Raw genomic sequence first — 226,248 nt, 5'->3', positions numbered from 1 at the left:
TCGTCGTTGTTAAACATTGTAGCCAAGTAGGATAAAAATGACCCCTTTTCTTTTTACACAATTATACGGACTTAATCGCTCGGGTACTTAACCTGATCCCCAAACTGATAAGTGCGGCCCCTCTTGATCCTAGATATAGGAATCAGCAGCTTTGTATCGACCAGATTATAAAGATCAAAAAAATTGGTACTCAAAACGGCACAGCAAATGACAGAGGTATTATATATAATGAGGTCAATTGCTATGTCAAATTTAATGATATTTCGTAGAAACCTTGATAAATAAAGAAAAGACTTCTCCCAATTCCTACGTTAATTCTTGTGTCTTTTAATAAGAGAGCACCCTAAAACGTAACCCGTTAATGTCTTACAGAAGGTTTCTTTTTATAAGAAAGTGAAAATAAAGTGAAAATGAGAACAAATATCATTGCGACTTGCTTGTTCTTATCGTATGATTAAATACATATAAAAAAGTTTGTTTACTATATCACAATGACTAAATTATTGAAAATGCTGTAAAATAAAAGAAAATACGTATCGTGTTTAAGGAGAGTGTTAACGTGAATATAACAATTTATGATGTTGCCCGGGAAGCAAATGTTTCGATGGCAACCGTTTCACGTGTAGTCAATGGAAATCCAAATGTAAAACCTGTTACTCGAAAAAAAGTTTTAGAAGTCATTGATAGACTTGGCTACCGCCCTAATGCTGTCGCAAGGGGATTGGCTAGTAAAAAGACTACGACTGTTGGGGTAGTCATTCCCGATATTTCAAATATCTTTTTTGCAGAACTGGCTCGTGGGATCGAAGATATCGCTACCATGTATAAGTACAATATTATTTTAAGCAATTCCGATCAAAACTTAGAGAAGGAATTACACTTATTAAATACAATGCTGGGGAAACAAGTGGATGGGATTGTATTCATGAGTGGAAATATTACAAAAGAACATGTGGAGGAATTTGGAAAGTCACCAGTTCCGATTGTTTTAGCTGGATCGATTGAAGAATCGGAACAGATTCCTTCTGTTAACATCGATTATGAACAAGCTGTTTATGACTCAGTGAATGAATTTATTGAAAAAGGTCATAAGCATATCGCCTTTGTAATAGGTCCATTACAGGAGCCAAGAAATATCCACAAAAAACTAAGGGGATATCAGCGGGCACTTGCAAATGCAGGAATAGATTTTAATGATTCACTTGTTGTAGAAGGTGATTACACCTATGACTCTGGATTAGAAGCATTCGATAAATTATTAGAGGCTCCTAATAGACCAACAGCAATACTAGTTGGCTCCGATGAAATGGCACTTGGTGTCGTTCATGGTGCCGAGGATAAAGGATATAAAATTCCTGAAGACTTCGAAGTAATCACATCAGATAATACAAGGCTTTCATTAATGGTTCGCCCCCAGCTGACCACAATCGTTCAGCCTTTATACGATATCGGAGCGGTGGCTATGCGTTTACTCACCAAATTAATGAACAAAGAAGAGGTAGAGGAACAAACCGTTGTGCTTCCACATCGCATCGAACACCGTCAATCAACGAATTAAAAAAAAGCGGGAGCGCCTTGATCATAGCGCTTCCGCTTTTCTTTTTAATCTTCCATTGTAGACAGGTCACCTGTTGGTAAGTTAAGTTCCCATGCCTTTAAGACACGTCTCATAATCTTACCACTTCTTGTTTTCGGAAGCTTATCTCTGAAATCAATTTCCCTTGGTGCTGCATGTGCAGCAAGACCTTTTTTAACAAAATTCCGGATTTCTTCCTTAAGTTCATCTGTAGCTTCATAGCCGTCTCTTAGCGCAATAAAAGCCTTAATAATTTCGCCGCGGACAGGGTCAGGTTTTCCAATTACTCCAGCCTCTGCAATAGCAGGGTGCTCAATAAGCTTACTTTCTACCTCAAATGGTCCAACGCGTTCTCCAGACGTCATAATAACATCATCCACCCGTCCCTGGAACCAGAAGTATCCATCCTCATCCATATAGGCGGAATCGCCAGAAAAATACCATCCGCTAGGCATAAAGTAGGAATCATATTTTTCAGGATTATTCCAAATGGTGTACATCATGGATGGCCAGCCTCTCTTAATAGCAAGATTCCCCATGCGGTAAGGTGGAAGTTCATTTCCTTGGTCGTCAACAATCGCAGCCGCTACACCTGGAATAGGTTTGCCCATCGAACCTGGTTTAATTTCCATACATGGGTAGTTGCTAATAAGCTGTGCACCTGTTTCCGTCATCCACCAGTTATCGTGGATTCTTTTGTTAAAAACCTTCACGCCCCATTTTACTACCTCAGGGTTTAGCGGCTCTCCAACACTTAGTACATGTCGCAGACTGCTTAAATTGTATTTCTTAACAATTTCATCCCCTGCGCCCATTAACATCCGGAATGCGGTCGGAGCACTATACCAAACGCTGACACCGAAGTCTTCAATCATTTTGTACCAAGTATCAGGGCTAAAACGACCGCCAACAATGACGTTTGATGTTCCAGTTAACCATGGTCCGAAAATACCGTAAGATGTCCCTGTTACCCAGCCTGGGTCTGCTGTACACCAATAAACATCTTCTTCTTTCAAATCGAGTATCCATTTTGCTGTTTGATAATGTTGGATCATTGCATTATGTACATGCAGTACCCCTTTAGGCTTGCCTGTTGAACCAGAAGTATAGTGAAGAATGAGACCATCTGTACGGTCCACCCATTCAATTCTCAACTTGTTGCTTGCATCTTCGAACTTTTTCAAAAAGTCAATATAAGGTCCTTGTTCATCAACATTTTGGCCGATAAGGAAAATATGCTTTAATGATGGCAGCTCATCGACAGGTACACGTTCTAACAGTTCAGGGGTAGTGACCAAGACCTTTGCTTCACTATCTTGTAAACGATCCCTAACGGCACCCTCCATGAAGGCTTCAAATAACGGCCCGACAATCGCACCAAGCTTAATGGCACCCAATACAGTAAAATATAGTTCAGGTGAGCGAGGCATAAAAATAAAAACACGGTCTCCTTTTTCTACATCGCCATATGTTTTTAAAACATTTCCAGCTTGATTTGAAAGCTCTTTCATTTCTTTAAAAGTATACTTTTCATTTCTGAAATTATCGCGATAATAAAGGGCTACCTTATTTTTACGAAAAGTTTCTGCATGGCGGTCAATCGCTTCGTATGCCATGTTAACAAGTCCTGTTTCATGCCAAGAGAATTCCTTTTCAGTCTCCTCCCAACTAAAATTCTTATACTTCTCATCATAATTTGCTAAATTATGCTCTCCTTGCATTACTGGCAGCTTTTCCACTTTCATTCCATTTCCCCCTTATGCTAGTATGAGATAATTATAGTACAAAAAGTAATTATTCTCAATTTTAAAAAAAGTTTTATCAATTTCGGTAAATTGTCACATCATTTTCTAATTAAACAGAAAATTGTGGGAAGAGGCTAAAAAGCGATAGAAATTATGTATAATAGAATTAGATATGCGAATGATTTTTCAGGTGGTGTAGGGATGGAACACAGAAAAACGTACAATGCTAAAGAATTAAAAACTTCCCATGGAAACTTAATTATCGAAGGTCCTATTTCCTCAGATAAACTTGCTGGCTATGAGTTTCACGAACATCTTACCGCTTTTCGTCCCCCAGAGCAGCAGCATAAAGCGCTAGTAGGGATCGCACAGCTTGAAGAGGGAAGAATTATTATCGCTAGGCATCATCATACCATTGTTGGTTATGTGACCTACCTATTTCCAGATCCTCTTGAAAGATGGTCGGAAGACAAAATGGATAATTTAATTGAATTAGGTGCTATTGAGGTAATTCCTCAATTTAGAGGATGTGCGGTAGGAAAGAATCTCCTCATTGTTTCTATGATGGATGATGCCATGGAGGATTACTTAATTATTACGACAGAATATTATTGGCATTGGGATTTAAAAGGAACAGGTTTAAATGTTTGGGAGTACCGGAAAATCATGGAGAAAATGATGAATGCTGGGGCCCTCCAATGGTATGCAACGGATGACCCTGAGATATGTTCACACCCGGCAAATTGCCTTATGGCTAGAATTGGCAACAGAGTCGATGTAGAGACAATTCAACGGTTTGACCGGCTTCGTTTTATGAATCGATTTATGTATTAATACGAAATTTAGGTTGAGGGGGGCTTTTGGATGATAGTAGAGGAAATAATGAAAACGGAGATTGTTACCGTTACACCAACAGTTTCAATTGCTGAGACAATGAGATTAATGGAAACGAAAAAAATTCGCCATATTCCTGTTATTGATGGAGAACAACAACTTGTTGGTATTGTAACTTTATCTGATATTCGCGATGCTGCTCCATCTATATTCCGTGCTAACGAACATGTAGAGGACTTGCAAAACCCTGTAGACACCATAATGAAAAAGGACGTCATCACGGGTCATCCGCTTGATTTTGTAGAGGAAATTGCAGCACTCTTTTATGAGCATAAAATTGGCTGCCTGCCGATTACAAACGGTAGAAAACTAGTTGGAATAGTGACTGAAACTGATTTACTCCGAACGTTAGTTGAGTTGACAGGTGCCCATCAACCAGGTTCTCAAATTGAAATTAGGGTTCCTAATCTTGCAGGAAAGCTTAGTGATATTACTAGTTTGATAAAGAATCGGAAAGCAAATATTTTAAGTGTACTCGTTTATCCTGATAAAAAGAATGACCAATACAAAATACTTGTCATCAGATTGCAAACGATGAATCCTACTTTGCTTATCCAGGATTTAAAACAATCTGGCTATGACGTACTGTGGCCAAATCTGCCAGGTGTTTCCCTATGACCGATCGATGTTCATTTGTATTTTCAGAAGAACTGTTAAAATATAAATTCAACAGTAATCATCCATTTAATCAGTTTCGACTTAAACTTACTGTAGATTTATTACATAGATTAAATGTCCTGGACAATCATCAGGTAGTTCCTCCGAGAATGGCAACAGAGGAGGAACTTGCCCTTGTTCATGATCCTAGTTACATTGATGCTGTAAAGATGGCAGGGGATGGACAACTTCCACAGCATGTGGCTGAGAACTATGGGATAGGTACGGAGGATACTCCGATATTTCCTAATATGCATGAAGCAAGCGCTTTTTTAGTTGGAGGAACACTTACGGCTGTCGATCAAGTTATGACAGGACAGGCAGTTCATGCCCTTAACCTGGGAGGTGGATTGCATCATGGATTTCGCGGAAAAGCTTCTGGATTTTGTATATATAATGATAGTTCAGTAGCCATTAAATATCTACAAAATAAATATAATGCAAGAGTTCTATATGTTGATACCGATGCCCATCATGGAGACGGTGTACAATGGTCCTTTTACGACGATCCCGATGTCTGTACTTTATCCATACACGAAACGGGAAGATACTTGTTCCCTGGTACCGGTAATGTGAACGAGAGAGGCCAAGGAAAGGGATACGGTTATTCCTTCAATATTCCTTTAGATGCATTTACAGAGGACGAATCCTGGCTTCATGCTTATACTCAATCGCTAAAGGAAGTAGCTGAGTTTTTTAAACCAGATGTCATCCTGACTCAAAATGGGGCTGACTCCCATTATTATGACCCTTTAACCCATTTATCAGCGACGATGAAAATCTATCGTGAAATTCCTAAGCTTGCACATGAAATTGCCCATCAATATTGCGGTGGTAAATGGATTGCAGTCGGCGGAGGGGGATATGATATTTGGAGGGTCGTTCCAAGGGCTTGGGCACTTGTATGGATGGAAATGACTGAAAACTCAAACTGTTATGGAAGTTTACCACTGGACTGGCTGGATTATTGGCAAGAAAAAGCACCAGTAAATCTTCCTATTACCTGGGATGACCCAGAGGATATGTATAAACCAATCCCTAGAAAAGCAGAAATAACAGAAAAGAATTTACTTACTCTTGAAAAAGCACTCTATCCAATTAGAAGTAATAAAAAAAGCGAATCAAAAAAATAAAGGGCTTGGATTCATATCCAAGCTCCTTTATTTTGCTTTATTGAGGTGCAGGAGTAGGAGTAGGAGTAGGAGTAGGTGTAGGTGTACTAATAACACCTGCCTCTACTTTATTCGAAGCCGCGGATTCCTTCCCTGCGATATCTACAGCTGTTACATGGTATGAACCGTTAGAAGCTGTAAAGGAAAGACTGGAACCATTTTTGATGCTCGCGACCTTCTTTCCATTTTGATATACTCGATATCCAACAATATCATTATCACCTGGTGCGCTCCAAATTAAATTGTTACCGGAAAGTGATAGGGTCACGCCGTCTGGCGCTTTTCCATTATCTACAATTTTATCATTAGGAACAAGAATCTTACCCCAACGCTCCATCTTAGGAATTAGCTGGCTTGGATTGTTGAAATTCTTTCCAACCATTTGTGAAATAAAGTCAGGACTTAGGATAACCCCTTGCTCTGAAAATTCCGCTGGTGTTGAATCTAATGCAAGATACTTTTTATCGCCAATTTTCACATAATTTCCTGCAATTAAGCTATCATCTCGCTTTGTCGGTACATTCTCCGCATTAAAGTAATCACTTACAACTAAACCTGCCTTTGAGCAGGCATCCGAAGGTAATAAACCTGAAACGGCGCAAAATGAGCGTTTTACAATTCCAGCTGGTACAGGAAATTGTACATTTGGGTTTATTAACTCTGGTTTAATATCATAAGCTGCATTTATTAATTCAGCCCATAGGTTGTTCGTTCTTGATGAGTAAGACTTATTTAATGATTTTGGCGTGTCATAGCCTGTCCAAATCCCAAATGATACGCTTGGATTGGTAGCAACAAACCAAGAGTCAATGAACTCGTTTCCTGTTCCTGTTTTACCTGCCCAATCTGCTCTAAACTTCAATTTACTATTTATAGCAGCTGCGGTACCGCCAGGTCCGATTACATCCCGCATCATATCAAGCGTTAAAAATGCCGTTTGTGGTTTAAATACATCGACAGGCTTCACTTCATGTTGATAGATGGTTTTACCGTTTTTATCGACGATTTTTTCAATCATGTAAGCATCAACAAATTTACCTTCATTTGCAAAAGTAGCAAACGCATTGGTATTTTCTTCAACGGTTACACCATTTTTCAATGACCCAATAGAGGTGGAGAGATTGGTATAATCCTCACTTCTTAGAGATGTAAAACCCATTTTTTCAAGATATTTTGCAGGCTGCTGGTCAATGATATCTTTGTAAAGTTTAACTGCAGGAACATTATAAGATTTTTTTAGTGCATGTCTTGCTGAGGTGATACCACTGTATCTTTTATCATAGTTGAGAGGCCAAGGTCTTGAAATGGAAGGCTCGAGCCTTAAAGCTACATCCGGTAAAGGTGTCCCTGGTGATGCTTTCCCCAATTCAATGGCCGGTGCATAAACTAGTAAGGGCTTCATCGTCGAACCGTTTTGGCGGACAGCGCTAGTCGCATGATTAAGCTCCTGTTTATTATGGTCTCTTCCACCTACAAAACTGATGATTTTCCCTGTTTTATTCTCGATTAGCATAGCACCGACTTCAACCGGCTCCATGACAGTAATGGTTTCCCCAGTTTCTGGATCCTGTTTCTCTTCAGGTTTATCAGGTCCGTAGTTAGAGTAGTTATTCTTTACAACTTGAAAGACATCATAGATATCTTTGTTAATGGTTGTGTGAATTTCGTATCCATTTTGTCTTAAGTTTTGCTTGGCTAATGTTTGGTATTTATAATAAAGATTTTCATCTTCCTTTAAATCTTTTTCTTCATAACCTTCGTTTTTCGCCAATACATTCGTCAGTACGTCAACCGCACGCTTTTCAATTTCAAATGATAAGTATGGATATTTTTCAAGCGGGTTGATCCCTGCAGGAATAAAATCCTTTGTGATATCGTAGGATGAGGCTTCCGCATATTGCTTTTCATCAATATGACCGCCATCATACATTCTTTTTAGTACCGTTTTCATTCGGGAAAGCCCAGGTTCTAAATTATTTTTCACAGTACCCTCTCTTGTAAAAGGGGTATACCCAAAGGGGCTTTGTGGCAAACCTGCAATAAAGGCTGCTTGTGGAAGGGTCAATTCGCTGGCATTCTTTCCGAAGATTCCTTTTGCCGCTGCTTGAACACCGCCGATATTCTTACCGGATGAGTTTCTGCCAAAAGTTGAAACGTTTAAGTAAGCTTCTAGTATTTCTTTTTTGCTAAAGAATTTCTCTAATCGAAGGGCGAGCAAAATTTCATTTGCTTTTCTTGCGAATGAGACTTCGTTTGTTAAAATTTGGTTTTTAATTAATTGCTGTGTTAATGTACTACCGCCAGTTTGATTAGCAGAGTTGGTTACTTCTTGGAATAGTGCACGAAATACTGCTTTTGGCACAACTCCTTTGTGTTTATAAAAATACTCATCTTCTGTTGCAATTACTGCTTTTACCAGATAATCTGATACTTGGTCTATTTTCACTTCTTCTCGTTCAAGATCTGTACGCAGTTTTCCAAGATAGACATTCTCAGAAAAATATAAGTCCGATGTTTCCGTATAATTATAAATGTCTTTCTTCATACTGTCATAAGATCGGACAGGTTCGTCTTTTACAAGCGAGGCAAAATATCCTGCGCCCACACCACCTGCAAATGCTCCCCCAAGGATAACGACTGTCATTAGCAGCAGTAAAAGGTTCCAAAAGACATGGTACGTTATACGTGCACTTTTTACTGTTTTTTTATGGGTAAACAAGTTGGTTATGGACTTTAATTTCTCTATCCACGCTTGAAATTTATCATTCATAGAATCACCTCTTTTAAAATCACATATATTATAGCATAATGACGATTGCAAAAATGACAAACTTCTACATTTTCTGATATTACCAGTTCTTGTTTGACAGCAGGTATAAAATATGGTAAAAATTCTATAAGTTATAAATTTCATAATCAAGCTATGAAGGGAATCTACTGTAGGTCTTCTATCCCTGTTTTAAGAGAGTCAGCGGCTGGTGAAAGCTGACACAAATAGAAGAGTGAATTACGTCCCAGAGCTTTCTCCGTGAAAAAGAAGTAGCGGGGAACGGTCTAAACCGTTAATTTTTACGAGTTGGAGGATTCATTCCTCAAGCCGGGTGGTACCGCGCGTATATGCGTCCCTGCATTTTTTGCAGGGGCGCTTTTTGTTTTATTTTTTTGATGTGCTGTGATAAAAAGTTCGCAAATCAACAGCCTAGTTTAACACAGCCTATTTATTAGAGAATTTGGAGGGAATATGCAAATGGATTTATTACAAGACTTAAAATGGCGCGGCCTCATCTACCAGCAAACAGATGAAGAGAGCCTTAAGGATTTAATTAGTAAGGAGAAAATCTCTCTATATTGTGGAGTAGACCCAACAGCAGACAGCATGCATATCGGACATATGGTGCCGTTTTTAACACTTAGAAGATTTCAGCAGCATGGACACCGTCCTGTTGTTCTAGTTGGCGGTGCAACAGGGCTTATCGGAGATCCAAGTGGTAAAAGTGAAGAACGTAATCTGCAAACCTTGGAGGCTGTACAGAAAAATGTTGAAGGGATTCAAAAGCAGCTAGCAGCTATTTTTAACTTTGATGGTGAAAATGGTGCTGTCATGGTGAATAACTATGATTGGGCAGGGTCGATGGATATTGTTACGTTCTTACGTGATATTGGTAAGCACATTGGCGTCAATTACATGCTGGCTAAGGATACAATTGCTTCACGACTTGATTCCGGGATCTCGTTTACCGAATTCACGTATACGATTCTTCAGGCTATGGACTTTAATCACCTTTACGAGAATTTCAATTGTAAATTACAAGTGGGGGGAAGTGACCAATGGGGCAATATTACTTCCGGACTTGAACTAATTCGTAAAATGCAGCCAGAAGGTTCGAAGGCATATGGAGTAACGATTCCACTTGTTACAAAAGCGGACGGTACAAAATTTGGGAAAACAGAAGGTGGAGCCGTTTGGCTAGATGCTAAGAAAACGACCCCTTATGAATTCTACCAATTCTGGATTAACGCAGCGGATGCAGATGTAGTGAAATACTTGAAGTACTTTACTTTCTTGTCTCACGAAGAAATTGAAGCGTTAGAAAGGTCTGTTGAGGAAGAACCACATTTACGCAAGGCACAAAAGGCCTTGGCTGAGGAAATGACTCGTCTGATTCATGGTGAAGACTCTTTACAGCAGGCGATTAAAATTACGCAAGCATTATTCAGCGGGGATGTCCAAAGCCTGTCTGCTTCAGAAATCGAGCAGGGTTTCAAAGACGTTCCATCCTTTAATGCTACTGAAGCCGATGCTAACTTAGTTGATCTATTAGTTGCAGCGGAAATTTCTCCATCCAAGCGCCAAGCTCGAGAAGATATCACAAATGGTGCGGTTACAGTGAACGGGGAACGCATAACCGATACAACCTATGTATTGCAGGACACTGATCGAATTGAAGGTCAATTTACGATAATTAGAAGAGGTAAAAAGAAATACTCACTAATTAAATATTAATCAATAGCAAAACCGGTCTCATAAATATAATGAGGCTGGTTTTCTTTTATCCTAAAGAGAAATTTTTTGCAGTTTAGGTGCAAAAAATACAAGGTTAGTGCCAAGAAATTTTGCATATTGACTTCACAAATAGTTAGCAAATAGGCGTTTTTAATATTGGCACAGTAATTGCATTGTGTTAAGTGAAAAAAGGATTTGGAGAAATATGTAATATTATACATTTTTAGAAGCCAAGCCTTTTGGTTAATGATAATTCCTATTGAATTATATGAGTTTTCCTTTTAAAAAAATTAATACGTTCACAATCATCAAAGGGGGATTAACAATGAAAACAGGTACGGATCGTGTAAAAAGAGGCATGGCTGAAATGCAAAAGGGCGGCGTCATAATGGATGTTGTTAATGCTGAGCAAGCAAAAATAGCAGAGGAAGCAGGAGCAGTAGCTGTAATGGCATTGGAGCGCGTGCCTTCTGATATCCGTGCAGCTGGCGGAGTGGCAAGAATGGCAGATCCACGAATTACAGAAGAAGTTATGAAGGCTGTTTCCATTCCGGTTATGGCAAAAGCACGAATCGGACACATCGTTGAGGCCCGGGTTCTTGAAGCAATGGGCGTTGATTATATTGATGAGAGCGAAGTTTTAACACCGGCTGATGAAGAGTACCATCTAAATAAAAAAGTTTACACTGTTCCATTTGTTTGTGGTTGCCGTGATCTTGGCGAAGCAGGTCGCCGTATTGGTGAAGGTGCATCCATGCTTCGTACAAAAGGAGAGCCGGGAACTGGTAATATCGTAGAAGCAGTTCGTCATATCCGTAAGGTAAATGCACAGGTAAGTAAAGTCGTTTCAATGAGTGAAGATGAATTGATGACAGAGGCTAAGCTGCTAGGAGCTCCGTATGAACTTCTACTTGAGATTAAGCGTCTTGGACGCCTGCCTGTTGTAAACTTTGCAGCTGGTGGAGTAGCAACACCTGCTGATGCTGCACTTATGATGCAGTTAGGTGCTGATGGAGTATTTGTTGGTTCAGGAATCTTCAAATCTGATAACCCAGCAAAATTCGCTAGAGCTATCGTGGAAGCAACAACCCACTACCAGGACTATCAACTAATTGCAGAGATTTCAAAAAATCTTGGAATTGCAATGAAAGGTATTGAGATTTCAACTCTGTCTCCTGAAGCGCGTATGCAGGAACGTGGTTGGTAAAAACTTCAAATAATTAGTTGTAAGATCTTTATCGGTATTGAAAGCGCTTTAACTTTTTTAAAAATTTAAAATATTCGCATTGACATTGTTTATTCTAACCCGTATACTCGTGTTAGAAAGGTGTTCAGTGGGTTTTTGAAGGGTGGATTAGGGCATGCAAACACTGGAAACGGTGATTGTTACAGGATATGCAAAAGCTCCACAGGGAACTTCCATGTATGAAATGTATAAGCATGCTGGAATTGTCCTCGAAGTGAATCTAAAGGATCATAAGATTATCGGCGCTGAATTCACATTCGTAACTGAACTAACAAAAAATTATTTTCAAAAACTGCTGATAGGCTACTGTCTTGAAGACGGTGTTGAGCAGCTGATTAAACGAATTCAAAGTTTTTATTTTGCTCCATCCCAGCAAGCAATCATTGTGGCTTTTCAAGCTGCAGTTCAACGTTACTGGGATAATGTGAAGCAAATGAATACATAACGTTTGGTTATAATAAAGTGGGAAGATGACCTCTTCCCATGGTCTTATTAAAACCGGGCAAACATGAACTCTGTGTAAGAAATGTTCGTTGAAACGACATTTTTTATAGAGATTTATGTTTTGCTCGGTTTTTTATTTTACCAAACGGTTAACACCCACAAAAGTCGATGGAGAGGCAGGGATAAAAAAACATGAGCAAGCTGATAACATGCGCAGAAGCCGTAAAAAAGGTTAAAAGCGGCTCTCGAATAATGGTAGGTGGATTTGGTCTTATAGGAAGTCCACTTAGTTTAATTGCCGGTTTGGCTCTATCGGAAGTGATGGACTTAGAGATTATTAGTAATAACCTAGGTGAACCGGGCAGAGGTCTTGGAGTTTTAGTACGGCAAAAGCAAGTAAAAAAAGCAATAGGTTCGTATTTTACATCAAATCCAGAAGTGGTTAAAGCTCATCAGGATAAAGAATTAGAAGTGGAGCTTCTTCCACAAGGAACGATGTCTGAAGCCATTCGAGCGGGCGGTGCGGGATTAGGAGGGTTTTATACACCAGTCAGCGTAGGAACGAAAATCGCTGAAAACAAAGAAGAGCGTACCCTTAATGGTAAAAAGTATGTATTCCAAGAGCCTCTTAGAGCCAATTTTTCACTAATTAAAGCGAAAAAGGCAGATAAATTAGGAAATCTCATATACAACAAATCGGCAAGAAACTTTAATCCGATGATGGCAACAGCTGCGGATGTGGTTATTGCAGAGGTGGACGAGATTGTTGAGGTAGGCCAAATTTCTCCTGAGGAAATTGTGACTCCTCATTTATACGTTGATTATCTTGTTGTGAAGGGGGGGGGACTAGCTTGAATATGAAACAATACATTGCACAAAGAGCAGCAAAGGAATTGAAGGATGGCGATATCGTCAATTTGGGGATAGGGATTCCAACACTAGTGGCTGATCATATTCCATCAGATGTTAACGTTTTTTTACACTCGGAAAACGGCATTCTTGGTGTAGGTCCTACGCCAGAACAAGAGCATATTGACCAAAATCTTGTCAATGCGGGGAAACTGCCTGTCACAGTTTTGGAAGGAGCATCCTTTTTTGATAGCGCTTCCTCTTTTGCGATGATTCGCGGAGGGCATGTAAGCGTTTCAATCCTTGGGGTGTTACAAATTGATCAAGTTGGGCGGATTGCCAACTGGGCCGTCCCAGGAAAAAGTGTTCTAGGTGTAGGTGGGGCGATGGATTTATTGGAAGGCTCCAAAAAGGTCATCGTAACAACAATGCATACATCTAACCAAGGAGATTCAAAAATCGTCAAGGAATTAACTTATCCGGTCACATCGGAACGAAAAGTGGATTTAATTATTACCGATTTGGCGGTGTTCGCTGTAAAGGAAGATGGACTTCATCTTATTGAGCTCTCCCCTGGAGTTTCCCTTGAGGAAATTCAACAGAAAACGGACGCACCCTTCCAAATTGCTGAATCTTTCAATATAGGCAAAGAGGTGACTGTATAGTGGTTGTAATTGTAAATGCATTTCGGACGGCTATTGGAAGCTTCGGTGGATCACTGGCAGATACTCCCCCCGAAGTGCTCGTTTCCCTCATCATGAAAAATAATCTTTCTGCTTCTGGTTACGGTGCCAATATTATTGATGAAGTCATCGTTGGACAAACAAAGCAAAGTGCGCATGCTCCGAATATTGCAAGAGTCGCGGCATTACAGGCACATTTTCCCGAAACGATTCCTGCTTATACTGTTCATCGCCAGTGCGGTTCAGGCATGCAGGCTGTCATTAACGGAGCGATGTCCATTTTGACTGGTCAGGCTGACGTCGTTTTAGCAGGAGGCGTCGAAAACATGTCACAAGCACCTCATTATACGGTTGGGACTCGATTTGGGAACAAGATGGGTGATATGACGCTGTATGATTCAAATACGGAGAGTCAGCCAAAATCGCAGCCAGAGGAGATATACGGTCGTTTTACGATGGGGAAAACAGCTGAGTGGCTGGCTGAAAAATATAACATAAGCCGCCGCGAACAAGATGAATTTGCTTTCAGGAGTCAGCAGAAAACGAAACGTGCAATTGAAAGGGGTCATTTTGAAGAAGAGATCATACCTGTTCCGGTAAAGGAAGGAAAAAAGGGGATTAGACACTTTGCGATAGATGAATACCCAAGATTGACGGACATTGAAAAGTTAGGAACACTAAATTCTGTGTTTCAAAAGGATGGTACGGTAACAGCTGGAAACTCATCTGGAAGAAATGATGGAGCTTCGATGCTGCTGTTGATGTCAGAAGAAAAAGCGATACAGCTTGGAGTGGTCCCGATGGCAAGGATTCGTTCCTTTGCTGCAGCGGGTGTATCACCAAAAGAAATGGGTATCGGTCCGGTTCCTGCATCCCAGATTGCGTTGAAAAAAGCGGGTCTTAGTTTGGAAGATATCGATTTAATTGAATTAAATGAAGCATTCTCCGCTCAAAGCCTTGCTTGTTTAAAAGAATGGGACATAAAAGGAGACAACGTGAATGTAAACGGTGGGGCGATTGCCTTGGGCCATCCCCTTGGATGCTCCGGTGCAAGGATCGTCACTACATTATGTCATGAGCTTGAAAAACAAAAACGGCAATATGGCCTTGCGACGATTTGTGTGGCGGGTGGATTAGGAATGGCAATGGTGGTGGAAAGATGGATGGAATAAAAAAGGACTACGTGTTTCATCGTGATTTAAAAAAGGAGTATCCGATTATTACCCACGGTGCAGGGGTCTATCTTATAGATGAGAACGGGAAAAAATATTTGGATGCTTGCTCGGGAGCGGTTGCAGCTAACTTGGGCCATGGGATTACTTCTATAGGAGAGGCCATGGCAGAACAAGCAAAAAAAGCAGCTTTCGTCCATACCATGCGCTTCGAGACGAAAGCGTTACATAAGCTGGCTGAAACAATTGGAAAAATGGCTCCAGACCATTTAAATAAAGTGTATTTTACAACCGGGGGCTCCGAAGCAAATGAAAGCGCTTTGAAGCTGGCGAGGCAATATCATCGGGACGGCGGCAGACCCCAAAAACACATTGTGATCGGGCGATGGCAATCGTATCACGGAAACACCATAGGTTCTTTATCCGCAGGAGGAGACGTTAAAAGAAGGCATGCATACACTCCTAATCTTTTAAACTATGCCCATGTCTATTCTCCATACTGCCACCGATGTCCATACGATCGTCAAAAAGATGATTGTCTCTCTAAACAAAACTGGACGTGTGTAACGGATATTGAAAGAACCATTTTTGAGCTAGGTCCTGAGAATGTGTCGGCATTTATTGCCGAACCGATTGTTGGAAGCCAGCAAGGGGCTGTTCCGCCGCCGCCGGGTTATTTTGAGAAAGTTCGAGAGCTGTGTGATCGATACGAAATCGTCTTAATTATCGATGAAGTGATGACTGGCTTTGGCCGTACTGGTACCAATTTTGCGACAGAACAAATTGGAATCAAGCCTGATATTATCACATTCGGAAAAGGGGTATCAGCGGGATATGCCCCCCTCGCCGGAATGATCGTTCATGATCGGTTAATCGACGGACTCATTCAAAACAGTGACGGGAAATTCATTCACGGTTACACATATAGTGGGCATCCTGTTGCTGTTGCAGCCGGTATTGCTGCATTGGACGTTTATGAGCGAGATATGGTGCTGGAAAACGTCAAAAAACAAGGTACCTACCTTGTCAAACGTCTAAAGGAACTGAAGCAAAAACATTCTTATATATCTGATGTTCGCGGCAGAGGGCTTTTAGTAGGTATAGAGCTTGTGAAGGATTATGGCCAGGACCTGTTGTTCGATCCATCCGAAAAAGCTGCAGAAAGATTGAATGGAATTGCGATGGAACTTGGTGCGGTTTTTTATCCTGGTTCTGGTTCAATTGACGGCACAAAGGGGGAGCACCTCATCATCAGCCCTCCATTAAATGTTACGAGAACAGAAATTGATGAGATTGTAAGAATTTTAGATGATTCATTCGCGATATTCAAAGGTCGATTAAGAAAGGATGAGATTTATGAAATTACAAAATAAAACAGAAGAGATTAAAGAAAAGGCACAAAAACATTTATCACCGGTTATGACAAGGGTAACGGAGCTTGTCATTGAAAAAGCGCATGGAGCCAAATTTTGGACGACAGACGGAAAGGAGTATATCGATTTCGTTTCCGGAGTGGCTGTCAACGCTGTCGGGCATACCAACGGGAAAATGGTGGAAGCCATTAAAAAGCAAGCTGAAGCCTTGATTCATCTTGGATTGAACTATGGTTATTACGAAACAGCAGCAAATTTGGCGGAAAAGCTTGCTCATATTACACCAGGAAATCTAGACACTGTCTTTTTCTCCAATTCGGGAGCGGAAGCTATTGATGGTGCACTCAAACTAGCGAAAGCGTCTACAGGCAGACCTGCCATCATAGCTTTTGAAGGATCGTTTCACGGCCGCACATTAGGAGCAACAGCGATTACGGCATCGAGCTCTAAATACCGTCGTTATTATGAACCGATTTTAGGAGAGGTGTATCACGTACCATATCCGTATCCGAGCCAGCTGAAAAACATTAGAGAAGAAGAAGCTGAAGAGTATTGCTTAAATCAGCTCCAAAAATTGTTCGATTTACGCGTGGACCCTTCACGTGTAGCGGCAATCATCATTGAACCTGTAATGGGTGAAGGCGGCTATTATCCGGCACCGCCAAGCTTTTTGCAGGAGTTAAGAAAGATTACAGAGGAACACGGCATTTTGCTTATTTTTGATGAAGTACAAACAGGATTTGGCCGTACAGGCAAAATGTTTGCGGCAGAGCATGCGAATGTGACCCCTGATATTTTAGTATTGGCAAAAGCTCTCTCCGGCGGCATGCCTCTTGGTGCTATTGTAGCAAGTCGTGAGCTTCATGAAAAATGGCCGACGGCTGGTCATGGTTCGACATTTGGAGGAAATCCAATATCTTGTGCTGCGGCATTGGCAAATATAGAGGTCATTGAGGAAGAGAAGTTAGTAGAACGCAGTGCTAAACTCGGTGCCGAGATTGTCGGCCGACTTCATAACTCTGTAGGACATTTACCAGGCATTGTTGAAGTTCGAGGAATCGGCATGATGATTGGTATTGAATTCGATTCGGAATCTGCTGCTTTCTTTGTACCGAAAATTAAATTGAAAGCACTGGAAAATGGATTGCTCATTATGAACTGTGGTGTAAGCGGGCAAACAATCCGATTAATGCTGCCTCTTAATATTCAAGAAGATGTGCTAGATATAGGATTAACGATTTTAGAAGATGTGATAACAGAAACTATATCCGGAAACTAATTTTTGATTACTAGGTATACAACGAAAAAGGAGGTCAAGTTTATGTCCAGCCAAATCAAAACAGAAATTCCTCAGGGAGATCTTTATATAAATGGAAAATGGGTAAGTGCTCCCGATCAGTCCTACTTTGAAAGCTTAAATCCGGCAACGGGGGAACTTGTCGGCATATGTGCGGCTGCCACAACAGAGCAAGTGGATGAAGCTGTCACAAAAGCGAATGAAGCGTATTCACAATGGAAAAACACCCCCATACCAGAACGAGCGGCCTATTTAACGAAAGCAGCACAATTGTTTGAGAGACGAAAAGAGGAACTTGCTAGTGTCATGACAATGGAGATGGGAAAAGTACTGCCAGAATCTTTAGGCGAAGTTGGAGTGGTCATCGCGACTGCTCAATATATGTCAGGTGAAGGACGACGCCTCTTTGGAGAAACGGTCCCGACTGGCTTCCTAGATCGGAACGTAAGAATGGTCCGTGAACCTCTTGGAGTTGCGGCGTGCATTACCCCCTGGAACTTCCCGGTTGCGCTTGCTTCCTACAAAATCTTTTCAGCCCTGATTTCTGGTAATACCGTCGTATGGAAGCCGGCTTCAGAGGTTGCGCTATCAGCAAAGATATTTGTGGAAGTGTTAGATGAAGCTGGATTGCCAGCAGGGGTTGTGAACTTAATTACCGGTTCAGGAAGAACAGTTGGTCAAACACTCGCAGAGCATGCAGATATTAAAATCATTTCGTTTACGGGCTCAACAGAAGTCGGACAAAAGCTGGCTGAAATGAGCAGTAAAACGTTAAAACGTATTTCATTGGAATTGGGTGGAAAAAATGCAGTGATCGTCTTGAAGGACGCGGACTTGGACAAGGCGGCAGACGGAATCGTAAAATCAGCGTTTACGACGACTGGTCAGCGCTGTACAGCGGCAAGTCGAGTAATCGTTGAACGTCCAGTAAAGGAACTGCTCGTACAAAAAGTAGTTGAATTAACAAAGTCTATGAAAATAGGAAATGGACTTGAAGAAGGGAAACAAGTGGGCCCTCTCGTAAATGAAGACCAGCTTCATACAGTCGAAAAATATGTAAAAACAGCGATTGAAGAAGGCGGAAAAATTGTGTCAGGCGGGCAGCGTGTCAAAGAATTAGGCGGTTATTACTATGAGCCGACCATCATCGAGAATGTGAAACCGAATGATACTATTGCACAGGAAGAAATCTTTGGTCCTGTTCTTGCCATCATTGAAGTAGATTCATATGAGGAAGCCATGGAGGTAAATAACGGAACGATTTATGGGTTATCGACTTCCATTTATACTGAGAGCCTTCACTATGCGAACCGTGCTGCAAAGGAAGCGGTAAGCGGACTTGTCTATATTAATAACGGAACATCCAATGCCGAGATGGGAGTGGCGTTTGGGGGGATGAAAATGTCCGGAAACGGTCACCGTGAAGTTTCCCATCATGTATTTGATGTCATGACAGAGTGGAAGTCAATATATACGAACTATTAATTGACGGACAATATCTATTATTAGGTGGGAGAACATGAGAAAAAATCGTATCGGTATTGCATTCTTTTACCATGAATCCCACAGTTTCAGCCCGATGAAAACTGAAATCCAGCAGTTTCGAAATGAAGGTTACTTTATCGGCGATGAAATTTATGATGCCTATAATGGTACGAAAACGGAAGTGGGCGGGTTTTTGGATGTATTGAAACAAGAAAGGGATGTAGTAATCGTACCGCTGCTTTGTGCGGCTGCGATTCCCTCGGGAGTGGTATCAACAGAGGCGTACTCCATCATCGAAAAAAAAATGCTGGAGTCCATCCAGCAGGCGGGAAGGCTCGACGGATTATTGCTGGCACTGCATGGGGCAATGGTGGTGGAGAACCTCTTTGACCCGGAAGAGCATTTACTCGGGAAAATTCGCGAGCTGATTGGACCGAATGTCCCGATTGCGACAACACTGGATATGCACGCCAATTTAAGTGAAAAAATGGTTCATTACACACCACTTCATTTTGGATTTAAAACCTATCCACATGTTGATATGTATGAACAAGGCGTTCATGCGGCATTGGCTTTATTGAAGCAATTAAAGGAAGATGTACTTTATTATGCTTCTTTTGAAAAATTGCCGATGATGCCTCCCTCTATCAATATGAGAACGGCAGAAGGGCCGATGCACAAAATGATAGAGTGGGCGAAACAGGCCGAAGAGGAAGAAGGAATTTATAATGTGTCCGTATTTGGCGGCTTTCCGTACTCGGATATTCCCATGGTCGGTGCCAGTGTACTTGTGGTTTCACTCGATCCACAAAAAGGAAAAGAGACTGCCCAAAAGATGGCATCCTTGTTCTGGAGTGTCAGAGAAGAATTTATCATGGAATTGCCAAGTGTAAAAGAGGGGCTCGATTTGGCGATGTCGATTGAAGATGACAAACCGGTCGTGCTGGCGGATATCTCGGATAATCCTTTAAGCTGCGGGAGCGGGGATACAACAGCGCTGCTTCGGGAGATGGTGAAGATGAACATTTCTGACACGCTGTTTGGAGGACTCTACGATCAAGAATCCCTCGAGGCTTGCCGCAAAAAAGGGGTCGGAAAAAAGGTATTATTGTCCCTAGGAGGGAAAGTATCACCTGAATTTGGGGAGCCCGTTCATGTCGAAGCAACGGTCGTGGCCTTATCAGACGGTGTATTTCACAATTCTGGGCCGTTCAATCAGCATTTAAGAGTCGATTTAAAAGGAGCGGCACACATTCGTGTTGGCAAGATGGATATACTCCTCATTGGAAGGCCGATGTCAGCGAATGATCCGGAAATGTTTCGTCATATTGGCCTTGAGCCGCAGGCAAAGAGAATTCTTGGGTTAAAGGCTAAAAATCATTTTCGGGCTGCGTTTGAGCCGATTGTTGGCCGTATCATTTATGTGGATGCACCTGGTGTTGCCTCCAATCGTTTAACAACTTTTACGTATCGATACATTCCTAAGCCAATTTGGCCGCTGGATGATATCCAATATGAAGTAGAACAGGGGGGGACGGAAAAATGGAAACATTGAACAAAACCTATTATGTCGAAGTACCACCTTCATTGAATCCAGAACAACTGAAAATGATGATGGAGCTTGAGCAAGATGCATTTCCAGGATTAGGAGCAGTAGATGAACAAGCCCTTGTCCCGCTCACACGCTACGGGAAACTTATTCAATACCGGCAGCAAAATGATCCAAGGCCGATTGCGATTTGCGAATTGATGAGAGCTTACAATGATATTCATAAAGCCTACATTTTTGGGTTTTATGTCCGCTCCGACCAGCAAGGGAAAGGAATAGGAAAATTATTCTTTGAGGAAATTTATCCGATTTTAAAACAAGATGGATTTCATAAGGTTTGCTTAACCGTCAGTACTCAAAACAAGGCAGCCGTCAAGTTATATGAAAAATTAGGGTTTGTCATTCAAGAGACGAGATTCGATGAATTTGGTCAAGGGGAAAATCGCTACTATATGGAATACTCCATTTCTTAATAAACAGAGATTTCATTAAAGGGTATAAAAAATCAACTAATTTAGGGGGAGTTTAATCATGAGAAACACTTTATTCAAACCGAAAAGGCATTGGAAAGAAATCGAGCTTTGGAAGGATGTAACGGAGGAGCAATGGAATGATTGGGTTTGGCAGCTGACGAATACAATCAAAAGTTTAGAGGACTTAAAGAAAGTTGTTAACTTAACACCTGATGAAGAAGAAGGTGTTAAAATTGCAACAAAAACAATCCCATTAAACATCACCCCTTATTATGCATCGCTTATGGATCAAGATGATCCAAGATGTCCGGTTCGTATGCAGTCAGTTCCAATTGGCCAGGAATTGCATAAAACAAGATATGATTTAGAGGATCCCCTGCATGAAGATGAAGATTCGCCGGTACCTGGGTTAACGCATCGTTATCCCGATCGCGTGTTGTTCCTAGTAACAAACCAATGCTCCATGTACTGCCGTTACTGCACGAGAAGACGCTTCTCCGGACAAATCGGAATGGGCGTACCAAAGAAACAGTTAGACACAGCGATTAATTATATCGCATCTAACCCACAAATTCGAGATGTGTTAATTTCTGGAGGAGACGGGCTCCTTATTAATGACAATATTTTAGAATATATTTTAAAGAATTTACGTGAGATTCCGCATGTAGAAATAATCCGTATCGGTACAAGGGCACCTGTTGTGTTCCCGCAGCGAATTACAGAAAATCTTTGTAATATCTTGAAAAAGTATCATCCAGTTTGGTTGAATACACATTTCAATACATCTATTGAAATTACGGAAGAATCGAAGCGTGCATGTGAAATGCTTGCAAATGTTGGGGTACCGCTTGGTAACCAATCGGTTATTTTAGCAGGCATTAACGATAGTGTGCCGATTATGAAACAACTAATGCATGACCTTGTTAAAATTCGCGTTCGTCCATATTACATTTACCAATGCGATTTATCAGAAGGGATTGGCCATTTCCGTGCACCAATCAGCAAAGGATTGGAAATTATGGAAGGACTCCGCGGCCATACATCGGGTTACGCCGTTCCTACATTTATTGTTGATGCCCCGGGTGGAGGCGGTAAAATTCCATTGCAGCCGAACTATATCATTTCTCAAAGTTCTAATAAAGTAGTATTACGTAATTTTGAAGGTGTCATTACATCTTATCCGGAGCCAGAAAATTATCAGTCAGGCAGTGCAGAGAATTACTACAAAAAAGTATATCCTGAGGTGTTTGAAAAGTTTGAAAGTAATGGAGTTCTATCCATTATTGATGACACGAAATTTAACCTTACACCAGAAGGCTTAAACCGTTTAGATCGTCGCAAAACATATAAGGAAAATCCTGAGCATAGCTCTTTAAAGGATAAACGTGACAAACGTGATGAGTTAAAGGAGAAGAAATTCCAATCGCAACTGAGTAAGTTTGAGACAGTTGGAGCGAGGGAGGAGTAGTTATGATTTGTCAATGGTGCGAATCTGACACAGCGCGTGAAACAAGCAACACGGTATATTGGGAACTTCCAGATGGTACACAAGCGATTGAAATTCGGGACACACCCTCCGTTAACTGCTTGGAATGCGGAATGACCTATCAAACAGATAATACGGTGAAAGAAATCGAGGATCATCTATTTTTAATTGATTGCTCAAAGCTCGGAAAAAGTATGAACTATGACACCCTAATGGCTGCTCCGCGCTTATTGAAGCGAAACTACTTTGATTTTTCGAAATAAATAGCGAGCCGTCTCCCATTTTTCGATAATTACCTGCAATGAACTTCTATTCCTATGGACAATTTATCCCTATCACTTCAAAAAGGGATAAATTGTCCTAAACAATCTACAATGATAGATTCCTTATAGTTAGATAGATACTTATAGTTCAAAATTGAAGGGAGACAATGCATGGAAGCAATCAAAAGCTATACTAACAACGAAAATAATCAGAATAATCAGAATCACAATGGGAGTAAAGAGCAAATTAAACGCAATCTAAAAGCACGTCACTTGACGATGATTGCTATTGGCGGATCAATTGGGACAGGATTGTTTTTAGCGACAGGTGCGTCTATTCAAACAGCTGGACCCGGTGGGGCGCTAATAGCTTATGGAGCTATCGGCATCATGGTCTACTTTTTGATGACAAGTCTCGGGGAAATGGCTACCTTAATGCCGGTTTCAGGATCCTTTTCAACCTATGCCAACCGTTTTGTCGACCCGGCATTTGGTTTTGCGCTCGGGTGGAATTATTGGTTTAACTGGGCTGTTACATTGGCGGTTGAAATCGTTGCATCAGCTATTATTATGAAGTTCTGGTTTCCGGATGTACCGAGTATCGTATGGAGCGCACTGTTTTTAGGACTAATCTTCTTATTGAATGCATTGTCGGTTAAAAGTTATGGTGAGTCGGAGTATTGGTTTGCCTTAATAAAAGTAGTGACAATCATCGTTTTCATTGGAGTAGGCTTGCTCACCATTTTCGGTATTCTGGGTGGACAGTTTATCGGGTTTAAGAACTTTACTATAGGAGATGCCCCAATCAGTGGCGGCATTTTATCCATCTTTAGTATTTTTTTCATCGCAGGTTTTTCTTTTCAAGGAACGGAACTCGTGGGAATTGCTGCAGGAGAAAGTGAAGAGCCTGAGAAAAACGTACCAAAGGCGATTCGACAAGTATTTTGGCGTATTCTTCTATTTTATATCGCTGCCATTGCTGTCATTGGCCTTATTATACCTTATACCAGTCCTGACCTGTTAGGCGTGGATGTCGACAACATTGCTGTCAGCCCTTTTACCCTGGTATTTGAGAAAGTGGGTATTGCGTTTGCGGCATCTGTGATGAATGCTGTCATTTTAACATCGGTCTTATCAGCGGGAACATCCGGTTTATATGCATCGACACGTATGCTTTGGTCCATGGCAAAGGACGGACAGGCACCTAAATTTTTACAAAATGTAAATGATCGCGGGATTCCGATGAATGCCCTTGTCACAACGACAATTATCGGAGGCATGGCCTTTTTAACGTCCATTTTTGGAGATCAAGTGTATACATGGTTATTAAATGCGTCAGGTTTAACTGGGTTTATTGCATGGCTTGGGATTGCAGTAAGCCACTACCGTTTTAGAAAAGCATATATGGCCCAGGGCAGGGACTTGAATGATTTGAAATATAAAGCGAAATGGTTCCCGCTCGGTCCGATTCTCGCTTTTGCAATGTGTGTTATTGTCATTCTCGGCCAAAATTATCAAGCTTTTTTAACTAGTGAAATTGATTGGTATGGTATAGCCGTTTCCTATATTGGTTTACCAATCTTTTTGGTATTATGGCTCGGGTATAAACTCATTCATAAAACGAAGGTCGTTCCACTAAAGGAATGTTCTTTTGAAGATATGTCATCTAAATAGAGATATCGTGATTCGTTTCCCTCCGCCACTCATTATTAGCCAATAGGTTGTAGCTTGTGCAATTGAACGAATTCAAAACTAGATTTCCCTTAGAAGCAAAAAGATCTTGCATATCATGCAAGGTTTTTTTGCTTCTAATAGTAAGAAAAAATAAAGATCAGGAGAATACAAAAAACTACATAGCAGAGTAAAAGTAAAAAAACCCTAGAAGCGTTATATCAACGCTTCTAGGGTTTTTGTTATTGCTGTTTAATAAGGAAATCAATTAACGTGAGTAGAACTCGACGATAAGAGTTTCGTTAATTTCAGCAGGTAATTCAGAACGCTCAGGTGAACGAGTGAATGTACCTTCAAGCTTGTCTGCATCAAAAGTTAAGAAGTCAGGAACGAAGTTGTTTACTTCGATAGCTTCTTTAACAGCAGTAAGATTACGTGATTTTTCACGAAGAGTGATAGTTTGACCAGCAGCTAAACGGTATGAAGGGATATCTACGCGAGATCCATCAACCATAATGTGACCATGGTTTACTAATTGACGAGCTGCACGACGAGTACGAGCTAAACCTAAACGGTAAACTACGTTGTCAAGACGTGATTCAAGTAGGATCATGAAGTTTTCACCGTGAACCCCACCCATTTTGCCAGCTTTGTCAAAAAGGTTACGGAATTGACGCTCAGTTACTCCATACATATGACGAAGTTTTTGCTTTTCTTGTAATTGCAATCCGTATTCAGAAAGCTTCTTACGTTGGTTTGGACCATGTTGTCCAGGAGCGTAAGGACGCTTTTCTAATTCTTTACCTGTGCCGCTTAGAGAGATTCCAAGACGACGAGAGATTTTCCAGCTTGAGCCAGTATAACGAGCCATGAATGACTCCTCCTTAGTGTTTTTATTTTGGTAAAATAAAAACCGTTATGAAACATCAATGATAGCCATTTTGTTTTCATGCACCTTCGCCCTAGCAGCAGAGGGTTACAAGATACACCATCAGAAGAGTTCGCTGACTCTTGAGGAACAAAATGAATCCATTCAAGTGTTCACATAGGCTGCAGTTATTTTACACAAATGATATTATATAATTTTATTCAACAATGTGTCAAGTTAATTTCAGGAAAATCCTATCCATAAATGAATAGTATATAGAAACAGATAAAAAAAGTAAGCGTTTTAAAATAGGAGGAGTCAGAGTGGAAAATAAAAATTTACGGTTTGAAACGGAAACAATTCATGCTGGGTACAGTTCAGAAGAACACCAAGGAAGCTTAGTTCCTCCCTTGTATCAAACTTCCTCGTTTACCTTTGATAGTGCGGAGCAAGGAGAAAGGAGATTTGCCGGGCAAGAAGAAGGATTTGTTTATTCCCGTCTAGGAAACCCAACAGTAAAAATCCTTGAAGATAGAATGGCAAAGCTTGAACAAGGGGAAGCAGCCTTAGCCTTTTCCTCAGGGATGGCAGCAGTATCTGCTGTGTTGACGGCTTTAACTAAAACAGGTGACCATATCTTGTGTTCGCAAGGTGTATATGGCTGTACGTTCGGTTTGCTGCAATTATTAAAAAGGAAATATAACATTAGCCATGATTTTTCAGCAATGTCTACAATAGAAATGCTGGAAAAAGACCTCAAACCTAATACAGCCTGTATCTATATTGAAACCCCGATCAATCCCACCATGAAACTTATTGATCTAGAATTAGTTGCAAGTGTTGCAAAACAACGTGGTATTCCCGTTGTGGTGGATAATACATTTTGCTCTCCGTATTTACAGACGCCTATCAGCCATGGCTGCGATGTTGTTCTTCATAGTGCGACCAAATATATTTGTGGTCATGGCGATGTCATTGCAGGGATTGTAATTGGTAAAAGTGAGTTTATCCAAACAGTATCAAGAACCACTCAAAAAGATATGGGCGGTATTATTTCTCCATTCGATGCTTGGCTTTTACTGCGGGGATTAAAAACATTGCCAGTTAGGATGGATCGTCACTGTGAGAATGCAAGCCTGCTCGTTGATTTTTTACGAAGTCATCAAAAGATTGAAACCATCTACTTTCCTGGTAATAGTGACTATGAAGAAGATCATTCAATCATGCATAAGCAAATGAAAAAACCAGGCGGATTAATTTCATTTGCAATCAAAGGAACAAAACAGACAGCTCAATTATTTATGAATCAGTTACAATTAATAAAAATTGCGGTGAGTCTAGGAGATGCAGAAACGTTAATACAGCACCCCGCTACGATGACGCATGCTGTCATACCAGAACTAGAACGAAGAAAAATGGGTATAGAAGATACATTGCTCCGGCTTTCTGTGGGTCTTGAAGCATGGGAAGATATAATGGAAGATATCGAGCAAGCGCTTGAGAAAATTTAAAAAACTCGCTGCGGCGAGTTTTTTGAATTTACAAATGTTCAATAAGAATGGCGGTAAGTCCTTCTAATTGCTCTTGGTCCAATTCGTCAAAACGATTTTTCTCTGGCGAGTCAATATCCAAGACACCCAGTAATTTTCCGTCTTTTATTAGGGGAATGACGATTTCAGAATTGGAGGCAGCATCACAGGCAATGTGTCCAGGAAATTGATGAACGTCTTCCACCCGGAGTGTTTCTCTAGTTTTGGCAGATGTACCGCATACACCTTTGCCAAGTGGAATGCGAACGCATGCTGGGAGACCTTGAAAGGGACCCAGTACTAGCTCATTGTTTTCATCCATTAAATAAAAACCTACCCAGTTTATGCGATCAAGAAACTGGTTTAATAATGCTGAAGCATTGCTAAGATTAGCGATCTGATTTTTCTCGCCATGGAGAAGGGCCTGGAATTGTTTTTTTACTAAATCGTAATTTTCCTGGCGGCTCCCTTTGTGCATTTCGACATTAAACATGGTTATTCTCCCATCTTTTTATTGTATTCTTATTTATTTTATCAAACTGACAAGAAAAAGAGCATACTTTGTCGATAAATTAATAAAGGAATCAACCCTGATAACAAGAATTGTTATAGTAAGGATAAAAGTAATTGATACAGGAGGTGTAGGATGAAAAAGGATTCTAAGGAAGAAATAGTAAAGGCAGCGATATCGCTTTTTAATTCAAATGGATATAGTGGAACGTCAATACGTGATATTGCAACCGTAGCCAGAGTGAACTCTGCAACCATCGCCTACCATTTTGAAAATAAGCTTGGATTATTAGAATATTGCTTTACTTACTTTTTTGAGCAATATCTTAGCATTATTGAAGAAAAGTTTACTTCAATGGATACAGGTGTAAAGGATTGTTTAAAACGAATTACTGCTGATTTGCTCCACTATCAATGTGAAAATATTGAACTTACAAGCTTCGTGTATCGAGAACTGTCAATGGATTCTCAGATGGTCAGAGAAATTATGTCCACCTATGCAGTAAAGGAAAAGTATTATTTTCAAAAGATATTTGAAAAAGGGTTTGAAAGGAAAGAATTCCGTCCACACTCTATCGCTTATCTAATTATCCAATACAAGGGTTTACTTATGATGCCGTTTATTAATGCTCATTATTTACGAGAAGTACTTTATATTTTTCCAAACGAGAGGTTCTTTGAACAAAAGTATTTAAAGGAAATCAACAATTGGATTGACAATACCTTAGGAACAAAATTAATAGAAAAGAAAGAGGCTATTTTATAAATTGAAACAAATAAACGGATTCTTATATGCTAAGCACTAGCTGGGAAAACAAATTTCCTTCAAGCAAGTGCTTTTTAGTTTGGATATTTATGGTAATGTGTGTTTTTAGGTGGGATTTGTCATAAATTAGTAAATTAAAATTTCTTTTACAAAAAAAATGAAAATAATAGTCAAAAAATGTCGTTAACATGGTATCATAGAGGCATTGAACTTACCAACAATTATAATTTATTTATAGATTAGTATCTAATGCTTTGAGGATTTAAATGAAGTGTTTGAAACAGGGGGCTTGAACGTGAAGTATTTTATTGGATTTATCATCCTGCTACTAGCCTTATTTGTATTGGGGTATTTTATAAAGAAAAAGTATTTTAAAGAGATGGATAGGTTAGAAGCCTGGAAAATTGATTTGTTTAATCGACCAATAATGGATGAAATGTCAAAGGTAAAACAATTGAATATGACCGGACAAACCGAAGAGTTATTCGAGGGCTGGCGTAACCAATGGGATGATATCGTAACCGTTAAATTACCTGATTTGGAAGAGATGTTATTTGACGCCGAAGAATATATAGACCGCTATCGCTTTAATAAGGCGAAAGGTATTCAACAGGAAATCAATAATAAATTGCAAACAACAGAAAATGAAATTAATAAAATTGTTGAGGAACTACATGAGCTTGTTGGTAGCGAAGAAAAAAACAGAACGGAAATTGAGCAGTTAAAGGAATTGTATCGGGAAACAAAAAAAACGCTGCTTGCTCATCGTCATAGTTTTGGCAAATCCGAAAAACATTTAGAAACCCAATTAGATGACGTAACGAAAAAGTTTCATGAATTTGATGAGAAGACTGTGAATGGCAACTATCTCGAGGCCCGTGAACTCGTACTGTCAATTCATGATCAGTTAGCAAATGTTAAAAAAAGTATGGAATTAATTCCTCAGCTTTTAATCGAGTGTCATTCACTTATACCAGCCCAATTAACTGATATTCTTGAAGGACATAGAGAGATGACTGAAAAAGGTTATTACTTAAGCCATATTCAGTTAGAAACTGAAATCGATAGTTTAAAAGAAAAATTGGTTGAGTATTTAGCCTTTATTGAAGAGACGAAAATTGAAAATGCACTAGAAGGAATTGGTGAGGTTAAAGAACGGATTGACATACTTTTTGACTTATTGGAAAAAGAAGTGAATGCCAAACATTTTATCCTCCAAAACGAAAAAGGTATGAGTGGACTCTTAAGTTCTGTACTAGAAGAACATGATCATCTTTCAAATGAAGTAAAGCATGTTCAAGAAAGCTACCATTTAACTGACAGTGATTTTGAAATACAAAGACACTTGGAAAAACAACTTGCCTCTGTTACAAAACATTATGAGATCTTAATGGAAAAAATGAATATGAATGAATCGGCATTAACGGTACTCTGTGAAGAATTGAAGGAAATAAAAACTCATATCGAAATGATTCAGGAAGAACAGGAAAATTTCGGACTCAAGCTTCAAGCGCTAAGGAAGGATGAGTTCGAAGCTCGAGAAACACTTAAGGACCTAACAAAAAAAGTGGGAGAAACGATTCGTTTGGTTTCCAAAAGTAATATTCCTGGATTACCAGAAGATTATCAGTACTTATATGAGGATACCAATGAGAGCCTTCAAAATGTAAGGCTGCAGCTTCAAGAAAAGCCGCTTAATATTTCCGCATTAAATCAATACTTAGAAATTGCAGTTTTAACGGTTGATAAATTGTCTAATACGACAGTCGAATTGATTGAGAATGTATTGCTTGCTGAAAAAGCAATTCAATATGGAAACAGGTATCGAAGTCAATATCCAACGGTTGCCAAAGGACTAAATGATGCAGAAACAGCATTTAGACATTTTGAGTACCAGGAAGCATTGGAACAGGCAGCGGCCTCCCTTGAATCCATCGACCCGGGAGCCTTAAAGAAAATTAAAGCTACTGTAGGAAAATAATGGAATGATTACTAAAAACCGATTCAGCCAACAATGGTGAATCGGTTTTTTTATCTAAACACAAACCTTTTTCAATTGATTAAGTTTGTGGTAAGATTTAGTCCTGCAAAGGTGAGGTGTAAAGATATGATTTATTTTGATAATAGTGCAACCACAAAGCCATATAAAGAGGTAGTAGACTCTTTTGTGAAGGTTTCCAGTGAATTTTTTGGCAATCCATCTTCTCTCCATGGATTAGGTGTTCAAGCTGAGAAACTTCTTACTCAGGCGCGAACCCAAGTGGCAAACCTTCTAGCTGTAAAACCAACTGAAATTTACATTACCTCCGGTGGTACAGAAAGTAATAACCTGGCTATTAAAGGGAGTGCTATTTTACATAAAAATAAAGGAAAACACTTGATTTTATCTAGTATCGAGCACCCTTCAGTCCGTGGAGCAATGGAGCAGCTGGAGAAGTTAGGATTTGAAATTACCTATTTGCCAGCTGATCATAATGGAAGAGTGAAGGTAGAGGATGTAAAAGCTTCTATTCAAAAGAATACAATACTTGTATCTGTTATGCAGGTGAATAATGAGGTTGGAACCATACAGCCTATTACTGAGATTGGTGAACTCTTGAACCAATACCCAAACATTCTCTTTCACGTAGACGCTGTACAAGCTATCGGTAAGGTTCCATTAAACCTAATGGAAAATAGTGTGGATTTATGTTCATTTTCAGCACATAAGTTTCATGGATTAAAGGGCACTGGTGCACTCTTTGTTAAAGAAGGTGTTAGATTGGACCCTCTGCTTTCGGGCGGCAACCAAGAATGGAAAGTAAGAAGCGGCACGGAGAATGTAGCAGGTGCTGTCGCAATGGCTAAGGCTTTAAGGATGACGATAGGGAACAGTGAAACAGGATTAGAAAGAATGAAAGTGGTTAAATCACTTCTGAGAAAAGGGCTAGGCAGGATTGATGGCGTTACAATCAATACACCGCTTGAAAATTCTGCACCGCATATTCTAAACTTTTCAATCAGAGGTGTTAAAGCAGAAGTTTTAATCCATACTCTAGAGCAAAAAGAAATCTATTTATCGACAACAAGTGCCTGTTCTTCTAAGAAACAATTACCTAGTCAAACACTCTTAGCGATGGGGGTTCCAGACGATTTGGCTGACAGTGCGTTTAGAATAAGTTTATCCTACGATAATACGGAGGATGAGGCACAAAAGGTAATTATGGCGATTGAAGAAGGTGCCAAACAACTAAGAAAGGTTATGAATTAATATGATATATGATCGTATCCTGATTCGCTATGGTGAAATCTCTACCAAAGGCAGAAATCGGAAGAAATTTGTAGACAAGTTAAGAAAGAGCGTACGAATCGCATTGGCTCCTTTTCCAAAGATAAAGATACGGGCTGAGCGTGACAGGATGTACGTTCTTGTAAATGGCGAAAACGTTCAAGAAATCATCAAGTCTTTGAAAAATATTTTTGGTATTCAGTCCCTTAGTCCTGCAATAAGAGTTGAACGAGACCTTGAACAAATGAAAGAGGCTGCCCTTTCCTTAGTTAAAAGTCTGTACAAAGAGGGGCAAACCTTTAAAATTTCTCCTAAACGTTCTGATAAATCTTTTGAGTTGGATACAGCTGGTATCAATCATACATTTGGCGGGCATATTCTCGAAAATATACCAGGCATAAAGGTTGACGTGAAAAATCCTGATATAAACTTGAAAATGGAGGTTCTAGCTGAGGCCATCTACATGTCATGTGAGAATATCTTAGGAGCTGGCGGACTGCCAGTTGGCTCTAGCGGTAAAGCAATGTTGATGCTGTCAGGTGGAATTGATAGTCCAGTTGCAGGCTATTTGACCATGAAACGAGGGGTAGAAATTGAGGCTGTACATTTTTTCAGTCCCCCGTATACAAGTGAAAGATCTAAAGAGAAAGTAATTGATTTAGCCAAAAAACTTTCTGAAATTTTTGGTTCAATGAAGCTTCATATTGTCCCATTTACGACAATACAGCAAACCATAAAGGAACAAATTCCTGAAAATTATTCGATGACCACAACAAGAAGGTTTATGCTTCGTATCACAGATGAAATTAGAAAAAAACAAGAAGCTCTAGCGATCATTACCGGTGATAACCTTGGGCAGGTCGCAAGTCAAACATTGGAAAGCATGTATGCCATTAATGAGGTAACGAATACCCCAATCCTAAGGCCGCTGCTGACAATGGACAAAAATGATATTATTAAAATCGCCAAAGACATTGATACCTATGATATCTCAATCAGACCCTTCGAGGATTGCTGTACAATCTTTGTCCCATCCTCACCAAAAACAAAACCAAAAAGAGAAAAAGTCCAACACTACGAAAGCTTCCATGACTTTGACTCCTTAATAGAAGAAGCAGTACAAAAGACAGAAACCCTAACAATCAAACCAGATACAAAACAAGTAACTGATGAATTCGAGGATTTATTTTAAATAAATTGTGATATGTTCAGCCAATCAACATTCTCGTGAACAGTATCTGTAAATATGAAAAATGTGAAGTATTTGTGAACAATTACCAATTATAAAAAGGAATACTGCCATGTGATTCTACACATTCTATACTCACAAGGAGGTGATATCACATGGCTAGTAACAACAACTCAAATCAATTACTTGTACCTGGTGTAGAACAAGCTCTTTCTCAAATGAAATACGAAATTGCTACTGAATTTGGTGTACAACTTGGTGGGGATACTACTTCACGCGCTAACGGTTCTGTTGGTGGTGAAATCACTAAGCGTTTAGTCGCAATGGCTGAGTCTCAATTAGGCGGCGGATTTTCACGATAACAAATAAATAAGATGGCTACAGAGAGTGGGATTTTTCCCACTCTCTTTCTTTTGTACAAAAAAACTATTTTTAGAATAATAATTTTAAATTTTTGAATAATTTTGTATAATAGAATTTGTGATAATGCTTTTTAATTTGAGTGAGGGGGAGAAACATGAACCGCGAAGAATTAATTGCACCAGAAAAGTATAATCTTGTATCGGAAGTAGAACGTTTTGCAAAAGATCCAGAAAGATTAGCATTAAAATGGGAAAATGAATTAGGGGAAACAAATCAGGTTACATATGAAGAGTTATTAAAAAAGGTGAATCAAGCGGGCAATGTTTTCACACAAAATGGTCTAAAAAAAGGCGATGTTGTCCTAGTCATCATTCCAAGACTAATTGAGGCCTATGTTGTTTACTTAGCGGCGTTAAAAGCTGGACTAGTTGTCATTCCAAGCTCAGAAATGCTCCGTGAAAAGGACCTTCAATATCGCATTACCCATGGTGATGTAAAAGCGGTCATTAGTTATTATCCGTATGTTGATCAATTTGAAAATATTTCCAGTGAAGAACCCCTTGTGAAGATATCAGTTGGAGAAAAGCAAGATGGATGGATCTTTTTGGAGGAAGAAATGAAAGCGTCATCACAAGAGTTTGAGTTTGCTGAAACACTTCGTGATGACATGGCATTTTTATCGTATACATCAGGAACAACCGGTAATCCAAAAGGGGTTGTACATACACATGGATGGGCATTTGCACATTTAAAAACAGCTGCACCAAAATGGCTTTGTATTGAAGATGGTGATACCGTTTGGGCAACTGCTGCGCCAGGCTGGCAAAAGTGGATTTGGAGTCCATTTTTATCGGTTCTTGGTTCAGGCGGAACTGGGCTAGTGTATAACGGCAAGTTTGATCCTCAAAAGTATTTAAGCCTTCTAGAGAAATATTCCGTTAATGTCCTTTGCTGTACACCAACTGAATATCGGATAATGGCAAAGGTAGAGAATCTAGGAGATTACAAATTACCTAGCCTGCATAGTGCTGTTTCTGCTGGGGAACCGCTTAATCGTGAGGTAATTGATACGTTTAAAAGACATTTTAATGTGGATGTCCGTGACGGCTATGGTCAGACCGAAAATACTTTATTGGTTGGAATAACAAAAGGAATGGAGCTTAAATCAGGTTCTATGGGCAAACCAACTCCGGGTAACAGGGTAGAAATCATAAATGAAGAAGGCGAAATTTGTTCAATTGGAGAAGTTGGGGATATCGCCGTGCACATAGAAACTCCTGCCTTATTTAAGAACTATTATAAGGATCCAGAAAGAACGGCAATGCAATTCCGTGGTGAATACTATATTACGGGTGATAAAGCAAAGAAGGATGAGGATGGTTACTTTTGGTTTGAAGGGCGTGGAGACGATATTATTATCAGTTCAGGCTACACAATTGGACCTTTTGAAGTTGAGGATGCACTTGTAAAACATCCATTTGTTAAAGAATGTGCAGTAGTGGCCAGCCCAGATGAAATTCGCGGCTTTATTGTAAAAGCGTTTGTCGTGTTAAAAGAGGATGTCAATGCAAATGACCCTGAATTAACCAAAAACCTTCAGGAGCATGTTAAGACACTTACAGCACCATACAAATATCCAAGGAAAATTGAATATTTGTCAGAACTTCCAAAAACAACATCAGGAAAAATCCGCCGAATCGAACTTCGCCAGCAAGAGTTACAATCCGTGAAACAATAATAATGAAAAAAGGCTGTCGTTCCCCAGACAGCCTTTTTGCTATTAAAGAAAGGTTCTTTTTACTTTTTCCCAGAAGGAGTTATCTTTTAACTTCAGGGTTTTAATCTTTTTATCACTGAGTTTAATTTGGACTTTATCAACATGCTGGATACTTAAAGCCTCATTGTCTAATCCCATAGTAGGATGCTCATTGCCCTCAGCAGAAATAATTTTAAGCGTAAGTGTGCGTTCGCCTCCAATAACAAAGGGAGAACCTAAGGTGCGGTACTTGTTATTATTAATGGATGCCACTTCACTTATTTGCATACACGGAATTAAGGGGTCAACAACAGCGCCATTAACAGATTTATTATAAGCTGTACTTCCAGTTGGAGTAGCAACGATTAAGCCATCTCCACGAAAGGTTTCAAAATGGAGGTCATTAATAAATACATCAAATTCAAGTGTTTTTATGATGGAGGAGCGAATACTAAACTCATTAAGACAGGGAAAAGTTCCTTGCCCGTCAACCATTACCTCTATAAATGGATAGCGGCGAACTTTTAACTGTTCATTTGAAACTGCCTCTATCATCTTAGAGGATTCATTGATTTTGAAGTCACAATACATACTTAAACTATCCTTGATTGTGATTCCACCGTAAAGAACATCATCCCTAAACCCAGTTTTCCTGACAGCTTGCAGGAATGTTCCATCATCACCAATGCTAGCAATGATATTGGCTTGACGGTGGTCCTTTACAATTGTTAGACCGTACTGCTCTGCCATTCCTTGTAAGTCTCCAACCTTTTCCAACATTTCATTATCTAAGTGGTGATAAAAAAAGATATTGCGTCTATGTCCCATGGTACCCTCCAGATTTTGGTTATTAATTTGTAAAAATAGCCCAATAAACTTTTCATTTTTGATAAACTAAGGTAGTCCTGCATTAATTTTAGCATTATCTTGAAACAATATTAAATTATGTAAGAAAAATTTTAATGAATATACGAGGAGGATTCTTAACATGAATGGGAAACGATGGGCCGCTCTTGGAATTGCTGCGGCATTATTTTTTGTATCCGTTATGATTAATTTTTTATCTGCATTTGCTTTTAAAGGTGTTGAAACAGATATTAGTGAGCTTTTTGCGGCATCAGAGCTTCCTTTTACAGAAGAAGTTATTCAGGAAGGGAATGAAATGAAAAAGATTGCTGTGCTGGACGTCAATGGTGTTATTCAGGATACAAATGACGCAGAATCATTATTTCAAGCAGCAGGATATAATCATCAAGGATTTATGAAAAGGTTAGAATTCATTAAAGAGGATGATAGCGTAAAAGGGATTATTCTTAAGGTTAACTCACCGGGTGGCGGAGTTGTTGAAAGCGCTGAAATCCATGATAAACTGCTAGAAATCCAAAAGGAAACAAAGAAGCCTGTATATGTCTCAATGGGTTCTATGGCTGCTTCCGGCGGTTATTATATTTCCGCGGGTGCAAAAAAAATCTTTGCCAGTGAGGAAACAATGACTGGTTCTCTAGGGGTAATTATGCAGGGAATCAATTATGAAGGATTAGCCGAAAAGTATGGAGTGGATTTTGTCACCATTAAAAGTGGTCAATTTAAGGATATTATGAGCCCGACTCGACAAATGACGGAGGAAGAGCGGCAAATCCTCCAAAAAATGATCGACAATTCCTATGAGGGGTTTGTTAAGGTTATTTCTGAAGGCAGAAAGATGACAACTGAGCAGGTGAAAAAGATTGCGGATGGAAGAATCTATGATGGAAGACAGGCGAAAGAGCTGAACTTAATTGACGGCTTTGGATACTTAGAAGATGTAATCAATCAGATGATGGAGCAGGAGAAGCTAAAGGATGCAAAGGTTGTCCGCTATACCGAGCAAATAGGGTTTGGTTCGTTATTAAATTTAAAGGTTCAAAAATTTATTGGTGCTGATAGTGAAATGGCTGGACTTATGGATATTTTATCAAGACCCAATTCTCCACGTCTAATGTATTTGTATGCTGAGTAGGGGGGAACTGTAGATGGAAAATGAAAATCAAATAAATTCAAATGAAATAGTAAAAGTCGATGAACAAGTAACCACTCATGAACCTGATACAACCTCCATTCGTTATGCAGGTTTTTGGATGCGGTTCTGGGCTTACCTGCTGGATTTGATTGTTGTAGGGAGTATAGAGCGATTAATTATTAATCCTCTATTTCGGGCAATTGACATTCCAATAATGGAATTTAATATGTTTGCCCCTATTTCCATTGCTTCCGCAATCGTATTTTATTTATATTTCGTGTTAATGACAAAATATTTTAATCAAACGCTTGGAAAAATGGTATTTGGTATAAAAGTAATTGATTTGAAGAATGACAAATTATCATGGGGAACCATTCTTTTTCGAGAATGGATTGGCCGATTTATCTCTGCAACAGTGGTTATTGGATATATCATTGTCGCCTTTTTACCAAAAAAACAAGGACTTCACGACCTCTTTACAGACACCTCGGTTATTCATGTAGAACGATAATTCTGGCCCGCTAACAATTCGTTAGCGGGTTTATTTTTCCTTCTTCAGGTGATACTAATAGGCTGAAAGGAGTGAAAAATTTGGTTTGGCTGTATATAGCTCTCATCGCTATTATTTTATTATTTCTACTAATTATTTTTTCGAAGCTGACAATCCATCTTAATTTTTTTCATCATAATGATAATGATGAATTAAGTGTAGTGTTTAAACTCTGGTTTGGATTAATTAAATACACACTAAATGTCCCTCTCATAAAAATTGATGATAACTCTCCGAGTATTGTCCTAAAGGGTAATACAAGTATGGGAGATTCAGGTGAGAGTGAATCTTCCAGCAAGGTCCAACAAGTTGGCAAGGATGACATTGTGACTAAATTGTCAGATGCCAAAGAACTGATACAGCATGTTGTTAACATGCATGTGATCGTAAGTAAATTTATGAAAAGAATAGTCATTAAGCATTTTGAATGGCATTCATTAGTTGGTGTAGGTGATGCGGCACATACTGGCATTATTACGGGTGCACTTTGGACTCTCAAAGGAAGTGTTGTTGGCATGCTCAGTAACTTTTTGAGACTAAAGGAAATGCCTGTTTTATCCGTTACGCCCCATTTTCAAATGGCTATTATCCAAACCCGGATTACATGTATTATTCAGTTTCGTATCGGGTATGCTATTTTAGCAGGATTAAAACTAATAAAATTCTGGAAGGGCGGACGCCCAAATCTCAAAATGAACACAGCGTATTCGAAGGAAAAAACTAAAACCGTGTAAAAGAGGAGGAAACAGCCATGTCTGAACATCCAATTCAAGGTTTAATGACGACTGCAATGGAAAGCTTAAAAGAAATGATTGACGTAAATACGATTATTGGTGATCCTGTTGAAACTCCTGACGGAAGTGTTATTCTTACCGTTTCAAAGGTTGGTTTTGGATTTGCTGCAGGTGGTAGTGAATTTAAACTAGATAGTGGTTCTCAGCAGCAATCAAAAGGTCAGGAACAAGGTCAAAGTCAAGGTCAATCAAAGCTTCCTTTCGGAGGCGGTAGCGGTGGAGGAGTCTCCATTACTCCAATTGCCTTTTTAATTGTGAATTCTCAAGGAGTAAAAATGCTTCATCTTGACGAAAGTACTCATCTTTATGAAAAGATTTTAGAAATGGCTCCACAAGCTGTGGATAAGATTCAGCAAATGTTCTCAAAGAAAAATGAGCAGCAGAGTTCAGGGCAAGGTTCGCAGCATTCCACACAGAACCAACCACAAAAGCAAGAATTTGATATATAGGTGTAAAAGTTAACTTCCACATATAAAGGGAGGTTAACTTTTTTCATGAAAGTGAAAGCCTAAATCATTGCAAAAAAAATGCTGAAAAGATATATTTACACTGTACATAATTATGTTGAAGGCGTAATTTATTTCGCTTTTGTACGGAAAAAGGAGGATGTTTAAATGGCAAACGTAACTTTCAAGGGGAACCCAGTAACATTGCTAGGCAACGAAGTAAAGGTGGGCGACAAAGCTCCTAATTTCAGCGTCTTGGCGAATGATTTATCACCTGTAACACTAGAGAATACAAAAGGACAGGTTCGTTTAATCAGTGCCGTTCCTTCTTTAGATACTGGCGTGTGTGATGCAGAAACACGTCGTTTTAATGAAGAAGCAAATAGCTTAGGAGATGTTAAAATCCTAACTGTCAGCGTAGACCTACCATTTGCACAAAAACGCTGGTGCGGAGCAAACGGTATTGAAAATGTCCAAACTCTATCAGACCATCGTGACCTTTCTTTTGGAGAAGCATTTGGTGTGGCAATTCAGGAACTGCGTTTATTGACTCGTGCTGTATTTGTTGTAGATTCTAATGATACTGTTACTTATGTGGAATATGTAAGTGAGGCAACAAATCATCCGAACTATGAGGCGGCACTTGAAGCTGCTAGGAATGCAAAGTAATTTAGATGACGATAGAAGGCCTCGTCAATGGATGAGGCCTTTTTCTTTATTTTAGGAGGTGCAGGGTATGAAAATGGCTCCAGTCGAGCAGCTTTTCACGTTATTCAATGAAACTGCTCTAGTTTTACAGGAAGAACTAGCTTGTACATATTTAGAAGCATTAGCCGAAACCGGTGAGAATTTATTTCATGGATCTGTTCTTCAGGATGAAGTAAGTGAAATAACTGAAAAAAGACTCCAGAAACAATACCAAGAAATACATTTAAGCAGTTTTACAAAGGAAGAAATTCGTAAAGCCTATCAGCTTGTCATCTTAAAAGGGATGAAAGAAAATGTTCAGCCTAACCATCAAATGACGCCTGATAGTGTGGGGATGTTAATGAGCTATCTAGTGGATAAATTTATTGAGCAGCCAGCACTCCGTTTGTTAGACCCTGCGATTGGAACAGGAAATTTAGTAACTACTGTATTGAATCAGCTGCAAAAAAATGTCCAAAGTATTGGGATTGAAATAGATGACCTGTTACTTAAACTTGCTTACGTGAATGCAAATTTACAGGAGCACCCAATTGAACTTTTTAATCAAGATAGTCTTGAACCTTTATTTATTGACCCTGTCGATGCAGTAATCGCCGATTTGCCTGTTGGATACTACCCCAATGATGTCCGGGCGTCAGATTATCAGCTAAAAGCGCCAGAGGGGCACTCCTATGCGCATCATTTATTTATTGAACAAAGTGTCAACCACACAAAGCAGGGAGGATATTTATTTTTTATCATTCCAAATGGTCTTTTTGAAAGTGATCAGGCACAACAGCTTCGTGAATACTTTAAGGAAGAAATCATCGTTCAAGGGGTATTACAACTTCCTATAAGTATGTTTAAGAATAAAAATGCAGCAAAAAGTATATTAATCCTGCAAAAGAAGGGTGAAGGGATAGCGGCGCCTAAACAAGCCTTACTTGCCAATCTTCCAAGCTTATCTAGTGCAGTTGAGATGGACAATATCTTAAAAAAAATCGATAAATGGTTTCTAGATAATAAGCGTTAAAACCGGGTTTCACAGCGGTTTTATCGCTTTTTTATTAGTTGAGAACAATTAGAATAATGTGAATAAATTTTCATTTCAGCGGTAACCGTTTCCATCCAATTTCCTCCTTGAAATGTAATTTATACAGTGATTAAATGAGGTGATGAAAGCAATAAACGGTGTCTGTTTGAGCAAAATAACCTTGTACGAAAAAAAGGAACTTCTTGAACCGATGTTGTTTTATAAAAGGAGCGGTAAACGAAATGTCTAAAATAATTGCAATTAATGCAGGCAGTTCTTCTTTGAAGTTTCAACTATTTGAAATGCCTACTGAAGAAGTTATAACAAAAGGACTAATTGAAAGAATTGGCATAAACGATTCAATATTTACCATTTCGGTTAATGGTGAAAAAGTTACAGAAACAACGGATATTCCTGACCATGAAGTAGCTGTAAAAATGCTGCTTGATAAGCTTACTACTTTAGGTATTATTCAATCACTAAGTGAGATTGAAGGGATTGGTCACCGTGTGGTTCATGGTGGGGAGGCATTTAATGACTCCGTTTTAATTACTGATGAAGTATTAAATAAAATTGACGAACTATCAGAATTAGCACCTCTGCATAATCCTGCGAACGTTACGGGAATTAAGGCTTTTAGAGGTGTTCTTCCAAATGTTCCTGCTGTTGCAGTATTTGATACAGCCTTTCACCAAACAATGCCAGAAAGTTCATATCTCTATAGTCTTCCATATGAATATTATGAAAAATATGGTATTCGTAAATATGGATTCCATGGTACGAGTCATAAATATGTTTCACAGCGTGCGGCTGAACTTTTGGGTCGTCCAGTTGAACAGCTTCGCCTTCTTTCCTGCCATTTAGGAAATGGAGCGAGTATCGCTGCCATTGAAGGTGGAAAATCAATTGATACATCAATGGGCTTTACACCTCTAGCTGGGGTTACAATGGGAACTCGTTCAGGTAATATCGACCCTGCATTAATTCCATTCATAATGGAAAAAACAAATAAAACAGCAGAAGAAGTACTTGATGTGTTAAATAAAGAGAGCGGAATGTTAGGGGTTTCTGGTTTCTCAAGTGATTTAAGAGACATCGAAATTGAAGCACGTAATGGAAATGAACGTGCTCAGCTTGCATTGGATGTTTTTGCTAATCGTATCCATAAATATATTGGTTCATATGCCTCACGTATGTATGGGGTTGATGCCATTATCTTTACAGCAGGTATTGGCGAGAATAGCGATGTAGTTCGTGAACAAGTCTTAAAAGGTCTAGAATTTATGGGTGTTTATTGGGACCCTGCATTAAATAAAATCAGAGGTGAGGAAAGGTTTATTAACTATCCACATTCACCTGTAAAAGTAATCGTTATTCCTACAAATGAAGAAGTAATGATTGCACGTGACGTTGTACGTTTAGCACAATAATTTTTTCCTATAAGGCAGGATGTCCTAGAGACAGCCTGCCTTTTTGCATTTTTTAAGTATATTTCTTTGTGATATACTGGAAGGAAAAGAGAAGTGAAGTGAGGAGGTAATGCCAATGCCATTAACTGAACGGGAAATAGAGGTATTGAATGAAATTAGAGAGTGGGAAAAGCATTTATTAAATTACGAGGCAAATGATTTACAGCTTACGTATGAAAAATATTTAGAGCGCTCTTTCTCTCTATTACCTGAAAATATTCAACACCAGTTTTTTTCGGTTCTTGATACCTGGTTGTTCCATTTACACGGAATGATACAAGGCTCTCAGATACAAATGGATGCAAAGGAAAGAATCCTTTCTTCAGGTCGTGTTTTTAATAAGGAATTGTACCAAATTGAGGATTTAAGGAATTTGAATATTGATCAGTTAGAGTACATAGCCATGCAGCAAATTGCAAGGCACCGTCTATACTCCTTTGCGCAGGGAGGCTTAGCGGGAACGGGTGGACCGCTGCTGTTAGGTACAGACATTCCGGCAATGGCCGTAATTAATTTAAGGGTGGTACAACTAATTGCCATGACATATGGTTTTGAGGTAAATACTCCTTACGAAATGATGAGTTCTCTAAAGGTCTTTCATACAGCAACACTGCCAGTTCGACTTCAAAAAGAGGGTTGGTCTAGTTTGAGGAGTGAAATGAGCTCGAGCGATGACCATTATTTTTATGAAGGAAATGAAGAAATCTCAGATGTGACCTGGCTAGAGCAGCCCATTCAACAATTACTAAAAGCAATGGTGATAACTATATTCCGCAAACGGCTCATTCAGGGAATGCCGGTTGTAAGCATGGCCATTGGTGCAGGGACAAATTATCAATTAACAAGAAAAGTTACAGAATTTGCCCATAACTATTACAAACTGAGATACCTAAATCAGAAAGAGGAAATTTGAGATGAGTACTACCGAACACAAGCAAGGGGCTCCAAAGAAAGTTAATTGTAAAGTGATTACTGTAAGTGATACAAGAAATAAGGATACCGATAAAAGTGGCAAGGTAATGATGGAAATGCTAGAACAAGCTGGGCATGCTATTGTTGATTATGTCATCGTCAAGGATGAAGCAGCTCCTATAAAAGAGGCCATTTTAAATGGCTGTGAACGTGAAGATATTGATGTCATCCTAACAAATGGCGGTACGGGAATAGCCAAACGTGATGTAACGATTGAAACCGTTCAGGGAATGTTGGATAAAGAAATCGTTGGTTTTGGAGAATTGTTTAGGATGTTGAGCTACCAAGAGGATATCGGCTCAGCTGCTATTCTTTCACGGGCTATTGCAGGAGTAGTAAAAAATAAAGCTGTATTTTCTACTCCAGGTTCTACAGGAGCGGTAAAACTTGCTATGAATAAGTTAATCCTTCCAGAGATTGGTCATGTAGTAAGAGAAATAAAAAAAGATTTATAGGTAAAAGAGCTCCTTTGCTAGGGAGCTCTTTTAGTGTCCAGCTCCAGGCGCCATCGGCTCGAGGTCAGAAGCCGATAGGCGGGCGCCTTGTGCTTTTCTTATTTAATTATGCATTTTTTCTGAAACTGTTTGGTTGGCTCTGTACCAAAGCCATAAATCATTGATGATGGAAGCAAGTTCAGCTATCTCACTGTTTAATTCACATGATTTTTTAAAGTTATTTTCATTAGAAAGCTGTGCTTGCTTTTGATTAATCGTATTTTCAAGTTCAGCAATTCGATCAGGAATGGAACCTCGAATTTTTTCCCAATGAAATAGGATAGCCTCCTGTGTTTCCTCACTATTATGTGCCCATTCCATTTCTAGATTGGGAATCGAAATGCCAAGCCGTTGATCAAAGGAAAAATGTTCTTTCATGTGACAGCCTCCAAGACAAGTTATTCTTCTATTTTACAACACATCTAGAAAGCATTCACGGTTTTATTTTTGTGAACGGACAACGAGGACATCACATGGGGAGTAACGGGTAATATGTTCAGACACACTGCCAATCAAGAATCTCTCAACTGCATTCATGCCAGTAGCACCGCAAACTATTAAGTCAATATTGTGCTTTTTAGCTATTTCCTTAGGGATTTTAACTTTAGGTGAGCCGTATTCAATTTCAAATTGAACATGCGGAACGCCTGATTCTATTGCTTGGGTTTGGTATTTTTCCAGCATGTCTATGGCAAGTTTGTTTGCGCGATCAGCAATATCTGGATCATAAGTATCAATTACCATAAATGACCTTGTGTCTATCACATGTGCTAATAACAATTTAGCGTTGTTCCTCTTAGCAATTTCAATCGATTTTTCTAGTGCCCACTCGGATTCTTTTGAGCCATCTATAGCAACTAAAATATGGCCATATCGAACTCCCATGATAATCCCTCCTTACCTAAATTATACAATAATTTCTAGGAATAAATGTTTCAATTTTTCGAAAAATAAAAGAGTAACCATACATGGAAAGGAGATTAAAAGATGTTAAAACAAGACCCAAATAAATTTACATTTGAATTTAATGAAAATGGTACAAATGAGGTAAGCGAGCAAATCATGGATTCCTATAATAGCGGATATATTGGACAAGAGATGGAACAAATCAGCAGTGAGACTTATCAAAATAATGAGGAATAGCAGAAAAACTCGCTTTCAAGCGAGTTTTTCTATGCAAATGTCTACTTAAATTTTTATACTCAGGGACATATACCCAAGAAACCAATTTCTTATGTGCATATTCTTTAGTGTGAGAAGTATAAATTGAGGAGGAAAAGATTATGCACATGAATCAAAATGACATGAGATTTGGCTTTGGTTTTGGTCGACCAGGCTTCGGTTTTGGCCGTCGCAGGTTTGGATTCGGATTTGGGTTACCATTCCTAGGAGGATTAGCACTAGGTGCAGCATTAAGTCCAGGACCTTATTATTATCCTTACCCGTATCCATACTATCCGCCATACCCATACCCTTACTATCCTTACTATTAATTATTCATAGCCTTGCAGGTCTAATACCTGCAAGGCTTTTTAAGTAAAATTATTGTTATAAACCCAATTTTGATAATAAATAAGTTGGGATTCCACTTTATATTTGGTAAAATGAAAGTGCTTTCATAGTTATATCTTTACTTGGGGTTTTTGTTATAATAAAATCATCCTTGGTTCTTTTACTATGACAATATTAATTGGGGGTAAGTACATGCGGATCGGTGTTCCTAAAGAGATAAAAAATAATGAAAATCGTGTTGCCATGACACCAGCTGGTGTTTTTAACCTTTTGAAATTTGGGCATGAGGTTTATATTGAGAAAGGGGCAGGACTTGGCTCTGCTTTTACCGATGAAGATTATACAACTGCAGGTGCAAAAATAGTAGAAACTGCTTCAGAAGCTTGGTCAATGGAAATGGTTATGAAGGTTAAGGAACCTCTGCCAAGTGAATATCAATATTTTCGTGAAGGATTAATTTTATTTACATACTTACATTTAGCTCCTGAACCAGAACTAACAAAGGCCTTAATTGATAAAAAAGTGGTTGGAATTGCTTATGAAACAGTCCAGTTACCAAATAATTCTTTGCCGTTATTAACCCCAATGAGTGAAGTAGCAGGAAGAATGGCTGCGCAAATTGGTGCTCAGTTCCTTGAAAAAGTTCATGGCGGGAAAGGGATTCTCTTATCTGGGGTTCCGGGTGTACAAAGAGGATCAGTAACCATTATTGGCGGTGGAGTTGCGGGAACAAATGCTGCTAAAATGGCAATTGGACTCGGAGCAAAAGTTACAATTATCGATCTTAATCCTGACCGTCTTCGTCAACTGGATGATATCTTTGGTTCTGACATCACCACATTAATGTCTAATCCTTATAATATTGCGGAAGCTGTTAAAGAATCTGACTTAGTGATTGGTGCGGTCCTAATTCCAGGTGCAAAAGCTCCTAAGTTAGTCTCCGAAGCAATGATTCAATCGATGACACCAGGAAGCGTCGTAGTGGATATTGCAATTGATCAGGGTGGTATCTTTGAAACAACTGATCGAATAACAACACACGATAACCCTACCTATATTAAACATGGAGTTGTTCATTATGCCGTTGCCAATATGCCAGGGGCAGTTCCAAGAACTTCAACTCTTGGCTTAACCAACGTAACCGTTCCATATGCAATCCAAATTGCAAATAAGGGTTATCGACAAGCATGCCTCGAAAATGAAGCACTGCTAAAAGGTATCAATACCCTTGGCGGCTTTGTAACATATGAAGCAGTAGCAGAAGCACATGGTCTTCACTACTCAGATACAAAAACATTACTTGGACAAATGTAAATAGAAAAGCTACAGCCCCTAGGCGCTATAGCTAGACAAAAAATAAAGCCAGCTTCATTAAGAAGCTGGCTTGGTTATTTCATAGATTATATAGCCGCATTTGCCGTACCTCATATAAGAAAGTTTTAAACCACCACTCCTCAAAGTGGGTGTTCGCAAAAGCCCTCCTGCATGTCCTCCATGTCGTATAGACAGAGGCGTGTCATTACAGCTTCGATAGTAAAACTCCCTTTTACAGCTTAAAGGTTAAAACTTTATTATCACTACGAGCAACGCAGCTTGTATTTGTATATTACTGCAAATTCTTCTACACTTCAATGGTAAAAAAATCTAAATCGCTTATCGAATGATTTGTAGTTCTTTAGGGAATTTAGTTAAGACTTTAGCTCCGTCAGCAGTAATATAAATATCATCCTCAATACGTACTCCTGCTACATTAGGAACGTAAATACCTGGTTCAATGGTATAAACCATACCTTCTTCGATTACCAGTTGATTGGTTTCTGTCATGGAAGGATACTCGTGAACACTGATCCCTAATCCATGTCCAAGTCGGTGCGGGAAGTAATCCCCATAGCCAGCTTCAGCAATGATTCTTCGTGCCGTTAGGTCAACTTCAGCTGCAGTTGCACCAGGTTTACTTGCCGCTATTGCCGCTAATTGTCCTTTAAGCACGGTATCGTAGATTTCTTTTTGTTTATCATTAATATCACCATAGGCTACAGTCCTTGTAATATCTGAACAATAACGATCTACTACTACACCTAAATCAAATAAGACCAAATCGCCCTTTTGAATTTTTGTCCTGCCTGGATTACCGTGAGGGGACGCAGCATTTGCACCCGTCAAAACCATAGTTGTAAATGACATTTCCGTTACACCTTTTTGCTTAAGTGCATACTCAACCGCATTAAGGACATCTAATTCCGTTCTTCCTTCTTTTATTTCACTGCAGCCCACCTCAATGGCATAGTCAGCTAAGGCACAAGCCTCTTCAATAACCTTTAATTCCTTGGCATCTTTAATCATCCGCAGCTTTCTTAATTTTTCTTCAGCGGAAACAAACGCTGCGCTAGGGAATAAAGCCGTTAGCTGTTCATATCGTTCCACATTCATATGTTCCTTTTCAATCGCGACTTTTTGTACTCCATTAAGTCTTTTATTGATCGAAGTATGTACTAATTCCCATGGATTTTCGATATCACTGTAGCCAATGATTTCCTGGTTCCAGCCGGAGCTTTTGACATCATGGACTTCCATCCCAGGACATACAAGGAACGGCTCTTGCTCTTGGAAAATAGCTAAGGCAAGTAAACGCTCATGGGGATTTGAGAAAAACCCGCTTAAATAAAATACATTTTCAGAAGAAGTGATGAAGCTTACTTCAATCCCATTTTCCTTCATCCATGCTTGAAGCTTTTGTAATCGTTGGTTCATAACTTACGCCTCCTAAAATAAACATCCTTCTTGAGGTTATCAATTTTAAATCGATGTGTAAACAATCTTACTTTAGGATGTGCTAAATCACTCCATTTATGGATATAAATGAGGAAGGAATTTAGAAATTATTATTGAAATACATACTATAAAAGTTTTTGGAGGAGATGGAAGATGAAAGTATCATATCATGGACATTCGGTTGTTAAAATTGAACTCAATGGAAAAAGAATAGTGATTGATCCATTTATAAACGGTAACCAATTAACTGATTTAAAAGTGGAAACTCTTAATCCAGATGTAATTATTATAACTCATGGTCACAATGACCATGTCGGAGATACGGTAGAGTTAGCCAAAAGAAACAATGCACTGGTAATCGCCAATCATGAGATTTCAACATTCTTAAGCTGGCAGGGTGTCAATACCCATGGCATGCATATCGGCGGCGAACATCAATTTGATTTTGGGAAAGTCAAATTAACACAAGCTTTTCATGGGTCAAGCTATATGACGGAAAATAATGAAATAATCTATTGCGGAATGCCAGCAGGAATTCTTTTAATGGCAGAAGGTAAGACCATTTATCATGCTGGTGATACAGGGTTATTTTCAGATATGAAGCTAATTGGTGAAAGACACCCGATTGATTTAGCTTTCTTGCCAATCGGTGATAATTTCACAATGGGTCCAGAAGATGCAGCTTACGCAGCAAAATTATTAGGAGCAAAAACCATTGTTCCGATCCACTACAATACATTTCCGCCAATTAAGCAGGATCCTAAGCAATTTATTGAAATGCTTGAAAATAAAAATGGAAAAGTGATGGAGCCCGGAGAATATATAGAATTATAATACTTTTTTATCCCTTCTTTGCATAAAGTGAAACAAGCAGTTCGTTTTGAAGGGGGACAGAAGAATTGAAAAAAAATCGATATTTACTTTGCCTTTTGCTTTGTGGATTCATGCTTTATTTTGCTGTTCCAAGGCTCTCGGTATTTGCAGAAGGTCTAAAAGGGGTCTTCGCTCTATCTTGGCTTGTGCTTGCCTTAATTGTTTTAGCAGGAAATCTGACCGCCTTATTATATAGTCCAAAAAAGGCAGAAAAAAAACGCCAAAACCTTCGAATCAACAAAAAATCAAGATCTTTTTATTAATCACCACACTGCAAGGGGAGCCTGTATAAGGGCTCTTTTTGCGTTGGTTTATTATTCGAAATAATGGTATAAATAATATATCGATTAATTTATAATTAAAGGGCTATAGAAGAGGGTGAAGGTCTTGGCTACAAAGCATGAACAGATTCTGCAATATATTGATGAACTTCCAGTAGGGGAAAAAATATCTGTACGTCAAATCGCCAAGGCGATGACAGTAAGTGAAGGGACAGCCTACAGAGCAATTAAAGAAGCAGAAAATAAAGGATATGTCAGTACAATTGAGCGTGTAGGTACGATTAGGATTGAACGAAAGAAAAAAGAGAATATTGAAAAGCTCACCTTCGCGGAAGTGGTTAATATTGTGGAAGGTCAGGTTTTAGGCGGCAAGACTGGATTGCATAAAACACTAAATAAATTTGTTATCGGTGCCATGAAACTAGAGGCAATGATGCGCTATACTGGTCCAGATAACCTATTAATCGTTGGAAATCGTACACAAGCACAGGAGCTGGCATTAAAGGCTGGGGCAGCTGTATTAATTACCGGTGGCTTTGATACCGAAGATAATATCAAAAAATTAGCAGACAGCCTGGAAATGCCGATCATATCGACTAGTTATGATACTTTTACAGTGGCAACGATGATAAACCGCGCCATTTATGACCAGTTAATAAAAAAGGAAATTATTCTGGTGGAGGATATCCTAACCACTCTTTCAGAGACTTATTTCCTGAAGACCTCTGATAAGGTTTCTGTGTGGCATAACCTGAATCATGAAACCACTCACAGCCGTTATCCTGTTGTTGATCAAAACATGAAGATTCAAGGTATGGTAACGGCAAAGGACGTTATGGGTCAGGATGCTGATACTTCCATTGATAAGATCATGACAAAACAGCCGATGACAGTATCTGGAAAGACAAGTGTTGCCTCTACCGCACATATGATGGTTTGGGAAGGTATTGAAGTCCTTCCAGTTGTGGATGATAACAACCGTCTTGAAGGAATTATTAGCAGGCAGGATGTATTAAAAGCACTGCAAATGAACCAACGCCAGCCACAGGTAGGAGAAACGCTGGATGATATTGTCACCAACCAAATGGTGTTAATGCGCGGAAGAGCAAAAGGTGAAGAAGTATACACCAGTGAAGTTACTCCGCAAATGACCAACCATCTTGGAACCATTTCCTATGGAGTTTTCACAACCATTGTTACGGAGGCAGCGAATCGTATCCTAAGAAGCTATAAAAAAGGTGATCTTGTTGTTGAAAATATGACCATTTACTTTCTCAAGCCTGTTCAGATGGAAAGTGTTATCGAAATCTTTCCAAAGGTACTTGAAGTTGGCCGAAAGTTTGGAAAGGTCGATGTCGAGGTCTTTAATGATGGCATCCTAGTCGGAAAAGCAATGATGATGTGTCAGTTGATTGATAGGACGTAAAAAAGGCCGCTACCAAAGGGTAAGCGGCTCATTCTTTATTGTGCATTATAACTTTTAGCTTCTTCCGCCGCAAACGGCAGGTAATGTTTATATTTCTTAATTCCCACCAAAGTAAACACTGCTCCATAAACAGTAAAGATTACTGAAACAATAATGGTGACAGTCGTTTGCGAAATGAAGAATAAATGGTTTAACCCAAATAAGCCGACAAACAGCCCTAGTGCAATATTGGATTTGGCAGCAAGCCATTTCTTTTCAACCGGACGGCTGCTTCTAAAGTATTTGGTTTTATAAAATAAATAGAAAGCAAATAGAATGACAATCAGAAAAACTAGAACAGACATTAAATTTCCTCCAAGTCTAAAATTCTCTTGTTCATTGTACATATTATTTTACCAAAATTCTACCCTTGCTTAAGAAAACAATAGAGAGGTGATCACATTGAATGAAAAAATCTTAGAAATGATCGAACAATATGAAACCATCATCGTCCATCGACATGTCCGTCCAGATCCGGATGCGTATGGTTCACAATGTGGATTAGTTGAAATCCTAAAGGCATCTTATCCAAATAAAAAGGTGTTCGCTGTTGGAAAAGAAGAAAGGTCGCTCCATTTTATGCGTCGTCTAGATTCCATTGATGATGAGGTGTATAGAGGAGCTTTAGTTATTGTTTGTGATACTGCGAATGAAGAACGGATTTGTGATCGAAGATATTCATTAGGTGAAAAATTAATCAAAATAGACCATCATCCAAACGAGGATCCTTATGGTGATTTATTGTGGGTGGATACGACGGCAAGTTCCTGCAGTGAGATGATTTATGAATTCTATCTATTTGGTAAAGACCGAGGATTAAAATTAAACGATGAGGCAGCCAGGCTTTTATTTGGCGGGATTGTTGGAGATACAGGAAGATTTCTATTTCCGAGTACTACAGATAAAACCTTTGCATATGCAGGTGAACTGATTCATTATAATTTTTCCCGTACCGAACTCTTTGACAAAATGTACGAGCGTGACACCAATATTATTAAATTAAACGGCTACATCCTGCAAAACTTTGAAATGCAGAGTAACGGCGTAGCTTCGGTTCTGCTTACAAAGAAACTATTGGAAGAGTATGATGCAGTGCCATCAGAGGCTTCGTTACTTGTAGGAACATTAGGAGATGTAAAAGGGATTAAGGCATGGGTCTTTTTTATTGAAGAGGACGATCAAATCAGGGTACGTCTGCGTTCAAAGGGTCCAGTAATCAATGGGGTTGCCAGGAAGTTTAAAGGTGGAGGACATCCACTTGCCTCAGGTGCCTCTATCTATTCATGGGATGAAGTGGATCATGTAATGAAAGAGCTTAGTGAAGTTTGTGACAAGTTTCAACCATAATGAAAGAATCGGCCTCAAATTTCGGGCCGATTCTTTTTATTGTTCGAATTCAATTTCAAGTTGAATGGACAATGTGGTGAAAATGACCATTTCCTTAACTTGCAGTTTATACCTTTTGTCATTTATTTTAACAGGTTTATTATGAATGATTTTTTTGATTAATTCCTTGCTTTTATAGACTGTATCGATGTCCTTTGCGATCATCAAACTAATGTCATCTTTTACCGAATCTTCAATTTCTGAAACACTTAGCATGTCTAGCTTGTATTTCTCCCAATTTGTTATTTTAATATTGATTTTTTGAATCGTCAGCTGCTCAATCGTCCGTTTATTAATCTCTTTATACTCTTCCTGCCAGATCTTTTTTTCTTCTTTTAAGTCAACGATTTCTTCCCTTTGTTTATCAATTAAAGCAGTATGCTGCTCCTGCCACACACCAAATATATAAATGAAAATACACCAGCTAACCGCACCGCCAATGACCATTCCTGCAAAAAAACGCTGCCATGCAGGGTTTCGATAATAAGGAGGAATTCTCACGATATATACTCCTGTGTTAACCAATTAATTATCAGTGCACCTGTCTGTGCGCCGCCTAATGCAGAAAGGATAATGAGGAGCTGCTTAAATATGTCCCTGGTTTCTGCATTAAATAACCCCCTCTCAAAGGTGTACACGGCATCAAATGTCCCGCCAATAGCAGCGACAATTGCCCATATTCTTAAGTCTGTAGACAGCCGGTAAACAGCCGTGAGCGGTGGTTGTCCAGTTAGAAAGGCAGCGATTCCACCAATCAGGGAACCACCTAATATAACACCTAATGCAATAAAATAACTTTCAATAAAAGTAGGAAAAAAGCCAATTTCTTTCATAACCTCAACCGCCCTTGCAAAGTATAAATACCCTTATATCATTTATATGGACAAACATCCTTGATTATGTTTTTTAAAATAAGAACATATTTTCCTTTTTTTTAGTTTGGCTCTATAATGAAGATAGGAATTTTTTATTGAAAGAGGTGACAAAAATGTCTTTTATTCACCTTCATGTATATAGTGCATACAGCTTATTAACCAGCACAGTATCGGTTCATGAATTGATTGATAACGCAAAGAAAAAGGGATTCCGTGCGATCGCATTAACCGATAGGAATGTTATGTATGGAACCATTGAATTCTATAAGCTTTGCATAAAAAATAATATACAGCCGATTATTGGGCTGACTGTAGATGTAGAAAGTGAAATAGAGAAGGAAGTATCGTATCCGCTAGTCTTACTTGCTGAAAATGAAAAGGGATTTAAAAACCTATTAAAAATATCTAGTGCGGTACAAACCAAAGCGACAAATGGTATCCCTTTTAAATGGTTGAAGCATTACGCGGAAGGTCTTATTGCCATTTCTCCAGGAATAGAAGGAGAGATAGAACAAAATCTTTCAAATGATAAGCAAGAACAGGCAATTGAAATCATCAAAAAACTTCAGTCCATCTTTGGAAGAGAGTCTTTTTACCTTGCTGTTCAAAACCATCAAATAGAGCAGGAAGGTATTGTAACAAAGAAGATTCAAAGTATTGCCGAAGACCTAACTATTCCATTAGTCGCAACGAATAGAGTTCACTACCTTGAACAAGAGGATATGTTCGCACATGAATGTTTACTAGCGATAAAAAACGGTGACAAACTTCAGGATGAGCATAGAGAAAGATTAGAAAGTAATCAATTTTACCTAAAAACTGCACAGGAAATGGTGGAAGTATTTTCTGAAATACCTGAGGCATTAGAAAACAGTATTAGTATTGCTAAAAGATGCATGGTAAACATTGAATTAAACAAAACCTATTTACCTGAATATCCAACAGCGGATGGACAATCTGCAGAGAAATACTTAGAAATGCTCTGCCAAAAAGGGTTAATGGAGCGCTTTTCTGCACCTGCTCAGGAACACTTTGAGCGTTTGGCTTATGAATTATCGGTCATTAACTCCATGAAATTTAGCAACTACTTTTTAATTGTTTGGGACTTTATGAGATATGCACGTGAGAATGGTATTTTGACAGGTCCGGGCAGGGGATCTGCTGCAGGTTCACTTGTTGCGTACGTATTGTATATTACCGACGTCGACCCACTGTCACATCAATTACTATTTGAGCGATTCTTAAATCCAGAGCGGATATCGATGCCGGATATTGATATTGATTTTCCAGACCACCGCCGGGATGAAGTGATAGAATACGTTGCAAAGAAATACGGCGAATTACACGTAGCCCAAATTGTAACCTTTGGAACGCTTGCCGCCAAGGCAGCAATAAGAGATGTTGGCAGGGCCTTTGGGTTAAATACGAAGGAATTAGAACAGCTGTCACGACGTATCCCTGCACGTTTAGGTATCAATCTTAAAGACGCCTATAAAGAATCGCAGCACCTTCGAGCCTTTGTTGATGAAAACCCGGTAAATCGTAAGCTTTATGAAACAGCTTTAAAGCTAGAGGGGTTACCTCGTCACACTTCTACACATGCCGCAGGAGTGATTATTAGTGAGAAGCAGCTGATTGAACTAATTCCAATTCAACAGGGGCATAATCAGGTTTACTTAACGCAGTATTCTATGGAGCATCTTGAAGAAATAGGGTTACTAAAGATGGATTTTCTTGGTTTGAGAAATTTAACCCTGCTCGAATCAATCGTATCGTCTATTCATAAGAAAACGGGAAGAAAAGTAGATATTAAAACCATCCCATTAAATGATGAAAAAACGTTCGAATTGTTAGCAAGGGGAGAGACAACAGGTATTTTTCAGCTGGAATCAGAGGGAATGAGGAAGGTATTATTGCGTTTAAAACCTTCACGGTTCGAAGATATTGTTGCCGTTAATGCACTATATCGACCTGGTCCAATGGAGAATATCCCCCTATTTATTGATCGGAAACATGGAAGGCAAGCAGTGGAATACCTTCATAAAGATTTGGAACCCATACTGGAAAATACATATGGAGTCATTGTATACCAGGAACAAATCATGCAAATTGCCTCAACCATGGCTGGTTTTTCTCTCGGTGAAGCAGACCTTTTGCGGAGAGCAGTGGGGAAAAAGCAAAAGGAGGTTTTGGATAGGGAGCGAAACCACTTTGTCCAAGGTGCTTTAAAGAAGGGGTATGAACAAGCACTTGCAAATGAGATTTATGATTTAATTGTTCGATTTGCGAATTATGGCTTTAATAGAAGTCATGCAGTTGCTTACAGTATGATTGCGTACCAGCTTGCCTATTTAAAAGCGAATTATCCCCTCTATTTCATGGCTGGACTGCTTACATCAGCGATTGGGAATGAAACAAAAATAGCCCAATATATCATGGAATCAAAACAAAAGGAAATGGAGATACTGTCTCCTTCCATCAACTACAGCGGTTTTTCCTTTCAGGCAGAGAAGACAGGTATCCGTTACAGCCTTGCAGCCATTAAAAGTGTTGGAGCAGCAGCATTAAGAGAAATTTTTCAGGCAAGGAAAAGTAAAAAGTTTGAGGATTTATTCGATTTTTGCACAAGGGTTTCCTCAAAAGCAATCAATCGAAAAACGCTGGAGGTTCTCGTTCATTCTGGAAGCTTCGATGAATTTAAGGAAGACCGTGCTGTCTTGCTTGCAAGTTTGGATGTTGCGCTAGAGCATGCTCAAATATTTAAGGTTGATGAATCAAGCCAAGTGGAGTTATTTCTTGATGAATTTCAACTTAAGCCAAAATACGTTCAAGTTGATCCTATAAGATTAGAGGATAAGCTTTCTTTTGAAAAAGAGGCTCTTGGTTTCTACCTTTCGGATCACCCAGTATCGATTTATGAAAAAAGTCTAAAACAAGCTGGAGCATCTGTACTGTTTGAATTATCTGCGGACCATAAACGAGCAGCTGCGGGTGTATATATCGTATCTCTAAGAAAAATCCGTACAAAAAAAGGGGATTCAATGGCCTTTTTGAATGTAAGTGATTCTAGCGGTGAAATGGAAGCCGTCACCTTTCCAGTTGTATACAAAAAATACTCCCACTTGCTGGACCATGGGAAATTTGTTGTGATGGAAGGGAAAGTAGAAGAACGAGATGGTAAGCTTCAATTTATTATCCAGCAAGTATCTGAAATCGAACCTTGGTTAAGCACAAAAACGAAGAAGGAGTCTATTTTATATCTAAAAATAGTACAGGGAAAACAAGACGAACATTCGTTAAATCAATTAAAACAATTATTTAAGGGCAATACTGGAAAAACAAAAGTTGTTTTACACTATGAGACAAGCAAAAAAACAATCAGGCTGGGGGATGAATTTATGATTGAACCCAGCAGTACACTATTAAAATTATTGAGTGAATTTTTAGGAAATAATAATGTTGTTTTGAAAGAATAATTCTTTACAACTCTTCAAGATATGATATAGTGGTATTGAAATGGGTGTGGTCTGACCACTAAATACAGACTAGCTATTATTCTAATTATCGATTTCTTGTTGTACTAATTTAAGGGGTGACATATCTTGACATTACGGGAAGAAGCATTACACATGCATCGAATTAACAAAGGAAAGCTTGAGTCGAAATCAAAAGTACCTGTAAGAAATGCAAAGGATTTAAGTTTAGCGTATTCGCCTGGGGTTGCCGAACCGTGTAAAGACATCTATGAAAAACCAGAAACGGTTTACGAATACACAATGAAAGGCAATATGGTTGCTGTCGTTACAGATGGCACCGCGGTCCTGGGACTAGGAAATATTGGACCAGAAGCTGCACTTCCAGTTATGGAAGGTAAAGCAGTATTATTCAAAAGCTTTGCTGGCGTGGATGCCTTCCCAATCTGCTTAAACACAACCGATGTCGAAAAAATCATTGAAACTGTTAAGTTGCTTGAGCCAACATTTGGCGGTGTGAATCTTGAAGATATCGCTGCGCCAAATTGCTTTGTCATTGAAGAAAGATTGAAAAAAGAAGCGAATATTCCTGTTTTCCATGATGATCAACATGGCACTGCGATTGTTACGGCTGCGGGTCTTGTAAATGCATTAAAGCTGATTGGCAAGAAAATAACTGAAATTAAAGTGGTTGCTAATGGAGCTGGAGCGGCTGGAATTGCCATTATTAAATTATTACACAGCTTTGGTGTAAGAGATATTATTATGTGTGATACAAAGGGTGCCATCTATGAAGGCCGCCCGGCAGGAATGAATAACGTCAAGGCCGAAGTAGCTAAATTCACCAATCGTGATAATCTTACTGGAAGTCTTGAAGATGTAATAAAAGGTGCCGATGTATTTATTGGCGTCTCTGTTGAAGGTGCCTTGACAAAAGAAATGGTTGCTTCAATGAATAAAGATTCTGTCATCTTCGCAATGGCTAACCCTAATCCAGAAATCATGCCGGATGTGGCAAGAGAAGCTGGAGCAAGAGTGGTGGGAACTGGGAGATCAGATTTTCCAAATCAAGTAAATAATGTACTAGCCTTCCCAGGAATTTTCCGTGGCGCCCTAGACGTTCGTGCGACACATATTAATGAAAAAATGAAGGTGGCAGCTGTTGAGGCAATTGCCAGTTTAATTAATGAATCAGAGCTATCTGAGGATTATGTCATCCCTGCACCTTTTGATCCTAGAGTTGCACCAGCAGTTGCTGCGGCGGTTGCCAAAGCTGCAATGGAAACGGGTGTTGCCCGGATAAAGGTTGACCCTGAAGATGTGAAAGAAAAAACAATGAGGCTCGCTATTATCGGTAAAAGTGAGTGATTAGTAAGTGACCAATAATAAAGTTTACTTAGAGATTGTTAAACAGCTAAGAGAAATGATCTCAGCTGATAATTTGCAATCTGGAGATAAAATACCATCTGAACGGGAATTGTCTGAGCGCCTGAATGTCGGGCGCTCTTCCGTTCGGGAAGCTTTAAGAGCGTTAGAGCTGCTCGGTTTAATTGAAACCAGACGTGGTGAAGGGACGTTCATAAGAGATTTTCGGGGAAATCAGCTGGTACAGCTGCTCGGAACTTTTATTCTCCAAGATGAAAAGGCAAAATTAGATGTGATAGAAACAAAGAACCTCATAGAAATGGATTTTCTTCGATTGGTTCTGAGCAGAGCGGATAAAAATAGGTTATTTACCCTAAAAAGCTTGGTTGAAGAGGATCAATTAAATGATGATCAATTCTTTTATCAAATTATTGAAATGGCTGATAACTATCTGTTTTCGAGAATCTGGCTAATATTAAAGGATTATTATAATTCTTTGAATTTAAGGATTGTGGAGTATAATAGGAACAGCTATTTCATGTTAATAGAAGCTTTGATTGAAAAAGATGAGGAAAAGACATTAGCTGCTTATCGGGAATTAAGAAATTTGTCTATTTTAACCGACAAATACTAACAGAATTTGAAGTATTTATCCTTTATAGTGATAGACAAGCAATCAAGCCCTATTTGATATGGGCATTTTTACTGTTTAGGTGGTCTGACCAATTTTCGATGGGCTAGGTTTGAATTGTCATTATTTAAGGAAAGACTTCTATATAAGATGATAAAAACTTGCCATTTGGCTTGATTTTTTTCCAACGAGGGAGGTTTGGGCAAATTGCTTAAAGAACTTTTTACAAAAAATACTCATAAAAAGAAAAAGTATGCAACGATTCCTACCGAGGCTGCGAAAAATGATGTACCTGAAGGAATTATGACAAAATGTCCTTCATGCAAAACCATTATGTATACAAAAGAGCTAAATAAGAATTTAAAAGTTTGTTTACATTGTGGATTTCACTTTGCTATGAATGCAAAAGAGCGTATCGTCAGCTTTTTAGATGAAGGCAGCTTGGAAGAAATAAATGAAAATATGGTTTCTGGAAACCCATTGAACTTCCCAGATTACCTTGAAAAGGTAGAAAAAGACCGTCAAAAGACAAAGATTAATGAGGCCGTTGTAACCGGCTGTGGAAGCGTTAATGGAAATAAGATTGCCTTTGCTATTATGGATTCTACTTTTAGAATGGGAAGCATGGGGTCCGTTGTAGGGGAAAAGATAACCCGTGCGATTGAAAAAGCGGATGAATTGTCAATACCGTTTATTATTTTCACCGCATCTGGCGGTGCCAGAATGCAAGAAGGGGTCCTAAGCTTAATGCAGATGGCAAAAACCAGCGTTGCATTAAAACGATTTAGTGATAATGGCGGGTTAATTATTTCGATTATGACCCATCCAACAACGGGTGGTGTATCAGCAAGCTTCGCATCTCTAGGTGATTATAACTTTGCAGAACCAGGTGCATTAATCGGTTTTGCCGGTCGCAGAGTAATCGAACAATCGATTCGTGAGGAACTGCCTGAAGATTTTCAAACAGCAGAGTTTCTATTGAAGCATGGTCAGCTTGATGCGATCATTTCCCGCCTTGATTTAATTGATAAAATCACAAACTTACTTGAAATTCATCAACCCGGGGGTGAGCTCGAATGGTAGGAGAATTAGAATTTGAACGCCCTGTCGTACAATTAAGAAATAAAATTGCTGAACTAAAAGAGTTTACAAAAAGTACAGACGTTGATTTATCTTCCGAGATTGAGAAATTAGAATTGCGACTTGAAAAACTTGAAAAAGACATTTATGACAATATCAAGCCTTGGGATCGTGTTCAAATTGCAAGGCACCCAAATAGGCCGACTACCTTGGATTATATTGCTCACCTTTTTGACGGGTTCTTTGAATGTCATGGAGACAGAGCATTTGGGGACGATGAAGCGATTGTAGGCGGGGTTGCTAAGTTTAGAGGACTGCCAGTAACGGTCATTGGACATCAAAGAGGAAAAGATACAAAAGAAAATATTCGCAGGAACTTTGGAATGCCACACCCTGAAGGCTATAGAAAAGCTCTTCGCTTAATGAAGCAGGCGGATAAATTTAATCGCCCGATTATTTGCTTTATTGATACAAAAGGAGCGTATCCGGGTAAAGCTGCAGAAGAACGTGGTCAAAGCGAAGCCATCGCTCGTAACCTATTTGAAATGGCAGGTCTTAATGTGCCGGTGATATGCATCGTAATTGGCGAAGGAGGAAGTGGTGGTGCGCTTGCGCTAGGAGTTGGAAATCGTATGTATATGCTTGAAAACTCAACTTATTCCGTTATTTCGCCTGAAGGTGCTGCTGCGATTTTATGGAAGGATTCTTCACTTGCCAAAAAAGCGGCAGAGTCCATGAAAATAACAGCGCCAGATTTAAAGGAACTTGGCATCATAGATGATATCATCCCAGAAATCAAGGGTGGTGCACATAAAGATGTCAAGGGGCAAGCAGAAGCGATAGACTTGTTCTTAAAGAAATCTCTCAAGGAACTTTTAGAACTTTCAAAAGAGGAACTTGTTGATGATCGTTATAATCGATTTAGAACGATCGGTGAATATTCATTTTTAAAGGATTTTATTAGTATCTAAAAACGTGCTTTCGGAGCACGTTTTTATTTTTAGGATTTTTCACCATTTCACATTTGTGTCAAAATTTAGCCAATAACTGTAAATGATGGCGTTCCCATTTTATGGTTAAGCGGTTCCAATTAACACACTATTCCGTCTATTAAATTTCCTAATGTGATTGAGTTGTTATAGGTGTGTCTTTAATGGTATTTTATAAATATTCCCTGCGTTTATGTAAATAATAAATGCAGTACACGCATACTGAAACTCACATTAAAATATACATACGATTTTTAGAAAATCACATGGGGTGGTATAAATGAAAAAAATTGGCGTTTTAACAAGTGGAGGAGATTCACCAGGGATGAATCCCGCTATAAGGGCTGTTGTTCGAAAAGCGATATACCATAACGTAGAGGTTTATGGGATTTATGGGGGATATACTGGATTAATTTCAGGAAATATTAAAAAACTGGAGCTTGGATCCGTAGGTGATATTATTCATCGTGGAGGTACCATGCTGCATACTGCACGCTGCCCAGAATTTAAAACACCAGAGGGACAGCAAAAAGGAATCGAACAGTTAAAAGCACATGGAATTGAAGGGCTTGTTGTCATCGGCGGCGATGGTTCATACCGTGGTGCTAGAGCTTTGACACAGCAGGGTTATCCATGTGTTGGTGTACCAGGAACAATTGATAATGATATTCCAGGTACAGAGATAACCATTGGTTTTGATACGGCATTAAATACAGTTATTGATGCTCTGGATAAAATTCGTGATACCGCTACCTCACATGAAAGAACTTTTGTGATTGAAGTAATGGGTAGAGACGCGGGTGATTTAGCATTGTATGCTGGATTAGCTGGCGGGGCAGAAACCATTCTTATTCCTGAGGAAGACTTTGATATGGCTGAAGTTGCTGACAGACTTCGCAAAGGACAGGAACGTGGGAAAAAGCATAGCATTATTATTGTTGCTGAAGGAGTTTGCAGCGGAAATGATTTTGCCAAGCAGCTTAAAGAAGCAACCAACTTTGATACAAGAGTATCTGTACTTGGTCATATTCAACGCGGTGGATCGCCAACAGCCTCTGACCGAGTATTGGCAAGCCGTCTAGGTGCAAGAGCTGTAGAGTTATTAATCGAAGGAAAGGGCGGACGAGCAGTAGGGATTGAAAAAAATACCCTTGTTGATTATGATATCGTCGAAGCTTTAGAAAGAAAGCATATACTAGACCTAGACCTTGTTAAACTTTCAAAAGAATTATCTATCTAATCTGTATTTAATATAATAATCTAGCTCCGGGCGCCATTGGCTCGTCGCCGATGAACGGGCGCCCCTGCGCTTTTTAATTTAGGAGGAAACAAAGAATGTTACGTAAAACGAAAATCGTATGTACGATTGGCCCTGCAAGTGAAAGTGTAGAAAAGTTAACTCAATTAATAGAAGCTGGAATGAATGTTTCCCGCTTGAATTTTTCCCATGGTGACTTTGAGGAGCATGGACAACGGATCCAAAATATTCGTGAAGCCTCAAAATTAACAGGTAAGACTGTTGCTATTCTACTTGATACAAAAGGCCCGGAAATCCGTACTAATAATATGGTAAATGGAGCAATTGAACTTACATCAGGGGATAATATTATTATTTCGATGACTGAAGTAGAAGGTACCACAGAAAAGTTCTCAATTACATACCCTGGATTGATTGATGATGTTCATGTGGGCTCTAAAATTTTATTAGATGACGGTTTAATTGGACTAGAAGTCCTTCACATTGATAAGGAACAAAATGAAATTCAGACAAAAATACTTAACAGTGGAACATTAAAGAACAAAAAAGGTGTCAATGTTCCAGGAGTATCAGTAAAGCTTCCAGGCATTACAGAAAAAGATACGCAAGATATCATTTTTGGAATTGAGCAGGGTGTTGATTTTATTGCTGCTTCCTTTGTACGCCGTGCCAGCGACGTGTTGGAAATTCGCCAGCTGTTAGAAGAAAAGCAGGCTACACATATCCATATTATTCCTAAGATTGAAAACCAAGAAGGCGTCGATAATATTGATGAAATCCTTGAGGTTTCTGATGGTCTAATGGTCGCTCGTGGAGATCTAGGTGTAGAAATCCCAGCGGAAGAAGTACCACTTGTACAAAAAATGTTAATTAAGAAATGTAATACACAAGGTAAACCTGTTATTACAGCTACACAAATGCTTGACTCTATGCAGCGTAATCCACGTCCGACACGTGCAGAAGCCAGTGATGTCGCCAATGCGATATTTGATGGTACGGATGCTATTATGCTATCTGGTGAGACAGCGGCAGGTGTATACCCTGTTGAAGCAGTGCAAACCATGCACAATATAGCTTCAAGAGCCGAACAAGCTTTAGATCACAAAGAAATTTTATCTACCCGAAGTAAAGATTCGGAACACAATCTTACAGATGCCATTGGACAGTCTGTTGCACATACGGCATTAAATCTTGATGTAAATGCCATTATTACACCAACTGAAAGTGGTCACACTGCTAGAATGATATCAAAATACCGTACAAAGGCACCAATTGTGGCTGTTACGGCAAACGAGCAGGTTTTCCGTCGTTTAGCACTTGTATGGGGTGTATATCCTCAGCTAGGAAAAATCTGCAGTTCTACAGACGAAATGCTTGATAATGCTGTTGAAGCCAGTGTGAATAGCGGTATCGTCAAACATGGTGATTTAGTGGTTATTACAGCCGGGGTTCCGGTTGGTGAAGCAGGTACAACGAACCTGATGAAGATTCATGTTGTTGGTGATATCATTACAAGAGCGCAAGGAATCGGCCGTAAATCTGCTTTTGGCAGAGTGGTCATTGCACATGATGCGAAAGAAGCTATTGAAAAAGTAAAGCCAGGTTCTATTTTGATCACATTAGGCTCAGACCGTGATATGATGCCGGCAATTGAAAAATGTGCTGCCTTGATCACACAGGAAGGCGGGTTAACCAGCCATGCTGCAGTTGTAGGGCTAAACCTTGGAATTCCAGTTATTGTGGGTGTCGAGAACGCTATAGAGCTGTTTAGAGATGGTCAAGAGATCACAGTTGACGCGACAAGAGGTGTCATTTATAACGGGCATGCCAGTGTCCTTTAAAAACTGAGAAAGAAGGGACTTTCCCTTCTTTCTTCTTTATTTCAGCATGATTTCATTGATTCGTTATATAATGAATACAAGCTGGTTTGAAGGAGACAGAAAAATGCGCTATTTAGCACTATTAATTATAGTCATACCCGCAATAGATATTGGAGTCCTGCTGTTATCAGGTAAAACGATTGGACTTTTTCCAACGATTGCTTTTATTATTTTTACAGGTGTCGTCGGAGCTTATTTGGCAAAAAGAGAAGGACTGCAGACGATAAAAAGAGTACAGGAGCAGCTTTCATATGGTCAAATTCCTGGTGAATCTCTTCTAGATGGGATTTGTATATTAATTGGCGGAACGCTCCTTTTAACACCTGGGTTTATTACCGATTTATTCGGATTTTTATTGTTGTTTCCACCGTCTAGGAAGCCTTTTAAATTTCTTATGATTAACGCACTAAGGAAGAGAATCGAAAAAGGAAATATAAAGATTATTAAATAGGTTGTGTTAAAGCTGAATGTTGATTTTACTGTGTTTGGAAAATAAGCGGAGAATTTCCGTTTAAATTGGGAACTCCCCATATTTTCTTGATAATAAGCGAGTTTTTCCGCTTATTGTATCCAAATCATTGGATTTTGTCATATTTAAAGCAGGTAACCGGAATTTTTCCGCTTATATCGGCTACTTAAGGTTCCTTTATATACAATAGACGGAAATTCTCCGCCTAAGAATGATCAACCCTACACGAAAATCAACAATGAATAATAACACAGCCAATAGAAAAAACGTCAACTTCCAAATGGGAGTTGACGTTTTTTCTATCAAATTTCTTTTCCTTTAATAAAAGTCCATAGGTCGTGAAAGACATTTGCACGATAGAGGGTGCTTAAGATTACCAATGTAACCGGACCAACAATTAACCCTAGGAAACCGATTAATTTAAATCCGACAAACAAGGCAATTAAGGTTGCTAATGGATCTAGTCCAATATTAGATGAAAGTATTTTGGGCTCCATTATTTGTCTTTGAACAATAACAAGTAAATAGAGAACACCTAAACCTATTGCAAGTGCCATGTCCCCTGTAATAATCTCATAAATAATCCAGGGTACAAAAACGGCTCCGGTACCAAGGTAGGGAATAATATCAACGATACCCGTTATTAAAGCGATTGTAATCGCATAATCAACCCGGAGGATTAAAAGGCCGATTAAGATAATGACGGTTGTAATTGAAATGAGGGTCAATTGTGCCTTTAGAAAACCGAATAAAGCCTTCTGCAAATCAACAAATACAGTTTTACCACTTGATTTAGCCTTTTCAGGTAAAATGCGACTGCCAAGACGTGAAAATCTGTCCCAATCCTTACTAATAAAGAAGGTTGCTAAGAAGGAGAAAATTAAAACCGTTGCAGCATTAGGGAACCATGATAATATCATTGGAATGTTGCCAAATAGATTTTGCAGGAAGCTGCCAACAGTTGTTCCAATGGTCGTGCCTACATTTTCAATATTCGTTATGATTGTATTTTGCTGCCCATCTTTTAGTTGGTTAAACATACTAGTTAATTGATTATAAAGAGGGATTATTTGAGCAGTAATAAACTTCTCAATGTAGCTTATTAAAGTATCCAAATGCTGTGGAACAACTCTAGCCAGGTAGTTCGCTCCGGAAACAATTTCAGCCACTAATAGCGTGATTAAGCCAGCAGCAAAGGCAAAAATGCTGATTAATGCTACAAAAACAGCTAATCCCCTAGGCATACGAAGTTTTTTTTCAAATATGTTAACAATTGGATTGATGAAAAATGCAATTACTAAGGCAATTAGAAATGGATAAGTCACTTTTGACAAATAATAAAATGATAGAAATGCCAGGACAACGATGGCGATCACCAAAATGAACCTTATCGTTCGAAATAAGTACTTTTTCTCCAATAACATGCCTCCTTCACTTATAGTATGGGTAGCTCTAGTTTAACATTTTTTGTACAAACCTGCATGATTTTCCATATTTGGTTTTAGAAATAGAAAGGATGAAATAATATGTTTAATGGGTCATTATTGTTCTTGTTACTGCTATTAATAATTGGACTTATCGTAAAAAACAACTCATTGCTGATTGCTGTTATTGTATTAATCGTATTAAAATTGGGTGGACTAGATTCAAAAACCTTCAGCTTTATCCAGAGTAAAGGAATTAATTGGGGAGTTACCGTGATAACGATTGCCGTTTTAGCTCCAATTGCTTCCGGTGAAATAGGATTCAAGGATTTATCCAGCGCTTTTAAATCACCTCTTGCTTGGGTGGCTCTTATTTCTGGTATGCTTGTTGCTCTATTAGCCAAGGGTGGAGTATCTTTATTGGAGCATGATCCGCATATTACAACAGCACTGGTTTTAGGGACCATTCTATCTGTATCTATTTTCAAAGGTGTGGCAGTTGGGCCTCTGATTGGCGCTGGAATAGCCTATACAGCCATGAAAATGATTGATTTTTTTAGTTAGCAATTTTGTAAAATAATATTTTTTTGAACTTTTCAGCTCCTTTCCGTTCACAAAAATCTGATAATTGTTTATAATAGGACTTGAAAGCGCATCCTTTTTTACATAAGTCCTATAAATATGCTAGATTACTTGTAATATAACTTTTTTATTAAAGAAAAGTTACTTTGCTTGTTGGACCAATCCCGAGCAAGCGCTCAATCTAGATATTTGTTAAAAAGAGGCGCGTAATAGTAATTCTTAGACAATGTTTGAAATGAAGAATTTCTTTCAACATAGCTGTGGCCGATAACGGTTTTAGCTAATAAAATACTTCTTTTTTACAAATGGGTAATGGGTAATGGGGAATTTAGAATGAGAAGGAGAGATTTTCTATGACAGTAACACGTGGTCTTGAAGGGGTAGTGGCAACAACTTCTTCTATCAGCTCAATTATTGATGATACGTTAACGTATGTTGGGTATGACATTGATGATTTAGCTGAAAATGCAAGCTTTGAAGAAGTAATTTATTTATTGTGGCACCGCAAATTGCCAACAGAGCCTGAACTAGCAGAATTAAAAAAGCAGCTTTCTGAGAATGCCGCACTTCCAAAAGAAGTGATTGAGCATTTTAAGATGTATCCAATTGATAAGGTTCATCCTATGGCTGCGCTCCGTTCAGCTGTTTCATTATTAGGTCTTTATGATGAAGAAGCAGACTTAATGGATTCAGAGTCAAACTATCAGAAGGCGATCCGACTTCAAGCGAAAATGCCTGCAATTGTAACGACTTTTGCACGCGTTAGAAAAGGTCTTGAGCCAATTGCGCCTAGAACAGATTTAAGCTTTGCTGCTAACTTCCTTTACATGTTGTCTGGTCAGGAGCCTGACGAGATTGCAGTAAAAGCTTTAGACAAAGCACTTGTTTTACATGCAGATCATGAACTAAATGCATCTACATTTACGGCAAGGGTTTGTGTGGCTACTTTATCAGATGTTTATTCTGGTGTAACCGCTGCAATTGGAGCACTTAAAGGACCATTACACGGTGGTGCAAATGAAGCCGTAATGAAAATGCTTAAAGAAATTGGTACAATTGAAAATGTTGAGCCATATGTTCGCGAAAAGCTTGCGAAAAAAGAAAAAATCATGGGATTTGGCCACCGCGTATATCGCTTAGGTGATCCTCGTGCCAAGCATTTAAGAGCGATGTCCAAAAAATTAACTGAGTTAACAGGCGAACCACATTGGTATGAAATGTCTGAAAAAATCGAAAGCATCGTTACTGGCGAAAAGAAATTACCGCCAAACGTAGATTTCTACTCAGCTTCCATGTACCACAGCTTAGGTATTGACCATGACCTATTTACACCAATCTTTGCAGTAAGCAGGGTTTCTGGATGGCTTGCTCACATCCTAGAACAGTATGAAAACAATCGTCTAATTCGTCCACGTGCTGAATATACAGGTCCTGGCATGCAGACATATGTACCAATTAATCAAAGAGGTTAATAAAAATATTTTACTTTTTGCCTAAAAATTGTTCTAATAGGATTGTATGAAAAGGTTAAAGATTGCAAATCTTTAACCTTGGATTCAATCTTTACTGGATATTGGCAAAATTATTACGATGGATACATAACAGGAGGGAGAACAACTATGCAAGGCGAAAAAATCACAGTAACAAACGGGGTTCTAAATGTACCAAACAATCCAATTATCCCATTTATCGAGGGTGACGGTATCGGTCCAGATATCTGGGCAGCTTCTGAGAGAGTTTTAAATGCTGCAGTTGAAAAAGCTTATAAAGGCGAGCGCAAATTAGTATGGAAAGAAGTTCTAGCCGGAGAAAAGGCATTTAACCAAACTGGTGAATGGCTTCCAAAAGAAACTCTTGATGTAATCAACGAATATTTGATTGCGATCAAAGGTCCACTTACTACTCCTGTTGGCGGTGGAATTCGTTCATTGAACGTTGCACTTCGTCAAGAGTTAGATTTATTTGTATGCTTGCGTCCAGTAAGATGGTTTGAAGGTGTTCCTTCACCAGTAAAGCGTCCGCAAGATACTGATATGGTTATCTTCCGTGAAAATACTGAAGATATTTATGCTGGAATCGAATATGAAAAAGGCACAGAAGCAGTTAAGAAAGTAATCGACTTCCTTCAAAACGAAATGGGCGTAAACAAAATTAGATTCCCAGAAACTTCAGGTATCGGTATTAAACCAGTTTCTGAAGAAGGAACAAGTCGTCTAGTACGTGCAGCTATTAATTATGCGATTAAAGAAGGCCGTAAATCTGTTACACTTGTTCACAAAGGAAATATCATGAAGTTCACAGAAGGCGCATTCAAAAACTGGGGTTATGAGCTTGCTGAAAAGGAATTTGGCGATAAAGTATTTACTTGGGCTCAATATGACCGCATTAAAGATGAACAAGGATCTGATGCTGCAAACAAAGCACAGGCAGAAGCAGAAGCAGCTGGCAAAATTGTAGTTAAAGATGCAATTGCTGATATCTTCTTACAGCAAATCCTTACACGTCCTCGTGAGTTTGATGTTGTTGCAACGATGAACTTAAACGGAGACTTCATTTCTGATGCTCTTGCAGCGCAAGTAGGGGGAATTGGAATTGCTCCTGGAGCAAACATCAACTATGAAACAGGACATGCTATTTTCGAAGCAACACATGGTACTGCGCCTAAATATGCAGGACTTGATAAAGTAAATCCTTCATCCGTTATTCTATCAGGTGTATTACTGCTTGAGCACCTAGGCTGGAATGAAGCAGCGAAAATGGTCATTAAATCAGTAGAAAATACGATTGCTTCTAAAGTAGTAACGTATGACTTCGCGCGTTTAATGGACGGAGCAACAGAAGTTAAAACATCTGAGTTTGCAGATGAATTAATTAAGAACATGGAATAATAGTAAGCATTACGCACCTAGAGGCTGAATCTTAACAAGGATAATCAGGGCTGTTTTCGAACAGCCCCATTCGACTATCGACAATAATACTTTCAAAGGGGAGAGTTTAAAATGTCTTTAAAGCGTAAAAAGGTTTCCGTAATTGGTGGAGGTTTCACTGGTGCTACAACTGCATTCTTGCTTGCACAAAAAGAATTAGGCGATGTCGTTTTAGTTGATATCCCACAAATGGAAAACCCTACAAAAGGAAAAGCATTAGATATGCTTGAAGCAAGTCCTGTTCAAGGTTTTGATGCGAATATCACCGGAACATCTAATTACGAAGATACTCGTGATTCAGATATCGTTGTTATTACGGCAGGTATTGCTCGTAAACCAGGAATGAGCCGAGATGATTTAGTTCAAACAAACCAAAAAGTAATGAAGAGTGTAACGGAGCAAATTGTGAAGTACTCTCCAAACTGTACAATTCTAGTATTAACAAACCCAGTAGATGCCATGACTTATACTGTTTTCAAAACATCTGGATTCCCTAAGAATCGTGTAATTGGTCAATCTGGTGTCCTTGATACAGCCCGTTTCCGTACATTCGTTGCACAGGAATTAAATTTTTCTGTTAAAGATATTACCGGTTTTGTTTTAGGCGGCCATGGTGATGATATGGTTCCACTTGTACGTTATTCTTATGCTGGTGGTATTCCATTAGAAACGTTAATCCCTAAAGATCGTTTAGAAGCTATTGTCGAGCGTACAAGAAAAGGCGGCGGCGAAATCGTTAACCTTCTAGGAAATGGCAGTGCTTATTACGCTCCAGCAGCATCACTAGTTGAAATGTGCGAGGCTATCCTAAAAGATCAGCGCCGCGTTCTTCCTTCAATTGCTTACCTTGAAGGAGAATTTGGTTACGAAGGCATCTATCTTGGAGTTCCAACAATCCTTGGTGCAAACGGAATTGAAAAAGTAATCGAGCTTGATCTTACTGCTGAAGAAAAAGCAGCTCTAGATAAATCGGTTGAATCAGTTCAAAATGTTATGAAAGTTTTAGTGTAAGATATACAAATTCGGGGAAAACCTTCCCCGAATTTTTTCTACTATTAATGAAACCGTTTACAAAGGAGCGTAAAGGAATGCTTTTAGGAAAAAAAAGAAAACTAGGCAGAGAAATTAAAGAAATTTCAGTCGGAGAGAAATTAGCTTTAACAGAAAAAATTGAAGATAAAGACATCCTTCTTTATTTAGGTTTAACGGATGATGCCAATCCTCTATATATTCAGCATGATTACGCATCCCAGACACCCCATAAAAAACCGATTGTTCCATGCATTATGCTGACAGGAATGATTACCTCGGCTGTTTCTAAGTACTTACCAGGACCAGGCAGTCATATCTTAAGCCAGGATATCCACTTTCCCAAGCCGGTTTATCATTACGGTACAGTCCACTTTCTGTTGGAAATTGTCGAAGTTAATCAAGATGATCACACAGTAATGATGACGGTAGTTGGAACTAATGAAAAAGACGAAGTAGTGATTAATGGAAAACTTAAGGTTTGTCCTCCTTATCGCTTAGGTGGAATGGATGCCGGCGTGTTAGATAATTTTTAAAATCAACTAGGAATGTTATCCACATTCCTTTTTTTCGTCTCAAGGTTGATAGTGGGTATTCTTTTTATTTCTATATTATAATGGAGTGAGGTGGCGAAATAGATAAAATTTTCGGAGGTTATTATGAAAAATAAGGTACTAGTTGTAGACGATGAACAGTCAATTGTAACATTGCTCCAATATAATTTAGAACAAGCCGGTTTTGACGTAATCACGGCAATGGATGGATTAGCAGGCAAACAATTAGCTGAAACAATGGCACCTGATATTATTGTTTTAGATTTGATGCTTCCGAATATGGATGGAATCGAAGTATGTAAGGATCTTCGACAACAAAAGATTATGACTCCGATTCTGATGTTAACAGCGAAGGATGATGAGTTTGATAAAATCTTGGGTCTAGAGTTAGGTGCTGACGATTATATGATCAAGCCATTCAGTCCAAGAGAAGTGGTTGCCAGGGTGAAAGCAATCCTAAGAAGAGTTCAAATGCAGCCAAAAACGAATGAAGTAGATCAAAATGAGGGCTCAACTATCATCATCGGGAACCTTCAAATCTTCCCTGAGAAATACGAAGCGTATTTTAGAAATCAGCAATTAGAATTAACCCTAAAGGAATACGAATTGCTGCATTATTTAGCTCAAAATAAAAATCGTGTTTTAACTCGCGACCAATTATTAAGTGCAGTTTGGAATTATGAGTTTGCTGGAGATACTCGTATTGTAGATGTTCATATTTCACATCTTCGTGAAAAAATTGAAGAGGATACGAAGAAACCTTCTTATATTAAAACGGTACGGGGACTAGGTTATAAACTCGAGGAGCCGAAGATTGAATGAGTAAATTCCACACAAAACTTCTTTTTGCACTAATAACACTAATCATTATTGGCTTAGTTGGTTTGGAAATTTTGTTAGGTCAGTTATTTAAAAGTAACTACTTGGATACATACAATGAACGCTTAAATAAAGAAAGTAATTTTCTAGGTATGTATATTGAAAATAACGGTGGAGTGCAGTCAATCGATCATGAGGAAGTATTGAAAATAAGTAAAATACTTAATGTGAGACTTGCAATCACAGACACCAAAGGGGTCCTCCTTTTTGACAGCGGAGAAATGGAGACATCCAATAAAAACGGGATAAAAGAAAATATTAATGAAGTAATAGAAGAAAAACCAAATAATGAAACCAAGCTAGTGGAGCATGATGATTATGACTTACACTATTCATGGAAACCCGTTTCAAAAGCAGGGAAGAAAGAAGGTTACCTGTTCGTTATCACAAAAACGGACGAGCTAAAAAAAGCTTACGGGCAAATTTGGTGGATACTATCCATTAGTTTAGTAATGGTGCTGATCGTCTTTGTTTATCTTGGATATCGAATAACGGCGAGATATATGAAGCCAATAGAAGCAGCCACGAATGTAGCCATAGAATTGGCGAATAGAAATTATCGCACAAGGATAGAAAGTAATGAATTAAACGAAACGAGCAGGTTAACCTCTTCCCTTAACATTTTAGCGCAAAACCTAGAGGAAATGAGTAAAGCTCAAGAAATGCAGCAAGATCGTTTAAGTGCACTGATTGAAAATATGGGAGCCGGACTGCTATTAATTGATAGCAGGGGTTTCATCAATTTAATTAATAAGGGATACGTCGAAATCTTCAAAGTGGACTTAGAGGATTCCTTAAATAAAATATATTATGAAGTCATCGAGCAGGAAGAAATCTGTCATGTCATAGCCGAAGTTTTCCGTACGGAACAAAAAGTCAGTAAACATCTTCTTCTTCCATTGGGAATCGAGAGAAGATACTTTGATGTTTATGGAATCCCCATTATCGGCATAAATAATGCTTGGAAAGGTGTTCTACTGGTTTTCCATGACATTACGGAAATTAAAAAGCTTGAGCAAATGAGAAAAGACTTTGTAGCGAATGTTTCACATGAATTGAAAACACCTGTTACCTCCATTAAAGGTTTTTCTGAAACATTAATAGATGGTGCGATGAATAATCCAGATACGCTGGAAGCCTTTTTATCCATTATCAATAAAGAAAGCAATCGGATGCAGTCACTGATTCAGGATCTACTTGATTTTTCTAAAATTGAGCAGCAGGAATTTAAGTTGAACATTCAGAACTTTGACCTCTACGAATTAATTAAAGAGGTTATCATGATGCTTAATAAAAAAGCAAAATCCAAAGATATTCGTCTAGAACATGAGTTTAATAGGGAAGAATTATATATACAAGGCGATCATGACCGCTTAAAGCAGGTATTTATTAATATCATAACCAATGCAATCTTATATACCCCGCCAAACGGTTATGTAAAGGTATCACTTTTTGATTACGAGAAGACTGTGAAAGTCCATATAAAGGACACAGGTGTTGGAATCAAGCAAGAGGAAATTCCTCGTATATTCGAACGGTTTTATCGTGTTGACCGTGCGAGAAGCAGGGACTCTGGGGGGACAGGACTTGGATTAGCGATCGTAAAACATCTAGTTGAGGCACATCATGGGAACATTAAGGTGAAAAGCGCCCCTGGCGAAGGCAGTGAGTTTATCATCGAATTACATAAATATATAAATTAATGAAAGGGGTAAATGGATGGAAAAGAAGAAATTAGTATTAATAGACGGGAATAGTATTGCTTACCGTGCGTTTTTTGCACTGCCCCTGCTAAATAACGATAAAGGCATACACACAAATGCTGTATATGGTTTTACCATGATGCTTAATAAGATAATGGAGGACGAAAAGCCAACCCATATACTAGTGGCATTTGATGCGGGGAAAACAACATTCCGGCATAAGACTTTTGGTGACTATAAGGGCGGCAGACAAAAAACACCGCCAGAATTATCCGAACAATTCCCATATATTCGTGAGCTTCTCGACGTATATGGAATAAAACGCTATGAGCTTGAAAATTATGAGGCTGATGACATTATTGGAACGCTTGTCTTATCTGCTGAAAAAGAAGGCTATGAAATCAAAGTTATTTCAGGAGATAAAGATTTAACGCAGCTTTCCTCTGAACATACGACGGTTGGCATTACTCGTAAAGGAATTACTGATATCGAGGAATACACGCCTCGGCATGTGATGGAAAAGTATGGCTTAATCCCTGAGCAAATTATCGATATGAAGGGATTGATGGGCGATCCTTCAGACAATATACCCGGTGTACCGGGTGTTGGAGAAAAAACAGCGATTAAGCTGCTAAAGGAATTTTCAACCTTAGAGAATTTATTAGAATCCATCGATCAAGTGACGGGAAATAAGTTGAAAGAAAAGCTAGAAGAATTTAAAGAACAAGCAAAGATGAGCAAGGAGCTTGCTACGATTGAGAGGCAGGCGCCAGTAGAAGTTTCTGTAGAAAATGCTCTTTACGAGGGATTTGAAAGAGAAAAACTTGTAGCTTTATATAAAGAGCTTGGATTTCAAACCTTATTAGAAAAGTTAGGTGGAGAAACATCAAGCAATGAACAGCTTGAACTTGAAGATATTGAGTTTGTGACACCAGATGTGATAACCGATGATTTGTTTGCTAATGATAATCACTTTTATGTTGAAATGCTTGATGATAATTATCATTATGCCGATATTATTGGTTTTTCACTTGTAAATGAAAATGGATATTATTACTTCCCAACAGAGTTAGCCACACAGTCCGAGAGCTTTAAAAAATGGGCGGAAGATGAAACAAAAAAGAAAAACGTCTATGACGCAAAGCGGACAGAGGTTTCTTTGAGGAGGTTTGATATCCATTTAAAAGGAGTTAATTTTGATACATTAATGGCTTCCTATATTATTAATCCCTCTGATACCATTGATGATATTTCAACTATTGCAAAAAAGTATGCGATTCATATCCAATCAGATGAGTCGTTTTATGGAAAAGGGGCTAAGAGGAAAATACCTGAAGCAACGCTAACAGCTGAGCACCTTGTTCGAAAAAGCCTTGCAATGTTTGATTTGAAACAAAAACTGGAAGACGAGTTAAAGACAAATGAACAATATGAATTGTTTACTCAGCTCGAAATGCCATTATCACTTATTTTAGCGGATATGGAATCTTGCGGAATCAAGGTTGACAGTGAACGCCTGCAAAGGATGGGCAGCGAAATTCATGACAGGCTGATAGATATCGAAGGAAATATTTATGATTTGGCTGGGGAAAAGTTCAATATTAATTCAACCAAGCAATTGGGTGTGATTTTATTTGAAAAATTAAACCTGCCATCCTTTAAGAAAACGAAAACAGGTTATTCTACTTCTGCTGATGTTTTGGAAAAATTAGCAAATGATCATGAAATCATTGACCATATTCTTCATTACAGACAGTTAGGCAAGCTGCAGTCTACCTATATTGAAGGTCTCTTAAAGGTGATAAATTCAAAAACGGGTAAAATTCATACACGGTACCAACAGACCTTAACATCAACGGGCAGATTAAGCTCGATTGATCCGAACCTGCAGAACATTCCGATTCGATTAGAGGAAGGACGGAAAATCCGCCAGGCATTTGTGCCGTCAGAGCCAGGATGGATTATATTTGCAGCCGATTATTCGCAAATCGAGCTAAGGGTATTGGCTGATATTGCTGGTGATGAAAAATTGATTCAGGCATTTAAGGATGACCTTGACATTCACACAAAAACGGCGATGGACGTATTCCATGTGAATGCAGACGAGGTAACCTCCAATATGAGAAGGCAGGCAAAGGCAGTTAACTTTGGGATTGTTTATGGAATAAGTGATTATGGTCTTTCACAGAGCCTCGGGATTACACGAAAGGAAGCGGGTCTGTTTATTGACCGGTATTTAGCCAGCTACCCTGGGGTGAAAGAGTATATGGACGATATCATTCATTCTGCTAAACAAAAAGGCTATGTCTCTACCTTGCTGCAAAGAAGAAGATATATTCCTGAAATCACCCATCGGAATTTTAACATCAGAAGCTTTGCTGAAAGAACGGCGATGAACACGCCGATTCAGGGAAGTGCAGCAGATATTATCAAAAAAGCGATGATCGATATGGCTGATGCGCTGAAGGATTATGGGTTGAAAACTAGACTGCTTCTCCAAGTGCACGATGAACTCATTTTTGAAGCACCAGAAGAGGAAATCGAAACACTGAAGAAATTAGTTCCTGATGTTATGGAAAATGCCCTCGAATTAAAAGTGCCATTGAAAGTAGACTACTCATATGGCCCAACGTGGTTTGATGCTAAATAGAGAGGAGCTAATGAATGCCTGAGCTTCCAGAAGTAGAAACCGTAAGAAAGACGTTAAAACAGCTTGTTTCACATAAACAAATTGAGAATATAACTGTTCACTGGTCGAAAATTATTAAAAGTCCTGTTGAGGTTGAACAATTTATTGACGCCCTTAAAGGAGAAACCATTGAGGACGTTGGCAGAAGAGGAAAGTTTTTAATCATCTATACGAACACCTTTGCTCTTGTTTCCCATTTAAGGATGGAAGGAAAGTACGGACTATATCCAAAAGAAGAACCGTATGACAAACATACTCATGTCATTTTTCATTTTACCGATGGAACTGAACTACGGTATCGAGATGTTCGTAAATTTGGAACCATGCACCTGTATAAAAAAGGGGAGGAATTTCTAAAACCTCCGCTTATTGACCTCGGACCAGAGCCGTTTTCAGAAGAGTTCACAAAGGAATATTTATCTGAGAAGCTGAAAAAGACAACCAGAAAGCTGAAACCAGCACTCCTGGATCAAAAAGTCTTTGTTGGACTAGGTAACATCTATGTAGATGAAGCTCTGTTCCGGTCAGGAATCCATCCTGAAAGGCTCGCTAATTCTTTGAGTGAGGCTGAATTAACCTTACTGCATCAAGAAATTATTAAGACCTTAGATGAAGCGGTTAAAAAAGGAGGAAGCACCATTCGTTCCTATGTAAACTCACAAGGGGAAATTGGTATGTTCCAGCTTGAATTATTTGCCTACGGACGTAAAGGGGAAGAATGTAAAAACTGTGGAACCCCGCTCGAAAAAACGACTGTTGGCGGTCGTGGAACGCATTTTTGTCCTAGCTGCCAAAAGCTTTAAGCAGTAGAAGTGTAATGACATTTTAATAACAAAGGATAGGCTCCTCCCATATACTATCGTAGTGATTGACGGAAGGAGCCCTAGACACATGTTTCAATTGTTCTCACTTCTCCTGCTGGCTTTTGCTCTCAGTCTTGATAGCTTTAGCGTAGGGTTTACGTATGGACTTAGAAAAATGGTACTGCCGCTAAAATCATTGCTCATTATTGCAACCTGTTCAGCCATTTCATTAATGATTGCTGTGTCAATCGGTCATGCCCTAGAAAATATCCTATCCCCTAATATCACAGCAAGCCTTGGCGGTTTTATTTTAATTGCTCTAGGAGCTTGGGTATTGTATCAATTTTTCAGGCCGGAAAAAGAAAAGGAATCTGATCTGCTCGAACATGAAAAGCTGATTATTAATTTTGAAATCCGCTCGTTAGGGATAGCGATAAATATATTAAGAAAACCAATGTCAGCGGACTTTGACCGTTCGGGTACGATTACTGGAATCGAAGCTTTCATGCTGGGCTTCGCCTTATCCATCGATGCATTTGGTGCTGGAATTGGAGCTGCGATGCTTGGATTCTCTCCCTTTTATTTAGCCGTCAGTGTTGCAGTAATGAGTTCTTTATTTCTACTTTTAGGAATAAAAAGCGGTGCTTTTTTTCATAAAATTAATTTGGTCCAAAAGTTCGCTTTTTTACCAGGGGTTTTATTAATTATTATTGGTATTTTGAAATTATGAGCAGGGAAAGGAAAAGAGGATGTCACTAGTAATCGGATTAACAGGCGGAATAGCCAGTGGAAAAAGTACTGTTTCAAATATGATAAAAGAAATGGCCATTACTGTCATTGACGCAGACGTTGAAGCCCGCCTTGCCGTTGAAAAAGGAGAACCAGCCTATCAAAAAATCATTGCTGAATTTGGTGATGATATTTTATTGCCTAGCGGAGACATTGATAGGCAGAAGCTTGGTTCGCTTATTTTTCATAACGCTGAAAAACGACAGCTCTTAAATGGCATCGTTCATCCTGAGGTTAGAAAAAGGATGAACAATCAAGTGGAAGCAGCGAGGATGCGCGAGGAACAAATAATCGTCCTCGATATTCCGCTCCTGTTTGAAAGTAAGCTAACACATATGGTGAAAAAAACAATTCTTGTCTATGTAGATAGAGATATCCAGCTAAAAAGGCTGATGGAACGCAATGACCTGTCATTAGAAGACGCAGAGGCAAGAATAAAATCCCAAATGCCGCTTTCAGATAAAGTAGCACTAGCCGACGCTGTAATCAACAATAATGGGTCTATCGCCGAAACAAAAAAACAGCTCATTGAGATTTTGACAGGCTGGGGAATAACAACTCCATAATACAATTAAAAGAAGGGGCCAGCCCTTCTTTTTTTTATGCTTTTGAATCAGAAATACTGACTAGACAAAGAAACTTACAAACATAATGGTTTGCAATATGTCTGAATTGTAAAACATTTTTAAAATTCCGCACTTTATATATCACTTATTCGGTTAAATATGTTATACTAATTACATCAAACAAGTTAATGAGTATAACATATTACGGAAGGGGCCGTACAATGAAGGCGAGAATTGCGATTAATGGTTTTGGGAGAATTGGAAGGATGGTTTTTAGAAAAGCGATCCTTGAAAATAAGCTTGATATAATTGCTATTAATGCGAGCTATCCAGCAGAGACATTAGCTCATTTAGTAAAATATGATACGGTTCATGGACCATTTCAAGGGGATATCATAGCACTGGATGAAGAGCTAATCGTAAATGGAAAAAGAGTGATGCTATTAAACAATCGGAATCCTGAGCAGCTTCCATGGAAAGAGTTAAATATTGATGTGGTTATTGAAGCCACTGGAAAATTTAACTCACGAGACAAGGCAAGTCTGCACCTTGACGCAGGGGCAAAAAAGGTAATCATTACTGCACCGGGCAAGGACGAGGATATTACGATTGTTATGGGAGTAAATGAGGAAAAGCTTGATATGACTCAACATGATGTGATTTCCAACGCATCATGTACAACAAACTGTCTGGCACCAGTTGCAAAAGTGCTGGAAGAAAAGTTTGGAATTGAAAATGGTTTGATGACAACGATTCACTCGTATACAAATGACCAGCGTAACATCGATAATCCACATAAAGATTTACGAAGAGCTAGAGCGTGTGGACAATCTATCATCCCAACCACGACTGGGGCGGCTAAAGCGTTATCATTGGTATTACCTCAGTTAAAGGGGAAGCTGCATGGAATGTCACTTCGTGTGCCTACACCAAACGTTTCTCTAGTAGATTTAGTAGTCGATTTGAAACAAGATGTTACGGTGGATGATATCAATCAGGCCTTTGTGGAAGCTAAAAATGGTCCATTAAAGGGGATTATTGATTTTACAATGGAACCGCTTGTATCCGTTGATTTCAATACAAATCCATACTCTGCTATCATTGATGGATTATCAACAATGGTTATGGGTACTAGGAAAGTGAAAGTGCTGGCTTGGTATGATAACGAATGGGGCTATTCTTCCCGCGTTGTTGATCTTACCTTACATGTTGCACACTTAATGGCGAATTCAAATTCAGTGAAAGTCGGATAAAACAAAAATGCTGTCATTTGACAGCATTTTTTTGTAGATTTTTCAATGGACCTCGCATAATATAGTTTGAAATTTGGTTTTTTTTCTGAGGAGATTGGCCCTTTAAACAAAGTTACTAAAAAGTTGTAAAAAATTTTAGATTGATAGGTTGCAAAAAAAATATAAACTTAGTATACTAGTCATCGTGAACTTCTTGAAATTAGGTAGCTATTAATTACTTAAAGGGTTAGGACCTCTCTGGACTAACTTTCCCCCGTGGTAATTACTTTGGTACCGTCAATATAAGGATTTCAAGAATGAAGCGAAAATGTTTAGAGGGGGAAAAATGAATATGGAAACAATGGGACGTCACGTTATCTCTGAATTATGGGGATGCGATTTTGAAAAATTGAATGATATGAATTTTATTGAACAAACTTTTGTCGAAGCAGCTCTTAAATCTGGTGCGGAAATTCGCGAAGTAGCATTTCATAAATTTGCACCACAAGGCGTAAGCGGTGTTGTCATTATTTCTGAATCTCACTTAACGATCCACAGCTTCCCTGAGCACGGGTATGCAAGTATTGATGTGTATACATGCGGCGATTTAAATCCAAATGTTGCAGCGGATTATATTGCAGAAGCATTGAATGCACAAACACGTGAAAATATCGAAATTCCACGTGGTATGGGTCCTGTTCATGTAAAACAGGCAAAAGCTCTTTAACTTTATAAATTAAAAACAGCGAGAGGTGTATTTATAGTACACCTCTTTTTATTTTTTTCGTAAAGTATTGTAAACTAAGAGAAAAGAATATTTTTGGAGGGTACAATGTCAGTCATTCGCAATTTATTTATTCGTTTTAGCAAACAAATTGAAACATCCGATCAACAAAAAGACAGCTCACTAACCACTCATTATTACAAAGCTACATTTAACCAGGTGTTTAATTCTGTTGAGGAGTTATTTAGGCAGGATGCAGATTGTAGAATTGTTACGGTATCCAAAGATCATGGTGAGATTGCCGTAGAAATTAATAAACCGATACCTTGTTTTCTAATCGTAACGGTGGTTACTGTGAGAGGAATGGAAACGGCTGTAGACTTTAACATCTCTTCCGAAAAGTTTTCACCGATTGGCCTGTATCCAATTTTAAGAAAAAGGCTCATTTCCTATTACGAGAAAATGAACAAATTACATACTCTTGTTAGAATCGGAAAAAGCTCATAATACTTCTTGTGTTACCGTTTTCTTTTTAATAAGATAAATAGTAGATATTATACTTATGTAGTGATTGATTTGGGAGTTGATCAAATGAAGTGCCCTTCATGTCAAAATTATGGTACACGTGTGCTTGATTCCCGGCCGGTAGATGAGGGTCGTGCAACCCGAAGAAGACGTGAGTGTGAGGAATGTGGTTATCGTTTTACGACATTCGAGAAGATTGAAGAAATTCCACTTATTGTCGTCAAAAAGGAAGGTACAAGGGAAGAATTCAGCCGTGATAAAATTTTACGAGGCTTAATTAAAGCTTGTGAAAAACGCCCCGTTGCTTTAAAAGAATTAGAGGATATTACCCAAGGGGTTGAAAAAGAACTGCGCAGTCAAGGAATATCAGAAATAAAAAGTGAATTGATTGGTGAAATGGTCATGGACAGGCTTGCGCATGTGGATGAAGTGGCATATGTGCGCTTTGCCTCCGTTTACCGTCAATTTAAGGATATAAACGTTTTTATTCAAGAATTAAAGGAATTGATAAACAAGGAGAAATCCTAAGGAGCTAAAGAGGTCTTTGGCTCTTTATTACTTTTATTAAAGGGTGAATGAAATGGCGCAGCATTGGCAGGAATTGATTCCGATTGACCGTTATCTTGTTACGTCAAATGGATTGCTGCATGAATATGATCGCAAAGTGTTGACTTTTTTGTATCAGCCCTTAATCGGCTCAACATGTTTAAGCTTATATATGACTCTCTGGGCTGAGCTTGAAGAAAATAGACTGTGGTCTGAATCCTCCACCCATCATTTATTGATGAATTTGTTAAGTGTCAATTTAAAGGATATATACGAAGCAAGGTTGAACCTTGAGGGGATCGGCTTATTAAAAACATATGTTAAAAGTGATGAAAGTGGACGATCTTTTATTTATGAAATTCATCCACCGTTAAATCCAGAGCAATTCTTCCTTGATGGAATGCTAAACATTTATTTATATCGTAAAATTGGGAAAAACCATTTTTCTAGGTTAAAACGGTTTTTTAGTGATAAGCAAAAGCCATTGGAAGAGGACTATGTAGAGGTGACAAGAGCGTTTCAGGACGTGTTTGCTTCGGCAACTCCTGGCAGTCTTCAGTATATGCAGGAGCATTCTGAGGAATTGGAGGCAGAACCTGCTCAAGGATTTATTGGCAGGCAGGACCAGAAGCCCATTCAAATTGATACCAGCGCCTTTGACTTTGAAATGTTAATGGCGGGTCTAAATGAATCTCTGGTTCCTCAGAAATCACTTACCAAAAAGGTAAAAGAGGTTATTAGTAATCTTGCCTTTCTATATGGAATCAGCCCAATCGAAATGAAAAACTTTATATTAGGGGCCATTAATGAAAAGGATGAAATTGATATCGAGGACCTTAGAAAAGGGGCACGAGATTGGTATCAATTTGAAAATTATGATCAGCTTCCGAGTCTGATAAATAGAACCCAGCCAGCTGTTCACCAGGTCCAGTTGACGGAGCCGAAAACGCAGGAAGAAACTTTAATTCGCTATTATGAAACCACACCGCCGATTGTCATTTTTAAAGAACTCTCGGGAGGTGTGGAACCTTCTGTTTCCAATCTAAAAATATTAGAAGAAGTCATGATAAAATATAAACTTCCCCCTGGCGTTGTCAATGTATTGATCGAGGTTGTCCTGAGAAAAACAGACATGAAGTTTACAAAGGGATTTGTTGAATCAATTGCAAGCCATTGGGCCCGGCTTAAAATAAAGACCGTGAAGGAAGCGATGGAAGCGGCCAGGAAAGAAGAACGCAGCTTCAAAGACAGTAAAAAGACAGGGAAATCAACGAAACAAAAACCTATCCGGACTGAAGTATTACCTGATTGGTTTGACGATAAAGGGAAAGAAAGTGTTAAAGAGTCTGCTAAAGAAAATAACACAGAGCTTGAAGCGAGAAAACGTGCCATTGAAGAAAAGCTAAAAGCCTTTCGTAAATAGGGGGTGAGAGTAAATGGAAAAAATTAATCGGACACTTAAGCGTTTAGCCTCAAATGAAAGTTTTCAGAAGCGCTATGAAGAGCAGAGGAAGCAAGTCCTAAATCACCCTGATATTCAAGCCTTGTTAACAGAGCACCAAAATGAGCTCAATCAGGCAACGATTGAGAAAAGCATGAGCAAGCTTTATGAGTATACCCAGCAAAGTAAAGAATGTAATCGCTGTGAGAGTCTTGATGGCTGTATTAATTTCATGAAGGGGTATCACCCAGAGTTGGTAGTGGTACGAAACTCTATTGACGTGGTGTATAAGCGCTGTCCTCGAAAAGTGATGGCAGATGAACACAAGAAAAATCAAAAGCTTATTAAAAGTTTATACGTTCCAAGAGACATATTGGAAGCGACGTTTGAGGACTTCGAAGGTGACGAAGGCCGTCTAGATGCAGGAGATAAGGCTGCCACCTTTTTAATGAATTACGAGGCAGGTCAAAAACCAAAGGGGCTGTATCTCTATGGGATGTTTGGAGTGGGGAAATCCTATTTGTTAGGAGCTATAGCCAACGAGCTTGCTAAGAAGCAGATTTCGTCAATGATTGTTTATGTTCCTGAACTGCTGCGCGAAATGAAAAGTGCAATTGGTGATAATACCTTGAATGAAAAAATAGAAGCTCTGAAGAAAGAATCGATTCTCATGCTGGATGATATCGGGGCTGAGGCTGTTTCCAGCTGGACACGGGATGAAGTATTAGGCCCCATCCTTCAATTCAGAATGCTTGAAAAGCTGCCCACCTTTTTCACCTCTAATTTTGACTTTCAAGGACTTGAGCACCATTTAACCTACAGTCAACGTGGTGAAGAGGAAAAGATGAAAGCACGGAGAATCATGGAAAGAATTCGAAGTTTAAGTGAACCAGTGCTGGTTGAAGGGCCAAATCGGCGCGATTAATTGAAAAAATAAAGGATTACCGATTAAGTTTCGGTAATCCTTTTATTTTTTTTCACAATATAGGTGTATCTCTGATGTCTTAACTTCTATTTTGGCCAAGTCCCCCATATAAATAGTAAAACAGAGTATGGGTGAGAGGGGGGATTTGGTTGGCTGAAATCATCTTCCGAAGCAAGATGGATGCGAAGAGATTTTATGATCACTTGCTGAAGTGCTTACGAGGTAATCCAAATAATCAAGATATTCTTCTTTTAGAAGATCGATATATAGTAAAGGTTTTAGACAGGAAGGTAAATTTTGAGAAGGTTAAACATGCATTTTATGAATTTATCGTAAAAATAAAGCGTGATGATTGGTTTAGAGCTATTTTACAAGATCAATATTTTTTCGAGGATCCTGAGGAACTGCAGCATATCATGGAGATTATTTATTCTGTTCTTGAAGGCCAGCGGGAAGACCTGTCTGTTTTAATTAGGGAAAATGGGGAAGAACCAAACATTAGAGAAGCAGTTGAGGAAATCTTTCAGGATAATGTCTCCTTTTCTTTTGATTCCTTCCTTAAATTTCGGTTGCGTCCTTATTTAAAAGTATTAGAGAGTTACGTGGAAATATCAATCGACGAATATAAAATGGAGCAGGAATATCAAATGTTTATCCAAACATTAAGAGATTTTTTAACAGGACGTGAGCCAAAAATGGACACGCTGCATCTTTTGTTTGATGAAGAAATTACCTTCTTTGATGAGAAATTTGAAGAGATAAAAAGAGGAGAGCTGATGAGAATGATAGACCGGAAGCTTTTATTTAATCATCCAGTCTATGTAGATTCTGCTTCAATTGCACCCTTATTATCGATTGCTCCTAAAAGCATACTGCTCTATACGAAAAATCCAGAGGAACCGCTTGTAAGGACCATCAAAAACATTTTTGAAGAAAGAGTTCTAGTAAAATCATTCAAGGGTTTGCGTCATACAAAGGAATGGATTCAGCAGAAAAACAATGCAAATGAAAACGGGGCTTGAAAAATATTGTGAAAATTGTGCGCTTGGTGTATTGATTTTTCAAAATAGAATCATTATAATAACGTACATAGTTAATATATCAAGCAAAAGTAATGATAAGGACAACAGTATTTATTCACGGTTACCAGAGAGGGAGGACCCGGCTGAAAGCCTCCTAGCACGGATTGAATGCTTACCACCTTTAAACTTCAGCGGTGAACGCTTCTTTGAAGTGAGTAATCGCCTGACGGGAAACAGCCCGTTACCCTGTCCTAAAGTCATTTTTAAAGATTTTTTTAAAAATGAAAAATTGGGTGGAACCACGTGTTTATTAAACTCGTCCCTTTTCCAGGGATGGGTTTTTTTATTATTTAGAGCGTTTTTTTTTAATAAGACGCTACATTCAAAAGGAGGAATAACCATGTCAGACGTTGTTAAGATTTCGTTTCCAGATGGAGCAGTGAAGGAGTTCCCTCGTGGAACAACAACGGAAGATATTGCCTTTTCCATCAGCCCGGGACTGAAGAAAAAAGCAATTGCCGGGAAATGGAATGGTCAATTATATGATCTTCGCCGTCCAATCTCAGAAGACGGTTCCATAGAAATCGTTGTACCTGAATCAAAGGATGCTTTAGAGATATTGCGTCATAGTACAGCTCACTTAATGGCTCAAGCGGTTAAAAGGCTGTATGGAAAAGAAGTAAATCTTGGAGTAGGGCCAGTAATTGAAGGCGGTTTTTATTATGATATCGACCTTGAAGAATCGATTACTCCAGAAGACCTTCCGAAGATTGAAAAAGAAATGGCGAAAATCGTCAATGAAAATATTGAGATCGTTCGTAAAGAAGTAAGTCGTGCGGAAGCCGTACAGCACTTCAAAGCTGAGGGTGACCCATACAAGCTAGAATTAATTGAAGCAATTCCGGATGATGAGACAGTAACAATTTATGAGCAGGGTGATTTCGCTGATCTTTGCCGTGGTGTTCATGTTCCTTCAACTGGGAAAATAAAAGAATTTAAATTGTTGAGCATTGCCGGAGCATACTGGCGTGGTGACAGCAAGAATAAAATGCTTCAGCGTATTTACGGAACAGCTTTTTTCAAGAAAGAAGATTTAAAAGAGCATCTTCGCTTATTAGAAGAAGCAAAAGAGCGTGACCACCGTAAAATCGGAAAAGAATTAAACCTGTTTACAAGTTCACAATTAGTAGGTCAAGGCCTGCCATTATGGCTTCCAAAAGGTGCAACAATTCGCCGTGTTGTTGAACGATACATTGTTGATAAAGAGCAGCGCCTTGGATATGACCATGTATATACTCCAATCATGGGGAGTGTGGATTTATATAAAACTTCAGGCCACTGGGATCATTACCAGGAGGATATGTTCCCGGTAATGGATATGGATAACGAGCAATTGGTTCTTCGTCCAATGAACTGTCCGCACCATATGATGGTGTACAAAAATGCAATCCACAGTTATCGTGAGCTGCCTATCCGTATTGCTGAGCTGGGGACAATGCACCGCTACGAAATGTCAGGAGCTTTATCAGGACTTCAGCGTGTTCGCGGAATGACTTTAAATGATGCCCATATTTTTGTTCGTCCGGACCAAATTAAAGACGAATTTAAACGAGTTGTTAATCTTGTTTTAGCGGTATATAAAGACTTTAACATTAATGACTATTCCTTCCGTCTTTCCTATCGGGATCCGCAAGATACTGAAAAGTATTTTGATGATGATGCTATGTGGGAAAAAGCGCAAGGTATGCTGAAGGATGCAATGGATGACCTTGGTCTTGATTATTATGAAGCTGAGGGTGAAGCTGCATTCTACGGTCCTAAACTTGATGTTCAAGTAAAAACAGCTTTAGGTAAAGAGGAAACTCTTTCTACAGTTCAATTAGATTTCTTACTTCCGGAACGTTTTGATTTAACTTATGTGGGTGAAGATGGCAAGCAGCACCGCCCAGTTGTTATCCACCGTGGAGTTGTATCAACAATGGAACGCTTCATTGCCTTCTTAATCGAAGAATACAAAGGTGCTTTCCCGACTTGGTTAGCTCCGGTACAGGTTCAAGTAATACCTGTATCACCAGAGGCACACTTTGATTTTGCAAAACAGGTACAGGAACAGCTTCAAAATGAAGGCTTCCGCGTGGAATTAGATGCCCGTAATGAAAAAATCGGCTACAAAATCCGCGAAGCCCAAATGCAAAAAATTCCATATATGCTCGTTGTCGGCGACAAGGAAGTAGAAGAAAATGCCGTTAACGTCCGCAAATATGGAGAGCAAAATTCAGCAACAGAGCCATTCGCACAATTCCTCGAATCATTACTTGCAGAAGTGAAAAGAGGATAAATGATCACAAAGGGAGATTTTCTCCCTTTATTTTTTTGGAAAAGAAAAAATTTCTATTGAATAATTTTTCGTTTCTTGATAGAATAAATTTCGTTGCCATATGAAATGCATGTTTGACATTACGTCTTTGCTTATGTTATAGTAACTAAGGAAAATTGAATACTTGATTTGGGAAAAGAAGAAGCACCCGCTTCTCACCTGATTGACGCAATTGGCAGTTGGCAGGTTTTACGTGAACTTTTTAGTTTATTACTTTTGTTTCGTAAAGTGTGGGTGTATTCATCCGCACTTTTTTGTTTGCTTAAACAAAGAATCTAAAGTTGTTCAGTACTTGCCGATGCAGCAAAAGTCAGAATATCTTGACCTGGATGTTGTATTCGTGAAAACCTTGGAGGTGGCTAATTATTAGCAAAGACATGTTGTTAAATGAGGGTATTCGCGCTCGCGAAGTTCGCTTAATTGATCAAAACGGCGAGCAATTGGGGATTAAAACCAAATTTGAAGCGCTGGAGATTGCCGGACGAGTGAATCTTGATTTGGTACTAGTTGCACCAAATGCGAAGCCTCCGGTAGCCCGAATTATGGACTATGGCAAATTTAAATTCGAGAATCAAAAGAAAGAAAAAGAAGCTCGAAAGAATCAAAAGATTATCGTTACAAAAGAAGTTCGTCTAAGCCCAACAATTGATGAGCATGACTTTAATACAAAACTTCGCAATGCGATTAAGTTTTTGGAAAAAGGCGACAAGGTAAAAGCTTCAATCCGTTTCAAGGGCCGGGCGATTACCCATAAAGAAATCGGTCAGCGTGTGTTAGACCGTTTCTCTCAAGAGTGCAAGGAAGTTTCGACTATCGAGTCACATCCGAAAATGGATGGACGGAGTATGTTCCTCGTTCTAGCACCTAAAATCGAAAAGTAATAAGGAGGACTATCCCAATGCCAAAAATGAAAACTCACCGTGGGGCTGCAAAGCGTTTCAAGAAAACTGGTTCTGGTAAACTGAAGCGTTCTCACGCATATACTAGCCACTTATTTGCAAACAAATCTACAAAAGCTAAGCGTAAGCTTCGCAAAGCGTCTCTTGTTTCTAAAGGAGATTTCAAACGCATCCGTTTCTTATTAACAAATCTTAAATAATCGTTAACGATTGATATAGGAGGAAAAATTCATGCCACGTGTTAAAGGCGGTACAGTGACGCGCAAGCGTCGTAAAAAAGTCATTAAATTAGCAAAAGGTTATTATGGTTCAAAACATACATTATATAAAGTAGCAAACCAACAGGTTATGAAATCTTTAATGTATGCATTCCGCGATCGTCGCCAGAAAAAGCGTGACTTCCGTAAACTATGGATTACTCGTATCAATGCAGCAGCTCGTATGAACGGTCTTTCTTACAGCCGTTTAATGCATGGCTTAAAGCTTGCTGGTATCGAAGTAAACCGCAAAATGCTTGCTGAATTAGCAGTAAGCGATGCAGCAGCATTTACTGAATTAGCAAACGTTGCAAAACAACAACAAAAATAATTTCTTGAGCCATTCTCAAAACGAGAATGGCTTTTTATATAGGGGAGATGAGAAAAATGAGTACCATTTTAGGTGCATATATCATAATGAATATGATTGGTTTAATTGTGATGAAAGTAGATAAAGAACGAGCAAAAAAACATCAGTACAGGATTAGTGAAAACACCTTGTGGCTAGTGGCTATATTTGGGGGAGCCGTTGGTACAACAGCAGGAATGCAGCTTTTTCGACATAAAACAAAGCACTTGTCCTTTAAAGTTGGCTTTCCTTTACTAGCTGTTACAGAAATCATTCTGTTAGGCTATTTTTTCACGTTGTAGACATAACAGCATGGCCCGATCTATATGCTAAACTAGCGGGATAGATTAACAACCAGGGGGCATGTAATATGAATGAGGACTTGTCTTTGCTGTTAATCATGGTGGAAGCCGGGGGGATTTTTGCTCCAGTGGCTTTTGTTCTATTTCATCTGCTAAGATCGTTCTTATTTATTCCTGTATCGGTTGTCGTCATTGCTGGAGGGGTTCTTTTTGGAACGGTGTGGGGGACGATTTATTCGGTTATTGGTTTAATGGGGGTTAGCGTCTTTTTCTATGCTTTCATTGATAGAATGCCGAAAACACAAGAGCGCCTTATAAAAATAAAAAATCGCTGGTTTGGGGAATATCGAAATCTTACCGTTGGTCAAATTGCCATTTTAAGACTTATTCCATTTGTTCATTACCACCTATTAAGCTTTTGCTTGAAACAAAGAAAACCTAAATTTAAAGAGTTTTTAAAAGCCTCTTTCTTAACAAATATCCCAATCGCATTTTTTTGTACAATTTTCGGCGAGTATATCTCAACCTTTACGCCATCTCTAATCGCATTAATTCTACTTGGGTTAACGATTCTCGTTTATCTGCTGAGAGAGAGACAAAATGTAATCAAATGGAAGGTGTTTTTTAAAAGAACAAAAGAAAAAGCCGCTGGCTAAGCGGCTATTTTTGATGCAAAAATTCATCAATTGGATTTTTCCAATTGATTTGGGCAACTGGATATCGTTCGCGTATTTTTTTTTCGATAAAATAAAAGTCTTCCTTAGACATTCCCTGAATGGAAGTAGTCTGATTCGGCCAAAGCGAGATGGACACAACATCTATTGTGTTTTTGGTGGCCCCTAGATATTTTTCTCCCGTAAACACAGCGCCATTATAGGTGAGTTGAAAATTCTTGATAACCTCTTCATTATCTATTAGTAAGAAACGTTTGTGTTTTCGCGCTGCTTCTAATTTACGAGTTGGTTTAAGAAGATATTTAATGGTTACAAAAAGAATGAAGCTGAACAAGAATACTAACAGTAAGCGCAGCAGCCAAACCATGGTTTTGCCTCCTAGTACTTTTACCTACAATACGAATTGGAAACAGAAAGGTTTCATTCTTTCCACACTTTGATATAATTTTGCAAAGGGAGTGATCAATAAAATGCAGCTAGAAAAATTATTTAACATGCAGCAAGCACTGGATCAGCACATTGAAGAAAAACATGGCCTGCAGGATGAAGATTTATTTAACAGGAAGGTACTCGCATTGCTTGTGGAACTTGGGGAATTAGCGAATGAAACCCGTTGCTTCAAGTTTTGGAGTGTGAAGCCATCATCGGAAAAAAGTGTGGTACTTGAGGAGTTTGTCGATGGAGTCCATTTCATCTTGTCACTTGGCATTGAATGCGGGTTTGAGAAACTTCAGTACTCTATTCAAACGAAACCAACTGCTTTAAATGTCTCAGACCAATTTCTTTTCATTTATGAAAAAATAAATGATTTTAAAAACAGCAAAAACGATCTTGATTTCAAAGCATTGCTTCAAGTTTATTTACAGCTGGGTGCACTGCTGGGAATAAGCTATGAAGAAATGGAAAAGGCATATTTTACGAAAAATGAAGTAAATTATCAAAGACAGCAGAATAACTATTAGCTGAAAATTATTGTATAATGATGTTCGAACATACATATAAGGGGGCGAAATAATGGCTAAATTAGATGAAACTTTAACGATGTTAAAGGATTTGACCGACGCCAAAGGAATTCCCGGCAACGAGAGGGAAGTTCGCAATGTAATGACGAAATACATAGCTCCATATGCGGATGAAGTAACAACTGACGGACTTGGCAGTCTGATTGCTAAGAAGGTTGGGAAAGAGGGCGGTCCGAAAATTATTGTGGCCGGCCACTTAGACGAAGTTGGCTTTATGATTACCCAAATTGATGATAAAGGCTTCCTTCGTTTTCAAACAGTTGGCGGCTGGTGGTCACAGGTTATGCTGGCACAGCGCGTAACGATCGTTACAAAAAAAGGGGATATCATTGGTGTCATTGGGTCCAAGCCTCCGCACATTTTATCAGTAGAAGCTCGTAAGAAGCCAGTAGAAATAAAAGATATGTTTATTGATATCGGGGCATCAAGCCGTGAAGAAGCAATGGAATGGGGAGTTCTCCCGGGAGATATGGCTGTTCCATATTTTGAATTTACGGTGATGAATAATGAAAAAATGCTTTTGGCAAAAGCGTGGGATAATCGAATTGGCTGCGCGATTGCGATTGATGTATTGAAGCAATTAAAAGGTGCCGACCATCCGAACGAGGTTTATGGTCTCGGAACAACTCAAGAAGAGATTGGCGCTCGTGGTGCGAAAACTTCTGCTGAGAAAATTAATCCTGATATCGGTATTGCTGTAGATGTTGGTATTGCAGGTGATACACCAGGAATTTCTGAAAAAGAAGCCATGAGCAAAATGGGAAAAGGTCCACAAATTATTTTATACGACGCAACCCTTGTGGCACATAAAGGCTTGCGCGACTTTATCACCAATTTAGCAGATGAATTGAATATCCCGTATCAATTTGATGCCATTCCTGGTGGAGGTACTGACGCTGGTCCGATCCATCTCGCTCATAATGGTGTTCCATCGTTAGCGATTACCATCGCAACACGATATATCCATTCACACGCGGCAATGCTGCACCGTGATGACTACGAAAATGCTGTTAAACTGATCGTTGAAGTCATCAAGCGACTAGACCGTGATACGGTTGATAAAATTACGTACGAATAAAGTTTGCCGTTTGCTGTCCTCGATATTATGTCGGGGATTTTTTTAGTACGATACTTGCGGATAGCGGAGAATACTTGCGGATAGCAGAAAATACTTGCGGATGGCGAGAAATACTTGCGGATAGCAGAAAATACTTGCGGATAGCGGAGAATACTTGCGGATAAGAATAAAAATAGCTGCCGAGTTCGAATCGGCAGCAGCAAATACTTAATCACTTTAACCCATTTTCAAGTGTTGAAAGCATTTCTTTCTTATCATCCTCAGAAGAGTTTTTCCAAATCACTTCAAATAACACGCCTAAGCCTGGGAGCATTTTTTCTTCACCATTTTGAATGGCATCAACAATTGTATCTTCTAATTGATCTTGTGAGTTACCAGTAACATTGTGAATAATAGCATTTCGCAAATTTAAATTCATCATCACACACTCCTTTTTCATCATATATTTCTTTAATATGATTTCTATATTTGATTTTATTATGTATTTTTTTTGGGATATAATGAGAAAAAACACTAGAGGAGCACAAACTTGAAGCATATTGAATCCATCCAAAACCCTAAAGTAAAACAATGGAAAAAGCTGTTAACGAAAAAAGAACGGGATAAATCCGGAACCTTTTTAGTCGAGGGCTTTCATTTAGTCGAAGAAGCATTAAAACAACATGAGAGTGTAATCGAAATTATCGTTTCTGATAAGACAGGTCTGCCGCCGCGCTGGGATTCCGGAGAAGTACCGGTCACCCTAGTTACCGAAGAGATTTCAAATTCATTATCTGACACGGAGGCACCTCAGGGGATTTATGCTGTTTGCCGTCAGGTTCAGTTGGAAGTACCGAATGCAAAGACGTATCTGCTAATTGATGCAGTCCAGGATCCTGGTAATCTAGGTACGATGATTCGAACGGCTGACGCAGCTGGCATTGACGCAGTAGTCGTAGGAAAGGGAAGCGTGGATGTTTATAATTCAAAGGTACTTCGCTCGGCGCAAGGCAGTCATTTCCACCTGCCTATCTTAAGAGGAGATCTCGATGAGTGGGTCGAAGAGTTGAAAACAAAAAATATTTCGGTTTATGGTACAGCACTGGAAGGTGCTTCTGCATATACTGATATTTCAACAGATGATACCTTTGCGCTGCTTGTTGGCAATGAAGGCAGCGGGGTTAACAAAGAGCTGCTTGAAAAAACGACGGCAAACCTGTATATTCCCATCTACGGCAAGAGTGAATCACTCAATGTCGCGGTAGCAACAGGCATCCTGTTATATTTTTTAAAAAAATAGACGATACTAGTTTGAATCATCAAGTAAAGTATTATATAATAATTTACATTATTGAAAAATACAAAAGACGATGACGGAGAAAAGTATCTTATCAGCGACCATTTAGGGAAAAAGTGCCGTGACTGAAAGCACTTTTATGGGAAGGATAGGAGAAGTTCACCTCCTGAGTTGGCATCGGGACCACGATTTAGTGTAAAGATGCACCGGCCTAGCCGTTATCCGAATGAAGCGAACACAATGTTTTTATACATACCGTGTTTACAAGGGTGGTACCGCGACTATAAACCTCGTCCCTTTCCAGGGATGGGGTTTTTTTGTTTTTGGTGACAGGCACCACTCGGAAATTGTCGAAAATTAAAGGAGGAATTCCAAATGCAAGAACGATTAAAGGAATTGCAGCAGGAAGCTATTCAAAGTATAGAACAGTCTTCAAGCTTAAAAGAATTGAATGACATCCGTGTTGCCTATCTAGGAAAAAAAGGTCCTATCACGGAAGTGCTGCGTGGAATGGGTAAGCTTTCAGCAGAGGAGCGCCCAATGATGGGAGCACTTGCAAATGAGGTTCGTGAAGCCATAGCTACCACTTTAGAGGCAAAACAGAAGGGTTTAGAAGAAGCTGCAGTATTAGAAAAGCTAGCTTCTGAATCGATTGATGTTACACTGCCAGGAAGACCGGTTCAGGTTGGAAACCACCATCCTTTAACAAGAATAATTGAAGAAATAGAAGATTTATTTATTGGTATGGGGTATCAGGTGGCGGAAGGTCCTGAAGTAGAGCAGGATTATTATAACTTTGAAGCATTAAATTTACCGAAGGGTCACCCTGCCCGCGATATGCAGGATTCCTTCTATATTACAGACGAAATATTACTTCGCACACATACATCACCCGTTCAAGCACGGACAATGGAAAAGAATCAGGGTAAAGGCCCTATTAAAATTATCTGTCCGGGTAAAGTGTATCGCCGTGATAATGATGATGCGACGCACTCCCACCAGTTCATGCAAATCGAAGGCCTTGTGGTCGGCGAGAATATCCGCATGAGCGACTTAAAGGGTACATTAGAGGTTTTTGCGAAAAAAATGTTCGGCGATGACAGAGAAATTAGATTGCGTCCAAGTTTCTTCCCATTCACTGAACCATCAGTTGAAATGGACATTTCTTGTATGATTTGCGGTGGACATGGCTGTAATGTTTGTAAGAAAACAGGCTGGATTGAAATTCTTGGAGCAGGAATGGTTCATCCAAATGTTCTTGAAATGGCTGGCTACGATTCTAAAAAATACACAGGATTTGCATTCGGTATGGGTCCAGAGCGAATTGCGATGTTGAAATACGGTGTCGATGATATTCGTCATTTCTACACCAACGATGTACGTTTCTTAAAACAGTTTTCAAAGCATGAATAAGGGAGGAGTTTAAAAATGTTTGTTTCATATAAATGGCTCCAGGATTATGTAGATTTATCCGGAGTGTCGGCTGACGAGTTAGCTGAAAAAATTACAAAAAGCGGAATCGAGGTTGAGGGCGTTGAAGTCCTTAACGAAGGAATTACAGGCGTAGTTGTTGGTCATGTGGTTGAACGTGTACAGCATCCAAATGCGGATAAATTAAGCAAATGCCAAGTGGATATTGGTCAGGGCGAACCTGTTCAAATCATCTGCGGCGCACCAAATGTCGCACAAGGGCAGAAGGTAGCAGTAGCAACAGTTGGTGCAGTACTACCAGGTAATTTTAAAATCAAACGTGCAAAGCTTCGTGGTGAAGAGTCAAATGGAATGATTTGTTCTTTAACTGAACTTGGTATGGAAGCGAAGATTGTACCAAAGGAATATTCTGAAGGGATTTTTGTTTTTCCTCAGGATGCTGAGGTTGGAACTGACGCACTGGCGTTATTAAACCGTGATGATGAAGTTCTTGAGCTTGGCCTAACACCTAACCGCGCCGATTGCTTGAGTATGCTTGGTGTAGCTTATGAAGTCGCTGCCATTCTTGGCAGAGAAGTAAAGCTTCCAGAAATCGACCTTCAGCCAGTGAATGAAAAGGCAACAGATTATATTACCGTAAAAGTAGAAGCAAATGAGGATAATCCTTTATATGCGGCAAAAGTGATTAAAAATGTAAAAATCGGACCGGCGCCGCTATGGATGCAAACAAGACTTATGTCCGCTGGAATTCGTCCACATAACAATGTCGTCGATATTACCAACTACATTTTATTAGAATATGGCCAGCCGCTGCATGCATTTGATTATGATCGCTTAGGTTCAAAAGAAATCCTTATTCGCCGTGCAAAAGATGGTGAAAAGTTTATAACGCTAGATGATGCAGAACGTACGTTAACTTCTGACCATTTAGTCATTACAAATGGAACCGAACCAGTTGCATTAGCCGGCGTTATGGGCGGAGCTAATTCAGAGGTTACTTCAGATACCACAACCGTATTGTTAGAGGCGGCTTATTTTACAGGAGGAACTGTAAGAAAAGCATCGAAAGACCACAGCTTAAGAAGTGAGGCTAGTGCTCGTTTCGAAAAGGGTGTCGATCCAAACCGCGTTCGAGCAGCGGGTGAGCGTGCTGCTTATTTGATGGCAAAATACGCTGGCGGCGAAGTATTAGAAGGTGCTTCGGAGGTTGATACACTTACGATTGAACCAGCAGTGGTTTCAATTACTTTGGAAAAAATAAATAGTGTCATCGGCACAAACTTGACTGTGTCAGAGGTTGAAGCCATTTTCGAACGCCTTCAATTTGCGGTAACCAGTGAGGATGAAGCGATTACGGTTACAGCTCCAACACGCCGCGGTGACATCAAAATTGAGGAAGACTTAATTGAAGAAGTGGCGCGTCTATACGGCTATGATAACATTCCAAAAACATTGCCAATCGGTTCAGCAACACCAGGTAAATTATCGGACTATCAGGAAAAACGCCGCATTGTCCGCCAATATTTAGAAGGTGCTGGCTTGTACCAGGCAGTTACTTATTCATTAACAAGTGAAGAAAAGGCTGCCCAATTCGCACTTGAGAAGCGCGACTTCATTCGCCTGGCAATGCCGATGAGCGAAGACCGCAGTATTTTACGCTTAAGCATCATGCCGCAGCTGTTGGAAGTTTTAAAATACAATAGTGCCCGTCAAAACGACAGCCTCGCTGTTTATGAAACAGGCGCAGTATTCTTAGCCAATGGAAATGAAGTTCTACCTGAAGAGCAGGAGCATTTAGCAGGCGCGATTACTGGTCTTTGGCACAGCCATTCTTGGCAGGGGGAGAAAAAGGCAGTTGACTTCTATGTATTAAAAGGTATTTTAGAAGGATTGTTTGCAAAACTTGGCCTTACTGAAAGTGTCACATATGTGCAAGCTAAAGTGGATAACATGCACCCTGGACGTACGGCTGAAATTCACTTAAATGGTGAGAGAATCGGCTTCGTCGGCCAAGTGCACCCAACCATGCAAAAAGAACTGGATTTAAAAGACACCTATGTGTTTGAGTTATCATTAAAGGCTATCCTAGAAGAAGCCACTGCACCGCTAAGATACTCAGGAATTCCACGTTTCCCATCGATTACAAGAGACATTGCACTTGTCGTGGATAAAGACACTGTCGCTGGAGTATTAAAGGACATTATCCAAACTGCCGGCGGCAAGCTTCTAAAAGAGGTAAATGTATTTGACCTATACGAAGGCGAACGCATGGAAGAAGGCAAAAAATCCATTGCGTATTCATTGAAATACATGGATCCAGAACGCACATTAACAGATGAAGAAGTAACAAAAGTCCACACCCAAGTACTCGAAGCTTTAAAAGAAAAGGCTGGAGCAGTATTGAGAGGATAATAAAGATGAAAAATGACCTAGTGATCAATCCGCTAGGTCATTTTTTATTTACCCTCTTTTTTTATTCACCAGATTCATCGCTTTATCGGTATTAGCAAAGTGCAGTTTTACAAACTGTGGCAATACTTCTCGTCCTTTTTTCAAAATAAGCTTTGCAGCGGCTTCATCGACCTGGGCACCTGCGCCTTTTGGAATCTTAAATCCAGCCGAATCACTAAGCTTGTCAATATACTGAACAAAGGCATACCGGGCGAGGATGGATGCGGCAGCGACGGCAAGATGGATCCCCTCCGCCTTCGTGCTAAAATAAACATTTTCCTTCGCAACACCTTTTTGATTTTTAACATGCTGAAAATAGGTACTTCCCTGAACAAATTGGTCAATCAGAATCGCTTCCGGTTTAACCGGTGAAATTTTCTCCAGCACATTTAGGATGGCTTGATTATGGAGGATCGCTTTCATTTTCCCCTGGGACATACCGGTCTGCTGAAGCTGATTGTATTTTTCATTTTTTAGTGTCATTAGGCTAAATGGAACTACATCCTTGATTACCTTCGCTATCGCAATGATTTTATCATCATTTAAATCCTTTGAATCCCTAACACCTAATTCCTTTAATAGGGGAATATCCTCTTTTCGTACATACGCGGCAACGACCGTAATTGGACCAAAAAAGTCACCTGTACCGACCTCATCTGAACCAATTACCGACATTTGACTGATTCCACTTGGTACATTACCTTTAGGAGTACTTGTTTTAGCAGGTGCAGTGCTCTTTGCTGCAGCAACACCCCATCTGCTCGCTTCTGCTTCACAGCCGCCCCCTTGGAATAAAACTTTCCCAGACTTATAGGCAGTAATCGTCGAGCCAGAAGTCTTGGCAGCAAACACACTGCCAGGAGGCACTTTATCTAGTAATTTACCTTCATAATAGCTTTTCATTTTATTAATTTCAGACATACTTAGATTTAAAACAACATTTCCCAATCCTAAGTCACCCCTCGACAATTTTTTTAAAAAAAGTAAAAATACACCAATTAAATCCGTTTCTCTTTTCGACACATATCCGTTCGTGTTATATTATAAAATAGGGATTTCTTCGAATCGAATGGAGGCAGTAATTTGTCAAATACAGATAAAACCAGAACAACCGTAGATATATACGGACAGCAATACGTTATTTTAGGTACCGAACCCCAAAGTCATGTTCGACATGTCGCGTCATTAGTCGATAAAAAGCTGCGCGAAATTGGTTCTAAGAATCCATCTTTAGATGTAAGTAAGCTGGCTGTATTAACAGCATTAAATGCCGTCAATGATTATATTTTAATGAAGGAACAATTAGAGGCGCTTCAATCTGAATTACAAAGGAAAAGGACTGAATAAGTCATGTTGGATTTAGCAATTATTATATTATTAGTTTTTGGTTTTTTTATCGGTTTAAAAAGAGGCTTCATTTTACAGTTAGTCCATTTAACAGGTTTTATTATTGCATACATCGTGGCAAATTTATACTATGATGATTTGGCACCGAGACTAACGCTATGGGTTCCATATCCGAATCTTGGCACATCTTCTCCTCTAAAACTATTAAGTGAGAACGGTAATTTAGAGGATGCCTTTTACCGTGCCGTTGCATTTGTCATCCTTTTCTTTGCGGTAAAGATTCTGTTACAAATAGTTGGATCCATGCTTGACTTTATTGCCCATCTGCCAATTCTTAAGCAATTAAATGTCTGGGCAGGCGGTATCCTTGGTTTTGCTGAAGTCTATTTAATTATCTTTATTTTATTATATATTGCCGCACTAGTACCAATGGAAGTTTTGCAAAAACCTTTGGATGATTCCATTATGGCAAACTTGATTGTGAATCATACACCATTCCTATCGGAGCAAGTAAAAAGTATGTGGATTGAATATACTGCTGCATTAACTTCTCTCTAGGAGAGAATGACCTATTTCTCTCTAGGAGAGAATGACTTACTTCTCTCTAGGAGAGAAGTTTTTCTTTTAAAAGGTTAAAATATAAACAAGGTGGGTGGAAATGATGGAGGTAAATAAAAAGGATTTAATTCGCTTATTAGAAACCATCGCGGTTTATATGGAGTTGAAAGGGGAAAATCCCTTCAAGGTATCTGCCTTTCGAAAAGCCGCATCAGCACTTGAATTTGATGATCGCAGCTTATCTGATATCGAGGATTTTACCAAGTTGTCAGGAATCGGCAAAGGGACCGCGGCTGTTATTGAAGAATACATAAATGAGGGTACTTCCACAGTATTGAAGGAACTAAAGGAAGAGGTTCCAAAGGGGTTAATTCCGTTATTACAATTACCAGGACTCGGCGGGAAAAAGATTGCTAAGCTTCACAAAGAACTGGGAATTGAAGATGTCACAACCTTAGAAGAAGCCTGCAAAGCAGGGAAAGTCCAAGCACTAGCTGGATTTGGAAAGAAGACAGAAGAAAAAATTATGAGTGCCATTGCCAATGTGGGCTCAAGGCCAGACAGACTGCCTCTCGCCTACATGCTGCCAATTGCTGAGCAGATTGAGGAGAAGCTTGCTGAACTTCCTGAGATTCATAAGTTCTCTCGGGCTGGAAGCTTACGAAGAGTGCGAGAAACGGTTAAAGATCTAGATTTTATTATTTCGAGCGAGCAGCCAGAAAAGGTGAAAAAGTTCCTGCTGGAATTACCGAATATAAAAGAAACGATTGGTGCTGGAGATACTAAGGTATCACTCGTTTTTGGATTTGATTATGATGTTTCAGTCGATTTTCGAATCGTTAAACCAGACGAATTTATCACGACTCTTCACCATTTTACGGGTTCAAAGGACCACAATGTCCGGATGAGACAGCTTGCAAAAGAGCGTGGGGAAAAAATAAGTGAGTATGGTGTGGAAAATGTGGAGACAGGTGAAATCCTTACTTTTTCTTCAGAGGAAGAGTTTTTCAAGCATTTTGACCTGCCTTTTATTCCGCCTGAAATAAGGGAAGATGGCAAAGAAGTGGAGGATTTTTCAGCCCGCGAAGACTTAATACAGCTTAGTGATATAAAGGGCGATCTTCACATGCACTCAACCTGGAGCGATGGTGCTCATTCGATTGAGGAAATGGTTGAAGCTTGCATTGCAAAGGGATATAAGTACATGGCAATCACTGACCACTCCCAGTATTTAAAGGTGGCAAATGGACTGACACGAGAGCGTTTATTACAGCAAAAAGAAGAAATTAAGAGGTTAAATGAGAAATATGATGATATTCTAATCCTCTCTGGTGTTGAAATGGATATCTTACCAGATGGCACACTAGATTATGAAGACGATCTCCTAGCTGAAATGGACTTTGTCATAGCGTCGATACACTCTGCTTTTTCACAGCCAAGGGAAAAAATAATGGAACGTCTAAGCACAGCATTAAAAAATGCAAATGTAGATCTAATTGCCCATCCTACTGGCAGAAAAATTGGCCGGCGTGAGGGCTATGATGTTGATATCGATATGCTAATAGAATTAGCAAAAGAAACGAATACCGCTTTAGAGCTTAATGCCAATCCTAATCGATTGGATCTAAAAGCTGAATATTTACGAAAAGCGCAGGATGCAGGAGTTAAGATATTTATTAATACGGATGCCCATAAGAAAGAAACGCTATCACATATGGGTGTAGGCGTTTCAACAGCTAAAAAGGGCTGGATTAAAAAATCATCGGTGATCAATGCGCTTGAACACAATGACTTACTAGAGTTTTTGCATAATCGAAAATAGGGGGTTCATCTCCATGCAAGAAAGAACGTTAAAAGTACTGGAATTCACTAAAGTGAGGGATCAGCTCATACAGCATGCAGCGTCTTCACTTGGAATAGATAAGTTAAAAAGATTGGTCCCATCTACTGATTTTGAAGAAGTGGTAAAACTGCAAGCAGAAACAGATGAGGCATCGACTGTATTACGAATAAAAGGAAATGTCCCTTTATCAGGCATTCATGATATTCGTGCCCATATTAAGCGCTCTGTTATTGGGGGAGTGCTTAGTTCCCATGAGTTGATACAGGTAGCTAGTACCATACATGCAAGCAGGCAAATGAAGCGATTTATTGAAGATATTGCCGAAGAAAGAACCGAAATTCCGATTCTATTGGAACAAGTTGATAGGATTATCATTTTAGCTCATTTGGAAGAGTCCATTCGACATGCCATCGATGAGAGCGGGGAAGTCCTCGATAGTGCGAGTGATCTGCTGCGAACGTTAAGGCACCAGCTGCGCTCGAACGAAGCACGTGTGCGTGAAAAGTTAGAAAGTATGATTCGCTCCTCGAACGCTGCAAAAATGTTGTCAGATTCTATTGTCACGTTACGTAATGATCGCTTTGTTATTCCCGTTAAACAGGAGTATCGCGGTCACTACGGGGGAATTATCCATGATCAGAGTTCATCAGGTCAAACGCTATTTATTGAACCGCAAGTTATCGTCCAGCTAAACAATCAATTACAGGATATACGAGTAAAAGAACAGCTGGAGATTGAAAGAATTTTAACAGAGCTTTCTGCAAAGACTGCTGAATTTGAGTCAGAGCTGCAAGTAATTGTTGAGATTCTGGCCAATCTTGATTTTATTTTTGCAAAGGCAAGATATGGACGTAAGATGAAAGCAAGTATGCCGATCATGAATAATGAAGGACGAATCGCCTTATATAAAGCCAGACACCCGCTAATCCCGATGGATGAGGTGGTCGCCAACGATATTTTGCTTGGAAAGGATTATACGACGATTGTTATAACCGGACCCAATACAGGCGGTAAAACCGTTACCTTAAAAACCCTTGGATTGTGTTCATTAATGGCACAGTCTGGCTTACAGGTTCCTGCCTATGATGGCTCAGAGCTTGCTGTATTTGATGCCATTTATGCAGACATTGGTGATGAACAGTCGATTGAACAAAGCTTAAGTACGTTTTCTTCCCACATGGTTAATATCGTGGATATTTTGGAGAAGGTTGATTTTAATTCTCTAGTTCTTTTTGATGAGCTTGGTGCAGGTACAGACCCGCAGGAAGGTGCTGCGCTTGCGATTTCCATCTTAGATGAGGTGCACCATCGAGGAGCACGAGTAATTGCAACAACACATTATCCAGAATTAAAGGCATATGGCTATAACCGCGAAGGTGTTCTCAATGCCAGTGTTGAATTTGACGTCGAAACCTTGAGCCCAACTTATAAGCTGCTCCTTGGTGTACCAGGACGAAGCAATGCGTTTGAAATTTCAAAACGATTAGGTTTAAGCGATACTGTAATTCAAGCGGCAAGATCTCATGTCAGCGAAGATACGAATCAGATTGATAAGATGATTGCCTCACTCGAAAGCAGCAAGCGTCAAGCAGAAATCGAACAGGAAGAAGCTCGTGATTATTTAAGACAGGCAGAAAAGCTCCATCAGGACATGCAGAAGCAGATGATCGAATTTTATGAGAACAAAGACTCAATGCTTGAAAAAGCGGCTGAACAAGCTGGTGAAATTCTTGAAGAAGCAAAGAGTGAGGCAGAAAAGGTTATTCGTGACCTTCGTAAAATGAGGATAGAAAAGCAGGCAGATATTAAGGAACATGAATTAATAGATGCAAAGCGACGTCTTGAAGCCGCAACACCAGAAATAACTAAATCCTCCAAACAAATCAATAAGAAAAGCAAGAAGCATACCTTCACGCCTGGTGATGAAGTGAAAGTCCTGACTTTTGGACAAAAGGGTACACTTCTTGAAAAAGTGTCTGATAACGAATGGCAGGTACAAATCGGGATCCTGAAAATGAAGGTGAAAGAAAAGGATTTAGAGTATATCAGCACACCAAAGCCAGTAGAAACAAGACCGATGGCCATTGTTCAAGGCAGAGACGCAGATGTAAAGCTGGAGTTAGATTTGCGCGGAGAAAGATACGAAGCAGCACTCCTAAGAGTGGAAAAATATATAGATGATGCGTTATTATCAAACTATCCTCGTGTATCGATTATTCACGGGAAAGGCACGGGCGCATTAAGACAGGGAGTCCAGGAGTATTTACGAAATCACCGTTCTGTTAAGAAAATTCGCTTTGGAGAAGCAGGTGAGGGCGGTTCTGGTGTTACCGTGGTCGAATTTAAATAATATCAATATTCGGGGAGAATAGGGAATGAACCAGTTTTGGGATAACGTGTATATTCAAAGTGCTGCCAATTATAGCGTAGTTATACTATGTGTGGTTCTCTTTTTAGCCATTTTTGAATTAGTAACGAAATATAAAAATTGGGAAGAAATCCAAAAGGGCAATATCGCTGTAGCTATGGCTACCGGAGGGAAAATATTTGGGATTGCCAACATTTTTCGCTATTCCATTGAACAAAATGATTCTTTGGTTACGATGATTAGCTGGGGAGTATTTGGCTTTGTGCTATTACTGGTTGGATATTTTATCTTTGAATTCCTTACACCTAAATTTAACATTGACGATGAAATAAAAAATGATAATCGCGCGGTTGGATTCATTGCTATGATTATATCAATCGGTTTATCCTTCGTAATAGGTGCGGGAATATCGTAAGGGGAGATTAAACGTGGAGACATTAGCGAAAGTACTTCTTGGATTATGCGCATTGTTTTTGCTAATTGGCTTGGGGTATATGATATTTTAAGTTGAAATCATCGCTGAACCTTCAGCGGTGATTTTTTTGTATTGTGATATGGTGAACAATAGTTGTTATTTCAATTGTTTAAAGAGTCTGACTATACTATAATGAAAGGGAAGGGGAAAAATTACAATCGAATAAAAGGAGGGTTAATAATGTATGATTCTAAACCATGGCTCACTTCTTACCCCGAGGAAATTCCTGCAGAACTGGAATTTCGAAAAGAACCTGTTCAGCAGTATTTAGTAGATGCAGCAAAAAACTTCCCTGAAAAAACGGCTATCCATTTTATGGGGAAGGAAATGACGTATAAAGAGCTTTACCACGAAGCATTGTCTTTTGCCAGTTATCTTCAGCAAATTGGTATTGCAAATGGTGACCGAGTTGCCATTATGCTTGCTAATACACCACAATCAGTCATAAGTTATTTTGGAATCCTAATGGCTGGGGGGATTGTGGTTCAAACCAATCCGTTATATACCGAACGTGAACTTGAATACCAAATGAAGGACTCCGGAGCAAAGGCGATCATCACACTCGACATCCTCTATCCTCGCGCTACTAAGGTGATGCCGCAAACAGATTTGCAGCATATAATTGTAACCGCTATCAAAGACTACCTGCCATTTCCAAAAAATTTAGTTTATCCTTTTATCCAGAAAAAGCAATATGGAATTGTCGTGAATGTTAAACATGAAGGCAATACTCACTTATTTAAAGAAATCGTAAAAATAAAGCCTCAAAAACTCGTAGAATATGACTTTGATTTTGAAGAAGATGTAGCACTTCTACAATATACAGGAGGTACAACCGGTTCTCCCAAAGGGGTTATGCTGACACATCGGAATTTAGTGGCTAACGCTTCCATGTGTACGGCTTGGCTATACAAATCAAAACCGGGTGAAGAATCAGTCCTAGGCATTGTACCGTTTTTCCACGTCTATGGGATGACCATTATCATGATATTATCGGTCATGCAGGCGTATAAGATGATTATATTACCTAAGTTTGATGCTCTTACTACTTTAAAAACGATTCAAAAACAACGACCTACCCTGTTTCCTGGTGCACCAACCATCTATATCGGTCTATTAAATCATCCTGACCTGAAAAAATATGATTTATCGTCAATTGATTCCTGTCTCAGCGGCTCTGCTCCACTCCCTATTGAAGTTCAAGAAGAGTTTGAGGGTGTTACAGGCGGGAAACTCGTTGAAGGATATGGATTAACAGAATCTTCGCCGGTTACCCATTCCAATTTCTTATGGGATCGTGAACGGGTAAAGGGCAGTATTGGTGTCCCATGGCCGAATACAGAGGTAAGAATTGTCTCTATGGATAATGGTGAATTAATGCCAGTGGGTGAAATTGGAGAAATTATCATTAAAGGTCCGCAAGTGATGAAAGGCTATTGGAATCGTCCTGAAGCAACGGAGGAAACCCTTCAAGATGGCTGGTTATACACGGGCGACCTTGGCTATATGGATGATAAAGGCTATTTTTATGTAGTCGATAGAAAGAAGGACATGATTATTGCGGGTGGGTTTAATATTTATCCAAGAGAAATCGAGGAGGTATTATATGAGCATCCAGATGTTTTAGAAGCGGTTGCTGCAGGAATACCTGATCCATACCGTGGTGAAACCGTTAAAGCATATGTTGTGTTAAAAGAAGGCTCAGAGATTACCCCGGAAGATTTGAATCATTATGCTAGAAAATATTTAGCGGCCTATAAGGCACCAAGATTATACGAATTTAGAGAAGAATTGCCGAAAACAGCTGTAGGCAAGATCTTAAGAAGAACACTTGTAGAAGAAGAGATGATAAAAATAGAGGAAGAAAACAAAAAACATGCCTAAAAGCTGCACTTCTTTTTTTTTTGCATAGTAGAGCTTGTCTATATAGAAATAGTAAAGTAATATAAAAATGTCTTTGTGATTCTTGACAGAAAGACATTTAAAAATTATTATAAAAATATGAATGATTATTCATTCATATTTTTCTTTTTTTAAAATTACAATTTACTTTCTTCGGGAGGAGGGGGAATTATTATGAAAAAAAACAAGCCAAAATACATGCAAATCATTGATGCAGCGGTAATTGCTATAGCAGAAGTTGGTTATCATCAGGCACAGGTTTCGAAAATTGCCAAGCAGGCAGGTGTCGCAGATGGTACCATTTATCTTTATTTTAAAAACAAAGAAGACATTCTCATCTCACTCTTTGAAGAAAAAATGGGAAGCTTTATTGAAAAAATAGATGAAATGATAGCAGGAAAAGAGACAGCGGCGGCGAAGTTATATATGATGATAGAAGCTCATTTTCGAAACCTTTCCGATGATCACCACATGGCAATCGTCACACAGCTTGAATTACGTCAATCAAATAAAGAGCTGCGCTTGAGAATAAATAATGTTCTTAAAGGCTATTTGCAGGTGATAGATAAAATCATCATCGAAGGAAAAGAAACGGGAGAGTTTTCAAGTGACCTCGATGTCCGTCTTGCCAGGCAGATGATTTTCGGTACGATGGATGAAACCGTTACAACTTGGGTTTTGAATGAGGAAAAGTATGATTTAGTTGCACTCGCTAAACCGGTCCATCAGTTATTGATTAAAGGCTGTGGAAATCATTAAATTGTTGAGTGTAAGAGAAGGAGGGAAACGAATGGAAAACTTAAAATGGTCTTATCAAGAGGGGATCGCGACAATCACCATTCAACGTCCACCGGCAAATGCCCTCTCACAAGGACTGCTAAGAGAACTGTCGGCTGTTCTAGACGAAATTGAACCTAATCGTGAAATTAAGGTGATTGTCCTTCATGGGGAAGGGCGTTTCTTCTCAGCGGGTGCTGATATTAAGGAATTCACCACAGTTTCTTCTTCTGAAGGATTTGCAAATCTTGGTACATATGGTCAAGATTTGTTTGACCGAATGGAGAAATTCCCTAAACCAATCATTGCCGCAATTCATGGTGCTGCACTAGGCGGCGGTTTAGAACTGGCAATGGCATGTCATATCCGTTTAGTGGGTGAAAATTCTAAGCTGGGCCTTCCAGAACTGCAGCTTGGATTAATCCCTGGATTTGCTGGAACACAGCGTCTCCCTAAATATGTTGGTGTAGCGCGTGCTGCAGAGATGCTGTTTACGTCTGAGCCAATCAGTGGAATGGAAGCGGTTCAATTTGGCTTAGCGAACCATGCTTATCCGGAGAATGAAGTTTTTGAACAAGCACTTAAATTGGCAGGTAAGATTGCCAAGAAGAGCTCAGGTTCATTGAAAGCGACCATTCAATTATTAAACTATGCGAAAAATCAAGAGTTTTACGAAGGTTCTAAAAAAGAAGCAGAGTTGTTTGGAGAAATATTTGTTTCGAGTGATGCACAAGAAGGAATTCAGGCATTTATTGAAAAACGAGAGCCTCATTTTAAAGGGTGAGTAACTTTTATCGACGAACGATAGAAGTTCATAATAAATTTTTTTACTATAAATTTTCTTAATCTTTGAAACAGAAAAAATGTTTTGCATTCATAGGAGGGAAATCATGAACATTTATGTACTTTTGAAAAGAACGTTTGATACAGAAGAGAAGATTACGATCTCAGGTGGAAAAATCAATGAGGATGGTGCCGAGTTTATCATCAATCCTTACGATGAATACGCAGTCGAAGAAGCAATCCAAGTCCGTGACGCTAATGGCGGTGAAGTAACGGTTATTTCAGTAGGAACAGAAGAATCTGAAAAACAATTACGCACAGCACTCGCTATGGGAGCCGACAAAGCGGTATTAATTAATACAGAAGACGATGTGGAAAATGGTGATCAATTCACTACATCCAAAATCATTGCTGAATATCTAAAAGATAAAGAAGCAGACCTAATTATCGGTGGAAATGTAGCGATTGATGGCGGCTCTGGTCAAGTAGCTCCACGTGTTGCTGAATTGCTTAACATTCCATATGTTACAACTATTACGAAGCTTGAAATTGATGGAACAACTGTAACCGTTACGCGTGACGTTGAAGGTGACTCTGAAATCATCGAAACAAGCCTGCCTTTATTGGTGACTGCTCAACAAGGTTTGAACGAGCCGCGCTACCCATCACTGCCAGGAATTATGAAGGCAAAGAAAAAGCCGCTGGATGAATTAGAATTAGACGACCTTGATTTAGAAGAAGACGATGTTGAAGCAAAAACAAAAACCATTGAAATTTACTTACCGCCTAAAAAAGAAGCTGGAAAAGTCTTATCTGGAGAATTAAATGATCAGGTAAAAGAACTCGTTCAACTTCTTCATACAGAGGCTAAAGTAGTTTAATTGAACTTATTTGCACGTAAACATCAGAATGAAGATTCTGATCAGACAAAAATGATTCGCAGGAGGGTAAAGGAATGACTAGAAAAGTATTAGTATTAGGGGAAACTCGTGACGGTTCGTTACGAAATGTATCATTCGAAGCAATTGCTGCTGCAAAGACAGTAGCAGAGGGCGGAGAAGTAGTTGGAGTTTTAATCGGAGAAAATGTTAGCGCTTTAGGAGCAGAGTTAATCCAATATGGTGCTGACCGAGTAGTTGTTGTAGAGGATGCAAAGTTAAATCAATATACATCTGATGGTTTTGCGCAAAGCTTACTTGCTGTCATTGAAAAGGAACTCCCAGAAGGTTTAATTTTAGGACATACTTCCCTTGGAAAAGACCTTTCACCAAGGATTGCTGCCAAGCTGGCATCTGGCTTAATTTCTGATGCAACCTCTGTTGAGGTAGCTGGGGGAAATGTTGTCTTTACTAGACCTATTTATTCTGGTAAAGCATTTGAAAAGAAAATCGTAACGGACGGGTTACTTTTTGCAACAGTAAGACCTAACAATATTGCACCTCTTGAAAAAGATGAGAGCAGAACTGGTGAAGTTGCCTCCCTATCCGTTGAAATTAAAGACCTTCGTGCCATTATTAAAGAAGTGGTTAGAAAAGCAACTGAAGGTGTAGATTTAAGTGAAGCGAAAGTCGTTATCTCTGGCGGACGCGGTGTGAAGAGTGCAGAAGGCTTTGAACCACTTAAAGAATTAGCAAATGTATTAGGCGGAGCTGTTGGTGCTTCTCGTGGAGCCTGCGATGCTGACTATTGTGACTACTCCTTACAAATCGGACAAACGGGTAAGGTTGTAACACCTGACCTATACATCGCTTGCGGTATTTCTGGAGCAATCCAGCACTTAGCAGGAATGTCTAACTCTAAGGTAATTGTTGCGATTAACAAAGATCCAGAAGCTAATATCTTTAAAGTAGCAGATTACGGAATCGTTGGTGACTTATTTGAAGTAGTTCCACTTTTAACAGAAGAGTTTAAAAAGTTAAAAGTTCACTCATAATATGAAATGCGGAGGCGACTTGCCCAGAAACGAGAAAACTGGAGGCTCGCACAAAGAAGCGCGCTTTTTGCTTCTTTTGTGGGAGGTGAAGTTTCTCGAGTTTCTAGGAGCCGAAGCTGGACAATATAAGGGCGGGCAGTAGCAAACTGCTCGCTTTTTCTCATACAATAAGCCGGAATACTTACTGTATTTTAGGGAAAATTATTGCGAGACAGATTATTAGCATGATGGTTTAAACAATGCTATACTTTCGTTGTATTTAGTATTCATTAGGAGGCAAAATAAATGGCTATTTCAAATGTAACAGATGCAAATTTCTCTGCTGAAACAGGCTCTGGCCTTGTACTTGCAGATTTCTGGGCACCATGGTGCGGACCTTGTAAAATGATCGCTCCCGTTCTTGAAGAACTTGATTCAGAAATGGGCGACAAAGTTAAAATCGTAAAATTAGATGTAGATGATAACCAAGAAACCGCTGCAAAATACGGCGTTATGAGTATCCCTACACTTCTAGTTTTCAAAAATGGCGAAGTAGTTGACAAAGTTGTCGGCTTCCAGCCTAAAGATGCTTTAGCAGGTGTATTAGAAAAGCACGCATAAGCATAAATGACCTTAGCTAGGATTGTTCTGGCTAAGGTTTTTTATTTTTGGAAAAAGAATCAGGCTTTTCTTTATCGGCGCTATGATTTAAAATTTTAAGATAGATAAAGACGGAGAGGAGCAGCTGGAATGAATGAAAATATCAAACAAAAATTGACTCTGCTGCCTGATCAGCCTGGCTGCTACTTGATGAAAGACCGTCAGGGAACGATCATTTATGTCGGCAAAGCTAAAATCCTAAAGAATCGTGTCCGGTCTTATTTTACCGGCTCGCACGACGGAAAAACGCTGCGACTCGTCAATGAGATTGAGGACTTCGAATATATTGTCACCTCATCCAATATTGAGGCACTGTTACTCGAATTAAATTTAATTAAAAAATACGACCCAAAATATAATGTCATGCTCAAGGATGATAAAACCTATCCGTTTATTAAATTGACTGCGGAAAGACATCCAAAGCTAATCATCACAAGAAAAGTTAAAAAGGATAAAGGCAAGTACTTTGGTCCTTATCCAAACGTTATGGCTGCAAATGAAACAAAAAAGCTCCTAGACCGGATTTACCCATTGCGAAAATGTTCAACCCTTCCTGACCGGGTTTGCTTGTACTACCATTTAGGACAGTGCCTGGCACCATGTGTCAATGAAGTACATGAAGAGCAATACAAACAAATGACAGACGAAATTACCCGCTTCCTAAACGGCGGTTATAAAGAGATAAAAAAAGAACTGACGGAGAAAATGTCCAGCGCCTCTGAGGAGCTAGATTTCGAACGTGCTAAGGAATTCCGCGATAAGATTATTCATATCGAAACGATAATGGAAAAGCAAAAAATCACGATGACAGATTTTACTGATCGTGATGTGTTTGGCTATGCAGTCGATAAGGGCTGGATGTGTGTTCAAGTTTTCTTCGTACGCCAAGGAAAACTAATCGAACGTGATGTTTCCATGTTTCCAATTTACAATGAACCTGAAGAAGAGATTCTCACTTTCCTTGGTCAATTTTACGAAAAATCGAATCATTTCAAGCCAAAGGAAATTCTCATTCAGGATGAAGTTGACTTAACCATAGCGGAGCAGCTTCTTCAAGTGAAAGTACTAAAGCCGCAGCGTGGTCAGAAAAAAGATTTGATTAAAATGGCAATCAAAAATGCAAAAATTGCACTGAATGAGAAATTTTCGCTGATTGAAAAGGATGAGGTTCGAACCATCAAAGCTGTTGAGAATCTTGGAGAGCTTATGGGTATTTATACCCCTCACCGAATTGAGTCTTTCGATAATTCTAATATTCAGGGGACAGACCCGGTATCTGCCATGGTCGTATTTATTGATGGGAAGCCGAATAAGCGTGAGTATCGAAAGTATAAGATAAAATCGGTGGTAGGTCCTGATGATTATGAATCGATGCGTGAAGTAACCAGAAGGAGATATTCAAGAGCCCTCAAAGAGGAACTGCCACTCCCGGACTTAATTATTATTGATGGTGGAAAAGGACATGTGGAGGCTGTTAGAGACGTTCTAGAGAATGAACTGGGCTTGGATATTCCACTGGCTGGATTGGTGAAAGATGATAAACACAAAACGTCTAATTTGTTATATGGCAATCCGCTTGAAATTATCCCGCTTGGCAGAAACAGCCAAGAGTTTTATTTATTACAAAGAATTCAAGATGAGGTTCACCGTTTTGCGATCACCTTTCATCGCCAAACACGTGGAAAAAGTGCATTTCAATCGGTGCTGGATGATATTACAGGTGTAGGTGAAAAACGAAAAAAACAATTATTAAAGGAATTTGGTTCGGTTAAGAAAATGAAAGAAGCCACATTTGAAGAGTTTAGAGCGCTGGGTATTCCAGCTCCTGTAGTGGAAGAATTAATGAAAAAACTTCAATCTTAGTGATTGTCAGAATAATGGCACTATGCTATAATGAGTGAAAATTATATTACTATCACTTTTTTATACTAAAGTGAAGGTAGAGGTGCGAGCTTCAATAGTAATGATTCTGAGAAGGATGAGCTTCTGGGAAGAATCATGAAAGGGGATGTTCGCCGAAGTGAAGAAAGTCTCATTTCTTTCTTTGCTGGTCCTGTATTGAATAAATGCCGGATTGTCAAGATGTCATGTCTTGGAGAGCTATCTTACATTGTAGAACGCAGAATTTTTTTTGTGTATTTAAGCAATGAGATGCCCTCTCATTGCTTTTTATTTTTTTTGCGGGGAAAACTATAATGATAGCTAAACCTATAACTGAAAGCAGGGGAAACGATGGGTTTAATTGTTCAAAAGTTTGGCGGCACTTCAGTCGGAAGTGTAGAGAAAATACTTAATGTAGCACAGCGGGTAAAAGCGGAAACTGATCAGGGGAATCAGGTTGTAGTGGTTGTTTCAGCGATGGGAAAATCAACTGATCAGCTGGTGAATCTAGCGAAAGAAATTTCTGGACAGCCAAATAAACGTGATATGGATATGCTGTTGAGCACAGGTGAACAGGTAACGATTGCCTTATTATCAATGGCCCTGAATGAGCAGAAGCTTCCAGCCGTATCGTTTACTGGGTGGCAGGCTGGAATTGTCACAGAGCCTATCCATGGAAATGCCCGCATCACAACGATAAATACAGATGCTGTAAAAAATCAGCTGGCAGATGGGAAAGTGGTAATTGTTGCAGGTTTCCAAGGGGTTACCGAAAATGGCGAGATTACAACTCTGGGTCGAGGCGGTTCTGATACGACCGCGGTGGCGCTTGCTGCTGCGCTAAAGGCTGATAAATGCGATATTTATACAGATGTAACCGGAGTTTTCACGACTGACCCAAGATATGTGAAGAGTGCGCGTAAATTAAAATCAGTGTCTTATGATGAAATGCTTGAGCTTGCCAATTTAGGAGCAGGTGTCCTGCATCCAAGAGCAGTAGAATTTGCGAAAAACTATCAAGTACGACTTGAAGTTCGCTCAAGTTTGGAGAGAGTAGAAGGAACAGTGATTGAGGAGGAAGCATCAATGGAACAAAACCTTGTAGTCCGTGGCGTGGCATTTGAAGATGAAATTACTAAAGTGAGCGTGTTAGGTCTTACCAATTCTTTAACAAGTTTATCAACAATCTTCACAACATTAGCTGAGAACCATTTAAACGTCGATATTATCGTTCAAAGCACAACAGAAGCAGAAACAGCAAATCTTGCTTTCTCGATTAAAACGGATGACCTGTTAGAGACGTTAAATGTCCTTGAAAATAACAAGGATGTCCTGAATTATGATCAGCTTGACGCTGAAAATAAACTGGCGAAGGTTTCCATCGTTGGATCCGGAATGATTTCAAACCCAGGTGTCGCAGCTAAAATGTTTGAAGTACTGGCTGCCAGCCAAATTCAAATTAAAATGGTCAGCACCTCAGAAATAAAAGTTTCAGCAGTAGTCGAAGAAAAACACATGCTAAAAGCAGTAGAAGTCCTGCACCAGGCATTTGGTCTAAATAGCGAAGCATAAAAAAGTATCCTTGGAGGAAACCCTCCAAGGAATACTTTTACCCTGACTGTCCGCCTGAGGTGGACAGTGTCCACGGATGGTGACAGGCACCAAAAGAGGCACCAAAAGAGGCACCAAAAGAAAATAACACTATTAAATTGTGTCTTTTCGATCCCATTTGACGGTGAATTGGACTTTGTTTGCTTTTTTTATTGGGTGTTCGAAGGCTTCGGCGATGACTTGTTTTTGGTGTTGGATTTGCTCCGCTAGGAAGCCTGCTTCGATTTGGAAGTAGTGTTCTGCTTTTGACTTGACTCGAGAAACGATTAGCGGGCTGACTAGTTCAAATTCGATTTCATCTTTTCGTTCTTTTTTTATTTCGAGCTGTCCCCATGAGGCTCTAGTAAAGAATTCGATGATGTCATCAAAAGTGTTTAATGGGTGTTTACGAGCTAGACTTTTTCCAGCCCAATACAGAATCTCTGGAGTGTCTTTGCCTAAAACTTCTGGCAATACAAATTCTCTGATCAGCTCGTAACCAAATAGTGAAATATTTCTTGATTCATCCGATTGTAAAATAAGTTCGACGGCAGTACTTTCATTCATAAATAGCTTCCCCTCTTTCTACCATTCTATTATATACAATTACGGCTTTAAGTAAGAACACTTTTTATGGAGTGTAGTGTAAAGCGTTAGAGTGGTGAAGGATTGTTATCTTGCAATACAATAGCCTATCTTTCATCATAATTTATGGTTCCCAATTAACAACATGGGCTATGGAGAAAATTGAATTTTTCATTGTAATACTACTGGATTTAATACTAGATAATTCCATTTTCAAGTAAAGAAACTTATAATTTATTATAATATCAATATATTTTAAAAATTTTATTTTTATCCAACTTTTGTGTATACGTTTTCTTGACGCTACTACCCGATGGGAGTAAAATGGACATGTCACATATTTGTCACACTGGTGCTAAGTTTAAATTCTATTTATAAAAAGTAGTGTAAAAAGGCTTAACATCATGTTAAAAATTCAAGGGGGGTTAATTATGGCGGGGAATCGAGAGTTTTTGAATCGAAGATTGCATTCATTACTAGGAGTAATTCCAATCGGAGTATTCCTAATGCAGCATCTAGTAGTCAACCATTTTGCTACAGGAGGGGCTGAGTCCTTTAACAAAGCTGCAGATTTTATGGGGAACCTTCCGTTTAGAATTGTCCTAGAAACAGTAATTATTTATTTACCAATCTTATTTCATGCAATCTATGGGCTTTATATTGCATTTACAGCAAAAAACAATGCTGGAAAATATGGATTTTTCAGAAACTGGATGTTCCTATTACAGCGTGTCTCAGGTGTCATTACGTTAATCTTTATTACATGGCACGTATGGCAAACTCGCGTTGCAGCAGCATTTGGTGCTCATGTTAACTATGACATGATGGCTGATATCCTATCTTCACCATTCATGCTTACTTTTTATTTGATTGGTGTTATTTCAACTATTTTCCACTTTGCAAACGGATTGTGGTCATTCTTGGTTAGCTGGGGTATTACAGTTTCACCTCGTTCTCAAGTAATTTCTACATATTTTACAATTGGCGTTTTTGTGATTCTTTCAATTGTAGGAATTAGAACAATTTTAGCTTTTGTTTAAAAATTAACATCATACTCTGTGTTGAAAAATATCGGATTTTTGGATTAAGGGAGTGAGTCACAATGAGTAAAGGTAAGGTGATCATAGTTGGCGGCGGTTTAGCCGGCTTAATGGCAACGATCAAGGTTGCAGAATCAGGAACACCTGTAGAATTATTTTCACTTGTTCCAGTTAAACGTTCCCACTCCGTTTGTGCTCAAGGTGGTATTAATGGAGCAGTAAATACAAAAGGAGAAGGAGATTCTCCGTTCATTCACTTTGATGATACCGTTTATGGTGGAGATTTCCTTGCTAACCAGCCTCCAGTTAAGGCGATGTGTGAAGCGGCACCGGGAATTATTCACTTAATGGACCGTATGGGAGTTATGTTTAATCGTACTCCTGAAGGACTATTGGATTTCCGTCGCTTCGGCGGAACACAGCATCACCGTACTGCATTTGCTGGTGCAACAACTGGTCAACAGCTTCTATATGCGTTGGACGAGCAGGTCCGCCGTCATGAAGTTGCTGGATTAGTTACAAAGTACGAAGGCTGGGAATTCTTAGGTTCAGTTGTCGATGACGATGGTGTTTGCCGCGGAATCGTTGCACAAAATTTAACTTCTATGGAGATTAGATCCTTTGCTGGGGATGCGGTTATCCTAGCAACTGGAGGCCCTGGAATTATCTTCGGAAAAACAACGAACTCTGTTATTAATACAGGTTCTGCAGCATCTATCGTATATCAACAAGGTGCATATTATGCAAATGGTGAGATGATCCAAATTCACCCTACTGCCATTCCTGGTGATGATAAACTTCGTTTAATGAGTGAATCAGCACGTGGAGAAGGCGGACGGGTTTGGACGTATAAAGACGGAAAACCTTGGTATTTCCTAGAGGAAAAATATCCTGCTTATGGAAACCTAGTACCTCGTGATATTGCTACACGTGAAATATTCGACGTGTGTGTTAATCAAAAACTAGGGGTTAACGGCGAAAACATGGTATACCTCGATCTTTCCCATAAGGATCCACATGAATTGGATGTTAAACTTGGTGGAATTATTGAAATCTATGAGAAGTTCACTGGAGATGATCCACGTAAGCTTCCAATGAAAATCTTCCCTGCTGTTCACTATTCAATGGGCGGACTATGGGTTGATTATGATCAAATGACAAACATTCCAGGTCTGTTTGCAGCTGGAGAATGTGATTTCTCTCAGCATGGTGCGAACCGTTTAGGAGCTAACTCCTTATTGTCTGCGATCTATGGCGGAATGGTCGTTGGACCAAACGCTGTTAAATATATCAAAGGACTTGAAAAGAGTTCTGACGCTGTTTCTTCAACGGTTTTCGATCGTCATGTTAAAGAACAGGAAGATAAGTGGAATTCTATTATGTCTTTAAATGGTACAGAAAATGCATATGTACTTCATAAAGAGCTTGGTGAGTGGATGACGGATAATGTTACTGTTGTTCGCTTTAATGACAAGCTACTGAAGACAGATGAAAAAATTCAAGAGCTTTTAGAGCGCTATAAAAAAATTAATATCAATGATACTTCTAAATGGAGCAATCAAGGGGCAGTTTTCACTCGTCAGTTAGAGAATATGCTTCAATTAGCCCGTGTTATTACAATCGGTGCTTACAACCGTAATGAGAGCCGTGGTGCTCATTACAAGCCAGAATTCCCTAAACGTAATGACGAAGAATTCTTAAAAACAACAATGGCGAAATTTGTTGATAGTTCATCAGCACCGGCTTTCCATTACGAGGAAGTTGACGTTTCATTAATTAAGCCACGTGAACGCGATTATTCAAAAAGTCATTAAGGGGGAGTAGAATAGCATGTCTGAAAATAAAACAGTAAAATTTATTGTTACCCGTCAAGATAGCCCAGATTCTGCTCCATATGAAGAGGAGTTTGAATTAGCCTATCGTCCGAATATGAACGTAATTTCTGCATTAATGGAAATTCGTAGAAATCCTGTCACCGCAAAAGGACAAGGTACGACACCAATTACTTGGGATAGTAACTGCCTTGAGGAAGTTTGTGGAGCATGTTCAATGGTTATTAACGGCAAGCCGCGTCAATCATGTTCGGCTCTTGTCGATCAATTAGAGCAGCCAATCCGTTTAGAACCGATGAAAACATTCCCTGTTGTACGCGACCTTCAGGTTGACCGCAGCAGGATGTTCGATGCATTAAAGAAAGTAAAAGCTTGGATTCCAATCGATGGAACGTACGATTTGGGACCTGGTCCTCGTATGCCAGAGAAAAAGCGTCAATGGGCTTACGAGCTTTCAAAATGTATGACTTGTGGAGTTTGTCTAGAGGCTTGCCCGAATGTAAACAGCAATTCAAGCTTTATTGGACCTCAGCCACTTTCACAGGTTCGTTTATTCAATGCACATCCAACCGGTGAAATGAATAGAGCTGAACGCTTAGAAGCGATTATGGGTGATGGTGGACTAGCTAACTGTGGGAACTCACAGAACTGCGTCCAGTCATGTCCGAAAGGAATTCCATTAACTACATCGATTGCAGCATTAAATCGTGACACCACTTTCCAAGCATTTAGAAACTTCTTCGGAAGCGACAATGTATAATTGATTCTTACAACCTTCTTTTCTATTATGAAAAGGAGGTTTTTCTATTCGGAGGCTAGGACTTTTGAACACCCATTTGATATACTAATAGTAAGAATTTTTATCAGTACGGATAAAAGGATGGTATATGAGGGTGAAAAAGCTTCCGTTAATAATGATTTTCGTAGGAATAATTGTCATTGGAGTTGGAGTTTGGCAAATCGTGGAGACTAATTTTCAAACTGATGCTTCACTAAAAGAAGCGAAAAGAATTGTAGCAAAGGCCGAATCTAACTATGATGAGGAAGAACCTTTTAAGAACCCAAAAAAAATCGACCCGCCTAAGTTTGGCGACACAGTAGGGTTGTTGAAGATACCAAAGATTGAAGCGGAATTGGCGATTGTGGAAGGAACGGACCCTAATGATTTAAAAAAGGGAGTCGGGCATTACAAGGGTTCCTATTTTCCTGCAGAGAACGGTCAGATTGTCTTATCCGGCCATCGTGATACTGTTTTTCGACGTTTAGGTGAACTAGAGCCTGGAGATATCTTTGAAGTACAAATACCAAATGGGAAATTCAAATATGAATTAACGAAGACAAAGATCGTTGATGCAGAAGATCGGACCATCATTACCCTGCAGAATACGAAGGAAGAATTAATTGTTATTACCTGTTATCCATTCCGTTTTGTCGGAAACGCTCCAGAGCGTTATATCATTTATGCTAAACCCATTTAAAGTCCTTATAAAGGGGCTTTTTTTATTTTGATAAAATTATTCTTCTTTAGTAATTCTAGTCACTACAGTTGTGACATTCACATATGATATCGTGACTAAATATATACCCACCCACGGTTCATAACTGGCGAAGGCAAGGAGGGTCACAATACTTGAAGGAGAATGAATATACTCACAAGCCGTTACTCACCAAACGTGAAAGAGAAGTATTCGAACTCTTAGTACAGGATAAAACTACTAAGGAGATCGCTGGTGAATTATTTATAAGCGAGAAGACGGTTCGAAATCATATTTCCAATGCCATGCAAAAGCTTGGTGTAAAGGGGCGTTCACAAGCAGTTGTAGAGCTCCTTCGTATGGGAGAGCTAGAACTTTAATCATGATCGGCTTCCTAAGGGAGCCGGTTCATGTTTTTATAAGGATTTATACATATAAATCAACATGTATTTTGTAAAGAGATGGATTCCAGCTTGAAATTTTAGCGAAAAAAGTAGAAAATAAGAGCAAGATTATGAAGCGCTAATTCTGCGAAATCATGGCAAAGGGACGTCTCGTATAGGAGTGTTATAGAATGACTGTCGAAAATTCACAAAAGATTAGCGATGAAATTGTCGCGAGAATAGAAAAGGACTTACGTTATATTTCAGGAATTATTAAGCAAAAGGGCAGAGAAATGCTTAGTCATTATAAAATTACTCCGCCGCAATTCGTAGCACTGCAATGGCTTTTTGAGGATGGTGATATGACCATTGGAGAGCTGTCTACTAAAATGTATTTGGCCTTCAGTACGACGACAGACCTTGTAGACCGGATGGAAAAAAATCAACTGGTTGTCCGGGTGAAGGATCCTAAGGATCGCCGTGTCGTCAGAATTCACCTCCTTGAAGAGGGCGAAAGAATAATAGATGAAGTTATAAAGAAACGACAAGTATACTTAGAGGAAGTTTTAGCCAACTTCTCCTCAGAAGAAGTTCAACAATTTCAAACCAATTTAATGAAACTGCATCAAGATATGCGTTAAAGTAGAGGCGAGAATTTTGAAACAACCAATTGGTGTCATAGATTCCGGAGTTGGTGGATTAACGGTTGCGAAAGAGATCATGAGACAGCTTCCGAATGAAAAAATTATTTATTTGGGAGATACGGCCCGGTGTCCATACGGCCCAAGACCTCTAAAGGAAGTTAAAAAATTCACTTGGGAACTGACTACATTCTTGTTAGAAAAAAATATAAAAATGCTCGTTATTGCCTGCAACACGGCAACGGCAGCGGTTCTTGATGAAATTAGAAATGAGTTAAGGATTCCAGTTCTCGGAGTAATCTACCCTGGAGCACGAGCTGCTATCAAGCGCACAAAGAACTATCGAGTTGGAATAATTGGGACTGAAGGAACCATCAAAAGTGGTGCTTATGAGAAAGCGTTAAAAGCGCTAAACAGCCGTTTATATGTAACAGGACAAGCTTGCCCAAAATTTGTTCCTCTTGTTGAGAGTGGGGAATATGACGGGGAATTAGCGGAGAGAATCGTCGTCGAAGCGCTAAAGCCGCTGCAAAATAAAAATTTAGATACACTAATCCTTGGCTGTACCCATTACCCTTTACTCGAACCACTAATTCAAACAGTGATGGGCGAAAAAGTTAATGTCATCAGTTCTGGGGATGAAACGGCAAGGGAGATTAGTGCAATTCTTCACTATAATGGGATCCTCGAAACAGATGAGGACGCAGCTGAACATGAATTTTACACGACAGGTTCGAAGTATATTTTTTCAAAAATAGCTTCTCAGTGGCTTGGTGTACCCAATATTAATGTCAATAAGATTAAATTATAATTAAGCTCCCTTTACAGGAGCTTAATTTTTTTTGAAAAAAATGAAAGAATGTCCTATTTTCTTTTCCAAAGGCGGTCTAATTAGTTTAATAGGCTCGTATACATGATAGTACAAACTGTCTTAGGAGGGAAAAAATATGTCAAAAAATAAAGTGAAACCCCTTGTTACAGCCGTTTTTGCTTCAACACTTCTATTATCGGGGTGCGGTTTGTTCGGGAAAGAAGTACAGAAAAAAGTTGATCCGCCAAAACAGGTAACAGTAACCGATACTACCCCAACTAAGGAAACCACTGGTAAGAGTGAAGAAGTCGAAGGAACAGTGAAAACAGAGTTATACTTAATTAATAAAGATGGGTTAGTAGTACCGCAAACATTAACGCTGCCGAAAACAAGCTCTGTAGCGAAGCAAGCATTAGAACACTTAGTTGCTAATGGACCAGTTACAAATATGCTTCCAAATGATTTCCGTGCTGTCTTACCTGAAGAAACTCAAATTTCTGTTAACATTAAAGATGGTGTAGCGGTAGTCGATTTCTCGAAGGAGTTTAAGAATTACCAGCCTGAGGATGAAAGAAAAATTCTCGAATCAATCACATGGACGCTTACCCAATTTGACACAGTGAACAAGGTAAAGCTTCAAATGAATGGACATGAATTAACGGAAATGCCTGTTAACGGCACACCGATTAGTGAAAATCTATCAAGAGCAACTGGAATCAACATTGATACCGCAGGCGTAATGGATATCACGAACACGAAGCCAGTAACCGTCTATTATATCGGCGGTGAAGAAGATTCGTACTATTATGTACCTGTAACAAAGCGGGTAAATACGAGTGAGAAAAATAATATTGTTGCGGTCGTAAATGAATTGGTGAAAGGACCAAATGCAAAGTCTAATCTTGCTTCAGAGTTTATGCCTGACGTGGAGCTTCTAGAGGCACCAAAAGTTGAAGATGGAAAAGTTACCTTGAACTTTAATGAATCCATCTACGGAAGCTTTGAAGAAAAAATTGTTTCTCAGCATTTACTAAACGCACTTGTTCTTTCATTGACTGAGCAAAAAGGAATTGAAAGTGTTGCCGTAACAGTAGATGGCAAGGCTGATTTGGTAAATGATAAAGGCGATAAATTATCTGAACCAGTTACTCGCCCAGAAAAAGTCAATACAGGTAGTTTTTAAAAATGTATTTTTGATATACTATATAGTGACAATTAGGGAGGTAGCCTTAAGGCCGCCTCTTCTTTATTTGGGTTAGAAAAACATGTGGGAATCTTACAACAAGGAGGAAATAATATGCGAGTTGATGGCAGGGAGTCATTCCAATTAAGACCAATACATATTGAAACAAATTATTTAATGCATCCAGAAGGATCTGTCCTTATTTCTGTGGGGAATACAAAGGTAATTTGCACAGCCAGCATTGAGGAGAGGGTTCCACCTTTTATGCGCGGTGAAGGAAAAGGCTGGATTACTGCCGAATATTCCATGCTGCCACGGGCAACTGAAACAAGAAATATTCGTGAGTCATCAAAAGGGAAAGTTACCGGAAGAACAATGGAAATCCAGCGTTTAATTGGACGCGCCTTAAGAGCGATCGTTGACTTATCTTCATTAGGAGAAAGAACGGTGTGGATTGATTGTGATGTTATTCAAGCGGATGGCGGAACAAGGACTGCTTCCATTACAGGAGCATTTGTCGCGATGGCGATTGCCCTTCATCGACTTGGTGAAAAAAAGAATATGAAGTTTCCGATTACAGATTACTTAGCGGCCACCAGTGTCGGAGTTTTAAAAAATAACGAAACGGTTCTTGATTTGAATTATGCAGAAGATTCCAAAGCACAAGTAGATATGAATATCGTGATGACGGGAAATGGGGAATTCGTGGAATTACAGGGAACCGGCGAAGAATCCACCTTCTCTTATCAACAGCTTCAAGATATGCTGGGTGCAGCACAAGAAGGGCTAATGGAGCTGTTTGAACACCAAAAAACTGCATTAGGAGAAGAAATTACGGCAAAAATCGAAGCAAGACGAAAGAAATAAGGGGATATGGAGTATGAAGGAAGTTATTATTGCCACCAAAAATCCAGGTAAGGCTCGAGAATTTGAACATATTTTTGCTCCAAGAGGGATTGAAGTCAAGACACTGCTTGATTACCCTGAAATGGAGGATGTAGAAGAAACAGGTACCACTTTTGAAGAGAATGCAGCATTAAAAGCAGAAGCTGTTTCGAAGCAATTAAATAAAATGGTGATTGGCGATGATTCCGGCTTAATCGTGGATGCGTTAGAAGGCAGACCTGGGATTTATTCAGCACGTTATGCGGGTGAAGAGCCAAAGGATGATCAAAAAAATCTTGAAAAGGTTCTAAATGAACTACAGGGAGTTCCTGAAGAAAATCGTACCGCTCGATTTTATTGTGCTCTTGCTGTAGCATGGCCAGGCAATGAGACAATTACTGTGTCCGGAACTTGTGAAGGACGAATTCTGGAAGAACAAAGGGGAACAAATGGATTTGGATATGACCCCGTCTTTTATGTGCCGGAAAAAGCCTGTGCAATGGCAGAACTATCTTCGGATGAAAAGAATAAAATAAGTCATCGTGCCAATGCATTGAAAAAGCTTGAGGGTATCTTAGATTCTATCGTGGAAAGAGCGGATTAATAATGAGTAAGGTTCTTGTTGTTAGTGATAGCCATGGTTTAACGAGAGAGCTCGAGGTATTAAGGGAGCGGCATTTGGACGAAGTGGATTTAATGATTCATTGCGGTGATTCCGAAATGATGCCTGACGAAAAAGTGATGAATGGTTATTTGACTGTGAAGGGTAATTGCGATTTTGGAAACTATCCATTAGAAACAACAACTGAGATTGCTGGCAGAAAATTTTTCATAACGCATGGTCACAAGTATTCGGTAAAGTCATCATTAATGAACTTACAATACAAAGCAGCAGAAGTTGATGCAGATATCGCCTGTTTTGGCCATTCTCATTTATTGGGAGCGGAAGTTATTGGGGGTACGTTGTTTTTGAACCCTGGCAGCATACGCTTGCCACGGGAACGCATCGAAAAAACCTATGTGATTCTTGAATTACTGGATGAATCGGTCAAAATGTCCGTATTTGACATCAGTGGACAGGAACTCAAGGATTTAGCATTTGAATTTGCCTTACCGAAAAAATGAGGGAAGATTTATTTCTTCCCCCCCATTTTAATATTCAAAAAAACTTTTAAAATAGTGTTGACTTTAATCGATATGGATTATATAATAAATCTTGTCTTTGAAATACTAATACGTCCCAGTAGCTCAGCCGGATAGAGCATACGCCTTCTAAGCGTACGGTCGGGAGTTCGAATCTCTCCTGGGACGCCATTTAACTACATACCAAAACTTATTACTCACCTGCAGAAGGTGAGTTTTTTTGTTTTTCACTCAATTCATGCTAAACTAATTTCCATATAGAATATGTCTAGCTTTAGCGCCTAGGGGCTCGAGTCGCTTCGGTCCTGCTAATGAAGTCAAAGAACGGACTTCACCAGCAGGCCCGCAAGCGTCAGTCGCCCCTACCAAGGCGCTGACGCTTTTCATGCAGAGGACGGTATACATATGAAAAAACGGGAACGAGCGAAACGAAAAGACAATATCATATTCCTTCCCGGACTCGAAAAGAGATTAACGGATAAGGGCCTTGAGAGCCTGCAAAGTAAGAGGTATCAAGAAGCCATCACCCTGCTGGAGGAAGCAAGGGAGCATGACCCTGAAAATAGTGATATTTTAATAGGTCTCGTGCTCGCATACTTTGAAGCGGGAGCTTATATAAAAGCCAGGGAACTGGCGAACGAAATGCTGCTAAAAGGAATTGGCGACTATTTTCATATGGTTGACCTATACCTGACCATTTTAATACAGCTGCACGAATACCAGGAAATTGTCTCAACTATTGAAGCCCTCTTTGACGAAAAGGAGATTCCACCAGAAAGGCATGATCATTTCCTGACCATCCTGCAATTCAGCAGACGAATGGCAGATAATGACAGTCATCAGGAGCCGATTGAAGAACCAAAAGAAGATAACAATTCAAAAGAACTCAACCTTTCATCTCTAAAAAGTCTGAATGAGCAAATGCTTGCGATTTCAAGTTTGGCGGAAAAGAATATTCGTCCATACATGGACGAAATCAAAGATTATCTTAACTCAGACTCGGGGCATCCTTTTTTAAAAACCATGCTGCTGTCCCTATTAAAAGAACAGGAATATGATAAGAAAATTATGGTTAAAAAGTTTAGTGAGGATCAAAGTGTTGTACCTGCAGAACTTCCAGACATCCAATCGCAGCCAAGAATGATAGAAATAGAAAAGCTGCTAGAAAAAAGATTGGAAAATAGTGACCCCTATCTTTTTGAAAATATTAAAGGAATGGTAGAACGGATATTTTTCATCAGCTATCCATTTGAGTTCACACCTGAAGATGCTTCAGCCTGGGCAGGTGCTTTTCACCTACTCGTGCTTGGTTATATTGGAATGGATTCGGATTTAAGTGATCTATCAAATGAATACGAGATTACACCAGAAAAAATAGAGCAGGCACTTGTAAAAATACGAGAATTAGAAGAAATTTCTTATCCCAATATATAGGTAACTCTGTTGAAAGAAAAAAATCCTGTGTTATAATGTAAGGGTTGCTTTGTGTAAAAACTATCTTTTACATAAAAAAAGAGGATGAATTCATTATCCTGTCAATTTCGTTACGAATGAAATGATAATAGATTGTTGGAGGGAAATAGTATGACAGTAAAATGGGAAAAATTAGAAGGAAACACTGGTGTCCTTACTGTTGAAGTAAGCGCTGAAAAAGTAAATGAAGGCTTAACGGCAGCTTTTAATAAAGTTGTTAAAACAGTAAATGTACCTGGCTTCCGTAAAGGAAAAATGCCTCGTCCAATGTTTGAAAAGCGTTTTGGTGTAGAATCACTTTATCAAGATGCATTAGATATTCTTCTTCCAGAAGCGTACGGAAATGCAATTGACGAAGCAGGCATCGACCCAATCGACCGTCCTGATATCGATATCGAGCAAATGGAAAAAGGTAAAGAACTTATCTTCAAAGCGACTGTACAAGTTAAGCCTGAAGTAACATTAGGCGAGTACAAAGGATTAGAAGTAGAAGAGTTCGACACTACTGTAACAGACGAAGATGTAGCAAAAGAATTAGAAACTCTTCAAAGCCGTCAAGCTGAGCTTGTAGTGAAAGAAGAAGGTACTGCTGAACTTGGCGATACTGTTGTTCTTGATTTTGAAGGATTCGTTGATGGTGAACCATTCGAAGGCGGAAAAGCTGAAAATCATTCACTTGAATTAGGTTCTGGTTCATTCATTCCAGGATTTGAAGAGCAGTTAGTAGGATTGGCTACTGGCGAATCTAAAGACGTAGAAGTATCTTTCCCTGAAGAGTACCATGCAGCTGAACTTGCAGGTAAGCCAGCAGTATTCAAAGTAACTCTTCATGAAATTAAAGGAAAAGAACTTCCTGCATTAGATGACGAGTTTGCTAAAGATGTGGATGATGAAGTAGAAACATTAGATGCATTAAAAGAAAAAATCAAAACTCGTTTAGAAGATAGCAAGAAGCATGAAGCTGAACACAACCTACGTGATTCTTTAGTAGAAAAAGCTGCTGAAAATGCACAGGTTGAAGTTCCAGAAGTTATGGTTACAAACGAAGTAAACCGCATGCTTCAAGAATTCGAGCAGCGTTTACAAATGCAAGGAATGAACCTTGAGCTTTACTTCCAATTCTCAGGTCAAGATGAAAATGCTTTACGTGAGCAAATGAAAGAAGAAGCTGTAAACCGCGTTCGCGTTGGTTTGACTCTTGAAGCAATTGCAAAAGCTGAGAACATTGAAGCATCTGACGAAGATGTTAATGCTGAGCTTGAAAAAATGGCTGGCATGTACAACATGACAGTTGATAACATTAAGCAAGCACTTGGCGGCCTTGAAGGTATCAAAGGCGATCTTCAAAAGCAAAAAGCTGTTGAATTCTTAATCGAAAATAAAAAATAATAATAATTGTAAAAACATGGCACGATTATATCGTGCCTGTTTTTATACATTTTTTCAATTACATATTATAATAAAGACAGGGAAACCTTTTTAACAAGCAAGAAGAACAAATATCATATGCAGGAAAAACAGGATTACATATCGAATTAAGTAAAACACGCTTCAAGAAAGATTGATTTTATTAAAAAGTGGTTATGCTTAATGGGTACATAGGAATCATTTAAAGGGTGTCCAAACAAAAATGCGCTTCCATAAAAAACATAGTTGAAAAGCTTTTTATTACCAGTCCGCTAGGTCCATGTGTTACAATGCAATACATACCACTGAATAGTTTCGAAAAAAAGCGGATTTTTGTTTGTGTTACGCAACTTTAAATAGGGTTATAACACGTTCTCAAGGGGTGAAAGAATTGTTTAAATTTAATGATGAAAAAGGCCAATTAAAGTGTTCATTCTGTGGAAAGACACAAGACCAAGTTCGTAAATTGGTGGCCGGACCAGGTGTTTATATATGTGACGAGTGTATCGAGCTTTGCACAGAAATCGTTGAAGAAGAGCTTGGAACAGAAGAGGAAGTAGAATTCAAAGATGTTCCAAAGCCAAAAGAAATTTGTGAGATTCTTGATGATTACGTTATTGGTCAGGATCAAGCTAAGAAATCGCTATCGGTTGCAGTTTACAATCATTACAAGCGTATCAATTCTAATAGTAAGATTGATGACGTTGAGCTCTCTAAGAGTAATATTGCTATGATTGGACCAACTGGAAGTGGTAAAACTTTATTAGCTCAGACATTAGCACGTATTCTGAATGTGCCGTTCGCGATTGCGGATGCAACGTCTCTAACGGAAGCTGGTTATGTTGGGGAAGACGTTGAAAATATTCTTTTAAAATTGATTCAAGCTGCTGATTACGATGTGGAAAAGGCTGAAAAGGGTATTATTTATATTGATGAAATTGATAAAATTGCCCGTAAATCAGAAAATCCTTCGATCACGAGAGATGTGTCTGGTGAAGGTGTACAGCAAGCATTGTTGAAAATTCTAGAAGGTACGGTTGCGAGCGTTCCACCTCAAGGCGGACGTAAACATCCACACCAAGAATTTATTCAAATCGATACAACCAATATTTTATTTATTTGCGGTGGAGCATTTGATGGCATCGAACCGATTATTAAGCGCCGTTTAGGCCAAAAGGTGATTGGTTTTGGTTCGGACATTAAGCAGGTGGATATTACGCAGAAAGAGCTTCTTTCTAAAGTATTACCTGAGGATTTACTCCGCTTCGGATTAATTCCTGAATTCATCGGCCGTCTGCCTGTTATTGCAAGTCTTGAGCAGTTAGATGAGTCAGCATTAATTGAAATCTTAACGAAGCCTAAGAATGCATTAGTTAAGCAATATCAAAAAATGCTTGAAATCGATGAGGTAGAATTGGAATTTGAGGAAGGCGCACTAAGCGAAATCGCGAAGAAGGCGATTGAGCGCAAAACAGGTGCCCGCGGACTACGTTCTATTATTGAAGGAATCATGCTGGATGTTATGTTTGATCTGCCTTCTCGTGATGATATCCAGAAATGTATCATTACTAAAGATACGGTAATCGACAATAGTCTTCCGAAGCTTGTCCTAGAGGACGGAACTGTTGTAGCAGAAGAGAAATCTGCTTAATAAAGTAACACATGAGACCAATAGCTAAAAGCTGCTAGGCAGAGATAATTCGAAATTGAGTTATCTCTGCTTTTTTGTTGTGCATTTTTAAATCGAAAAAAGACGACAAATCACTGTCGTCCTAAGAAAAACTAATTTCTTTCTCTTGCCCGCTGTGTATCTCTAATATTCTTTTGCACCGTTATCGCTGCAAATAAACTAAGTACAAATGACATGCCATAAAAACCTTTTTCGCTTAGGTCGATACTTCCTGCATTGTATAAACCGATACCCATTAATGAAATAGAGACAATAATTGCCAACCAACTAATACCATAATAAATATTGGTAACCGGTATTCCCTCTTCTTTATCTCGTACTGCTTTTTGTAAAGATACCGCTGCATAAAGTCCAAAAATTAAAACTGCAAAGTAATAACCTTTTTCGTTCAATTGCATCGCTGCGTTAAACAAACCTATGAAATAAGCCGAAACACCTATTAATAGCGCTGCCCAAGAAGCCCCTATGAAAGCTGGAGTCGGTTCTCCCTCTTTCTTTTCTACTTTTATTTTTCTTGAATCATTTTGTTTTCCTTTATCTAATAAAACCTCATTTTCATTAGACATTGCATGTTCGCCCCCATCTTTTTATCTAATAAAAATGGAGCCCCGATACATGGGAGTGCTCCACCTAAATCTATTATATAGAATTTTCTCACAAAGAATAGATAAATTTTTCCTTATTTTCCAATTTGAATTTTCATTCTGCGAATATTGCTTAGTCTTTTTTAGGTAAAATATACCTTCCATTCTAAACAGTTTCTTACAAATAGTGGTTTATTCCACCTCTATGCAGGAAATACTTATTAATATCTATTGAGTATACTTGTAGCAGGAGGGAAAATTATGAGTTGGACGGGGATTGCCTTATTTATACAGCTGTTTTTTGGAATTATTATTGGGCTGTATTTCTGGAATTTGCTAAGGAACCAGCGGACACAAAAGGTTTCCATTGATCGGGAATCCCGTAAGGAAATGGAACAGCTTCGAAAAATGAGATCAATTTCATTAACAGAACCATTAGCTGAAAAAGTACGCCCTACAAGCTTTGAAGATATTGTTGGACAAGAGGATGGTATAAAGTCACTAAAAGCAGCATTATGTGGTCCAAATCCTCAGCATGTGATTATATATGGACCGCCCGGGGTAGGGAAAACAGCTGCCGCTCGTTTAGTTTTAGAAGAAGCCAAAAAAGTTCAAAAATCACCATTCAAACAAAACTCAGTATTTATTGAATTGGACGCAACCACAGCCCGATTTGATGAAAGGGGAATAGCCGATCCCCTAATTGGGTCTGTTCATGATCCGATTTATCAGGGTGCAGGTGCGATGGGCCAGGCTGGAATTCCCCAGCCGAAGCAAGGTGCCGTCACGAATGCCCATGGCGGTGTCCTGTTTATTGATGAGATTGGCGAGCTGCATCCGATTCAAATGAACAAGCTCTTAAAGGTACTTGAGGATCGGAAGGTTTTTCTTGAAAGTGCCTATTATCATGAGGAAAATAACCAAATTCCTACTCATATCCATGATATTTTTAAAAATGGACTGCCGGCAGACTTTCGCTTAATTGGTGCAACAACAAGGACTCCAAGTGAAATACCGCCAGCGATTCGTTCTCGCTGTATGGAAGTGTTTTTTAGAGATTTAACACAGGAAGAAATCATTCAAGTTGGAAAAAAAGCGGCTGAAAAAGTGAAACTAGACATTAGTGAAGCTGGATTAGAGATATTATCTACATATGCAAGAAATGGTCGTGAAGCCGTTAATATGATTCAAATCTCTGCAGGGCTGGCGATTACTGATGAACGCGAATTTATCAAAGACGAAGATTTAGAATGGGTCGCTCACTCTAGTCAACTGTCACCAAGGATGGAAAGAAAAATCAATGACGATTCCAGGATTGGCCTGGTAAATGGACTAGCTGTCTACGGTCCAAATACAGGGGCTCTGCTTGAAATCGAGGTAACAGTTATCCCAGCGAAGGATAAAGGAACTATAAACATTACCGGAATTGTTGATGAAGAAAGCATTGGCGGGCAGGGTAAATCCATTCGCCGAAAAAGTATGGCACGTGGATCGATTGAAAATGTGATTACCGTCCTGCGGTCAATGGGTGTTCCAGCAGGTGATTTTGATATTCATGTTAATTTCCCAGGCGGGGTTCCGATTGACGGTCCGTCAGCGGGCATAGCGATGGCAACGGGAATTTATTCTGCCATCTATAAAACTCCGATTGACAACAAAGTTGCGATGACGGGAGAAATAAGCATTCATGGCAATGTGAAGCCAATCGGCGGGGTATACCCTAAGGTAAAGGCAGCTCAAAAAGCGGGAGCAACAACCGTTATTATCCCAGAAGAAAATATGCAATCGATATTAAATGAAATAAAGGGAATCAGAATTGTTCCTGTTACCCATTTAAGTGAAGTATTTGACATTGCACTTGTCAGCAATCTCGCACATAAAGAGGTTATACCTGCGTCCATAGAACTTTCTAAAAAAGAATCGATTTAACAGATAACACTTCGGTTGTCCTAACCGAAGTGTTTTTTTATCAGGAAAGGACGAAAGAAATCCTCTTACTTGGGGAAAATTAATAATATATTGACAAACTTATTTCTGTCACTTTCGTAATATTAGACACATATTTGCAAATGAGATAGAATTGTACAAAGACGATTTCTGCTATTAAAGCGGGAAAGATTGATTTATGCATGTGGAGGTGCAATTTAATGGCGAAAGATAGAGAATTGATCGTCCCCCTCCTGCCGCTTCGAGGGTTGCTTGTATATCCGACTATGGTCCTTCATTTAGATGTTGGCCGTGAAAGATCGGTTGAAGCTCTTGAAAAAGCGATGGTAGATGACCATTTAATTTTTTTAACCACACAAAAGGATATTGCAATAGACGATCCTTCTGAAGAGGATTTATACCAGATTGGGACGTTAACGAAGGTTAAACAAATGCTAAAGCTCCCGAATGGTACCATCAGGGTTTTGGTTGAGGGGCTGAACAGAGCAAAAATTGAATCCTTTCATGATCAGGAAGAATATTATGCTGTCAGCATTGTGACATATGAGGAGTCTACAACAAAGGATGTTGAAGATCAGGCTTTAATGAGAACAATGCTTGAGTATTTCGAGCAATACATAAAGTTATCTAAAAAAATCTCAGCTGAAACCTATGCCTCAGTTGTAGATATTGAAGAACCAGGAAGAATGGCAGATATTATCTCTTCCCATTTGCCAATCAAGCTGAAGGAAAAACAAGAAATACTTGAAACGATTGATGTAAAAGAACGTATGAATATGGTTATCGATACGATTCAGAATGAAAAAGAAGTGCTGAATCTTGAAAAGAAGATTGGTCAGCGTGTAAAACGTTCCATGGAAAGAACGCAAAAGGAATATTACCTGCGTGAGCAAATGAAGGCCATTCAGAAGGAATTAGGCGATAAAGAAGGAAAAACAGGTGAAATCGCCGAACTCACGGAAAAAATAAACAAAGCGGGCATGCCTGAGCATGTACAGAAGACTGCATTAAAAGAACTTGACCGCTATGAAAAAGTGCCATCAAGCTCAGCAGAAAGTGCTGTGATTCGAAACTATATTGAATGGCTGATTACGATTCCTTGGTCGAAGAAGACTGATGATGATATTGATATTCTTCGTGCCGAAAAAATTCTCAATCAGGACCATTTTGGACTTGAAAAAGTAAAGGAACGTGTCTTGGAGTTTTTATCCGTTCAAAAACTGACGAATTCCTTAAAAGGTCCAATCCTTTGTCTAGCTGGACCCCCAGGAGTAGGTAAAACAAGCTTAGCACGCTCGATTGCCAATTCATTAAATCGAAATTTTGTCCGTGTGTCCCTTGGCGGAGTGCGTGATGAGTCTGAAATTCGCGGTCATCGAAGAACCTATGTTGGAGCGATGCCTGGCCGGATTATTCAGGGAATGAAAAAAGCTGGCACGATTAATCCTGTCTTTTTATTAGATGAGATTGATAAGATGTCAAGTGACTTCCGAGGCGATCCATCCTCTGCCATGCTTGAGGTATTGGATCCGGAACAAAACCATAATTTTAGTGATCATTATATTGAAGAGACATACGACCTTTCCAAAGTCATGTTTATAGCAACTGCTAATAACCTGTCAACGATTCCAGGTCCGCTATTAGACAGAATGGAAATTATCACCATTGCTGGTTATACGGAAATCGAAAAAGTTCATATCACAAGAGATCATTTGCTACCGAAGCAAATTAAAGAAAATGGGCTTACAAAAGGAATCCTTCAAGTACGCGATGATGCGATTCTGAAGGCAGTCAGGTATTATACCCGTGAAGCTGGGGTCCGGAGCCTTGAACGGCAAATGGCGACCATCTGCCGGAAGACAGCAAAAATTGTGGTTTCAGGTGAGAAAAAGCGAGTCATCGTTACGGAAAAGAATGTTGAGGATTTCCTAGGCAAACCAAAGTTCCGCTATGGTCAAGCGGAGACAGAAGATCAAGTCGGGGTTGCCACCGGTCTAGCTTATACGACTGTCGGTGGAGATACACTGCAAATTGAAGTTTCTTTATCTCCTGGTAAAGGAAGACTTGTGTTAACCGGAAAACTAGGGGACGTTATGAAAGAATCAGCTCAGGCTGCTTTTAGTTATATCCGTTCTAAAGCCGGTGAGCTTGGCATTGAAGAAGATTTTCATGAAAAATATGATGTTCACATTCATGTTCCAGAAGGTGCTGTACCGAAGGATGGTCCCTCTGCAGGAATCACAATGGCGACAGCTCTTGTTTCGGCCCTTACTGGCAGAGCGATTCGCCGTGAAGTAGGAATGACAGGAGAAATTACCCTTAGAGGACGCGTGCTTCCAATTGGCGGATTAAAAGAGAAAACGCTCAGTGCGCATAGAGCAGGTTTAACAAAGGTCATCCTTCCGAAGGATAATGAAATGGATATCGATGACATCCCAGAAAGTGTTAGAAATGAAATAGAGTTTGTGCTTGTTTCGCATGTCGATGAAGTCTTAAGGCATGCACTCGTAGAAGGTGGATTGCAATGAAAGTAGTTAGTTCCGATATCGTCATCAGTGCCGTAAGGCCAGCGCAGTACCCAGAAACAGACTTGCCAGAATTTGCCTTAGCAGGACGCTCTAATGTAGGTAAGTCTTCCTTTATCAATAAAATGCTTAACCGAAAAGGCTTAGCAAGAATTTCTTCTAAACCGGGTAAAACTCAAACGCTGAATTTTTACCTTATTAATGAGATTCTCCATTTTGTTGATGTCCCTGGTTATGGATATGCTAAGGTTTCCAAATCAGAGCGGGCAGCATGGGGGAAAATGATTGAAACATATTTTACCTCTCGTGAGCAATTAAGAGCGGCAGTTTTAATCGTCGACTTACGCCACCCGCCCACACAGGATGATATTATGATGTATAATTTCCTGAAGCATTATGATATTCCCTGCGTTGTCATCGCGACAAAAGCAGATAAAATTCCTAGAGGGAAATGGCAGAAGTATTTAAAGGTTACAAAAGAAACGCTCGATATAGATGAAAATGACCAAATCGTTCTTTTCTCATCTGAAACTGGTGAAGGCAAAGATCAGGCATGGTCCATTTTAAAAAGTTATATGTAAGGAAAAAACGTCAGGCTCAGCTGCCTGACGTTTATTTTTTCTTCCTGAAAAGAAAATAAATTCCTACCAGAATAATAATGGCTGGCCAAAATTTCCATACAAAACTTAGGCCATTTTGAAGTAATCCGAGATATTCTGCAACTTTGTCGTAAAATAATAGCAATAATGCCAATACTAGAAAGAGAAAGGCTTGAAACAAGCCATTATTTGTTTTTTGAAAACGAAGAAAGAAACCAATGGAAATAAACAATACAAGCATCCCGATGGTGTTATTGGGCCAGATTAAAATTTTGCCGGCAATATGATAATGAAGACCGAAGCCTGCAATGATGACTCCTGGCAGAATTGCTTCATGATCCTTTGCAGAATATCCCTGTCCTAAAAAAGCGACGCCTACGATAATAAGAAGTGTTGGCCATGAATACAATGTCTGTAAAGCAGTAAATCCAGACTGTTGTAGGAAGAGATAGGCACCAAAGCCTATAAGAATGATTCCAGGGAAAATGCGCTGATTCTTCATTTTAACACCACTTTCAGTAAGGTATACTTGAATAACTTTCTTTTTTTTGGTACTGTACATAAGATGATATTTTTATTTATTACTTAACTTTTTTCCTATATATAGTAACATAATGTTTCGTTTTCTGTTCACATTTTTCGGGTAAATGTTGAAAAAACCCGTGTTATAATCAGACTAGTTAATAATGTATTAGTAGTTATTGTATTACTTATTGGGGGTGTGGTAACAAAATGCATATTGTAGTGATAGGTTTAAACTATAAAACTGCCCCTGTGGAAATCCGTGAGCGGTTGACATTTAACGAATCCGACCTTGGAGATGCGATAAAAAAATTAAACACGAAAAAAAGCATTCTTGAAAATATAATCGTATCCACTTGCAATCGCACAGAAATTTATGCGGTTGTAGATCAGCTGCATACTGGCCGCTATTATATTAAAGAGTTTTTATCTGAATGGTTCGGAATCGAACAATCTGAGTTTTCACCTTTTCTATTTGTTTATGAGGAAGATGGTGCCATTGAGCATTTATTTAAGGTAGCATGCGGTCTTCATTCAATGGTTTTAGGGGAAACTCAAATTTTGGGGCAGGTTCGTACGAGCTTTATGTTAGCTCAAGAGCTAGGAACAACGGGTACGGTATTCAATCAATTATTTAAACAGGCGATTACTCTTGCGAAGCGTGGACATGCTGAAACGGATATTGGCGCAAATGCGGTCTCTGTCAGCTATGCTGCAGTGGAACTAGCAAAGAAAATCTTCGGTTCACTTGAGAATAAGCATGTTTTAATTTTTGGTGCAGGCAAAATGGGCGAGCTGGCAGCCCAAAATCTTCATGGTAATGGAGTTAGGAAAGTTACCGTGATTAATCGTACGTATGAAAAAGCGAAGGTTCTGGCAAACCGATTTGCCGGCGAGGCTAAAACTCTTGAGGAACTACAAAAATCATTGGTTGATGCAGATATCCTCATCAGCTCTACAGGTGCAAAGGACTTTGTTATTACCAAAACAATGATGGAAAAAGTCGAGAAAAAGCGTAAGGGTAAGCCATTATTTATGGTTGATATTGCCGTACCGCGTGACTTGGATCCAAGAATTGCTGAGCTTGAAAGTGTATTTTTATATGATATCGATGATTTAGAAGGAATTGTTGAGGCAAACCTTCAGGAGCGTAAGAAAGCGGCTCAAGTCATCATGCTGATGATTGAAAAGGAAATTGTTGATTTCAAGCAATGGCTAGGACTATTGGGGGTTGTTCCTGTTATCTCGGCGCTTAGAGATAAGGCACTTGCCATTCAAGCTGAAACAATGGTAAGTATTGAACGCAAGCTTCCTAATTTATCAGATCGTGATCGAAAAGTCTTAAATAAACATACAAAGAGTATTATCAACCAGCTATTAAAAGATCCTATTTTACAAGCAAAAGAATTGGCTGCTCGTCCAGATGCTGATGAGGCATTGGAATTATTTATGAAAATATTCAGGATTGAAGAGCTTGTTGAAAAACAAACGAAAGCAGCCGAAACCAAAGAAGCATTGGTTCATGTACCGCAGGCTTCCTTTCAGTCATAAGAGGTACTAATTATGTTTGACTTCCATATGACGCGGCTGCATGAATTGACAGTAGTCCTATATGCCTTCAGTGTGTTGTTATATTTTTTCGATTTCATTCACCATAACCGGAAGGCAAACCGAATCGCCTTCTGGTTACTTGCGTTTGTATGGGTTTTACAAACGATTTTCTTAACTTCCTATATGTTAAAAACAGGGAGATTTCCAGCGTTAACGATCTTTGAGGGCTTATATTTTTATGCCTGGGTATTGGTAACCCTGTCGCTTGGAATAAATCGACTGCTTAAGGTCGATTTTATCGTCTTTTTTACGAATATACTTGGCTTTATTGTTATCGCGATTCATACATTTGCACCGATTAAATATGATTCGCATGTCATAAGCAACCAGCTTATGTCCGAGCTTCTGCTCATACATATTACAATGGCCATTTTATCTTATGGGGCATTCTCCTTGTCCTTTGTCCTATCGCTTCTCTATCTCATTCAATATGACCTGTTGAAAAGGAAAAAGTGGGGTACAAGGCTTTTGAGACTAGCAGATTTGAGCAAACTGGAACGATCCTCTTATATTCTAGTAGTTATTGGTGTTCCTATGCTGTTATTAAGTTTAATCCTGGGATTACAATGGGCCTTTTTAAAGGTTCCAGGAATGCCTTGGTACGATATGAAAATAATTGGGTCATTTCTCTTGTTAACAGGCTACAGTATTTATTTGTACCTGCGTATCGTTAAAAATATGTCAGGCAGACAATTAGCCCTTTGGAATGCCGGGTCTTTTTTAGTTGTATTAATTAACTTTTTCTTATTTGGTCAATTATCATCATTTCACTTTTGGTACTCATAATCGTAGGAGGCAGTCATGAGAAAAATTATCGTAGGTTCTAGACGCAGCAAATTGGCACTAACACAGACAAATTGGGTGATTGAACAGCTTAAAAAGCTCGGAGGACCTTTTGAATTTGAAGTAAAAGAAATTGTGACAAAAGGGGATAAGATTCAAGATGTAACCCTTTCAAAAGTCGGCGGAAAAGGCTTGTTTGTTAAGGAAATTGAGCAAGCTATGATGGATAAAGAAATTGATATGGCCGTACATAGTATGAAGGACATGCCAGCCATTCTTCCAGAGGGACTTACAATCGGCTGTATTCCTTTCCGTGAGGACCACCGTGATGCCTTGATTTCCAGAGACCATGTGAAATTAAAGGATTTAAAGCCAGGTGCGATTATCGGGACGAGCAGTCTTCGCCGGAGCGCTCAGATTTTAGCAGAACGTCCGGATTTAGAAATTAAATGGATTCGCGGAAATGTTGATACGAGATTACAAAAGCTTCAAGATGAAGAATATGACGCTATTATTCTGGCTGCAGCAGGACTATCTCGTCTTGGCTGGACAACGGACACGGTAACGGAATTTATTGATGCAGACATTTGTGTACCTGCTGTTGGTCAAGGGGCATTATCGATTGAATGCCGCGAAGATGATAAAGAGCTTCTTGAACTGTTTGAAAAATTCACGTGTAAAAAAACAGAAAGAGCCGTTAAAGCGGAACGTGCTTTCCTTCATAAAATGGAAGGCGGCTGTCAGGTGCCGATTGCTGGATTCGCCACTGCCGCTGATAATGATGAAATTGCTCTAACTGTTCTAGTTGGTTCTCCAGAAGGTAAAGAAATCTTCAGAGAGGAATTAAGAGGTACGAACCCAGAAGAGCTTGGTATTCAAGCAGCTGATCTATTAATCGAAAAAGGAGCTAAGGACCTGATTGATCGGGTTAAACGGGAGCTCGAAGGTCAATGCTAAAACCCTTAGGTTTGTTAGACAAAAAGGTCCTTGTTCCTCGCGGAGCAGTCCAGGCAAAATCCTTTTCACAACTTGTCGAAAAGTATGGAGGGATTTCAATCGAAATCCCTCTTATTGCATTTCGCCCTATTGAAATCACACAGCAGCTGCAGCATGCTATAAACGAGATTGATACATATGACTGGATTGTTTTTACAAGCAATGTCACTGTCGAAACCTTCTTCTCCTTTTATAAAAAGGAAGAGTTTAAAACCTTTCCGAAAATTGCTGTGATAGGCAAGAAAACGGAAGAGGTATTGCTGGAAAAAGGGTTAAAGGCGGAGTTTGTACCGTCTGCTTATGTCACCGAGGTATTTACAGACGAGTTTTTACCGATTGTTCCTAGTGGATCTAAAGTGTTGATTCCAAAGGGAAATCTGGCTCGCGAGTACATTTCTGCTTCTCTCAGTAACCATGGTGTCTTAGTCGAGGAAATCGTTATTTACGAAACGTATATGCCAGAGGATAGCAAGGAGAAACTGGCGAAAATGCTTGCTGAAGATGAAATTGATATCTTAATGTTTACGAGCCCTTCCACAGTTAATCACTTTATGAGTGTCGTGAAGGAGCATCAACTCGAGAGTCATATTGGTAGATGTGTGATAAGCTGTATTGGTCCAGTTACAGAGAAAGAACTTCGTGAACATGGATTGCCAGTACATGTATCTCCAAAAGAATATACGGTAAAAGAAATGATTGAAAGCACAATAGAGTTTTTAGAAAAGAAGTAGAAAATAAAATTTGGGGGTAAATATAAATGGAACTTCAATTTTCACGTCATCGCCGATTACGTTCAAGCGCTAACATGCGTGCACTAGTAAGAGAAAACCACCTACGACCAGAAGACTTCATCTATCCATTATTTATCTATGAAGGCGAAAACATCCGTAGAGAAGTATCTTCGATGCCAGGTGTATTCCAAGTTTCAATGGACAATCTAAAAGCTGAACTGGATGATATCGTTGCACATGGAATTAAATCTGTTTTATTATTTGGAATTCCTACTACAAAAGACGAATGTGGTACACAAGCATTTCATGACCACGGCATTATCCAAGTAGCCACTCGGTTTATTAAAGAACATTACCCAGAAATGATTGTGGTTGCCGACACTTGTTTGTGCGAATATACCAGCCACGGACATTGTGGAATGGTGGAAGGCGATAAAGTATTAAATGACCCATCTCTTGAGTTATTGGTAAAAACAGCAATCGCTCAAGCCGAAGCAGGCGCTGATATTATTGCTCCATCGAATATGATGGACGGATTTGTGGCAGCGATTCGTGCTGGATTAGATGAAGCTGGTTTTAAAGAAATTCCAATTATGTCTTATGCCGTTAAATATGCTTCAGCCTTTTACGGACCTTTCCGTGAGGCTGCTGAAGGTGCACCACAATTCGGTGATCGCAAAACCTATCAAATGGACCCTGCCAACCGGATGGAGGCATTTAGGGAAGCTGAATCCGATGTAGCAGAAGGGGCAGATTTCTTAATCGTGAAACCAGGTATGCCTTACCTTGATATCGTTCGTGATGTGAAAAATAACTACAATCTTCCCGTTGTTGCCTATAACGTAAGCGGTGAATATTCGATGATTAAAGCAGCTGCTGCAAACGGCTGGATTGACGAGAAACAAACGGTTATGGAAATGTTAATCGCATTCAAACGTGCAGGCGCAGACCTTATCATTACCTATGCAGCTAAAGACGCATGCCGTTGGTTAAAAGAAGACTAATAACTACAACTCGAAAAGAGGAACTAAAAAATGCGCTCATATACAAAATCAGTAGAAGCATTTAAAGAAGCTCAAAACATGATGCCTGGCGGCGTTAACAGCCCGGTACGTGCGTTTAAATCAGTCAATATGGAACCGATTTTCATGGAAAGAGGAAAAGGTTCAAAAATCTATGATATCGATGGCAATGAATATATTGACTATGTATTATCATGGGGACCGCTAATCCTTGGCCATACAAATGACAGAGTCGTTGAGGGAATTAAAAAGGTGGCTGAGCTTGGCACTAGCTACGGGGCACCGACCTTAATGGAAAATGAACTGGCTAAGCTTGTGATTGAACGTGTCCCATCGATTGAAGTGGTAAGGATGGTATCATCCGGTACAGAAGCGACGATGAGTGCGCTCCGCTTAGCACGCGGCTACACAGGCCGTAACAAGATATTGAAATTTGAAGGCTGTTACCATGGACATGGTGATTCTTTATTGATTAAAGCAGGGTCTGGTGTTGCTACACTTGGATTACCAGACAGCCCTGGTGTACCTGAAGGAGTGGCTAAGAACACGATTACAGTGGCGTACAATGACCTTGAAGGTGTTAAATACGCTTTTGAACAGTTCGGTGATGACATTGCTTGTATTATCGTTGAACCAGTTGCCGGTAATATGGGACTTGTACCGCCGCTTCCAGGGTTCTTAGAAGGACTTCGTGAGATTACGACTGATAACGGAGCATTGCTGATTTTTGATGAGGTTATGACAGGCTTCCGTGTCGGATATAACTGTGCTCAAGGTTATTTCAATATTACTCCGGATATTACTTGTCTAGGAAAAGTAATCGGCGGCGGGCTGCCAGTAGGTGCTTACGGAGGTAAAGCTGAAATCATGCGTCAGATTGCTCCAGCTGGACCAATCTACCAAGCAGGAACACTTTCCGGAAACCCTCTTGCGATGACGGCTGGTTATGAGACATTAAGTCAATTAACACCAGAGCATTATGAAGAGTTCAAACGCAAGGGTGATATGCTGGAAAAAGGGATTACGGCTGCAGGTGAGAAATATGGTATCCCTGTAACCTTTAACCGTGCTGGTTCCATGATTGGTTTCTTCTTTACCAATGAAAAGGTCATTAACTATGAAACAGCTAAATCCTCAAATCTAGAATATTTCGCTGCTTACTACCGTGAAATGGCTGAACAAGGAGTATTCCTTCCGCCATCTCAATTCGAAGGATTGTTCCTATCAACCGCTCATACTGATGAGGATATCGAAAAGACGATTAAAGCAGTAGAAATTGCTTTTTCAAAACTAAAATAATACTTTTTTCAGACACTCACCTTCTAATAGGTGGGTGTTTTTTATGGATTTGAGCTATCTGCACTTAGAACTGATTCATAGACGGAAGAATTCCGCTTAATAAGTAAATGTTACTAAAAGTGGCTTAAATAGACGGAGAAATTCCGTCTATTGGCTCAATAAATTCGAAAATGCGAGATATTTCTTTGATTAAGCGGAAAACCTCCGTCTATTTCCCCTGAAACGAGCACCATTCAGCATCTAAGCGGAAAACCTCCGCTTAATTTTTGCACGTTCTCAAAATTCCACTGGATTTCCTCCCATTCCAATTCAAAGAAACCTCCATATCTTAAACTTTTTCGCATCACTAGGCTTTTTTATCATATTTAAAAGCTTTGGTTCATATTGTGTAAGTGACATAGTGATTTTGCGTGAAAGGAAACGAAAGGAGGAGTCGCTTTGTCTCAAGAGAATCAATCGTGCCTGCGATTTTCCTTGGAGGAATCTTTGTGGTTTAGAAAGGGACAGGAAGTAGCTGAACTTGTGTCCATTTCTCTAGACCCGGATATTACCATCCAGGAAAATGATCAATACGTAACCATACGTGGTTCGCTGGAATTAACAGGCGAATATAGAAATGACGAAGAAAGTGCCGTTGAAGAGGAAGAAAATGCCCCTAACCAAAAGTATGTTGAAAGAGTAGATCCACAGGAGGAAGGCTTTTGTGAATTTTCACATCGTTTTCCGGTAGATATTACCATTCCAAACAATCGAATTCAGAGCATTTATGATATCGATGTCATTGTGGAGTCCTTTGACTATTCCATTCCGGAACGCAGCTGCCTAAAACTGTCTGCAGAACTGACAATCAGCGGCTTGTATGATTCCACTCAGCAAGAAGAAGTGGTCGAGCAAGAGGAAGAGTATGAAGTACTTCATCGTTATCAGGTAGAAGTGTCAAGAGTGCAAGAACTAGAAGAAACACATCAAGAAGAGAACCAATTTGAGGATACTTTCTTATTCGAGGCTGAAGCAAGAAAGCAGCCAGAAGAAGAAAAGGTTGAAGCATTTCCGAAATTCCCAACCTTTTCGTATCAAGAGCCTGAAGAAGAGCTTGAAGAAGAGCCACAGCGGCCTTTAGTTTTTGAGCATGCCAGAAGTGAAATAAGTGAGCCAGTCGATGAGATGGAGGAAATCGTCGAGGAAGCTCCAGCGGAATCAATTCAACAAGAAATAGAAGTCCCAGCAGAACCAAAAGAGCCAGTTATGGAAGAGAGTTCATCCTCTCCAGAAGCACCGCCAAAACAAGCAAAAAAGAAAAATGCCAAGAAGAAAACAATGACATTAACGGAGTTCTTTGCCCGCAAGGAAGACGCTTCCGATCAAGCTAGATTAAAGGTTTGTATAGTTCAAAAGGGCGATACGCTCGACAGTCTTTCCGACCGTTATGACGTTTCCGTACCAAACCTGCTGCGGTACAATAATCTTGAACTCAATCAAGATGTATATGAGGGTCAAGTATTATATGTACCTGTTGCCTTTGCAAAAAAATAATTACCAAAAGCAGTGTGAGCGGGTCTCAAAACCTGCTCACATCCTTTTAAGGACTTTCCATGAGCGAAAGGCAGTTGAATGTTAATGAGTGATTCGTACCTAGTGGAGCCACTTATACCCATTTTAAAAAACTATCAAGTAAAGCCCTATTTCGTTGAGGAACACGGCAATATTAAAAAAATCTATTCCGATAAAGGGACATTTGCATTGAAGAAAATCGTTCCGACTACGGGGACAGATTTTGTTCGCCATGTCCATCTTCTTTACCAAAAGGGCTTCAATCGGATTGTGCCTATTTTTCCGACAATGGATGGAAGATATGGTGTCCTCCATGATAAAAACCTATATTACCTAATGCCTTGGATGTCCAATGAAATAAAGGAAGACCGGACTCATAAACACCAGCAGCTATTTCGTGAATTAGCCAGGCTTCACACATTATCTGCAAAAGAAATCAATGTGAATAAAGAAGAACGGGAAGAACATTATGATAAAACCATTGCGCTGCTCGATAAAAATCAGGAGCTTCTCGACGGGTTTATCGATGAATGTGAAAAAAAGACCTATATGTCTCCTTTTGAACTTTTGTTTTGCTTGTACTATAACGAAATAAGCCAGGCGCTTCGTTTTTCAAAAACAAAATTTGAAGAATGGTATGAAAAGACAAAGGAAGATGAAAAAGCACGAATGGTGATTACCCATGGCAAATTATCATCCGAGCATTTCCTTTACGACGATAAGGGTTACGGTTATTTTATAAACTTTGAAAATGCCCGTTACGGCTCACCGATTCATGATCTATTACCATACCTGTCACGTACCTTCAATACACAGCCAACACGTAATGACGAGGCTATTGAGTGGGTGTACCATTACTTTAAATACTTTCCCTTTAAAACCGGCGAAAAACTTCTTTTCTTTAGTTATTTAGCATATCCCATTCCGATTATCCAGGTGGTCGAACGGTATTATAAAAAAGAACAGCCAAAAAATGAGCTGAAATTTGTGCGAATGTTGCAGCGCAAATACTGGCATTTAAAGAATTCCGAGTATGTTGTGATGAGAATGACAGAACTCGATGAACAAGAGCGGCAGGCAAAAGAAGGAGCCCAGCAGCAGTAAAGATTGCTTTTTGGGCTCTTAAACAATTTCAAAATATATAGATACGGCAATCGCAACAAAAATACTTAATAATAAGACATCAAAGACAGTAGGTATAAACAATGTCCGGATTAATTGAAAAATCGTAAACGGCAAAATCAGCTGCTCACATACTCTCCTGCAGGTTCGATACCAGGGAGTATAGGAGTATTTGGTGATGAACTTCCTCCGCTTCATAACTTCCTTCCTCTCCAAAAAGGCATTTCTTTTATGTATATTCTTACTACATAGGTAATTCTCCTAATTCCTTAACGTTTTTTGCAAAATGGTATATAATATAAAAAAATTGGCTATCATTATTGACGTCTAGAACCTTTTTTGGGTAGTATAAACAATATAAATAAAATACATAAGCATAGACAGGGAAGAGTACGATGTTCACCTGCTTAAAGAGAGGGAAGCCATTAGCTGGAAGGTTTCCTAAGCAGACACTCGGAAGGTCGCCCTTGAGCTTCTTCAGCGAACGGATTTTATAATCCCATTAGTTGAGGACGGATCAAATCCGTTATCCATTTAAGAGCCAGCCAGTTTCTTTATGGTTGGAAAAAAGGTGGTACCGCGAAGCAAACTCCATTCGTCCTTTTATGACGAATGGGGTTTTTTGTTTGTTTATTTTTTCCTAATGGATAGCAAGAGAAATAAAGGAGATGGTCAAATGGAAACAAAGGAAATTACCATGCCGACTAAGTATGATCCACAGTCGATTGAGCAAGGACGCTATGAGTGGTGGTTAAAAGGAAAGTTTTTTGAAGCGCAGAATGATGAGGGTAAAAAGCCTTACACCATCGTTATCCCGCCGCCAAACGTAACTGGAAAGCTCCATTTAGGGCATGCTTGGGATACAACATTACAGGATATACTTACCCGCATGAAGCGGATGCAAGGCTACGATGTTCTTTGGCTCCCGGGAATGGATCATGCTGGTATTGCGACACAAGCGAAGGTAGAAGAAAAACTCCGCGGTGAAGGAAAAAGCCGTTATGATTTAGGACGTGAAAAGTTCGTTGAGGAAACATGGAAGTGGAAAGAAGAATACGCTTCCCATATCCGTCAGCAGTGGTCAAAGTTAGGTTTAGGATTAGATTACAGCCGTGAGCGCTTCACATTAGATGAAGGTTTGTCAGATGCTGTAAAAGAGGTATTTGTTACCCTTTATAAAAAAGGCTTAATTTACAGAGGCGAATACATCATCAACTGGGATCCATCTACAAAGACAGCATTATCTGACATCGAAGTTATTTACAAGGATGTTCAAGGTGCCTTTTATCATATGAAATATCCGTTAGCAGACGGGTCAGGACATATTGAAGTTGCGACTACTCGTCCAGAAACCATGTTGGGTGATACCGCTGTTGCCGTTCATCCAGAGGATGAGCGCTATAAGCACCTAATCGGTAAAACCGTTACCCTTCCAATTGTTGGCCGTGAAATTCAAATTGTCGGCGATGATTATGTAGATATGGAATTCGGCTCTGGCGCAGTTAAAATTACACCTGCACATGACCCGAACGATTTTGAAATCGGCAATCGTCATAATCTCGAGCGAGTTCTTGTAATGAACGAAGACGGCACAATGAATGATAGAGCTGGAAAATACAAAGGTATGGATCGATTTGAATGCCGTAAGCAAATTGTTAAGGACCTTCAAGAACAAGGCGTTCTTTTCAAAATTGAAGAGCATTTGCACTCAGTTGGACATTCCGAACGAAGCGGAGCAGTAGTTGAGCCTTATTTATCGACCCAATGGTTTGTTAAAATGCAGCCACTTGCTGATGAAGCGATTGCGCTTCAAAACAAAGAGAATAAAGTAAACTTTGTGCCTAATCGCTTCGAAAATACCTATCTGCGATGGATGGAAAATATCCGTGACTGGTGTATCTCAAGACAGCTATGGTGGGGTCATCGAATTCCTGCTTGGTATCATAAGCAAACAGGCGAGGTATTTGTTGGTCACGAAGCTCCTGCCGATATCGAAAATTGGGAGCAGGACAAAGACGTATTGGATACATGGTTCAGTTCTGCATTATGGCCGTTCTCAACAATGGGCTGGCCAAATGTTGAGGCAGAGGACTTTAAGCGTTTCTTCCCAACAGATGTACTTGTAACCGGTTATGATATCATCTTCTTCTGGGTATCCCGGATGATTTTCCAAAGTCTTGAATTTACAGGTGAACGTCCATTTAAAGATGTTCTTATCCACGGCTTAGTTCGGGATGAACAAGGACGCAAAATGAGTAAATCACTTGGTAACGGTGTAGACCCAATGGATGTTATCGACAAATATGGAGCGGATGCCTTACGTTACTTCCTTTCGACCGGAAGTTCGCCAGGTCAGGATTTACGCTTTAGCTTTGAAAAAGTTGAATCTACTTGGAACTTCGCTAATAAAATCTGGAATGCCTCTCGTTTTGCATTAATGAACATGGATGGCATGACACATGAAGAAATCGATTTTAGCGGTGAAAAATCTGTTGCAGATAAATGGATTCTAACGCAATTAAATGAAACCATTGAAACGGTTACAAAGCTTTCAGAGCGTTATGAATTTGGAGAAGCGGGTCGAGCATTATACAACTTTATCTGGGATGATTTCTGTGATTGGTATATTGAAATGGCAAAGCTTCCATTATATGGTGACGATGAAGCAGCTAAGAAAACTACTCGTTCGATTCTTGCACATGTTCTCGATCAGACGATGCGTTTGTTACATCCGTTCATGCCATTCATTACCGAGGAAATCTGGCAAAACCTTCCACACGCAGGAGAATCAATTACAACAGCTAAGTGGCCAGAGGTTAATCCAGCTTATTCGGATGAAACAGCAGCACAAGAAATGAAGATGTTAATGGAAATGATTCGTTCCGTTCGAAACATCCGTGCAGAAGTAAACACGCCAATGAGCAAGAAGATTAAAATGCTTGTAAAGGCGAAGGATGACTCGGTTCTAACATCAATCGAAAAGAACAAAGCCTATATTGAAAAATTCTGTAACCCAGAAGAATTACAAATGGGAACCAATCTTGAAACACCAGAAAAGGCTATGACAGCCGTGATCACTGGATTGGAAATCATTCTTCCATTAGAAGGATTGATTAACATTGATGAAGAAATTACCCGTCTTCAGAAAGAAGTGGAGAAATATACAAAAGAAGTAGAAAGAGTTGAAAAGAAACTCAACAACGAAGGCTTTATGAAAAAGGCACCTGAAAGTGTTGTTGCTGAAGAGCGTGCCAAAGAAAAAGATTATCGCGAAAAGAGAGCGTTAGTGGAAGCACGTTTAAATGAGCTAAAAGGTATATAATAAGTTAAGTAAGTAAGACGAGTCCTGCTTTAGGATTCGTCTTCTTTTAGAATACTTAATAGAGGTGTCATGGATGTTTACAACTTATAGCGAAGCCCTTGACTGGATTCATGCAAGATTAAGGCTCGGGATTAAACCAGGCCTTGCCCGTATGGAATGGATGATGGAGAAACTTGGACATCCAGAATTAAAAATGAAAACCGTACATATTGGCGGGACAAATGGCAAAGGTTCAACTGTAACCTTTCTCCGTTCGATTCTTGAAGCGGGTGGTTATTCCGTTGGTACATTTACCTCACCATATATTGAACAATTCAATGAGCGAATTTCGGTAAATGGGAAGCCAATCAGTGACGAAGAAGTGTTGGAATTGACAAATGTAATTGCGCCGCTTGCGGACGAATTAGAAGAAACCGAGCTTGGCGGACCTACAGAGTTTGAAGTGATCACTGCGATGTCTTTCTATTATTTTGCGAATGTAAATCAGGTGGACATTGTTTTATATGAAGTGGGCTTGGGAGGAAGGTTTGATTCAACCAATATTATTCAACCAATTGCTTCCGTTATAACAAACATAGGACTTGATCATACGAATATTTTAGGGAATACCTACGCGGAAATTGCTTTTGAAAAAGCAGGGATAATAAAAGAGGGGATTCCTACATTCACTGCAGTTAAAAATACTCATGCCTTAAAGGTAATAAAAGAGCAAGCTAAAAAAATGAATGCTCCTTTGTATATTCTTAATCAGGATTTCTCAATTATCTCCCACAGCCCTCAACCTGCGGGTGAGGTATTTACTTTAAAGGGTGAGCATTTGTTAAATGGACTAGAAATCAGTATGATTGGGCAGCATCAAACAGAAAATGCATCATTAGCAGTAATGGCGGCTCAGTCTATCAATCATCACGAAGAATTCTCCATCTCTGAGAACGCAATTAGGACAGGCTTAAAGAAAGCATATTGGCCAGGCAGATTTGAAATGCTATCAAATAATCCACTCGTTATTATAGACGGTGCCCATAATGACGAAGGTATTTCAGCTCTTGTACATGAACTATCAAATCGCTATTCTAACAATACTATTCATATTGTATTTGCAGCATTAAAAGATAAAAAGCTAGACCAAATGATTTCTCAATTGGATCAAGTAGCAGATGAAATCTCCTTTGTTTCGTTTGACTTTCCTCGTGCAGCAGAAGCGATTGATTTGTTCGCTTTAAGTCAGTCGAAGAATAAAAGTATCGGGGAGAATTGGAATTCTCATCTTGCCAAATGTATCCAAAACTTGCATCAGGATTCAGTCCTGGTCGTTACAGGCTCATTGTATTTCATCTCTGAGGCTAAACCGTACTTGTGTGAATTTTTGAAAAACAATACAATTTCATTATGACAAGCTAAAATATTTTTGCTAAAATAAATACATCTCGATTTCAAAATAATGTAAGTGGGGAGGGGAGTTATGTGGCAGTTCAAGCTAAAATGAAAAGAGCGATCTTTCTTGTATGGCTTTTGATAGTACCTCCAGGTATGTGGTTTACCTACAAAACTTACCCTCCTGACTTCTCTGGCCGCTGGTTAGAACTGCTGGCATTTTTGTTATTAACGTCAGTTGTAGCCTCAATGCCAATCATTATCAATGAGATGTCTATCTTTTTGATTCAATGGGTATCCCTTGCCGTCTTTTTAAGTTTAGGCATATTTGCAGAAATGGTTCTTGCGCAGATTGCAGTAATCGTTCTGCTTCTAAAAATAAGGATTCAGAAGGGAGAATCTTTCCGACTTCCTCTAAATCTGAATATGTTCTTTCTTGTTTCTTTCCTGAGTGGTATTTTTTATTATTCACTCGGAGGACAGACAGGACCTAATCTTATGAGTGATCCACGATCGTTATGGCTTGCTGCTTTATATGGTGTTGTAAATTACTTCTTAAACCAGGTTATTATTTCTATCCATATTCGTTATATATATAAGAGTAATGAATCCTACTTCGGAAAAGAGTTTATTGTCGAGACAATTACCACTCTAGTCACTTTACCACTTGGATTAATGTTGTATATGTTTTACAACCAGGTAGGATTATTGGCACTATTAATCGTAGGTATCCCTTTTATTAGTCTATCAATCATATTCAATCTGTATTATTCTAGTCAAAAAGTAAATGAGTATTTACAGAAAGCTGCTGAAATTGGCCACCAAATGGCAGAACGACTCGAGGTTAATGGGGTAATTGACCTTTTTATCCAAAAGCTTAGTGAAATGCTTCCGGTTGACTACGCTTATATTCTTGAAGTAGTAAATGAAGACGAACTGCAATTAACCCGCCAAATAGAAGGCGGTGCTGGGGTAACCAGCGATATAGTAAGGGTTAGAAAAAATGAGGGAATAAGCGGTTTTGTTTGGGAGAAGCAAAAAGGCTGTTTATATAATTCAAAAAAAGATTGGCAGACTTTTTCGAAGGGCTTTCTCCCAACGGATGCTGAAAGTATTATTGCGGTACCAATTGTCAGAAATAAAAATGTCATCGGGGTATTAATGCTGGCATCAAAGCGGAAAAGGGCATACGAAAAATCTCAGCTGATGATTGTTGATATTCTTTGCTCCTATTTTGCAGTGGCAATGGAAAATGCAAAGCATTACGAGCTTACAAAAAGGCAAAGCGAACACTGTGCATTAACAAAACTATACAATTATCGTTACTTTGAAAAATTATTAACAGAGGAATTTGATAAATTAGTTCAATTTGAACGTAAATTCTTGTCATTAATAATCCTAGATATTGATCATTTTAAAGCAGTCAATGACACATATGGGCACCAAAGCGGAAACGAAATTCTTTGTGAATTGGCAGCTAGATTAACTAATCTTGTGGGTTCGAGGGGGACAGTCGCCCGTTATGGTGGTGAGGAATTTGTAGTTCTCTTGCCGGAATCCGAGAAAGAAGAAGCGTATCAGATGGCAGAAATGATTAGACAAACGATTGCCAACTGGCCATTTACCCTACAGCAATCATTAGATCATAAACAGCACCAAGTGAAAATAACCGCATCCATTGGAATTGCAACTGCACCTGAAGATGCAGAAGATCCACTAGCATTGATTAGACATGCTGACAGAGCACTATATGTTGGGGCAAAAAGAGCAGGAAGAAATCGCGTAGCGGAATATTCTTCATGTTGAGGATGTAATATTATTTTTGATAAGATACGGTTGGACTTTGGCTAATTGCCAGGGTCCAACCGTTTTTATTTTAAAGCAGGTTACCTTTTATTTGTTATTGAAAAGTAAATATCTTACTGTTAAACTGAAAATGACATTAGAACTAAAAAGGTTACAAAATAATACAAATATTAAGAAAATGCTACCCCTAATAAGAATATAGATTAGTAGTTAAGGATGATGTTTATGAATGAAAAAGGTATGACATTAATAGAAGTACTTGCATCGATTGTTATTTTATCGATTATTGTAGTGTCGCTTTTAACTTTTTTTGTTCAGTCATCAAGAACAAATGCAGTTTCAAAAAATATTATCAGTGCCACCTATGTTGCAGAGAAAGCATTAGAGGAAGTATACGAACCCATTACTAAAACATATATGTTGTCTGATTTTATTATTGCTAATCCAACTGGTTATACTCTATTGACCACGACTTATACTACAGACTCTGTCCCTATAAAGGCTGTTTATGATAAAAACGAATCCAACTATAATATTAAAATGGAACTAGAATCAGCTAAGAATAGCCCATTAGTTAAAGTAAAAGTGAAGGTTTACAAAGACGGCACGAAAAAGGAAGCACAAATGGAGATGTTGTTATCGTGGAAAAAAATAGGCATCTAAATAAGTTGAATAGTGAAAAAGGTTTTACTTTAATAGAGGTTCTAGCAACATTGGTCCTGATTTCTTTGGTTTTAATACTTGCTAGTTCGGTTCACATATTTAGTCAAAAACAGACACAAACCCAGAAAAGCAACATAATTCAACAAACCAATGTAAGGCTGGCAGCTAACATTCTTACAAAAGAAATAAGAAACGCAAAAAGTGTGACTACTTTTACAGGAAACTTAGGTAAATTTGATATAAAAAGTACGGATGATACAATAAACTCTTATGAGTTTAGAGACAAAGTTTTATTAAAAAACAATCAACCTTTCATCACAGATTTAAGTAGTCTTACCATAGAACGTTTATCTGATACTAAATTTTCGCTAACAATAGGTTCACTGAAAACGACCATTACGATTAGAAAATAGGTGAGACAATGAAAGAATTAATAAAACTGATAAAAAAGAATAACAATGAGCAAGGGATGGCGTTAGTCACTGTTTTAATGGTATTTGTTGTCGTTTCCATTTTGGGAGTAAGTTTAATGGGCCTTGCAGCCAATAATCTCAAGATGAGTACAGGGGAACGAAACAACCAGTCAGCCTATTACATTGCTGAATCTGGTGTTACGTATATGATGAATGAGTTCAATCAGAAAATTAAAGAAGCGTTTAACGAAGCGAATAATAGCGAGACCCAATTTTATAGTTTATTAGACAGTAAGCTTAATTTACCACAGGTAAAAACCTATAATGACTTTGAGCAGTCTCAGGGGCAACAACCTATAGCTAATATCACCATTAGTAAATCCCTTACACAACCAAAACAGTATACGGTTGCCTCAATTGGCACGATTGATAATCGTTCAAGAACAGTTCGCAAATCGTTTATTGTTAACTGGAAACATAAGCCGCCAATTAATAAAGCAATCTATGTACGAGAAACGATCGACATCGTTAATATGACAGTTTACGGATCTGTAGGAACAAGTTTAACACAGCAAAATGCGATATCTTTTTTAGGGAATAAAGGAGAAATCGTTGGAGGAGACAAAATTTACGGAGCAAAAGACTCCTTAATCATGCCTACATTTCCTACTTTTACGATTACGACAACCAATAATTATTCTAATACTTTACTATCAATGAATGAGGATAAACAGTATAACAAAATAACTGTACCAACCAACTTAGAGATAAACACAGGTACAGAAAATCGAATATTAACAGTGGATACTCTTGAGCTTTCAAACCATGCAAAAATATCTATAACCGGTACTGGGAAGTTAACGATTAATGCCAAAAATATTATCATGGGCACACAAAGCGTTGTCAATACAGGTAAAGATATCAATAAGCTTAAGGTTTATTTAGAAGGAGCAGGGATAACCTTAGGTAGTGGCGTTATTTACGGTTCTATTTTTGCCAAAGTTGCTAATATCCCTATTGGTGTTGATACTGGGGTTCAGGGACATGTCATTACCTTTGGAACGGCTGTAACGATAACTGGGTCTAATGTTCAGTTAACACCTACACCCAAACTCGTCTTAGCTCCAAATGCATCAGTTTCATTAAATACTGATTTTAGTGGTGCTATTATTGCGAAATCATTTACAGCAAACGGTAATGATGATACCATTCGATTTATTCAACAAAATATCGAGGACTTACCTTTTGAAATTCTACCTGGTCCGATACAAGAAGGATATGTTGAAATTGATGGGGAAACCCCAGTAAGTGAAAGTTAATAGTTTGGAAAAATACCTGTTCTTAGGCTAGTGTAGTTAGATTGTATGCACTTTACTTGAATGGGTGTTTTTTTTGCGGTCAAGTAAATTATAGTAAATTGGACGTTTGGGATATTTGTACAGAAATGTTTTCCAGCTCCTTTAAAAATACGAAATAATGTAATAGAATATGGTATAAGCGGATTTTGTCAAAAATAAACTAATTTACCTATTTTAAATAGAAAAATGTTATAATATGTAGATTGCTAGGTAAAATGAACTAGAGGATTAAAGGAGTGAAGAAATGCATTCGATTATATGGGCTTTTGGGTCTATGGCTGTCCTTATGTTAATTATTTTATTACTACCAATTGGGCTCTCCTTTAAAGGAAAAATAATTGTTGTAGGTGCAAGTTTCGTCCTTGCATTAGCAGGACTAGCGTCAAAAACAACTTTCCCAATTTGGATAACATTTATACTGTTACTAGTACTTGCACTTTTCACATCCTATTTTATGGACCAACGCATTGGAACATTGCTTTATAAGAAGGAAAAGCAAATTTCTAATAATGAAAAAGATGAGTTTGATATAACTCAAAATAAATCAAATCACGAATCCGAATTATTAGAGGATGTTTTAGCAGTTGAACTCACTGCCTCCTCAACATTCCTACCTGATAAAAATATAAATAGTGAAGATAGTTTTTCTGAAATAAAACCTTTTGTTGCGAATAAGACAGACATTCATCTAGAAGTGGAAGAAGATATTTCATTTTTAGAAGTGCCGATTAAAGATACAGAACTTGAGGTTAACTATTTAAATAAAGATGAAATAGTTGAATCTGAGAATGAATGGCTTGATGAGTTAGAAGAACTCTCAGTGGGAGATACTATAGAAACACAATTAGCTGAAGCTGAACTTGAAACTGGATATTTGTCAGATATTGAAAGTTTACTAGAGGAATCAGAAGAGGAAACGTTAGAAACCGATGAGAAAAGTTGGCTTGACGAGTTGGCTGAGCTTTCGAACTTTGAGGACAAAGATACAAAGGATACCACGGAGCCAACATTGGATGATTTCGAATTAGAGGAATTATTTGTTGAAAAAGAGGTAGCTTCAACTCGCGAAAAAGATGAGGATAAAGTAAGTAAGCAACTTGAATTACAGAGATAGAAAGAAAAGAAAGAGGGTACAAGTTTGAGCAAACATCAACCATTCATTAAATTATTTGTTGTACTTTTTTTTTGCACGGCAGTTATTTTTAGTTCTTCCCATTTTGGAGCCAAAGCTTTTGAAAATATAACAGATTCTTCTGACGGCATATACGCAGAAGGGACATCGGTTGGTTCGATAGATGTTTCTGGGAAAACAGAAAGTGAAACGATTGCTTTGTTAGAAGAAAAGTATGTGGAATGGGTAAAAAATACAAAGTTTGAACTGCAATATAGTGAAAAAGTTGTACCATTCGATAGTAACCTTTTTAGTTTTGATTCAACCCAGTCAGTCTATTCAATAAAAGACGGACAAAACAATACAGTTTCGATGGCACTTGACTTAATGCCCGTTGAGGATCAAATCCAATTGCAATTTCCAGAAATTGACTTAAAAGAAATTGAATTTTCGAAGCTAATAACAGATTTATCCAATATAGCTGCAAAATTTGAAGCAGGCTCTTATAAATTTAATTTGAATAAGGATTATCTTATTGCTGAAGCTAGTAAAAAAGATAATGTCATAAGTACTGCTATTGTGAAGTTAACAGAAGTTCCGAATGATTTAGCTTCCCTAGTTACTGCAAATCCTGAAATACAAATTGCTGAAGGTGCTGATTTCTCTTTACTTGAATTTGCCAAGCTGCAGAAGCTTGAAAGTTCTTCTTCGTTAAATGTGATTGCAACTGGTATCTATCAGTCGATTTTACCAACGAATTTTAAGATTGTTGAAAGAAATATTAGTAGTGCGCTTCCAAATTATTCAGCTGTTGGATTTGAAGCGAAGGTTAATGCAGCCACTGGTGCAGATTTCATAATCGTTAATCCAAATACAACACCATATACCATAGAACTTAAATTAGTAAATAAAGATCTAACCGTTACGCTTAAGGGAGAAAAGTTCCTTTACGATTATAAAATTAGCAAAAAAGAGGCTCAGCAACTAAAGCCCAAAACGATTGTTCAATATAGTCCATTACTTCTACCAGGAAAAATAAAGGTCCTAGCAATTGGTGGAGATGGGCAAATCGTAAAAATATATCGAGAAACCTATCAAGGTTCACAAATGATTAACAGTGAGTTTTTATTCGAGGACTACTACCCACCTGTTTACCGTGTTGAAGCTCATGGGTTAATTGGAACACAGGAGGGTGCTACTACCGAAACACCTGCTATGGCTACAAATGAAGGTGATTCTACTGGAAATCCATCAACACCACCTACGAATATTGGACAAGATTCGGATGATGACCTTTGGGGGAAACCAAATGAGCAACCAAAATAATCTAAGTAGTGATAATAAATGAAACAAACACGTAGACGACTAGGAGATTTATTAATTGAGGAAGGGTTAATTACCCCTGAGCAGCTTCAATCAACATTAGAGGAAAAGGCACCAAATCAAAAAATTGGCGATGCCCTGCTGCAAAGGGGTTATATTACCGATCAGCAGCTTGCTGAGGTATTAGAGGTTCAATTAGGAATTCCAAATATCAACCTAATGCATTATCCATTTGATACGAATCTTTTTTCACTAGTATCAAAAGAAACCGCAAGGCGCAATTTGATTATTCCTCTAAAAAAAGAAGGCAATAAACTATATGTTGCCATGGTTGATCCAATGGATTTTATCGTGATTGATGACCTCCGTCTTTCAACAGGCTTTCAAATTGAAACGGCCATTGCAACAAAAGAAGGTATCTTAAGGGCAATTAATAAATATTACAATGTCGACGAAGGTCTTGAAGAGTTGTTTGATGAGCTTTCGCCAAGTGATCGGGGCCGTGACGATGATATTAATGACCTCGATTCACCGATTGTACGTCTAGTAAACCAGATCCTAAACAATGCCGTTATCCAAAAAGCTAGTGATATTCATATTGACCCACAGGAAACAAAAGTGGTAGTTCGGTATCGTGTCGATGGAGTATTACGAGTGGAACGTGTATTGCCTCGACATATGCGCAGCGTCCTAACTGCTAGGGTTAAAATTATGTCCAATCTTGATATAACTGAACACCGTATTCCGCAGGATGGACGGATAAAAATAAATTTGGATTTCCATCCGATTGATCTTCGTGTTTCAACATTGCCGACAGTTTACGGCGAGAAAATTGTAATGCGGATATTAGATATGGGAGCGGCCCTTAATGATTTAAACAAAATTGGTTTCAATGCGCTAAATCTTAAGCGATTCTCGGAAATGATTGAGCAGCCAACAGGGATTGTCCTGATTACAGGTCCAACGGGTTCTGGTAAATCATCAACCCTTTACGCAGCTCTGAATCGATTAAATAGCGAACAGGTAAACATTATTACGATTGAGGATCCGGTTGAATATCAACTAGAAGGAATTAATCAAATTCAAGTGAACACAAATGTAGGGATGACCTTTGCTGCAGGATTACGTTCGATTCTTCGGCAAGATCCCAATATTATCATGGTTGGGGAAATCCGTGATAAAGAGACCGCAGAAATCGCTGTACGGGCTTCTCTAACGGGTCACTTAGTGCTTAGTACACTGCATACCAATGACTCACTAGGGACAATTACCCGATTAATTGATATGGGGGTTGAACCATTTTTAATCGCATCCTCTCTAACTGGAATCGTTGCACAACGGTTAGTTCGTAAGGTATGCCGTGATTGTGCTGAGGTTCAAGAAGCGACCAAACGAGAAATCGATATATTTGCCCGCCGGGGAATGAAAATTGAAAAAATCACACGCGGTAAAGGCTGTCAATCGTGTAATATGACCGGTTATAAAGGACGGGTTGCCCTTCATGAAGTGCTCGTTCTGAATGATGATATGCGCAGGATTATTATGAATGATGATTCTGTTCATAAGTTAAAAGAGCATGCGATAAAAAATAAAACCATCTTCTTGATTGATGATGGGTTATTAAAGGTAAAACAAGGTCTAACTACCACAGAAGAAGTATTGCGTGTAGCCATCTTGGAGTAGGAGATAAATCATTATGAGAGAAAAAATAGAGAATATATTAAGGGCTGCGTTAGAATTTAAGGCATCCGACATTCATCTTACTGTCGGCGTCCCACCAGTCTTTCGTATTAATGGGGATATTAAACGCTATGGGAAGGACATATTGCTTCCCGATGACACTGAAGAAATCGCCAAAATAACAATTCCAGAAAATATGTATGATTTATTTAAGGAAAAAGGGGAGCTCGATTACTCATATGGTATTCCAGGAGTATCGCGTTTTCGTGTTAATGCCTATCATCAACGAAAAAGCGTATCGTTAGCTCTAAGGGTAGTGGCTTCCAAAACTCCTACCATTGAAGATTTGGATTTGCCAAAAATCATTCCAGAACTAGTCGAGAAACCGCAGGGGTTGATTCTGGTTACGGGACCGACGGGTAGTGGTAAATCAACTACTCTTGCTTCGATGATTGACTATGTAAATCGTACGATGCGTAAGCATATTGTCACATTAGAAGACCCGATAGAATATCTACACAAGCATGGAAACTCAATTATTGACCAACGTGAAGTTGGTTTTGATACGAAATCCTATGCAAATGGTTTAAAAGGTGCGCTCCGCCAAGACCCAGACATCATTCTTGTGGGGGAAATGCGTGATTTAGAAACAATTGGAATTGCGATAACGGCCGCTGAGACAGGCCACCTTGTATTGGGGACGCTCCATACATCTAGTGCGCCATCAACCATTAATCGTATTATTGACGTATTTCCACCTGCTCAGCAGCCACAAGTACGTGTTCAGTTAGCCTCTGTTTTATTAGGGGTTATTTCACAGAGGTTATTTCCTACGGTTGATAAAAAAGGACGTAAAGCCGCAACGGAGATTCTTGTTAATAACCCGGCGATTGCCAATTTAATTCGGAATGAAAAAATTCACCAAATCCAGAGTACAATGCAAACTTCACGTGCTCAAGGCATGCATACACTTGAAATGAGTATAAAAGACTTGATTGATCGAAATCTAATTCAAAGAGAAGCTGCAACCAAATATCTACAAGAAAAGATGATGCTGGATGGCTAGATTTAAATATTCAGGACGCGACCGACGTGGAAAAAAAGAGGGAACCGTAACGGCTGCTTCAAGAAGAGATGCAATGGCAAAACTAAAAGAAGACGGAATCCGAGTCATTGAAATGTCTGAAGTGCCTGAAACCCTTATGACAATGGAATTGACAATTGGAAATCCTGTAAAGCTACAGCATTTTGTTATTTATTTACGGCAGTTTGCAACACTAATAAAAGCAGGAGTAACCGTCGTTGATGCAACAGGAATCCTTGCAGTCCAGACGGAAAGTAAGGCGCTAAAAAAGGCATTATTGGCTGTCGAACAGGAGTTACGAGAAGGAAACCCTTACTCGGATTCAGTTGCGAAGCATAAGAAGATATTTAACTCGATGTTTATTAACATGGTTAAAGCTGGCGAAGTAGCAGGGAATATGGATGAAACACTAGAGAAGCTTGCAGACGATTTTGAAAAACAGCACGATACTGTGTCAAAAGTAAAGTCTGCCTTGACATACCCTGCAGTTATCGGAGTTCTTGCGATTGGTGCAGTTATCTTCTTACTAGTTGGGGTTGTTCCAACATTTGTAACCATGTTTGAGGATATGGGTGCTGAGCTTCCAGGGATTACGAAATTTGTCTTAAATGCCAGTGGGTTTATGCAATCGTTTTGGTGGATGATACTCCTCATCGTATTAGGCTTTGTGTTCGCGATTGTGTATATGAAGAAAAATAAAAAAACAAAATATTATTTAGATTATTTACTCTTAAGAATGCCGATTTTTGGGAATATGCTGCAAAAAGCTGCACTAGCTCGTATGATGAGAACACTTAGTTCTCTATTTTCTAGTTCTGTTCCTATTTTGCAAGCGATGTCGATTGTTGAAAAGGTAGTAGAAAACGAGGTTATTGCTAGAGTAATTAGAGAATCTAGAGGTTCTCTTGAGAAAGGCCGCTCGATGACTGAGCCGATGATGGACCATTGGGCATTCCCACCGCTTGTAACGCAAATGATTTCCATTGGTGAGAGCACAGGGGCTTTGGATGCGATGTTATCTAAGATTGCTGAGTTCTATGAGAAGGAAGTTGAACAAGGAACAGAAAGGCTTAAATCATTAATTGAACCAATTATGATTGTTTTATTAGCAGGTTTAGTCGGAGTCATTGTTTTATCCATTATGATGCCGATGTTCTCAATGTTTGACCAAATGATTTGATAAACAAATTACTAGTAAATATTACAAATATGTTAAAATTAAGACAAAGTTCGTTAATATTCTCTTTTCTTTAGCTTACATTTATTGTATACTCATAGAGAAATATAACTAGGTTCATAGAACCATAAGGAGATGGACAAATGTTTAAAAAATTGGGTTCGAAACTTAAAGAACAAAAAGGTTTTACATTAATCGAATTACTGGCAGTTATCGTTATTTTAGGTATAATTGCGGCAATTGCTATACCGAGCATCACCAACGTAATGGATAAAAGTAAGAATAAAGCAAAAGTTACAGAAGCTATTCAAATTATTGAAGCTGCAAAGTTAGCATACTCTGAAAATAATGCAAAAGTAAAATTCCACCATGCAGCAGCTACTACTGATACTGCAGATTTAACAACTTATGTATCAAAAGTTAAAGATACTACTTATATAGTTACTTTTAATACATTAACTAATGTTTGGTCCATCGACCATGAAGCTGCTGATATAGCTGAAAAGACATCTACAAAAGATGGTGTAGTAAGTGAAGATGAATTAGCAACAGCTGCTAGATAACATGCTTTATATTTTTTTGCTGGTATATGGATTAGTTTTTGGTTCATTCTTTAATGTAGTTGGACTTCGGGTACCATTAAAACAATCTATTGTTACTCCACGTTCTGCATGTACTATCTGCGGTCATTATTTGAAAATTTATGAACTTTTACCAGTAATTTCATATATATGCCAAAAAGGGAAATGCCGCGGCTGTCAGTCGCGGATTTCTCCTATCTATCCGTTTTTTGAATTACTGACTGGCATATTGTTTGCAACAGCACCACTTGTAATTGGATGGTCCGGAGAATTAGTAATAGCCTTAACACTAATTTCAATGTTTATCATAATTGTTGTTTCTGATATTCACTATATGATCATCCCTGATAAGATCTTAATCTGGTTTGCAGGGATTTTTTTATTGCAACGAATCTTTTGGCCGCTTGCACCATGGTGGGACAGCCTTCTAGGCGCTGCTACTGGCTTTATCCTCCTGCTTGTTATAGCGCTTGTGAGTAAAGGCGGGATGGGCTTCGGTGATGTGAAACTTTATGCCTTACTTGGTTTCGTGTTAGGCTTTAAACTAGTACTTTTATCCTTCTTTTTTTCTACATTATTTGGAGCCGTCATAGGTGGTTTGGCGCTTCTTTTTAAAATTGTAAAAAGAAAACAGCCGATTCCGTTCGGACCATTTATTGCAGCCGGGACATTGACGGCTTATTATTGGGGTTCGGAACTCATCGATTTATACTTACAGTTTCTTAATATAGCTTTATAGAGTAAGGGGTAATAATTATGGCATTTTCCCTCTTTTTATCAAAAAATCGTATAGTTAGCCTGGTAGTAAATGACCATTGTGTTCGTTTTGTTGAATTAAAACAAAACAACCCCCCTGCTGCACAAAAATGGTGCGAACGCTTCCTTCCCCCAGGCGTTATAACCGATGGGAAGATTACTGATATTGATTCGCTAGCGAATATACTTGAAGAGTGTATTGATGAATGGAAAATAAAAGGTCGTCAGGTTCGTTTTCTTGTCCCTGATCCACTTGTAATCATTCGTAAAGTCTCCATTCCTGCGGATGTTCAAGATGATGAAATCAAAGGGTATCTGTATTTGGAACTTGGTTCAAGTATACATTTACCATTTGAAGAACCTGTCTTTGATTATTTTCCACTTGCTAATAATGGCAAGACAAAAGACCTGCTTTTGTTTGCTGCCCCAGAACAATATGTAATGGAATATGCAGAGTTATTCTCTAGTCTGAAGCTAAAACCAATTGCAGCGGATATTTCACCACTTGCACTTTATCGTTTATTTCATCAACTTGGTCAAGCTGGAGAAAATGAGGTTTTATTTACAGTACAGTTTGACTTAACAAGTGTTAACTTGTGTATATTTGAAGAAACCGTTCCTCTAGTTATGCGACAGTTTCCACTACCTTTTGATATCGAGAAATGGGAAATCAAACAGGACACAGCTGGGTTGATGGTGTTTAAATACACTGGTGATACGGAAGAATTAGCGATGCAGTTTGAAGATATATTGAATGAAATTAACAAGTTAGTTGATTTTTATCGTTATACGCTTTCGAATGAAAAAAAGGATGTTTCTAAGTTTCTTTTAAACGGTGACCATCCAATGTTAACAGCGATTTATGATGAAATGAATGACAGATTTGATATTCCTGTTGAGAGGATTGAGCAGGAAGTAGATGAAAATGGTAAAACAGGAAGCGTACCGGCTAATCTATTATTATCTTTAGGTCTCGCTTTAAAAGAGGTGAAATGATGCTAGTAGAAATTAACCTGCTTCCCCAAAAAGAACGTGGTAAAAAGAGTCTCGTGATCTTGTTAGTTAGTTTTGCCGCAGTGTTAGTAGTAATTGGAGGCATATATTTTTGGCAAATCCAATTAGTAAAATCTGATATTGCTGCTGTCGAAGGACAAATATCAAGTACTAAAAAACTTGCAGAAATTGAGCAAAAGAATATTGGAAACAATGAAGCACAGCTATCTGTAACTGTACTAAAAAGTGCAGTAGATTGGGCCAATAATTATCCAATCCAAACTGTTCCAGTTATGCAACACTTAACAGGGTTGCTTCCTGAACGAGGATTTATTCAAAGCTTTGGTTATACGGAGGCAGGGACGGTTTCACTTTCAGTTCAATTTGATAGTGCTAGAGAGGCTGCTTACTTCCTTGACAACTTAAACGAATCGGATTGGATTAATGAAGCGAGTCTCAGCTCATTAAATGCTCAAGAGGTGGAAGAAGCGAAGGAACCAGCTGCTAATCCCACTGATGCTCAAACAGAGAATAACCAGCCGAATAGTAACGATAGCTTTATCGTTACTATAGATCCTAATGATCCAACCAGATTTATCTTTACTCCAGTAAAGCCGACAGGAACAAATGTTATAGAAACAACTAAGGTTGCCGTTCCGACGAATAAATATGTTCCTAGATATATTGGTCAGTTCGAGGTTACATTTACAAAAGATACAATTAAGCAGCTACTAAACAAAGGTGACAGTGATGAAGAAGGAGGGACAGCATCATGAAGCTTAAACTTTCAAAAAAGGAAAAGCTAATACTGTTGGCTGGCATTCTTTTAGTTATCTTACTTATTGCCATTGCCCAATTCATGATGCTCTCTCCTTTAAAGTCTGACCTTGTAACGAAAGAGCAGTCACTGCAAACAGAACAAAAGCTTTTAGATGCCATTACTCAGAAAAAGGCAGATGAAACGAATAAGGTTGTTGAAGATACGAGAGAACTACAGAAGAAGGTGCCTGTCACTCCACTTCAAGAGCAGTTTATCTTGGATCTTGAAAGAGCAGAAAACGTTTCAAATAGTTTAGTTAGATCTATGAGCTTTTCTAAAGACGCAGATGTTACCATTACACCGCCAGTGCAAGAAAGTACTGCGAATGGTGAAACGAGCACTGATGAATCACTTGAGGTCAAGACTGTACAGGAAGTTGAGGCAGAAAAAGAAGCTCAAACGGCTACCACGGTCACTGGTTTAAAGAAGCTAACCATTAGTTTGACTGTCGAATCACCAACCTATGAAGAATTGGAAAAATTTATTGGTACTCTCGAGTCATTGAACAGGATTGTTGTGGTCGAATCTATTAACTATACTGGCGGGCAGGAAATTACCAGTTTAGAAACAGAGCCAGCAGAAAAAAAATTGAGTTATAGTTTATCGGTTTCTGCTTATTATCTGCCTACTTTGAATGATTTAATTGCTGATTTGCCGAAGATTGATGCACCAGGACCTGCTAACAAGAAAAATCCATTAAGCGCATTTTCGGATGTATTAAAAAATAACTAGAATTACTTTCTAAATACCAAGTAAAAAGGGTTTTTACATGAAAAAGACAAGTTATTTTAATGAAAAAGGATATTCACTTGTAGAAGTGCTGGCAGTAATTGTTATTTTAGGTATTATTGCATCAATAGGCCTTGTTTCGGTTTCAAAAGTAATGCTAGTTCAAAAGACAAGTCCTTTGTTAATAATGCATTATCGGTTGTACATGCAGCTGATTTATATCTTAATGATGAAAAAATAGAGGATAAAAATAGCGTAACCAAAATTACGTATGCGGATTTATTTAGTTTAAACTATATAAATGAATTCCACGATCCTTATACAGGTGAAGTATTAACTCCATCAGAGACAACTTATGTTGATGTAACTGGTGGAAAAGTCTCATTCATTTGTCTAGATGGAAAAAAACGCAACCTCTGCGCTGACATTGACAAAATAACAGTAAACCATATAAAGGTGAAAAATTAAAAAAATTGGCGAAAGCATTGTATAACAAGACGACAAAAGTCTTGTTATTTTTTTTTGTGTTTATGATAGGATGGTAGAAATTGCTATTGGTAGGGGAAGGAGTACAAGTTAGTGGACAAGCCGAATCGTGGCAATACCATCAAAATAAAGGTAAATGGAGAAATGCAAACCTTTTCAGATGAGCCCATTAAGAAGGAACAAGAATCTAGTAAAGATTCTTTTACGAAAGTGATAACGATCAATGAGGATAGTAGCGAACAGGATGGTTTCCTGGAGACTGCTGCAGCCAAGGAGTCGATTGATGAAAGCTTTGATTGGATTATTCCGGAGTCGTCAGATAATGATATCAAGGAATATAAAGTTGTCAGCAGCCAGAAGTCGAATAAAGGTGGGAAAAAGAAGCCTGTTTCGTTCTCAACCTTTTCTACTAAGCGGAATGGTGGAGTGTTTAAATCAATCTTAGTAACGGCAGTTTTTGCTATCTTGATTGGGACGAGCTTTGGGGTCTTGATGCTTAAGTTAGTTATTTCTGATAACAGCAAACCAGCTGTAACTGAACCTGCAGTCGAAGAAAAGGGGACAGATAAAGATTCAGAAGCAACCGGAGGGAAGAGTAGTTCTATTGTCATTGGTGCTCAAACTGCGTTTATTGTTCAAGGTGGTGCCTTCTCATCCAAAGATGCAGCATCAGGAGCAGCAAACGAGGCAAAAGATAAAGGTGCACCAGCTCAAACATTAAATATGAATAATAGAGAATTTATGTTTTTAGGTGTGGCAGACTCGATTGAAACAGCAAAACAAATGGAAAGTCATTATGAAGCAAATGGCTTTGATGATGTCCTGCCAAAGCAAATCCCCATTGCTGAAAAAACAGTGAAGGAAATTAATGAAACTGAAAAAAGTTTTCTAGAGGCAGCGCCAGCCATCTATCAACAGCTTTCAAAGGTCACTTCCAATGCCATTGTTTCTGGAAGTATATCATCTGATTTTAGTAAAGAAGTCACGAGTTTAGGTGATCAATTGAAGCAATCCGCAGACCTGAAAAATGAAAAGGTAAAGAATCTAAACGCAGAATTATCCAGTGCACTTGAAAAAGTCAAAGCCTTTCAAGAAAAAAAGAACGAAGATAGTTTAATTGAAGCACAACAGCATTTATTAAACTTTTTAAGTATTTATTATTCATTGTAGTCGACAAAAGCTGATATTTTCCGGGAAATTATTTTAATAAAGTAAGCCTGTCTAATTTGGACAGGCTTTTCCTGTTTAAATCATAATATTCTGAACTTGGATTTAAAGATATTATTTGCATAATTTGACAAAAATCTTCGAACTTTAATGATATAAAAATTGTTTGCTTCAACAAATTCTGATAGGATTAACATGTATCTCCCTAATTGATGCAAAAGGTATGGTGATTGTATGCAGAACCTCATTTTAGCCTCTTCTTCTCCACGGCGAAAAGAACTTCTAGAAAACCTCCGATTAACATTCACAATCTCAAGCAGTGAAGTAGATGAAAGCTTTGATCCAACGCTTTCTCCAGAGGATGTAGTTATGGATCTTGCCGAGCGAAAAGCACAGGTTATTTTTAAAGAAAATCCAAATGCTTTTGTTATTGGTTCCGACACGATTGTCGTTGCGGATGGTCAGGTTTTAGGAAAGCCGATTGACGAAGCAGATGCCAGAGAAATGTTGAAAATTCTTTCTGGAAGAAAGCATGATGTTTACACTGGTGTATCCATTTTGTCTCCAAATGGAACTGCACGATTTTATGAAAGAACAGAAGTTTGGTTTTGGGAGTTAACGGACGAGGAAATCAATTTCTATGTACAAAGTGGTGAGCCGCTTGATAAAGCAGGTGCATATGGTATTCAGCAGCTGGGAAGCATGCTTGTCAAAAAAATTAATGGAGATTATTTTGCGGTTGTCGGCCTGCCTGTCTCAAGGACCTATCGTGAGTTGAAAAGGCTAGGCTACCAGTTGTCGTAACAACAAGATCGTTCATTAACTCCCTAAAATAGGGAGGAAATAGAATGTCGACTAATTCATTAATGATCCGTGATTTTCCTCAAGATGAAAGACCTAGAGAACGATTTATCCAAAATGGTCCAGAGAGTTTATCGAACCATGAACTTATTGCAATCTTACTTAGAACTGGTACAAAGGATGAAAGTGTCTTACAATTGTCCAACCGGCTGCTTACAAACTTTGAAGGCTTACGGCTTTTAAAAGCGGCCACATTGGAAGAAATGACGGAAATTAAGGGAATTGGCCAGGCAAAGGCGATCCAAATTTTAGCTGCTGTTGAAATTGGCAGAAGGATTGCCAACTTAAATTATACTGACCGTTATGTGATCCGCTCACCTGAAGATGGTGCCAATTATGTGATGAACGACATGCGCTTTTTATCACAGGAGCATTTCGTTTGCTTGTACCTCAATACGAAAAACCAAGTGCTCCATAAACAAACCATCTTTATTGGAAGCTTAAATGCCTCGATCGTACATCCTAGGGAGGTGTTTCGCGATGCCCTAAAACGATCAGCTGCCTCCATCATATGCCTCCATAACCACCCAAGCGGTGATCCTGCCCCGAGCAGAGAGGATATCGAGGTCACAAAGAGGCTTGTGGAATGCGGAAAAATGATAGGCATCGACGTCCTCGACCACCTCATCATTGGCGAAAATAAATTTGTCTCTCTCAAGGAAAAAGGATATTTATAATACTATGATTTTTTAAGACGTTGGGATATAATAATGTTTATGATTTTTTAGGACATCTTTCATGTTTACTATATAAATTTTACTAGAAAAATACATGATTAGAAGGTAGGTATATTCACTTACCTAAGCTATTTTCGTATCAGAAAGGGAGATACAACTATGTTTGGAATTGGGACAAGAGACCTTGGAATTGACTTGGGGACCGCAAATACCCTTGTTTATGTAAAAGGTAAAGGAATTGTATTAAGAGAGCCATCAGTTGTGGCTATGCAGACAGACACGAAATCGATTGTGGCGGTTGGTAATGATGCGAAGAACATGATTGGACGTACACCAGGAAATGTAGTCGCAATGAGACCAATGAAGGATGGTGTCATCGCGGACTTTGAGATTACAGCAGCGATGATGAAACACCATATCCGTCAAGCTATTAAAAGTAAGAGCATTTTCTCAGGTAAGCCTTATGTAATGGTTTGTGTACCATCAGGAATAACGGCTGTTGAGGAAAGAGCTGTAATAGATGCAACACGACAAGCAGGTGCTAAGGACGCCTATACGATTGAGGAGCCATTTGCGGCTGCCATCGGTGCAAACCTTCCTGTATGGGAGCCAACGGGCAGTATGGTGGTCGATATTGGCGGAGGTACAACAGAAGTAGCGATTATTTCTTTAGGTGGTATCGTTACGAGCATATCTATTCGTGTGGCTGGCGATGAAATGGACGAATCAATTGTTACTTTTATCCGGAAAAATTATAACCTGATGATTGGGGAGCGTACAGCGGAAGCCATTAAAATGGAAGTTGGATCTGCAGGTGACCCTGAGGGTATCGAAAATATGGAAATTCGCGGCCGGGACTTATTAACTGGTTTGCCAAAAACAATTGAAATCACAGCGAAGGAAATTGGTGTTGCTTTAAAAGATACAGTCTACGCAATTGTAGAGGCTGTAAAAAATACTTTAGAAAAAACACCTCCAGAACTTGCTGCAGATATTATGGACCGTGGAATTGTTTTAACAGGCGGAGGAGCGCTGCTTCGAAATCTGGACAAGGTAATTAGTGAAGAAACTAACATGCCTGTACTTATTGCAGAAAATCCACTTGATTGTGTGGCTATCGGTACTGGAAAAGCACTAGACCATATCCAACTATTCAAAAACAAAGCAAAAGAATCAAGATAACATAAAAATAGGTAGTGTTAAAACTAATTGTTGATTGGAGCGGAAGGCACGAGACTCCTGCGGGAGGACGGGGCTGGGGAGACCCCACAGGCGCTAATGCGCCGAGGAGGCTCCCCGGACCGCCCGCGGAAAGCGAAGTGCCTGGAGTGGAAATCAACTGCACATTTAACACAGACATAAAAATAGAGGTGTATAATCATGCCACAGTTCTTTTTGAATAAACGATTGATCGTTTTGCTGGTAAGCATTATTGTTCTCGTGGCATTGATTGGGTTTTCGTTAAGGGAGAGAAGTAAACTATCCTGGCCGGAACAGTTCTTAAAGGATACTGTCGGCTTGGTTCAATCCCTGGTTTCAAAGCCTGCTCATTTAGTTGCAGGTTTCTTTGAAAATCTTCAGGACTTGCAAAATACATATGAAGAGAATAAAGAATTAAAGTCACGGCTGGAGAAACTTGTTAGCCTTGAAGCACAGGTACATGAGCTTGAAAAGGACAATAATGAGCTGCGTGATATTCTCGGTGAAGAAGAGACCCTGAGTGATTTTGAACCTTTACAGGCAACAGTAATAGGTAGAAACCCTGATCGTTGGCATGAAATGATTATTATCAATAAAGGAAAAACTAATGGTATTAAGAAAAATATGGCGGTTGTCACTGCCCATGGCTTGATTGGAAAGGTAAAAACAGTCAATCAATTTAGTTCAACGGTCCAATTGTTAAGTGCAATGGATCCAAAGAATCGGATTTCTGCAATCGTACAAGGTGAGACGGATGTTTTTGGACTGGTTGAAGGATATGACAAAGAGAAAAAAGCGTTGTTAATAAAAGCGATCCCTTCGGGGGTGGAAATTAAAAAAGGGCAAAATGTCATTACCTCAGGTTTAGGTGGAGTCTTTCCTAAGGGCTTACAAATTGGGAAAGTCATAGATGTTAAGCCAGACGAATATGGATTGAACCAAACAGCTTTAGTGGATCCGGGTGCGGATTTTTATGATTTGGAAAATATTATTGTGATCACACGATCGATGGCTCAGCCTAATGAAAGTGATATGGGCGAAACCGAAGGGAAGGAGGAGGATTTGTGAAGAAATTCCTACTTCCTCTTTTGTTTCTCTTCCTTTTCTTATTAGAGAGTATTTTCGTCCAATATATTCCGCCAGAGGTCTTTGGGCACAACTACATTTTGGCGCCGCATTTTCTATTCGCAGGAATATTGTTTTTGACCATTTATGCAGGCAGAAAATATGGAATCATCTATGCAGCCATTTTTGGTCTGCTATTTGATATTGTTTGGATCGAGATTATTGGTATTTACTTATTCCTATTTCCATTCATTGCGTACCTTATTTCGAAAATTATGCACGTGCTGCAAACGAATATTATTGTTGCATTTTTAGTATCTTTAGTGGGGATTGCCTTGCTTGAATTAGGAGTTTATGAAATGGACTTTTTAATCCATATCACTACTCTTAAATTTATGAGTTATCTTGAGATGCGTTTTTATCCTACCCTCATTCTAAATGCAATCTTTCTCTTAATCGCGGCGTACCCATTAAAGCGTCATTTTGAAAGTTTTGCGGAAAGCTTGCGAGATGAATGATTTTTGTATTTCTTTTTAAAAAAGGAGAATACAGAAAGCGTGTCGAATTGTATAATAGAAGTGTGTCTATGGATAGAAAAGGTATCTAATGTGTTTCTTATTATTTGAGGTGAGTTTTCTCCATGAAAAAGCGGCAAAATGTTACGATTAAAGGTACGAAGGATGGAATTGTCCTTCATCTTGATGATAGCTGTTCCTATTATGAGCTGAAAAAAGAGCTCGATGAAAAACTATCTGAAAATCAAAGAACTCAGGCTGAGCGGCAATTAACACCTGTTAAAGTAGATGTGGGCAACAGGTATTTGACTGACGCTCAGCGTGAAGAAATAAAAGACCTTATCCGTCAAAAAAAGGATTTAGTGGTCGATAAAATTGAATCAAACGTTGTCACACGAGCCGAAGTAGACAAGCTGAAAGCGGAAAACGAAGTCGTTACCGTTGCTCGTATCATCCGCTCCGGACAAGTATTAGAAGTTCCAGGAGATTTACTGCTCGTTGGCGATGTAAATCCAGGTGGAACCGTAATAGCTGGCGGCAATATTTTTATCATGGGATCGTTAAAGGGAATAGCCCATGCAGGGGTTTTTGGCAATGATCAAGCGGTTATCACTGCATCTAGCATGCAGCCTTCACAGCTAAGGATTAGTGATTGTCTAAACCGTGCGCCCGATAACGCCAAAAATAATGAAAAACGTGAAATGGAATGTGCGTACATCGACGATAACCATCAAATCATCGTAGATAGATTGCAAGTTTTAATAAATTTAAGGCCTAATTTAACGAGATTAGAAGGGGGACATTAATGTGGGAGAGGCAATAGTAATTACATCCGGTAAGGGCGGCGTCGGAAAAACCACGACTTCTGCTAATATAGGTACAGCATTGGCCCTTCAAGGAAAAAAGGTATGTTTAGTAGATACAGATATTGGCCTTCGAAATTTAGATGTCGTAATGGGGCTGGAAAATCGAATTATTTATGATCTTGTAGATGTAGTAGAAGGTAGATGTAAAATCCACCAAGCACTCGTTAAGGATAAGAGATTCGAAGATTTATTGTATTTGCTGCCAGCAGCGCAAACAGTTGATAAGTCAGCGGTTAAGCCAGAACAGATGCACAAACTAATTAATGAACTTAAGCAAGACTATGACTATATTGTTATTGATTGCCCTGCAGGAATCGAGCAAGGCTTCCAAAACGCCATTGCAGGTGCTGACAGTGCCATTGTCGTCACAACCCCTGAAGTATCAGCTGTCCGTGACGCTGATAGAATCATAGGATTACTCGAGAAATCGCAGACAATCGAGCCTCCGAAATTAGTGATTAACCGAATTCGTAATCATATGATGAAAAGCGGCGATATGCTGGATGTAGATGAAATCACTGCACATCTATCTATAGAGTTAATTGGAATCGTCGCAGATGACGAGGAAGTCATTAAGGCATCCAATCACGGCGAACCGATTGCCTTGAATCCTAATAGTAAAGCATCCATCGCTTACCGAAATATCGCTCGACGTATTTTAGGGGAATCGATCCCGTTGCAGCCGCTAGAAGAAGCCAACAAAAGCGTTTTTGGGAAAATTAAGAAGTTTTTTGGTGTTAGATAATATATAGACCTGTTCACTAAATTGTGGACAGGCTATTTTTTATAGCTCGTTTTGGTAATATTTGGCTATAAGTCCAAAGTGGTGGCAAAAAAGTCCAAAACTATTAAAAAAAGGTCCATAACCCCAAGGAAATAGTCCAAAACCACTAAAAAATAGTCCAAATATATATGAAAAAAGTCCATAATCCAAAAACACCAATACCAAGTCATACAAACAAGAGTGTCTTTGGTAAAATTAAAAATTTCTTTGGTGTTAGATTATAAATAAATAGGCCTGTTCACTTCATAGTGGACAGGTCCTTTAGTATGTTCCTAGCATTTTAATATTCAAGCAATTGAACAGTGAGTCCGGCTCTAATATAACGTGGCAGTCTGCCTCTAGGAGCATACATATTAGAAATATAAATACCAATTGCATCTCCAGTATACAAATAAGCTTGAACAATTATTCCCGTGCCGGTACTTATCCCGTTTGCTCCAAAGGTAGAACCTATCAGTGGGTCGGATCCGTCAGGTAGACGGTTGATGTTGAATACTGCTGATTGGTCTTCTTCCAAAATTACGGATACATCTGCTGTGACTTGATATACACCTGACTTGTAAACTGTAATGGAATTGGCCGCAATATCTGGTCTAGTATTTTGGTAAGGACCCGCTATTGTAAAATCAATTAGTTTCCCAGCTGTAAGAGGAATAATTTTACCATCAGGGGTGTCTTGTTTATATAATGATCCATAGGTAAATGGCTTTACGTTTTTTATTCTCATATCTTTCCACCTTGGTTAAATAGGCAATATCAACTGCCTAATTCTTCACAATTAATCAATTGAGGATAGGTAACGCCTCGGGAAATGGAGTAGACCATTGCTTGCTTTGAAGACAATTCTTTTATTAGAAATTCTACTTGGGGTTTAAGTTCCAGGGTGCCGCAAGTATAAAAGTCAAGTGACACATACCTCTCTTCTGGCCATGTATGAATGGATAAATGGGATGTGGATAAAACCAGTACCCCTGTCACACCTTGTGGCTGAAATTGGTGGAAGTAAGAGTACAGAATTTCCATATTTGCATCTTGAGCCGCCTTTTTACACATTTCTTCTAAAAATTTTATGTTATTTAAATGGGTCGTATCGCACTTAAATGCGTCAATAATAATATGCATTCCTTCTTTGCTCAAAGAATTATCATTCCCCTCCGTTTTCCTTTGTAAATTATGGTATGAGATTTATAAAAAATAAATTGTACCGTTGTCCATGTTTTGTTGAAAGAATATAATTTCCAAAGAGCTGCTATACTCACATTCAGAGTAGAGCCTTTTTTGTAAATTACCTTCTTAGCTCTTGTTTATAAATTTCATGTAATTTTAGGTTAGACAAGGTATTCATATGTGAATTCTCGCGAACAGACCGGTACTTAGATGGAAAGCTAAATAAGCTGGACAGGTCTTCAGGGAGTGTTTGATTCGGGACCAATACTTTTCTATTCAAAGATTGTAGCTGCTTTTTTGAAGCCAGGTGAAACCCCCAATCCCCAAATGAAGGAACATCTGTATGGTAACTCCTGATATGCATTCCAGTCCCCTTAAGTGATAATCCAATGCTCCAGTAAACAAATGGGGCATACTCCGGCGAATGAGATTGGCAGACTAGAATGCCATCTTCCGTTAAAAGATTGGATAATTGGCTAAAAAATTCTACCGTATACAATCGGCTCAATATTTCATCGCCTGGATCTGGCAAGTCTACAATGATGACATCATACGGTCTCTTTTGTTCTTTTTGAAATACCTGAATATCTTTTTGATGGACGGATACCCGTTTATCATGGAGTGCTCTTTTGTTGAGGGAAGAAACCTTGGGTATATTACGGGCTATGTGGATCATTAACGGGTCGAGATCCACTAAGTCAATATGCTTCACATCTGGATATTTAAGAACTTCACGAATGGCAAATCCATCCCCGCCACCGGCAATCAGGACACGTTCCCTTTTTTGAACTATGGAAAGTGCCGGATGAACAAGAGCTTCATGATAGATTTTTTCATCTAAAGAACTAAATTGTAGCTGCTTGTCTAGATATAGTCGCACATCTTTAGTCTCCAACACTAATACTCGATCTCCCTTTGTTCTGCCTTCATATAGGACACGGTGGGAATTGGAAAGCAGATGACGAAGTTCTTTCACATCTTCCGGATCTTGCACTTTGTTCGGAAGGAATCCACATAATCGTAAGCACTTTAAGGAGTTTACAACAGCTTGTTTTTTGACTGACATTATCCGCTGCGAAAAAGTAAACCATTTATTTAGATATTTTGGTAGTGAACGGTTTTGGACATCTGGTTTCTCTCCACACCATTTTAGAACTTTCTTTCCGGCGAGGTGAAATCCACATTCTCCAAACCATGGGACATTGACATGATAGTTGAGAGTATGGAGGGATGCGCTTTGTATTGTTTTATCAATACTCCAGAATACTAACGGAGTGTCTTCAGGCGAAGCGGACTGTGAAACCAATATACCGTCATCGGTTAGGAGATTGGATAATTTTCTAAAGAATTCTGTTGTGTACATTTTGCTTAATTCCATGGATTCAGGATCAGGAAGATTAGCGATGATCACATCAAATGGCTGCTGTTCTTTCTTGAAGAAGTCATGAGTGCTACTCGTGATGATTTGAACACGTCTATCGAAAAATGAATCTTCGTTTATCTCAGAAATTTCTTGTGTTTTCTGGGCAGCTAAAAGGGTTTCAGCAGATAAGGGTACTAAACTAACGTGGCTGACATCTGAATATTTGAGGACTTCGCGCAATGCCATTCCACATTCATCTCCGATTACTAAGACACGTTCGTGCTTGTCAGATAAAACAAAAGCCGGATGAACAAGGGCTTCGTGATAAATCCGTTCATCCATGGAATTCCATACTAATTGATTATTCCAATATAAACGTATATTCTTCGCTTCTATTAAGAGTACGTCTTGGTATGGACTCTTCCCCTCAAAAAGAACTTGGTGGGGACCCTTTAATAATTGCTCTAACTCAATTAAATCGTAAACATCACCACGAAAAGTCTCATGTTTGTCGCTGGTAGACAAAATTATTCACCTCTATTTATTAACTTACAGCCATTATATGGATAAGCAATAAAAATGTGTGGCTTATCCACAAATCAATAAAGCTAAAATCTTTTTTAAAATTTCCCCAAAAGTCATACTCTGTGAGACAACCTCATAGACTTGTACAAAAAGCTCTCTAAAGGTTGGTGGGTATGATGCGGTCTACACCAGAGGAAATACGGCGACGAATCGCAAAGCGAAAACGAGAAAATGGTGGTTCATCAGGAAAAGGCCCTGAAAGAGAAATAAGCTGGCCAGGGGACGATGAAAAATATGGTTTTAACAATTTTTCTTCCTATGACCCAGGCAAGGATGAAGTCGTTCATCCTTTATTTAAAAAGGAAATCTTCATCTTCAAGATTTTGGCATCCGCTGTTTTATTTCTTGTAATTGCTATTATGTTCCGAGAAAACTCAGCAACATTTGCTCCAGCGAAGGATTTTGTGATGAAGACAATGGAGCAGGATTTTAAATTTGCCACAGTATCAAAATGGTACGAAGATCAATTCGGTAAACCATTAGCACTTCTGCCTTTTTCAGAGGATGGGAAAGTAGAAGATAAAAACGTTGTTGAGAAAGATCATGATATACCTGTATTCTCAGGAAAAGTCCTCGAAAATTTCGAGAAAAATGGACAGGGCATTATGATTGAAACAACAAAGGGCGCTACGGTTGAAGCAATGAAAGAAGGAAATGTCATGTTTGCGGGCGTTAAGGAAGATACGGGCAAGACCGTCATTATCCAGCACGCTGATCAAACACAGTCCACCTATGGTAACCTCAATGAAATTAAGGTTAGTTTATATGAATTTATCGAGACAGAAACCATCGTAGGTACAGCCTCAGAATCAGCTGGGGAAGACAAAACGAAGGGCACCTATTATTTTTCCATCAAAAAGGGCGATGATTTCATCGATCCGATACAGGTGATTCGCTTTGAGTAGAGTCATTAATTTATTACAACATGTATATATCCATCCCTTGTTATGGATTGTCATCGCGATATCAATTGCTACAGCACATTTCTTAGAGCTCTGCCTGTTAATCGCCATCATTTTTGTTCACGAAATGGGGCATGCTGCTGCGGCTTCTTTTTTTTCTTGGAGAATAAAAAAAATCACTCTCCTCCCCTTTGGAGGGGTGGCTGAAATGGAGGAGCACGGTAACCGGCCGTTGAAGGAAGAGGCTATAGTCGTGCTTGCAGGTCCTATTCAGCACATCTGGATGGTAGCAGCAGCTTACGCACTATTTTCCTTTGATTTTATGTCTGAGGATTTGTTATTTTTATTTTTTAACTACAACATTATGATTTTTATCTTTAATATGTTTCCGGTTTGGCCGCTAGATGGCGGAAAGCTTATTTTTATGCTACTTTCCTTGAAAAAATCATTTCCCATAGCCCACCGGTTAACACTAATCATTTCTTTTTTTAGCGTTGGAATCTTTTCGGTAGTAACACTGCTAGCCGCCCCACAGCAAATAAATGTCTGGATTATTGTAGGCTTCTTATTATTCTCGCTTTATCACGAGTGGAAGCAGCGCCGCTACATCTTTATGAGATTTTTACTTGAACGATACTATGGGAAAAAGAGTGACCTTCATGCTTTGAAACCCATTCAAGCCAATGAGCAAGATTTGCTAATCGACGTTTTGGAAAAATTTCAGAGGGGTTGCAAGCACCCTATTATCATTGAAAGTGATGGCAAAGAAAAAGGGATGTTAGACGAAAACGAACTACTGCATGCTTATTTTTCCGAAAAACGACTATCTGATAAAATCAGTGACCTTCTCTTTTCATACTAATTAGGTATAATAGAATCAATTAGCAAGAAAAGTGAGGATGTTGGTTTGGAAAAGTTAATTGTAAATGCAGATTCGAGAGAAAAGAGATTTGCTTTTGTTCGCGATAATACAGTTGAAGAGATAATTTTTGACCGACCAGAGCAACGATCTCTGGTCGGTAATATTTATTTTGGGACCGTGACCAAGGTTCTGAAGGGGATGAATGCGGCGTTTATCGATATTGGCGAGGAGAAAAACGCCTATTTACATCGTGATGTTCTCGCGTCTTATGTTTTATCTCCTGAACGGAGTATCGATAAAGAGAAGAAAAGTGTATCATCCTTTGTTCATCAAGGAGAAAAGTTATTAGTACAAGTAGATAAGGATGCGACTGGCGTTAAGGGTGCCAGAGTAACAGGGATCATTGAGATACCTGGGGACAACTTTATTTATATGCCCCAAGGTCGGTATGTGGCAGTCTCTAAAAAAATTGTAGACGAAAAGGACGATCTCCGCAGTTTTGGTATGAAACTGAAAAGTGCAGAAGAAGGCCTAATTCTTCGTACATCCAGTACCTCAGCAACTCAAGTGGAAATGGAGAATGAACTAACCACCTTACGAAGCCAGTATGCAGAACTATTGGAGAAAGCAGCTTCTTTTAAAAAGCCGGGGATTCTATATCAAAAAGATACCTTTACCGAATTGGTACTTGAGACCGTTTCGAATATGTCATTTGGTGAAGTGTTTATTGATGACCTTTCACTAAAACATCAAATACAATCGATAAACCCTAAACTAAAGATTACCTATTATAATGGTAAAGAAAATATCTTCACAGTTCATCGAATTGAGCATGAAATTGATAAAGCACTAAAGCGAATCGTCTGGCTCGACAATGGTGCCTATTTAATTTTTGATGAAACCGAGGCCATGACGATTATCGACGTAAATACCGGGAAGTTTTCCGGTAAAACTGATTATCAGGATACTGTGGTAAAAACAAATACACTAGCTGCTATCGAAGTTGCTCGACAACTTAGGCTCCGTGATATTGGCGGGATTATCCTCATCGACTTTATTGATATGAAAAACGAAAAGGACAGGCGTTACATACAAGAAACGATTGAGAAAGAATTCCATAAGGATAAAACTAGAACCAAAATCATTGGTTTTACCTCACTTGGTATACTACAGCTGACAAGGAAGAAAACCAAGGTTTCGATATCAGAAGCACTTCAAGTCAAATGTCCAGTTTGTGATGGAGCAGGCAGAATATTAAGTGCAGAGACAATGGCATTCCGCCTAGAGAGGGAATTATTAGAACACCGAAATTCAGATGCGGAAGCGGTATTAGTTGAAACAACGCAAGCTGTAAGAGATGAAATCGCACCACATCTTGGTATGTTAGAAGAATGGCTGAAATTTAAAGTGTATTTCTTAATCCAGTTCTCTGTCTCTCATTACTATGTAGTAAAACAATTTGGGAATCATGCTGAAATAGCTCAAAAAGCTGGAGAATCTTATTGACACTTTCGCCTATACCATGATAAAATTATCGATGTTATGTTTGTAGCACCCGTGCTACAACCGCACAGGACAGGTATTAAGCTGGATGCTTATGCATTTGCGCCTGTATATGGCGAGTCTGAGTTTATAAGGAGGTGCAGTTATGTACGCAATTATCGAAACAGGTGGTAAGCAAATCAAGGTAGAAGCTGGTAAAGCTATCTATATTGAAAAGCTTAACGCTGAAGCTGGTGAAACAGTTACATTTGATAAGGTTCTTTTCGTTGGCGGTGAAAATGTAAAAGTAGGAAGCCCATTAGTGGCAGGTGCTACAGTTACAGCTAAAGTTGAAAAACAAGGTCGCGCTAAGAAAATCATCGTTTTCAAATACAAAGCGAAGAAAAACAACCGTAAAAAGCAAGGTCATCGTCAGCCATACACTAAAGTTATGATTGAAGCAATCAACGCGTAAGGTGTTGGTTAATAGATGATTAATATTACGATTAATCGTACTGAATCCGAATTCATTCATTCATTTATAATAAGTGGTCATGCATTTTTCGCTGATCGAGGAAAGGATATCGTCTGTGCAGGCGCATCCGCAGTATCCATCGGTGCAATCAATGCTGTGCACGCCTTAACTGGTGTCACGCCTGAGATTGAACAGGGAGACGGCTTTCTCCGCTGTGTTGTTCCAGAGAAACTTTCGGAAGACATTAATGAGAAGGTTCAACTTCTTCTTGAAGGTATGATTATATCATTACAAACGATTGAAGAAGAGTACGGAAAGCACATAAAAATTACCTTCAAAAAGTAGGAGGTGGAATAAATGTTATTAAAATTAGATCTTCAGTTGTTTGCATCTAAAAAGGGAGTAGGTTCGACTAGAAACGGACGTGACTCTCAAGCAAAACGCCTTGGCGCTAAGCGTGCAGATGGTCAGTTCGTATCTGGTGGTTCAATCCTTTACCGTCAACGCGGTACAAAGATTTACCCAGGTGAAAACGTAGGCCGTGGAGGAGACGACACTCTTTTTGCAAAAATCGACGGCGTTGTGAAATTCGAACGTTTTGGTCGTGACCGTAAAAAAGTGAGCGTTTATCCAGTAGCTCAAGAAGCGTAAGCATTCAGAGAAAACTCTAACCTGATTGGTTAGGGTTTTCTTTTTTAACTAAAAAGGAAAAAATACCCAATTATAAACTCCAATTTGACCTCCTATGAAAAGCCTCATAATACCTCAAATGGAAAACATTCACGCAAAATTGCTTACTCATGTGAACTTTTTTGATATACTAACATCAAATAGTTTTACGAGACCCTAGCTAGGAGTGCGATTATGGACAAAGAATGGGATATCGTTGAAGTGCTGCGGCACTCACGGCATGATTGGCTGAATAGGCTGCAGTTAATCAAAGGCAACTTGGATTTAAATAGAATTGACCGGGCAAAAGAATATATAAATGAAATTGTAATCGAGGCACAGCATGAATCGAGGCTGTCGAATCTTCGATTGCTAAAATTTGCCTCCTTGCTCTTGAAATTAAATTGGGAGAGGCATTTATTTCTGCTTGAATACGAGGTTATTAACGATTTAGAGGCAGTGGAAATAAATGATAACATTCTCTCGAATTGGACAAAATCCTTCTTTATTTGCTTAGATCAGGCGATCGAGGCGTTTCAAGAAAATCATTTATCAATAACAATTCAACCGCAATCAGATGGAGTTCGTTTCTTTTTTGATTTTAGCGGAATAATAATAAAAAAAGAACTGATTGAACAATTTCTGAACTCCTCTGAAATACAGTGTGTAGTTAAGGAATTCTCAGAAAACGAATTGAGTTTAGAAGTCTTTATGCCGATAGTATAAGCTTGTATTCCATTCGTTTATCAGTCAAATCAGGAGGATTCACATGTTTGTCGATCAAACGAAGATTTACGTAAAAGGCGGAGATGGCGGTAATGGAATGGTCGCGTTTCGTCGTGAAAAATATGTACCAATGGGTGGACCTGCTGGCGGAGACGGCGGTAAAGGTGCCAATGTTGTTTTTGAAGTAAATGAGGGTTTGCGTACATTAATGGATTTCCGTTATCAACGCCATTGGAAAGCCCCGCGTGGTGAGCATGGCATGTCCAAAAATCAGCACGGTAAAAATGCCAAAGATATGATTGTTAAGGTACCACCAGGCACAGTCGTGATGGATGCAGAAACAAAAGAAGTTATTGCCGATCTAGTTGAGAACGGTCAGCGTGCTGTTATTGCTAAAGGCGGGCGAGGTGGAAGAGGGAATTCCCGTTTCGCGACCCCTTCAAATCCGGCGCCAGAGTTGGCTGAAAATGGCGAACCAGGTCAAGAGCGTGATGTTATCCTTGAATTAAAGCTCCTTGCTGACGTTGGGCTTGTAGGCTTCCCAAGTGTTGGGAAATCCACTTTATTATCAGTCGTTTCTTCTGCAAAACCTAAAATCGCTGAATATCATTTTACAACGATTGTTCCAAACCTTGGAATGGTTGAAACCGAAGATAACAGAAGTTTTGTAATGGCAGACTTGCCTGGATTAATTGAAGGTGCAAGTGAAGGTGTAGGACTTGGTCATCAATTTTTACGTCATATTGAACGGACACGTGTAATCGTTCATGTCATTGATATGGCTGCGATCGAAGGCCGCGATCCATATGAGGATTACCTGACAATTAATAAGGAGTTAGAAGAGTATAATCTCCGCTTAACCGAGCGTCCGCAAATTATTGTGGCCAATAAAATGGACATGCCGGAAGCGGAAGAGAATCTGCAAAAGTTTAAAGAGCGACTAGAGGAAGATTTTCCGATTTTCCCGATTTCTGCATTATCAAGAAAAGGCTTGAGAGAGCTATTATTTGCGATTGCAGACAAAATCGAGCAAACTCCAGAATTTCCTCTTGATCATGAAGAAGAAGATACAGGTGTTAATCGAGTTCTTTACAAGCATGAGGCAGATCCTGAGGCATTCTATATTACAAGAGAACCAGATGGATCATTTGTAATTTCAGGAGAAAAGGTTGAAAAACTGTTTAAGATGACTAATTTCCAAACAGAAGAATCTGTTCGCCGCTTTTCAAGACAGCTTCGTGGTCTAGGGGTAGATGAGGCCTTAAGGAAAAAAGGTGCAAAAGATGGAGATACCGTTAAATTATTAGAATTTGAATTTGAATTTGTTGAATAGGAAATAAGAGGAATTTGGGGATTCTAGCTGAAGCGCCCAGATACGTTCAAATGGGCGCTTACGCTTTTCGATCAGGTGGGGATAGAGATGAAAAATGAAAAATTCGATAAGAAATTTTATTTAATAAGAGAAGATGTCTTGCCTGAAGCCATGAAGAAAACACTTGATGTAAAAGAAATGCTAGAAAGAGGTAAGGCTGAATCTATTTGGGATGCTGTACAACAAGTAGACCTAAGCAGAAGTGCCTATTATAAATACAGGGATACTGTATTTCCTTTTTCAACAGTGGTAAAGGAACGCTTAGTTACACTCTTTTTCCATCTCGAAGATCGTTCAGGAACATTGTCTAAGCTGCTAGGTGTAGTTGCTACTTCTGGCTGCAATGTATTGACGATACATCAAACTATACCGCTGCAGGGAAGAGCAAATGTTACACTTTCGCTAAATACCACCGAGATTTCAACAGATATAGATGATCTGCTTTCTGAATTACGCAAGCTGGAATTTGTAGAAAAAGTAGAAGTGCTTGGAACAGGCGCATAATTGCATTTTTACAGCAGAGAGATTTTTTTGTTAGGGAGTGAGAGAAATCATGAAAATTGGTTTTTTAGGACCAAAGGCAACCTTCACTGAATTAGCGGTGAAAAAGGTTTTTCGTGGAGTTGAACTTGAACCGTACCGAACGATTCCAGAATCCATGGATGCCGTTGTCAGTGAAAAAGTAGACCTAGCGGTTGTTCCCATTGAGAATACCCTTGAAGGAACAGTAAATATTACAATAGATTACTTAACCCATGTGGTTCAATTGCCGATTGTCGGAGAAATTACCATTCCGATTAAACAGCATTTAATGGTTCACCCTGATAATCGAGAAAATTGGCAGAATGTTCAGAAGGTGTATAGTCACTCTCATGCGATTGCCCAATGTCATAAATTCTTACATACTCAGTTTCACGGGATTCCTTATGAGAGTATCAGTTCCACAGCTGCTGCAGCGAAAATGGTGATGGACCACCCTGAATTGCGTATCGCAGCCATTGCCAACGAATTGGCAGCAGAAGAATATGGATTATCGATCGTTCAACGTAATATTCATGACTTTGATCATAACCATACTCGCTTTTTCGTTTTATCAGAAAAAGGGCTGGATTTTGAGGAACTTAGCGGCTCCTCCCATTATAAAACAACCCTGATGGTCACACTTCCAACCGACAAAGCTGGAACACTGCATATGGTCCTATCTGCCTTTGCTTGGCGAAAAATAAACCTGTCTAAGATTGAATCAAGACCAATGAAAACAGGAATAGGTAATTATTTTTTCATTATTGATTTGGAAATGAAGCTGGACGAGGTATTGATACCAGGCGCAATGGCCGAGCTCGAAGCACTAGGCTGTGGTGTTACATTATTGGGAAGCTACCCATCAAAAGTGGTGGAATTAAAATAAAGTACCGGGCATATGCTCGGTACTTTTTCGTCTTTAGTATTCAATTAAAAAGCCAGCTTCCTTTAAAGCAGCTTCGGCTTTGTCTAAGGTTTGGACATTGGATGCTGCGATTGTATGGAGATGAATGCCCCCCGTTAGCTCCGATAATAACGATGCCCTCGTCGTTTGGATATTTTCCAAAAATTGTTTGACCTCTTGGCGATTAGATACCATAATAGACGCCGTTAAATCCCCGTATACCGCATGTTCAACTTTTACATCCTTTACCAATACACCATGATCGACAAGTAAATTTAACTCTTTTTCCGTGTCATCTGGTATGTGCCTGCAGGCGATGGTCCGTTCAAATAATGGGTCACCTGTGTTTTGTTTAAAATATAAATAGCCTTGGCTTGTTGCGATGATCGGCTCATCTTTTGCTTTCAGGAGCGTTATATCCCCGACAATTACTTGTCTGCTCACATTTGTCCGTGTTGCTAACTCACTTCCAGTAAGCGGCACTGGACTATCTTTAAGCAGCTCTAAAATGAAAGCTCTCCTTTCATCGCCTAATATCTTCTTTTGCTCAGCCATAAAAACCTCCTCGTAATCCTACTCCATATTCTAGCATAAATTCTATAGTTTAAAATTTTTTATGATATCTACAATAGTTTCCCCAAGCTTTACGACATCTTCCCTCTTGGTTGAATTTCCAAACGATATTCGAATAAATTCCTTGGCCTCTTTTGGGGTTAATCCTAAGGCTTGTGTCACCTTTGCTGGAGATTGCATGCCAATTTGACAAGCACTTCCTGTTGAAATTGCGAACCCCTTCCGATTACATTCTAACATCATCCATTGTCCTTCAATCCTAGAAATCCTTAAACCAATTATTGAAGGTAATTGTGACACTGACTCCGCCTGATGAATATGGACAAATTCCTTAACAGGATTAAGCGACTCCATAAAAGCTGCACGAAACTCTAAAAATTTATCGTGGTTTTGCTCCAAATTACCATGTATCTTTTGAGCAGCAGCTGTCATCGCTGCAATCGCAGGGACATTAACAGTACCTGGTCTAAATCCTTTTTCATGTGAACCTCCGGGGAAAAATGGTCTCCAGGAAATAGCTGGGTCTATATAAACACCGCCAACCCCTTTTGGACCATAAATTTTATGACCAGAGAATGAAAAACTGCTAACAAGCTGGGTAATATTTCGCACATCAATTTTTCCAAAAGATTGAACAAAATCGCTGTGAAAATGGACGTCATGCTCCCGGCAAATTCGTGTTATTTCTTCAATTGCCTGAATGGTCCCAATCTCCGAATTAACATGCTGGAGGGCCACCAATACGGTTTCCGGAGTAATGTTACGCTCCAATTCTGCTACATCAATGAGACCTGAAGAATTTAGGGGTAAGTAGGTAATACTGTAGCCATCTAACCTGTTGAGAACTCCATGGATAGAAGAGTGCTCAGCCAACCCAGCAATAATGTGCTTTCCAGGTTTTTTAGCAGCAGATAATAACGCCTCAATGGCTAGAAAATTCCCCTCAGAACCACCACTTGTAAAGTACAGCCCCTTTTTATTAATTCCTAAAAGATTTGCCAGCTCTTCACGGCAATTTTCTAGTAAGTCCTGTGACTGTCCCCCGATGTCATGGAGGGAGCTTGAATTACCAAAATACTCAGTTGAAGCCTGTACAAACACCTCTGCAGCTTCAGGATCTAACGGAGTGGTAGCAGCATAATCAAAATATATCATAGTAATCTCCAATATTAGTATTTTTGAACATTGTAGCTGACTCTAAAAAAATTCTTGTATTTAGTTTAAATCTATGTAAATATAGATGTCAAGACACCTGTTAATCCAGGAGGCAATATGATGACAAATAATGATGTGTTAATTTTAGGAAGTGGGATTGCTGCACTGCAGTTAGCCTCGCTTTTAAATAAGGATTTAAATGTGAGGATACTCACAAAGGGAAAAGTTAGAACAGCCAACTCTTATCTTGCCCAAGGCGGTATTGCTGCAGCTATTGGCGAGCATGATCATCCTGCTAAACATATTGCAGATACGCTTGAAGCAGGAAGTTATCATAATAATCAAGAAGCAGTCGAGCAAATCATTCATGCTGCACCTAAGCTAATTAAGTTCATTTCTGAACAAGGATCTGTTTTTGATAAAAATCAAAACGGTGAATTGCTTTTAGGAATGGAAGGAGCACACAGCGAAAAGCGAATTGTTCATGGCGGCGGTGACGCGACAGGTAAAAACGTGGTTGAGTTTCTTATCAGCACGCTGAAAGAAAATGTCACCATTGATGAAAACGTATTTGTTTATGAATTATTGCTGGATTCCAAGAAACGCTGTATTGGTGTAAAAGCAAAGGAACAGGATGGAACAATTAAGTACTACTACAGCAATAATACCATTCTAGCAACTGGCGGTTGTGGACAATTGTTCACCTATACTTCAAATGCCGCAACAGTCAACGGCGATGGAATCGCAATGGCTTATCGAGCAGGAGCTGAGATTGTTGACATGGAGTTTATTCAATTCCATCCAACACTTCTATACCTAAATGGTGAAACAAAAGGGTTGATTTCGGAAGCGGTTCGCGGAGAAGGTGCCATCCTTGTTACCGATGACGGCACGCCAATCATGGAAGGGGTACATCCCCTCAAGGATCTTGCGCCAAGGCATGTTGTTTCACAGAAAATCTATGAATATCTTAAAAATGGTATCAATGTATATTTAGATATTAGTAATATAGAAAACTTTAAGGATCGTTTTCCTTCGATTACCTCCATTTGCGAGGAAAATGGACTTCAGTTATCAGCGGGAAGAATTCCAGTAGCCCCCGGAAGTCATTTTTTAATGGGTGGAGTTAAAACAGATTTAGTCGGACGAACTTCAATTTATGGACTATATGCGATTGGCGAAGCTGCCTGCACAGGTTTGCACGGTGCTAACCGACTGGCAAGTAATTCTTTATTAGAAGGTTTATATATGGGAGAAGAGCTTTCCAAATGGTTAAATGAGTCAGCATTTAAAAAGATCCAGGGGAAAGTGCTAAATGCTCCTTATATTTCACAAGAAAAAGTAATCTTACCAGACATACAACAAATAAGGGATTGTATGATGGAGCGGGTTGGAATTGTCCGGAATGCTGTTAATCTTCAAAAACAAAAAGCTTGGTTAAATCGTATTAATATCCACCAAATCGATAATCTTGACGCCTATTCTTTTGAAGAGATGACGAAGATTTTCATGCTGATTACCGCGACTTTAATTACTGAATCTGCTTTGAAGCGAACAGAAAGCCGCGGCGGTCATTATCGAAGTGATTACCCAGCGGAAGATAATCTACATTGGTTAAATAAAACCATTATTCATAAAAATAGCCAGGAAATGGAGAGAGACCATGAACACATTGAAACTGCGCTCGCAACTTGAGCAATTTTTTATAGAAGATATTGGGGAACAGGATATTACATCTGATTTAATTTTTCCGCATGATACAAAAGGGGAAATCGTTTTTCTCTCAAAGGATAATGGAATTTTCTGCGGAGAAGAGATTATAAAAACGGGTTTTAAGCTTTTAAATCAGGATATTGAAACGCAGGTTTTGGTGAAGGATGGTCAAGCCATTGAATATGGGCAGAAGCTGGCAACAGCCTCTGGGAAAATATCTGATCTGCTAAAAGGGGAAAGAGTGGTTCTTAACTTAATCCAAAGAATGAGTGGGATTGCGACCCTTACTAGAAAAGCAGTTGATACGCTAGATAGCGGTCATACAAAAATTTGTGACACCCGTAAAACGACACCCGGCTTAAGAATGCTTGAAAAGTTTGCTGTTACCACCGGTGGAGGCTTTAACCATCGTTTCGGATTATACGATGGAATTATGATCAAAGATAATCATATTTCTTTTGCTGGATCCATTTCACATGCAGTAGAAAGTGTTCGGGCAAAGGCCGGTCATATGGTGAAGGTGGAAGTCGAAGTTGAAACAGAAGCACAGGTTAACGAAGCTGTAAGCGCTGGTGCTGATGTCATTATGTTTGATAACCGGACACCGGAAGAGATTAAAGAACTAATTAAATTAGTACCAGAAGGATTCATTACCGAAGCTTCAGGCGGTATTCAAATGTCCAATTTAGCTGGTTATCGAGATACAGGTGTTAACTATGTTTCACTCGGTTTCTTAACACATTCTTATAAAGCGCTTGATATTAGCGTCAAAGTCTTATGGAGCAAAGGGGAGGAATAAAGATGAGTTTTTTAGCGACGATGCAAAAAAATAAGATGATTCCTGAAAAATACAAACAAATGTCGAGGGAAGAGTTAGAAGCTAGAGTCATTGAAGTGAAAAATAAATTAGGTTCAAAACTTTTTATTCCAGGACATCATTATCAAAAAGATGAAGTAGTCCAGTTTGCTGATGCAACAGGTGATTCTTTAAAGCTTGCTCAATTGTCAGCTGAAAATAAAGACGCAGAATTTATTGTTTTCTGCGGTGTCCATTTTATGGCGGAAACGGCAGATATTCTAACCGATGAGAACCAAAAGGTTATTCTCCCAGACATGCGGGCGGGCTGCTCCATGGCAGACATGGCAGACCTTGATCAGACTGAAAAAGCATGGGAAATCCTGCAGGGAATCTTTGGTGACACAATTCTTCCATTAACTTATGTTAATTCTACAGCAGCGATTAAATCATTTGTTGGTGCTTATGGCGGTGCGAGCGTAACCTCTTCTAATGCAGAGACAATGGTAAAGTGGGCGTTCACCCAAAAAGAACGGATTTTATTTTTACCTGATCAGCATTTGGGCCGAAATACGGCTGCTGATTTAGGTATTGGTTTAGATGAAATGGCCGTATGGAATCCAATCACTCATGCACTTGAATACGAAGGTGATCCTTCAAAAATAAAGGTCATCCTTTGGAAAGGCCACTGTTCTGTTCATGAGAATTTTACGGTTCAGAATATCCATGATACAAGGAGCCAATATCCTAATATGAAAGTCATTGTGCATCCTGAGTGCCGCCGCGAAGTTGTAGAACTATCGGACATGGCTGGTTCAACGAGTTATATTATTAATGCGATTGAAAAGGCTGAGCCAGGTTCTGAGTGGGCAATTGGGACCGAGATGAATCTCGTCAATCGACTAATAAAAAATCACCCTGATAAAAAAATTATGTCTCTAAATCCGGCAATGTGCCCTTGTTTGACAATGAATCGAATTGATCTTCCGCATTTAGTGTGGAGCTTAGATACACTGGAAGATACAAATAATATTATTAAGGTTAGTCCTGAAATAGCGGAAAATGCGAAATTAGCGCTTGAACGTATGTTACAAAACGCATAATCATAAGGTAGATGCAATTTTCTCAAATTGCATCTATTTTTTATTTTCGAGGGGTTGATTCATATTTTACCGAAAAAAAGCATAAGTTTTTCTGAAGAATGTTAGCACTTTGCCTATCATCACATAGAATATATGGACTTATGCATAGGAGGGAAATCAGAGTGAAGATCCATATCGTACAGAAAGGGGATACTCTTTGGAAAATCGCCAAGAAGTACGGCGTGAATTTTGAAGAGCTGAAAAAGATGAATTCACAGCTCAGCAACCCTGATATGATTATGCCCGGTATGAAAATAAAAGTCCCAACTTCAGGTGGAAATATAAAAAAAGAAGCGCCTATGGGAACAAAGCCGGGGGCCACAATCAACTTAGGCGTGAAGAAAGAACAGCCGATTGCTGAGCAACCGTTTACCAAAGAGAAGCCAAAAGAAATGCCGATTAAAACAGCTCCAAAGAAGGAGTTTCCAATAAAGGAAGCACCTATTAAAGCAGCGCCAATCAAAGAGGCTCCAAAAAAAGAAATGCCGCTTAAAGCTGCGCCAATCAAAGAGACTCCAAAAAAGGAAATGCCAATTAAAGCAGCACCAGCTAAAGAAAAACCTGTAAAAGAAATTCCAATTAAAGAAGTACCTATTAAGGAAGCGCCAGTTAAAACACCAATTATGGAAGCACCAAAAACACCCTATACTCCAAAAATGCCCCTGCAAATCATCCCAGAAATCGATATTAACAACTACTATTTGAACAATATGACCAATATGGAGGTTAAACAGCCTGTTCTGCCTCCAAAACCAGCAAACATACTTCCTGATATAAAAGAGCCGGCAAAAGAAATGCCAGTTATGCCTGTACAAGAAGCACCAATGTCAAACCAGCTCCCTGTACAGCAGCAAATGCCACAAGATTTTTGTACACCAATGTCACCAGTATTGCCAGGATCCGGATATTGTCCGCCGCCACCGAAATGGTGCCCGCCGCCACCTTGTCCGCCTGTAGGATTTATGCCATATCCTCAGGTTCAAGGAATGGCAATGCACCATATGCCCAATATGCTGCCTAATCAGCCTGGACCAATGCCAGGTGTTGCCGGTGCAGAATATATGCCACATGGGTATGAGGATGAGTCTTCATCCTTTATGCCGCAATTACCGATGACAAACCCAATGGGCGGTCAAATGCCAATGGGCGGCCAAATGCCAGGAATGATGGGCCAAATGCCGATGGGTGGTCAAATGCCAGGAATGATGGGCCAAATGCCGATGGGCGGTCAAATGCCAGGAATGATGGGCCAAATGCCAATGGGTGGTCAAATGCCAGGAATGGACCAAATGCCGATGGGAGGGTTCGATCAATTCCAAGCAGATGATCAAATGACTTCATTTGATGAAAGTTCTGACGTTCCAACAGGTTCACCAGCTGCAGCAAGCCAAGGATGGTTTGATCCTCAAACACAGGGTATGCAAGGAATGGGGGCGCCAATGGGTCAAGACTTTGGGCAACCAGGAATGGGAGGACCAATGGATCAGGGCTTCGGCCAGCCAGGAATGGGAGGACCAATGGGACCAGGCTTCGGCCAGCCAGGAATGGGAGGACCAATGGATCAGGGCTTCGGCCAGCCAGGAATGGGAGGACCAATGGGACCAGGCTTCGGCCAGCCAGGAATGGGAGGACCAATGGGACCAGGCTTCGGCCAGCCAGGAATGGGAGGACCAATGGGACCAGGCTTCGGCCAGCCAGGAATGGGAGGACCAATGGGACCAGGCTTCGGCCAACCAGGAATGGGAGGACCAATGGGACCAGGTTTCGGCCAGCCAGGAATGGGAGGACCAATGGGACCAGGTTTCGGCCAGCCAGGAATGGGAGGACCAATGGGACCAGGTTTTGGGCAACCAGGAATGGGAGGACCAATGGGACCAGATTTCGGACAACAAGGAATGGGTGCACCATATGGTCAAATGCCATACGGATACCCGCAAATGGGTCCAGCACCTCATGTAATGGGAGCTCAAGATTTTGAATCACCAGATATGGGAATGCCTTTTGCCGGCGGTCAAATGCCAGCGATGCAGCAGCAATATCCTGCTCAAGGGGGATTACCTGTTGGAGCAGGTGGAGATTGTGGCTGTGGTGGACCAAAACCACAGTTAATGCCGCAGCAGCCATTTGTACCGCCAACACCTCCTATCTATAGCGCACCATATACAGGACCAGCAAATGCAGCGCAGCCTCCGTATATGAACCCTTATGGAATGGGTCCAATGGACGGAATGATGCGATACGATGATGAAAGCAATGAGTATGACTTTTAAACAAAAAGGAGACGATGATTATTTCATTCGTCTCCTCTCTTATTTACGTTCCCAGTTTAAAGAACCTATTGTTGAAATGGTGCCCTATAGAAAAAGTGTTATCCTAATAAAAACAGAAAAAAATACCTATATGCTTAAAGGTTTTCATACGAATAAACGTCTTCGGCTGCAAGAGGCTTTTACCTCAACCCTTAGAAAAGAAGGTTTTGCAAAAACCTATCTTTTTGTCCATCCTCAAATGAAAGATCCTTTATTTTTCGAGGGGACTTACTTTGGGTGTATGGAATACATTCCACCGAATAAAACGCCATTTTCCTTTCAATCTGAAAAAAACCGGCAGGAGGGACTTGAACTTCTAGAACAATTCCATTTAGTAACGTCGTCCTTTGAATCACGATATCGAACGCTAATTCCAAAAGGGGTTATTATTGAAAAATGGAAAGATAGGGGAGCGACCTTTTCCTCAAATTTATCCACCTTGAAATACTTTGTTAATAAAAACATATTAACTGAAATGGTGGATTGGGCAAATTGGTCACTCAGTGGAATGGAACAAAACCGCAGCCTGTTTGTCAACGAACCTTATTGTATACTTCATGGAGATGTTGCTCATCATAATTTCTTACGTGATTCAAAAGGTATATTACATCTCATTGATTTTGATTTAATTAGTATTGGCCCAGCTTCACTGGATTATTTACAATATGCCAATCGAATTCTACCTAGCCTTGATTGGTCATTTGAACGACTTGCTCATTTTTCACAATATCAAGACTTACTGAACGAGAAGGCATTTCTGTATGCATTAGCCTATCCTGCAGATATTTTCCGTGAATGGAACCGGCTCATTCGTGAAGGAACATACCGAGACCAGCATAAGTATAATCAAATAATGAATTTAAGTGTTGGTCAGTACTACTCACGTAAAAAATTCATTGATACTTTAAAAATGCTGACAAAATAACTTTTATGGTCGATTATGGCAGAATGAAAACCCCCTTAAACTCACAACCTAAACGTGAGCATATTCTTTATGCTCATGTATTGTAGAGGGGGTTTTTCGTTTGTATAATTTGAAACAGTGGATGATGATTCCTCTGTCCGCCTTGCTAGCTGTTGGGCTGTCAGGTTGCGCAAATGATGACCGTGCTGCTATGGACAAAGATAACAAAAATATGGGGCAGCCATTGGGATACTATTCGGATGAAAATCATAAAAATGGCTCCAATGGAATGCCTGGGGATAATGATGGTCCGTTTACTGAATTAATGGACCATAATCTTGGGATTGAAAACCAAGCAAATAACGAAGAGCGCAGAAAGCAGTTTCGGGATAGAGATGAAAACGGAAATCCTCCGAACCCGACAAAACCGCTCGCAAACCATGACCATAATTTCTTTCAAAGAGACAATCAATTTAGTACCAGTGATGCGAATTATCATGGTCAAACGAATCAAAGACTTGGAAACACAAAAACGACAACGAAACCTGAAAATCAGGACCGTATAACAGAAAAAATTAAAAGTAAGGTAGCGGACATTGAAAATGTTCGTGAAATCCGCTCCGTTCTATACGGTAATTCTGTTATGGTTTCCGTTAAATTAAACAATAATAAACGAGCTGAAGAAACAAAAAGAGCCATCCAAGATGCCGTTAAGCCCATGGTTAATGGGAAGTCAGTTCAAGTAATAATTGATGACGGAGCACTTGGCCGTGATGCCAACAGAAACAATGATTCCCAGCGATTAGAACCTAATAGCCGTAAACATAATTGATATATTTAAAAGAGGCAAAGCCGGATATTGGCTTTGCTTCTTATGATTTTTTCTAAAAAGGATAAAAAGGGAAAATAAGGCTAAACTAGTAGTGAAATTCAATTAAATCTCTACTATTAAGAGGTGATTATGCATGAGGTTCAATTGGGTAACACAGTATCGGCTTGGTTTAGCCTTTGTTGCGGTTGTTCTCTTCATGTCCATCGGAAAGCTGCCAGGAATGATGTTAACTGGCTCTGCCGAAAAAGTGGAAAACCATCAAGATCAGCAAAAGACGGAACCTCAGCAGTTGACGATTATATTAGAAAGAATCTATCTTGATGGAGAAATTAGTGAGGAAGTTGTCCTTGATTCTTACTGGTCCATTGAAAACTTTTGGGCAAAGTATGACCAATGGCAGTTAGTTGAAATGGATGCAACAACCATGGTTTTTAGAAAACAAATGGATGACATTTCACCATTACTTAAAGCGAATGGTTATTTCGGCATTACCGACGATGGAGTGTTAACCATATTTAATGGCCGTCCTGACCGATCACGAATCATCCAATCTTTTTTTCAGATAGATATAAAAAAGCTTGAAAGCAGAAAACAAGAAGAGCTCATTCATGGCATTCCGATAAAAACAAAAGACCGATATGTAGAAGTTCTAGAAACCTTTAAACCATACTCGAAGCAAGAATAAAAAGTAAAACAGACTGATCATTCAGTCTGTTTTTTTTGTATAGGAAATTACTGAATCAATTTAGTCAACCTATATTTCATAGAAGTGGTCACAAGATGGTGGTCAGTGATCGACCAGTGATTTAAAAAAGGGTTTGGGTCACTCCAGCCTGCTTGGAGTGACCGACCAGTGATTTAAAAAAGGGTTTGAGTCACTCCAGCCTACCTGGAGTGACCGACCAGTGGTTTTAAAAAAGGGTTTGGGTTACTCCAGCCTACCTGGAGTGACCGATCAGTGATTTTAAAAAGAGTTTGGGTCACTCCAGTCTACTTGGAGTGACCGACCAGTGGTTTTAAAAAGAGTTTGGGTCACTCCAGTCTACTTGGAGTGACCGACCAGTGGTTTTAAAAAGGGTTCGAGTCACTCCAGCCTACTTGGAGTGACCGAACAGGCAGTAATAATAGGAGTTGGGTCACTCCGCCAACCTGGAGTGACTGAACAGCAAGCAAAAAAAGACTTTTTTATTAAGTTTCTTGGCATCTCATCCTAAAGTTGTAGATAAAGTTCAAGCTTTTTTCTGAGGGAGGAATTACCAAAATCCTTTAAGCTAAAGACATCAAGTTAAACACTTAAAGGAGCGATTCATAATGAAAAATAAAGTGATTATGATTACAGGTGCATCAAAAGGGCTGGGTAGAGCATTAACATTAGCATTTGCAAAAGAAGGTGCACGACTTGCGATATGTGCTCGATCATCTAAAAAATTAATTGAAGTGAAAAATGAAGCAGAGGCACTGGGTGCTGAGGTGCTCGCTGTTACAGCAGATATTTCACTATCAAGAGATGTGGAAAGATTTGTGGCGATGGCAGAGGAGGCATTTGGTCAAATTGACATTCTCATAAACAATGCTTCAATTCTCGGTCCAAGTCCAATGCCGCTCTTGCTTGACTATCCTGAAGAAGATTTTGCGGAAGTCTTGCGGGTCAATTCCATTTCGCCATTCCTCGTAACAAGAAGAGTTATTCCAGGAATGCTGCAGCGCAATCAAGGCTCCATCATTAATGTTACCTCTGAAGCAGGCAATGTTGGATATGCTGGCTGGGGTGCATACGGGATTTCTAAATTTGCTGTTGAAGGTCTTACTGAAACCTGGGCGGATGAACTTAGTGAAACGAACGTCCGGGTAAACATGGTCGACCCAGGGGAAATGGATACAGATATGCACCAATTAGCGGTTCCTGACTGTGATTATCCATTAGCAAAGCCTGAGGATGTCGTCAATGTGTTCTTGTATTTAGCTTCAGATAAGTCAGTGGGAACCACAGGACAGCGATTTGAGGCTCAAGAGTTTTCAGGGGAGGGATTATGATGACAGCAACAGCATTTGATTTTTATTTACCTTCCGAGTTAAATGCTTCTCATCCCCCTGAAAGACGTGGAATAAGGAGAGATCATGTGAAGATGATGGTTTTAGATAAGAAAACTGGAAATGTCAGGCATGACCGATTTTTCAGACTTGCTGATTATCTAAAGCCAGGTGACCTAGTTGTTATGAACAATAGTAGAACAGTACCAGCAATCCTTAAGGCCGGATTGTTTAGAAATGCAAAACGAATCCAAGCAGATATTGAAATCCGGCTTGCCAGACGCATCAATGAAGAGACGTGGGATGTGTTAATCGTGACAGACGACGTTGGATTAGGTGATATCCTGCATTTTTCTCCAGAACTGACCGCAGTTGTTATCGAAATAAGAAAAGGATCACCATTAAAGACAATCCTTTTCTCGAAAAAAGGAACAGACCTTTTTAATAGTATTTATTCGCTCGGGGAACCTGTTCGCTACGAATATATCCATAACAAATGGGGGCTGGATTATTATCAAACAGTATTTGCAAGCCAGCCCGGGTCCGTTGAAATGCCGTCTGCCGGAAGAGCCTTTAGCTGGGAGCTTTTCTTCAACCTTCAGCGGAAGGGGATTGGGCTCGACTTTATTCAGCTTCATACTGGGCTTAGTTATCTATTTGATGACGAGTATGAACCATCACCAGCTGATAATTACGAAGAATATCATCTGTCTGAAAAAACGATTGAAAAAATCGACAACACAAAAGCTGCAGGTGGAAGGGTAATTGCGGTGGGTACAACGGTGGTTCGAGCACTAGAGTCAGCAGGAGTCACTGGCAAGTTAAATGGTGTGACCAATCTTTATATTAATCAAAATTTCCCACTGAAAATGGTCGATGGAATTATAACAGGTTTCCATGAACCAAAAGCAAGTCATCTTGATATGCTTACAGCATTCGTATCCCAGGAGCTATTATGGAGTGCTTATGAAGAAGCAATTGAAAAGCAGTATCTATGGCATGAGTTTGGGGATATGAATTTAATATTATAATGGGGGTTGGCCATGCATTTTCACCATTTCGCAATTGAAGTAAAAGACTTGGAGACATCAATTGCTTTCTATCAAAAGTATCTCTGTCTTCAGGAAGAAGGTAGACTCCAATTCAATAAAGAGGATATTGTCTTTTTAGCAAATAATAATTTCAGGCTAGAACTGATTTCAGGAGAACAACAAAACGTCTCCCAAGGTATTCACATATGTTTTGAAGTCGACAGCGTTCAAGAAATAATGAAGGCCTTTATAGATGATGGGATTTTTGTTTCAGAAGGTCCTTACAAGCTGAAAAATGGCTGGAAAACTGTTTTTTATGAAGGCCCTGACAAAGAGGTAATTGAATTTTTACAGATTAAGGAGAAAGCTGACTATTAATTTATCAGCTTTCTTCCCTGTTTCCTGCTTGCCACGAAGCTTGTGATACGACTATGATTTAATCAATAGATACAGAGATATTGTGCGGAGGAGAGGGCATGTCCAGAAATGAAGAAATCGGGATTTTAAAGGAAATTGCTGAACTTTTGAACGAGGGCGTAGATTCCAAGACAGTATTAGCAGGGGTATTACGAAAACTTTTGCACCTAACCGGACTGCAAACAGGCTGGATTTTTCTAATAGATGAAAAAGGGCAGCATCAACTGGCCGCCAAAGAGGCTTTACCTGAACCATTGGTACAACAAGATCACCTAAGAATGTGTAAGGGTGATTGCTGGTGTGTCAGTCGATACAACAACGGTAGATTAAACAAAGCGGTTAATATCATAGAATGTCAGCGAATTGAGAATGTAATCCTCGAAAATGCAGGTGACACTGGCGGTCTGACCCATCATGCAACTGTCCCGTTAAGAGCGGGGAATGAGCGATTTGGATTATTAAATGTCGGGTCTCCATATAAAACACATTTTCAAAATGATGAATTAGCACTCCTTGAAGCTGTTGCCTTTCAAATTGGAACAGCACTTAAAAGAATCAAATTAACGCAAAGAGAGCAGGAAACTGCTCTCATATCCGAGCGAAATCGACTCGCACGGGATTTGCATGATTCTGTTAATCAGTTACTTTTCTCTTTAAGTTTGACAGCGAGAGCAGGCCGAGAAATGACTGAAAACGAAGAGGTTAAACAAACTTTTGCCTATATTCAAGATCTCTCACAGGAAGCACTAGGTGAAATGAGAGCGCTCATTTGGCAGTTAAAGCCGCAGGGACTTGAAAATGGAATTATTAGTGCCTTAAGAAGCTATGCTGAGATGCTCGGGTTAACCATTGATGCCAAGCTAACGGGAATCTCAAGCTTTCCTGAAAAAATAGAAGAAGCTCTGTGGAGAATTGGACAGGAAGCGCTTGGTAATTGTAAAAAGCATTCACAGGCAACACATGTTTCCTTAGTTTTAATTAGAAGCAGTGATTCTGTAACAATGAAAATTCAAGATCAAGGCTGTGGTTTCTATTATGATGAGAAACTCGAACTGCCATCGTTTGGATTGAACAATATGAAAACACGAACAGAGTCTTTAAAAGGGACATTCCTTTTAAGCAGCGAACCGGGAAGCGGAACAGAGATTCAAATACAGATTCCAATCTAGGGGGAGTAACAATGGGGATTCGTATATTAATCGCAGATGACCATCATGTGGTAAGACGAGGGTTGGCATTTTTTCTAAAAACTCAACGAGATATTGAAATTATTGGTGAAGCGGGCAATGGTAAAGAAGCGGTTGAACTAGCCCGAAAATTAAATCCTGACCTAATTCTCATGGATCTGGTTATGCCGGTGATGGATGGAATACAAGCAACGAAGATCATTAAAACTGAAATGCCGGAAATAAAGATTATGATGCTGACGAGTTTTTCTGACCAGGATCATGTCATCCCAGCGTTAGAAGCAGGTGCGTCTGGCTACCAGTTGAAAGATATCGAACCTGATGAGTTGATACTCTGTATTAAAAAAATCATCGATGGTGAAAATCAGCTTCATCCAAAAGCTACTTCTCATCTACTGGCCAATTTATCAAATAAAGACAAGAAAGATGATAACAAGTTAATTTCTGAGTTAACGAAAAGAGAATTGGATGTTCTCAAAGAAATCGCAAGAGGAAAAAGTAATAAGGAAATTGCTGCCTCGCTGTTTATAACGGAGACAACCGTGAAAACTCACGTTTCAAATCTTTTATCCAAACTTGAATTGGCAGATCGAACTCAAGCGGCCCTTTTTGCGGTAAAGAATCAACTCGTAGAGTGATAAATTACAGAATATTTTTATTCTTTCCTTCATAGACTTCTTTTTCTATTCCTTTAAATTTATGTGATAGAATGGAGAATACATGAAACGCTGAGGGAGAGAAAGCGATTGTACGATTTTATTAAAGGAACCGTTGAGTTTGTTGGTCCTGAGTATATTGTGATTGAGAATAATGGGATAGGCTACCAAATATCAACGCCGAATCCGTTTATTTATTCTGGTAAAATGAATACTAATGTTACTGTCTATACATATCACTACGTCCGTGAGGATTTAATGGCGTTATATGGTTTCGAATCTAGAGAAGAAAAAAAGCTGTTTACGAAATTGTTGAATGTTTCTGGGATTGGCCCAAAAGGTGCGCTGGCCATCTTGGCTTCCGGTGAAGTACAGCAAGTCGTTTCAGCAATTGAAAATGAAGATGAGAGCTTCCTGATGAAGTTCCCAGGGGTCGGCAAGAAAACAGCAAGACAAATGATCCTTGATTTAAAAGGAAAATTACAGGATATCGTTCCGGATTATTTTCCGAATTTATTTAATGCTGATAAATTCGCAGCACAACAATCAACCAATACTGCTTTTGAAGAGGCAGTCCTTGCCTTGAAGGCACTGGGCTATTCTGACAAAGAAGTGAAAAGGATCTCACCAGAGTTAAGAAAAGAACAGCTGTCAACCGACCAATATATTAAAAAAGCCCTGCAGCGGCTTTTAAAATAAGGTGATTATTCATGGATGAGAGAATTATTTCTAGTGAAGCAGACCAGAGCGAAATCTCCTTAGAGCAAAGCCTAAGACCGCAAACGTTAAAGCAATACATTGGTCAAGATCAAGTGAAAAAAAGTCTTGAGATTTTCATTGAGGCTGCAAGACTCCGCAAGGAAACATTGGACCATGTTCTGCTATACGGGCCACCTGGATTAGGAAAGACGACACTTGCAGTCATTATTGCTAATGAAATGGGTGTTAATATCCGGACAACCTCAGGTCCTGCTATTGAAAGACCTGGCGATTTAGCCGCGATTCTTACTGCACTTGAACCAGGTGATGTATTGTTTATTGATGAAATACACCGGCTGCCAAGACAGATTGAAGAGGTGCTATATCCGGCTATGGAGGACTTTTGTCTGGATATTGTCATTGGAAAAGGACCAAGTGCACGTTCAGTTCGACTGGACCTTCCGCCTTTTACGCTTGTAGGTGCTACAACGAGGGCAGGCTCTTTATCCGCACCGCTTCGCGATCGATTTGGAGTTTTGAGCAGACTCGAGTATTATAAGGAAGACCAATTAAAAAATATTGTCTTACGAACAGCAGATTTATTTGAAACTGCAATTGACGAACAGTCTGCTGCCGAGATAGCCAGAAGAGCAAGGGGAACCCCTAGGATAGCCAACCGTTTACTTCGCAGGGTAAGAGACTTTGCACAGGTAAAAGGAAATGGTGAAATAGATATCGACTTGGCTAGGAAGTCTTTAGAGCTTTTGCAGGTAGACAAACTCGGCCTTGACCATATTGACCATAAGCTCCTTAAAGGAATTATTGAAAGATTCAGGGGAGGACCTGTGGGTCTTGATACGATCGCAGCATCTATAGGAGAAGAATCTGAAACGATTGAAGATGTTTATGAACCGTATTTACTGCAAATTGGCTTTTTACAAAGAACACCAAGAGGAAGAATGGTAACAGATTTAGTCTATCGCCATTTCGGCATGGAGCCGCCAAAACAGTAATTTTTGATAAGTAGGGATGTATTTTATGAAGGTAGATTTATTTGATTTTCATTTGCCTGAAGAGCTGATTGCACAAGTTCCGCTTCAAAACCGGACGGATAGCAGGTTAATGGTAGTGAATAAGCAAACAGGCGAATTAAAGCATGAAATTTTTAAAAATATTAGTGAATACTTGCGTGAAGGGGATTGCCTTGTCTTAAACGATACAAAGGTACTTCCTGCACGCCTTTTTGGTGTGAAAAAGGATACTGGGGCCAAAATTGAAGTATTACTGCTGAAGCAGCTTGAAGGCGATCAGTGGGAAACACTTGTGAAGCCAGCAAAGCGTATTAAAGAAGGTACAGAAATTGATTTTGGTGATGGATTACTTACCGCGGTTTGCACAGGAACCTCTGAGCATGGCGGGCGGGTATTGGAGTTTCATTACGAAGGTATCTTTTACGAGATCCTGAATCAATTAGGAGAAATGCCGTTACCGCCGTATATTAAAGAACAGCTTGATGACAGAGACCGGTATCAAACGGTGTTTGCCCGTGAGCCTGGTTCTGCCGCTGCTCCAACTGCGGGGCTCCATTTTACAGAAGAGCTGCTGAATGAAGTGAGAGAAAAAGGTGTTCATGTTGCTTTTATTACGCTTCATGTTGGACTTGGAACGTTCAGACCTGTCAGTGTTGATGATGTTTTAGAGCATGATATGCACTCAGAGTTTTATATGATTACCGAAGGAACAGCACGTTTGCTCAATGAAGTGCGTGAAAATGGCGGCAGAATTATTACGGTCGGTACCACATCAACCCGGACACTTGAGACCATCGCTTCCGACAACAATGGTACGTTCATTGAGAGCAGCGGATGGACAAATATTTTCATCTATCCTGGGTACCAATTTAAGGCTATTGATGGGATGATTACGAATTTCCACTTGCCAAAATCAACGTTGATCATGCTTGTTAGTGCGTTAGCGGGGAGAGAAAATATATTGCATGCCTATACTACTGCTGTAAATGAACGCTATCGCTTTTTCAGCTTTGGCGACGCAATGCTCATCATCTAACGTTAAGGAAGGAGAAATATATTTGACTGCGATTCGATATGAATTTATCAAAACATGTAAGCAAACGGGTGCCCGTTTAGGAAGAGTGCATACGCCGCATGGTTCTTTTGACACGCCTGCATTTATGCCGGTAGGAACTCTTGCTACCGTAAAAACGATGTCTCCAGAGGATCTAAAGGAAATGGGTGCGGGTATTATTTTAAGTAATACCTATCACTTATGGCTTCGTCCCGGAAATGAAATTATTAAGGAAGCTGGCGGTCTTCATAAATTTATGAACTGGGACCGGGCTATTTTAACTGATTCTGGCGGCTTTCAGGTTTTTAGTTTGAGTGAATTTCGAAAAATTGAAGAAGAAGGCGTTCATTTCCGTAATCATATGAGCGGTGAAAAGTTATTTTTATCACCTGAAAAGGCAATGGAAATTCAAAATGATCTTGGTTCCGATATTATGATGGCATTTGATGAATGTCCGCCATTCCCAGCTACATATGAATATATGCAAAAATCAGTCGAGAGAACTTCTCGTTGGGCAGAGCGCTGTTTGAATGCCCATCAACGGCCAAATGATCAAGGTCTTTTTGGAATTGTCCAAGGGGGAGAGTATGAGGAGCTACGTAAACAAAGTGCGAAAGACCTTGTTTCTCTTGATTTTCCAGGATATGCAGTAGGCGGTTTGTCTGTTGGTGAGCCAAAGGATATTATGAATCGTGTACTTGAATTCACTACACCGCTTTTACCTGCGGACAAACCTCGATACCTAATGGGGGTTGGTTCACCGGATTCCTTGATTGATGGGGCTATTCGTGGAATTGATATGTTTGATTGTGTCTTGCCAACACGGATTGCCAGGAATGGAACATTGATGACAAGTACCGGACGACTGGTTGTAAAAAATGCAAAATTTGCAAAAGACTTTGGTCCGCTTGATCCAGATTGTGATTGCTACACATGCCGAAATTACAGCCGCGCCTACATTCGTCACTTAATAAAATGTGACGAAACATTCGGAATACGATTAACATCTTATCATAATCTATATTTTCTGTTAAGATTGATGGAGAAGGTCAGGCAAGCTATCCGAGAGGACCGGCTTGGTGATTTCCGAGAAGAGTTTTTTGAACGTTATGGTTTTAATAAACCGAACGCGAAAAATTTCTAATAGATGCTAGAGTGAAAGGAGGGAAACAACATGCAAGGACTAGGTTCAATCATTCCATTAATATTAATGTTTGTATTATTTTATTTCCTACTAATTCGTCCACAGCAAAAACGTACTAAAGCAGTTGCTCAAATGCAAAACGAATTAAAAAAAGGTGATAAGATTGTCACGATTGGCGGTTTACATGGTTTTGTCGATTCAATCGATGAAAGCAAAGTCGTGATTAAATGTGGAGACGGCAGCCGTCTAACATATGACCGAAATGCGATTCGTGAAGTAACGGAATCAGCAAAAACTACAGCAACAGCAGATGTTTCTTTAGAAAAGTAAGATAGGAAAAAAGGAAGCCAAAATGACTTGGCTTCCTTTTTCTATGCTGTTCTCGAGTTGTTTGTGGCTATATTTACCCCAAGGATTCCACCCATCATCGCAATTAATGTATAGCAAACATGGTAGATAACCTGTTCAACATCAAACAGGCGATCAAATCCTAAATATTGGAACAAAAAGACAATAATGCTGTAAGTTAAGCCTGTTAACCCTCCGATTAGCCAGCCTTTTTGCTTTCGCTTTCCGCCAGAGAGAAATCCTCCTCCGAATAGTGCTATAAAGGAAACTGCGGTTACAATGTATTGAAGTGAGATTTCCCGAACTGATGTAAATCTAAGAATTAATGAAAAAATGAGGCTGCTGACAAGCACAAATAAGAAAATAAAAATTAACCCATACAAAATAGCTGTACCAAAGCTTTTCGATTCTATTTTACTCTCCCCCTTCGGATGCCTTATCTTAGAACTGAAACCCTAAGATAAACAGATTCTTACCTAGTACAAGCATATTCACCTTTTATAAAAGTAGAATAAGAATTTTTACAGTTTAGTGTGTTTTGGGAGATTATTCCTTAAATGATTAAGTCAAAAAAGCGAACAATAATGTAGAATGCGAACAAAGGGGCGACAGTAGTGGACCAACACTTAACGATTATATTTAGGACACTGTTTTTTTACGTACTCATCCTCGTCATATTTCGCTTAATGGGTAGAAGAGAGATAGGAGAGCTAAGCATCCTGGACCTTGTCGTTTTTATCATGATTGGTGAGATGGCTGTAGTTGCCATTGATAATCCTAATAGAAATATATTGCATACGATTATCCCGATGGTTTTATTAATGATTATTCAGCTGGTAATGGCAACCCTCTCATTAAAAAGTAAACGATTTCGAGATCTTGTAGATGGGAAACCAACTATTATTATCAATAGGGGAAAAATCGATGAAGAGGCAATGAGAAAACAACGCTATAATTTTGATGATTTACTGACCCAATTAAGGGAAAAGGATATTAGAAGCATTGCAGACGTTGAGTTTGCGATTCTGGAGTCATCTGGAAGTTTATCTGTCATTGAGAAAATGAATAATAGTGACGGACAGCCCCAGGAAGGGGATATTACCATCCCATTAATTATTGATGGCAGTATTGAAGAAGAAAATTTAACCCGCATTAACAAAACCAATCTATGGCTTCGTCAAGAATTAAAGAAAATGGGATATCGAGATGTTAGAAAAATATCCTTTTGCAGTTTTGAAAATGGCAAGTTCTTTGTGGATATTATGGACGAGGAGTAAGAAGACACGCTATCTGCGTGTCTTTTCCATTCTCTATCAAATCGGAATTAAATTCCGTATGATCGGTATTCTTCTGAGTTCCTCTTTTTTAATGAGGCCAGCGAGTATTAATAGGAAAATGTAGATGAAGCTCATTCCAAAAGCCGCTGACAATACTCTTATCGCTAAATGCTCACCAAGAAGAATGTGATTAAATAACCAATAGCCAATCCAAGCTGAGATGCCCATAATGATGGCTCCTTTTAGGTAATCTCGAATGTGAAAGCTAAAAGAAATTTTCTTTAAGACAGTGGCAAAATGAAGTATTGTTACTAACACGAAACCCACAATAATGCCCAATGCCACTCCTGTTATTCCGAAGGCAGGCTGTGAAGCAAGTAAGAAGATGACAGCTGTTTTGATAACAGCCCCAATTAAACTATTGATCATGGCTGCTCTAGCCAGGTTCAGTGCTTGTAATACTGCCTGAAGCGGACCCTGATAATAATAAAATAAAAAGAATGGTGCCATTATGCGAATAAAGTAAGAGCCTTTTGTTGATCCGTACATGAGCTCCATCAATGGGTCTGCCAGCACATATAGGACAATAACGGACAAACCGCCGCTTAAAAAGGCAAATCGTAATGCTTGCTGCAGCCGATGTTCAATTAATTGATGATTATTTTGTGAATTGGCTTCACTAATGGCTGGGACAAGAGATGTTGCCAATGCATAAGTTATAAACGATGGCAGCATTAATAATGGCATGGCAAAACCAGTTAAAGAACCGTATTGTTTTGTAGCAGCGATGGTGGCAACCCCTGCAATCGCTAAACTATTAACGACAACTATGGGTTCGAAAAACCATGCGACAGACCCGATCATTCTGCTTCCCATGGTAGGCAAGGCAATTTCCATTAACTCTTTGAAGGTTTTCTTTCCAGAATGGACGAATTGGAAAAAATTCTTTCTTAGCTTAAATCGTTTTTTTAATTTAAAGGCAGTTAATAAATAGATCAATGATGCCACTTCACCAATGATTGCAGCTACCATTGCCGCGGCGGCAGCATATTCAATTCCGTAGGGCAGAAAGGCTCTAGTCATAACGGCAATTAGTGTAATTCTCACAAGCTGCTCTAAAATCTGCGAAATAGCGGAAGGGCGCATGTTTTGCCTGCCCTGGAAATAACCTCTTAAAACAGAGGAGATGGCGATAACAGGTACAACGGGTGCAATCGCGATTAAAGGATAAAACGTTCTTGTGTCCGTAAAGAGAGTGGTAGACAGAATAGGTGCTAACAATATGAGAGCTGGAGTAAAGATAAGCGAAAGCGAGATGGTTATGGCCAGAGAAACCACGAGAATTTTTTTAATTTCTTTATGATCTCCTCTAGCTTCCGCTTCAGCAATATTTTTTGAAATGGCGACAGGCAGTCCCATTTGTGTTAAGGTCACAACAAGGATAAAGGTGGGAAAAGCCATCATATAGAGGCCGACCCCTTCTTCACCAATACTTCGAGCTATGACAATTCTGTTAATAAATCCAAGTACTCTCGTAATTAATCCTGCTATTAATAGGATAAAGGTCCCTTTTAAAAACTTCGACATACTACTTCCCACCTTCTCAAAAAAGAAGAATTCATATACAATTAATCTATATGCATAAGGGTGGACAAAGCATGACAAGGTGTTTTTTATTTTAAAGACAGAGATTAGACTTAAATGTCCAGAGGGGGCAACATCATTGGAGAAAAACCACGCTTACAATCATTTTCGGACTCAGGTTGAACCAGCATTAATAAGCAAGCTGGAGGAATTTCGCCTGCTGGGTTACAAAGAAGTTTCAAAAAGTGGACTTTGGGATTTTCTAACAAGAAAGAAATGGAAGAAGGTTAACGAGGAAATAAGAATTTATGAAATTATTGATGATATCCTTTCGGTTAAGGTAAGTGATTACATTAGCTTTACGACTATTGAAACGTATAAAAACCATGATTTTAATCTAGAAGATGAAAATGAAATGAAGGAATTATTAAAATAAAACACAACCTAACTTTTTAATGGACTTCTCTAGAATAAATTGACAGTAATTATAAACTATTTCATAATGAAAGCAATTGATTTTTTATTATTTTTACATAAGGCTGTGACTGGCAGTGCTATGGATTTAGGCCCTAAGGAGGAACATTACATAATGGTTAAGCGCAGTAGAATTATCGCTTTCCTGCTAGTTGTTATACTAATAGGAAGCACAATGGGGGTTACCTCCACAGGTATATTAAAAGACATTAAACTTGGTTTGGACCTGCAAGGTGGATTTGAAGTCTTGTATGAGGTAGAACCTGCCAAAAAAGGTCAGGAAATTAACAAAGAAATTATGGCTAGTACTGCAGAAGCACTTGATAAGCGGATAAATGTTCTTGGTGTAAGTGAGCCAAATATCCAAATTGAAGGTGAAAATCGGATTCGTGTTCAGCTTGCTGGAGTAACCGATCAAAATGAAGCGCGGGAAATTCTATCTACTCAAGCGAATCTTACTTTCCGTGACGCCAATGACCGCGTGATGATGGACGGGGCAGATTTAGCTGAGAATGGTGCGAGCCAGACTTTTGATGAGAACGGGGCACCGAGTGTTTCATTGAAATTAAAGAGTGCTGATACATTCAAAAAAGTTACCGAAGAAATCGTAAAAATGACACCGAAGAATTATCTAGTCATATGGCTTGATTTTGAAGAAGGAAAAGATTCATTCAAAACAGAAATCACAAAAGAAGATCCTAAATTCTTATCCGCTCCAACCGTAAGAGAAATTTTCAATCAAAATACAGTTTCAATCGTAGGCAGCTTCACAGCAGAGGAAGCACAAGAGCTTGCATCACTATTAAATGCTGGTGCACTTCCTGTAAAGCTAACCGAAGTTTACTCCACTTCCGTCGGAGCTAAATTTGGTGAGCAGGCATTAAATGAAACAGTCCTTGCAGGTATAATTGGTATTGCACTTGTCTATTTATTTATGTTAGTTTACTATCGTTTCCCAGGATTCATTGCTACAGTGACATTGTCAATCTACATCTATCTTGTTTTATTAGTGTTTGACTGGATGAATGCAGTACTAACCCTACCAGGGATCGCTGCACTTATACTAGGGGTTGGTATGGCAGTTGACGCCAATATCATCACCTACGAACGAATCAGGGAAGAAATTAAGGTAGGTAAATCAATAAAATCTGCTTTCCAAGCAGGAAGCAAAAGTTCATTTTCTTCGATTATTGACGCTAACTTAACCACGATCCTAACGGCTGCCGTGCTGTTCTTTTATGGGACAAGCTCCGTTAAAGGGTTTGCAACAACATTAATTGTCAGTATTTTAATGAGTTTTGTTACCGCTGTATTTGGTTCTCGTATCTTCTTAGGTATGTGGGTAAACAGTGGATTCCTTAATAAAAAGCCAGGCTGGTTTGGTGTCAAGCAATCAGATATAAAGGATATTGCCGAGAACTATGACACATTAGATTTGCCAACTAGATGGGACAGATTTGATTTTGTAAAGGTTAGAAAACTGTTCTTCATGATCTCAGGTGCTCTATTAGGAATAGGGTTGATTATTCTTCTAGTATTCCGCTTGAATCTATCTATAGATTTTTCAAGTGGTACACGGATAGAAGTACTTTCAGAAAAGCCTTTGACAACCCAACAGGTTGAGGATGCCCTTGAAGACATGAATATTAAAACAGATGACATCCTTATTTCTGGTGAGAATAAAGAAATTGCTTCGGCTAGACTTAAAGGTGTGTTATCGAAAGACGAAATTGCATCGTTAAAAGAAGAATTTAATAAGGAATTTGGTGCAGAGCCAAATGTTAGTACCGTTTCACCGACAGTTGGGAAGGAAATAGCTAAAAATGCTGTGATAGCTTTAATCATCGCCTCCATTGGGATCATTATTTATGTAACGATTCGATTTGAAATGGCGATGGCCATTGCTGCGATTGTTTCCTTGCTGCATGATGCATTCTTTATGATTGTGTTTTTCAGTATTACTAGACTGGAAGTAGACTTAACCTTCATCGCTGCTGTGTTAACCATTGTCGGGTACTCAATCAATGATACAATTGTTACCTTTGACCGTATGCGCGAGAACTTGATAAAGAAAAAACGTCTTAAAACCTTTGAGGATATAGCCGAGGTTGTAAATGTAAGCTTACGCCAAACATTAACACGATCTTTTAACACCGTTCTTACTGTCATGGTAACGATTATCGCTCTCGTATTCTTCGGAAGCGAATCGATCCGCAATTTCTCAATTGCGATGTTTGTCGGATTAATTTCTGGTGTATACTCATCTGTCTTTATTGCTACTAATCTTTGGGTTGTTTTAAAAGCAAAAGAACTGAAAAAGAAAGGTACCATCAAGACTGTAAAAGAGAAGCGAAAGTACTCTGATGAGCCACAAGTTTAATAAATGTTAAAACCGCAGACATTCTGCGGTTTTTTCTATTCTAGATTTAACATTGAAAGGACATGTTTACTCCTGTATAATAGATAAGTCTGAGGGGTGAACGCATGTTAAAGTCAAAAACTAGATGGATTGTTCGGAAATCTGATCAACAACTAGTAAAAACTCTCGAAAACGAATTGAAAATTACGCCACTTGTTGCGTCGCTGCTTATCAACCGCGGAATCAATACCGTTGATTCTGCACGGTATTTTTTATATGGAAAAGAGCAATTTCATGACCCCTATCTATTAAAAGGCATGGATACAGCCGTTAACAGAATTCGGCAGGCAATAGAAAATCAAGAACCTATATTAATATTTGGAGATTACGATGCGGATGGTGTGAGCAGTACAACTGTATTAATGCTTACGCTTAAGGATCTGGGGGCTAATGTCCAATTTTATATTCCCAATCGTTTTACGGAAGGATATGGTCCGAATGAACCAGCCTTTAGGAGTGCAGCTGAATCTGGAATAAAGTTAATTATTACTGTAGATACAGGTATTTCTGCTATACACGAAGCCGGTATTGCGAAGGAACTTGCTGTCGACTTAATTATCACGGATCACCATGAGCCTGGTCCCGTTTTACCGGAAGCATTGGCGATTATTCATCCTAAACTTCCAGATAGTATTTATCCTTTTCGCGAACTTGCTGGGGTAGGTGTGGCCTTTAAATTAGCTCATGCCCTATATGGGGAACTTCCAGAGCATTTGCTCGAAATTGCTGTTATTGGTACTATCGCAGATTTGGTTTCATTAAAAGACGAAAATCGTCTCATTGCCAAAAAAGGTTTAGAAAAACTTAAAATCACAAAAAATAAAGGTCTGAAAGCTATTTTAAAAGTAGCAGGTGTAGACCAACAAAACATTAATGAAGAAACGATTGGCTTTACGCTAGCGCCAAGAATTAATGCTGTAGGCAGATTAGAAAATGCAGACATGGCTGTTGACCTTTTGCTTACAGAGGACCCTTTTGAAGCGGAAGCTCTAGCTCAAGAAATGGACGAATTAAATAAAACAAGGCAGTCAATTGTCAATTCGATTACACTTGAAGCGATTGAAGAGGTTGAAAGAAACTATCCGATTGATTCGAATTCAGTACTTGTAATTGGTAAAGAAGGCTGGAATGCTGGTGTGATTGGCATCGTAGCTTCTAGATTAGTTGAAAAGTTTTACCGCCCGACAATTGTCCTTAGTTTTGACCCTGAAAAAGGCTTGGCAAAGGGTTCAGCTCGAAGTATTGCAGGATTTGATTTATTTAAAAATTTATCAACATGCCGTGATATTCTTCCACATTTTGGCGGACATCCTATGGCTGCTGGAATGACGCTAAAGCTAGAAGATGTTTCAAATCTTCGTCAAAGATTAAATCTTTTGGCTGATGAGCAGTTGACAAAAGAAGATTTTGTTCCAATTACGTTACTCGACCATCAAATAAATGTGGAAGAAATTAGCTTATCCTCATTAGATGAATTAAATCTTCTTGCTCCATTTGGAATGGACAACCCGAAGCCGAAGGTTTTAATCAATAATATCCAAGTATCCACGATGAGAAAGATTGGTTCTGAACAAAATCATTTGAAGGTAATGGTAAATGATAATGGTGCTAACTTAGATGGGATTGGGTTTGGGCTCGGCCAGCTGGCTGACCATATTTCACCAGCCTCAAAAATTTCGATTATTGGCGAATTAGCCATCAATGAGTGGAATAATATCCGTAAACCACAAATTTTTATCCATGATGTTGCCGTTGAATCATGGCAATTATTCGATCATCGCGGGGTCAAACGGATTCACTCGATGGTGAATACCATCCCTAAGGAAAAGCGGACATTTATTATTTTTAACAAAGAACAGCTTGATAAAATGGATTCAGCTCTAACAAGTGAAGCAATACTGATTCAAAATGAAACCGATGCGAAAGCCTTTGATTCTCATCAAGCTAATGTAGTTCTCGTTGACCTGCCGCCATCAAAGGACATACTTTGTCACTTATTTAATGGCAAACAGCCTGCTCGGATTTATGCCTATTTTCATAAAGAATCGAGTGATTTCTTTAGTACTCTGCCAACAAGAGACCATTTTAAATGGTTTTATGCTTTGCTTTTAAAGAAAGGTCCGATTGATTTAGGTCGGCATGGAGATGAAATTGCCAAGCACCGGGGCTGGTCGACAGAAACGATAACCTTTATGTCAAAGGTGTTTTCTGAACTAGATTTTGTTACAATAAACAATGGATTTATTACTTTGAATAAACAATCACAAAAGCGTGACCTAACTGACTCGATTACCTACCAAACGAAACAGTCTCAATATGCACTTGAAAGAGATTTATTATTTTCATCCTTTCAGCAATTGAAAAGCTGGTTTGACGAGGTTATTGAGGAATCAGTTATAATTGAGGAGGCAGTTAAGTAATGGACTTAAAGCAATTTATCGCAATCGTACCGGATTACCCGAAACCAGGAATTACATTCAAGGATATCACTCCATTAATGAACAATGGAGAAGCATATAAGTACGCTACTGACCAAATTGTTGAATATGCGAAAGACAAACAAATTGATTTAATCGTTGGTCCAGAGGCTAGAGGGTTTATTATTGGCTGTCCTGTATCCTATGCTCTGGGTATTGGCTTTGCACCTGTTCGTAAGGAAGGTAAACTTCCTCGTGATACAGTGAAAGTCAGCTATGGATTGGAATACGGAAGTGATGTTCTAACCATTCATAAGGACGCGATTCAGCCAGGCCAGCGTGTTCTGATTACGGATGATCTTTTAGCAACAGGTGGAACGATTGATGCGACCATTCAATTGGTTGAACAGCTTGGCGGTGTGGTTGCTGGAATTGCTTTTCTTGTAGAATTATCCTACCTCGAAGGCCGTAAGAAGCTTGAAGGCTATGACATCATGACATTGATGAATTATTAATAGTAATGAGGGCACTCGTAACTGAGTGCTCTCTTGTTATAAGAGGAGAACTATTTTTTTATTATATTTCGACACTTTTTTCGCAAAATACAGTAAAATAGGTATCAAACCCTTTACAACTGTACTATTTTTTTCGATAATAGTAACATTCATTAGTAACTAGTCTAGAGAGTAATACATTTAATAATAAAAATATAAGATGAAAAATAAGGTGATTTTATGGCGAACGACCAAGTGCTAACCGCCGAACAAGTCATCGACAAGACCAGGGTCTATTTAAACGAGGAGCATTGTGAATTTGTAAAAAGAGCGTACGAATTCGCAAAACATTCTCATCGTGAACAATATAGAAAGTCGGGAGAGCCTTACATTATCCATCCCATTCAGGTTGCTGGTATTCTTGCGGACCTAGAGATGGATCCTGCAACGGTTGCCGCTGGTTTTCTTCATGACGTTGTTGAAGACACAGATGTCACCTTAATGGACATCGAGACTGAATTTAATGACGAAGTGGCCATGCTTGTCGACGGGGTTACGAAATTAGGAAAAATTAAATATAAATCACACGAGGAACAGCAGGCCGAAAACCACAGGAAAATGTTTGTGGCCATGGCTCAGGATATCCGCGTTATTTTGATAAAGCTTGCTGATCGTTTGCATAATATGAGGACGCTTAAGCACCTTCCCGTTGAGAAGCAGCGCCGGATTTCAAATGAAACACTTGAAATCTTTGCACCTTTGGCCCATCGTCTTGGTATTTCAAAGATTAAGTGGGAGTTGGAAGATACTGCTTTAAGATATTTAAATCCACAGCAATATTACCGTATTGTTAACTTGATGAAGAAGAAACGTGCGGAACGAGAGCAATACTTAGTCGATGTTATGGATGAGGTTCGCAGCAGAATGAAAGAAGTGTCCATTAATGCGGAGCTTTCTGGCAGACCAAAACATATTTATAGCATTTATCGTAAAATGGTCCAGCAGAATAAACAATTTAGTGAGATATACGATTTGCTGGCTGTACGAATTGTTGTCAATAGTATTAAGGACTGCTATGCCGTACTTGGTATCATTCATACGTGCTGGAAGCCTATGCCTGGACGATTTAAGGACTATATTGCAATGCCGAAGCCAAATATGTATCAATCTCTTCATACAACGGTCATTGGCCCTAAGGGTGACCCGCTTGAGGTTCAAATTCGGACGTCTGAAATGCACAGGATTGCTGAATTTGGTATTGCGGCCCACTGGGCGTATAAAGAGGGGAAGGCACTTAGTGATACCACTTCTTATGAGCAAAAGCTGACTTGGTTTAGAGAAATCCTAGAATTCCAAAATGATACAGCTAATGCAGAAGAATTTATGGAGTCGCTAAAAATTGATTTATTCTCCGATATGGTGTTTGTGTTTACTCCAAAAGGTGATGTAATTGAATTACCGTCTGGTTCTGTTCCGATTGATTTTGCTTATCGAATTCACTCTGAAATTGGAAATAAGACGATTGGGGCAAAAGTAAACGGTAAAATGGTTACGCTGGATTATCGGCTTAAGACAGGTGACATTATCGAAATTCTTACCTCTAAGCATTCTTATGGACCAAGCCAAGACTGGTTAAAGCTCGCGCAAACTTCTCAAGCCAAGAACAAAATACGTGCCTTTTTTAAGAAGCAGCGCCGGGATGAAAATGTTATTAAAGGAAGAGAACTTGTAGAAAAAGAAATTCGCTCGATGGAATTTGATTTAAAAGAAATCTTAACTGCCGATAATTTGAAGAAGGTAGCAGAAAAGTTTAACTTTGCCAATGATGACGATATGTATGCGGCAGTCGGCTATAATGGTGTAACCGCATTGCAGGTGGCTAATCGATTAACTGAAAAATGGCGGAAAAAGCGGGATCAGGAGCAATCAGCAACCATTACAAATGCGATTTCAGATATGAAGGCTTTCCCTTCAACGAAAAAGAGGGAATCTGGTGTTCGTGTTGCTGGAATCGATAATATGTTAATCCGCTTATCAAGATGCTGCAATCCTGTTCCAGGTGACGAAATTGTCGGCTTTATTACCAAGGGCCGCGGTGTTTCTGTTCATCGTGCAGATTGTACAAATATTGACTCTAATGATGCGCAAACCAGATTAATACCTGTTGAGTGGGAGTCCTCCTTAAATGACCGGAAAGAGTATAATGTTGATATTGAAATTAGTGGTTATGACCGCCGTGGTCTATTGAATGAGGTTCTGCAGGCGGTAAACGAGACAAAAACCAATATTTCAGCTGTTTCTGGCCGATCAGACCGCAATAAAATGGCGACAATTATTATGTCTATTGCCATTCATAATGTCAGCCATTTGCAAAAGGTCGTAGATCGAATCAAACAGATACCAGATATCTATTCCGTTCGCCGGATTATGAATTAAGGAGTATATGAAATGCGAGTAGTTGTACAGCGCAGTAAAAATGCTAAGGTAACTGTAAACGGAGAGATTACAGGTCAGATTTCTAAAGGACTAGTCCTCCTTGTAGGTGTGACACATCAAGATAAAGAAGAGGATGCTGCTTTCTTAGCGGAAAAAATCGTAAATCTACGGATTTTTGAAGATGATGCTGGAAAGATGAATTTATCTTTATTAGAGGTCGGCGGCGAGATCCTTTCTGTATCTCAATTCACTTTATATGGTGATTGCCGTAAAGGAAGAAGACCGAATTTCATGGAAGCAGCAAGACCGGAACAGGCAAATCAGCTCTATGAAGTATTCAATGGTTTATTACGTGAAAAAGGTATCAAGGTTGAAACCGGGATCTTTGGAGCGATGATGGATGTTGAATTGATTAATGATGGGCCTGTTACACTAATTGTTGAGAGTAAAGGTTAAAAAATGCTTGGCACTTTAATAGCTGCCAAGCATTTTTTTTATTGTTCCTTGAAATATCTTGCCAATCCATTATAGATACCGGTGGATGCACTTTCTTGGAATTGACCTGAGGTAAGCGTCATTTCCTCTGCTGAATTACTTAGGTAACCCAGCTCCATAAGGACTGCATGTCTTTGATTTTCACGAACGACATGATAATCACCCGAGCGGACCCCGCGGCTTTTTAATCTTGTCTCCGCATTGGTTGAGTTATAAACATATTCTGCGAGTTTCTTTTGATAGGAATGATAGTAGTAGCCTGTCATCCCCCGGACGCTTCGGTCTAGGTTACTATCATAATGTAAGCTGAGAAAGGCATCCGCCTGATGGATACTCGCGAGTCTTACCCTTGATGGCAGCGGAAGATACGAATCGTTGCTTCTTGTCAGAAAGACATTTGCGCCAGCCGCTTTTAACTTATCAGATAAAAGTTGGGCAGTCCTTAGTGTTAATTCTTTTTCAAGTGTGCCATTCGATCCTGTCGCCCCATTGTCAATCCCGCCGTGCCCGGGGTCAATAACGATGGTTTTGTATTTTAGATAACCTTCGGCCCCCTGTTTATCAATATTAGGACCTGTGCCATTGGTAGTTACAACCCAGCCAGCTATATATCCATTCTGACCATTCGACAATTTAATTTCATACCAATCATTTTCGACACTTACTATGTGAAAGGAATCTCCTTCATCTGCTCGTTGTAGAACGGTTGATTGAACGGTAGGATCCTTTCTAATATTGGTGCCATTATGTAGGATTGTTACTTTACTATCTTTGGCAATTTGGCTCGATTTTGCTTTATCCTTATTAAAATACCAGCCTGCCGCCCAGCCTGTTTTTCCTGACTTGTATTCGATTTTGACCCAATTATTTACCTCATCTAGAATGGCAAACTCTTGTCCTTTAGAAACGGAGCCAACAATCTTCGAATTTAGAGAAGAATCGTCACGGACACTAAGAGAGCTGGCCGTTACCGTCCCAATCATTCCAGTAGGTTTAGAGGGCTGACTTTGCTCACCAATTTGAACAAAATCACTACTTAACCATGCACTTTGGCCATCGTACTTAATTTCCAGCCAATTATTCTTTTTTGAGTAAATACTTACCGTAGTCCCCTTTGATAGTTTGCCAATAACATTTCCTTTGGTAGAGGGCTCTATTCGAATATTCAATGTATCCGTAACAATACCTTTATCGATGGCTTTATTATTATTATTATTTTCTTTAGAATTAGTGCTATTACCTTTTAAATCGATGTATTCTCTTGCAACCCAGCCTTCTCCAAATGATGCAGAGATTTTTAACCAGTTTTCATTCTCATCAAGAACACTGACTGCTTGTCCTTTATTTAAATAACCTATGATACGGAAGCTAGTTCCAGGGCCGGAACGCACGCGTAATTGATTGGTATTGGCCTCAGCACTCCCTTTTTTTGAATTACTAGAACTGCTAGTGCTAGTTCCATCTGAGGATTTAGTTACTACCCAGTTGGCAACCCAGCCTGTTTTCGCAGTAGAAAGCTGAATTTGGATCCAATCATCTTTTTCTTTAATTATCGTAAATTTTTCGCCCTTTTCTACTTGCTTCACAAGCTGGTAGCTTAAGCCGGGTCCATTACGGATGTTAACCGTACTCTCAGCAATGGTAACTGTACCGTTTGCTGCCACAGCTATATCCTGCGGGAGGAATACAGCAAAAACTAACGTGAAACTTACTAACACTAGTATAAATCTCTTTATCATCCTCTCTCTCCCTTCACAATATCTATAATTTTATCGTAAAACAGAGTGAAAATCATTCCTTATTTGCTAAATTTCGCCTTTTTCCGAAAATCTTGTCTACCATGTAAGTTTTTAAAATGATTGGAAATAATAGAGACTATAGTGAAGATAAAGAGGTGATTGAGGGATGAGATCGAGCGATAAGTCAAATAGTATCCAATCAATGGACAGCAGGCTTTTTGGAGTGGATTTTCATGACTTTATTCAAAAAGAACACAATAATACTACGTTTGAGCTTGCATCCGAATTTGGACTAACGATCGGTGATGTTAGAAAGCTGAAAAAACATTTGGAAAGATCCTAAATCCTTCTTGACATTGGATTCAATGCTCCGTAATATTAAATAAATAATAAACATGGCGAAAACCAATGATGGAGCATAGTAATTAAGGTAAAACATGACAAGAGAGGAAATGCCCTGGGCTGAAAGCATTTCTACATGATTCTTAATGAAGGAACACTCCGTAGGCTTCTCTCTGAAAAAGGATACTAGAGTCGGATATATCCGATGCTAGTTGGAATCATTCCAACCCTATTAGGAGCAGAACGTGAGCAGGCGTTAACTGTAAAAGAGGAAGTGCATGAGTAAGTTTATGCCTTCAACTAGGGTGGCACCGCGGGATTATAACTCTCGTCCCTTGTATTTATTTATACAAGGGACGGGAGTTTTTTGTTTTTATAAGGGTTTTACATAAATTAGAAACGCTAAGGAGGAATCTGCTATGTCTATTAGCATTCCAAGAGGCACACAGGATATTCTGCCTGGAGAGGTAGAAAAGTGGCAGCTGATTGAAGCAAAAGCGAGAGAGCTTTGCGAGAAATATCAATATCAAGAAATCCGGACTCCAATCTTTGAACATACAGATCTATTTGCAAGAGGTGTTGGCGATACCACCGATATTGTACAGAAAGAAATGTACTCTTTTGATGATCGCGGCGGCCGCAGCCTTACGTTAAGACCAGAAGGAACAGCCGCAGTGGTAAGGTCTTTTGTTGAGAAAAAAATGTTTGGGTATCCAAATCAGCCCGTTAAGCTTTATTATATGGGACCGATGTTTCGATATGAACGCCCGCAGGCAGGACGCTTCCGTCAGTTTGTTCAATTTGGTATCGAAGCATTAGGCAGTAACGACCCGGCAATTGATGCGGAAGTTATTTCACTTGCAATGAATTTATATAAGGAAATGGGCTTGAAAAAGCTAAAACTTGTGATCAATAGTCTTGGAGATAAGGAGAGCAGAACCGCTCACCGCAATGCGTTAGTCAATCACTTTCAGCCAAGAATCGGAGAGTTTTGCCACGATTGTCAAAATCGTCTGGAGAAAAACCCCTTGCGGATTCTCGATTGCAAACAGGATCACAATCATGAATTAATGAAATCGGCACCGTCGATTATTGATTATCTAAATGATGAATCGAAGGCATATTTTGAAAAGCTGCAGAAGTACTTAACACAATTAGATATTGCGTTTGTAGTGGATCCGAACCTGGTTCGCGGTTTGGATTATTATAATCACACTGCTTTTGAAATTATGAGTGACGCCGAGGGCTTTGGAGCCATTACCACATTATGCGGCGGCGGTCGTTATAACGGATTGGCCGAAGAAATGGGCGGACCAGAAACCCCGGGAATTGGTTTTGCCATGAGTATTGAACGCTTCCTTGCAGCATTAACTGCTGAAGGAATAGAGCTTGAAATCAATCAAGGTATTGATTGTTATATCGCCTCCCTTGGTGAAGAAGCGAAGGATTATACAGTAGGGCTTCTACAGAAGTTAAGGCTAGCTGGAGTCTCAGCCGAGAGAGATTATTTAAATCGAAAAATCAAAGCACAATTTAAAGCAGCTGACCGTTTGAAAGCAAAATATGTTGCCGTCCTCGGTGAAGATGAGATAATTAATAATAAAATTAACCTGAAAAATATGACTACAGGAGAGCAAGAAGAAATTGAGTTAACGCGATTTGTGGAATATTTTCAAGGACTTAAGAGATAAGAGGAGAGGATCTTCATGTATGGGAGAACGTATTTTTGTGGCGATGTACCAGAGTCAGCCATTGGTGAAAAAGTAACGCTTAAAGGCTGGGTCTCAAAACGCCGGGACCTAGGAGGATTAATTTTTATCGATTTACGCGATCGTACAGGTATTGTCCAGGTTGTGTTCAATCCGGATTTATCGAAAGAAGCACTGCAAACTGCGGAAAAGATTCGCAGTGAGTATGTTCTAGATATACAAGGTACGGTAATTGCCCGTGAGGATGGAACGATAAATCCAAATTTAAAAACTGGCAAAATTGAAGTTCAAGCTGAAATGGTAACGATTATTAACGAAGCGAAAACACCTCCGTTTTCCATTACAGATAAAAGTGACGCATCAGAAGATATTCGTCTTAAATACCGCTATTTAGATTTCCGTCGTCCGGTGATTTTTGAAACATTAAAAATGCGTCATCAAGTAACAAAGCAAATTAGAGACTTCCTTGACTCTGAAGGATTCTTAGATATTGAAACACCCATTTTAACAAAAAGTACTCCTGAGGGAGCACGCGATTATCTCGTGCCTAGCCGTGTTCATCCTGGTGAGTTCTATGCACTTCCACAATCACCACAGTTATTCAAACAGCTATTAATGCTTGGCGGGATTGAGCGCTATTACCAAATCGCTCGCTGTTTCCGTGATGAAGACTTACGTGCGGACCGTCAGCCAGAGTTTACACAAATTGATATTGAAACAAGTTTCCTTGGCCAAGAGGATATCTTGGGCTTAATGGAAAAAATGATGACTGGGCTGATGAAGGAAGTAAAAGGACTTGAAATTCCATCACCATTTCCTCGGATGACCTATGATGAAGCGATGGGCCGCTTTGGTTCAGATAAACCAGATACTCGTTTTGGACTTGAGCTGGTTGACCTTTCCGAGGTTGTTAAAGATTCAGGCTTTAAAGTATTTGCAGCTGCTGTTGCAAATGGCGGTCAAGTAAAAGCCATTAATGTGAAGGGTGCTGCTGAGAAATATTCCCGTAAGGATATTGATGCCCTAACAGAATTTGTGGGAGTTTATGGGGCAAAAGGTCTTGCTTGGCTGAAGGTAGATGCAGAAGGACTAAAAGGTCCAATTGCAAAGTTCTTTGCAGATGAGGATTCCAAGGCTCTAAGGTCTGTATTAAATGCGAATGAGGGAGATTTGCTTCTATTCGTAGCTGATAAGAAAAATGTGGTTGCAGACGCTTTGGGCGCACTCCGCACAAAGCTTGGAAAAGAGCTAGGTTTAATCGACCAAAGTAAGTTTAACTTTTTATGGATTACAGATTGGCCGCTTCTTGAGTATGGTGAAGAAGAAGGTCGGTATTATGCAGCCCATCATCCATTCACGATGCCGGTAAGAGAAGACCTGCCATACTTAGATACAGATCCTGCTAGAGTGCGTGCACAGGCCTATGACCTTGTATTAAATGGGTATGAGCTTGGCGGGGGATCTTTACGTATTTTTGAACGTTCCGTTCAGGAGAAAATGTTTAAGGTACTTGGATTTACTCCTGAAGAAGCTCAAGAACAATTTGGTTTCTTGTTAAATGCGTTCGAATATGGTACTCCTCCACATGGCGGGATTGCTCTTGGTTTGGACCGTTTGGTTATGCTGCTTTCAGGCAGTACGAACCTTCGTGACACTATTGCTTTTCCAAAAACGGCAAGCGCCAGCGACTTGTTGACCGATGCACCAGGTGAGGTTTCGGAGGCCCAATTAAAAGAACTTCATTTGTCACTAAATGTTACCAATAAAAACAAATAAAACGCTTTCATAATCCCTTGAATGGTTTTTTAATCTATGGTATTATAAAGGCAATCAAATAAGTGTCCTGAAATGTTCGTTGTATTACCTAACTTTTGACCAACATTATTTCTTCGGGAGTCTGAAGTCTTCAAGCTGCGTAAAAGCCTCAACCTATACGGTTAAAGGGACTTACATAAACTTGGAACAAGACACCCACCTGCGAGAGTGGCGGGATCAAAAGAAGGAACAAGCGCGACGGCACCATTGGGACCCTTATAAAAATAGTCTCCTGCATAAGCAGGGGGCTATTTTTATTTCATGATTTTTTAATTCCTATAGAAATACTTGAATTTATAGAGGAGTATGTTATATTTTTTTAGGGTAAAAGATAATAGATAAGTCTAATTTAATTTCTGGAGGATCCACATGCTGCATCAATTTTCTCGTAATGAACTTGCCATTGGTAAAGAAGGCCTAGATATCATGAAGAACAGTACCGTTGCTGTACTAGGCATTGGCGGTGTCGGCTCATTTGCCGCTGAAGCACTTGCTCGTTCTGGAGTTGGAAAGCTTATACTAGTTGATAAAGATACAGTTGATATTACCAATGTCAACCGTCAGCTTATCGCCTTGCTATCAACGATTGGACAAGAGAAAGCTGAACTTATGAAGGAGCGTATTAAAGATATTAATCCTGATTGTGAAGTTATCGCATTAAAAATGTTTTATACAGAAGAGACGTATGAAGAATTTTTTAACCATGGTTTGGATTTTGTCGTTGACGCTTCAGATACCATTATTTATAAAATTCACCTAATGAAAGAATGCTTAAAAAGAAATATTCCAATCATCTCGAGCATGGGTGCGGCAAACAAAATGGACCCTACTCGTTTCAAAATAGCGGATATTTCAAAAACACACACAGATCCAATTGCTAAGGTAATTCGCACGAAGCTCCGCAAGGAAAGAATCCACAAAGGCATTCCAGTAGTTTTTTCTGATGAAAGCCCGATTGTTATTCGTGAGGATGTCAAAAAAGAGGTGGGCAATGAGAATGCTCCGATTCGAAAGGCACAAATGCCGCCATCCTCAAATGCCTTCGTACCATCTGCTTGCGGATTGATCATGGCAAGCTATGTGGTTCGAGAGTTGTTAGCCAGCATCAAAATTACAAGAGTATCTGACGAAAAATAGTAAGAAGCCCCGAATCGAAAAAGGTCGGGGCTATTTTTTATAAAAATGTTAAATTTATCTATTATACGTTAAACTTGATAAAGAGAGGGGGAAGTCTGTTGGAATCAATTGTAGTATTAAAAGATGTTACCAAAGTAATTAAAGGACGAACGATAATAGATAATATCAGTTTCGAAGTGAATAAAGGGGAAGTCTTCGGATTTCTTGGTCCCAATGGTGCGGGTAAAACAACCACGATTCGAATGATTGTCGGCTTAATGGACATTACCTCAGGGGATATCACAATCGATGGTTATAGTATCAAATCAAAGTTTGAAGATGCGGTTAGACATGTCGGCGCCATCGTTGAAAATCCGGAAATGTACAAATTTCTAAGCGGCTATCAAAACCTCATTCATTATGCGCGGATGGTAAAAGGGATATCCAAGGAAAAGATTAATGAAACGGTAAAACTTGTGGGCTTATCAGATCGAATCCACGATAAAGTGAAGACCTACTCCCTGGGTATGCGGCAACGATTGGGTTTGGCTCAATGTCTTTTGCATGATCCTAAAGTATTGATTTTGGACGAGCCGACAAACGGACTGGATCCCGCAGGTATAAGAGAAATCCGTGATTACATACGCCGCCTTGCAAGGGAGAGAAATATGGCGGTGATCGTATCAAGCCATATCCTTTCAGAAATGGAAATGATGTGTGACCGAATTGGAATTATTCAAAATGGTACTCTTATTGATGTTCAATTGATACAGGAATTTGTACACGGGACTAGTGCAAGTTTTGAGTTTGAGGTTATTCCTAGTGAAAAAGCACTAACCTTTCTGAATACGAACTTCCCTACTATCCCAGTAACTCATTCACGGGACGGTATTACCCTTGAATTAGCTAAAAATGAAGTGCCTGCAATGGTAAAGGCATTCGTAGAAGAGGATATTCAAGTGTTTGGGATTAGAGAAGTTTCGAAAACATTAGAGGACCGCTTCCTTGAAGTGACGGCAGATAAGGGGGCTGTGATTCATGATTAATTTAATTCGTAACGAATTAATGAAGATTTTTAGAAGACCCGGAACCTATGTGATGATTGGGATATTAGTAGTGATTGTCTCTATCACTGGTGTTTTTATGAAGTATAACTTGGTTGAAGAAGAACCTAATGTTACGGAAGATTGGAAACCAGTATTACAACAAGAAAATGAAGCATTGAAAAGCCAACTCGAATCTAGTCCAATAAAAATGGAGCAGGATTTCTATAAGAAGCAAATTGCTATAAATGAATATAGGATTGAGCATGATATACCTTTTAGAGAAAAGTATAATGTCTGGTCCTTTGTAAAAGACAGTTCAGAGCTTATTCTATTAGCTGGTTTGTTTACGATTGTAGTATCAGCAGGAATTGTTGCAAGTGAATTTAATTGGGGAACGATTAAGCTGCTGTTAATCCGGCCGATCAATCGAAGTAAAATATTACTGTCGAAATATCTAACTGTATTGTTATTTGCTTTGTTGATGATAGGAATCTTATTTGGTTTTTCAGCCATTCTTGGAGCTATTCTTTTCGGATTCCCAGAACAAACATTGCCGTATTTGAATTATTTCAATGGAAAAGTAACACAGCAGCACATTATCGTTTACTTAATCATTTACTATGGATTAGGCTCGATCGATATGATTATGCTAACAACAATGGCCTTCATGATTTCATCGGTCTTCCGAAATAGCTCACTCGCAATTGGATTATCATTATTTTTAATGTTTACCGGCAGTCAATTCACCGCTCTGATTTCAATGAAGTTTGATTGGGCAAAATACATTCTATTTGCCAATACCAATCTAATGCAGTATATCGAGGGAACCCCGCTTCTAGAGGGGATGACAATGTCATTCTCGATTATCATGCTTATTATCTACTTTGTGATTTTTAAATTTTTGGCTTTCTATGTATTCAATAAGAGAGATGTTGCAGCGTAAAAAAGTAACCTCTGGGAATCCCCCAGAGGTTATTTTTTGTCTAGCTGCGGCGCCTAGGGACTCGAGTCATAAGTCAGTCGCTTCGGAAGGCAAAAAGCACGCCTTCTGTCAGCGCCTGTCTTATGCTTGTCGTCCCTGTACAAGGCGCCTCCGCTTTTCTATTTTCGGATAAGTTTTTCATAAACTATTGCAAGTGCCTGCTCAAATTTGCCAGTTTTCTTTGGTTGATAATATTGTTTATTCTTTAATTTGTTCGGCAGGTATTGCTGCGGAACCCAGCCAGATTCATAATCATGTGGATATAAGTAGCCAATTCCTCTTCCCAGCTCTTTTGCTCCTTTATAGTGAGCGTCACGTAAATGATCTGGCACTTCCCCAATATTCCCTTTTTGGATATCAGCAAGGGCTTCACTAATTGCGATCACAGCTGAATTGGATTTAGGCGACAAGCATAATTCAATGACAGCGTTGGCCAGGGGTATTCTAGCCTCAGGAAAACCAATTCTCTCCGAAGTTTCAATCGCAGCTAATGTGCGTGCACCTGCCTGTGGACTGGCTAGACCAACATCTTCGTAAGCAATTACAAGTAATCTTCTGCTAATACTCTGCAGGTCCCCGGCTTCAATAAGTCTTCCAAGGTAATGCAAGGCTGCATTTACATCACTTCCGCGAATTGATTTCTGGAAAGCAGAAAGAACATCATAGTGCCCATCTCCATCTTTATCCGAGCCATAGCTTTTCTTTTGCATGCATTCTTCTGCACTTTTTAAATCGATATGGATGGTTTCCTTATGATCCTTGTCTGTTGATAGAACAGCTAGTTCTAGAGCATTTAAGGAACTGCGGACATCCCCATTGGATGCAGTGGCAAAATGAGTTAATGCCTCTTCCGTAATATCTACCTGCAGCTTCCCGAAACCGCGTTCTTCGTCCTCAATAGCCCGAATTAAGGCGAGTTTTACTTCTTCTGGGGTTAATGGTTTGAGTTCGAAAATTTGACACCTGCTCCGAATCGCAGGGTTTATAGCATGATAAGGGTTACTCGTAGTTGCACCAATAAGTGTTATCATGCCATTTTCTAAAAAAGGCAGCAAGAAATCCTGTTTTCCTTTATCAAGTCTGTGGACTTCATCCAATAGCAGGATGACTTTTCCGGACATTTTTGCCTCTGCTGCGACGATTTCCATGTCCTTTTTATTGCTGGTGACAGCGTTAAGGGTACGGAAGGCATATTTGGTACTGCCAGCAATCGCACTGGCTATGGAAGTTTTACCTATCCCTGGCGGTCCATATAAAATCATCGATGTCAGCTGTTTTGCCTTCACCATTCTGGCAATAATTTTATCGTCTGCCACTAGGTGCTGCTGTCCAACGACTTCTTCAATTGTTCTAGGGCGCATTCGAAATGCTAGCGGCTTTTGCTGCATAATCCATCTCTCCAACTATATAAATGAGTTCCCTTTAACTCTACCATTTTCGGGGTGGAAAAGCATAATAAAGTACAATATGATATAATTGCTAATGCCCATCAAATTACTGTGTATTTAATAATGAATAAAAAATAGAGGTGCTATAAATGAGAATATCAACAAAAGGACGATATGGATTGACAATAATGATAGAACTAGCAAAAAATCAAGGTGAGGGACCAACCTCACTAAAATCAATTGCTCAAGCGAACCAATTATCTGAACATTATCTAGAACAGCTTATCGCTCCACTAAGAAATGCAGGATTAGTAAAAAGCATCCGCGGTGCTTATGGTGGTTATATTCTTGCTGATGTTCCTTCTAAAATTACCGCAGGTGATGTCATTCGTGTACTTGAAGGACCCATTACACTTGTGGAAGGAATCGAGGATGAGGAGCCGGCGCAGCGTGAGCTATGGATCCGCATTCGTGATGCCATTAAATCTGTTCTCGATAATACTACCCTTGATGATTTAGCAAGTCATAGTAACGATACAGAGACAGACGGTTATATGTTTTACATTTAATGTTAAAAGTAGAATAGAGAATTATATTGATTGAAGGTGGAATGATGGAAAGAATCTATCTCGACCATGCTGCTACCACTCCGATGCACCCAAGGGTAATTGAAAAGATGATGGAAGTTATGAGCAATAACTTTGGTAATCCATCAAGTATTCATTCATTCGGAAGAGAAGCACGACATTATATAGACTTGGCACGAGAAACCTTGGCTAAGAGTATTGGTGCAAAGGAAAATGAGATTATTTTTACAAGCGGCGGGACGGAAGCTGATAATATGGCTTTATTTGGTGTTGCTGAGAGCTATCAGCATAAAGGGAAGCATATTATCACGACTCAAATCGAACACCATGCAGTACTGCATGCTTGCCAGCGATTAGAAAAAATGGGCTTTGAGGTAACCTATCTGCCGGTTGGTGAAACGGGGATTATCTCGCTTGATGACCTTAAGAATGCATTAAGGGAAGATACCATATTGGTTTCAATCATGTATGGAAATAATGAAATTGGCAGTATTCAACCTATTAAGGAAATCGGTCAGCTTCTCCACTCACATCAAGCATTTCTCCACAGTGATGCAGTCCAGGCATATGGGATCGAAGAAATCGATGTGGATGAACTCCATGTAGATTTATTATCTGTTTCCGCTCATAAGATTAATGGTCCGAAGGGAACGGGGCTTCTTTTTGTACGAGACAAGGTAAAGTTGGTTCCTCGTGCATATGGCGGTGAGCAGGAACGAAAAAGACGGGCTGGTACGGAGAATGTTGCAGCCATTGTCGGTTTTCAAGAAGCAGCAATAGTCGCAGCACAAGAACGCTCTGTGAAACGGGAAAAGTATCAGGGATTTAAGAAAACCTTTATAGAACACTTGACTGAGCATCATGTAAAGTTTTCCATAAACGGATTGCTTGAAACTTCCATGCCTCATGTATTAAACTTAAGCTTTCCAGGAACTAACGTGGAGGCGATGCTGGTGAATCTTGATTTAGCTGGGATAGCTGTATCAAGTGGTTCTGCCTGCACTGCGGGTTCCATTGAACCTTCACATGTCCTGGTTGCCATGTTTGGTAAAGAGTCAGATGTGTTGATTAATTCAATCCGTTTCAGCTTTGGCTTTAACACAACAGAAGAGCAAATCATCAAGGCAGCTGAAGAAACGGCAAGAATTGTGTCACGTCTGAAAAAATAAATGAGTGATGTTTTTAAGGTAAGAGAGGTGAGAACAATGGAAAAAAGAGAACCAAAGGATATTCGAGTGGTGGTCGGGATGTCGGGTGGCGTTGACTCCTCTGTCGCAGCACTGCTGTTAAAGCAGCAAGGCTATGATGTCATCGGAATCTTTATGAAAAACTGGGATGATACCGACGATACTGGATTCTGCACGGCAACGGAGGACTACAACGATGTCATTCGTGTCTGCAACCAAATCGGTATTCCATATTACGCAGTAAACTTTGAGAAACAATACTGGGATAAGGTATTTACCTATTTCCTAGAAGAATATAAGGCGGGGAGAACGCCAAACCCTGACGTTATGTGTAATAAAGAAATTAAATTCAAGGCCTTCCTTGAGCATGCAGTGAACTTAGGTGCTGATTATCTTGCAACGGGACATTATGCTCAAGTTGAATATCGAGACGGAGAATACAAAATGCTCCGCGGTAAAGATGAAAATAAGGACCAAACGTATTTCTTAAACCAATTGAATCAAGAGCAGCTAAGTAAAGTGATGTTTCCAATAGGTAATTTAGATAAGCCAATAGTTCGTGAAATTGCGAAGGAAGCAAATCTAGCAACTGCGACGAAAAAAGATAGCACGGGAATCTGCTTTATCGGAGAACGTAACTTTAAAGAGTTTCTTGGGCAATACCTTCCAGCTCAGCCGGGTAACATGGAAACAATGGATGGAGAGGTTAAGGGGAAGCATGAAGGTTTAATGTACCATACCATTGGTCAGCGCCACGGTTTAGGAATCGGCGGTTCCGGTGAACCATGGTTTGCGATTGGCAAAGATTTAAAAAGAAATATCCTTTACGTCGGACAAGGATTTCATAATGAAAAGTTGTATTCTGACTCGATTACCGCTGATAATGTAAACTGGGTATCTAATCGGGAAAAGCCTGCAGAGTTTAGATGTACGGCTAAATTCAGGTACCGTCAGGAAGACAGTAAAGTGACGGTACAGCTTTTGGACGACAATAAAGTCAAAGTGATTTTTGATGAACCCATCCGTGCGGTAACCCCTGGACAGGCTGTTGTCTTTTATAATGGTGATGAATGTCTAGGCGGCGGTACGATTGATTTAGTTTATAAAGATGGACAACGTTTAACATATGTAGGATAAAAAAAACCTGATTCCAGCTGGAATCGGGTTTTTTTGATGATGAAAACTAGGTAATTTTTGAATGGTTTTGGGTTTTGGACTTTTTTGGGGTTATGGACTATTTTTGTTGTGTTTTGGACTTTTTTCAAAGGGTTATGGACCTTTTTTAATGCCTTTTGGACTATTTTCAAGGGGTTTTGTACTATTAGCCAATAATTGCTAGTTAAATACCACAAGGGGTATCACCACGAATATCCCTAAACATACAGAAAAAATATGGTATACTCTTAAATTAGAACGGAGTGATAATAACATGGATAAAAACCAATTAGGTGTTCAATACATGCAAGAAGGTAAATGGGAAGAGGCAGCAAAGATTTTTAATGAGGTCATCGAAGAAAACCCGCAAGATCCAATTGCCTACATAAATTTTGGTAATGTGCTTTCCGCTGTTGGCGATGATGAGAAGGCATTGAAATTTTACGAAAAGGCTATTCAATTAGATGAAAATACTGCAGCCGCGTACTATAGTGCGGGTACAATATATTTTAGTAACGACAAATTTGAACAATCTAAAAAGATGTTTGAAACCGCAATGAAAAAAGGGCTTCATACCAGCGATAATTATTTCATGCTCGGTCTAACCCTTGTGCAGCTTGATCAGGGAAAATTCGCACTACCTTACCTCCAAAGAAGTGTCGAACTAAATGAAGAGGACGCAGAAGCAAGATTCCAATATGGTTTATGCCTTGCGCAGCTAGAATTAATTGATGAGGCTATTGTCCAACTCGAAAAATGCATCGAACTAGATGCTGAACATACGGATGCTTATTATAATTTAGGTGTGTCTTATGCATTTAAAGAGAAAGCAGATAAAGCACTAGCCATGTTTGATAAAGCCCTTGAGATTCAGCCAGATCATCTATTAGCAGGACACGCGAAAAAGTTGATTGAATCAGCAAGATAAATCGATAAAAAAATAGAAAGGAGGAAGCACCCCATGGATAAGCAAAGCTCACTTGATTTATTTGCGGAGCAAGGAAAGTTCGTGAAAGGAAAACATCTTGTGACCATTTTTCATAACGAGCAAAATCTTTACACCGTATTAAGAATTCGTGTGGAAGAAACGAATCATGAATATGATGACAAGGAAGCGGTAATCACAGGTTATTTTCCAAAGATTCATGAACAGGAAACCTATATTTTCTTTGGTGAGTTTAAGGACCATCCAAAGTTTGGCATGCAATTCCAAACAAAGCATTTTCGAAAAGATATTCCGCAAACCAAGCAAGGCGTGGCGGCATATTTATCAAGTGAGATGTTCAAAGGGATTGGGAAGAAAACAGCAGAAAACATCGTTGAAACATTAGGAGATAACGCGATTTCCAAAATTCTAAATCAGCCCTCCTTGCTTGATTCTGTCCCAAAGCTTCCTCCTGATAAGGCAAAAATGCTATATGATACGTTGATGGAGCACCAGGGTCTCGAGCAAGTGATGGTCGCTTTAAATCAATATGGCTTTGGCCCGCAGCTTTCGATGAGGATGTATCAAACCTATAAGGATGAAACCCTCGATATTATCCAAAAAAACCCCTATAAGCTTGTAGAGGATATTGAGGGAATTGGCTTTGGACGGGCAGACGAACTGGGCTATCAACTAGGCATTTCAGGGAATCATCCGGACAGAATAAAAGCCGCTTGTCTATATTCGCTGGAAAACGAAAGTATGCAGAATGGGCATGTCTATGTAGATGTAGAGGACTTGCTGATACAGGTTAAAAATCTACTCGAAGAAAATAAACGGGATCAAATTGAATACTCCGATATTTCAACAGAGATTTTGAAACTCGAGGAAGAGGGAAAATTAGTTGGTGAGGAAAAGCATGTCTATTTGCCTTCGTTGTATTTTGCTGAAAAAGGACTCGTAACCAATATAAAAAAAATCCTTGAACAAACACAATACAAGGAGCAATTTCCTGAATCGGAATTCTTGCTGGCGTTGGGAAATCTTGAGGAAAGGCTAAAGGTACAGTATGCACCCACGCAAAAAGAAGCGATTCAAACGGCCTTAATGTCTCCGATGTTAATTTTAACAGGGGGGCCTGGAACAGGTAAAACCACTGTTATTAAGGGGATTGTTGAGCTTTATGCGGAATTGCATGGCTGTTCATTAGAGCCAAAAGACTACCATAAAAAGGGCGAACCGTTTCCATTTTTACTAGCAGCCCCAACAGGAAGGGCAGCAAAAAGAATGAGTGAATCCACCGGTCTGCCGGCGGTGACGATTCATCGTTTACTTGGTTTTAATGGAACAGAAGGAATGGATCGTGACGATGTTCCTGAACTTGAAGGGAAAATTCTGATTGTTGATGAGACCTCGATGCTTGATATCTGGTTAGCAAATCAATTGTTTAAAGCGTTGCCGGCTACGATTCAGGTCATTCTCGTTGGGGATGAAGATCAGCTTCCATCGGTTGGACCTGGTCAAGTACTCAAGGATTTATTGAGGTCTGAGGTTGTCCCAACCGTTAGATTAACAGATATTTATCGACAGGCCGAAGGATCTTCAATTATTGAATTGGCTCATGATATCAAGAAGGGCTACTTACCAGCAAATGTTACCGTGAAGCAGCCCGACCGTTCGTTTATCAAGTGTTCAACGGCTCAGATTCCTCAAGTAATTGAAAAGGTTGCTCTTAATGCTAAAAGTAAGGGTTATTCAGCCAAGGATATCCAAATCCTGGCACCCATGTACAGAGGTCCTGCGGGGATTGACCGATTAAATGTCTTATTACAAGAAATATTTAATC

Annotated in this window: 213 protein-coding genes, 1 tRNA gene, 2 other RNA genes, 1 pseudogene, 1 riboswitch and 6 other annotated features (1 of these 224 only partly in view); of the genes and pseudogenes, 188 read left to right on the top strand and 29 right to left on the bottom strand. The window is 39.3% G+C overall.

Annotated features, from left to right (window positions below; genetic code table 11):
• Nucleotides 1–559 precede the first annotated feature (559 nt).
• Nucleotides 560–1,558: a catabolite control protein A gene (gene ccpA, locus ACY3XC_RS04505; protein WP_464867437.1), complete on the top strand. Its 999-nt coding sequence runs from the start codon at nt 560–562 to the stop codon at nt 1,556–1,558.
• A gap of 44 nt (nt 1,559–1,602) precedes the next feature.
• Here ccpA and acsA read toward each other — a convergent pair whose 3' ends face one another.
• Nucleotides 1,603–3,321, bottom strand: coding sequence for an acetate--CoA ligase (gene acsA, locus ACY3XC_RS04500; protein WP_464867436.1), 1,719 nt, complete (start codon nt 3,319–3,321; stop codon nt 1,603–1,605).
• A 201-nt stretch (nt 3,322–3,522) separates the two neighbouring features.
• On the opposite strand from acsA, the gene ACY3XC_RS04495 reads away from it, so the two are divergent.
• The 3 genes from ACY3XC_RS04495 to ACY3XC_RS04485 are packed head-to-tail and all read left to right on the top strand — an operon-like array spanning nt 3,523 to nt 6,005.
• Complete coding sequence (locus ACY3XC_RS04495; protein WP_464867435.1) at nt 3,523–4,155, top strand: GNAT family N-acetyltransferase; 633 nt, start codon at nt 3,523–3,525, stop codon at nt 4,153–4,155.
• Between the two features lie 30 nt (nt 4,156–4,185).
• A complete protein-coding gene (locus ACY3XC_RS04490; RefSeq protein ID WP_464867434.1) occupies nt 4,186–4,833 on the top strand; it encodes an acetoin utilization AcuB family protein in 648 nt (215 codons plus the stop codon).
• A complete protein-coding gene (locus tag ACY3XC_RS04485) occupies nt 4,830–6,005 on the top strand; it encodes an acetoin utilization protein AcuC (protein WP_464867433.1) in 1,176 nt (391 codons plus the stop codon). Before ACY3XC_RS04490 ends, ACY3XC_RS04485 begins: the two co-directional genes overlap by 4 nt.
• A gap of 37 nt (nt 6,006–6,042) precedes the next feature.
• On the opposite strand, the gene ACY3XC_RS04480 is transcribed toward ACY3XC_RS04485, so the two are convergent.
• Nucleotides 6,043–8,814, bottom strand: coding sequence for a transglycosylase domain-containing protein (locus ACY3XC_RS04480; protein WP_464867432.1), 2,772 nt, complete (start codon nt 8,812–8,814; stop codon nt 6,043–6,045).
• A 144-nt stretch (nt 8,815–8,958) separates the two neighbouring features.
• Nucleotides 8,959–9,174 (top strand) — a binding site (T-box leader).
• 117 nt (nt 9,175–9,291) lie between these two features.
• Here ACY3XC_RS04480 and tyrS point away from each other — a divergent pair.
• From tyrS to ACY3XC_RS04410, 14 genes are all read left to right on the top strand, one after another.
• The gene (tyrS, locus tag ACY3XC_RS04475; protein ID WP_464867431.1) at nt 9,292–10,548 is read left to right on the top strand and encodes a tyrosine--tRNA ligase; all 1,257 of its coding nucleotides are present in this window, start codon (nt 9,292–9,294) and stop codon (nt 10,546–10,548) included.
• A gap of 325 nt (nt 10,549–10,873) precedes the next feature.
• On the top strand, nt 10,874–11,755 hold the full coding sequence (gene pdxS / locus ACY3XC_RS04470; protein ID WP_464867430.1) for a pyridoxal 5'-phosphate synthase lyase subunit PdxS: 882 nt from the start codon (nt 10,874–10,876) through the stop codon (nt 11,753–11,755).
• A 154-nt stretch (nt 11,756–11,909) separates the two neighbouring features.
• Entirely contained in the window at nt 11,910–12,239 is a 330-nt protein-coding gene (locus tag ACY3XC_RS04465; RefSeq protein ID WP_464867429.1) for a DUF3870 domain-containing protein, read from the top strand.
• A gap of 191 nt (nt 12,240–12,430) precedes the next feature.
• Entirely contained in the window at nt 12,431–13,093 is a 663-nt protein-coding gene (locus ACY3XC_RS04460) for a CoA transferase subunit A (RefSeq protein ID WP_464867428.1), read from the top strand.
• Nucleotides 13,090–13,752, top strand: a complete 663-nt coding sequence (locus ACY3XC_RS04455; RefSeq protein ID WP_464867427.1) for a 3-oxoacid CoA-transferase subunit B — start codon at nt 13,090–13,092, stop codon at nt 13,750–13,752. The genes ACY3XC_RS04460 and ACY3XC_RS04455 overlap by 4 nt, the downstream gene beginning before the upstream one ends.
• A complete protein-coding gene (locus ACY3XC_RS04450; RefSeq protein ID WP_464867426.1) occupies nt 13,752–14,942 on the top strand; it encodes a thiolase family protein in 1,191 nt (396 codons plus the stop codon). Before ACY3XC_RS04455 ends, ACY3XC_RS04450 begins: the two co-directional genes overlap by 1 nt.
• On the top strand, nt 14,930–16,315 hold the full coding sequence (locus tag ACY3XC_RS04445) for an aspartate aminotransferase family protein (RefSeq protein ID WP_464867425.1): 1,386 nt from the start codon (nt 14,930–14,932) through the stop codon (nt 16,313–16,315). Before ACY3XC_RS04450 ends, ACY3XC_RS04445 begins: the two co-directional genes overlap by 13 nt.
• On the top strand, nt 16,299–17,594 hold the full coding sequence (locus ACY3XC_RS04440) for an aspartate aminotransferase family protein (RefSeq protein WP_464867424.1): 1,296 nt from the start codon (nt 16,299–16,301) through the stop codon (nt 17,592–17,594). The genes ACY3XC_RS04445 and ACY3XC_RS04440 overlap by 17 nt, the downstream gene beginning before the upstream one ends.
• A gap of 42 nt (nt 17,595–17,636) precedes the next feature.
• A complete protein-coding gene (locus ACY3XC_RS04435) occupies nt 17,637–19,097 on the top strand; it encodes an aldehyde dehydrogenase family protein (RefSeq protein ID WP_464867423.1) in 1,461 nt (486 codons plus the stop codon).
• A gap of 34 nt (nt 19,098–19,131) precedes the next feature.
• Complete coding sequence (locus ACY3XC_RS04430; protein ID WP_464867422.1) at nt 19,132–20,652, top strand: M81 family metallopeptidase; 1,521 nt, start codon at nt 19,132–19,134, stop codon at nt 20,650–20,652.
• The gene (locus tag ACY3XC_RS04425) at nt 20,640–21,119 is read left to right on the top strand and encodes a GNAT family N-acetyltransferase (RefSeq protein ID WP_464867421.1); all 480 of its coding nucleotides are present in this window, start codon (nt 20,640–20,642) and stop codon (nt 21,117–21,119) included. Before ACY3XC_RS04430 ends, ACY3XC_RS04425 begins: the two co-directional genes overlap by 13 nt.
• Nucleotides 21,120–21,177: 58 nt before the next feature.
• A complete protein-coding gene (gene kamA / locus ACY3XC_RS04420; RefSeq protein ID WP_464867420.1) occupies nt 21,178–22,587 on the top strand; it encodes a lysine 2,3-aminomutase in 1,410 nt (469 codons plus the stop codon).
• A 2-nt stretch (nt 22,588–22,589) separates the two neighbouring features.
• Nucleotides 22,590–22,868, top strand: coding sequence for a YokU family protein (locus ACY3XC_RS04415; protein ID WP_464867419.1), 279 nt, complete (start codon nt 22,590–22,592; stop codon nt 22,866–22,868).
• 171 nt (nt 22,869–23,039) lie between these two features.
• Nucleotides 23,040–24,542: an amino acid permease gene (locus ACY3XC_RS04410; protein WP_464867418.1), complete on the top strand. Its 1,503-nt coding sequence runs from the start codon at nt 23,040–23,042 to the stop codon at nt 24,540–24,542.
• A 265-nt stretch (nt 24,543–24,807) separates the two neighbouring features.
• Here the strand turns inward: ACY3XC_RS04410 and rpsD are convergent, their stop codons facing one another.
• Nucleotides 24,808–25,410, bottom strand: a complete 603-nt coding sequence (gene rpsD / locus ACY3XC_RS04405) for a 30S ribosomal protein S4 (RefSeq protein ID WP_179160057.1) — start codon at nt 25,408–25,410, stop codon at nt 24,808–24,810.
• A 320-nt stretch (nt 25,411–25,730) separates the two neighbouring features.
• Here rpsD and megL point away from each other — a divergent pair, with 320 nt between their 5' ends.
• Nucleotides 25,731–26,918 carry a methionine gamma-lyase gene (gene megL / locus ACY3XC_RS04400; RefSeq protein WP_464867417.1) on the top strand — a complete coding sequence of 396 codons (1,188 nt, stop codon included), beginning with the start codon at nt 25,731–25,733 and terminating at the stop codon, nt 26,916–26,918.
• A gap of 28 nt (nt 26,919–26,946) precedes the next feature.
• Here megL and ACY3XC_RS04395 read toward each other — a convergent pair whose 3' ends face one another.
• Nucleotides 26,947–27,429, bottom strand: a complete 483-nt coding sequence (locus tag ACY3XC_RS04395) for a GAF domain-containing protein (RefSeq protein WP_464867416.1) — start codon at nt 27,427–27,429, stop codon at nt 26,947–26,949.
• Nucleotides 27,430–27,582: 153 nt separating this feature from the next.
• On the opposite strand from ACY3XC_RS04395, the gene refZ reads away from it, so the two are divergent.
• The 6 genes from refZ to mbcS all read left to right on the top strand — a co-directional run bounded on the left by refZ (nt 27,583) and on the right by mbcS (nt 34,770).
• Nucleotides 27,583–28,212: a forespore capture DNA-binding protein RefZ gene (gene refZ, locus ACY3XC_RS04390; protein ID WP_464867415.1), complete on the top strand. Its 630-nt coding sequence runs from the start codon at nt 27,583–27,585 to the stop codon at nt 28,210–28,212.
• A gap of 295 nt (nt 28,213–28,507) precedes the next feature.
• The gene (gene ezrA, locus ACY3XC_RS04385) at nt 28,508–30,193 is read left to right on the top strand and encodes a septation ring formation regulator EzrA (protein WP_464867414.1); all 1,686 of its coding nucleotides are present in this window, start codon (nt 28,508–28,510) and stop codon (nt 30,191–30,193) included.
• A gap of 126 nt (nt 30,194–30,319) precedes the next feature.
• Nucleotides 30,320–31,462, top strand: a complete 1,143-nt coding sequence (locus tag ACY3XC_RS04380) for a cysteine desulfurase family protein (RefSeq protein ID WP_464867413.1) — start codon at nt 30,320–30,322, stop codon at nt 31,460–31,462.
• 1 nt (nt 31,463) lies between these two features.
• The gene (gene thiI, locus ACY3XC_RS04375) at nt 31,464–32,672 is read left to right on the top strand and encodes a tRNA uracil 4-sulfurtransferase ThiI (RefSeq protein ID WP_464867412.1); all 1,209 of its coding nucleotides are present in this window, start codon (nt 31,464–31,466) and stop codon (nt 32,670–32,672) included.
• A gap of 152 nt (nt 32,673–32,824) precedes the next feature.
• Nucleotides 32,825–33,031: a small, acid-soluble spore protein, alpha/beta type gene (locus tag ACY3XC_RS04370; RefSeq protein ID WP_464867411.1), complete on the top strand. Its 207-nt coding sequence runs from the start codon at nt 32,825–32,827 to the stop codon at nt 33,029–33,031.
• A gap of 155 nt (nt 33,032–33,186) precedes the next feature.
• Entirely contained in the window at nt 33,187–34,770 is a 1,584-nt protein-coding gene (gene mbcS, locus ACY3XC_RS04365) for an acyl-CoA synthetase MbcS (protein ID WP_464867410.1), read from the top strand.
• Between the two features lie 42 nt (nt 34,771–34,812).
• Here mbcS and ACY3XC_RS04360 read toward each other — a convergent pair whose 3' ends face one another.
• A complete protein-coding gene (locus tag ACY3XC_RS04360) occupies nt 34,813–35,616 on the bottom strand; it encodes an NAD kinase (protein ID WP_464867409.1) in 804 nt (267 codons plus the stop codon).
• Between the two features lie 160 nt (nt 35,617–35,776).
• On the opposite strand from ACY3XC_RS04360, the gene sppA reads away from it, so the two are divergent.
• The 9 genes from sppA (at nt 35,777) to ACY3XC_RS04315 (ending at nt 43,193) form a co-directional block, all read left to right on the top strand.
• Entirely contained in the window at nt 35,777–36,787 is a 1,011-nt protein-coding gene (gene sppA, locus ACY3XC_RS04355) for a signal peptide peptidase SppA (protein ID WP_464867408.1), read from the top strand.
• Nucleotides 36,788–36,800: 13 nt separating this feature from the next.
• Nucleotides 36,801–37,298, top strand: a complete 498-nt coding sequence (locus tag ACY3XC_RS04350) for an RDD family protein (RefSeq protein ID WP_464867407.1) — start codon at nt 36,801–36,803, stop codon at nt 37,296–37,298.
• An 80-nt stretch (nt 37,299–37,378) separates the two neighbouring features.
• Complete coding sequence (locus ACY3XC_RS04345) at nt 37,379–38,071, top strand: DUF2953 domain-containing protein (protein WP_464867406.1); 693 nt, start codon at nt 37,379–37,381, stop codon at nt 38,069–38,071.
• A 17-nt stretch (nt 38,072–38,088) separates the two neighbouring features.
• A complete protein-coding gene (ytfJ, locus tag ACY3XC_RS04340; protein ID WP_179160044.1) occupies nt 38,089–38,580 on the top strand; it encodes a GerW family sporulation protein in 492 nt (163 codons plus the stop codon).
• A gap of 165 nt (nt 38,581–38,745) precedes the next feature.
• Nucleotides 38,746–39,246: a thiol peroxidase gene (tpx, locus tag ACY3XC_RS04335; RefSeq protein WP_179160043.1), complete on the top strand. Its 501-nt coding sequence runs from the start codon at nt 38,746–38,748 to the stop codon at nt 39,244–39,246.
• A gap of 67 nt (nt 39,247–39,313) precedes the next feature.
• A complete protein-coding gene (locus tag ACY3XC_RS04330; protein WP_464867405.1) occupies nt 39,314–40,297 on the top strand; it encodes a class I SAM-dependent methyltransferase in 984 nt (327 codons plus the stop codon).
• A gap of 242 nt (nt 40,298–40,539) precedes the next feature.
• Nucleotides 40,540–41,727, top strand: a complete 1,188-nt coding sequence (locus tag ACY3XC_RS04325; RefSeq protein WP_179160041.1) for an acetate kinase — start codon at nt 40,540–40,542, stop codon at nt 41,725–41,727.
• A 115-nt stretch (nt 41,728–41,842) separates the two neighbouring features.
• Complete coding sequence (locus tag ACY3XC_RS04320) at nt 41,843–42,679, top strand: EcsC family protein (RefSeq protein ID WP_464867404.1); 837 nt, start codon at nt 41,843–41,845, stop codon at nt 42,677–42,679.
• Nucleotide 42,680: 1 nt separating this feature from the next.
• Nucleotides 42,681–43,193: a MogA/MoaB family molybdenum cofactor biosynthesis protein gene (locus ACY3XC_RS04315; RefSeq protein WP_464867403.1), complete on the top strand. Its 513-nt coding sequence runs from the start codon at nt 42,681–42,683 to the stop codon at nt 43,191–43,193.
• Between the two features lie 102 nt (nt 43,194–43,295).
• Here the strand turns inward: ACY3XC_RS04315 and ACY3XC_RS04310 are convergent, their stop codons facing one another.
• Both ACY3XC_RS04310 and ACY3XC_RS04305 read right to left on the bottom strand, forming a co-directional pair.
• Nucleotides 43,296–43,610 (bottom strand): hypothetical protein, encoded by a 315-nt coding sequence (locus tag ACY3XC_RS04310; RefSeq protein WP_464867402.1) that lies wholly within the window; start codon nt 43,608–43,610, stop codon nt 43,296–43,298.
• A gap of 63 nt (nt 43,611–43,673) precedes the next feature.
• Nucleotides 43,674–44,117, bottom strand: coding sequence for a universal stress protein (locus ACY3XC_RS04305; protein ID WP_464867401.1), 444 nt, complete (start codon nt 44,115–44,117; stop codon nt 43,674–43,676).
• Nucleotides 44,118–44,219: 102 nt separating this feature from the next.
• Between ACY3XC_RS04305 and ACY3XC_RS04300 the strand changes: the two genes are divergently transcribed.
• From ACY3XC_RS04300 to ald, 3 genes are all read left to right on the top strand, one after another.
• Nucleotides 44,220–44,375, top strand: coding sequence for a hypothetical protein (locus ACY3XC_RS04300; RefSeq protein WP_464867400.1), 156 nt, complete (start codon nt 44,220–44,222; stop codon nt 44,373–44,375).
• 140 nt (nt 44,376–44,515) lie between these two features.
• The gene (locus tag ACY3XC_RS04295) at nt 44,516–44,725 is read left to right on the top strand and encodes a hypothetical protein (RefSeq protein WP_464867399.1); all 210 of its coding nucleotides are present in this window, start codon (nt 44,516–44,518) and stop codon (nt 44,723–44,725) included.
• A gap of 211 nt (nt 44,726–44,936) precedes the next feature.
• Nucleotides 44,937–46,058, top strand: coding sequence for an alanine dehydrogenase (gene ald / locus ACY3XC_RS04290; protein ID WP_464867398.1), 1,122 nt, complete (start codon nt 44,937–44,939; stop codon nt 46,056–46,058).
• Between the two features lie 87 nt (nt 46,059–46,145).
• Here ald and ssrS (ACY3XC_RS04285) read toward each other — a convergent pair.
• Nucleotides 46,146–46,342, bottom strand: a non-coding RNA gene (gene ssrS / locus ACY3XC_RS04285) — 6S RNA.
• 55 nt (nt 46,343–46,397) lie between these two features.
• A complete protein-coding gene (locus tag ACY3XC_RS04280) occupies nt 46,398–47,495 on the bottom strand; it encodes a M24 family metallopeptidase (RefSeq protein WP_464867397.1) in 1,098 nt (365 codons plus the stop codon).
• A 174-nt stretch (nt 47,496–47,669) separates the two neighbouring features.
• Here ACY3XC_RS04280 and ACY3XC_RS04275 point away from each other — a divergent pair, with 174 nt between their 5' ends.
• From ACY3XC_RS04275 to ACY3XC_RS04265, 3 genes are all read left to right on the top strand, one after another.
• Nucleotides 47,670–48,350 carry a metal-dependent hydrolase gene (locus ACY3XC_RS04275; RefSeq protein ID WP_464867396.1) on the top strand — a complete coding sequence of 227 codons (681 nt, stop codon included), beginning with the start codon at nt 47,670–47,672 and terminating at the stop codon, nt 48,348–48,350.
• A 65-nt stretch (nt 48,351–48,415) separates the two neighbouring features.
• Complete coding sequence (locus ACY3XC_RS04270; protein WP_464867395.1) at nt 48,416–48,652, top strand: hypothetical protein; 237 nt, start codon at nt 48,416–48,418, stop codon at nt 48,650–48,652.
• 124 nt (nt 48,653–48,776) lie between these two features.
• Entirely contained in the window at nt 48,777–50,096 is a 1,320-nt protein-coding gene (locus tag ACY3XC_RS04265) for a DRTGG domain-containing protein (RefSeq protein WP_464867394.1), read from the top strand.
• A 35-nt stretch (nt 50,097–50,131) separates the two neighbouring features.
• Here ACY3XC_RS04265 and ACY3XC_RS04260 read toward each other — a convergent pair whose 3' ends face one another.
• A complete protein-coding gene (locus tag ACY3XC_RS04260) occupies nt 50,132–50,440 on the bottom strand; it encodes a YtpI family protein (RefSeq protein ID WP_464867393.1) in 309 nt (102 codons plus the stop codon).
• A 97-nt stretch (nt 50,441–50,537) separates the two neighbouring features.
• Here ACY3XC_RS04260 and ACY3XC_RS04255 point away from each other — a divergent pair, with 97 nt between their 5' ends.
• Nucleotides 50,538–51,482: a DHH family phosphoesterase gene (locus ACY3XC_RS04255; protein ID WP_464867392.1), complete on the top strand. Its 945-nt coding sequence runs from the start codon at nt 50,538–50,540 to the stop codon at nt 51,480–51,482.
• Nucleotides 51,483–51,518: 36 nt separating this feature from the next.
• On the opposite strand, the gene ytrI is transcribed toward ACY3XC_RS04255, so the two are convergent.
• Both ytrI and ytrH read right to left on the bottom strand, forming a co-directional pair.
• Nucleotides 51,519–52,022 carry a sporulation membrane protein YtrI gene (gene ytrI / locus ACY3XC_RS04250; RefSeq protein ID WP_464867391.1) on the bottom strand — a complete coding sequence of 168 codons (504 nt, stop codon included), beginning with the start codon at nt 52,020–52,022 and terminating at the stop codon, nt 51,519–51,521.
• The gene (ytrH, locus tag ACY3XC_RS04245; protein ID WP_045524254.1) at nt 52,019–52,354 is read right to left on the bottom strand and encodes a sporulation membrane protein YtrH; all 336 of its coding nucleotides are present in this window, start codon (nt 52,352–52,354) and stop codon (nt 52,019–52,021) included. The genes ytrI and ytrH overlap by 4 nt, the downstream gene beginning before the upstream one ends.
• A gap of 155 nt (nt 52,355–52,509) precedes the next feature.
• On the opposite strand from ytrH, the gene dnaE reads away from it, so the two are divergent.
• The 8 genes from dnaE to ACY3XC_RS04205 all read left to right on the top strand — a co-directional run bounded on the left by dnaE (nt 52,510) and on the right by ACY3XC_RS04205 (nt 63,523).
• On the top strand, nt 52,510–55,872 hold the full coding sequence (gene dnaE / locus ACY3XC_RS04240) for a DNA polymerase III subunit alpha (RefSeq protein ID WP_464867390.1): 3,363 nt from the start codon (nt 52,510–52,512) through the stop codon (nt 55,870–55,872).
• A 126-nt stretch (nt 55,873–55,998) separates the two neighbouring features.
• Nucleotides 55,999–57,237: an NADP-dependent malic enzyme gene (gene ystJ / locus ACY3XC_RS04235; RefSeq protein ID WP_179160026.1), complete on the top strand. Its 1,239-nt coding sequence runs from the start codon at nt 55,999–56,001 to the stop codon at nt 57,235–57,237.
• Between the two features lie 7 nt (nt 57,238–57,244).
• Entirely contained in the window at nt 57,245–57,868 is a 624-nt protein-coding gene (locus ACY3XC_RS04230; protein WP_464867389.1) for a FadR/GntR family transcriptional regulator, read from the top strand.
• A gap of 204 nt (nt 57,869–58,072) precedes the next feature.
• A complete protein-coding gene (gene accD / locus ACY3XC_RS04225) occupies nt 58,073–58,948 on the top strand; it encodes an acetyl-CoA carboxylase, carboxyltransferase subunit beta (protein ID WP_464867388.1) in 876 nt (291 codons plus the stop codon).
• Entirely contained in the window at nt 58,942–59,916 is a 975-nt protein-coding gene (gene accA, locus ACY3XC_RS04220) for an acetyl-CoA carboxylase carboxyl transferase subunit alpha (protein ID WP_464867387.1), read from the top strand. Before accD ends, accA begins: the two co-directional genes overlap by 7 nt.
• 298 nt (nt 59,917–60,214) lie before the next feature.
• Entirely contained in the window at nt 60,215–61,174 is a 960-nt protein-coding gene (pfkA, locus tag ACY3XC_RS04215; protein ID WP_464867386.1) for a 6-phosphofructokinase, read from the top strand.
• A gap of 95 nt (nt 61,175–61,269) precedes the next feature.
• A complete protein-coding gene (gene pyk, locus ACY3XC_RS04210; protein ID WP_179160021.1) occupies nt 61,270–63,033 on the top strand; it encodes a pyruvate kinase in 1,764 nt (587 codons plus the stop codon).
• Between the two features lie 103 nt (nt 63,034–63,136).
• On the top strand, nt 63,137–63,523 hold the full coding sequence (locus tag ACY3XC_RS04205) for an FxsA family protein (protein WP_464867385.1): 387 nt from the start codon (nt 63,137–63,139) through the stop codon (nt 63,521–63,523).
• A gap of 320 nt (nt 63,524–63,843) precedes the next feature.
• Here the strand turns inward: ACY3XC_RS04205 and ytvI are convergent, their stop codons facing one another.
• Nucleotides 63,844–64,959: a sporulation integral membrane protein YtvI gene (gene ytvI / locus ACY3XC_RS04200; RefSeq protein WP_464867384.1), complete on the bottom strand. Its 1,116-nt coding sequence runs from the start codon at nt 64,957–64,959 to the stop codon at nt 63,844–63,846.
• Between the two features lie 108 nt (nt 64,960–65,067).
• Here ytvI and ACY3XC_RS04195 point away from each other — a divergent pair, with 108 nt between their 5' ends.
• The 24 genes from ACY3XC_RS04195 to ACY3XC_RS04080 all read left to right on the top strand — a co-directional run bounded on the left by ACY3XC_RS04195 (nt 65,068) and on the right by ACY3XC_RS04080 (nt 88,741).
• Nucleotides 65,068–65,529 (top strand): DUF441 domain-containing protein, encoded by a 462-nt coding sequence (locus ACY3XC_RS04195; RefSeq protein WP_464867383.1) that lies wholly within the window; start codon nt 65,068–65,070, stop codon nt 65,527–65,529.
• A gap of 371 nt (nt 65,530–65,900) precedes the next feature.
• Nucleotides 65,901–67,019 (top strand): citrate synthase, encoded by a 1,119-nt coding sequence (citZ, locus tag ACY3XC_RS04190; RefSeq protein WP_464867382.1) that lies wholly within the window; start codon nt 65,901–65,903, stop codon nt 67,017–67,019.
• A gap of 147 nt (nt 67,020–67,166) precedes the next feature.
• Nucleotides 67,167–68,435 (top strand): NADP-dependent isocitrate dehydrogenase, encoded by a 1,269-nt coding sequence (icd, locus tag ACY3XC_RS04185; RefSeq protein WP_179160016.1) that lies wholly within the window; start codon nt 67,167–67,169, stop codon nt 68,433–68,435.
• Between the two features lie 111 nt (nt 68,436–68,546).
• Complete coding sequence (gene mdh, locus ACY3XC_RS04180) at nt 68,547–69,485, top strand: malate dehydrogenase (RefSeq protein ID WP_179160015.1); 939 nt, start codon at nt 68,547–68,549, stop codon at nt 69,483–69,485.
• 77 nt (nt 69,486–69,562) lie between these two features.
• Nucleotides 69,563–70,039, top strand: coding sequence for a MaoC/PaaZ C-terminal domain-containing protein (locus ACY3XC_RS04175; protein WP_464867381.1), 477 nt, complete (start codon nt 69,563–69,565; stop codon nt 70,037–70,039).
• A 123-nt stretch (nt 70,040–70,162) separates the two neighbouring features.
• Nucleotides 70,163–70,879, top strand: a complete 717-nt coding sequence (locus ACY3XC_RS04170) for a response regulator transcription factor (RefSeq protein ID WP_179160013.1) — start codon at nt 70,163–70,165, stop codon at nt 70,877–70,879.
• Nucleotides 70,876–72,639, top strand: coding sequence for a two-component system histidine kinase PnpS (gene pnpS, locus ACY3XC_RS04165; RefSeq protein WP_464867380.1), 1,764 nt, complete (start codon nt 70,876–70,878; stop codon nt 72,637–72,639). Before ACY3XC_RS04170 ends, pnpS begins: the two co-directional genes overlap by 4 nt.
• 16 nt (nt 72,640–72,655) lie before the next feature.
• A complete protein-coding gene (gene polA / locus ACY3XC_RS04160) occupies nt 72,656–75,289 on the top strand; it encodes a DNA polymerase I (protein WP_464867379.1) in 2,634 nt (877 codons plus the stop codon).
• Between the two features lie 14 nt (nt 75,290–75,303).
• The gene (gene mutM / locus ACY3XC_RS04155; protein ID WP_464867378.1) at nt 75,304–76,131 is read left to right on the top strand and encodes a DNA-formamidopyrimidine glycosylase; all 828 of its coding nucleotides are present in this window, start codon (nt 75,304–75,306) and stop codon (nt 76,129–76,131) included.
• Nucleotides 76,132–76,219: 88 nt separating this feature from the next.
• Nucleotides 76,220–76,861 (top strand): sporulation membrane protein YtaF, encoded by a 642-nt coding sequence (ytaF, locus tag ACY3XC_RS04150; protein ID WP_464867377.1) that lies wholly within the window; start codon nt 76,220–76,222, stop codon nt 76,859–76,861.
• Nucleotides 76,862–76,880: 19 nt separating this feature from the next.
• Complete coding sequence (gene coaE / locus ACY3XC_RS04145) at nt 76,881–77,486, top strand: dephospho-CoA kinase (protein WP_464867376.1); 606 nt, start codon at nt 76,881–76,883, stop codon at nt 77,484–77,486.
• Nucleotides 77,487–77,707: 221 nt separating this feature from the next.
• A complete protein-coding gene (locus ACY3XC_RS04140; protein WP_464867375.1) occupies nt 77,708–78,739 on the top strand; it encodes a glyceraldehyde-3-phosphate dehydrogenase in 1,032 nt (343 codons plus the stop codon).
• A 331-nt stretch (nt 78,740–79,070) separates the two neighbouring features.
• Nucleotides 79,071–79,445, top strand: coding sequence for an adenosylmethionine decarboxylase (gene speD / locus ACY3XC_RS04135; RefSeq protein WP_095248884.1), 375 nt, complete (start codon nt 79,071–79,073; stop codon nt 79,443–79,445).
• A gap of 105 nt (nt 79,446–79,550) precedes the next feature.
• Nucleotides 79,551–79,949: a hypothetical protein gene (locus ACY3XC_RS04130; protein WP_179160006.1), complete on the top strand. Its 399-nt coding sequence runs from the start codon at nt 79,551–79,553 to the stop codon at nt 79,947–79,949.
• 84 nt (nt 79,950–80,033) lie between these two features.
• A complete protein-coding gene (gene nrdR / locus ACY3XC_RS04125; protein WP_045523558.1) occupies nt 80,034–80,495 on the top strand; it encodes a transcriptional regulator NrdR in 462 nt (153 codons plus the stop codon).
• Between the two features lie 52 nt (nt 80,496–80,547).
• Nucleotides 80,548–81,936 (top strand): replication initiation and membrane attachment family protein, encoded by a 1,389-nt coding sequence (locus ACY3XC_RS04120; protein ID WP_464867374.1) that lies wholly within the window; start codon nt 80,548–80,550, stop codon nt 81,934–81,936.
• A 13-nt stretch (nt 81,937–81,949) separates the two neighbouring features.
• On the top strand, nt 81,950–82,879 hold the full coding sequence (gene dnaI, locus ACY3XC_RS04115; protein ID WP_179160004.1) for a primosomal protein DnaI: 930 nt from the start codon (nt 81,950–81,952) through the stop codon (nt 82,877–82,879).
• A gap of 149 nt (nt 82,880–83,028) precedes the next feature.
• Nucleotides 83,029–83,901, top strand: coding sequence for a putative sporulation protein YtxC (gene ytxC / locus ACY3XC_RS04110; protein WP_179160003.1), 873 nt, complete (start codon nt 83,029–83,031; stop codon nt 83,899–83,901).
• 400 nt (nt 83,902–84,301) lie between these two features.
• Nucleotides 84,302–86,239 carry a threonine--tRNA ligase gene (gene thrS, locus ACY3XC_RS04105; protein WP_464867373.1) on the top strand — a complete coding sequence of 646 codons (1,938 nt, stop codon included), beginning with the start codon at nt 84,302–84,304 and terminating at the stop codon, nt 86,237–86,239.
• 169 nt (nt 86,240–86,408) lie between these two features.
• Nucleotides 86,409–86,540 (top strand) — a sequence feature (ribosomal protein L20 leader region).
• A gap of 100 nt (nt 86,541–86,640) precedes the next feature.
• Complete coding sequence (infC, locus tag ACY3XC_RS04100; RefSeq protein WP_179160147.1) at nt 86,641–87,159, top strand: translation initiation factor IF-3; 519 nt, start codon at nt 86,641–86,643, stop codon at nt 87,157–87,159.
• 17 nt (nt 87,160–87,176) lie between these two features.
• Nucleotides 87,177–87,377, top strand: a complete 201-nt coding sequence (rpmI, locus tag ACY3XC_RS04095; protein ID WP_034676880.1) for a 50S ribosomal protein L35 — start codon at nt 87,177–87,179, stop codon at nt 87,375–87,377.
• Between the two features lie 31 nt (nt 87,378–87,408).
• The gene (rplT, locus tag ACY3XC_RS04090) at nt 87,409–87,765 is read left to right on the top strand and encodes a 50S ribosomal protein L20 (protein WP_133367531.1); all 357 of its coding nucleotides are present in this window, start codon (nt 87,409–87,411) and stop codon (nt 87,763–87,765) included.
• Nucleotides 87,766–87,821: 56 nt separating this feature from the next.
• A complete protein-coding gene (locus ACY3XC_RS04085) occupies nt 87,822–88,085 on the top strand; it encodes a DUF1294 domain-containing protein (protein ID WP_464867372.1) in 264 nt (87 codons plus the stop codon).
• A gap of 68 nt (nt 88,086–88,153) precedes the next feature.
• Entirely contained in the window at nt 88,154–88,741 is a 588-nt protein-coding gene (locus ACY3XC_RS04080; protein ID WP_464867371.1) for a TVP38/TMEM64 family protein, read from the top strand.
• 4 nt (nt 88,742–88,745) lie between these two features.
• Here ACY3XC_RS04080 and ACY3XC_RS04075 read toward each other — a convergent pair whose 3' ends face one another.
• Nucleotides 88,746–89,126 carry a sigma-w pathway protein ysdB gene (locus tag ACY3XC_RS04075; RefSeq protein WP_464867370.1) on the bottom strand — a complete coding sequence of 127 codons (381 nt, stop codon included), beginning with the start codon at nt 89,124–89,126 and terminating at the stop codon, nt 88,746–88,748.
• Nucleotides 89,127–89,229: 103 nt separating this feature from the next.
• Between ACY3XC_RS04075 and ACY3XC_RS04070 the strand changes: the two genes are divergently transcribed.
• Nucleotides 89,230–89,721, top strand: a complete 492-nt coding sequence (locus ACY3XC_RS04070; protein WP_464867369.1) for a dUTP diphosphatase — start codon at nt 89,230–89,232, stop codon at nt 89,719–89,721.
• 52 nt (nt 89,722–89,773) lie between these two features.
• Complete coding sequence (locus tag ACY3XC_RS04065; protein WP_464867368.1) at nt 89,774–90,859, top strand: M42 family metallopeptidase; 1,086 nt, start codon at nt 89,774–89,776, stop codon at nt 90,857–90,859.
• Nucleotides 90,860–91,070: 211 nt separating this feature from the next.
• On the opposite strand, the gene sspI is transcribed toward ACY3XC_RS04065, so the two are convergent.
• Complete coding sequence (gene sspI, locus ACY3XC_RS04060) at nt 91,071–91,277, bottom strand: small acid-soluble spore protein SspI (RefSeq protein WP_179159996.1); 207 nt, start codon at nt 91,275–91,277, stop codon at nt 91,071–91,073.
• A gap of 111 nt (nt 91,278–91,388) precedes the next feature.
• On the opposite strand from sspI, the gene ACY3XC_RS04055 reads away from it, so the two are divergent.
• From ACY3XC_RS04055 to pheT, 3 genes are all read left to right on the top strand, one after another.
• Complete coding sequence (locus ACY3XC_RS04055) at nt 91,389–92,138, top strand: TrmH family RNA methyltransferase (RefSeq protein WP_464867367.1); 750 nt, start codon at nt 91,389–91,391, stop codon at nt 92,136–92,138.
• A gap of 61 nt (nt 92,139–92,199) precedes the next feature.
• Nucleotides 92,200–92,436: a binding site (T-box leader), on the top strand.
• Between the two features lie 74 nt (nt 92,437–92,510).
• Nucleotides 92,511–93,548 (top strand): phenylalanine--tRNA ligase subunit alpha, encoded by a 1,038-nt coding sequence (pheS, locus tag ACY3XC_RS04050; RefSeq protein ID WP_464867366.1) that lies wholly within the window; start codon nt 92,511–92,513, stop codon nt 93,546–93,548.
• Between the two features lie 15 nt (nt 93,549–93,563).
• Nucleotides 93,564–95,978 carry a phenylalanine--tRNA ligase subunit beta gene (gene pheT / locus ACY3XC_RS04045; RefSeq protein WP_464867365.1) on the top strand — a complete coding sequence of 805 codons (2,415 nt, stop codon included), beginning with the start codon at nt 93,564–93,566 and terminating at the stop codon, nt 95,976–95,978.
• Between the two features lie 48 nt (nt 95,979–96,026).
• Here pheT and rnhC read toward each other — a convergent pair whose 3' ends face one another.
• Complete coding sequence (gene rnhC, locus ACY3XC_RS04040) at nt 96,027–96,965, bottom strand: ribonuclease HIII (protein ID WP_464867364.1); 939 nt, start codon at nt 96,963–96,965, stop codon at nt 96,027–96,029.
• 135 nt (nt 96,966–97,100) lie between these two features.
• Here rnhC and zapA point away from each other — a divergent pair, with 135 nt between their 5' ends.
• From zapA to ACY3XC_RS03975, 13 genes are all read left to right on the top strand, one after another.
• Nucleotides 97,101–97,364, top strand: coding sequence for a cell division protein ZapA (zapA, locus tag ACY3XC_RS04035; RefSeq protein ID WP_464867363.1), 264 nt, complete (start codon nt 97,101–97,103; stop codon nt 97,362–97,364).
• Nucleotides 97,365–97,367: 3 nt separating this feature from the next.
• Nucleotides 97,368–97,922: a CvpA family protein gene (locus ACY3XC_RS04030; protein ID WP_464867362.1), complete on the top strand. Its 555-nt coding sequence runs from the start codon at nt 97,368–97,370 to the stop codon at nt 97,920–97,922.
• Nucleotides 97,923–98,025: 103 nt separating this feature from the next.
• Nucleotides 98,026–99,744: a DNA polymerase/3'-5' exonuclease PolX gene (gene polX / locus ACY3XC_RS04025; protein ID WP_464867464.1), complete on the top strand. Its 1,719-nt coding sequence runs from the start codon at nt 98,026–98,028 to the stop codon at nt 99,742–99,744.
• A 13-nt stretch (nt 99,745–99,757) separates the two neighbouring features.
• Nucleotides 99,758–102,115, top strand: a complete 2,358-nt coding sequence (locus tag ACY3XC_RS04020) for an endonuclease MutS2 (RefSeq protein WP_464867361.1) — start codon at nt 99,758–99,760, stop codon at nt 102,113–102,115.
• Nucleotides 102,116–102,140: 25 nt separating this feature from the next.
• On the top strand, nt 102,141–102,548 hold the full coding sequence (locus ACY3XC_RS04015) for a DUF350 domain-containing protein (RefSeq protein ID WP_179159988.1): 408 nt from the start codon (nt 102,141–102,143) through the stop codon (nt 102,546–102,548).
• A gap of 240 nt (nt 102,549–102,788) precedes the next feature.
• Nucleotides 102,789–104,492: a long-chain-fatty-acid--CoA ligase gene (locus ACY3XC_RS04010; RefSeq protein WP_464867360.1), complete on the top strand. Its 1,704-nt coding sequence runs from the start codon at nt 102,789–102,791 to the stop codon at nt 104,490–104,492.
• Between the two features lie 192 nt (nt 104,493–104,684).
• The gene (locus ACY3XC_RS04005) at nt 104,685–105,269 is read left to right on the top strand and encodes a TetR/AcrR family transcriptional regulator (protein ID WP_464867359.1); all 585 of its coding nucleotides are present in this window, start codon (nt 104,685–104,687) and stop codon (nt 105,267–105,269) included.
• A gap of 31 nt (nt 105,270–105,300) precedes the next feature.
• Entirely contained in the window at nt 105,301–106,071 is a 771-nt protein-coding gene (locus tag ACY3XC_RS04000) for an enoyl-CoA hydratase (RefSeq protein WP_179159985.1), read from the top strand.
• Nucleotides 106,072–106,177: 106 nt separating this feature from the next.
• Nucleotides 106,178–106,951, top strand: a complete 774-nt coding sequence (locus ACY3XC_RS03995; protein WP_464867358.1) for an electron transfer flavoprotein subunit beta/FixA family protein — start codon at nt 106,178–106,180, stop codon at nt 106,949–106,951.
• Between the two features lie 74 nt (nt 106,952–107,025).
• Nucleotides 107,026–108,003 carry an electron transfer flavoprotein subunit alpha/FixB family protein gene (locus tag ACY3XC_RS03990; RefSeq protein ID WP_464867357.1) on the top strand — a complete coding sequence of 326 codons (978 nt, stop codon included), beginning with the start codon at nt 107,026–107,028 and terminating at the stop codon, nt 108,001–108,003.
• A gap of 285 nt (nt 108,004–108,288) precedes the next feature.
• A complete protein-coding gene (gene trxA, locus ACY3XC_RS03985; protein ID WP_179159982.1) occupies nt 108,289–108,603 on the top strand; it encodes a thioredoxin in 315 nt (104 codons plus the stop codon).
• A gap of 129 nt (nt 108,604–108,732) precedes the next feature.
• The gene (gene uvrC, locus ACY3XC_RS03980; protein ID WP_179159981.1) at nt 108,733–110,505 is read left to right on the top strand and encodes an excinuclease ABC subunit UvrC; all 1,773 of its coding nucleotides are present in this window, start codon (nt 108,733–108,735) and stop codon (nt 110,503–110,505) included.
• 69 nt (nt 110,506–110,574) lie between these two features.
• A riboswitch (Lysine riboswitch) is annotated at nt 110,575–110,753 on the top strand.
• A gap of 121 nt (nt 110,754–110,874) precedes the next feature.
• Nucleotides 110,875–112,095: an aspartate kinase gene (locus tag ACY3XC_RS03975; RefSeq protein ID WP_464867356.1), complete on the top strand. Its 1,221-nt coding sequence runs from the start codon at nt 110,875–110,877 to the stop codon at nt 112,093–112,095.
• A 132-nt stretch (nt 112,096–112,227) separates the two neighbouring features.
• Here the strand turns inward: ACY3XC_RS03975 and ACY3XC_RS03970 are convergent, their stop codons facing one another.
• Nucleotides 112,228–112,680 (bottom strand): YslB family protein, encoded by a 453-nt coding sequence (locus tag ACY3XC_RS03970; protein ID WP_464867355.1) that lies wholly within the window; start codon nt 112,678–112,680, stop codon nt 112,228–112,230.
• Nucleotides 112,681–113,129: 449 nt separating this feature from the next.
• On the opposite strand from ACY3XC_RS03970, the gene ACY3XC_RS03965 reads away from it, so the two are divergent.
• From ACY3XC_RS03965 to clpX, 15 genes are all read left to right on the top strand, one after another.
• Entirely contained in the window at nt 113,130–113,738 is a 609-nt protein-coding gene (locus ACY3XC_RS03965) for a succinate dehydrogenase cytochrome b558 subunit (protein WP_464867354.1), read from the top strand.
• Between the two features lie 62 nt (nt 113,739–113,800).
• Nucleotides 113,801–115,552, top strand: a complete 1,752-nt coding sequence (sdhA, locus tag ACY3XC_RS03960) for a succinate dehydrogenase flavoprotein subunit (RefSeq protein ID WP_179159977.1) — start codon at nt 113,801–113,803, stop codon at nt 115,550–115,552.
• 16 nt (nt 115,553–115,568) lie between these two features.
• A complete protein-coding gene (gene sdhB / locus ACY3XC_RS03955; protein ID WP_179159976.1) occupies nt 115,569–116,330 on the top strand; it encodes a succinate dehydrogenase iron-sulfur subunit in 762 nt (253 codons plus the stop codon).
• 127 nt (nt 116,331–116,457) lie between these two features.
• Nucleotides 116,458–117,048, top strand: coding sequence for a class D sortase (locus ACY3XC_RS03950; protein WP_464867353.1), 591 nt, complete (start codon nt 116,458–116,460; stop codon nt 117,046–117,048).
• Nucleotides 117,049–117,200: 152 nt separating this feature from the next.
• Complete coding sequence (gene gerE, locus ACY3XC_RS03945; protein WP_009796032.1) at nt 117,201–117,425, top strand: spore germination transcription factor GerE; 225 nt, start codon at nt 117,201–117,203, stop codon at nt 117,423–117,425.
• A gap of 194 nt (nt 117,426–117,619) precedes the next feature.
• Nucleotides 117,620–118,069: a MarR family winged helix-turn-helix transcriptional regulator gene (locus ACY3XC_RS03940; RefSeq protein WP_464867352.1), complete on the top strand. Its 450-nt coding sequence runs from the start codon at nt 117,620–117,622 to the stop codon at nt 118,067–118,069.
• A gap of 16 nt (nt 118,070–118,085) precedes the next feature.
• Nucleotides 118,086–118,880 (top strand): glutamate racemase, encoded by a 795-nt coding sequence (gene racE, locus ACY3XC_RS03935; protein WP_464867351.1) that lies wholly within the window; start codon nt 118,086–118,088, stop codon nt 118,878–118,880.
• A 136-nt stretch (nt 118,881–119,016) separates the two neighbouring features.
• Nucleotides 119,017–120,063, top strand: coding sequence for a GerMN domain-containing protein (locus ACY3XC_RS03930; protein WP_464867350.1), 1,047 nt, complete (start codon nt 119,017–119,019; stop codon nt 120,061–120,063).
• A gap of 114 nt (nt 120,064–120,177) precedes the next feature.
• Nucleotides 120,178–120,930 (top strand): ribonuclease PH, encoded by a 753-nt coding sequence (rph, locus tag ACY3XC_RS03925; protein WP_464867349.1) that lies wholly within the window; start codon nt 120,178–120,180, stop codon nt 120,928–120,930.
• Nucleotides 120,931–120,943: 13 nt separating this feature from the next.
• Nucleotides 120,944–121,552, top strand: coding sequence for an XTP/dITP diphosphatase (locus tag ACY3XC_RS03920; RefSeq protein WP_464867348.1), 609 nt, complete (start codon nt 120,944–120,946; stop codon nt 121,550–121,552).
• A 2-nt stretch (nt 121,553–121,554) separates the two neighbouring features.
• Nucleotides 121,555–122,073, top strand: a complete 519-nt coding sequence (locus tag ACY3XC_RS03915) for a metallophosphoesterase family protein (protein WP_464867347.1) — start codon at nt 121,555–121,557, stop codon at nt 122,071–122,073.
• A 112-nt stretch (nt 122,074–122,185) separates the two neighbouring features.
• Nucleotides 122,186–122,262: transfer RNA gene (locus ACY3XC_RS03910), tRNA-Arg, on the top strand.
• 234 nt (nt 122,263–122,496) lie between these two features.
• Nucleotides 122,497–123,525 (top strand): tetratricopeptide repeat protein, encoded by a 1,029-nt coding sequence (locus ACY3XC_RS03905; RefSeq protein ID WP_464867346.1) that lies wholly within the window; start codon nt 122,497–122,499, stop codon nt 123,523–123,525.
• Between the two features lie 150 nt (nt 123,526–123,675).
• Nucleotides 123,676–124,953 carry a trigger factor gene (gene tig / locus ACY3XC_RS03900; RefSeq protein WP_464867345.1) on the top strand — a complete coding sequence of 426 codons (1,278 nt, stop codon included), beginning with the start codon at nt 123,676–123,678 and terminating at the stop codon, nt 124,951–124,953.
• 409 nt (nt 124,954–125,362) lie between these two features.
• On the top strand, nt 125,363–126,622 hold the full coding sequence (gene clpX / locus ACY3XC_RS03895) for an ATP-dependent protease ATP-binding subunit ClpX (protein WP_179157307.1): 1,260 nt from the start codon (nt 125,363–125,365) through the stop codon (nt 126,620–126,622).
• 131 nt (nt 126,623–126,753) lie between these two features.
• Here the strand turns inward: clpX and yiaA are convergent, their stop codons facing one another.
• A complete protein-coding gene (yiaA, locus tag ACY3XC_RS03890) occupies nt 126,754–127,227 on the bottom strand; it encodes an inner membrane protein YiaA (protein ID WP_464867344.1) in 474 nt (157 codons plus the stop codon).
• 279 nt (nt 127,228–127,506) lie between these two features.
• On the opposite strand from yiaA, the gene lonB reads away from it, so the two are divergent.
• From lonB to yihA, 3 genes are all read left to right on the top strand, one after another.
• Nucleotides 127,507–129,174 (top strand): ATP-dependent protease LonB, encoded by a 1,668-nt coding sequence (lonB, locus tag ACY3XC_RS03885; protein WP_179157305.1) that lies wholly within the window; start codon nt 127,507–127,509, stop codon nt 129,172–129,174.
• 218 nt (nt 129,175–129,392) lie between these two features.
• Nucleotides 129,393–131,720, top strand: a complete 2,328-nt coding sequence (gene lon, locus ACY3XC_RS03880) for an endopeptidase La (protein WP_464867343.1) — start codon at nt 129,393–129,395, stop codon at nt 131,718–131,720.
• The gene (yihA, locus tag ACY3XC_RS03875) at nt 131,717–132,298 is read left to right on the top strand and encodes a ribosome biogenesis GTP-binding protein YihA/YsxC (protein ID WP_464867342.1); all 582 of its coding nucleotides are present in this window, start codon (nt 131,717–131,719) and stop codon (nt 132,296–132,298) included. Before lon ends, yihA begins: the two co-directional genes overlap by 4 nt.
• Nucleotides 132,299–132,329: 31 nt before the next feature.
• Here the strand turns inward: yihA and ACY3XC_RS03870 are convergent, their stop codons facing one another.
• A complete protein-coding gene (locus ACY3XC_RS03870; protein ID WP_464867341.1) occupies nt 132,330–132,818 on the bottom strand; it encodes a LiaI-LiaF-like domain-containing protein in 489 nt (162 codons plus the stop codon).
• A 230-nt stretch (nt 132,819–133,048) separates the two neighbouring features.
• On the opposite strand from ACY3XC_RS03870, the gene hemA reads away from it, so the two are divergent.
• The 8 genes from hemA to ysxE all read left to right on the top strand — a co-directional run bounded on the left by hemA (nt 133,049) and on the right by ysxE (nt 141,935).
• Complete coding sequence (gene hemA / locus ACY3XC_RS03865) at nt 133,049–134,389, top strand: glutamyl-tRNA reductase (protein ID WP_464867340.1); 1,341 nt, start codon at nt 133,049–133,051, stop codon at nt 134,387–134,389.
• 12 nt (nt 134,390–134,401) lie between these two features.
• Nucleotides 134,402–135,235 (top strand): cytochrome C assembly family protein, encoded by an 834-nt coding sequence (locus ACY3XC_RS03860; RefSeq protein ID WP_464867339.1) that lies wholly within the window; start codon nt 134,402–134,404, stop codon nt 135,233–135,235.
• Between the two features lie 15 nt (nt 135,236–135,250).
• On the top strand, nt 135,251–136,189 hold the full coding sequence (hemC, locus tag ACY3XC_RS03855) for a hydroxymethylbilane synthase (RefSeq protein ID WP_464867338.1): 939 nt from the start codon (nt 135,251–135,253) through the stop codon (nt 136,187–136,189).
• Nucleotides 136,183–136,959, top strand: coding sequence for a uroporphyrinogen-III synthase (locus tag ACY3XC_RS03850; RefSeq protein ID WP_464867337.1), 777 nt, complete (start codon nt 136,183–136,185; stop codon nt 136,957–136,959). The genes hemC and ACY3XC_RS03850 overlap by 7 nt, the downstream gene beginning before the upstream one ends.
• 26 nt (nt 136,960–136,985) lie before the next feature.
• A complete protein-coding gene (gene hemB / locus ACY3XC_RS03845; RefSeq protein WP_464867336.1) occupies nt 136,986–137,963 on the top strand; it encodes a porphobilinogen synthase in 978 nt (325 codons plus the stop codon).
• A gap of 30 nt (nt 137,964–137,993) precedes the next feature.
• Nucleotides 137,994–139,280 (top strand): glutamate-1-semialdehyde 2,1-aminomutase, encoded by a 1,287-nt coding sequence (hemL, locus tag ACY3XC_RS03840; protein WP_464867335.1) that lies wholly within the window; start codon nt 137,994–137,996, stop codon nt 139,278–139,280.
• Between the two features lie 438 nt (nt 139,281–139,718).
• Nucleotides 139,719–140,813, top strand: coding sequence for a stage VI sporulation protein D (spoVID, locus tag ACY3XC_RS03835; protein ID WP_464867334.1), 1,095 nt, complete (start codon nt 139,719–139,721; stop codon nt 140,811–140,813).
• An 84-nt stretch (nt 140,814–140,897) separates the two neighbouring features.
• Nucleotides 140,898–141,935, top strand: coding sequence for a spore coat protein YsxE (gene ysxE / locus ACY3XC_RS03830; protein ID WP_464867333.1), 1,038 nt, complete (start codon nt 140,898–140,900; stop codon nt 141,933–141,935).
• Nucleotides 141,936–141,953: 18 nt separating this feature from the next.
• Here ysxE and ACY3XC_RS03825 read toward each other — a convergent pair whose 3' ends face one another.
• Entirely contained in the window at nt 141,954–142,151 is a 198-nt protein-coding gene (locus ACY3XC_RS03825; protein WP_464867332.1) for a hypothetical protein, read from the bottom strand.
• A 170-nt stretch (nt 142,152–142,321) separates the two neighbouring features.
• Nucleotides 142,322–142,559 (top strand) — a binding site (T-box leader).
• Nucleotides 142,560–142,629: 70 nt separating this feature from the next.
• On the opposite strand from ACY3XC_RS03825, the gene ACY3XC_RS03820 reads away from it, so the two are divergent.
• From ACY3XC_RS03820 to minD, 25 genes are all read left to right on the top strand, one after another.
• A complete protein-coding gene (locus ACY3XC_RS03820) occupies nt 142,630–145,275 on the top strand; it encodes a valine--tRNA ligase (protein WP_464867331.1) in 2,646 nt (881 codons plus the stop codon).
• Between the two features lie 73 nt (nt 145,276–145,348).
• Nucleotides 145,349–146,668 (top strand): bifunctional folylpolyglutamate synthase/dihydrofolate synthase, encoded by a 1,320-nt coding sequence (locus tag ACY3XC_RS03815; protein WP_464867330.1) that lies wholly within the window; start codon nt 145,349–145,351, stop codon nt 146,666–146,668.
• A 71-nt stretch (nt 146,669–146,739) separates the two neighbouring features.
• Nucleotides 146,740–148,455 (top strand): sensor domain-containing diguanylate cyclase, encoded by a 1,716-nt coding sequence (locus ACY3XC_RS03810; protein WP_464867329.1) that lies wholly within the window; start codon nt 146,740–146,742, stop codon nt 148,453–148,455.
• Between the two features lie 225 nt (nt 148,456–148,680).
• Complete coding sequence (locus ACY3XC_RS03805) at nt 148,681–149,118, top strand: type IV pilus modification PilV family protein (RefSeq protein ID WP_464867328.1); 438 nt, start codon at nt 148,681–148,683, stop codon at nt 149,116–149,118.
• Nucleotides 149,097–149,531, top strand: a complete 435-nt coding sequence (locus ACY3XC_RS03800; RefSeq protein WP_464867327.1) for a PilW family protein — start codon at nt 149,097–149,099, stop codon at nt 149,529–149,531. Before ACY3XC_RS03805 ends, ACY3XC_RS03800 begins: the two co-directional genes overlap by 22 nt.
• Before the next feature lie 8 nt (nt 149,532–149,539).
• The gene (locus tag ACY3XC_RS03795; protein ID WP_464867326.1) at nt 149,540–150,850 is read left to right on the top strand and encodes a PilX N-terminal domain-containing pilus assembly protein; all 1,311 of its coding nucleotides are present in this window, start codon (nt 149,540–149,542) and stop codon (nt 150,848–150,850) included.
• Nucleotides 150,851–151,133: 283 nt separating this feature from the next.
• Complete coding sequence (locus ACY3XC_RS03790) at nt 151,134–152,003, top strand: hypothetical protein (RefSeq protein ID WP_464867325.1); 870 nt, start codon at nt 151,134–151,136, stop codon at nt 152,001–152,003.
• 24 nt (nt 152,004–152,027) lie between these two features.
• Nucleotides 152,028–153,326: a hypothetical protein gene (locus tag ACY3XC_RS03785; protein WP_464867324.1), complete on the top strand. Its 1,299-nt coding sequence runs from the start codon at nt 152,028–152,030 to the stop codon at nt 153,324–153,326.
• 18 nt (nt 153,327–153,344) lie between these two features.
• The gene (locus ACY3XC_RS03780; protein WP_464867323.1) at nt 153,345–155,006 is read left to right on the top strand and encodes a GspE/PulE family protein; all 1,662 of its coding nucleotides are present in this window, start codon (nt 153,345–153,347) and stop codon (nt 155,004–155,006) included.
• A gap of 13 nt (nt 155,007–155,019) precedes the next feature.
• A complete protein-coding gene (locus ACY3XC_RS03775; RefSeq protein WP_464867322.1) occupies nt 155,020–156,069 on the top strand; it encodes a type IV pilus twitching motility protein PilT in 1,050 nt (349 codons plus the stop codon).
• Nucleotides 156,062–157,267: a type II secretion system F family protein gene (locus ACY3XC_RS03770; protein ID WP_464867321.1), complete on the top strand. Its 1,206-nt coding sequence runs from the start codon at nt 156,062–156,064 to the stop codon at nt 157,265–157,267. Before ACY3XC_RS03775 ends, ACY3XC_RS03770 begins: the two co-directional genes overlap by 8 nt.
• Before the next feature lie 140 nt (nt 157,268–157,407).
• Nucleotides 157,408–157,827, top strand: a complete 420-nt coding sequence (locus tag ACY3XC_RS03765) for a prepilin-type N-terminal cleavage/methylation domain-containing protein (RefSeq protein WP_464867320.1) — start codon at nt 157,408–157,410, stop codon at nt 157,825–157,827.
• 1 nt (nt 157,828) lies between these two features.
• The gene (locus ACY3XC_RS03760; protein ID WP_464867319.1) at nt 157,829–158,584 is read left to right on the top strand and encodes a prepilin peptidase; all 756 of its coding nucleotides are present in this window, start codon (nt 157,829–157,831) and stop codon (nt 158,582–158,584) included.
• 17 nt (nt 158,585–158,601) lie between these two features.
• Nucleotides 158,602–159,597 carry a type IV pilus biogenesis protein PilM gene (pilM, locus tag ACY3XC_RS03755; RefSeq protein ID WP_464867318.1) on the top strand — a complete coding sequence of 332 codons (996 nt, stop codon included), beginning with the start codon at nt 158,602–158,604 and terminating at the stop codon, nt 159,595–159,597.
• Nucleotides 159,594–160,370, top strand: a complete 777-nt coding sequence (locus ACY3XC_RS03750) for a PilN domain-containing protein (RefSeq protein ID WP_464867317.1) — start codon at nt 159,594–159,596, stop codon at nt 160,368–160,370. The genes pilM and ACY3XC_RS03750 overlap by 4 nt, the downstream gene beginning before the upstream one ends.
• Nucleotides 160,367–161,146 carry a hypothetical protein gene (locus ACY3XC_RS03745; protein ID WP_464867316.1) on the top strand — a complete coding sequence of 260 codons (780 nt, stop codon included), beginning with the start codon at nt 160,367–160,369 and terminating at the stop codon, nt 161,144–161,146. The genes ACY3XC_RS03750 and ACY3XC_RS03745 overlap by 4 nt, the downstream gene beginning before the upstream one ends.
• A 37-nt stretch (nt 161,147–161,183) precedes the next feature.
• Nucleotides 161,184–161,384 carry a prepilin-type N-terminal cleavage/methylation domain-containing protein gene (locus ACY3XC_RS03740; RefSeq protein ID WP_464867315.1) on the top strand — a complete coding sequence of 67 codons (201 nt, stop codon included), beginning with the start codon at nt 161,184–161,186 and terminating at the stop codon, nt 161,382–161,384.
• Nucleotides 161,385–161,722: 338 nt separating this feature from the next.
• Nucleotides 161,723–162,799 carry a hypothetical protein gene (locus ACY3XC_RS03735; RefSeq protein WP_464867314.1) on the top strand — a complete coding sequence of 359 codons (1,077 nt, stop codon included), beginning with the start codon at nt 161,723–161,725 and terminating at the stop codon, nt 162,797–162,799.
• Nucleotides 162,800–163,030: 231 nt separating this feature from the next.
• Entirely contained in the window at nt 163,031–163,600 is a 570-nt protein-coding gene (locus tag ACY3XC_RS03730) for a Maf family protein (RefSeq protein WP_464867313.1), read from the top strand.
• Between the two features lie 44 nt (nt 163,601–163,644).
• Nucleotides 163,645–164,334, top strand: coding sequence for a RadC family protein (gene radC / locus ACY3XC_RS03725; protein WP_464867312.1), 690 nt, complete (start codon nt 163,645–163,647; stop codon nt 164,332–164,334).
• A 159-nt stretch (nt 164,335–164,493) separates the two neighbouring features.
• The gene (locus ACY3XC_RS03720; RefSeq protein WP_464867311.1) at nt 164,494–165,516 is read left to right on the top strand and encodes a rod shape-determining protein; all 1,023 of its coding nucleotides are present in this window, start codon (nt 164,494–164,496) and stop codon (nt 165,514–165,516) included.
• A gap of 198 nt (nt 165,517–165,714) precedes the next feature.
• On the top strand, nt 165,715–166,602 hold the full coding sequence (gene mreC, locus ACY3XC_RS03715; protein ID WP_179157276.1) for a rod shape-determining protein MreC: 888 nt from the start codon (nt 165,715–165,717) through the stop codon (nt 166,600–166,602).
• Nucleotides 166,599–167,117 carry a rod shape-determining protein MreD gene (gene mreD, locus ACY3XC_RS03710; protein WP_464867310.1) on the top strand — a complete coding sequence of 173 codons (519 nt, stop codon included), beginning with the start codon at nt 166,599–166,601 and terminating at the stop codon, nt 167,115–167,117. The genes mreC and mreD overlap by 4 nt, the downstream gene beginning before the upstream one ends.
• A 122-nt stretch (nt 167,118–167,239) precedes the next feature.
• On the top strand, nt 167,240–167,920 hold the full coding sequence (minC, locus tag ACY3XC_RS03705) for a septum site-determining protein MinC (RefSeq protein ID WP_464867309.1): 681 nt from the start codon (nt 167,240–167,242) through the stop codon (nt 167,918–167,920).
• Between the two features lies 1 nt (nt 167,921).
• The gene (minD, locus tag ACY3XC_RS03700; RefSeq protein WP_464867308.1) at nt 167,922–168,725 is read left to right on the top strand and encodes a septum site-determining protein MinD; all 804 of its coding nucleotides are present in this window, start codon (nt 167,922–167,924) and stop codon (nt 168,723–168,725) included.
• Nucleotides 168,726–169,044: 319 nt separating this feature from the next.
• Here minD and ACY3XC_RS03695 read toward each other — a convergent pair whose 3' ends face one another.
• The 3 genes from ACY3XC_RS03695 to ACY3XC_RS03685 form a co-directional block, all read right to left on the bottom strand.
• Nucleotides 169,045–169,491, bottom strand: coding sequence for a hypothetical protein (locus ACY3XC_RS03695; RefSeq protein WP_464867307.1), 447 nt, complete (start codon nt 169,489–169,491; stop codon nt 169,045–169,047).
• Between the two features lie 29 nt (nt 169,492–169,520).
• Entirely contained in the window at nt 169,521–169,901 is a 381-nt protein-coding gene (gene speD / locus ACY3XC_RS03690) for an adenosylmethionine decarboxylase (RefSeq protein ID WP_464867306.1), read from the bottom strand.
• Between the two features lie 148 nt (nt 169,902–170,049).
• Nucleotides 170,050–171,819: a spermine/spermidine synthase domain-containing protein gene (locus tag ACY3XC_RS03685; RefSeq protein WP_464867305.1), complete on the bottom strand. Its 1,770-nt coding sequence runs from the start codon at nt 171,817–171,819 to the stop codon at nt 170,050–170,052.
• 173 nt (nt 171,820–171,992) lie between these two features.
• Between ACY3XC_RS03685 and ACY3XC_RS03680 the strand changes: the two genes are divergently transcribed.
• The 10 genes from ACY3XC_RS03680 to pheA all read left to right on the top strand — a co-directional run bounded on the left by ACY3XC_RS03680 (nt 171,993) and on the right by pheA (nt 179,775).
• Nucleotides 171,993–172,784 (top strand): peptidoglycan DD-metalloendopeptidase family protein, encoded by a 792-nt coding sequence (locus ACY3XC_RS03680; protein WP_464867304.1) that lies wholly within the window; start codon nt 171,993–171,995, stop codon nt 172,782–172,784.
• Nucleotides 172,777–173,643, top strand: a complete 867-nt coding sequence (locus ACY3XC_RS03675; protein WP_464867303.1) for a M50 family metallopeptidase — start codon at nt 172,777–172,779, stop codon at nt 173,641–173,643. Before ACY3XC_RS03680 ends, ACY3XC_RS03675 begins: the two co-directional genes overlap by 8 nt.
• Before the next feature lie 45 nt (nt 173,644–173,688).
• Entirely contained in the window at nt 173,689–175,149 is a 1,461-nt protein-coding gene (locus ACY3XC_RS03670) for an Rne/Rng family ribonuclease (protein ID WP_464867302.1), read from the top strand.
• Nucleotides 175,150–175,197: 48 nt separating this feature from the next.
• Nucleotides 175,198–175,279: a sequence feature (ribosomal protein L21 leader region), on the top strand.
• 12 nt (nt 175,280–175,291) lie between these two features.
• Nucleotides 175,292–175,600: a 50S ribosomal protein L21 gene (rplU, locus tag ACY3XC_RS03665; RefSeq protein ID WP_464867301.1), complete on the top strand. Its 309-nt coding sequence runs from the start codon at nt 175,292–175,294 to the stop codon at nt 175,598–175,600.
• 15 nt (nt 175,601–175,615) lie between these two features.
• Complete coding sequence (locus ACY3XC_RS03660; RefSeq protein WP_179157266.1) at nt 175,616–175,945, top strand: ribosomal-processing cysteine protease Prp; 330 nt, start codon at nt 175,616–175,618, stop codon at nt 175,943–175,945.
• 12 nt (nt 175,946–175,957) lie between these two features.
• Nucleotides 175,958–176,251 (top strand): 50S ribosomal protein L27, encoded by a 294-nt coding sequence (gene rpmA, locus ACY3XC_RS03655; protein WP_095248784.1) that lies wholly within the window; start codon nt 175,958–175,960, stop codon nt 176,249–176,251.
• A 213-nt stretch (nt 176,252–176,464) separates the two neighbouring features.
• Complete coding sequence (locus ACY3XC_RS03650) at nt 176,465–176,995, top strand: Spo0B C-terminal domain-containing protein (protein WP_464867300.1); 531 nt, start codon at nt 176,465–176,467, stop codon at nt 176,993–176,995.
• Between the two features lie 43 nt (nt 176,996–177,038).
• Nucleotides 177,039–178,328 carry a GTPase ObgE gene (obgE, locus tag ACY3XC_RS03645; RefSeq protein WP_464867299.1) on the top strand — a complete coding sequence of 430 codons (1,290 nt, stop codon included), beginning with the start codon at nt 177,039–177,041 and terminating at the stop codon, nt 178,326–178,328.
• Between the two features lie 87 nt (nt 178,329–178,415).
• Entirely contained in the window at nt 178,416–178,871 is a 456-nt protein-coding gene (locus tag ACY3XC_RS03640; RefSeq protein WP_464867298.1) for an ACT domain-containing protein, read from the top strand.
• 49 nt (nt 178,872–178,920) lie between these two features.
• Nucleotides 178,921–179,775: a prephenate dehydratase gene (pheA, locus tag ACY3XC_RS03635; protein ID WP_464867297.1), complete on the top strand. Its 855-nt coding sequence runs from the start codon at nt 178,921–178,923 to the stop codon at nt 179,773–179,775.
• A gap of 33 nt (nt 179,776–179,808) precedes the next feature.
• On the opposite strand, the gene ACY3XC_RS03630 is transcribed toward pheA, so the two are convergent.
• Both ACY3XC_RS03630 and ACY3XC_RS03625 read right to left on the bottom strand, forming a co-directional pair.
• A complete protein-coding gene (locus ACY3XC_RS03630; protein ID WP_464867296.1) occupies nt 179,809–180,348 on the bottom strand; it encodes a 3H domain-containing protein in 540 nt (179 codons plus the stop codon).
• Nucleotides 180,349–180,390: 42 nt separating this feature from the next.
• Nucleotides 180,391–181,521: an IscS subfamily cysteine desulfurase gene (locus tag ACY3XC_RS03625; RefSeq protein WP_464867295.1), complete on the bottom strand. Its 1,131-nt coding sequence runs from the start codon at nt 181,519–181,521 to the stop codon at nt 180,391–180,393.
• A 117-nt stretch (nt 181,522–181,638) separates the two neighbouring features.
• On the opposite strand from ACY3XC_RS03625, the gene nadB reads away from it, so the two are divergent.
• The 17 genes and pseudogenes from nadB (at nt 181,639) to yajC (ending at nt 198,797) form a co-directional block, all read left to right on the top strand.
• The gene (gene nadB, locus ACY3XC_RS03620; protein WP_464867294.1) at nt 181,639–183,216 is read left to right on the top strand and encodes an L-aspartate oxidase; all 1,578 of its coding nucleotides are present in this window, start codon (nt 181,639–181,641) and stop codon (nt 183,214–183,216) included.
• Nucleotides 183,185–184,033: a carboxylating nicotinate-nucleotide diphosphorylase gene (gene nadC / locus ACY3XC_RS03615; protein ID WP_464867293.1), complete on the top strand. Its 849-nt coding sequence runs from the start codon at nt 183,185–183,187 to the stop codon at nt 184,031–184,033. Before nadB ends, nadC begins: the two co-directional genes overlap by 32 nt.
• A gap of 2 nt (nt 184,034–184,035) precedes the next feature.
• The gene (nadA, locus tag ACY3XC_RS03610; protein ID WP_464867292.1) at nt 184,036–185,133 is read left to right on the top strand and encodes a quinolinate synthase NadA; all 1,098 of its coding nucleotides are present in this window, start codon (nt 184,036–184,038) and stop codon (nt 185,131–185,133) included.
• 98 nt (nt 185,134–185,231) lie between these two features.
• A pseudogene (safA, locus tag ACY3XC_RS03605) lies at nt 185,232–185,429 on the top strand (SafA/ExsA family spore coat assembly protein); the annotation flags it as partial.
• A 1,984-nt stretch (nt 185,430–187,413) separates the two neighbouring features.
• Nucleotides 187,414–188,406: a phosphotransferase gene (locus tag ACY3XC_RS03600; protein ID WP_464867291.1), complete on the top strand. Its 993-nt coding sequence runs from the start codon at nt 187,414–187,416 to the stop codon at nt 188,404–188,406.
• Between the two features lie 100 nt (nt 188,407–188,506).
• The gene (locus ACY3XC_RS03595; RefSeq protein WP_464867290.1) at nt 188,507–189,217 is read left to right on the top strand and encodes a YhcN/YlaJ family sporulation lipoprotein; all 711 of its coding nucleotides are present in this window, start codon (nt 188,507–188,509) and stop codon (nt 189,215–189,217) included.
• Between the two features lie 133 nt (nt 189,218–189,350).
• The gene (locus ACY3XC_RS03590) at nt 189,351–189,902 is read left to right on the top strand and encodes a BofC C-terminal domain-containing protein (RefSeq protein ID WP_464867289.1); all 552 of its coding nucleotides are present in this window, start codon (nt 189,351–189,353) and stop codon (nt 189,900–189,902) included.
• 626 nt (nt 189,903–190,528) lie between these two features.
• Nucleotides 190,529–191,251, top strand: coding sequence for an SDR family NAD(P)-dependent oxidoreductase (locus tag ACY3XC_RS03585; RefSeq protein WP_464867288.1), 723 nt, complete (start codon nt 190,529–190,531; stop codon nt 191,249–191,251).
• On the top strand, nt 191,248–192,279 hold the full coding sequence (locus tag ACY3XC_RS03580) for an S-adenosylmethionine:tRNA ribosyltransferase-isomerase (protein WP_464867287.1): 1,032 nt from the start codon (nt 191,248–191,250) through the stop codon (nt 192,277–192,279). Before ACY3XC_RS03585 ends, ACY3XC_RS03580 begins: the two co-directional genes overlap by 4 nt.
• A gap of 12 nt (nt 192,280–192,291) precedes the next feature.
• Nucleotides 192,292–192,657, top strand: a complete 366-nt coding sequence (locus ACY3XC_RS03575) for a VOC family protein (RefSeq protein WP_464867286.1) — start codon at nt 192,292–192,294, stop codon at nt 192,655–192,657.
• A gap of 98 nt (nt 192,658–192,755) precedes the next feature.
• A complete protein-coding gene (locus tag ACY3XC_RS03570; protein ID WP_464867285.1) occupies nt 192,756–193,865 on the top strand; it encodes a GAF domain-containing sensor histidine kinase in 1,110 nt (369 codons plus the stop codon).
• A gap of 11 nt (nt 193,866–193,876) precedes the next feature.
• Complete coding sequence (locus ACY3XC_RS03565; protein WP_464867284.1) at nt 193,877–194,521, top strand: response regulator; 645 nt, start codon at nt 193,877–193,879, stop codon at nt 194,519–194,521.
• 108 nt (nt 194,522–194,629) lie between these two features.
• Entirely contained in the window at nt 194,630–195,238 is a 609-nt protein-coding gene (gene ruvA, locus ACY3XC_RS03560; RefSeq protein ID WP_464867283.1) for a Holliday junction branch migration protein RuvA, read from the top strand.
• Between the two features lie 11 nt (nt 195,239–195,249).
• Nucleotides 195,250–196,251, top strand: a complete 1,002-nt coding sequence (gene ruvB / locus ACY3XC_RS03555; RefSeq protein ID WP_179157248.1) for a Holliday junction branch migration DNA helicase RuvB — start codon at nt 195,250–195,252, stop codon at nt 196,249–196,251.
• A gap of 25 nt (nt 196,252–196,276) precedes the next feature.
• Nucleotides 196,277–197,305, top strand: a complete 1,029-nt coding sequence (gene queA / locus ACY3XC_RS03550; RefSeq protein WP_464867282.1) for a tRNA preQ1(34) S-adenosylmethionine ribosyltransferase-isomerase QueA — start codon at nt 196,277–196,279, stop codon at nt 197,303–197,305.
• Between the two features lie 22 nt (nt 197,306–197,327).
• Nucleotides 197,328–198,467: a tRNA guanosine(34) transglycosylase Tgt gene (tgt, locus tag ACY3XC_RS03545; protein WP_464867281.1), complete on the top strand. Its 1,140-nt coding sequence runs from the start codon at nt 197,328–197,330 to the stop codon at nt 198,465–198,467.
• 30 nt (nt 198,468–198,497) lie between these two features.
• Nucleotides 198,498–198,797, top strand: coding sequence for a preprotein translocase subunit YajC (gene yajC, locus ACY3XC_RS03540; protein ID WP_179157245.1), 300 nt, complete (start codon nt 198,498–198,500; stop codon nt 198,795–198,797).
• A 41-nt stretch (nt 198,798–198,838) separates the two neighbouring features.
• On the opposite strand, the gene ACY3XC_RS03535 is transcribed toward yajC, so the two are convergent.
• Nucleotides 198,839–199,198 carry a TIGR04086 family membrane protein gene (locus tag ACY3XC_RS03535; protein WP_464867280.1) on the bottom strand — a complete coding sequence of 120 codons (360 nt, stop codon included), beginning with the start codon at nt 199,196–199,198 and terminating at the stop codon, nt 198,839–198,841.
• A gap of 231 nt (nt 199,199–199,429) precedes the next feature.
• Here ACY3XC_RS03535 and ACY3XC_RS03530 point away from each other — a divergent pair, with 231 nt between their 5' ends.
• Nucleotides 199,430–200,092, top strand: a complete 663-nt coding sequence (locus ACY3XC_RS03530) for a DUF421 domain-containing protein (protein WP_464867279.1) — start codon at nt 199,430–199,432, stop codon at nt 200,090–200,092.
• 36 nt (nt 200,093–200,128) lie between these two features.
• Here ACY3XC_RS03530 and spoVB read toward each other — a convergent pair whose 3' ends face one another.
• Nucleotides 200,129–201,679, bottom strand: a complete 1,551-nt coding sequence (spoVB, locus tag ACY3XC_RS03525; RefSeq protein ID WP_464867278.1) for a stage V sporulation protein B — start codon at nt 201,677–201,679, stop codon at nt 200,129–200,131.
• A gap of 136 nt (nt 201,680–201,815) precedes the next feature.
• Here spoVB and ACY3XC_RS03520 point away from each other — a divergent pair, with 136 nt between their 5' ends.
• From ACY3XC_RS03520 to dtd, 6 genes are all read left to right on the top strand, one after another.
• The gene (locus ACY3XC_RS03520) at nt 201,816–202,112 is read left to right on the top strand and encodes a post-transcriptional regulator (protein ID WP_464867277.1); all 297 of its coding nucleotides are present in this window, start codon (nt 201,816–201,818) and stop codon (nt 202,110–202,112) included.
• 153 nt (nt 202,113–202,265) lie between these two features.
• Nucleotides 202,266–204,530 (top strand): protein translocase subunit SecDF, encoded by a 2,265-nt coding sequence (gene secDF, locus ACY3XC_RS03515; RefSeq protein ID WP_464867276.1) that lies wholly within the window; start codon nt 202,266–202,268, stop codon nt 204,528–204,530.
• Between the two features lie 104 nt (nt 204,531–204,634).
• A complete protein-coding gene (gene recJ, locus ACY3XC_RS03510) occupies nt 204,635–206,989 on the top strand; it encodes a single-stranded-DNA-specific exonuclease RecJ (protein ID WP_464867275.1) in 2,355 nt (784 codons plus the stop codon).
• Nucleotides 206,989–207,501, top strand: a complete 513-nt coding sequence (locus tag ACY3XC_RS03505) for an adenine phosphoribosyltransferase (protein WP_464867274.1) — start codon at nt 206,989–206,991, stop codon at nt 207,499–207,501. Before recJ ends, ACY3XC_RS03505 begins: the two co-directional genes overlap by 1 nt.
• A gap of 219 nt (nt 207,502–207,720) precedes the next feature.
• Nucleotides 207,721–209,916, top strand: coding sequence for a RelA/SpoT family protein (locus ACY3XC_RS03500; RefSeq protein ID WP_179157237.1), 2,196 nt, complete (start codon nt 207,721–207,723; stop codon nt 209,914–209,916).
• 12 nt (nt 209,917–209,928) lie between these two features.
• Nucleotides 209,929–210,372, top strand: coding sequence for a D-aminoacyl-tRNA deacylase (dtd, locus tag ACY3XC_RS03495; protein WP_464867273.1), 444 nt, complete (start codon nt 209,929–209,931; stop codon nt 210,370–210,372).
• Nucleotides 210,373–210,410: 38 nt separating this feature from the next.
• On the opposite strand, the gene ACY3XC_RS03490 is transcribed toward dtd, so the two are convergent.
• Nucleotides 210,411–212,150, bottom strand: coding sequence for an SH3 domain-containing protein (locus ACY3XC_RS03490; protein WP_464867272.1), 1,740 nt, complete (start codon nt 212,148–212,150; stop codon nt 210,411–210,413).
• A 166-nt stretch (nt 212,151–212,316) separates the two neighbouring features.
• Between ACY3XC_RS03490 and ACY3XC_RS03485 the strand changes: the two genes are divergently transcribed.
• From ACY3XC_RS03485 to ACY3XC_RS03455, 7 genes are all read left to right on the top strand, one after another.
• Complete coding sequence (locus ACY3XC_RS03485; protein WP_179157234.1) at nt 212,317–212,493, top strand: hypothetical protein; 177 nt, start codon at nt 212,317–212,319, stop codon at nt 212,491–212,493.
• A 56-nt stretch (nt 212,494–212,549) separates the two neighbouring features.
• Nucleotides 212,550–212,831, top strand: a binding site (T-box leader).
• An 80-nt stretch (nt 212,832–212,911) separates the two neighbouring features.
• Nucleotides 212,912–214,183, top strand: coding sequence for a histidine--tRNA ligase (gene hisS, locus ACY3XC_RS03480; protein WP_464867271.1), 1,272 nt, complete (start codon nt 212,912–212,914; stop codon nt 214,181–214,183).
• Between the two features lie 15 nt (nt 214,184–214,198).
• Nucleotides 214,199–215,977: an aspartate--tRNA ligase gene (aspS, locus tag ACY3XC_RS03475; RefSeq protein ID WP_464867270.1), complete on the top strand. Its 1,779-nt coding sequence runs from the start codon at nt 214,199–214,201 to the stop codon at nt 215,975–215,977.
• Between the two features lie 61 nt (nt 215,978–216,038).
• Nucleotides 216,039–216,234: non-coding RNA, 6S RNA (ssrS, locus tag ACY3XC_RS03470), on the top strand.
• 151 nt (nt 216,235–216,385) lie between these two features.
• Nucleotides 216,386–217,153 carry a tRNA threonylcarbamoyladenosine dehydratase gene (locus tag ACY3XC_RS03465; protein ID WP_464867269.1) on the top strand — a complete coding sequence of 256 codons (768 nt, stop codon included), beginning with the start codon at nt 216,386–216,388 and terminating at the stop codon, nt 217,151–217,153.
• 98 nt (nt 217,154–217,251) lie between these two features.
• Nucleotides 217,252–218,178, top strand: a complete 927-nt coding sequence (locus ACY3XC_RS03460) for an ABC transporter ATP-binding protein (protein ID WP_464867268.1) — start codon at nt 217,252–217,254, stop codon at nt 218,176–218,178.
• Entirely contained in the window at nt 218,171–219,121 is a 951-nt protein-coding gene (locus ACY3XC_RS03455; protein WP_464867267.1) for an ABC transporter permease, read from the top strand. The genes ACY3XC_RS03460 and ACY3XC_RS03455 overlap by 8 nt, the downstream gene beginning before the upstream one ends.
• Nucleotides 219,122–219,279: 158 nt before the next feature.
• Here ACY3XC_RS03455 and ACY3XC_RS03450 read toward each other — a convergent pair whose 3' ends face one another.
• Nucleotides 219,280–220,548 carry a replication-associated recombination protein A gene (locus ACY3XC_RS03450; RefSeq protein ID WP_464867266.1) on the bottom strand — a complete coding sequence of 423 codons (1,269 nt, stop codon included), beginning with the start codon at nt 220,546–220,548 and terminating at the stop codon, nt 219,280–219,282.
• Between the two features lie 149 nt (nt 220,549–220,697).
• Between ACY3XC_RS03450 and cymR the strand changes: the two genes are divergently transcribed.
• From cymR to recD2, 5 genes are all read left to right on the top strand, one after another.
• A complete protein-coding gene (gene cymR / locus ACY3XC_RS03445; protein ID WP_179157227.1) occupies nt 220,698–221,117 on the top strand; it encodes a cysteine metabolism transcriptional regulator CymR in 420 nt (139 codons plus the stop codon).
• 44 nt (nt 221,118–221,161) lie between these two features.
• A complete protein-coding gene (locus ACY3XC_RS03440; RefSeq protein ID WP_464867265.1) occupies nt 221,162–222,304 on the top strand; it encodes a cysteine desulfurase family protein in 1,143 nt (380 codons plus the stop codon).
• 36 nt (nt 222,305–222,340) lie between these two features.
• Nucleotides 222,341–223,459 carry a tRNA 2-thiouridine(34) synthase MnmA gene (gene mnmA / locus ACY3XC_RS03435; RefSeq protein ID WP_464867264.1) on the top strand — a complete coding sequence of 373 codons (1,119 nt, stop codon included), beginning with the start codon at nt 222,341–222,343 and terminating at the stop codon, nt 223,457–223,459.
• 292 nt (nt 223,460–223,751) lie between these two features.
• Nucleotides 223,752–224,405: a tetratricopeptide repeat protein gene (locus tag ACY3XC_RS03430; RefSeq protein WP_464867263.1), complete on the top strand. Its 654-nt coding sequence runs from the start codon at nt 223,752–223,754 to the stop codon at nt 224,403–224,405.
• A 33-nt stretch (nt 224,406–224,438) separates the two neighbouring features.
• Nucleotides 224,439–226,248, top strand: the 5' portion of a protein-coding gene (recD2, locus tag ACY3XC_RS03425) for an SF1B family DNA helicase RecD2 (RefSeq protein ID WP_464867262.1). Its footprint extends 605 nt past the window's final position; only the first 1,810 of its 2,415 coding nucleotides appear in the window; its start codon is at nt 224,439–224,441; its stop codon lies beyond the right edge, outside the window.

The organism is Bacillus sp. CZDM1 (assembly GCF_055502545.1).
This window is presented reverse-complemented; position numbering and strand designations above follow the sequence as displayed.

Excerpts from the sequence above, each read along its gene's own strand:
- ACY3XC_RS04410 (WP_464867418.1), top strand. The coding sequence starts at position 23,040 with ATGGAAGCAATCAAAAGCTATACTAACAACGAAAATAATCAGAATAAT.
- ACY3XC_RS04275 (WP_464867396.1), top strand. The coding sequence starts at position 47,670 with ATGAAAGTATCATATCATGGACATTCGGTTGTTAAAATTGAACTCAAT.
- ACY3XC_RS03930 (WP_464867350.1), top strand. The coding sequence starts at position 119,017 with ATGTCAAAAAATAAAGTGAAACCCCTTGTTACAGCCGTTTTTGCTTCA.
- ACY3XC_RS04295 (WP_464867399.1), top strand. The coding sequence starts at position 44,516 with ATGCACATGAATCAAAATGACATGAGATTTGGCTTTGGTTTTGGTCGA.
- ACY3XC_RS04320 (WP_464867404.1), top strand. The coding sequence starts at position 41,843 with ATGCCATTAACTGAACGGGAAATAGAGGTATTGAATGAAATTAGAGAG.
- ACY3XC_RS03500 (WP_179157237.1), top strand. The coding sequence starts at position 207,721 with ATGGCGAACGACCAAGTGCTAACCGCCGAACAAGTCATCGACAAGACC.
- ACY3XC_RS03485 (WP_179157234.1), top strand. The coding sequence starts at position 212,317 with ATGAGATCGAGCGATAAGTCAAATAGTATCCAATCAATGGACAGCAGG.
- ACY3XC_RS03790 (WP_464867325.1), top strand. The coding sequence starts at position 151,134 with ATGCATTCGATTATATGGGCTTTTGGGTCTATGGCTGTCCTTATGTTA.
- ACY3XC_RS03905 (WP_464867346.1), top strand. The coding sequence starts at position 122,497 with ATGAAAAAACGGGAACGAGCGAAACGAAAAGACAATATCATATTCCTT.
- ACY3XC_RS03630 (WP_464867296.1), bottom strand. The coding sequence starts at position 180,348 with ATGGCTGAGCAAAAGAAGATATTAGGCGATGAAAGGAGAGCTTTCATT.
- ACY3XC_RS04120 (WP_464867374.1), top strand. The coding sequence starts at position 80,548 with ATGGCGCAGCATTGGCAGGAATTGATTCCGATTGACCGTTATCTTGTT.
- ysxE (WP_464867333.1), top strand. The coding sequence starts at position 140,898 with ATGAGTGATTCGTACCTAGTGGAGCCACTTATACCCATTTTAAAAAAC.
- ACY3XC_RS04130 (WP_179160006.1), top strand. The coding sequence starts at position 79,551 with ATGTCAGTCATTCGCAATTTATTTATTCGTTTTAGCAAACAAATTGAA.
- ACY3XC_RS03695 (WP_464867307.1), bottom strand. The coding sequence starts at position 169,491 with ATGAGAATAAAAAACGTAAAGCCATTTACCTATGGATCATTATATAAA.
- ACY3XC_RS04140 (WP_464867375.1), top strand. The coding sequence starts at position 77,708 with ATGAAGGCGAGAATTGCGATTAATGGTTTTGGGAGAATTGGAAGGATG.
- ACY3XC_RS03995 (WP_464867358.1), top strand. The coding sequence starts at position 106,178 with ATGAACATTTATGTACTTTTGAAAAGAACGTTTGATACAGAAGAGAAG.
- ytaF (WP_464867377.1), top strand. The coding sequence starts at position 76,220 with ATGTTTCAATTGTTCTCACTTCTCCTGCTGGCTTTTGCTCTCAGTCTT.
- hemB (WP_464867336.1), top strand. The coding sequence starts at position 136,986 with ATGGAACTTCAATTTTCACGTCATCGCCGATTACGTTCAAGCGCTAAC.
- refZ (WP_464867415.1), top strand. The coding sequence starts at position 27,583 with ATGAAAAAGGATTCTAAGGAAGAAATAGTAAAGGCAGCGATATCGCTT.
- ACY3XC_RS03680 (WP_464867304.1), top strand. The coding sequence starts at position 171,993 with ATGATGCGGTCTACACCAGAGGAAATACGGCGACGAATCGCAAAGCGA.
- ACY3XC_RS03565 (WP_464867284.1), top strand. The coding sequence starts at position 193,877 with ATGGGGATTCGTATATTAATCGCAGATGACCATCATGTGGTAAGACGA.
- ytrH (WP_045524254.1), bottom strand. The coding sequence starts at position 52,354 with ATGAAAGAAATTGGCTTTTTTCCTACTTTTATTGAAAGTTATTTTATT.
- ACY3XC_RS04005 (WP_464867359.1), top strand. The coding sequence starts at position 104,685 with ATGAAAAAAAACAAGCCAAAATACATGCAAATCATTGATGCAGCGGTA.
- ACY3XC_RS04440 (WP_464867424.1), top strand. The coding sequence starts at position 16,299 with ATGAAATTACAAAATAAAACAGAAGAGATTAAAGAAAAGGCACAAAAA.
- ACY3XC_RS03990 (WP_464867357.1), top strand. The coding sequence starts at position 107,026 with ATGACTAGAAAAGTATTAGTATTAGGGGAAACTCGTGACGGTTCGTTA.
- rpmA (WP_095248784.1), top strand. The coding sequence starts at position 175,958 with ATGTTATTAAAATTAGATCTTCAGTTGTTTGCATCTAAAAAGGGAGTA.
- lon (WP_464867343.1), top strand. The coding sequence starts at position 129,393 with ATGGCGAAAGATAGAGAATTGATCGTCCCCCTCCTGCCGCTTCGAGGG.
- ACY3XC_RS03590 (WP_464867289.1), top strand. The coding sequence starts at position 189,351 with ATGAGGTTCAATTGGGTAACACAGTATCGGCTTGGTTTAGCCTTTGTT.
- polX (WP_464867464.1), top strand. The coding sequence starts at position 98,026 with ATGGAGGTAAATAAAAAGGATTTAATTCGCTTATTAGAAACCATCGCG.
- pilM (WP_464867318.1), top strand. The coding sequence starts at position 158,602 with ATGGCATTTTCCCTCTTTTTATCAAAAAATCGTATAGTTAGCCTGGTA.
- pyk (WP_179160021.1), top strand. The coding sequence starts at position 61,270 with ATGTTACGTAAAACGAAAATCGTATGTACGATTGGCCCTGCAAGTGAA.
- ACY3XC_RS04065 (WP_464867368.1), top strand. The coding sequence starts at position 89,774 with ATGGCTAAATTAGATGAAACTTTAACGATGTTAAAGGATTTGACCGAC.
- ACY3XC_RS04020 (WP_464867361.1), top strand. The coding sequence starts at position 99,758 with ATGCAAGAAAGAACGTTAAAAGTACTGGAATTCACTAAAGTGAGGGAT.
- spoVB (WP_464867278.1), bottom strand. The coding sequence starts at position 201,679 with ATGTCGAAGTTTTTAAAAGGGACCTTTATCCTATTAATAGCAGGATTA.
- minC (WP_464867309.1), top strand. The coding sequence starts at position 167,240 with ATGAAAAAGCGGCAAAATGTTACGATTAAAGGTACGAAGGATGGAATT.
- ACY3XC_RS04370 (WP_464867411.1), top strand. The coding sequence starts at position 32,825 with ATGGCTAGTAACAACAACTCAAATCAATTACTTGTACCTGGTGTAGAA.
- sdhA (WP_179159977.1), top strand. The coding sequence starts at position 113,801 with ATGAGTAAAGGTAAGGTGATCATAGTTGGCGGCGGTTTAGCCGGCTTA.
- dnaE (WP_464867390.1), top strand. The coding sequence starts at position 52,510 with ATGTCTTTTATTCACCTTCATGTATATAGTGCATACAGCTTATTAACC.
- uvrC (WP_179159981.1), top strand. The coding sequence starts at position 108,733 with ATGAATGAAAATATCAAACAAAAATTGACTCTGCTGCCTGATCAGCCT.
- ACY3XC_RS03915 (WP_464867347.1), top strand. The coding sequence starts at position 121,555 with ATGAGTAAGGTTCTTGTTGTTAGTGATAGCCATGGTTTAACGAGAGAG.
- ACY3XC_RS04080 (WP_464867371.1), top strand. The coding sequence starts at position 88,154 with ATGAATGAGGACTTGTCTTTGCTGTTAATCATGGTGGAAGCCGGGGGG.
- ACY3XC_RS03970 (WP_464867355.1), bottom strand. The coding sequence starts at position 112,680 with ATGAATGAAAGTACTGCCGTCGAACTTATTTTACAATCGGATGAATCA.
- ACY3XC_RS04310 (WP_464867402.1), bottom strand. The coding sequence starts at position 43,610 with ATGAAAGAACATTTTTCCTTTGATCAACGGCTTGGCATTTCGATTCCC.
- ACY3XC_RS04465 (WP_464867429.1), top strand. The coding sequence starts at position 11,910 with ATGCAAACACTGGAAACGGTGATTGTTACAGGATATGCAAAAGCTCCA.
- thiI (WP_464867412.1), top strand. The coding sequence starts at position 31,464 with ATGATATATGATCGTATCCTGATTCGCTATGGTGAAATCTCTACCAAA.
- ACY3XC_RS03455 (WP_464867267.1), top strand. The coding sequence starts at position 218,171 with ATGATTAATTTAATTCGTAACGAATTAATGAAGATTTTTAGAAGACCC.
- ACY3XC_RS03440 (WP_464867265.1), top strand. The coding sequence starts at position 221,162 with ATGGAAAGAATCTATCTCGACCATGCTGCTACCACTCCGATGCACCCA.
- ACY3XC_RS03450 (WP_464867266.1), bottom strand. The coding sequence starts at position 220,548 with ATGCAGCAAAAGCCGCTAGCATTTCGAATGCGCCCTAGAACAATTGAA.
- secDF (WP_464867276.1), top strand. The coding sequence starts at position 202,266 with ATGGTTAAGCGCAGTAGAATTATCGCTTTCCTGCTAGTTGTTATACTA.
- ACY3XC_RS03580 (WP_464867287.1), top strand. The coding sequence starts at position 191,248 with ATGATGACAGCAACAGCATTTGATTTTTATTTACCTTCCGAGTTAAAT.
- ACY3XC_RS04205 (WP_464867385.1), top strand. The coding sequence starts at position 63,137 with ATGCGCTATTTAGCACTATTAATTATAGTCATACCCGCAATAGATATT.
- pfkA (WP_464867386.1), top strand. The coding sequence starts at position 60,215 with ATGAAAAAAATTGGCGTTTTAACAAGTGGAGGAGATTCACCAGGGATG.
- ACY3XC_RS04430 (WP_464867422.1), top strand. The coding sequence starts at position 19,132 with ATGAGAAAAAATCGTATCGGTATTGCATTCTTTTACCATGAATCCCAC.
- ACY3XC_RS03740 (WP_464867315.1), top strand. The coding sequence starts at position 161,184 with ATGAAAAAGACAAGTTATTTTAATGAAAAAGGATATTCACTTGTAGAA.
- pheS (WP_464867366.1), top strand. The coding sequence starts at position 92,511 with ATGCAAGAACGATTAAAGGAATTGCAGCAGGAAGCTATTCAAAGTATA.
- ACY3XC_RS04415 (WP_464867419.1), top strand. The coding sequence starts at position 22,590 with ATGATTTGTCAATGGTGCGAATCTGACACAGCGCGTGAAACAAGCAAC.
- nadA (WP_464867292.1), top strand. The coding sequence starts at position 184,036 with ATGAGTTTTTTAGCGACGATGCAAAAAAATAAGATGATTCCTGAAAAA.
- ACY3XC_RS03775 (WP_464867322.1), top strand. The coding sequence starts at position 155,020 with ATGAGAGAAAAAATAGAGAATATATTAAGGGCTGCGTTAGAATTTAAG.
- ytfJ (WP_179160044.1), top strand. The coding sequence starts at position 38,089 with ATGTCTGAACATCCAATTCAAGGTTTAATGACGACTGCAATGGAAAGC.
- aspS (WP_464867270.1), top strand. The coding sequence starts at position 214,199 with ATGTATGGGAGAACGTATTTTTGTGGCGATGTACCAGAGTCAGCCATT.
- ACY3XC_RS04435 (WP_464867423.1), top strand. The coding sequence starts at position 17,637 with ATGTCCAGCCAAATCAAAACAGAAATTCCTCAGGGAGATCTTTATATA.
- yiaA (WP_464867344.1), bottom strand. The coding sequence starts at position 127,227 with ATGTCTAATGAAAATGAGGTTTTATTAGATAAAGGAAAACAAAATGAT.
- nrdR (WP_045523558.1), top strand. The coding sequence starts at position 80,034 with ATGAAGTGCCCTTCATGTCAAAATTATGGTACACGTGTGCTTGATTCC.
- mreC (WP_179157276.1), top strand. The coding sequence starts at position 165,715 with ATGCCACAGTTCTTTTTGAATAAACGATTGATCGTTTTGCTGGTAAGC.
- nadC (WP_464867293.1), top strand. The coding sequence starts at position 183,185 with ATGAACACATTGAAACTGCGCTCGCAACTTGAGCAATTTTTTATAGAA.
- sdhB (WP_179159976.1), top strand. The coding sequence starts at position 115,569 with ATGTCTGAAAATAAAACAGTAAAATTTATTGTTACCCGTCAAGATAGC.
- trxA (WP_179159982.1), top strand. The coding sequence starts at position 108,289 with ATGGCTATTTCAAATGTAACAGATGCAAATTTCTCTGCTGAAACAGGC.
- ACY3XC_RS04075 (WP_464867370.1), bottom strand. The coding sequence starts at position 89,126 with ATGGTTTGGCTGCTGCGCTTACTGTTAGTATTCTTGTTCAGCTTCATT.
- speD (WP_095248884.1), top strand. The coding sequence starts at position 79,071 with ATGGAAACAATGGGACGTCACGTTATCTCTGAATTATGGGGATGCGAT.
- ACY3XC_RS03770 (WP_464867321.1), top strand. The coding sequence starts at position 156,062 with ATGGCTAGATTTAAATATTCAGGACGCGACCGACGTGGAAAAAAAGAG.
- ACY3XC_RS03965 (WP_464867354.1), top strand. The coding sequence starts at position 113,130 with ATGGCGGGGAATCGAGAGTTTTTGAATCGAAGATTGCATTCATTACTA.
- ACY3XC_RS03765 (WP_464867320.1), top strand. The coding sequence starts at position 157,408 with ATGTTTAAAAAATTGGGTTCGAAACTTAAAGAACAAAAAGGTTTTACA.
- acsA (WP_464867436.1), bottom strand. The coding sequence starts at position 3,321 with ATGAAAGTGGAAAAGCTGCCAGTAATGCAAGGAGAGCATAATTTAGCA.
- sppA (WP_464867408.1), top strand. The coding sequence starts at position 35,777 with ATGAATGGGAAACGATGGGCCGCTCTTGGAATTGCTGCGGCATTATTT.
- mdh (WP_179160015.1), top strand. The coding sequence starts at position 68,547 with ATGTCTTTAAAGCGTAAAAAGGTTTCCGTAATTGGTGGAGGTTTCACT.
- ACY3XC_RS03805 (WP_464867328.1), top strand. The coding sequence starts at position 148,681 with ATGAATGAAAAAGGTATGACATTAATAGAAGTACTTGCATCGATTGTT.
- hemA (WP_464867340.1), top strand. The coding sequence starts at position 133,049 with ATGCATATTGTAGTGATAGGTTTAAACTATAAAACTGCCCCTGTGGAA.
- citZ (WP_464867382.1), top strand. The coding sequence starts at position 65,901 with ATGACAGTAACACGTGGTCTTGAAGGGGTAGTGGCAACAACTTCTTCT.
- hisS (WP_464867271.1), top strand. The coding sequence starts at position 212,912 with ATGTCTATTAGCATTCCAAGAGGCACACAGGATATTCTGCCTGGAGAG.
- yajC (WP_179157245.1), top strand. The coding sequence starts at position 198,498 with ATGCAAGGACTAGGTTCAATCATTCCATTAATATTAATGTTTGTATTA.
- ACY3XC_RS03750 (WP_464867317.1), top strand. The coding sequence starts at position 159,594 with ATGATGCTAGTAGAAATTAACCTGCTTCCCCAAAAAGAACGTGGTAAA.
- ACY3XC_RS03760 (WP_464867319.1), top strand. The coding sequence starts at position 157,829 with ATGCTTTATATTTTTTTGCTGGTATATGGATTAGTTTTTGGTTCATTC.
- ACY3XC_RS03720 (WP_464867311.1), top strand. The coding sequence starts at position 164,494 with ATGTTTGGAATTGGGACAAGAGACCTTGGAATTGACTTGGGGACCGCA.
- ACY3XC_RS03780 (WP_464867323.1), top strand. The coding sequence starts at position 153,345 with ATGAAACAAACACGTAGACGACTAGGAGATTTATTAATTGAGGAAGGG.
- mutM (WP_464867378.1), top strand. The coding sequence starts at position 75,304 with ATGCCTGAGCTTCCAGAAGTAGAAACCGTAAGAAAGACGTTAAAACAG.
- cymR (WP_179157227.1), top strand. The coding sequence starts at position 220,698 with ATGAGAATATCAACAAAAGGACGATATGGATTGACAATAATGATAGAA.
- ACY3XC_RS03640 (WP_464867298.1), top strand. The coding sequence starts at position 178,416 with ATGAAAAATGAAAAATTCGATAAGAAATTTTATTTAATAAGAGAAGAT.
- ACY3XC_RS04085 (WP_464867372.1), top strand. The coding sequence starts at position 87,822 with ATGAGTACCATTTTAGGTGCATATATCATAATGAATATGATTGGTTTA.
- ACY3XC_RS04195 (WP_464867383.1), top strand. The coding sequence starts at position 65,068 with ATGTTTAATGGGTCATTATTGTTCTTGTTACTGCTATTAATAATTGGA.
- rph (WP_464867349.1), top strand. The coding sequence starts at position 120,178 with ATGCGAGTTGATGGCAGGGAGTCATTCCAATTAAGACCAATACATATT.
- ACY3XC_RS03745 (WP_464867316.1), top strand. The coding sequence starts at position 160,367 with ATGAAGCTTAAACTTTCAAAAAAGGAAAAGCTAATACTGTTGGCTGGC.
- ACY3XC_RS03585 (WP_464867288.1), top strand. The coding sequence starts at position 190,529 with ATGAAAAATAAAGTGATTATGATTACAGGTGCATCAAAAGGGCTGGGT.
- ACY3XC_RS03570 (WP_464867285.1), top strand. The coding sequence starts at position 192,756 with ATGTCCAGAAATGAAGAAATCGGGATTTTAAAGGAAATTGCTGAACTT.
- lonB (WP_179157305.1), top strand. The coding sequence starts at position 127,507 with ATGAGTTGGACGGGGATTGCCTTATTTATACAGCTGTTTTTTGGAATT.
- ACY3XC_RS04485 (WP_464867433.1), top strand. The coding sequence starts at position 4,830 with ATGACCGATCGATGTTCATTTGTATTTTCAGAAGAACTGTTAAAATAT.
- rpmI (WP_034676880.1), top strand. The coding sequence starts at position 87,177 with ATGCCAAAAATGAAAACTCACCGTGGGGCTGCAAAGCGTTTCAAGAAA.
- ACY3XC_RS04490 (WP_464867434.1), top strand. The coding sequence starts at position 4,186 with ATGATAGTAGAGGAAATAATGAAAACGGAGATTGTTACCGTTACACCA.
- queA (WP_464867282.1), top strand. The coding sequence starts at position 196,277 with ATGAAGGTAGATTTATTTGATTTTCATTTGCCTGAAGAGCTGATTGCA.
- ACY3XC_RS03825 (WP_464867332.1), bottom strand. The coding sequence starts at position 142,151 with ATGAAGCGGAGGAAGTTCATCACCAAATACTCCTATACTCCCTGGTAT.
- ACY3XC_RS04360 (WP_464867409.1), bottom strand. The coding sequence starts at position 35,616 with ATGGGACATAGACGCAATATCTTTTTTTATCACCACTTAGATAATGAA.
- ACY3XC_RS04260 (WP_464867393.1), bottom strand. The coding sequence starts at position 50,440 with ATGTCTGTTCTAGTTTTTCTGATTGTCATTCTATTTGCTTTCTATTTA.
- ACY3XC_RS03820 (WP_464867331.1), top strand. The coding sequence starts at position 142,630 with ATGGAAACAAAGGAAATTACCATGCCGACTAAGTATGATCCACAGTCG.
- hemL (WP_464867335.1), top strand. The coding sequence starts at position 137,994 with ATGCGCTCATATACAAAATCAGTAGAAGCATTTAAAGAAGCTCAAAAC.
- ACY3XC_RS03815 (WP_464867330.1), top strand. The coding sequence starts at position 145,349 with ATGTTTACAACTTATAGCGAAGCCCTTGACTGGATTCATGCAAGATTA.
- radC (WP_464867312.1), top strand. The coding sequence starts at position 163,645 with ATGTCGACTAATTCATTAATGATCCGTGATTTTCCTCAAGATGAAAGA.
- ACY3XC_RS04425 (WP_464867421.1), top strand. The coding sequence starts at position 20,640 with ATGGAAACATTGAACAAAACCTATTATGTCGAAGTACCACCTTCATTG.
- rplT (WP_133367531.1), top strand. The coding sequence starts at position 87,409 with ATGCCACGTGTTAAAGGCGGTACAGTGACGCGCAAGCGTCGTAAAAAA.
- hemC (WP_464867338.1), top strand. The coding sequence starts at position 135,251 with ATGAGAAAAATTATCGTAGGTTCTAGACGCAGCAAATTGGCACTAACA.
- ACY3XC_RS04000 (WP_179159985.1), top strand. The coding sequence starts at position 105,301 with ATGGAAAACTTAAAATGGTCTTATCAAGAGGGGATCGCGACAATCACC.
- ACY3XC_RS04070 (WP_464867369.1), top strand. The coding sequence starts at position 89,230 with ATGCAGCTAGAAAAATTATTTAACATGCAGCAAGCACTGGATCAGCAC.
- ACY3XC_RS04030 (WP_464867362.1), top strand. The coding sequence starts at position 97,368 with ATGTTGGATTTAGCAATTATTATATTATTAGTTTTTGGTTTTTTTATC.
- ACY3XC_RS03660 (WP_179157266.1), top strand. The coding sequence starts at position 175,616 with ATGATTAATATTACGATTAATCGTACTGAATCCGAATTCATTCATTCA.
- dtd (WP_464867273.1), top strand. The coding sequence starts at position 209,929 with ATGCGAGTAGTTGTACAGCGCAGTAAAAATGCTAAGGTAACTGTAAAC.
- accA (WP_464867387.1), top strand. The coding sequence starts at position 58,942 with ATGGTAGGAGAATTAGAATTTGAACGCCCTGTCGTACAATTAAGAAAT.
- ACY3XC_RS03490 (WP_464867272.1), bottom strand. The coding sequence starts at position 212,150 with ATGATAAAGAGATTTATACTAGTGTTAGTAAGTTTCACGTTAGTTTTT.
- rpsD (WP_179160057.1), bottom strand. The coding sequence starts at position 25,410 with ATGGCTCGTTATACTGGCTCAAGCTGGAAAATCTCTCGTCGTCTTGGA.
- ACY3XC_RS04305 (WP_464867401.1), bottom strand. The coding sequence starts at position 44,117 with ATGGGAGTTCGATATGGCCATATTTTAGTTGCTATAGATGGCTCAAAA.
- ACY3XC_RS03975 (WP_464867356.1), top strand. The coding sequence starts at position 110,875 with ATGGGTTTAATTGTTCAAAAGTTTGGCGGCACTTCAGTCGGAAGTGTA.
- ACY3XC_RS04330 (WP_464867405.1), top strand. The coding sequence starts at position 39,314 with ATGAAAATGGCTCCAGTCGAGCAGCTTTTCACGTTATTCAATGAAACT.
- ACY3XC_RS04300 (WP_464867400.1), top strand. The coding sequence starts at position 44,220 with ATGTTAAAACAAGACCCAAATAAATTTACATTTGAATTTAATGAAAAT.
- pheT (WP_464867365.1), top strand. The coding sequence starts at position 93,564 with ATGTTTGTTTCATATAAATGGCTCCAGGATTATGTAGATTTATCCGGA.
- ACY3XC_RS03950 (WP_464867353.1), top strand. The coding sequence starts at position 116,458 with ATGAGGGTGAAAAAGCTTCCGTTAATAATGATTTTCGTAGGAATAATT.
- ACY3XC_RS04460 (WP_464867428.1), top strand. The coding sequence starts at position 12,431 with ATGAGCAAGCTGATAACATGCGCAGAAGCCGTAAAAAAGGTTAAAAGC.
- ACY3XC_RS03860 (WP_464867339.1), top strand. The coding sequence starts at position 134,402 with ATGTTTGACTTCCATATGACGCGGCTGCATGAATTGACAGTAGTCCTA.
- ACY3XC_RS03650 (WP_464867300.1), top strand. The coding sequence starts at position 176,465 with ATGGACAAAGAATGGGATATCGTTGAAGTGCTGCGGCACTCACGGCAT.
- ACY3XC_RS04175 (WP_464867381.1), top strand. The coding sequence starts at position 69,563 with ATGCTTTTAGGAAAAAAAAGAAAACTAGGCAGAGAAATTAAAGAAATT.
- tpx (WP_179160043.1), top strand. The coding sequence starts at position 38,746 with ATGGCAAACGTAACTTTCAAGGGGAACCCAGTAACATTGCTAGGCAAC.
- ACY3XC_RS04280 (WP_464867397.1), bottom strand. The coding sequence starts at position 47,495 with ATGAACCAACGATTACAAAAGCTTCAAGCATGGATGAAGGAAAATGGG.
- ACY3XC_RS04380 (WP_464867413.1), top strand. The coding sequence starts at position 30,320 with ATGATTTATTTTGATAATAGTGCAACCACAAAGCCATATAAAGAGGTA.
- ACY3XC_RS04495 (WP_464867435.1), top strand. The coding sequence starts at position 3,523 with ATGGAACACAGAAAAACGTACAATGCTAAAGAATTAAAAACTTCCCAT.
- ACY3XC_RS03870 (WP_464867341.1), bottom strand. The coding sequence starts at position 132,818 with ATGAAGAATCAGCGCATTTTCCCTGGAATCATTCTTATAGGCTTTGGT.
- ACY3XC_RS04395 (WP_464867416.1), bottom strand. The coding sequence starts at position 27,429 with ATGTTTAATGTCGAAATGCACAAAGGGAGCCGCCAGGAAAATTACGAT.
- ACY3XC_RS03575 (WP_464867286.1), top strand. The coding sequence starts at position 192,292 with ATGCATTTTCACCATTTCGCAATTGAAGTAAAAGACTTGGAGACATCA.
- obgE (WP_464867299.1), top strand. The coding sequence starts at position 177,039 with ATGTTTGTCGATCAAACGAAGATTTACGTAAAAGGCGGAGATGGCGGT.
- ACY3XC_RS03795 (WP_464867326.1), top strand. The coding sequence starts at position 149,540 with ATGAAAGAATTAATAAAACTGATAAAAAAGAATAACAATGAGCAAGGG.
- ald (WP_464867398.1), top strand. The coding sequence starts at position 44,937 with ATGCGGATCGGTGTTCCTAAAGAGATAAAAAATAATGAAAATCGTGTT.
- ACY3XC_RS04170 (WP_179160013.1), top strand. The coding sequence starts at position 70,163 with ATGAAAAATAAGGTACTAGTTGTAGACGATGAACAGTCAATTGTAACA.
- ACY3XC_RS04015 (WP_179159988.1), top strand. The coding sequence starts at position 102,141 with ATGAACCAGTTTTGGGATAACGTGTATATTCAAAGTGCTGCCAATTAT.
- dnaI (WP_179160004.1), top strand. The coding sequence starts at position 81,950 with ATGGAAAAAATTAATCGGACACTTAAGCGTTTAGCCTCAAATGAAAGT.
- ACY3XC_RS03850 (WP_464867337.1), top strand. The coding sequence starts at position 136,183 with ATGCTAAAACCCTTAGGTTTGTTAGACAAAAAGGTCCTTGTTCCTCGC.
- nadB (WP_464867294.1), top strand. The coding sequence starts at position 181,639 with ATGATGACAAATAATGATGTGTTAATTTTAGGAAGTGGGATTGCTGCA.
- tig (WP_464867345.1), top strand. The coding sequence starts at position 123,676 with ATGACAGTAAAATGGGAAAAATTAGAAGGAAACACTGGTGTCCTTACT.
- ACY3XC_RS04010 (WP_464867360.1), top strand. The coding sequence starts at position 102,789 with ATGTATGATTCTAAACCATGGCTCACTTCTTACCCCGAGGAAATTCCT.
- ACY3XC_RS03730 (WP_464867313.1), top strand. The coding sequence starts at position 163,031 with ATGCAGAACCTCATTTTAGCCTCTTCTTCTCCACGGCGAAAAGAACTT.
- mnmA (WP_464867264.1), top strand. The coding sequence starts at position 222,341 with ATGGAAAAAAGAGAACCAAAGGATATTCGAGTGGTGGTCGGGATGTCG.
- pnpS (WP_464867380.1), top strand. The coding sequence starts at position 70,876 with ATGAGTAAATTCCACACAAAACTTCTTTTTGCACTAATAACACTAATC.
- thrS (WP_464867373.1), top strand. The coding sequence starts at position 84,302 with ATGTCAGACGTTGTTAAGATTTCGTTTCCAGATGGAGCAGTGAAGGAG.
- ACY3XC_RS03625 (WP_464867295.1), bottom strand. The coding sequence starts at position 181,521 with ATGATATATTTTGATTATGCTGCTACCACTCCGTTAGATCCTGAAGCT.
- ACY3XC_RS03465 (WP_464867269.1), top strand. The coding sequence starts at position 216,386 with ATGCTGCATCAATTTTCTCGTAATGAACTTGCCATTGGTAAAGAAGGC.
- ACY3XC_RS04350 (WP_464867407.1), top strand. The coding sequence starts at position 36,801 with ATGGAAAATGAAAATCAAATAAATTCAAATGAAATAGTAAAAGTCGAT.
- ACY3XC_RS03505 (WP_464867274.1), top strand. The coding sequence starts at position 206,989 with ATGGACTTAAAGCAATTTATCGCAATCGTACCGGATTACCCGAAACCA.
- ACY3XC_RS04315 (WP_464867403.1), top strand. The coding sequence starts at position 42,681 with ATGAGTACTACCGAACACAAGCAAGGGGCTCCAAAGAAAGTTAATTGT.
- sspI (WP_179159996.1), bottom strand. The coding sequence starts at position 91,277 with ATGAATTTAAATTTGCGAAATGCTATTATTCACAATGTTACTGGTAAC.
- recJ (WP_464867275.1), top strand. The coding sequence starts at position 204,635 with ATGTTAAAGTCAAAAACTAGATGGATTGTTCGGAAATCTGATCAACAA.
- ACY3XC_RS03940 (WP_464867352.1), top strand. The coding sequence starts at position 117,620 with ATGACTGTCGAAAATTCACAAAAGATTAGCGATGAAATTGTCGCGAGA.
- ACY3XC_RS03920 (WP_464867348.1), top strand. The coding sequence starts at position 120,944 with ATGAAGGAAGTTATTATTGCCACCAAAAATCCAGGTAAGGCTCGAGAA.
- ruvB (WP_179157248.1), top strand. The coding sequence starts at position 195,250 with ATGGATGAGAGAATTATTTCTAGTGAAGCAGACCAGAGCGAAATCTCC.
- rplU (WP_464867301.1), top strand. The coding sequence starts at position 175,292 with ATGTACGCAATTATCGAAACAGGTGGTAAGCAAATCAAGGTAGAAGCT.
- polA (WP_464867379.1), top strand. The coding sequence starts at position 72,656 with ATGGAAAAGAAGAAATTAGTATTAATAGACGGGAATAGTATTGCTTAC.
- ACY3XC_RS04480 (WP_464867432.1), bottom strand. The coding sequence starts at position 8,814 with ATGAATGATAAATTTCAAGCGTGGATAGAGAAATTAAAGTCCATAACC.
- ACY3XC_RS04325 (WP_179160041.1), top strand. The coding sequence starts at position 40,540 with ATGTCTAAAATAATTGCAATTAATGCAGGCAGTTCTTCTTTGAAGTTT.
- coaE (WP_464867376.1), top strand. The coding sequence starts at position 76,881 with ATGTCACTAGTAATCGGATTAACAGGCGGAATAGCCAGTGGAAAAAGT.
- kamA (WP_464867420.1), top strand. The coding sequence starts at position 21,178 with ATGAGAAACACTTTATTCAAACCGAAAAGGCATTGGAAAGAAATCGAG.
- ACY3XC_RS04445 (WP_464867425.1), top strand. The coding sequence starts at position 14,930 with ATGGATGGAATAAAAAAGGACTACGTGTTTCATCGTGATTTAAAAAAG.
- ACY3XC_RS03430 (WP_464867263.1), top strand. The coding sequence starts at position 223,752 with ATGGATAAAAACCAATTAGGTGTTCAATACATGCAAGAAGGTAAATGG.
- ACY3XC_RS03600 (WP_464867291.1), top strand. The coding sequence starts at position 187,414 with ATGATGAAAGCAATGAGTATGACTTTTAAACAAAAAGGAGACGATGAT.
- tyrS (WP_464867431.1), top strand. The coding sequence starts at position 9,292 with ATGGATTTATTACAAGACTTAAAATGGCGCGGCCTCATCTACCAGCAA.
- pheA (WP_464867297.1), top strand. The coding sequence starts at position 178,921 with ATGAAAATTGGTTTTTTAGGACCAAAGGCAACCTTCACTGAATTAGCG.
- yihA (WP_464867342.1), top strand. The coding sequence starts at position 131,717 with ATGAAAGTAGTTAGTTCCGATATCGTCATCAGTGCCGTAAGGCCAGCG.
- icd (WP_179160016.1), top strand. The coding sequence starts at position 67,167 with ATGCAAGGCGAAAAAATCACAGTAACAAACGGGGTTCTAAATGTACCA.
- mbcS (WP_464867410.1), top strand. The coding sequence starts at position 33,187 with ATGAACCGCGAAGAATTAATTGCACCAGAAAAGTATAATCTTGTATCG.
- pdxS (WP_464867430.1), top strand. The coding sequence starts at position 10,874 with ATGAAAACAGGTACGGATCGTGTAAAAAGAGGCATGGCTGAAATGCAA.